A 230686-nucleotide genomic window follows, 5' to 3' on the forward strand; every position below is an offset into this window, starting at 1 on the left:
CCCCGCTTCTTTCGGACAAGGACGGCAAGGCTCCCTTGCTCGCCGATGTATCGCCGGACCGACTGCCGGAGTACCAGGCTTGAAGATCCTGCTGCTAGGTGCCAACGGGCAGCTCGGACAGACCTTTCTGAAGGAGAGCGCCCTCACGACATTTGGTGAGGTAGTGCCGGTGACCCGAGACGGCCAGCTTTCAGGCGGGATGACGGGAGTAGCGGGTGACCTTTCTTCACCTGAAGGCATGACTGCTGTGCTTGATCGCGTCCAACCGGATGTGATCATCAATGCCGCGGCTTTTACGGCTGTGGATCGCGCAGAGCAGGAAGAAAAGCTTGCAACGCGGGTCAACGGTGAATCCGTTGGCGCCATCGGAGCCTGGGCGGCATCAAACGACGCTCTGGTCCTGCACTATTCCACCGATTATGTTTTCGATGGAAGCAGTGCGGAGCCTTATGCCGTCGATGCGGCGACTGCCCCCCTCGGAGCCTATGGCCGCAGCAAGCTGGCCGGTGAACGGGCCCTTGCCGGGAGCGGTGCGCGCCACATGATTTTTCGTACGGCATGGGTCTACGCCGCACATGGCCACAACTTCCTACGCACCATGCTTCGACTGGGTGCCGAACGTGACGAGTTGCGTATCGTGGCCGACCAGCACGGCGCGCCAACCTCAACGGGCCTGATCGTGCGCGGCACGCTGGCTGCACTGGATGTGTGGAGCAAAGCCTCTGGCAACGAACGCAGCAAGCTTGAAGGCACCCACCATCTCGTGGCCAGCGGAACCACCACGTGGCATGGCTTTGCCGTGGCCATCTTCGATGAAGCATTTCGCCGGGGCCTCATAGCAAAGAAACCCGTCGTCACCCCGATTGACACGGCTGACTTCCCCACCCCTGCGAAGCGACCTGCCTATTCGGTGCTGGAAAACGCCGATTTTCAGAAGCGGTTTGGTTTTGTCTTGCCGGACTGGCAGCAAGGCCTGCTCGATGTCATGGGCGAACTTTCCATCCCTACGCACTGAACACTTATGCTCATTCCGCTCATCCTCAGTGGTGGTTCAGGCACACGGCTATGGCCCGTGTCCCGGCGCAACCTGCCCAAGCAATTCCTATCACTGGCGGGCCGGGGGACGTTGTTTCAGCAAACGATTAACCGCACGCGGCTACTCCCCAACGTTGGCTCGCCGATCGTGGTCGCCAGCGAAGATCATCGCTTCCTTGCCGCCGAGCAGTTGCTCGAGTCAGGCATCGAAGGCGCGACCATCGTGCTCGAACCCATGGGCCGCAACACTGCTCCCGCGATTGCCCTGGGTGCCTTGCAGGCGATCGAGCGCGACCCCGATGCATTGCTACTGGTCCTTCCCGCCGACCATCTGATCGGCGAAACCGACAGCTTTATCCAGGGCGTCAACCTTGCGCTGCCTGCAGCGCGCGACGGATCGCTGGTGACCTTCGGCATTCGCCCGGATCGCCCGGAAACCGGGTTCGGTTACATCCGTCGTGGTGACGCCATCGGCGAGGGCGCGTTCCGCGTGGCGCAATTCGTCGAGAAGCCTGCGCTGGCCACTGCCGAGTCGTATGTAGCGGATGGCCATTACGACTGGAACTCCGGGATGTTCCTGTTCAAGGCTTCCCGTTATCTGGAAGAGCTCGAACAGCACGCGCCTGAAATGCTCCAGACGGTGCGAGACGCGCACGCCTCCGCGAAGATCGATCTGGACTTTGTCCGCATCGATCGCGACAAGTTTGCAAAGGTGCCTGATGATTCCATCGACTACGCCGTGATGGAGAAGACCCAGCGCGCTGTGGTTATCCCGGTGAAATGCGACTGGAGCGACATTGGCTCGTGGTCCGCACTGTGGCTCGCGGGCGCGCGTGATCCGCAAGGCAACGTCCGCGAAGGCGATACCATCGCCATCGATACCCGCAACTCGCTACTGCGCTCGCATGACCGCCACCTGCTGGCAACGGTCGGCGTCGATGACCTGATCGTGGTCAGCACTCCGGATGCCACCCTCGTGGCCCACCGCAATGCCGCCCAGGACGTCAAGCGAGTGGTGGACGAGCTGAAGGCCGCCGGGCGCACTGAGCACTCCCTCCATCGCGTGGTTCGCCGTCCCTGGGGCAGCTATGACTCGCTCGAGTCGGCGGACCGCTTCCAGGTCAAGCGCATCGTGGTCAAGCCGGGGGCGGCTCTGAGCCTGCAGAAACATCACCACCGCGCCGAGCACTGGATCGTGGTGTCCGGCACGGCCGAGGTGACCTGCGACGACAAGGTGTTTCTGCTGGGTGAAAACCAGAGCACCTATATTCCGCTGGGCAGCGTTCACCGGCTGCGCAACCCGGGCAAGATGCCGCTGGAGATCATCGAGGTACAATCGGGTAGCTACCTCGGCGAAGACGATATCGTTCGCTTTCAGGATGTGTACGGCCGCACCTGAGTGCGGCCAGTACTACACGTTGCGTCCTGACCAAATATCGTTCTGATCCGGGCTCAATGTCCCGCCTGATGTTTCCGCTCTCCCCGCTTTCCCACCTCATCGTCCCTTCAGAGGGAGATGAGGAGCGGATCTCGCAACAAACCATTCGCCCTCGGCCAGGACCGGGGCCATGGCGGACGATGCTGCCCCGCAATAGAACGTCGGGGAACGTTCTGGCACGCATCACGAGAGTGCGACAATTGATGCTCGCCACTAGCGAATTCGCAGCACTTAGCAGGCGGGATTAGCGACGTACCCGACCGAGTCGCCATCCAGCGCAGCCAGGCGCCCGCCGAGACCACCACGCATGCCACTCTCGAGAAGAATGAGATTTCGACAGTTCGGCAGGCAAGGGGTGCTCCGGTTCATCGATACTCGACTGTGGCGTAGCCTGAAGAACATTGTTCCGTTGTCGGTACACCTGAAGATCCACGCCTCGCTGGCGCGTTCCATCCGAAGTGATTTTCGTTTTTCGCGGGCCCACGAGCGGGCTGAGGCCCGAGGACTTTTGGGTCGGATGTGAAAACATCCCTCATCACCCCAATGGCTGCCGGACGGGTCTCCCGACCAACGAAAGCGTCTGTCGCCGCCCCGCCGTCGTCACCCGGCTGAACTTCACGAAAGCTCAGTCCCCGGTACCCGCAATGGCAAGCCAACCCGGTTCCTCCGCAAGACCTCGAGGCACGGGCGCTCCACCAGATGCCACGACATGGCCGCCAACAACACCGTGATCGGTATGGCAAGCACCATGTTCAAATGGTTGCTCCAGGACGGGAAGATGGCCGTCAGAGCCTGCTGTATGACAAACCCATACAAGTAGATGCCGTACGAATAGTCGTGCCTCGGCTGCAGCACGGACAGGCAACGCAGCGATGCCACCCAAAGCACCCCGTAAGCAAGAGCCGGATACAGAAGCAGCTGTCCATACTCATTGTTTCGAAGCGAAATATAGGCCAGCAAGCCGAACACGGCCGGAGCCCAGTGGAGCTTCACGCGATCTCGAAACGCGAAAAACAGCATACCGAGAAAAAAGTATGGGACGGGATAAAACGAATACGCGATTGGACCGACCAGGCTTTCGTAGACATCTTCGAGCCATAATTTCTGGCAATCGAGGAGGTCGGTATAAGTGGGAAGTGGTACACGGATGAGTTCAAGATCGAAGCGGTCAAGCAAGTGACCGAGCGAGGCCATTCGGTGGTCGAAGTGGCCGATCGGCTGGGCATCACGACGCACAGCCTGTATGCGTGGAAGGCCAAGTTTGGCCAGCCGGACGTCGTGCGTCGTGCGTCGTGCGGAGCTGGACCAAAGCGCCGAGGTGCGGCGCCTGAAGGCCGAGCTTAAGCGTGTGACCGAGGAGTGCGACATCCTAAAGAAAGCCGCGGCGTACTTCGCCAAGGGGTAAAAGCGAAGTACGTGTTAATGCAGACCCATGCCCGCAAGTTTCGTCTGTGCGCGATGTGCCGGGTGCTCGGTGTGCATCGCAGCGGGTACTACGGACAGTCCAGTGCACGAGGACGCGCGCCTGCCGGGACGGATCAAGCACTTCTGACGGGTCAGCGGCGGCGTGTACAGGCATCGCAAGATGACCTGCGATTTGCGCGAAGCCGGCGAGCGGTGCAGCCGCCACCGGGTGCGTCAGCTGATGAAGCGCGAAGGTCTTCGGGCCCAGATCGGTTATGGCAGCAAGCCCCGCCACCGGGGTGGCCCCGTTGGCGCGGTGGCTAACGTGCTGGATCGGGAGTTCTCGCCCGAAGCCCCGAACAAGGTCTGGGTCACGGACATCACCTACATCCGCACCTACGAAGGCTGGTTGTTTCTGGCAGCCGTGATGGATCTTTATTCGCGTCAAATCATTGGCTGGGCGAAACGCCCGCACATGACAACAGACTTGGTGCTGCAGGCGTTGTTGGCGGCCGTGTGGAAGCGCAAGCCAGGCGCCGGCGTGCTGGTGCACTCGGACCAGGGCAGTCAGTTCACTAGCGATGACTGGCAGTCGTTCCTCAAGGCCCACCACATGCAGCCGAGCATGAGTCGTCGCGGGAATTGCCACGACAATGCCGTGGCGGAGAGCTTCTTCAGCGCATTGAAGAAGGAGCGGATCAAGCGGCGCATCTACCCCGCGCGGATGGCGGCAGCCTCGGACGTGTCCGATTACATCGAGATGTTCTACAACCCGATTCGCCGGCGCAGTTTCGTCGGCGACCTGTCACCAGTAGAGTTTGAACGGCGCTACGCGCAAAGCGGCTCGTGAGTGTCTACAAGAATCTGGGCGGTCCAGCGCACCCCAGACTTACTTCCATCGCTACTTGGCCGAAGTCTGCTACAGTTTTAATCACCGCGAAGAAGACCTTAAACCGCGGTTTTTAAGGCTTCTTCGCCAAATTTCGATCCAGGAATTGCGACCCATTTTGGTCCGGAAAGCTTAGGCACCACCTAATGTATCGGGGCAGGCCGTCCAGTCCCGGGCCACCAGACGCGGCAGCGCCCGCGCCCAAGCGGCGAATGGCAGGGCAACTCTCTGTCCGGCTCCGCCATCCAGGGAATCCGGAGGGAAGAAGGGGTTCTTCTCCAAGGAACAGAATCGTGACTCAGGTGACTCGTCCCGAGCGACTCACTGCCAAATCAGGCTGGAATGTTGCTCCAGCCATCCCGGGTCAGGCTTGCGATCTCGCCCAGGCGTATGTCACAAAGTCGATACCCGTTTGTTAATATGCAACGATGACTGATCGAAACTTCACTGTTGACATAGCTCGCGGTATTGGCATTCTTACTGTGGTCGCAGGCCACGCGAGTAGCGGTTCAGCGCTCTACGCCTTCGCGCCCTACTCGTTCCACATGCCCCTTTTCTTTTTTCTTTCAGGGCTGTTTTTTTCTGACAGTCGTCCTGAAGGACTTCAGTTCGTCTGGAAGTGTGCGAAATCGCTTCTGTTGTATTCGACTGGTTTCTATCTGTTCTACGCCTTAGTCTCCAAGGTGGTGGTGTCTTTGGGGTTCGGTGCATTCTATGACGAGCTCTCAATCAGGAACTTGCTGTTCAATCAGTTCCTAGGCTCGGGGGCGTTCAAGTTCACGGCAGCTTATTGGTTCATCCCTGCCTTGTTTTCGGTTCGCCTGTACTTTGCAATCGTCCACGCTAGGATTTTGGGGGGTTGCTTGAGGTTGGCACCGCGCCGGGAAGCTGAGTGGCGGTTCATACTACTGGCTATCTATCTCGCACTGGCCTTGTTTGCGGTCAGCGCGAGCGTATCAATGTATGAGACGCAGACTGTGAGCTGGAGCAAGATTGTTCCTCTGCGCTTTGCGTTCGCATTGTTCTTCTACTACTTTGGCGCTGTCTTTTCAAAATACAAGCTCGATAGGTTTGTGGTCAGTGTCGGGGCCATCATTGTTATGTACGTGGTCCAGCAACAGATGTGGGCCTCTGCAGGTAATCTCGATTTCTGGATGCAGATATCTAAGTATCAGGCTCCCGTCCTTCCCGTGCTCAGCAGCATCATCGGATCAATATTCGTTTACGCGCTCTCTGGTCTCGTGAAGGACAATGCTTCTTGCCGAGTTGTCCTAAGTTATTTAGGCAGGAATGCGCTTCCGATCTTGCTACACCACATCTTCGGTTTTTTCGTTGTCAATGCCATGCTTTGCGCGGCAGGGGTAATTCGTATTGCGGACGTTACTGGCCCCTACTATCAGTGGAATACGGTACATACTTGGCCCGTGTATATCGTCGTTGGCGTATTCATTTCGCTGGTAATGGACAGGTATGTGACGCAACCAATTATTCGGGTTTCCAAGATCATCCGACCAAGGGATTCGACTGGCGAGCCGCGGGCTAGTACAAAATGAAAAATCTGCCGCGCCCTTGCCGGAACTTGGATATGCGAGCGATAGCTGCCTATTCTTGGTTTCAACCTAGCGAAACAAGTCGGCAAGCAGCGCGTAGAGGTTGGCTCACGGAGAAAGGTAATCGGCCAGATTTGGTGGTGCGAGGTCGAGGACATCCGCGACCCTATGGAAGTGCCGGGGATGCCGTAGGGGCACCGCGCTTTGAGAGACAAAACGCCATGTGCTTTACAGCTTCCAAAAACCGATAGGGCGAATTGCGCTGCCCTTCACCAGGGCATCGGCAAGGCGCTCTGCAGTCTTGCGCTTCGGCTTCCACCGGCGCTTCGGCTTGTTCTGTTCGCGCGGGGGCTTCTGTAATGACCCAGTGATTTCCGGCACAGGTGTTACCTTGACGAGGAGACACCATGAGCATCGTGATGGACGAAGAGATCAAACGTTCGACGGCGCGGCGGAAGACGGTGCTGGTGCTGGAGATCATCCAGGGCAAGACGAGCGTGACGGACGCCAGCCGGCAGTTCGATCTACCGCCTCGGAAATCGAGAGCTGGGTTGAGGAGGGCAAGCGAGGGATGGAGAACGCACTGCGCGCCAAACCGGAAGATGTGCGTGAGCAGTACGAGCGGCAACTGAAGGATCTGCAGGAGGCCTACGGCGAAGCGTAGCTGGAACTGCGCGCCCGAAAAAAATTGGCGTCCCTGTTGGGCAAGGACGAGACCTGATGGTCACGATCCAGTAGGGACTGCGCGAGGGGGGCCTTCACGTGTCGATGGTCAAGCTATGCCGCTGGCTCGGCGTGGCGCGTCGCACGGTGTACTACCAGCCCATCAAGGCGGCGCCGAAGGTACGCGAAGAGCTGGCGGCGCCTGATCGAAGAAGAATCCGCGTTCGGTTATCGCACCGTGGCCGGGTTGCTGGGCATGAACAAGAACACCGTGCAGCGCATCTTCCAGCTCAAAGGCTGGCAGGAGCGCAAGCGAGCGGTGGGATTCCGACCACGGATCCAGGCCTTGCCGTCGGTGGCCGCCGCGCCCGACGAGCGCTTGGCAACGGACCTGTGCCGCCTTTGGGGCGGTCGCGATGGCTGGCTGGCGCTGGCCCTGGTGATCGACTGCCACACCCGGTAATTGCTGGGCTGGCAGCTCTGGCGCAGCGGCAAGGCTAGCACCGTGGCCGCCGCGTTGGAGCAAGCCCTGATCGCTCGTTACGGCAGCTTGGGACGCGTGGCCAAGTCGTTCCTGCTGCGCTCGGACAACGGCCTGGTGTTCACCAGCCGCGACTACACCCGGTTGATACGCAGCTACGGACTGCAACAGGAGTTCATCAGCCTGCACTGCCCGCAACAGAACGGCATGGTGGAGCGCGTTATCCGCACCTTGAAGGAACAATGCGCCGACCGCACCAGGCGCTGGGCATGAAGACACCCGCTCAAGCCTTTGCTTTATGTGCAGGAACCGCTGGGTCATTACACCAGGAAGCCCCAGGGAAATGAGGTAGAGTAAAATGGTATGGCTCCATATGCTCAACTGCCTGCCGCATGTGGGCGCCGCCAAGCGATCCGCTAGGCACACAAGGAACTCACCTTAAAATGACACGTCGCAAGAAGGTAATGCTGGTTTTCGGCACCCGTCCAGAAGCCATCAAAATGGCGCCATTGGTCACAGCGCTGAAAGAACGCCGTGATCTGGAGACCATTGTCACAGTCACCGCCCAACACCGACAGATGTTGGACCAGGTGCTTGATCTGTTTGAGATCACGCCAGACGAGGATCTCAATGTCATGCGCCCCGGCCAAACTCTTCCTGATCTGACTTCCCGAATCCTCCAGGAGATGGGCCAGGTCATTGCCAAACACGCACCCGATATCGTCCTGGTCCACGGTGATACCACAACCACGTTCGCAACATCCCTCGCTGCTTTCTATCAGCGCACGCAGATTGGCCACGTGGAAGCCGGCTTGCGTACGGGCAATCTCTATTCACCCTGGCCTGAGGAAGCGAACAGAAAGTTGACTGGAACTTTGGCTGGCCTGCACTTTTCGCCAACGCAGTCTTCCGCTGATAACCTGCGCGCGGAAAACGTCGCACCAGAAACCATCCACGTTACCGGCAACACCGTAATCGATGCACTCCTGGCAGTGGTGGAAAAGATCGGCAACAATCCCGACATTGCGGCTGAGCTGGCCGCTCAGTTTCCGTTCCTTGATCCATCAAAGCGCCTCGTCTTGGTCACTGGCCATCGCCGCGAGAACTTTGGTGATGGTTTCGAACAGATCTGCCACGCCCTGAAGGCCATCGCGGCTCGCGGCGACACGCAGGTGGTGTACCCCGTACATCTCAACCCGAATGTTCAGGAGCCGGTGAAGCGCATCCTCGGCGATCAGCCATCCGTATACCTGATCGAGCCGCAGGAATATCTCCCATTCGTCTATTTGATGAGTCGCTCGCACATCATCGTGACCGACTCCGGTGGTATCCAGGAGGAGGCCCCTTCGCTGGGCAAGCCAGTACTGGTGATGCGCGACACAACCGAAAGGCCCGAAGCCGTATCCTCCGGAACGGTGCGACTGGTTGGCGCCGACAGCAGCCGGATAACACAAGAGGTCTCCCGCTTGCTGGACGACAACAACGCCTACGAGTTGATGAGCAAGGCGCACAACCCCTACGGCGATGGCAAGGCCGCCGAGCGCATCGCCAGCATCATTGCCGCCATCTGACGATTTGTGACGGCCCCTCTACACATGGGAAAGGCCAGCCCTTGCCAAGCTGGCCTTTCTGCATTCTTCCTGCCGACTGGTCGGCAGGGCTGACCCAGGTTTTACTTGGCGCCCAAAGCTTTCAGCTTTTCCGCGGCTTCGGCATTGCCCTTGTCAGCCGCCTTCTGATACCAGGCTTTGGCCTCGCCCAGGTCCGCCGGAATCCCGCTACCGTTCTGGTATATCTCGCCCACCTTGAGCGCAGCATCGGCGCTACCGGCCTGCCCCGCCTTCAGATAGAGATTCAGGGCTTCGCCCTCGTTCTTCTCGATGCCGTCGCCGACGGCGTACATCGTCGCCAACTTGTAAGCCGCATCGGCATTACCTGCATCGGCCGACGCCCGCAGCAGATTGGTGGCCTCGCCAGTGTTCTGCTCCACGCCCTTTCCGGCCTGGTACAGCTTCGCCAACTCGAACTTCGCACCGGCGTGACCATCCGCCGATGCCTTCAAGAGCAGGCTAGCCGCATCCGTCATCACCTGCCCCTGACCGTTCGAAGCGATGAGACGGAGTGCGTCCTGATAATTCTTCTCTGCCTCGCTGACAGCCGGGGCCGAAGCACTGGCAGCCGGCGCAGCACCCGTTTGCCCGGAATTGGCGCCCGCACCGTCCGTTGCCGGGTTTGAACAACCAGCAACGAGGGACACCAGCAAGATCGATGCAACGGAAATAGAGACTTTCTTCATCATCAAATTACCGATTGTTGATTATTTAGGCCAATTGGGAACGCTGTCGCACATCCGACAGCAACCGTGCGTACTTCATGTAGGCGAAATCTTTCTGCAACGTCGCCAGTTGTTCACGACTGAAACCGGGCCGCTTGGGATCACACCACACCTTGATCATCATATCGGCCAAGTCCGACACGAAAGCAGGACGCGACGCCAATGCATCAATTGAACCGTGATATTCCATGAGATCCACTGCAGGATTAACAACATGGACCCCGGGGAGCCCTTCATATTCGGCTACCACGCCGACCCTCGGGAAAATCACTGGAAGGTCACTGGCAAGAGCCTCGATCAGCGTCAGCGGGCCACCCTCAAAGAAACTGCCGCTGACGAAAGCGTCAGCCATGGCATGCAGCTCCCAGGGGCTGCTGGTTGGCTCGATGAACAGCACTCGAGACTCCAAACCGGCGTCCTTCACTAAAGCGCGGACCTCAGCGTAAAGACCCTTCTCGTACACCGGGCCGACCACGACCAGCTTCGCGTTGTCGCATCCATGCACCGCGCGGCTGAACGCCCGCACCACATCACCATGGTTCTTCTGGTGATTGATCGCGGCCATATCGAGGAACACAAAATCATTGACCCCGATGCCGTGTTGCTTCCGCAGCCGGCTACGCACCGACATGCGATCAATCGTCGAGAACCTGTCGACGTCAATGCCGTTGCTGATTACGTCACAACGCTCGGCATCGACACCCAGCCTCCGTACGGAGTACTCCTTCACCGTGCTCGAAACCGCAACGAACCTGCTGGTGAGTGCGGCAGCATCCTTGAACTTTCTCAACTCATCATCGGCCAACCACATGTACATATTGTGGATCACCTGCGTGACAGGAATGCCCAGTTCGCTACACACCTCTATGCCGTCGATCGAATAATGTGAAAGCACGGCCTTCGGCCTGAGTCTTTGCAAGACGTCCTTGTAGCCCGCAGCAGTGTATTCGATTGCAATCAGGCGCTGTCCGAGCCGACGTGCGCGCTCCGCCGCGGGCCCCTGCGTCCCCAGAACAAGCAGCGCCAGTCGAACGCCACAACCCCGCAGAAATTCATTCAATTCCAACACGACATTCTCAAGCCCACCGGACTCGAAGTTGCCGACCTGGACAAGCACATCGACCTCCGCATCCGCAGAGTGTTCATGGACGTGCGACGGGCCAACTCCATCCAGCAGGTAGTCGGAAAGCTCGAGCGCACCACGATCGCGTGCAGACTTGATTCTCTGGTACACCCCGAAGTTGAACTGAGCCATCTCTGCCATCGCGGCGCTCTCGGGCAGTCGCCCAGCATTGAACTCGTCCAGCGGAACAGACCGCATCCCCAGCGCGGAGAAATCGCCAATCTGGTCGGAATCAATGATCGGAATGATCCCGTTCGCGAGGTATTCCACGATCTTCGTTGGACAGGCCACATTGTTCACCACGGAATCTTCGCGGAGGATGTAGCCGAAGTCGCATTTGCGGTAGAAACGCATCAACGCGTCATGACTCATGGAGTCGAAGACAATCGAATTCTCAGGATCGATCTCCGCCGCAATCTCCGCCGCCGTCTCCGGATCGGGAGACAGGAAATAGCTGGTGCAATTTGCCTGGGCCGCAATCATGCTGCCCAGTGTCTTCTCCGGCTGTTGCCACTTGTGCAGGCCGCCAGCATAAACAGCAATCGGCCGCGAATTTCCCTTTTCCCCGAGGAACGGTACGAAATTCGGGAACATCGGAAAATGGACAAATACAGGCGATCGATGATTCCGATATTTCTGTTCGAGATACCTCTGCATGACGCCCGAAACAACAACAATCCGGCCGGCGTGGGCAAACGCATACTCTTCCTGGCGCTCGTACTTGACTGCATTAAAGTAGTCATGATGCATCCGGAACTCTTCCGGAACCACCCCGTGAATGTCCACGACGGAACGAACGAAAGGCAGGCGCAGCAGCTTCCCGAACCCAAGATCGGTCATCCGAAGCACACTGTGGAAATATATCTTCCTGGACCGGAGGACGAACGCGAGGACTATCGTCCAAAGCAGAGCCTTCTTGAGCCGGCTACCCAGAAGGCGAATGACAATCACCTTGGGCTGCGGGCGATCAAGTACCGTGGTACGGCCGGCCAGGTCCGCGGTCTCGACATAGAGGCGCCACCCATCAGAGACCAGGCGATCGACCATCTGGATTCTTTGGAAATACCCATCCTTCTCGCGCTCCGGATAGAAATAACCCCCAAAGAACACGGTTCCACGAAAGCGAGTCAGCGACTGAACGCCCTTCCTGAGCCCCCATAATGCCTTGCGCATACCGGAGCGCTTGCTCCATTGCTGCTTCACCCAATCGGTGCTGCCGTGCCCGTTCTTCGCGGAATCACCCCGCAGCAGTGAGTTGACGCTGAAATTGGCGTCAACCACGCTCCAGATCTGCACGACAAGTTGAGCACCCTTTTCCAGAATCTGCGCCGCAACGACCCCATCACGGTCGCCAACAGCCAACCAATTGCGGGCGCCGGAGGAGAAGGCGTCCCACTCCGATCCAAGGGATGGGAAGGCATCGGCACGCTCGATCGCATTCCGCACACGCGCTGATCGCTTCCCTGAGTGCAGGAACTCCCCCTTCAAATTTACGAACTCCACCGAATGGTGGCGCACCAGCCGATCCACCGCTGTCAAATGCAATTCCAGCAGTTCAGCCTGTGCCACACTGACCCTGCTATTGCCTCGCTCGCCGACTACGTGCTGGAAATCAGCAAGGAATGAAACCAGGGGCTTTTCCGGACGACGCCTCCAGCTGACGCCATGCTTGGTCTCCAGGTAGCGCAGATTTTTCTTTGCGCTACCGGCGAAATAGCTGTAGTCGAGCTTCCCGAAGGAGGCGGATCCGAAGTGATGGATATACACATCACGAGCAAGCCCTATGCGGTAGCCCTTCGAACGCAGGCGCAGACAGTAGTCGTCATCCTCAAACCCTCCAGGAAAGAACGTTTCGTCGAGAAGACCGACGTCCTCAAGCGCACCACGCTCGATGAACACGCAGAAGAACGTGACGTCGCACTCCTGCAGACATCCACGGAACTCCGCATATCGCTGGTTGGCCTGCTTCTGCACCTGCTGATAAGCAACCTCAAAGGCCTTCTGGGAAGCCGCGACCTCGTCCAGCCGTAGATCATTGAGTTCTGGTACGCACTGTTCGCTGTCAGCGCGATTTGTAACGGCACTGACGACCGGATATCCATGCGAAAGCTGGCGATCAATCCAGCCGTCCGTCACGATGACATCACTATTGAGAAGGCAAAACTTGCTGATAGCCGGATCTTCCAGCAGAGCCATGATGCCGACATTATTGCCGCCACTGAATCCCAGGTTCCGCTCGTTCTGTATGTACGTCCATTGTCCGCTGGCAAACGCCGGAGACGACTCGACAAACGCGCGAATCTTCCCGCGCGCCTCGTCCGAAGATGCGTTGTCGACAATGACCAGCTTGTAGGCCGAGTCGTTCCTTGCCTTGAAGACGCTGCGCAACGTAATAATCGCCGCATCAGCAGCGTTATACGTCACCATCACGATCCCTATCACTTTCCAGCCCCTAGTTCAATCTCAGAATAGTCTATTGTCAAATCGCGGCCCGAAGTCCAGTCCAATGAATTGGTTCAGGCAAGAAAATGCAGTCACGCGAGCTGCGTGACTACCCCTGCAGCTTCGCCAAGAGCTCTGCAATGATCCGATCACGCGACTCTATTTCCGCCTGCAGATTCTTCCCCATGCTTTGCGCGTGCGCGTCGATATCCATGACCTGTCTCGCCAGATCCTGCGCCAGTTTGTCTTGCTTGATGACTTCAGCGGCCAACTCTTGCGCGCGATCGCTTTGCTTCACGACTTCGCCTGCAAGTTCTTCAACTCGATGATCGCGCTCAAGCAGTTGGTCAGCCAGCGTATCGGCATGCTGCTTCAACCGCTGCAAGCCCGCATTCAGATCCAGGGCCTCAAGTGTCTTTTGCCTATTATCCCAATTCAACGTCCTCAACTCGGACTTTAGATAGTCAATCTGTCGCTCAAGAAACCCTCGCGCCTCCCTGGCAAACGCGCCGGGACGCTCATCACACGAATCAATGACCGCCAACATGTAGGCCGCGCGTGCACTCTTGTCAAATAGAATCGCCATTTCGGCGAGACCGAAGGGAAGGGGCGATCGATTCGACCCGGCAACATTCAGCCAAGCAGCAAGCCATGTGTTCCGCGCCCCGCCCTCGGACCAACGACGCACCAAACCAATCGATTTTTGCAGCAGCACTCTCGCCCCGCCGAAGTCCTTGCGACCCGCACAAAGCACCGCACGCAGGAACAAGGCATCCAGAGTCTTGTTGCCAAGAATCGGGCTGTATGGCACAGGGTCGATTGCGGAACACTTCCTGAAATAGCGCTCGGCCTCCGCGATATTTTCCCGCAGGAACTCGGCAAAACCCCAGGCATAGGCAATGGAAACCTGCCACCGGCGTTGATGCGGACTTGGGCGCTTGACCGCGAGATAGTGGTCCACGGCGGGCTTGAGCTCATCACGCTCGGAAAAATCTCCGCGCTCGATCTGTTCATAGATCAAGCCGCACAGGGCAGCGCCAGCATCCACCGACAGCGCTGGTGCTGCAGCAAATACCTTCCTGCGGAAGCGATCAAGCAACGCCGGACTTCTTGATCTCAGGCCAATGGCCACCATCGACTTGACCAACCAGGGATTCAAGTAATCTCGAGCGAACGCGGAAACGTTGAACCGCGATGAACTCGGGATCTCCCATGCGGTTTCCTTGAAGGTGGCGCCCGCAGGTTCGGTGGGATCCTTCATTCCAAGGAAGACCACCCATTCCGCCTCCTCATATTCCGGATTCGACGGGTCGACCTCCTGCCAGGACCGCGGCGAGAAATGGCACTTCATCGCGCCACCCGCAACCTGGATGAAAGCCTTCTCCAGCAGGAATTTTGAAGAAACCTCGGACTTCAACTTCTCCCAGGTATAGACATGCAGGTGGAACGGATTCGGATCACGCCCCGTCTCGTCCGTCCAGTCATTGGGCGCGCAGAGCATGACCCGACCGCCCGGAGCAAGCACTCGCTTCAGTTCCGCTAGATACCTCTCGGGGTGCGGAACATGCTCGATGGTCTCGAACGCCGCGATGAAATCGATACTTGCATCTGCGATGCCACCCAAGACTTCGGCATCGCCCACCGAAAATCTCACTTTGTCCGCAAGCCCATAATGGGCATTCGCGTAATTGATTCCAAAGTCGCTCAGATCGACGCCGTGCACGGAAGCAGCCAGTGTCGCCTCAAAAAGCATGCGGGAGCCATAGCCCAGACCACACGCAACATCAAGCACCCTGTCGCCTGGCCTGATGTATTCTGCTGCGTACCGATAACGCACGCAGTGAGCATCGCTGCGACGACCGGTTTCGCGCAGCATATCAGTATGCAGAAGGCGTTCTTCTTCAAGAATTTCGAGGTTATAGCGCCCAAGCGCCGCATCCGGCACTCGCTCGAAGGGTGCGATGAAGCACCCGTGCGCCTCATTAAGCGACGCATACGGGTTAATGTCGTAGTACGCAGCAGCCTTGCGGTAGCCGATCGTGATAATCCGGCGTTCCAGCGCTTCGCGCTCTCTCAGCGCGAATTCCGCGCTTTCCTTGATGTCATGGATAGCGACGACATAACGGACGCGGCTTTTGAAAATTTCCGGCAGCTGCGCAAGCCCGTCATCGACACCCCCACGCAGATCGAGCACAACGGCATGTGGCGCGATGCCATCATCGGAGGAGCGCGTTCGTGCGTCGATCAGTTTTCCACGCAAGGCAGCGGCAATGTCGGCCGCACTGCTGCCCAAGCACAAATAACGCCCGAAACCAAACGCGTCTCTCAGGCTAATGGAAAACGTGTCAACGTCGAAGTAACGCTCATTCACCATGAAGCACTCATCCTCAGGTCAAAACTACCGCCGAAATGGTAGGTTTTCTGATCCATGAATACCTGGAAAAATGCCGCCTCGTCCTTCCAGTGCAAAATGGTCTGCTCGGAATAGTCGGGCTGCCCCTCATGCGAAACCGCAGCCTGTATCTCGTAGAAGCCAGGACCAAGCGGACAAACGAAGTCGAACAACGCGCAGGATTCTTCACCTTTCGCAAACGCGCGCTCCCAAAATACAGGAGCGTCCTGCAGCCCTGCAGCAACCTGCATATCCTGGTTGAGTGTCCCCCAAGAATAGATCTTCAACCCCTCCCGGCTCCGGATACGCAGGGAGACATTCAGGTTCTTCAGGTCAACCAGAGCCTTGAAATCAATCCTGACTCTTATCCGCTCTCCGGGATAGAACACCGCGCAGGGCTCGCCCGACTCGTCTGTCGTGGATACCCGCTGCACCAGCGCATGACCAGAGCCGAACGAAGTATCGTCGATCCCGGCCCCGTCTCTGGTTGTCCCAGCGCCCGGCGCATCCATCATCGCGGCCGCCGAAACATCGAGGCCCAGAGTTTCCGGGACGAGCTGCGGCTCGTCGGAGGGCATCACGCTCTCCGGCAGCTTGATGTTGTTCCCTTCCGTCGACGGGTCGATACCCTCGACGACGATTTCCCGCTCCGCCAGCGATGCGAAGTACTTCGATTCCTCCTGGTTGATCAGGCGCCTATAGGCCCGAAGCGTTTCGGAAGATGTGCCCATCGCTATCGCTCGCCCCTCATGGAGCAGCAACGAGCGCCGGGTAACCGTTCTCACCGTCTCCTGATCGTGCGAGACGAACAGGATGGTCACACCGTCATCCGCTAGGCGGTTGATTCGGGCAAAACAGCGCTTCTGGAATAGCGCATCACCCACGGCCAGTGCTTCATCGATGATGAGGATATCCGGGTCGATTTGCACCTGCACGGCAAAAGCGAGGCGTACCAGCATGCCGCTCGAATACGTCTTGATCGGCCTCTCGAGGTGCTCTCCAATATCGGCAAACGCAGCAATTCCATCGAACTTGGCATCGATCTCGGCACGCGACAACCCCAACAGCATGCCGTTCAGGTACACGTTTTCACGCCCTGAGAATTCCGGATTGAACCCTGAGCCCAACTCAAGCAGGGCAGCTATCCGCCCACGCGTCTCTACCGTTCCCTGCGTGGGAATGAGGACGCCTGTAATGAGTTGCAGGAGCGTACTCTTGCCGCTACCGTTACGACCAATGACTCCGAACGGCTCGCCCTTCGGAACCTCGAAACCAATGTCCCGCAACGCCCAGAACTCTGAAAAGTATCGGGGTGCGGACCTACCCAGCACGCCATGAATGCGATTGGCAACAGCCTGCTTCAACCGCGAAGCCGGCCGGGGATAGATCTGGTAGCACTTACCCAGATTCTCTACTCGAATGGAAACGTTGCTGTCAGAGGACATCGGCAAATCCGGCTCGTGCACGCTGAAAAATCCATAGCCCAATCCAGGCAATCACGATGGATACACCGAGATACGTGAACCACTGCTGCCAATCAATCATCACGCCCTGATACAGCAAGGCCCGAACCTGCTCGACCGCCACACTGATTGGATTAAGCAGAACCATCCCCCGATACTTCTCCGGCAATGCAGATATCGGATAGAAAATCGGAGCAAGGAACATCAGCGCCGCGAGCAGGCCGGTAACGATATGCGTGATGTCACGAACATATGTTCCAAGCGCGGCAAGAATCCAGCAGATCCCAAGCGTCAGGAACCCAAGGGGCAGCAGCGGGAAGATCACCAACGGCACAGTCGCATGCAACCCTCCCTTGATGACCAAGTAAAACACGATCCATATGAGGAAGCCGATAAGCGCGTGGAAAAGGGCACTCATCAGGCTTATTACCGGCAGAACCTGCAGGGGGAATACGATTTTCTTAACATAGCTCTGATTTCCGAGTATCAGCGTTGGCGCCTTTGCCACGCATTCGGAAAAGAACGTAAATACCAGCAGGCCGGGAAACAACACCAGGGAGAAATCGAGGCTGGATTGCTGCTGCATGCCCTGCCACTTCGAATGCAGCACCTCGGTAAAGAAGAACGTGTAAACGGACAACATTATCAGGGGGTTCAACAACGCCCAAAGAACCCCCATCGTTGCGCCACGATAGCGAATTTCGATCTCGCGCCGTGCCAGGCCCGCAACGAGATCCCAATTATCAATGAGGGTCCGACCAAGTTTCAGCAAGGACCCGCTCTGTTTTTGTGACATCAAGCCTGTTCCCAAATTCCAGTCAGTTGCAGGCAGACATATGCCAGCCCTGCAAGGGCTATTTACTACACACGCGTCAACGCCCGCTCCAAATCCCCTCGCAGATCCCCAACCTCCTCAACCCCCACACTCAACCTAACCAACGCATCACTAATCCCCAGCACATTCCGCCGCTCCACCGGAATCGAAGCATGCGTCATAACCGCAGGGTGATTCACCAGACTCTCCACCCCACCCAACGACTCGGCCAACGTAAACAGCTCCGTCCGCTCGCAAAGCCGCTTCGCCGCCTCGAACCCGCCCTTCAGCACGATCGACACGATCCCGCCAAATCCAGCCATCTGCCGCTTCGCCAGCGCGTGCTGCGGATGGCTCTCCAGCCCCGGGTAAATCACCTTCTCCACCGCCGGATGCCCTTCCAGCCACTGCGCCAGCGCCAGCGCGTTGTCGCAGTGCGCACGCATGCGCAGCGGCAGCGTCTTCAGGCCACGCAGCGCCAGGAAGCTGTCGAACGGCCCCTGCACGCCGCCGACCGAGTTCTGCAGGAACGCCAGCTTCTCGCCCAGCTCGGCGTTGTCGCCGACAACGGCAATGCCGCCGACCATGTCGGAATGGCCATTGAGGTACTTGGTCGCCGAGTGCACGACGATGTCGGCGCCCAGCGCCAGCGGGCGCTGCAGGATCGGCGAGGCGAAGGTGTTGTCGACCACCACCAGCAGGCCGCGGCGGCGCGCGATCGCCGCGACCGCGGCGATGTCGACCAGCTTGAGCATCGGGTTGGTCGGGGTCTCGATCCAGACCATCTTCGTCTTCGCCGTCATCGCTGCCTCGAAGGCGGCCAGGTCGGTCAGGTCGACGAAACTGAAATCCAGCCCCGCGCTGCGCCGGCGCACGCGCTCGAACAGGCGGTAGCTGCCGCCGTACAGGTCGTCCATCGCCACCACGTGGTCGCCGCTGTCCAGTAGCTCGATCACGGTGGAGGTGGCCGCCATGCCGGAGGCGAAGGCGAAGCCGCGGCTGCCGCCCTCCAGCGCGGCGATGCAGCGCTCGTAGGCGAACCGGGTCGGGTTGTGAGTGCGCGAATACTCGAAGCCCTGGTGCTCGCCTGGACTGGACTGGGCGTAGGTCGAGGTCGCGTAGATCGGCGGCATCACTGCGCCGGTGCTCGGGTCGGGCGACTGCCCGCCGTGGACCGCCAGGGTGGCCAAAGCCATCGGGCGGCCGCCCTCCTGGCTGCTGTTTTTAAGGTCCGACATGGTTGCTTCCGCTTTAGTGACGGGATTGTAGCAGCTGGGCTCCGGGCGCCCCAACCTGGAGTTTCCCGGCTTGTTACTGAACGAGGTGGCGCTGAATCGCTCCGGGTTTCGTGGAGGCCCGTTGGGTTAAGTCAGGCCGCCATGTCGGCGGCTTGATGGTCGAGTTGCCGCTAGTAGTTTGCCTCAGCCTCTGCAGGCGGGATATAGCCGATGGGTTCGAGCAAACGGTGGTGGTTGAACCAGGACACCCATTCCAGCGTGGCCAGCTCCACGGCCTCCTTGATCCTCCAGGGCGCACGGCGATGGATCAGTTCGGCCTTGTAGAGACCCTTGATCGTCTCGGCCAAGGCATTGTCATAACTGTCGCCTCGGCTGCCCAAGGACGGTTCGATGCCGACCTCGGCCAGGCGCTCGCTGTATCGAATGCTGACGTATTGCGAGCCGCGGTCCGAATGGTGGATCAGGGTGTGGTCCCACTCGGGCTGGCATGCGTACAGTGCCTGCTCCAGTGCATCGAGCACGAAGTCGGTGCGCATTGAGTTGCTGACCCGCCAGCCCACGATCCGGCGCGCGAACACGTCGATGACGAAGGCCACGTACAGCCGGCCCTGCCGGGTCAGGTAGCCCCTTTGCTGAAAGAGGCGCGCAATCTGGACGTGATTCCAGCCGCTCTGCATCAGCGTCGCGATCTCGCCGAGCAGGAAGCGCTGATAATGAGAGTAGTAGCCCGAGGTGTCCTTGGGGACTAGGACGGAAACCGAGGCTGGAAAGTGCCGAGAGAGCTCCCGGCACTTAATAACCAAATCATTCCACCGTCACCGACTTCGCCAGGTTGCGCGGCTGATCGACGTCGGTGCCGCGCAGCACGGCCACGTGATAGGCGAGCAACTGCAGCGGCACGGTGAACACGGCCGGGGCAATGAAGTCACCGCCGCCGTTGATGCGCAAGGTGACACCGCGGTGCCCGTTACCCTCGAGGCTGGCCTCGCCGTCGGCGAACACCAGAAGCTCACCACCGCGCGCACGTACTTCCTGCAGATTGGACTTGAGCTTGTCCAACAGCGGGCCGTTCGGCGCCACCGCGATCACTGGCATGTTTTCGTCCACAAGGGCGAGCGGGCCATGCTTGAGTTCACCCGCCGGGTAGGCCTCGGCGTGGATGTACGAGATTTCCTTGAGCTTGAGCGACCCTTCCAGTGCCACCGGGTATTGCGCGCCGCGCCCCAGGAAAAGCGCGTGCTGGCGATGGATCAGGTGTTCGGCCAGATCAATCACTTTCGGCTCGAGCTTGAGGGCGTCCTCGATCGCGCGCGGCAGGTGCTGCAACTGGCTGCATAAATCGATGTAACGAGCCTTGTCCAGGCCACGGTGCTGAGCCAGATGCAGCGTCAGCAGTCCGAGCGCGGCGAGCTGCGTGGTGAACGCCTTGGTTGAGGCCACGCCGATTTCCGGGCCTGCGCGCGTCATCAGCTTGAGGTCGGCCTCGCGAACCACCGACGACTCAGGCACGTTGCAGATGGCCAACGTGCCCAGATAGCCGCGACGGCGCGATTCACGCATGGCCGCCAGCGTGTCGGCGGTTTCTCCGGATTGCGAAATGGCGACGAACAACGTGCCATCCGGCACCACCGCTTCGCGGTAGCGGTATTCGCTGGCCACTTCCACGCTCACCGGCAGGCGGGCGTATTCCTCGATCCAGTACTTGGACACCAGGCCAGCGTGATAGCTGGTGCCACAGGCAATGATGTGCAGGCCACGCACCTTGCCGAGCAACTCATCGCCGTCCACGCCAAAGATATTCGGCAGCACGCCGTGCGGACCGATGCGGGCTTCGAGCGTGGCGGCCACCGCGTGGGGCTGCTCGAAAATTTCCTTCTGCATGTAGTGGCGATATTCGCCGCGTTCCACCGCGTCCGCGGAGAGCTCGCTTTCATGCATGGCGCGCTCGACGCGCTGGCCATCGATATTGAAGATCTGGACTTGGTCGCGGGTGATCTCGGCGACATCGTCCTCATCGAGATAGATGATCTTGTTGGTCACCTGGATCAGCGCCTGCGCATCCGAACCCAGGAAGTGCTCGCCAATGCCCACGCCGACCAGCAGCGGCGCGCCATGACGCGCACCAATGACGCGACCCGGTTCCTTGCTGCTCACCACGGCGATGGCATAGGCACCTTCGAGTTCGCGAAGGGTGGCCAGCACGGCCTCGCGCAGGCTCAGGCCCGTTTCAACGTGCTCGTTGATCAACGCCGCCATCACTTCGGTATCGGTTTCCGAAGTGAAAACGTGGCCGCGAGCCTGCAGATCAGCACGCAGGGCCGCGTAGTTTTCGATGATGCCGTTGTGCACGAGCGCAACGCTGCCGGCCATGTGCGGATGCGCGTTCACTTCATTGGGCACGCCATGCGTTGCCCAGCGCGTGTGCGCAATGCCGGTGCCGCCAGGGAAGGGGTTGGCGAGATAAGCGCCTTCCATCTCGCGCACCTTACCCTTGGCGCGGACGCGATGGATCTCGCCCCCGCTCATCACGGCCAGGCCCGCCGAGTCGTAACCGCGGTATTCCAGGGCCTTCAGGCCAGCGATGAGCAAGGGAGCCACGTCACGCTGGGCGGCGGCGGCAACGATTCCACACATGAGTTGTTACTCCTTTAGGACCAGCGTGCCCCATCGGCAATCGCAGATCCGCAACTTTGTCGACAGCCGATTTCAATAAACTTTCAAAGCCATCAGAGCGAAGTCTGATGGCTTATGCTGAACGTCCGGTTACCCGGACTTCAATGCACCTTGCGGCGTAGATAATTCAGCAAATCGATCCGCGTGATCAGGCCCAGGAACTGCTCGCCGTCCACCACGATGGCCACGTGACCACGGTCGAACACCGGCAGCAGCGACTCGATGGGCGAACGCACGTCCAGCATCTGCAGGTTGGTGATCATGGCGGTGGATACCGCGTCGCGGAACCGGCTCTCGTCCGAATGCACGTGCATCAGCACGTCCGATTCGTCGAGGATGCCCACGAGGCGACTACCGTCCATCACGGGCAGCTGCGAGACGTCGTACAGCTTCATGCGCGTGTAGGCGGTCATCAGCAATTCGTTCGGGCCGATGACCACGGTGTCGCGCTGGGCGAACGGGCGCAGCAACAGGTCGCGCAGGTCGCCGTGCTGCTCGCGTTCGATGAAGCCGTTGTCGAGCATCCAGTAATCGTTGTACATCTTCGACAGGTACTTGTTGCCCGTGTCGCACACCAGCGTCACCACGCGCTTGGGGCTCGTCTGTTCGCGGCAATAGCGCAGCGCGGCCGCCAGCAGCGTACCGGTGGAGGAACCACCCAGGATGCCCTCCTTTGCCAGCAGCTCGCGCGCGGCCAGGAAGCTCTCCTTGTCGGGAATGGCGTAGGCCTTTTTTACCCGCGTGAAGTCGCTGATGCTGGGCAGGAAATCCTCGCCGATACCCTCGACCATCCAGCTGCCGGATTTGGTCGAGAGTGTGCCCTCGTTGATGTACTGCGCCAGAATCGAACCGACCGGATCGGCCAGCACGAAATCGGTGTTGGGCGAATGCTCGGCAAAGAACTTGGACAGGCCGCTGAGCGTGCCCGACGAGCCACAGCCGACCACGATGGCGTCGACCTTGCCGTCCAGTTGCGCCAGGATTTCCGGCCCGGTGCTGGCGATGTGGGCAGCCGGGTTATCCGGGTTGCCGAACTGGTTGATGAAGTACGCGCCCGGCGTTTCGCGCGCGATGCGCTCAGCCATGTCCTGGTAGTACTCCGGGTGGCCCTTGGCCACGTCCGAACGGGTGAGCACCACCTCGGCGCCCATGGCCTTGAGGTTGAAGATCTTCTCGCGGCTCATCTTGTCCGGCACCACCAGGATCATGCGGTAGCCCTTCTGCTGCGCCACCAAGGCCAGGCCCAGGCCGGTGTTGCCGGCGGTGCCTTCCACCAGGGTGTCGCCAGGACGGATCTTGCCGGCCTTCTCCGCGCCTTCGATCATCGACAGGCCGATGCGGTCCTTGACGGAGCCGCCGGGGTTGGCACTTTCCAGCTTCAGGAAGAGTTCGCACGGTCCGACGTCCAGGCGCTGCGCACGTACCATCGGGGTATGTCCAATCAGTTCGAGGACACTCTGGTGGACCGACATGGGAACTCCTTGCTCTAGGCTCCGGCCGCTTCGTGGTGGCCGATGGGGACGCCGATGATACCCGAGCAACGCGGCACCCTTGCGCCAGCCCCATGAACAACGCGGCCCCGGAAGCCGTGAGGCGCCGGGGCCGCGTTCATGCGAAAACGTCGCAGATTCAGTTGATGCGGTGCGATCGGGTGTCCCACATGCGCTGGAGTCGCTCCTTCGCGTGGAGTTTTTCCTTCTTCATGCCCGACAACGTCATGTCGTCGATGGGAAGCACGCCGATTTCGGCGTCGTGCACCTTGCTGTCGAGTTCCTGATGATGCTGGTGCAGCCGACGAAATTCGGCGTCGGCCTTCATCAAAGCTTCGACATCATCACGCTGCTGGTTTTCAAACATGATCGAACCTCCTCTGGAGAGAACGGCAGCCGCTGGGGGGCGTCTGCTGACGTTGGATCAGGCGCAGCCACCCCCGATCCATGCCGTTTGACCGGGCCATGGAGTGCGGATGGAGGAGAAGGATGGGCGCATGATTCAGGTCGGTGACCCAGGGCGCGAAGATGCCCCCTGGGAACTTGACCCTACTCTCCGTTCCGGAGTCATGCAAGCGTCATACGCGGCGTTCGCGCTCTCGGAACTTTCGCAAAAAAGGCTGCCAAAACAGTATTTTGCATGATGCCAACATCGGCGTCGCGAAATCTCCACGAACGCGGCGTCGTGTCGCGCCATCTCACGTCGAGGCAAGACAAATGAAAAGGCCGACGGGGTCACCGTCGGCCTCTGCGACCATCGACCGGGCGTCGATTACTTGCCCTGGTCCTTGTTCGCGCTGTCGCCCTGCATCTGCTGGCGCATGGCGCGAGCCGCCTGGGCGGCCAGGTCAGCCTGCTTCTTGGCGGCGTTGGCCACCTTGGCCTGCGCGGCGGCCAGCTTCTTGGCCTGGTCGGCCTGGGCCTGGGCCTGCGCGGTGGCTTCGGCGCCTGCCGCCATCTGACGGGCCGATTCTTCCTGCGCTGCCTGGTACTGCATGCGCTGGCGCTCCAGCTCGCGACGGGCCATTTCCGTCTCGCGGCGGCTGCCGTCGAGCTGGATCTGGTCGTGCTCGCGATCGAGCTTGGCGATCTGCTGCTGGGCGTCCTGCAGCTGGGCCGTGGCGCGGGCCAGGTCCACGCGGCGCTCGGCCACGTACAGGGCATGGGCGCGATCACGCGAACGGGCCTGGGCGAGCTGGCTCACGGCGTCATGGGCACGCGCCTGCTCCGCCTGGGCGTACATGCCAAGGGCCGGATCGCTGGAAAGCTGGCTGAGGCTGCTGTTGAGGCGGGCCACGTCCATGTCTTCCTTGGCGGCATGGGCGGCACCGGCGGCAGCCAGGGCCACCAGCAGCGTCGACAGCCTGAAGGTCAGTGACTTGTTCATGGGTGGCCTCCTTGGTCAGTGCTCGACGGAGGAGCCGGCTGGTCGGGGTTCGGGTTCTGCGGGTAGGTCTGGAAACCCTGTCCCTGCTGGATGGGCTCGCCCAGCTGGGAGCTCGAAGGCGCCGGCATGTCCTGGGTCTGCTGCTGCGCCGGCAGGCCAGCGGCCTGGCTCTGGTCCTGCTGTTGCTGGTCGGCCAGCGACTGGTCGATCTGCTCGCGCAACTGCTGGTTGGCCGTGGTCTTGCTCTGGATCTGCGCGCGGGCAGCGGCCAGGCGGGCCTTGGCACGGGCCAGTTCCGCATCGGCACGGGCTTCGTCGGCCAGCTGGGCGGCCTCGTCGTAGTCGCGCTTGGCCACGGCGTTCTGGGCCTGCTGGAACTTGTTCTGCGCGTTACCCAGGTCAATCGGGTCGTACGACGCAGCGTCGGCATCCCGTGCCGCCTGCAGCTGCATCTGCGCCTGATTCAGGGCCCCATCCGGCGGCGGCGTGGACGCGCAGCCGGCCAAAGCCAGCGTCATGGCCAGCGTCAGGGTCGATACCGCCAGCCTGGCAACCTTGAGTTGCCCCCTCGGCGGGAAAAAGATGTGCACCATCACTCAGTCCTCTCGGAGTGTCGCAGCGTATTGTGGGCGGGCATAATCGCTTTTAGCAATGCGCACGAACAGGGGATCTCGAGTGGACATCGGTTACTTCCTCAAACTGATGGTAGACAAGGGCGCGTCGGACATGTTCCTGACGACGGGCGCCCCTGTGAACATCAAGGTCGAGGGCAAGCTCTACCCGCTGGGCAATACCGGCCTGCCCAGCGGCATGGTCAAAAAAATCGCCTATTCGCTGATGGACGAGGGCCAGGTACCCCAGTTCGAGCGCGACCTTGAGTTGAACATGGCGCTGGCCGTGAAGGAAGCCGGCCGCTTCCGCATCAACGTGTTCAAGCAGCGCGGCGAAGTGGGCATGGTCATCCGTGCCATCAAGAGCGAGATTCCCAGCATCGACCAGCTGCAGCTGCCGAGCATCTTCCGTGAGCTGATCATGGAGCCGCGCGGGCTGATCCTGGTGGTTGGCGCCACCGGTTCGGGCAAGTCGACCACGCTGGCGGCGATGATCGACCACCGCAACCAGAATTCCTCGGGCCACATCCTCACCATCGAGGACCCGATCGAATACCTGCACCGCCACAAGAAGTCGATCGTGAACCAGCGCGAGGTCGGCCTGGACACGCACAGCTATCACGAGGCCCTGCGCAACGCGATGCGCGAAGCGCCGGACGTGATCATGATCGGCGAGATCCGCGACACCGACACCATGGAAGCGGCCATCTCGTTCTCCGAAACCGGCCACCTCTGCCTGGCGACGCTGCACTCGAACAACGCCGACCAGACGCTGGAGCGCATCCTCAACTTCTTCCCGGAATCGGCGCACAAGAACGTGCTGATGAACCTGGCCCTGAACCTGCGCGCGGTGATCAGCCAGCGTCTGGTGATCGGCAAGGACGGCCGCCGCCTGCCGGCGACGGAAGTGCTGCTCAACACGCCGCTGATCCGCGACATGATCCGCCGCGGCCAGGTGCACGACGTCAAGGAAGCCATGGATCGCAGCCTTCAGGAAGGCATGCAGACCTTCGACCAGTCGCTGTACCGGCTGTACAAGGAAGGTCGCATCGAGCTGGACGAGGCGCTCAACAAGGCCGATTCCCGCGATGGCCTGGCGCTCAAGATCCGCCTGTCCGACAGCGGTAATTCGGAAAATACCGAACTGGTCGGCAACGACCCCTACGGCCTGGGCTTCTGACCCGGCCGTCAGGCCGCGGGGCGCGTCTCGCCGCCCCGCGCGCCACGCACCCAACCAAAGCTCAGTACCCAACGTGACCCCTCGTCGACGCGGGTCACGCTGTGCTCTTCCATATCCGGTCGAAACAGCTTGATGCGCGAGCTGGCATGGATCGGCCGAGCGCAGATGAACTCACCGCCGCGCCGCGCGGGCCACACGATGAGGTTCAGCCGGTAATGCCGGCCCTGCGCCACGCGGTCGGTATGCGGCGGCACGGACGAACCCTGCGGAAACTTCAGCAGGTAACAGTCAAAGGGAATCGGCCATAGCGCGCCGCCGAGCAGCAGCTTGTCGTAGCCACTGCCCTGCCGGCCCCGCTGCCAGCGCCACAGCTGCCGCCAGAACGAGGTCATCGGTCAGCCCTGTGCGGCGGGCGCATCCGGCTGGGCCTCCGGCGCGGCCTGCTGGAAGGCTTCCAGTGACTGGCAGGCGTCGACGATGCGGCGAATGGTCGGGAAGTCCTCCATCGGCAACTTCCAGCGCACCGCGTTGTAGACCTGGGGCACCAGGCAGGCATCAGCGAGGCCCGGCGTGTCGCCATGACAGAATCGGCCGGTGGCAACGTTGCCCGCCAGCATGGCCTCCATCGACTGCAGGCCCAGGCCGATCCAGTGGCGCGACCACACGCCCTTGGCGGCGTCATCGGCCCCGAACTGGCTGACCAGGTGCTGCAGCACGCGCAGGTTGCCCAGCGGATGCACGTCGCAGGCAATGGCCTGCGACAAAGCGCGCACCCTCGCCCGCCCGGCCGGATCGGCCGGCAACAGGGGCGGCGTGGGATGCGTTTCGTCCAGGTATTCCATGATGGCCATGGACTGGGTGAACACCCGGCCATCGTCCACCAGGGCGGGCACCAGCTCCTGCGGGTTCAGGGCCTGGAAATCCGGCAGATGCTGCTCGCCGCCCTGGTTGACCAGGTGCACCGCCCGGGACTCGTACGGCAGGCCCTTCAGGTTCAATGCGATGCGCACCCGATAGGCCGCACTGGAGCGCCAGTAGCCGTACAACACCAGATCCTGCCCCATACCCCTGTCCTCTTGGCGACACAACGGATGCCTAGGATACCTGCCCTGCGGTTTGCATCACCGCGAAGCCGGCAGGACAATAGGCGGTTCGCGCCCCATCGCTCAGGCCGGGGCGTCCGCATCCCTGAATCCCAGCTAGGAGTTCCGCCGTGTCCGTTACCCGCATGAGCGATCTTGATCTGCGCGGCAAGCGCGTGCTGATCCGCGAAGACCTGAACGTGCCGATCGAGAACGGCCACATCAGCTCCACCCAGCGCCTCGACGCCTCACTGCCCACCATCAAGGCCGCCCGCGACGCCGGCGCCCGCGTGATGGTGCTGTCGCACCTGGGTCGCCCGAAGGAAGGCCAGTTCGACGCCGAATCCTCGCTGGCGCCGGTCGCCAAGTGGCTGAGCGACAAGCTGGGCCAGCCGGTGCGTCTGGTGGCCGACTACCTCGACGGCGTCGATGTCGCCGAGGGCGAAGTGGTGGTGCTCGAGAACTGCCGCATGAACGTGGGCGAAGGCAAGGACGACGAAGCGCTCTCGAAGAAGTACGCCGCGCTGTGCGACATCTTCGTGATGGATGCCTTCGGCACCGCGCATCGCGCCCAGGCCTCCACCCATGGCGTGATCAAGTTCGCTCCCATCGCCGCTGCCGGGCCGCTGCTGTCGGCCGAGCTGGACGCGCTGGGCAAGGCGCTGGAGCACCCTGCCCGCCCGCTGCTGGCCATCGTCGCCGGCTCCAAGGTGTCCACCAAGCTCACCCTGCTCGAGAACCTGATCGGCAAGGTGGACCAGCTGATCGTGGGTGGCGGCATTGCCAACACCTTCATCGCCGCCATGGGCTACTCGGTGGGCAACTCGCTGTACGAACCGGATCTCATCCCGGCCGCCAAGAAGGTCATCGCCGAGGCCAAGCGCCGCAATGCGGACGTGCCGGTGCCGGTGGACGTGGTCGTGGCGCCGGAGTTCTCCGCGCACGCCCCCGCCACCGTCAAGGCGGTGGACGAAGTGAAGGATGGCGAGCTGATCCTGGATATCGGTCCCGAGACCGCCCGCCGCTACGCCGAGATGATCGCCAACGCCGGCACCGTGGTGTGGAACGGCCCGGTGGGCGTGTTCGAATTCGACGCCTTCGGCCATGGCACCGAGACGCTGGCGCGCGCCGTAGCCGCCTCGAAGGCGTTCTCCATCGCGGGCGGTGGCGACACCCTCGCAGCGGTCGAGAAGTACGGCATCGAGCAGGACGTCTCGTACATCTCCACCGGCGGTGGTGCCTTCCTCGAGTTCCTGGAGGGCAAGGAACTGCCCGCCGTGGCCGCCCTCAAGGCACGCGCAGGTAAGTAATGCTCTGTCTGTTTGATCTTGATGGCACGCTGATCGATTCGGAGATCGGCATTCTGGGCTGCGTCCGCCATGCGCTGACGCAGCTGGGGGTGGAGCATCCGGCGGAACTTCGCCACTGGATCGGCCCGCCGCTGCGCCATAGCTTCGCGCCGCTGCTGGACCACGACCACGACCGCATCGAGCAGGCCGTGGAGTACTACCACGAGCGCTTCCATGCCATCGGCTGGCAGGAGCATTCGGTGTACCCGGGTATCGAAGCCATGATCGGCCGCCTGCAGGCGGCCGGCCATACGTTGGCCGTGGTCACCAGCAAGCCGGAACAGCACGCCCGCCCCATCGTCGAGCACCTGCCCTTCGGCCCGGCATTCAGCCGTCTGTACGGCCCCGATCCGTCGAGCCCGCACAGCGAAAAGGCATCCATGATTGCCGCGGCGCTGAGTGACTTCGGCGCATCGCCGGAACACACCGTGATGATCGGCGACCGTCATTTCGACATCGACGGCGCCGTGGCTAATCGCGTGCAAGGCATTGGCGTGCTGTGGGGCTTTGGCAGCCGCACCGAACTGGAAAAGGCCGGTGCGCATGCACTGGCGCGCGATCCGCAGCACCTGGCCGAGCTGCTGGTCGCCTGAGCCCCTCCCTTATGTAGGAGCGCACTCGTGCGCGACCACCCCACGCAACCCTAAGGTTGCAACGCTGCGGTCGCGCACCAGTGCGCTCCTACAAAGGCACCGCATTAAATGTCGGCGATCAACGCCGACAGGTCAGTTGCCCCGACATCCACGCCCGCCTGCATCAGCAAGGTCGTCACCTGACCGCGATGGTGGGTTTGGTGATTGAAGAAGTGCATGACGAGGTAAAAGTACGGCTTGCGGAAAGCGTCCCCGCGCGTGTTCGTATAGGCCAGTACCTGATCCAGATCGTCTTCGCTCATCGCGTCCGCCCAGGCGTCGATCACGCCATCGAGGAAACGGCGATGCTCAGCGAGGGAGGACAGGTCGCCATACGGCTGTGCGGCAAGATCGCGCTGGATCGGCTGGCCGCGCAACGGGCCAAGCGCCGCATAGTCCGCCGGATGTTCTGCGAAACGCTGCAACCAGATCATGTCCGCCACGGCGATGTGGCTGAGCGTGGCGTGGATGGAACCGAAGAACGCGCCGCGATCGGCCATGACCTCCGTTGACGGAAGGCTCGCTGCTGCCGCGTAGACCTTCTCGTTCATCCAGCGGTTGTAGGCGGCCATCTGGCGCACATGATCGCGGCGCAGCGGGGCATGGGTCGTCATGGGGCGGGCCTGCTCGTGGAAAACACCAAGCCTAACGCTGACGACTTTCGGCGTCGCCTGCCACAAGAAACACCAGGCAAAGAAAAAGCCGCGGCATGCCGCGGCTTTTTCAATTCACCATGCGTGGCGGACTTAGCCGATCACGCGCTTCACGGTGTCGGCCACGTGGGTGACGGTGAAGCCGAAGTGCTCGAACAGCTGCGGCGCCGGCGCCGACGCACCGAACGTGGTCATGCCCACCACGTCGCCGTCCAGGCCCACATACTTGCGCCAGAAGTCGGCCGACGCCGCTTCCACCGCCACGCGTGCACGGCACCAGCCCGGCAGCACCGCTTCGCGGTATTCCAGCGGCTGCGCATCGAACACTTCCGTGCACGGCATGGACACCACGCGAACGGGCACGTTCTGCTGTGCCAGCGTGCGGGCCGCTTCCATCGCCAGCTCCACTTCCGAACCGGTGGCGATCAGGATGGCCTTGAACTTGGTGTCCTGCGGGTCGGACAGCACGTAGGCACCGCGTGCGATGTCTGCCAACTGCTGCGCGGAGCGCTGCTGCGGCTTGAGGTTCTGGCGCGAGAACACCAGGCAAGCCGGGTTGCCCTTGCGCTCGATGGCGAGCTTCCACGACATGGCCGATTCGGCCGCGTCGCACGGACGCCACACCTGGTTGTTCGGGATGTAGCGCAGCGAGGCGAGGTGTTCCACCGGCTGATGGGTCGGGCCGTCTTCACCCAGGCCGATCGAGTCGTGCGTGTACACGTGGATCGCGTGCGCCGGGATCAGCGCGCTCATGCGCACGGCGTTGCGCGCATAGTCGGAGAACACCAGGAACGTGGCGTCGTACGGAATGAAGCCGCCATGCAGCGCCAGGCCGTTGGCAATGGCGCTCATGCCGAACTCGCGCACGCCGTAATAAACGTAGTTGCCCTTCGGGTCGCGACCATTGCCGGCGTCGACGCTGCCCTTCCACTTGGTGAGATTGGAGCCAGCCAGGTCGGCCGAGCCGCCGATCAGTTCCGGCAGCAACGGTGCGAACGCGTCGATGGTCATCTGCGACGCCTTGCGCGAAGCGACATCCGGTGCGTCTGCCTGCATCTTTTCGACAAAGGCCTGCGACTTCTCGGCCCAGTCGGACGGCAGCTCGCCGGCAATGCGGCGGTTGAACTCGCCGGCCAGCTCCGGGAAAGCCGCCGTGTACTTGGCCACCGCGTCGTGCCACTTCTGCTCGCGCTCGGCACCGGCCTTCTTGTGGTCCCAGCCGGCGTAGATCTCGGCCGGGATTTCGAATGCGGGATAGCGCCAGTCCAGCGCGTCACGCGTGAGGGCCACTTCATCCTTGCCCAGCGCGGAACCGTGGCTTTCTTCCTTGCCCTGCTTGTGCGGGGAACCGAAGCCGATGATGGTGCGTGCGCAGATCAGCGTGGGCTTGTCGGACTGGCTGGTGGCCGCCGTGATGGCCTTCTTGATGGCCTCGGCGTCGTGACCGTCCACGCCGCGCACCACGTTCCAGCCATAGGCTTCGAAACGCTCCGGCGTGTTGTCGGTGAACCAGCCGTGCACTTCGCCGTCGATGGAGATGCCGTTGTCGTCGTAGATGGCGACCAGCTTGCCGAGCTTCCAGGTGCCGGCGAGCGAAGCCACCTCGTGCGAGATGCCTTCCATCAGGCAACCGTCACCCAGGAACACATAGGTGTGGTGGTTGACGATCTCGTGACCCGGGCGGTTGAAGTGGTCGGCCAGCACCTTCTCCGCCAGCGCGAAGCCGACGGCATTGGCCAGGCCCTGGCCCAGCGGACCGGTGGTGGTTTCCACGCCGGGGGTTTCGCTGGCTTCCGGGTGACCGGCCGTCTTGGAGTGGAGCTGGCGGAAACGCTTCAGCTGATCCATCGGCAGGTCATAGCCGGTCAGGTGCAGCAGCGCGTACTGCAGCATCGAACCGTGGCCATTGGAGAGTACGAACCGGTCGCGATTGAACCACTTCGGGTTGGTCGGGTTGTGCTGGAGGAAGTCGTTCCACAGCACTTCGGCGATGTCCGCCATGCCCATGGGCATGCCCGGGTGGCCGGAGTTGGCCTGCTGCACAGCGTCCATGGCAAGTGCGCGCACGGCGTTGGCAAGTTCGCGACGGGTGGTCATTTAGAGGGGTCTCCGGGAGGGGCGGCCGTAAAAACGCTTATTGTCGCCGATCCCCCGCCCCCCTGTCGCCTTTCGAGACCGCCCCTGAATAGACCGAAAGGTTAACAACACCTTAATAATGGACTAACCGGTATTGAAACTCTGGAGCCTCCGACCCATCTAAGGATCAGCATCGTCGGCACGAGGTGCCCAGCCGCGCCACGCCGAACCCCCGGCACCGCGGACTGGCCCAATAAGACAAAGAGGAGTACCCCCATGAAGAACACCATTCTTGCTCTCGCCCTTGCTACCGCCGGTCTTGCCGTGGTCCCCGCCGCGTTCGCCCAGGACGCCGGTAATGCCCAGCAGGGCTGGTACGTCGGCGCCAACGCTGGCTACGGTCAGGTCCAGAAGGGTCCCTATGACAACGGCAGCTTTGCTGGCGGCCTGAAGGGTGGTTACCGCTTCGCGATCAACCCGGATACCTCGCTGGGTGCCGAAGTGGGTTACGTCTACCTGGGCCGTGCCGATGCGCGTGGCCAGTACACCCAGAACTACGCCAACTACACCGGCAACAACGGCCAGTCCAAGCTGCAGGGCGCGACCGCGGGTCTGAACCTGCGCTACAGCTTCAGCCCGAACTGGTACGGCGAAGTCCGTGGCGGTGCCTTCTTCGCCAAGGGCTCGGGCCTGACCGACGACAAGACCAACCCGCAGAACGTCAACTTCAACAGCACCCGTTACTACGCGGGCCTGGGTGCGGGCTACAACATCAACAAGAACATCAGCGTCGGCCTGAACTGGGACTACTACGACGGTAGCCAGAGCGACAAGAACATCCACCTGCCGACCAACCTGTACAGCGTGAGCGCGGAATACCGCTTCTGATCCAACAGGTAATGCAAGACCTGAAACGGGCGCCGCAAGGCGCCCGTTTTCTTTTGCCGCCATGGCAGGCCACATGCGGCGATGACATGGCACCGCGATCCGTCGCAACGCCGCAGGCCCGTCATTCAAGAGCATTCCGAAGGAACTGCCACGCACTGCTCAACTAATCTCGCGAGTCGACAGAGCGAACTCACGCGCGCTCAGCCCCCAAAGCCTGCAGCCGTCAGGCGTCGATTCCCCAAACCACATGGAGTGTCTTCCACATGAAAAAAGCGGTTGCTGCATTTGCGTTGGCCACGGTCGGCCTGATCGCCCTTCCCCTGTCAGCACAGACTGCCGATGGCAACTACCAGCCGAGCCAGTCCGTTGGCAGCGGCAACTGGTTCGTCAACGCCAACGTGGGTGAAGGCCATATGGCCGACGGCCCCTATACCAAACATCCCACCATCTACGGCATCAACGGCGGCTACCGCTGGAAGGTCGGCCCGGATCTCGGCTTCGGTCTCGAAGTGGGCTACAACAACATGGGCAAGATCCACTACCCGGTCGTCAATACGCCGCTGGGTACCTTCACCGGCAACCAGAACCTGGAAGGCTGGACGCTCGGCGTCAACGGGAAGATCAATCTTTGGCAGGGCCTGTACTGGAGTGGTCGCGCCGGCGCCTATGGCTGGGGCGGCCACAGTTACGACGCCGACCTCAATCGTCACAACTACACCGGCGTCAATTGGTATGTCGGCACCGGTGTGGGCTACGACTTCAATGAGGCCTTCAGCTTTGGCCTGGCCTACGATTACTACAAGGCCAACATGGGCAAGGGAGCGTTCGGCGTTCGCTCCAGCGACGGCCTGTCGCTCACGGCGGAATACCGCTTCTGAAAGCTCACGTGTCTCAGTGAAAAAAAAACGGGCGCCGCGAGGCGCCCGTTTTTTGCAGCGATGGTTTGCTGCGTATCGCTTACTTGGCGTTCCACTGACCCAGCGCGGCGAGGCCGTTGTCCTTCGCGCGGGCGTAAACCGTCTTCTGCGCATCGGCGTAGTTGGCCTTCATGTCCTTGGACCACAGCTTCAGCGCGGCCTGCTGCATGGCGCGGCCGTAGGAGAACGACAGCGGCCACGGGTGCGGGCCCATGCGGTTCATGGCGTTGAGGTGAGCCGTGGACTGCTCGTCGGTCTGGCCGCCCGAGAGGAACACGATGCCCGGCAGCGTGGCCGGCACGGTGGTCTTCAGCACGCGCACGGTGGCTTCGGCGACTTCCTCCACTTCCACCTGCTCATCCGCGTCCTTGCCCGGGATGACCATGCTGACCTTCAGGATGGTGCCTTCCAGCATCACGTTCTGCTCGTACAGCGCGTTGAACAGGCTACGCAGCACGGCTTCGTGCACTTCGTAGCTGACTTCGATGCTGTGGTCGCCGTCCATGATCACTTCCGGCTCCACCATCGGCACCAGGCCGGCTTCCTGGCACAGCGCGGCGTAACGGGCCAGCGCATGGCAGTTGGCTTCAATGGCCGTGGAAGACGGGTTGTCTTCGGAGATATTGATGACCGCGCGCCACTTGGCGAACTGCGCGCCCAGCTTCACGTACTCGGCGAGACGCTCGCGCAGGCCGTCGAGGCCTTCGGTGATCACGTCGCCCGGGAAGCCGGCCAGCGGCACGGGACCCTTGTCGACCTTGATGCCCGGGATGATGCCGTTCTTCTTCATCAGCGTGGTGAAGGGAACGCCGTCCTTGGTCGACTGGCGGATGGTTTCGTCGTACAGGATCGCACCGGAGATGTGCTCGCCCAGGCCCGGCGCGGTGAGCAGCAGCTCACGGTAGGCGCGACGGTTCTCTTCGGTGTTGTCGATGCCGACGGCCTCGAAACGCTTCTTGATGGTGTTGGTCGACTCGTCAATGGCGATGATGCCCTTGCCGGGCGCAACCATGGCGAGGGCAACGCTTTCGAGATCTTCGATGCTCATGACAACTCCGGATACTTAGGCGGTGTGGGCCGCACAAGGTGATGCCACCCCGGAAGGGGCGGAGGCTGAAAGGCCGGGATTATAGGCCAAGCCGACCCGCCAGGGCCCGGGAGGACCCTGAACGGCTCTGGAGAGGGCCCCGGCTGGCTCAGGCCTGGTCGTAACCGGGGAGCTTGCAGGCGTTGGTGATGGATTGGCGCTGGGCCGGGTCTGCCGGCAGGTTGAACGGCACGATGAAATAGGTGTTCACCGGCTCATGGGTGCTGTTCTTCAGGGCCGGGCCGTAGCGGAAATTGCTTGCCACGCTCTTGGCCACGGCATCCAGGTCACTCTGCGGCACAACCTTACGCACCGTGACGTTCTGGGGGACGCCATCCGAACCGATCAGATAGCTCACCGCCACGCAGCCGGGCTTATCCATGTTGCGGCCGCTGTTGGGAACATCGGCGTCGACCTTGGTGTTCAACATGATCCAGTACGACTGGATCTGCTCGGGGCCGACCATGCGCGCCTGGGCCTGCGCGAGCAGGGGCGCCGCGCCCGTCAGGGCCAAAGCCAGCATCAGTGCCTGGGTGGTGCGACGTGACGTCGTGTTCATGGAAAACCTCCTGTTCGTGATCGGGACGATGCACCGATTCTAGCGATACCGCGCCCGTGGCGATGAGGGCGTGAACCGCCAGACCATGACCGAATGACACGGCGCGACGGAGCGCCAACGCCCGCCGACCTGGCCCACACCAGGTCGACGGGCGCGGCGTCTCAACGCAACTTGCTCAGAGGTCCCGCAGGCACTCCACCACACCCTGCGCCCCTACCGAGAGCAGCTTGAGGGTGTTGGTGCCGCCGCCCTGGCCGATGTGGTCGCCATGTGTGAGCACCACGCGGTCGCCTTCAGCCAGGCGGCCTTCGATGAACAGCTGGCGCACGGCATCACGGGCCGAACCGGCCGTGGTCTGGGACACGTGGGTGAACTTCACTGCGGTCACGTCGCGGAAGATGGACATGCGGCGGCGCGCATCGTCGAACGGCGATAGTGCATAGATCGGCACGGCACTGCGGTAACGCGACAGCCACTGCGCCGTGGCGCCCGACTCGGTCAGGGCCACGATGGCGCGCACGCCAAGCTGGCTGGCCAGCACCATCGCGGCCAGGGCGATCGCCTGGTCGGTACGGTCCAGCAAGTGGCCCTGCGTGGCCGGATCTTCCTTCGGCTCGAACTGGCGCTCGGCGCCCAGGCAGATGCGGCGCAGTGCGGCCACGGCCTTGTCCGGATGCGCACCGGCGGCGGACTCCTCCGACAGCATCACCGCATCGGTGCCGTCGATGACGGCGTTGGCCACGTCCATCACTTCGGCGCGGGTCGGAATGGGCGAGCGCACCATCGACTGCAGCATTTGCGTGGCGGTAATGACCGCGCGATTGCGCTGCACCGACTCGCGGATGATCTTTTTCTGCAGGCCCGGCAGCTCGGCGTCACCGATTTCCACGCCCAGGTCACCGCGCGCCACCATCACCACGTCGGAGGCGTCGATGATTTCGCCCAGCACGGGAATGGCGTCGGCACGCTCGATCTTGGAGACCAGCGAGGCCTTGCCGCCAGCGGCTTCCAGCAGGCGACGCGCTTCATGCATGTCGGCGGCGGAACGCACGAACGACACGGCCAGGAAGTCGCAGCCGATTTCGGCGGCGAGCTTGATATCCGCCTTGTCCTTCTCCGACAGCGCGGAAACGGACAGGCCGCCGCCCTGGCGGTTGAGGCCCTTGCGGTCGGACAGCTTGCCGGCAACCAGCACGGTGCAGCGGATTTCCTGGCCCACCACCTCGTCGACGGTCAGCGCGACGAGACCGTCGTCGAGCAGCAGCACGTCACCGGCCGACACGTCCTTGGGAAGGTCGTAGTAGCTCACGCCCACGCGGGTGTTGTCGCCCAGCGGCGCGCCCGGGGAGCAGTCCAGCACGAAGTGGTCGCCCACTTTGAGTTCGATCGGGCCGTTGGCGAAACGCTCGACGCGAATCTTGGGACCCTGTAGGTCGGCGAGCACGCCCACTTCGCGACCGAGCTTGGCGGCCGCATCGCGCACCGCGACGGCACGCGCGCGATGGTCGTCCGGCTGGCCGTGGGAGAGGTTCAGGCGAACCACGTCCACGCCTTCGGCGATGATTTTTTCGAGCATGCCAGGCGCGTCGGTCGCGGGACCGAGGGTGGCAACGATTTTTGTGCGGCGCAGCGGAGTGTCGGTAGTCATCATTTCAAACTAGCAGAACTGGTGACTCGCGCCAGAGGGTTTTGGACGTCTTTTCACGACGCCGTGGCGGCCTGCAAGTGGACTGCTTCTGGCATGCGGACCACCTGCAACACTGGTATGCCAGCTCGAACGCGATATCAACGTTCGCGATGCCTAAGTGGTCTGTTTTGTCCCGGGCAGGACCGGCGCGACTGGTGTGGTATCACGTCAGAAACAAATCCACTCGCATGCCTGGCTGCGTTGGCGAAAAAATGATCTGCGATGACCGGTCAAGAGGCGCGCGGAGCGCACAGCATCGAATGATGCGATGCACCAAATTGACGTAGAAGGCCCACCACGGTGTCCCGCCACTGGACCCGCATGGCGCTTACGGTGTTGTCGCTGGATCCATCACGACCCACTCGCGCGTCCGGGCCCCAACGACACGTGCGGGACCGGGGCGCCCAACGAAAAAGGGCCGCGCAAGCGCGGCCCTTCGAGGTCATGAAACCCGTTGGCTGTCGTCAACCGTTGGCCAACGTGAGGTTCAGCACTTCCGCAAGGCGACGGCCGGCTTCGCGCAGGCGCAGTTCGGCTACGGGCAGCTCCTTGGCCACATAGGCCTGATCGAGCTTGTGGCCCTCCGGATAGATGTCGCGCGAGATGGTGCACGACTCCTCGGCCCACTGGGCATAGGCGTTGTCGAACGGCGGGATGGGCTTGGGCAGGGTCACCGTACCGCGCGCTTCCAGTTCGTTGGCATAAGCCTTGTAGTCCAGGCCACGGGTCTTGAGCAGGCCCGAATCCCACACGCTGTGCAGGTTGGTGCCCTTGTCGTTGAACTGCACCTGGTAGGCGTTGCCGCCCTTGTCATCACGCGAGCCGCCGTGCAGCGGCTGGTGCTCGTCACCAATGAAATGCACCACGAACTTCAGCGCCTCCAGTCGTGCCGCGTCCGACTGGCTCTTGTCGCCCAGAATCTTCACGTAGTGGTCGATGCCGGCAACCACGCACTGCCCGTCCTTGCAGTCGCGCGGCGGCACGTAGTTGCAATCGCCGGACGTGAAGTCGACATAGTGCAAGGAGCGGGTCTGCTTCCACAGCGCGTCCTTGGTCGGGTCGTTGCGGATCTCGTCCGGCCAACTGGCGATGTCGGCCAACGACTTGGTGTGCTCCGGCGCCAGCAGGCGCTCCACCGCTGCTTCCGCCGCGGGGCTCAGGTGACGCTGGGCCAGGTCGCCGACGATGGCGTGGCCCAGCTGCCCCCAGGCATGGGCGGCCGGCGCCAGGGCAATGCTGAGAAGGGCGGCGGCAACGGCGGTTCGGCGCGGGAATGGCATGGGGCGGCGGTTCTTGTCAGGGGAAACCGACGAGTTTGCCACAGCCCCGTGACAGGTTCGCGCCAGCGAGGGATCAGCCTTCGCCCGGTATCGCCAGCGCGTTGCCAGCCCCGTCGTGCACGTTCACGTCCACCTTGATGCCCTGGCGCACGCTCTGCGTGACGATGCAGAAGTCCTCGAACTGGGCGAGCACGCGGTCCAGATGCTCCAGCGTCTCGGCCGGGTCGGCCAGCTGCAGGTCCACGCCGATGTGGGTGATGCGCAGGCGGCCGTGCTCGTTGCGCGTCAAGGTGAGCCTGGCCTTGGCGCCCAGGGTGCCGGGCTCGTTCTTGTACTTGCGCAGGGCGAACAGCAGGCTGGCGGCGAGGCAGTTGGCCACCGCCGTGGCCAGCATGCGCGAGGGGTTGGGGCCGGCATTGCCCCCCAGCGGGGAGGTCTCGTCGGTGATCAGGTCGGGAATGGGCGTCTCGTCGAAACGGACCCGGAACTCGTAGTCCGTGACCTGCTCCAGGGTGATGCCAAAGGACTGTTCCGCCTCGCTCATGCCACTCTCCTCGACTCGGATGTACTTAAAAGAGCGACGATTCAAGCGCTTTAGGGCGCCGCTGAACAGCCCCTTCCGGGTAAGACGCCGCCCGCGTGAGCCCGCCGCCCGGTTCAGGCTAAAATGCCGGTTTTACGGCGGTCCCACAGCCGCCATTGTCCGTCACTCAAAGGAGGACGCTGTCCCATGTCCATCAAGGTCGCCATCAACGGTTACGGTCGCATCGGCCGCAACATTCTGCGCGCGCTGTACGAAGCCGGTCGCACCAACGAGATCCAGATCGTTGCGATCAATGACCTCGGCAATGCCGAGACCAATGCGCACCTGACCCAGTACGACACCGCACACGGCAAGTTCCCGGGCACCGTGTCCGTGGACGGCGGCGATCTGATCGTCAACGGCGACCGCATCAAGGTGTGCGCCGAGCGTGACCCGTCCAAGCTGCCGTGGGGCGCCCTGGGCGTCGACGTGGTGCTCGAGTGCACGGGCCTGTTCACCTCCAAGGCCAAGGCCAGCGCGCACATCGCCGCCGGCGCCAAGAAGGTGATCATCTCCGCCCCGGGCGACAAGGACGTGGACGGCACCTTCGTCATCGGCGTGAACGACGACAAGCTGACCTCCAAGCTGGAAGTGATTTCCAACGCCTCGTGCACCACCAACTGCCTGGCTCCGCTGGCCAAGGTGCTGCACGAGACGATCGGCATCCAGCGCGGCCTGATGACGACCATCCACGCCTACACCAACGACCAGGTGCTGACGGACGTCTATCACTCCGACCTGCGCCGCGCCCGTTCGGCCACGCACTCGCAGATTCCGACCAAGACCGGCGCTGCCGCTGCGGTGGGCCTGGTGCTGCCGGAGCTCAACGGCAAGCTGGATGGTTTCGCCATGCGCGTGCCGACCATCAACGTGTCGGTGGTTGACCTGACCTTCGACGCCGGCCGTGCGACCACCAAGGAAGAGATCGACCAGATCATTGCCGAAGCGGCCAAGGGCAAGCTGAAGGGCATCCTGGACATCAACACCAAGCCGCTCGTGTCGATCGACTTCAACCACAACCCAGCCTCGTCCACCTATGACGCCACGCAGACGCGCGTCATCGACGGCACGCTGGTGAAGGTGCTGTCGTGGTACGACAACGAGTGGGGCTTCTCCAACCGCATGCTCGACATGACCGTCGCGCTGATGGCGGCCAAGTAAGCCACCCGCTACCGCTGCAAGGACAAAAGCCGGGCACCGCCCGGCTTTTGTTTTTCCGGGGCCCGCGCGCGGCAGGCCGTCGCATGGACGGGGTTCGCTTCGTGGCGATGATCCAGATCAGCGCGTAGCGCATGCGCTGGCGCAATCGTTCGGGTTTTCCCACCTGCACTCCGGAGACACTCGATGATTCGCCAAGTTTTGGCTCTTGCCCTGCTCGGCCTGTCTGCCACGCCCCTGTGGGCCGCCGACTGCGCTGCCACCATCGACGGCAACGACGCCATGCAGTACGACCAGAAGAGCATCACGGTCCCCAAGACCTGCAAGCAGTTCACCGTGACGCTTAAACACACGGGAAAACTGCCAAAGGCCTCCATGGGCCACAACTGGGTGCTGGGTTCGACGGCCGATGAACAGGGCATCCTCGCCGATGGCATGAAGGCCGGCGTGGACCAGAACTACATCAAGCCCGGCGACACCCGCGTCATCGCCCACACCAAGCTGATCGGCGGCGGCGAATCGGACAGCGTCACCTTCCCGGTGTCCAAGCTGAAGGCCGGCGACTCTTACGCCTACTTCTGCACCTTCCCGGGCCATGCGGCACTGATGAAGGGCACGCTGACACTCGCCCCGTAATGGCAAGATCGGCGCCATAAAAAAGGCCGGGATTATCCCGGCCTTTTTTTTCGTACGCGATGTGGAGATCAGCCCAGCGCAGCCAGCGCCGCGTCGTAATTGGGCTCGTTGGCGATCTCACCCACCATTTCGCTGTGCACGACCTTGTTGTGGCCATCCAGAACCACCACGGCGCGCGCTGCCAGACCCGACAGCGGGCCCGAGGCAATCGCCACGCCGTAGTTCTTCAGGAAGTCGTGACCGCGCAGCGTGGACAGCGTGACCACGTTGTCCAGGCCTTCGGCGCCGCAGAAGCGGGCCTGGGCGAACGGCAGGTCGGCGGAGATGCACAGCACCACGGCGTCATTGAGCTGGCTGGCCTTCTCGTTGAAGCGGCGCACGGAGGTGGCGCAGGTCGGCGTGTCGATGCTGGGGAAAATGTTCAGCACCTTGCGCTTGCCGTCGAAGCTGGCGAGCGTCACGTCGGACAGATCCTTGCCGACCAGAGAGAACGCAGGCGCCGCCTCGCCCTTGGCGGGGAAATGGCCGTCGACCTGCACCGGATTGCCTTTCAGCGTGACTTGGGACATGGGACACCTCGTTGGATGGGGCCCTTAAGTAGACCACGACAAGGCCCCTCAGCACGATGGCAAGACTTGCCCTTCCGCCCGGAGCGGCAGGCTTCGCCTTGCACGGCGTCAGATGGTGCGCGAATACCGCGGCGTATCCGCCGCCTTTCCGAGATAGGCGTCGAAACACATCGCCACGTTGCGCAACAGCAGCCGGCCGCGGGGCGTCACCCGGATAAGGTTGGCATCCAGCGCCACCAGGCCGTCATCGACACAGGCGGCGAGGCCCTCCAGCTCCGGGGCAAAGGCTTCATCAAAGCGCAGCCCATGCCGCTGGCCGAAGCGCGGCATGTCGAGCTGGCCGTGACACATCAGTTCACCGATCAGCGCACGACGAACCCGGTCATCGTCACTCAGGCGGATGCCGCGACTCACCGGCAGCTGCCCCGCGGCCAGCGCAGCCTCGTAACCGACCAGTTCACGGGCGTTCTGGCTGTAACTGTCACCAACGCGACTGATCGAACTCACCCCGAGACCGACGATGTCGCAATCGCCATGCGTGGAATAGCCCTGGAAATTGCGTTGCAGCGTGCCCGCGCGTTGCGCACGCACCAGCTCATCGTCGGCGCGCGCGAAATGATCCATGCCCACGTACACGTAGCCGGCTTCGCACAACATGCGGAAGGCCTCGCCGAACAGCGCCAGACGGGTGGAAGCATCCGGCAAGTCGGCATCCTCAATCTGTTGCTGCGCCTTGAACAGGTGCGGCAGGTGGGCATAGCCGTAAACCGCCACCCGATCCGGCGCCAGGGCGATGACCTGATCCAGCGTGCGTCGGAAACCATCCAGCGTCTGGCATGGCAGGCCATAGATCAGGTCCACGCTCACCGAGCCATACCCCGCCTCCCGTGCACCATCGATCACTTCACGGGTCTGCTCGACGCTCTGGATGCGGTTGACCGCCACCTGCACGTCGGCGTCAAAGTCCTGGATGCCTACCGACAGGCGATTGAACCCCAGCGCCGCCAGATCGCGCACATAGCGGGCGTCCGCATAACGGGGATCAACCTCGATGCCGTACTCGCGCACACCATCACGCCGATAGGCAAAGCTGCCTTCGAGCGCGGCGACCAGCCGGGCCATGCGTGGCGCATCGAGGAAATTCGGCGTGCCTCCGCCCAGGTGAAGCTGGAGCACCGGCCGTTCGCGATCGAACAGGGAGCCCGTCAGCGCGATTTCGCGCAGGAGCACGTCGAGATAATGGTCGGCCCGGGCGGCATCGCGTGTGATGACACGTGTGCAACCACAGTAGAAGCACGGGCTGAAGCAGAACGGTACATGCACATAGAGCGACAGCGGCCTGGGCGACGATGACGCGTTGGACGCCATGGCCTCCGCGCGGTAGGCCGCTTCGTCAAAGCCCACATGAAAGTGAGGCGCCGTCGGATAGCTGGTGTAGCGAGGCCCCGGCACATCGTAACGGGCAACGAGGACTGGATCGAATTCCGGAACAATGGTTGGCGTGCGCATGCGCGGCAGTATCACCGCGCGATCAAACACTGCGCTTGAGGCCGGTCAGCAGGCTGCGACAATTCGCTCGAACCCGCGGGCATCGGTAGCCGATGCCCGCGATTCCACTACCCCGCTCAGCGCTTGAGCGGCGCGATGGTCTGCTCGATGGAGCCGAAGATGGAGGCGCCGGCGGCATCGGTCACGTCGATGCGCAGGCTGTCGCCGAACTTCAGGAACGGCGTGGTCGGCTTGCCATCGCGCAGGGTTTCCACCGTGCGCTGCTCAGCCAGGCACGACGCGCCCTTGCCGGTGTCTTCGTTGGCAATGGTGCCGGAGCCGACGATGGTGCCGGCGGTGAGTGGACGCGTCTTCGCCGCGTGCGCCACCAGCTGGGCGAAGTTGAACTGCATGTCCACGCCGCATTCGGCCTCGCCAAACCACTGGCCGTTGAGCCAGGTGCGCATGGGCAGGTGCAGCTTGTCGTCCTTCCACGCATTACCCAGTTCGTCCGGCGTCACCAGCACGGGCGACAACGCGGAGCGCGGCTTGGACTGCAGGAAGCCGAAACCCTTGGCCAGCTCATTGGGAATCAGGCCGCGCAGCGACACGTCGTTGACCAGGCCAACCAGCTGGATATGCCCAGCCGCCTGGGCCGGCGTGGCGGCCATCGGCACGTCGTCGGTTACCACCACCACTTCGGCTTCAAGGTCGATGCCGTAGTCCTCGCTGGGCACCACCACCGGGTCGCGGGGACCAAGGAAACCCGCGCTCACCGCCTGGTACATCAGCGGGTCGACATAGAAGGACTCGGGCACCTCGGCGCCACGCGCGCGACGCACGCGCTCCACGTGCGGCAGGTAGGCGCTGCCGTCGACGAACTCGTAGGCACGCGGCAGCGGCGAAGCCAGTGCGTGCATGTCGAGGGCGAACGCGCCCGGCGCCGTACCGGCGTTGAGTTCTTCGTACAGCGCGTTGAGGCGCGGCGCCGTGCTCGACCAGTCGTCCAGCGCCGCCTGCAGCGTCGGCGCAATGCCGGTGGCCTTGACTGCCTGCGTCAGCGCGCGATTGACGACGATCAGGGTGCCGTCGCGACCGCCTTCCTTCAGTGAACCCAGTTTCATGCTTTGCTCCGGTGGCCGCGCCGTGGCGCGACCGAATCGTTCTTGGTTGATGCGGTGGTTCGGCGCTTACTTGCCGGTGAAGTGCTTCTGGATGCCCTGCCAGCACTCGTAGTAATTGCCCTGCAGCTCCGGCGAAGCCAGTGCCTGCTTCGTCGGATGGATCACGCGGCGCGTCTCGAACATGAAGGCCATCGTGCCAGTGATCACGTCCGGCTGCGACAGGTCGCGCGTCGAGGCCTTTTCATAGGTGGCGGCATCCGGGCCGTGGCCGCTCATGCAGTTGTGCAGCGAGGCGCCGCCCGGCGAAAAACCCTCGGCCTTGGCGTCGTAGGCACCAGTGATCAGGCCCATGAACTCGCTGGCGATGTTGCGGTGGAACCACGGCGGACGGAACGTGTGCTGCGCCACCAGCCAGCGCGGCGGGAAGATCACGAAATCCATGTTGCTCACGCCCTCGGTATCGCTGGCCGAGTGCAGCACCAGGAAGATGCTCGGGTCGGGGTGGTCGTAACTGATCGAGCCAATGGTATTGAAGCGACGCAGGTCGTACTTGTAAGGCGCGTAGTTGCCATGCCAGCCCACCACGTCCAGCGGCGAATGGTTGATGCCGGCACGCCACAGCTGGCCCTGGAACTTGGCGATCAGCTCGAACTGGCCTTCCACGTCCTCGTACGCGGCCACCGGCGTCAGGAAATCACGCGCGTTGGCCAGGCCGTTGCTGCCGATGGGGCCAAGGTCCGGCAGGCGCAGCAGCGCGCCGAAGTTTTCGGCGATATAGCCACGCGCGGTGCCGTCCAGCAGCTCCACGCGGAAACGCACGCCGCGCGGAATCACGGCGATCTCCAGCGGCTCCAGCTCGATCACGCCCATTTCGGTCGCCAGTTTCAGGCGCCCTTCCTGCGGCACGATCAGCAGTTCGCCGTCGGCGTTGTAGAAGTAGCGGCCCTGCATCGAGCGATTGGCCGCGTACATGTGGATGCCCACGCCCGTCTGATCGGCCGGGCTGCCGTTGCCGGCCACGGTGAACAGGCCGTCGATGAAGTCGGTGGGCTCGGTGGGCAGCGGGAACGGGCTCCAGCGCAACTGGTTCGGGTTGGCCGGCACTTCGTTGAAGCGATTGTGGAAGCGGCCCTCCGGCATCGCCTCGAACGGATGGTGCATGGCCGCCGGACGGATGCGGTACAGCCAGCTGCGCCGGTTGCTGTGGCGCGGCGCGGTGAACGCCGTGCCGGAGATCTGCTCGGCGTACAGGCCAAGCGGCGCGGCCTGCGGCGAGTTCTGCCCGTCAGGCAGCACGCCGGGCAAGGCCTCGGTGGCGAATTCGTTGGCGAAACCGGACTGGTACTGCTGCTTGCTGGCTGACATGGAAGCTCCGCGATCTGCCCGAGTGCGTGGGTCACTGCGCAACCTACGCGATCCTATTACTGTTGCCTGTGGGTCTAGCCTGAAATGCTTGCCTTACCACCGTTGGTCGCCTCACTCACTGGAAGAGGCGTTGTTCTTCGCTGCAACAACATCACAAGGAAACCGCATGTCCGACTCGTTCTCCTCGCTGGGTCAGGCCAGCACGGCCAGCCCGGCCAGCCCGGCCATCCAGGACCTCAGCCAGCCGCTTGCATCGGGCAAGGGGTGGATGAAGTTCGTGGGCGTCCTGTTCATCATCCAGGGTGCCCTTACCGCCCTTTCCATCGTTGGCATCATCATCGCCTGGCTGCTGATCTGGATCGGCGTGCTGCTGATGCAATCCGCCAATGCCATCGAACGCGCCCAGGTGAGCGGTGACGCCGCCGCACTGAAGGAAGCACTGGCCAGGCTGCGTACTTACTTCGTGATCCAGGCCGTGATGTTCATCGTCAGCATCGCCGCCATCGTGGTGTACATCGCCGTGGCCGGTGCGATGCTCGGCGCCATCCTTCCGCACGGCGGCGGCTGGGGACGCTGAGTCCACCGCACATGGCCGTCCCTTCCGGGCGGCCATGTGCGCCACGCTTTACAGCACGCCGCGCTTCATCTGGTCGCGTTCGATGGACTCGAACAGCGCCTGGAAGTTGCCTTCGCCGAAACCCTCGTTGCCCTTGCGCTGGATGATCTCGAAGAAGATCGGGCCGATGTTGTTCTGCGTGAAGATCTGCAGCAGCTTGCGCTGCTTGGTCTCCGGGTCGGCGTCGATCAGGATCTTGTTCTTCTTCAGGCGCGGCACGTCTTCGCCATTGTCGGGAATGCGCAGGTCGATCACATCGAAATACGTCTCCGGCGTGTCGAGGAACTCCACGCCCTTGGCGCGCATCGCTTCGACCGTGTCGTAGATATTGTCGGTGAACAGGGCGATGTGCTGGATGCCTTCACCGTGGTACGCGTCGAGGTATTCGTTGATCTGCGACTTGGGGTCGCTCGACTCGTTGAGCGGAATGCGCACGATGCCGTCCGGCGCGGTCATGGCCTTGGACACCAGGCCCGTCTTCGCGCCCTTGATGTCGAAGTAGCGGATCTCGCGGAAGTTGAACAGGCGCTCGTAGTAATCGGACCACTTCTGCATGTTGCCGAAGTAGAGATTGTGCGTGAGGTGGTCGATGAAGGTCAGGCCGAAACCCTTCGGGTTCTGGTCGGCGCCGGCGATCGGCTCGTAGTCGCCTTCGTAGATGCTGCCGTTGTCGCCGTAACGGTCGATCAGGTACAGCATGCAATCGCCGATGCCCTTCACGGCCGGCGCGTTCACCGCGCGCGACGCATGCGCCTTTTCGCTCACGGTTTCGCCACCGTTGCCCAGCACCACGTCATAGACCTCCTTCGCCGGCTTCTGGAAGCGGATGGCGAAACCCGCCGCACACGGGCCATGGGCCTGGGCGAACTCGGCGGCAAAGGAATTGGGGTCTTCGTTGACCAGCAGGTTCACACCGCCCTGGCGATATACCGTGATCGCACGCGACTTGTGCTTGAGCACCGCGCTGAAGCCCATGCTCTTGAACAGGTCATGCAGCTCGTGGCCTCGGCCTGCCGGGGCGGCAAACTCGACGAACTCGAACCCATTGATGCCCATGGGATTTTCGAAGGTGGTGACCTGCATGCCAAGATTGGGCTGCGCGCTCATGGGGCTCTCCTGATGGACTCGGTGCTCGATGGCCTACGCCAGGACTGCCCTAGCGTGCGACTATCGTGATAATCCTCGCGTTATAGTTACATATGAAACCATTTGCAAGGGGCGACGCAGCAGTGGCCGAAGAACACCATCCCGACCATGCACCGCTGGAGCTGGAAAATTTCCTGCCGTACCGGCTTTCCATCCTGTCCAACGCGGTCAGCCAGGCCATTGCCGACGACTATCAGCGCCGTTTTGACCTGAGCATGACGGAATGGCGCGTGATGGCCGTGCTGGGCCGTTTCGAGGGCCTGTCAGCCCGCGAGGTCGCCGAGCGCACCCTGATGGACAAGGTCGCCGTGAGCCGCGCCCTGTCGAAGCTGGTGGAAACGGGCTGGGTCACGCGCGCCACCCACGACGGCGACAAGCGCCGCTCCGTGCTTGGCCTGAGCGAGGCCGGCTGGGCCATCCACGAGGTCGTGGCACCCATGGCCCGCGAGCACGAGCGCCATCTGCTGTCCCATCTGGACGAAGAGGAGCGCAGCTGGCTGCTGCGCATCCTGGACAAGCTGCAGGCGATGGAACCGAAGTAAGGCGAGAAGTGAGTGGAGAGAAGTGAGGAGTTAGAGGAAGCCGGCTAGCCCGATGCATTTCTCTCACTTCTCACTACTCGTTTCTCACTCCTGCTTACTTCACCCCATGCATCAACCGGTTGATCAGCGGCGCGATCAGGAACAGCAGCGCGCCCGCACCCGCCAGCAACCAGAAGCTGAAGGTAAAACCGCTGAGCGCCGAGGCTACCGTCATGCCGGTTTTGCCACTCACGTGGCCCGCGAAGATGCCTGACAGGTTGTTGCCGATGCCGGTGGAGAGGAACCAGCCGCCCATGGCGAAGCCCACCAGGCGCACCGGTGCCAGCTTGGTCACCATCGACAGGCCGATCGGCGACAGGCACAGCTCGCCCAGCGTCTGCAGCACATAGACCAGCACCAGCGGCCAGAACGGGATCAGGTTGCGGCTGTCCACCAGGCTGGAGAGCGCATACATCAGCACGATGAAGGCCACCGCGTTGCCCAGCAGGCCCAGGCCGAACTTGCGCGGGATGGACGGCTCCAGGTTGCGCTTGTCCAGCCAGCCCCAGGCCAGCGACACGAACGGCGCCAGCAGCACCAGCGCCAGCGGCGCGACGGACTGGAACCAGCCCACCGGGAATTCCCAGCCGCCGAACATCTGGCGGTCCACGATGTTCTGCGCCAGGAAATTGAACGAGCTGCCGGCCTGTTCGTAGAACATCCAGAACAGCACGTTGAAGACAAAGATGATCAGCATCGCGAACACGCGGTTGCGCTGCACCTTGCCCTCGCGGAAACCCTCCACCAGCAACAGCAGCGACAGGCCCACGAACAGCACGGTGAGCATCCACTGCAACACGATGGCGCCCGCCTTGGCCATCACCAGGTACACCAGCGGAATGGCCAGCACGCAGCCGAGCAGCACATAGACCACGCGCATGCGGTTGGCCTGTTCCGGCGAAGGACGACCCACGCCCTTGAGCTGGCGGCGACCGATCCAGAACCACACCAGGCTGATCAGCATGCCGATGCCGGACGCCAGGAACACCAGCTTGTAGTTCTGCTGCATCGGCGTATCGGTGAAGTAGCTGGCCATCCAGCCGGTCACCAGCGGCGACACCAGCGCGCCCGCGTTGATGCCCATGTAGAACAGCGTGAAACCGCGGTCTCGCCGCGCATCACTCACCCCGTAAAGCTGCCCCACCATCGAGGAGATATTCGGCTTGAACAGGCCATTGCCCACGATCACCGTGGACAGGCCGAGCAGAAAGATCCGCTCGTCCGGCAGCATGATCATGAACAGGCCCGCCGACATCACTACCGCGCCGACCAGGATCGACCGCTGGTAACCGATGATGCGATCCGCCACGTAGCCACCGAACACTGCCGCCGCGTACACCAGCGCCAGGTAGGCGCCGTAGGTGCGGCTGGCGAAACCCTGTCCTGACGCATCGCCGTTGAAGAACTCCGCCACGATGTACAGCGTCAGCGCCCAGCGCATGCCGTAGAACGCGAAGCGCTCCCAGAACTCCGTCATGAAAAGCATCCACAACGGGCGCGGATGCCCCATGGTCTGCGGGTAATCGGGCACCGAAGGTGCGGTGACGGCGTTCGTGTCGCTCATGCAAACCCCATGAAGGCAGAAGTGGCACTCGCGTGCCGGTCGAAAGTTTTTGCGAACCCGAAGATGTAACCGGCGACCGCCGGGCCCGTCAAATGCACCGCACCATACCAAGTCCCCGGCGCGCCACATAACTGCGGCTGCCCGACACATGCTCTGGCTCTGGCTCTGGCTCTGGCTCCGGCTCCGGCTCTGGCTTTTGACCTTCGAGCCCCCTTGAGGGCGGTGAGGGGCGGACGATCAGGCCCCGCAGGGGTGTCGGGCAGGAGCCCGGCACTTTTCGCTGGGGCAGGAGCCCCATCGAAAAGCCCGGCCGGCCCTCACGGACTGGCCGGCTTTATCGGCCAGCGCCTGATGGGGGTGCCCTTCTCTTTGGTTACTTTCTGACGCGAAGCTAATCCCCGTGGGACTTGGGCAAGCAAGAGAAAGTGACCCGGCCTCCGGCAGGAGGTCGGAACGCCCGCTGCGTCCCACGGGGACTAGCTTCGCGTCGTAAGCGGCCAGGTCGCTGGAACGTGCGAGGCCAAAGGCTAAGAAGTCACTGGATCCCTGCTTTCGCAGGGGTGACGGTGAGGGGAATATGACGATGAGGGAAATATGACGGTGAGGCGGATATAGCGTGAGGCTAGGTTGCCCCCCTCACCCCAACCCTCTCCCCGGAGGGGAGAGGGAGCAAAGAGCATGGCGTACCCACCACGCCCTCCCTCATCAGCAAACAAAACCCGACTCACCGCACCCCGTGCATCAACCGGTTGATCAACGGCGAGATCAGCAGCAACAACACGCCCGCCCCCGCCAACAACCAGAAACTGAAGGTAAACCCGGAAAGCGCCGAGGCCGCCGTCATGCCGCTCTCACCGCTGATCTGCCCTGCCAACAAGCCAGACAGATTGCCGCCCACCGCCATCGACAGAAACCAGCCACCCATCGCCACGCCCACCAGGCGCGGCGGCGCCAGCTTGGTCACCATCGACAGGCCAATCGGCGACAGGCACAGCTCACCGATGGTCTGCAGCACGTAGCAGGCGGTCAGCGGCCAGAACGGGATCAGCCCGTGGCTGTCGATCGAATAGGTCAGCGCATACATCAGGGTGGTGAAACCCAGGCCGTTGAACACCAGGCCCAGGCCGAACTTGCGCGGAATCGAAGGCTCCTTGTGGCGCTTGGCCAGCAGCGACCACACCTGCGTCACCAGCGGGGCCAGCACGATGATGGCGATCGGGCTCACCGACTGGAACCAGCCCACCGGGAACTCCCAGCCGCCGAACATCTGGCGATCGACCATGTTCGCCGCCAGGAAATTGAACGACGTGCCCAGCTGGAAATACATCATCCAGAACAGGATGTTGAAGGCGAAGATGATCAGCATGGCGATCACCCGCTCCAGCTGCACCCGGTCATGGCGGATCGCCTCCACGATCAGCATGGCCGCCACGCCCACGAACAGCAGGCTGAGCAGCCACTGCAGGCCATTGGCGCCGATGAAGGCGAACAGCAGGTAGACCAGCGGCACCGCCACGGCCACGGCCACCAGCACCCACACCACGCGCATGCGGCTGGCGGCATCCGGCGCCGGTCGGCCCACGTTCTTCAGGCCGCGACGGCCAAACCAGAACCACAACAGGCTCAACACCATGCCAACGCCGGCAGCGCCGAACACGATCCGGTAGTTCTCCTGCGTCGGCGTGTCGGTGAAGTAGCCGGCCAGCCAGCCGGTGAGCAGCGGCGCCAGCAACGCGCCACCGTTGATGCCCATGTAGAACAACGTGAATCCGCGATCGCGGCGTTCGTCCTTCGGCCCGTAAAGCTGGCCAACCATCGACGAAATATTCGGCTTGAACAGGCCATTGCCCACCACGACCATGGCCAGGCCCAGCAGGAACAGCGGCTTGCTCGGCAGCATCACCACGAACAGGCCAGCCGCCATTACGGCCGCACCGATCAGGATGGAACGCTGGTAGCCGATGACCTTGTCGGCCACGTACCCACCGAAAATGCTGGTGGCGTAGATCAGTGCGGTATACGCACCATAGATCTTGCTGGCCCACGCCTCACCGGCTGGGTCGCCGTTGAAGAAGTGCGCCACGATATAAAGCGCCAGAGCCCAGCTCACGCTGTAGAACGCGAAGCGCTCCCAGAACTCCGTCATGAACAACATCCACAACGGGCGCGGATGCCCAAGCATCTGCGGGAAATCGGGCGCGGACGCGGGTGCGGTCTCGGCGGTGTTGCTCATGCATGTCCCCTTGGAAGCGAAGCGGCGCAAGGTGCGCCGCAAAAAATTTCCGAACAGCCCGTCCGCGTGCAGGCCAGCTGCCCATACATCGACACAGACTCCAGTCTTACCCCACCGTCATTCCCGCGAAGGCGGGAATCCAGTGACTTTTAACGTGTGAAGAACAAAGGCGCTGGATTCCCGCTTTCGCGGGAATGACGGTGAGGGGTACCGTCATTCCGCAGATCCTGCAACGACTCAGCAGTGCCAACGGCAGACAACCCTCATCACGCCCCCAACTCCGTCCGCACATCCAGCAGCTCCGGAAAAAACTCCAGGTCCAGCGCCTTCTTCAGGAACGCCACGCCCGAGGAACCACCCGTGCCGCGCCGGCGTCCGATGATCCGTTCCACGGTTTTCATATGGCGGAAACGCCACATCTGGAAACTCCCTTCCACATCCACCAGTTGCTCGCACATGTGGTACTCGGGCCAGAACGTCGACCGGTTTTCGTAAATGCGCTTGAGCACGGGCAGCAAACCCTCATGCCGCCGGTAAGGCTGCGACCAGTCGCGCTGGGTCAGCTCGGCCGGCACGGCGTGGCCGCGGCGCGCCAGGTGGCGCAGGAACTCGTCGTACAGGCTGGGCGCTTCGAGCACCTCGCGCAGCGTGGCCTGCGCTGCCGGGTCGTACGCAAACACCTGAAGCATCTGGGCATTCTTGTTGCCCAGCAGGAATTCGATCTGCCGGTACTGCAGCGACTGGAAGCCCGACGAAGAACCCAGCACCCCGCGAAACTCCAGATATTCCGAGGGCGTCAGCGTTTCCAGCACCGCCCACTGCTCGAACAACTGGCGCTGCACCTGCTTCACCCGCGCCAGGATCTTCAGGCATGGATCGATCTCATCCCGGCACAGGTGCGCCACCGCGGATTTCAGCTCGTGGATGATCAGCTTCATCCACAGCTCCGACACCTGGTGCTGCACGATGAAAAGCATCTCATCGTGATGCGGCGGATCGCTCAGGGGCTGCTGGGCCGTCAGCAGCTGGTCCAGCCGCAGGTAGCCCCCGTAGGTCAGCCGCCCGTTCAGGTCGAGTTCGATGCCGGCCTCAAGGTCGCGCTGGTTCTCGGTCATGTCGGTCCGGGGTGCGGAAAAGCCGCATGGTAACCCGTGCCGGGGCCGACCCCGTACGAGCGCGCATGCTGCGCTGTGCCTTGCGGCGCAACATGCCCCCCTGTAACAATTTCTGTCTTGCTCAGGGCTTTACGTTCGCTGCAGGCCCCACTGGATGGGCCGCCGACGCCCGGCACCCCAAATCCCCACCATTACTCACTCCGGGAGCGAGTCGTGTCCATCGCCGCCAAGTTTGAAATCGAATACCTCCAGTATCTCGATGCTGAAGGCAAGCAGGTCCGTGACGACCTGCCCGAGTTTGCCAAGGACCTCGACCACATGGTCGAGCTCTACAAGCTGATGATGTCCACCCGCGTGTTCGACGCGAAGTCGGTGGCCCTGCAGCGCACCGGCAAGCTCGGCACCTATGCCAGCTGCCTCGGCCACGAGGCCGCTCACGTGGGCATCGGCAGCGCCATGAAGCCCGAAGACGTGTTCGCACCCAGCTACCGCGAATACGGTGCACAGCTGTACCGCGGCGTGCAGCCGCGCGAGGTGTACATGTACTGGGGCGGCGACGAGCGCGGCAACGACTACCAGAAGGAACCGGCACGCCACGACTTCGCCTGGTCGGTGCCGATTGCCACGCAGTGCCTGCACGCCGCCGGCTCCGCGCTGGCGTTCAAGATCCGCAACGAGAAGCGCGTGGCCGTGTGCACCATCGGTGACGGTGGTTCGTCCAAGGGCGACTTCTACGGCGCCATCAACATCGCCGGCGCGCAGAACCTGCCGCTGGTCGCGGTGATCGTGAACAACCAGTGGGCCATCTCGGTGCCGCGCAAGATCCAGTCGGGCGCACCCACGCTGGCGCAGAAGGGCATTGCGGCCGGCCTGCACTGCATCCAGGTGGACGGCAACGACATCATCGCCGTGCGCAAGGCCATGGGCGATGCCCTGGACCGCGCGCGCAACGGCGAAGGCGGCGCGGTGCTGGAGCTGGTGACCTATCGCCTCTCCGACCACACCACCGCCGACGATGCCCGCCGCTACCGTGGCGAGCAGGAAGTGAAGGACGCCTGGGCGAAGGAGCCGATGAAGCGCCTGCGCAACTGGCTGGTGGCCAAGGGCGTGTGGGACGACGCCAAGGAAGAAGCCTGGAAGAACGAGTGCGACGAGTGGATGGACAACGAGGTCAACGCTTACCTCGAAACCAAGACCCAGCCCGTCACGGCGATGTTCGACTACACCTTCGCCGAAGTTCCCGCCGATCTCGCCAAGCAGCGCGATTACGTTCTTTCGCTTGAGAAGAAGGGCCACTAAGCCATGGCACAGATCACCCTTATCGAAGCCGTCACCCAGGCGCTCGCCTATGAAATGGCGCACGACGAAAGCGTCGTGGTGCTGGGCGAAGACGTGGGCGTCAACGGCGGCGTGTTCCGCGCCACCCAGGGCCTGCAGGAAAAGTTCGGCGAACTGCGCGTACTCGACACGCCGCTGGACGAAACCACCATTGCCGGTGTCACCGTGGGCATGGCCGCCCAGGGCATGAAGCCGGTGGCCGAAGCGCAGTTCGAAGGCTTCATCTACCCGATGATGGAGCAGATCGCCTGCCACGCCGCCCGCCTGCGCAACCGCACGCGCGGCCGCATCACCGTGCCGGCCGTGTGGCGTGCACCGTGGGGCGGTGGCATCCGCGCACCGGAACATCACTCCGAGGCGAACGAGCACCTGTTCACCAACATCCCGGGCCTGCGCGTGGTCATGCCGTCGTCGCCGGCGCGTGCCTACGGCCTGCTGCTCGCCGCCATCCGCGATCCGGATCCGGTGATGTTCTTCGAGCCCAAGCGCATCTACCGCCAGTACAAGGAAGAAGTGCCCGATGACGGCGAGGCACTGCCGCTGGACGTGTGCTTCGTGCTGCGCGACGGCACCGACGTCACCATCGTCACCTGGGGTGCCCAGGTGAAGGAAGCGCTGGAAGCCGCCGACGAACTCGCCGCCGAAGGCATCAGCGCCGAAGTGATCGACGTGGCCACGCTGACCCCGCTGGACTTCGACACCATCGCCGAATCGGTGCAGAAGACCGGCCGCTGCGTGATCGTGCACGAAGCCCCCAAGACCGCCGGCTTTGGCGCGGAAATCGCCGCGCGCATCGCCGAGGAATGCCTGTACGACCTGCTGGCGCCGGTCGAGCGCGTCACCGGCTTCGACACGCACATTCCGCTGTTCCGCCTGGAAATGAAGTACCTGCCGAGCACCGAGCGCGTGGTGGAAGCCGCCAAGCGCACGATGGCCGCCAGCTAAACTGTCTTTTGATCGTCGTCCCTGCGAAAGCAGGGACCCAGCGCCTTTGAACGACACTGGATCCCTGCTTTCGCAGGGATGACGGAAATGAAATTCTCCGCCTGACCACGGAATTCCGAACATGGCCGACATCAAGACTTTCTACCTCCCCGACCTCGGCGAAGGCCTTCCCGACGCCACCATCGTCGAGTGGCACGTTAAGGAAGGCGACAACATCAAGCTCGACGCACCGCTGTGCTCGATGGAAACGGCCAAGGCCGTCGTTGACGTGCCCTCCCCGTACACCGGCAAGGTGACCAAGCTGCACGGCGCCGCCGGCGACATCATCGAGACCGGCGCCGCGCTGGCCGAGTTCGAGCCCGACCCGAACGCCAAGCAGCGTGCCGAGGCCGAATCCACCGGCCATCACCACGGCCCCAAGAAGGGCGCCGGCAGCGCCGCTGCCGAGCCGAAGAAGGTCGTCGCTTCCGATGAAGGCGGCGAGATCGACAACGGCACGTCCGATCGTGAAGACGAAGGCACCGTGGTCGGCGCCATGGTCTCCGGCAGCCACGTGCACGTGGAGCAGGCCTCCAGCGTCGGCGGCGTGAAGGCCGTGCCGGCGGTGCGTGCGCTCGCCAAGAAGCTCAAGATCGACCTGACCCGCGTCAAGCCGACCGGCGCCGACGGCGTGGTCACCCTGGCCGACGTGAAGAACGCCGCCGCCAACGGCAGTGCCGCGCTGGGCGCCGCCCCGGCCCGCAGCGTGCCGGCCTCGGCCGGTCGCCACCTCGCCCCGCAGCTGCCCGAGCCCGAGCCGGCCCGCACGGCCACCTCGCTTGCCGGCAAGCCGGTGCGCACGGCTCCGCCGAGCGTGCAGGCCAGCGGCCAGCCGGAACAGCTCAAGGGCGTCCGCCGCAACATGGCGCGCGTGATGGCCGAAGCCCACGCCAACGTGGTGCCGACCACCCTGGTGGACGACGCCGACCTGCACGCCTGGATCGGCAAGCAGGACATCACCGCCCGCCTGATCCGCTCCATCGTGGTGGCGTGCAAGACCGTGCCGGCGCTCAACGCCTGGTTCGACGGCAAGAACCTCACCCGCACGCTGCACCCGCACGTGGACATCGGTATTGCCGTGGACACCGAGGAAGGCCTGTTCGTGCCGGCCCTGCGCAACGCCGACGTGCTCGACGGCGCCGGTATCCGCGCCGCCATCAAGCGCCTGCGCACGTCGGTGGAAGATCGCACCATCCCGGCGTCGGAGCTCTCCGGCTACACCATCAGCCTGTCCAACTTCGGCATGTTCGCCGGTCGCTACGCCACGCCGGTCGTCGTGCCGCCGTGCGTCGCCATCATCGGCGCCGGCAAGCTGAGCCATGACGTAGTGGCGGTGATGGGCGGCATCGAAGTGCATCGCCGCATGCCGATCTCGCTGACCTTTGACCACCGCGCCGCCACCGGCGGTGAAGCCGCGCGCTTCCTCAAGGCGCTGCTGGACGATTTGTCGCTGCCGAACTAAGGCGACACGTTCCACGAAAAAGCCCCGGCATGCCGGGGCTTTTTTTATGTAAGCGACTCGGAGTCATTTCCCCGGCCCGACAACATCCGTATCCCTCACCGTCATTCCCGCGAAGGCGGGAATGACGGTGAGGGAGATTGAGGGTGCGTGAACGTGGACGTTCACGATGGATATCGAACCGCCACTCAATACCGCTCCACAAAATGCCTCATCGTGTGATCCAGCGCCTTCCTCCAGCGCTGCTCCAACGCCGGATCACATGCCGGGTCATACTCGCGTATCGCCACCAGCAGGCTCTGTGTCCAGTACGGATACAGCGCGGGTGGAACAGGTGCGTGACCGCCGCGACTATGCGCGCACGCCACAGTCTCCATCGTGCGCTCGCTCAACCGGCTGCCGCCCGCATGCGCAATCGCAGCGGTGATGCCACGGCGCAGGGCGATGTGCTGCTTGCTGAAGTCGGTGTCATGGAACAGCGCCGGCACGTCCGGATGGCTGCCCATGAAGATCTCGTAGAACCGGGCAATGAATTTTCCGTGCTGCAGGCAACGACCGTAGCTGGTCTGCAGATCGTCGAAGGTGTCGCTCATGCGTGCTCCATCCTGGGCGCGAAGTGTCTCAAGCGCGGGCAAGCTATCACGCAGCAAGCCCCCGCCCGCCCAGGCATGGGGCCGCAGGCAGATGACCTGCCAAAGGCACGCTGCGTTGACGACGCATGCACTCGCCAGCGCTATAGGATCGGCTCACGCCCTTCGCAGGAGCTCGCCATGCACCACAGCCGGCTGTGCACCCTCGTGCTCGATTGCAGGACAGACGACCTGTCGCAAGCCGCCACCTTCTGGAGCCACGCGCTGGGCAAATCCATCGTCACGCTGGACCAGGATGGCGACGGCAAGTACGCCGAACTCGCCACCGAGGACGACGAGCCGATCATCCTGCTGCAGCGCGTGGAGCACGAAAGCCGCGTGCACCTGGATATCGAGACGGACAACCTCGAGGCCGAAGTGGCGCGACTGGAAAAGCTCGGCGCCAAACGCGTGGCCTTCGCCCACGAGCGCTGGTGGGTACTGGAAGCGCCGAGTGGCCATCGCTTCTGCGTGGTGCGCCCGCAGCGCGAGCGTTTCGGGCCCCACCTCAATCGCTGGGAGTGATGCAGAGCCAACCGATGAGCACCTTCCTGCGTCGCCACATGCCGGGCCTGGAACAACTGCTGCACTATCGGCGCGAATGGCTGCGAGCGGACCTGACGGCCGGCCTGTCGGTGGCGGCGGTGGCGCTGCCGATCAGCATTGCCTATGCACAACTGGCCGGCTTCAGCCCCGTCATTGGCCTGTACAGCACCGTGCTGCCGATGATCGCGTATGCGCTGTTCGGCTCGTCGCGACAGCTGATCGTGGGTCCGGATGCCGCCACCTGCGCCATGCTGGGCGCCACGTTGATGCCACTGGCCGCGCCGGGCAGCGAGCAGTACCAGGCCTATGCCATGTCGCTCACGCTGATCACCGGCGTGCTGTGCGTCGTGGCCGGCCGGTTCCGGCTGGGTTTTCTCGCGGATTTCCTCTCCCGCCCCATCCTTGTCGGCCTGCTCAATGGCGTCGCCGTCACCATCCTGGTGGGCCAGTCCGGCAAAGCGCTGGGCCTCGCCTTGCAGGGCAAGGACACGATCAGTCAGGCGCTGTCACTCATGGCGCTGCTGCCCCGCACGCACTGGCCCACGGCCCTGCTGTCTGCCGGCACGTTCGTGTTGTACTTCGTGATGAAGGCGGTGTGGCCGCGCGGCCCCGCTGCGCTGATCGCACTGGCGGGCGCGGTCATCGCCACCTGGGTACTGCGGCTGGGCGCGAAAGGCGTCGCCGTGGTCGGCGCCCTGCCCTCCGGCCTGCCGGTGTGGGTCGCGCCCGCGTTGCCGCACGAGTTGTTCGGCACGCTGTTCCCGGCGGCAGGCGCTCTGGTGCTGGTCACCTTCAGCAGCGGCATGCTGACCGCGCGCAGCTTTGCTTCGAAGAACGGCTATCAGGTCAACGGCAACCAGGAGTTTCTTGCACTGGGCCTGTCGCACCTGGCTAGCGCTGCCTGCCAGGGCTTCGCCGTCAGCGGCTCCAGCTCGCGCACGGCGGTAAACGATGCCTCGGGCGGCAAGACCGGGCTGGTGTCGATCATCGGCGCGCTGGCCATCCTGCTGGTGATGGCCTTCTTTACGGGCCTGCTGGCGATGCTGCCGCTGGCGGCGCTGAGCGCCATCCTGATGGCGGCGGCACTCAGCCTTATCGATCTGGGCGGCCTGCGCGAGCTGCGCCGTTTCAGCCGCAGCGAGCACGTGATCGCCTGGGGCACGGTGGCCGGCGTGGTGTTGTTTGGCGTGATGTCCGGCATCCTGCTGGCCGTGGCGATGGCCTTGCTGCATTTCCTGTCGCAGGTGGCACGGCCTGCGGAGCAGCAGTTCGGGCAGATCAGCGGGCAGGCGGGCTTCTACGAGCTGGCGCATTACCCAGAAGCGCGGGCCATTCCCGGCGTGCTGATCTACCGCTTCGAATCGCCGCTTACCTTCTTCAACGCCGACTACTTCCGCGGCCGCATCGAAGCGCTGGCACGCGAGCAGCATCCGCACTGGGTGGTGATCGATGCCATTTCGATGACCAAGAACGACATCACTGGCTTCCTCGCCATCGATGAGCTGCGCCGCTCGCTGGACAAGCAAGGCATCCAGCTGGTGATTGCTGGACGCACCGCCCAGTTGATCAAGCGCATGACGCGCGCAGGATTGCCGCCGGAACGCACCGGCATCCTGTATTTCCCGTCACGGCAGGCCACGCTGGCTGCGTATCGGCAGCGTTATGGCGATGCGCCGCCGGAGGACCACCTACCCTTGTAGGAGCGCACTTGTGCGCGACCGGGGAGTCTCGTCAGTTCCGCCCTGTAGGTTTGTCGCGCACAAGTGCGCTCCTACAGGGACGCCGAAAATCCCCGACTTTCGGAGAGCAGGGGACTCAGTAATCCCGGATATCCAGCGCAATGAATCCGCGCACGCTGTAGCCCTCGCCCGCCGGCCACGGCAGTGCAGCCAACAAGCGATCGCCCGCCGGCCACGGCGCGTTGTCGAGCAGGGCTTCGGCGCTCACCGCGCCATCGTCGCCACGACGATAGAACAGGCGCACCCAGTGCAGCTCGGGGTTCAGTGCCTCGTTCTGCAGCGCCGCGCGCAGCGCCGGCATCAACTCGGCGGGCGGCGCGATGCCTTCCTTGCTGGACAGCCACGGCCCCACGAACACGTCCCACGTGCGGATGCCGAAATCCCAGCCATGCAGATCCATGCGGCGGTCGTCGGTGACATACCAGCACGCGGCCAGCAGCACATGAAACGCACCGTGCTCGAATGCCTTGAGCGCATCGAGGCAGCCGGCTTCGCCGCCACCCACGCCCGCAAAACTTTCTTCGATATGGCGGTCTTCGCTGAGCACCACATCCACGTCCAGGCGTCCGGGTTCGCCCGCAGCGCCTTCAAACCAGCTGGCGCGCACGGCGGGGAAATCGCCGTCGGTCATCAGCCATTCTTCATCCGGCTCCAGTTCGACGTCATGGCGTTCGAACAGCCGCAGGAGGTAACGCTGGAGTTCTGTGTCTTGCATGATGATTACCCTTGACGCGCCTGCGGTCGCCACACCAGCTGGCGCACGATCAGCGCCAGCACCAACACTACGACGCAGGCGCCGTAGCCATACAAGGCCGGCAATACCTGCTGCCAGATCGCACCACTGGCCGGGCCATACTGGCCGACTACGGGCACGGCGGCAGTATCGAACGCACGGCCGGCGCATTCCACCGCCGCAAAGGCGGCAAGCAGCAGCGCGGCCACATCGAAACAACGGCGCATGCGCGTGCGCGGCAGGCTCTTGGGATAGGCCCAGAAGGCCCACCCCAGGATGAGCAGCCAGGGCGCAAGCAACAGGATGGCCAGATAACGCATGCGTCAATTCACTCCCTGAAAGGCCACGCGGCCCTTAGTCCTGCGCCGCGAGCTGGTCGAGCGCGCCGCGCAGGCGGATCAATGCTTCATCGCGCGCCTGCTCGCCGTCGTAGGCGGGCGTGGCGCCGACTTCCTCACCGTCGATCTCCAGCACCAGCGCCTGCGGCTGCACCTGCAGCACGGCGGCGACGCTGCCCAGATCCTTGATGCGCTTCTGCATGGCACCCGCGGCCTTCGGATCGGCGAACGAACGCGACAGCAGCAGCTCCTCGCCCTCCGAGGAGAACAGGCGGAAGCGGAAGCTGCCGTCCCCATCGCGGAAGCTGGCAAAACGCGCACCCTTGCCACCCTTGGCTGCCGCTGCCTTCGGCGCGTTCGCCTGCGGCGCCACGGACGTTCCCGAGCGCAGGCCAATGGCATCGCGCAGCTCGGCCACCTTGGGCCCGGCAATGGCGCGTGCCTTCTTGGCTCCTTCCTGCAGGATCTCCTCGATCACCGCCGGGCGCGCGATCAGCGCGTCGTAGCTCTCACGCATCGGCGCCACTTCCACTTCCAGGCGCTCGAACAGCACCTGCTTGGCTTCGCCCCAGCCGATGCCATCCACCAACGCCTGGCGGAACGCGGTGGATTCGGCCTCGCTGGCAAACGCGCGGAAGATGGTGAACAGCGAGGAGCTGTCCGGATCCTTCGCCTCGCCCGGCAGGCGCGAGTCGGTGACGATGCGCATGATGGCGTCGCGCAGGTGCTTCTGCCCGCCCGCGAACAGCGGGATGGTGTTGTCGTAGCTCTTGGACATCTTGCGGCCATCCAGGCCCGGCAGCGTGGCCACCTGCTCTTCGATCACCACTTCCGGCAGCGCGAAGAACTCGCGGCCGTAGATATGGTTGAAGCGCTGCGCGATGTCGCGCGCCATTTCGATGTGCTGGATCTGGTCGCGGCCCACCGGCACCTTGTTCGCGTTAAAGGCGAGGATGTCCGCCGCCATCAGCACGGGGTACATGTACAGGCCCGCGGTGACGCCCGCATCCGGGTCTTCGCCCGCTTCGGTGTTCTTGTCCACCGAGGCCTTGTAGGCATGCGCACGGTTGAGCAGGCCCTTGGCGGTGACGCAGGTGAGAAACCAGGTCAGCTCCGGGATTTCCGGGATATCGGACTGGCGATAGAAGGTGACCTTCTGCGGATCGAGGCCGGCGGCCAGCCAGGTGGCGGCAATTTCCAGTCGCGAACGCTCGATGCGCGCCGGATCGTCGCTCTTGATCAGCGCGTGGTAGTCGGCCATGAAGTAGAACGCATCGACGTCGTCGCGCCGGCTCGCGGCCACGGCCGGGCGGATGGCGCCGACATAGTTGCCAAGGTGCGGCGTGCCGGTGGTGGTGATGCCGGTAAGTACGCGGGTCTTCATGGTCTCGTTTCTTCGTATCGTTATTGTTGGTTGTATCAATCGACCAGGCGTCAGCGGATCAGCGTGGACTTGCCGAACAGCGACTCCACCAGATCCACCGCCAGGCGCGCCGTCTGGTTCTTCTTGTCGAACGCGGGGTTGAGCTCCACGATGTCCAGCGAACCGACACGGCCGGTATCCGCGATCATCTCCATGCACAGCTGCGCCTCGCGATAGTTCGGGCCGCCGCGCACCGTGGTGCCCACGCCCGGCGCAATGGTCGGGTCGAGGAAATCCACGTCAAAGCTCACGTGCAGATGGGTGTTTTCGTCGATATCGGCAAGCGCCTCTTCCATCGTGCGCTTCATGCCCACTTCGTCGATGTGGCGCATGTCGAAAATGCTCACCTGCGATTCGCGCACCAGGCGCTTCTCGCCCTCGTCCACCGAGCGGATGCCGATCTGGCGGAACACCGGCGCCGACGTGGCCGGCACCTGGCCACCCATGCTGATCAGCTCCTGCGGACCGTTGCCGCACAGGCAAGCCACCGGCATGCCGTGGATGTTGCCCGAGGGCGTGGCTTCGGCGGTGTTGAAGTCGGCATGCGCATCCAGCCACAGCACGCGCAGCGTCTTGCCGGTGTCGCGGCAATGACGCGCCACCGCGCTGATCGAGCCAATGGCCAGGCAGTGATCGCCACCCAGCATGATCGGCAGGCGGCCCTCGCCCAGTTCGGCGTAGATCGCCTCGTGCACGGCCTGGTTCCAGGCCACCACTTCGGGCAGATGGCGGTAACCATCCACCGGCGGCTGCCACGGGTTGAGCGGGCCCTGCAGGTTGCCGCGATCGACCACGTCCAGCCCGCGCCGGGTCAGCCGCGCCGCCAGGTTGGCCACGCGCAAAGCTTCCGGACCCATCGAAGCACCACGATGTCCCGCACCGATGTCCGTGGGAACGCCGACCAGGGAAATTGCCTTGTTGACCATGAAAACCTGCGTATGAATTCGGGGGGCGAACTGTCTTAGTGTGCCAGAGGCAGCTGACGTTGCCGCCACGCGTTCAGGCTGCCGTCCAGCACCCGCACGTGGGTATAGCCGAGGGAAGTAAGCGTCTGCTGGGCCTTCGCCGCGCGCTTGCCGGAGACGCAATACACCACGATCTCGCTGTCATGCGGCGCGCCCAGCACACCCGCGCGGCTGGCCAGCTGCTCCACCGGGATATTGAGCGCACCCGCGATATGGCCATCGGCGTATTCGTCCGAACGGCGCACGTCGAGCAGCAAGGGCGCCTGCCCCGCCTGCTGGCGTTCCAGCAGCTGCGCGGGGTCCAGCGGCGCATCCGCCGCCAGGGCCGAACCCATGCCCGCCAGCAGCGCCCCCACGAGCAGGGCAATCCGAAACTTGCGGGACGTTGTCACCCGGGTAGGCGAAAAGCGCTGAAGCACCGCCAACACCTTGAATATCATGAGTAAATGGACAAGCCGGCACGCCGGCCACTGCCCATAGTACCGTCAAAAACCCCCAAGAACCCGGGTTTGCCCCATCACCCCGAAGCCCTCGTAGCCCGGATGGAGCGCAGCGGGAATCCGGGATGGCCACACGACCGCCCTTCAACACGGACCAGGCCATCAACGCCCGGTGTTTCGCAAAGACCCATCGCTGTGCGCGCCGGGTACCCGGATTCCCGCTGCGCTCCATCCGGGCTACGGGTTCCGCGCTATGCCGTGGGCCGTGATGCCAAACAACACCATTTCATCCCGCTCACGCGATGCGCAGCTTCCGATCCACCGAATAACGCCCGGGCCCCGTCGCTCTCGTAGCCCGGATGGAGCGCAGCGGGAATCCGGGACGGCCGCACGACCACCCTTCAACACGGACCAGGCCATCAACGCCCGGTGTTTCGCAAAGACCCATCGCTGCGCGCGCCGGGTACCCGGATTCCCGCTGCGCTCCATCCGGGCTACGTGGGCCGCTTACGCGATGCCCAGCTTCCGATCTACCGAATAACGCCCGGGCCCGATGAGATAAAGCAACATCAGGCCACCCACGATGCAGACGTTCTTGTAGAACGCGATCTCAGCCAGAAACCGCTCCGAGCCAGCCAAGTTCCAATAGTGATGCCCCAGCACCGACGTGGCCAGCGTATAGACGGCCATCAGCACCGCCATCGGCCGGGTAAACACCCCAAGCGCCAGCGCCAGGCCACCGCCCACCTCCGCCGCAATGGCGATGACGGTGGCGACCGCTGGAAGCGGAACCCCCATGTGCGTAAACAACGCGGTGGTCTGGTCGAACTCCGTCAGTTTTTCCCATCCGAAGATGAGGAACAGCAGCATCAGCAAAACCCGGGAAAGGAGAACGATGCCGTCCCTTCCCCATTCGGCGTTGAGCAACGACTTCATGATGATTTCCTTTGAGTGCGAACGGGGACAGAAGGACGACGCCAATGCGCAGGCCACCCGGATCCTTTCCTGTTCGGAGGAGATCGTCGTGCTGTTACACACACTCAGGACCGGAGCGAAGAGTCAGGAAATGCACTCGGCCCCTTTCTCGATTCCGCGCACAACCAGCCCACCCGCCACGGCTTCGCGCCTGATCCGCTCAAGGTCATAGCGGGCCTGCAGCAGAAGCCAGTAAAGCGGGCTGGTGCGTAGCGCAACGGCAACGCGAAAGCCTTCGTCAGCATTGATGCGCGTGCCGGCCAGGATGCGATGTCGTTGCCACGACGGAATGCCGCTGCGTCGCGCCCGTTGGGCCGCGCTCATCGCATGGGGCAACAGGTAGTCATCTTGCAGTACGCGGCCGGGGGAACGCAGTGGCACCGCATCGTCAATACGCAGTTGCGGAGGAAGGCGGGTGAGTATCATGAGGGGCTTCCTTTCAGGTGCACGAAGCCGGCGGAACCCGGTGCAGGGATCCGCGTAGGGAAAAGCCGAAGGTGTGCGTACGTGGATAAGCCGGGTGTGGCCTGCCGGTCGGACGCGACAGGCCACAGGGCCGATCACAGGAGACGTGCTACGCGCTCAACGCCCGCTGCTGATCGAGCTGCCGGACGTACTGCAGCAGGCAATGCCTTGCCACGACGATGCCTTGCCGGAACAACGGCGGCAACGGCTGCAGCACGACTCCAGAATGTCGTGTCGGGCTGCGTTGCCGTTCGTCTTCCAGGCTCAGCTGCGCCAACGCGTAAAGCGCGAGCGCCACGTCATCCAACGTGGAAAGCCGTAGCGAGGGTGGCATGAAGCAGGACGCCGGTGGCCCGGCGGAGGTCGAGTCGCTGTGGGCGTCGCCCACAGAAACGGACAGGCGTGCACGTGCCTTATGATCGCGTGTAGCCATGATCAACTCTCTGTAAGTTGGTGATGGTTAGCGGGTCGTAGGTGTTCAAGCACCTGCGGCCCGCGACTCACGGCATCACTGCCGTGACCGCTCGCATCCCCGTCCGAAGACGCCCGCGAGCAGCATCGCCCACGCTACTGGAGCCGACCATTCCGCGTCGTCGGGCATATCCCCTTGCAACGTGTAGGTGTGGCTACCGCGCGGCTCTCAGGCAAAACACGTGCAGCCTGCGCCTATCCGTAGGAGGCGTCAGCCAAGAGCAGATAGGCAGCAGCGTGGCGACGGGTGACGGCGCATGCGCGCCATCGATCATGTCCGCTCTGGGTCGAAAGCAGACCTAAGCAGTGCTCTTCCTCTTTACGATTCAGTTGTCACGCCGGCTTGCCGGTAGCTTCACTCCGCAGAAAGGGCAAAAACGGATGGAATAGGACGCGGACCCACCGTCATGGATAACCAGACCATACTCATTAAAGCGGCTGGAATATTTCAGCACCCGATCCGGGCAGTTTTGCGGGACAGGATGATCCGGACATTTCATTTCAACATGCCTGGTCATGTCGCTACAGCAATGCGTTGTCATTGGTCTTGTCTACCTTGATTGCTTTTATCAGCAGCGCGAGCCCGCCCCGATTGCCCTTACTGAGATGTCCGCTCTGGGTCGAAAGCGGACCTAACAAGAATACCTAGCGACTCAGGTTGTTCAAGGCTGCAATCACCAAATAAAGGATCGCGGCTACTGTTGCTCAGGTGCAGCTCGTCCGGGGCCTTTCACCCTTCACTTAGCGTTCGCAGCACCGAAGCTTGGCATATGAAAGGGTTGGCAAGTGCTTTCCTTGGCACCCTGCCGAATGACGTACCCGGCTGCCTCGCCACCATCGGCATTGTTGGAGCGCACCATATGACTGCCCTTTGGAAGTAGCGCAGCCGCCTCACGGGTCTCGACCCGTCCGGCCTAGAACACCGCCCATGTGAACGTTGCTGAGCTAAAATCAGGCAACTGCCAGCTGATTCCGATGTCAGGATGACTGGCGAGAGTGGTAAGCAGGCAAATACTTCAGCCACGTGTCCAGCACAGCGACAATATGGACCTTGGCCACGTCACAGCCAGTATGACGAATTGACAAGTGCAGCGCCCAAGACTCATGGGGCGATGCGCCACAGGAAAAGCAATGATCAACAACGACGTTCTGCGCAGCGTGCGCTACATGCTTGATCTCAGCGACAACAAAGTTGTCGAGATAACCAAGCTGTCTGATGCCGATATCGCGATCGATAAATCGGATGTGCAAGCGTTCCTGAAAAAGGAAGAAGAGGAGGGTTATGCTGAGTGCAGCAATCAGGTACTCGCACACTTTCTTGATGGCTTGGTTTTCTACTTTCGCGGGAAAGATGAAAGCCTCCCGCCACGACCGATTGAAAAGCGCGTTACCAACAACGTGGTGATGAAAAAGCTTCGTGTCGCATTCCAACTCAAGGATGTCGACATGCACCAGGTTTTCCAGGATGCCGGGTTCCCAATCTCCAAACCGGAACTCACCGCCCTGTTCCGCCAGCCCGATCATAAGAACTTCCGTCTCTGCGGAGACCAGCTGCTTCGAAACTTCCTCAAGGGATTGACGCTGCGTGTACGGGAAAACAGATGAACGTACCTGAGGTTACGCAGTTCCAAGGCGCGCTTAGGGCGGCGGAACCACCTTTTGTGCCTGACTTGCTGGCTACGTTGCGTCATGTAAGTTCGACAACGCTTCGTGTGCGTTGCTCGCAATTTCCCCTTCCCAGTCTCTCTTGAGGCATACCCATGATGCTTGCCTCGGGTCGAAAGCGGACAGTTCCCTGACGCCAAGGCCTTTTCCAAATCGGCGCATCGCCTGCATCAAACAGCATGCCGGAGATCGTCTACGCTCTCTGCTATTTCTCAACACCACGCAGATCGATCAGGAACGTGGAAAGGGCCGAACTCGCATCAACTCTGACGCACGTGCATGCGGAACGGGGCCTCCTACTTGGACGCGCGGACCGGGGTGAAGCGCAGGTCCTGGTAATCCCAGCTGAAATCGGCGATGGGGGAGACGGGCTTCATGGTCATTTGATCGATGCTGCCGTCCGGAGCCAGGGCAAAGGTGACGTAGGCATCTTCCACGTCTGGCATGGACCAGTGCGTGCGGAACGTGTCGTACTGCACATGCTCCAGGGTTCCGTGCATGCCGGGCGAACGGTCGAAACTGATGGTCAGCGCGCCCTTCTCGTTCCGGCCCAGCGTTGCAGTGCCGTACCACGGATCGCGGTAGGTCCCGAGATAGCTGGCCAATGGCAGTGAAGGACCGCGTTCGGGATGCACGGACTTTGCCGGTGTCTTGAGCGCGGCCACGGCGCCTGCGTTTACTTCGTCGAATACCTGTTTGTAGCTGGCGATCCAGTCGGGTGAGGGCAATCCGAGCAGGGTATCCAGCAGGTGCTCGCGCATGGCAAACAGCGTGCCGACGTCCTCGGAGTTGAGCATGATGGCAAACGCCGCATGCTTTTCCGGAATGACCACCACGGCCGATACGCCACCCAGAACGCCGCCGAGATGAGTGATGATCTTGTGGCCACGATAGTCCTGCACCTCGAAGCCCAGGGCATAGGCCTCGAATTGCGGTTGGGCCAGCGCCAAGGGTTTGGGCGCAGCCGAAATCGGAATGAGGGTCTGCGGCGTCCACAGCATCTGTGCTGCTTTCTCGCTGAAGATCCGCGTGTTCTTGTCCAGCTTGCCGCTGTCCAGTTGCAAACGCAGCCAGGGACCCATGTCGGCCGCACTCACCTGAAGCGCACCGGCCGGGGCGAACACCTTGCCGGTCATCACCGTTTTGAGCACGGCTTGCGGGCCAACGCCGCGCACCGCCGTGGTGTTCTTTGCGTGCAACGACACCTTGTCAGGGGGAGTCGCGTCGATGCTGGTCTTCGTGTCATGCATCTGCAGCGGGTCGAGGATGTGCTGCTGCACGAAATCCTCCCAGCTCTGCCCTGAGACCGCTTCGACGAGCTCACCGGCCACGATGTAGAGCACGTTGTCGTAGTCATAGCCGCCGCGAAACGAGTGGGCCGGCTTCAGATAACGAATGTCGTGAACCAGCTGCGCACGCGAGCGATCGGAGGTGGGGAACATCATCAGATCGCCCTCCCCCAACCCCAGGCCGCTGCGGTGAACCAGGAGATCGGTCACGGTCATTTCGCTGGACGCGTAGGCGTCGTACATGCGAAAACCTGGCAGCTTGTCGCCCACACGGTCGTCCCAACGCAGCTTGCCCTGGTCGACCAGGATCGCCAGCGCGGCCGTGGTGAAGGCTTTGGTGTTGGAGCCGATCGGGAAAATCGTATGCGGATCCACCAGCGCGGCATTGTCGAGCTTGCGTACGCCATAGGTGTGCGTGGCGATGGTGTCGCCTTCGACCACGGTCACTGCCATACCTGGCGTGTCGAAGGTTTGCATGGCCTTGCGCGCAAACGCGTCGAGATCCGGCGTTGAGTCGGCTGGCTGCGATGCGGCGACAACGGCACACCACGATACCAGCAGGGCCACGCAAGCGCTCCGACGCCAGTGCCTGCGTATGGTTTGCCCGGCGGCATTATCACGGGAACGGCGATTCATCGAGAACGCTTCCTTTGAGTTGTGCTGCCCATTGGATCGCGAGCCGCGCTGCGATGCGGCACGGCTTCAAGTCTTCGGCTTGCCGCGCGGCTTGCTGGCCGCCGCCTTGCGCGGCTTCACGGACGTGCTGGAATCGCGCTTCTCCACCGCTGGCGCCTCGACATAGCCCACCAGTCGTTGCCGCAGTTGGGTGATGTCACCGATGCGGTCGAACATGTCGCCCTGTTCGCGTGTCACCGCGCCGATCAGCAAGCTCAACAAACTCGTCGCCGCCGTGAAGTTGTGCCACGGCCGCGTCAGATCGGCCGGCAGCATCAGCACATGATTGGTGAGCTGACGGGCCCAATAGCACTGGCTGTCGGTAATGATGACCAGCGGAATGCCACGCGCGGCGGATTCCTCGGCAAGAATGCGAAAATGCCGCGAATAACGCCGGAAGTCGATCAGCAGCACGCAACTCTTCTTGGTCGAATCCAGCAGCAGATCGGTATACGCGCCATCCAGACCTTCATGGAAGATCGTGCGCGGCTTGACGTGCTGCATCAGGCTGGCGAAACCCAGGCCAAGGAAACGCCCCTGGTGGAAGCTGGCGACCGAGACTCGATCGGCGTCCACCAGCAGTTTGACAATAGCCTTCCATTCCGCCGTGCGGGTCAGACCGTGCGCAATCGTGATGCCCTGGATCTCTGCCTTGAGGCTCTCGGACATCGCGGCGGAGTCACCGGTTTGATCGGTGTTCTTGTACAGCTGCAACCAGGGCGCATCGCTACGCAGCTCTTCCTTGAGCTCGTTCAGGCCTGCATAGCCAAGGTTGTGCAGGAAGCGACCGACCGTCATGGGGCTTACGCCAACGCGCTGCCCCAGTGATGCAGCCGTTTCGAACGGGATGCCATTGAGATTGTGCAGCAGGTAGGTAGCGATCTTCTGCTCGGACGTGGTGAAGCTACTCCAGCCGTCTTTTAGCTTTTTCTGCAGATCCTTGATCATCAGCACTCGCTCATCGGGCCAGCACGGTGGTGCTGCCGGTTTGTCCATGTTGCCCCGCGCCGCTATGGCGGCGATTGAGCATATACAAAAGCACGGCGGATAGTGCCGAGACACCGCCAATCAACACAAAGAACGCGCCATGGCCCATGCTGCTCCACAAGGTACCAAGCGCACCGGCCAGCAGGTTGCCAAAGAATCCGGCAAAGAACCACGTGGCAATGCTGGTGGCGCGGAAGCCTTCCGGCGCCATACGTCCGAACAAGGCCAGTCCCGTGGGCAGGATGTACAACTCACCGATGGTGAAGACGACAAACCACACGAACAGCCAGATCCAGCTGGCACGTGTTCCATGCGCCTCACTCCACGCCGCAACCAGCCCGAGTGCCACATAGGACACCGCCACGATGGCCGCGCCGAAAGACATCCTGCCAAGCAGCGGCGTCACGACGCCTTTGCGTGCCAGTCGCGCCCAGCGAGCCACCAACAATGGCGTGAGGGCGAACACCGCCAGCGAATTGATTGACTGGAACCAGGTCATCGGTATGGTCCAGCCGCGCGCCAGCGTCCGGTCGATACCAGTGTCAGCCCACAGCGCAATCGTATTGCCGTTCTGCTCATAGGCGCCGCGGAAGATCACCACGATGGCGGCAATGCCGATCAGCAGGCCAAAGCGTTCGCGTGCGGTGCGGTCCATGGGCGGGCGTACTTCGCGTGTCGCCGCCCCAAGTGCCGGCTCGGTGGGCAGGTAACGGCGTCCGGCCAGATAAATCACCAGCGACAGCAGCATGCCGATGCCTGCCGCGGCGAACCCCCAGTGCCAGCCGTACGCCTCGCCCAGCGTGCCGCAGACCAAAGGCGACAGAAAGCCACCAAGGTTAATGCCGACGTAGTAGATGTTGTATGCACTCTTGCTGCGCTCGTCCCCAGCGCGATAGAGGCCCTCGATCTGGCTGGCGAGGCTGGGAAGGAACAGGCCGTTGCCCAGCGCGATCATGCACAACGCCGGATAGAACAGCGCTTCGGAGGACATCATGAAATGCCCGAGCGCCATCATCGAACCGCCAATGACGACGGAGCGTCCCTTGCCCAGCCAGCGATCGGCCAGCATGCCGCCAAACACCGGCGTGAAATAGACGAAGGCGGCGTACACGCCATACACCAGCGAGGCGTACTCCTGGTCCAACTTCAGGTGCTTGGTCATGTAGTAGACCAAGAGCGCCCGCATGCCGAAGAAGGAGAACATCTCCCACATTTCGGTCAAGAACAGGATGGTCAGGCCACGTGGATGGCCGAACCAGCTTTTCTCTGTTACCGGGCTCGTTGCGGAAGTCATGCGGATGGACATCCTCGCTGATGGCGCCTAGTTACTTGCTTGCGGCCGACGCCGGGCCACCCCAGAGTGCATCGGGACACCAGATAGTGCCATGCTCGTACACCACCGATGGCTGGTAATCCTCGACCAGGCTGATCGGACCGTCCAGGTCCACCACATCGCACAACTGGCCCACCACGAAGGACGGCGCCATCGCCAGCGAGGAGCCGCCCATATTGCCGACCATCAAGTCGAAGCCACGTTTGCGCGCCTCCTGCGCAATGGCCAACGCTTCGGTAAGCCCGCCGCATTTGTCCAGCTTGATATTGATGACGTCGACCCGGCCAACCATTTTCGCCAGGTCGCTGCGATCCTGCACGCTCTCGTCAGCCGCGATGCGGATCGGTCGCTCCAACCCATCCAGCCAGGCTTCGCTGCCGACGGGAAACGGCTGCTCCACCACGTCCACTCGCGCGTCGACCAGGGTCGGCAACAGCCGCGCGAACGACTCACGGGTGAAGCCCTGGTTGGCGTCGACCATCAGCCATACGTCCGGACGCGCACGTCGCACGGCGAGCACGCGCTCGGCATTGCGCTCGTCGTCGGTGAGCTTGAGCTTGATCGCGCGCGCCGTCGTATAGCTGCTTGCGCGCCCGGCCATCACTTCCGGTTCGTCCGCGCCCACCGTGTACGTGGTCAGCAACGGCTTGCATGTCGGCAGGCCCGCCAGCTGCCACACGGGTTTGCCGGCGCGCTTGGCTTCCAGATCCCACAGGGCGCAGTCGAGCACATTGCGTGCTCCGCCTGCCGGCAGCAATTGCTGCAGCGCTTCACGGGTGATGCCGGCCTCGATGTGCGCACGCAATGCTTCGATCTGCACCAACATTGAATCGGGCGTGTCGTGGTGATAGTAGACGCCTTGCGCCTCGCCGCGCCCGATGAAACCCTGCGCGTCAGTCAGCTCGACGATCAGTGCATCGAATGCGGTGAAGGTGTAGCCGGTGATATGGAACGGCGTATGGATCGCCCAGCTCTTGCGCGTTGCCTGCAGGCGCAAGCGCCCGTCAACATGGATATTCATGTCTACTTCCTCGGATGGAGTGCGCGGCGACGATCTGGCGTCGCCGCGCAGAGAACTCAGTAGTGGACGTTGAAGCTGACCAGTCCGAAGGTCAGGATCAGCCACACCAGATAGATCGCCGCCAGCGCCAGCAGGGTTTCGCCAGCCAGCACCCAGCGCCCGCGACGCGGCGCCATCCAGCAACGCACGCTATGCGCCACCACGGCCAGCGCGCCAATCAGACCGATCACGCCGAGCACATAGAGGACGTAAAGCCACGGCGTCATCGTGCCCTGCAGCAACATGTCGTCACTGACCGACGAGACCACCAGCAGGCCCATCCAGCCTGCCAACATCACGAACAGGGCAAGTACGCCGAGCCGCGACCACAGGCGCGAACGGCGCTGCGAGGCATCCAGTGCGAGCGGACGGCGATAGTGGCGACGCACCCAGCCGCCCACGCCCCAGCTCAACAGCGCCACGATCAGGCCCGCGAACGACAGCCCGACCCACAGACCCACCGTGCCCATCGAGCGCGCACCGGAGACGCGCTGGAACACAAACACCGGCACTTCGACGTCGGTCGCCCAGTAGGCGATGTTGCCATTGGCATCGTCGACGAACTTGATGTGTGCATCGCCGTTGACCTGACGCCACGTCGACGGCCCCACCTCGCGCCAGTACAGCGGCTTGCCCGCGTAGTTGTTCCACACGGAGACCACGATGGTGCCGTCCGGCTGAGCGGCAACACTGGCATGGCCAAACAGGTACAGCGGCTTGAGCGCACTTTCGTTGCGCCGGCTTGACTCGTACCAACCGGACACGCGCGCGGCATCGGCCTTGGCGGTTGCCAGGGTCGCTTCCTCGGGCGCCTTGTACGGGAAGTAGCGATCCAGGAAGGACTGGAACACCGCCTTGCGGATCACATGGGCGCCACCCTCATTGCCAGCGCTGTTGAAGGACATGAACACACCGACATTCGCGTCCAGCATCAGGTGCAGGTCGCTATGGAACACCTCGGTGTCGCCCGCATGGCCGATGATGCGCTGACCATGACTGTCTTCCTGGTAGAAGCCCAGGTCGAAGCCTGCCAATCCTGGCGCCGCGGTGTGCTGCGGGCTGTGCATCAGTTCGGCGGTAGCCTGCTGCATGATGCGCGTATCGCCGAAGCGGCCCTGCTGCAGCTGGGCAATCATGAAGTTCGCCATGTCCGTGGCCGAGCTGCTGAGCGCGCCGGCCGGCGAAGGATCGACCGGCTCGAACGGATGCGGCTTGCCGTCGGAGGCACTCTTGTAGCCCTTGGACAACAGCGCCGCCAGACGCGCAGGCAGCGGCTGCTCAAAGCTCGAGTGCGTCATCTGCAGCGGATCGAAGATGTGCTTCTGCACGTAGTCTTCGAAGCGCTCGCCGGAGATGCGCTGCACGATATAGCCAGCCAGGCCGCAGCCATAGTTGGAATACGCCACGATCGTGCCCGGCGCAAAGATACGCGCAGGGAGATGTGACTTCAGGTATTTCTCCAGGTTCACGCTATCGGTGGACGCCGGCAGCAGATCGCGTGCGGTGTCCTCGAAGCCCGGCGTGTGGGTCATGATGTTGCGCAGCGTGATCGGCTTGCCGTCACGCGGCGGTATGGTGAAGTCCAGGTACTGGTTGATGTCGGCGTCGAGATTGAGCTTGCCCTGCTCCACCAGTTGCATCACCGCGGTCCAGGTGAACAACTTGGAGGTGGAACCGGGGCGGAACAGCGTGGTCTCGGGCGACGGCGCCTGGCGCGTCTTCAGATCCGCATAGCCGTAGCCCCGGGCGAAGATCACCTTGCCGTCCTTGACCACCGAGATCACGCCTCCGGCGACGTCGCCGCGCTCCAGCGCGAACGGCACCAGACCGTCGAAGAAGCTCGACAGGTCTTCGCTGGTGAGCGCGTGGGTCTGGCCATTCGGTTGGGCCTGGCCGTCGGACGCCACGGTAGTTGCGACGCTGGGCGCCGGCAGCGCGGCGGACGTGGCCGGAGCCGGGTTCACGGGTGTGGGCACCTGGGCCAGCGCCGCTCCGGCGGCGAAGGTCAAGGCCAATGACGCCAAAAATTTCCTGCAATGCTTCATGACGCGGATGCTCCGATAGTGCCAGCGTGCGATGCTCAGAAGTCGAGGGCGAGGGTGACTCCCACCGTGCGCGGTGGCACATAGGTCGCCGAATACGGACTGCCCAGCGGATCGGTCGTTTCCGAAGCAAGTGACGTGATGCCGCGTTGGTTGGTGAGGTTCTTGACGTAGCCCTTGATCGTCCAGTTGCCGAAATAAGCACCTGCGTGCAGATCGACACCGTGGTAGCCGGGCACGGAAATGCGCGGTCCGGGAACGGAGAGGAAATCGGACTCGCGTCGGCCCACGTAGCTGTAATTGCCGCCCACGAATCCGGACCAGCCGCCGCCGAGCGGGAAGCTGTAATCCGCACCCAGGTTGGCATTCCATTTCGGCACCCACGGCAGGCTATCGCCGTCCTTGCCATACAGTCCCGGCGGGGTATCCGCCGTGAGTGCTGCATCCGTCCAGGTGGCGTTCGCGGACAGCACCAGCCCCTGCACCGGTGCGTATTTCCAGCTGGCTTCCAGGCCCTGGCTCCTGGCTTTGCCACCGTTGCTCAGGTAAACGAAACTGGCGTTGGTGGTGGTGAGCTGGATCTGGTTCCAGTCGATGTAGAACGCGTCGGCCTCAAAGGTCATACGCTGATCGAGCAAGGTCGATTTGAAGCCGAGTTCGTAGCTGGTCAGCTTGTCCGGCTGGAACGTCAGCGGAGCATCCAGGCCCGGCGGCACGCCCACATTGGCACCACCGGGACGGAAGCCCGATGCCACACGCAGGTAGGCCATCATGTTGTCGTTGAACTTGAAGCTGGGATTGAACAGAAACGTCGTCGGCGTATCCGAGCTGCGCGTGGTGAAATCAGCCGGGCCCGTCAGCAGGCCACTGCTCACCTGCGTGTACGACGTGGTGTCGTGCGTCTGACGCGCGCCGAGCAGCACGCTCAATTGCGAGGTGGCATGCCAGGTTACATCGGCGTAGCCGGCCCATTCCTTGAAGATGCCCGGGCCGATATGAATGTCACCCAGGTTGGGCAGGTCGATCGGCACACCGGTCGATGCATCGAAGACGTTGACCATCTGATGATTGGTGGTGTTTTCGCGGGTGTAGAACACGCCCGCACGCCACGCAAACATCTGCTCGGCCGGCGACTCCAGCCTCAGCTCCTGAGTGAATTTCCCCAGCGTGATCGGCTGCGTGACCGAGTACCCGCCGTTGTCCAGTCCGAAAATGGGATTGAGCAGTGGGCCGTATGCCGTGGTGACATCGCCATTCTGATCGACTTTCTGCGAACCGTAACTGCTCGACGAGACCAGCTTGGCCCAACCGAAATCGGCATCAACGGAAAGGTCGTAGAGGCGATATTGCACGGCGAGCAGACCGGTGCCGGCGGCGCGGCTCTGCTTCTGGTAACCGTAAATGGGCTGAAGCGTGGCCGGGTCCACTTCCACGCCGGTGTTGGCAAGCCCGTCGCCCCTGAGGTTCTGTGCAAGCGCCGACAGACGTACCGATACCTTATCGGTGGGCGTCCATAGCATTTGCGCGCGACCGCCGCTGACGGTGTCTTCGTTGACTTCCTTCTTGCCGGTAAACACGTTGTCGATGTAACCGGGATCGTCGCGGTTGTATGCGTTGACGCGCAGCGCGAGCTTGCCCTCTACCAGCGGCAGGTTGAACATGGCGCGCTCGGCGAAGCCGCTGCCACCGCCGTCAACGCTGGTGTAGTCAACCGATGCACGCCCATACATGCGCGTGGAGTCCGGCGGCGTCGTGACGAATTTCACCAGGCCGCCCAGCGAATTGGAGCCATAGAGCGTGCCCTGCGGGCCGCGCAATACTTCGATGCGTTCAATATCGGCCGGATCGATATCCGGTGTCAGCAAACTACCGGCGGCATATACGGTGCTGGAACCGTACGGTGCGTCATCAATATAGGTGCTGACGCTCGAGTTCGCCTGCGAGCTACCCGACGTGACGCCGCGCAATACCAACTGCGTCTGCCCTGCCGAGCTGGAGATCAGGTTGAGACCTGGCACCTGACTGGCGTAATCCGCGAAGCTGTTCGCGCCTTGCCGCCGCAGGTCGTCGCCGGAAACCGCGGAGACTGCCATGGGCACGGCCTGCAAACGCTCCTCGCGTTTGTTGGCCGTGACCATCACGGTGCCAAGATTGATCGGCGCGGAGTTGTTGGACGCGGACTGCGGACTCGCCCCTTGCTGATCGACAGGATCCGTCGATGTCTCGGCGCCCGGCGCCGGACCGGCATTCGTGGCCGCCGCGGCTGCGAGGTCTCCGCCACCGGATGTCGATGGCTGTGCTGTGGCAGTGAAAGAACCGAACAAGGCGAACGCAACGGCCACACTGATGCAGCGGCGCCTGTGCCGCAGTTGCTGAAATTGCATGAATTTCTCCCCCCGGAGAATCATGTGGACAGCCCACGCTACGACTGATATCGCATTACCAAGATGGTGTCAATGATATTTCTATATCAGACGACGAATGCTGGCGTATTCCGCCGCCCAGCCGCTCCTGCCCACGCCAGGGGGCGCTGCACCTGTAGCTGGAAACCATGCGACGACACCGCCGAGGCACCTTAGGCACCGGAGGGCCCGACAAATCGGCCGTTGGTCACGGCGGGACTTCTGTCTGATTTGGGTCGAAAGCGCAGCTTAGCTGGCGCGCAACCGATACGGGCCATCGCCAAGCATCATCTGAAGGACGAGCAGCAACGACCACACGAGGGGCAGCTCCGCCCCTGCGCTAGTGAAGTAGAAACCCTTGCGTACCGCCCAGAACTGCGTTGCTCCAAGCATCATGGGCAGCACATACAGACTGACCCAGCGCGTATAGACGCCAGGAATGAGCAGCAAGGCACCGGCCAGCTCGGCGGAAAAGACATACCAGGGAACGAACGGGGAATAGCCGTTTGTGGCGAAACCCGCCCACCATCGGGACAAGCCTCCCGGCAGAATGGCGAACTTCCAGTACAAGTGCGCGATGAACAGCGACCCGAGTAAAACCCTCAGCAACAGTGGAGCGTAGCGTGACGCGCGATCTGCGTTCATGACGAGACCCCTTAGGCAAGCTTCAGCGCTGCCTGATACTGGAGTTAGGCGACGGCGATGTCCCCGCCGCCGGGCTTCTCTTCAACCACTACCTTCGGTGATGTTCCAAATGGTGCCCTCTGTGGACATCCACTTCGCCTCTCTCTCTCGGAGGCACCGCGCGATCCAACATCGATGGCCCCTGTTCTGCTCGCTCCGCCTCGGAAGCCGATAGTTGGCTGCTGAACCAAACGGCTAGCTTTCGGCCTTCGTACGATGGGGTAGCACCAGCAAATCGACCATAGGCTCAAGCGTTATCTCCGGCAGCGATTCGGCAATGGAGTCGCGCATGAGTTCGCCTGCCTCTTTGTCCAGCGCGCCCGCCGAGAAGGCATTCTTTCGGGTGGCTTCATCCGGCCATTGCGCATAGCTGTACCAGAGACCGTCATGACCGCGGTGAAGCCGTGAGCCAAGCGACCCGCCCTGATGCAGATAGAGCTCGGAGATACGCGTCCAGGCCTTGATGAACTGATCCTCCATGCCCGGGCGAAGTCGCCACCGGTAAATCGCCGCAAATCCAGCACTGGATTCCTTCATAAGCCCCTCCCATCCATTGCCCATGTCCGCCCCGGATCGAAGCCGGACACTATCAGGCTCGTCAAATAGCCTTCCAGTCCAAGCTCAAAGAAGCCAGAGAAAAGGGGCTCTGGCGGTGACGCGTGGCCCGGGCTTTGCCCGGGCGATCATGCGGAACCCGTGCGGGAACCTCGCCGGGCCTTTTGTGTCATGATTCGCGCCGTGGTCTGAGTGGCGTGTTACAGGGACGCTTCCGAAGTTCCAACAGCCAAGACACCGTCGGGGGACGGGGCGGGGGCCCGAGTTCCGGCCAAGGGGTATCGACCGTGCTGCTGCGGATCAACCTCATATTGCTGGTGGCATTCGCGCTCGGCATGGGCGTGATCTCTCTGGTCGTGACGTCGACCCTGCGGGAGAACGCAGCGCGCGAAGTGCTGGCCCAGGCTGGCCTGATGATCGACAGCGCCGCGGCGATCCGCTCCTATACCGAAACCGAGATCGGGCCGTTGCTCGACGACAAGATGGCGAGCGCGTTTCGCCCGCAGAGCGTTCCGTTCTATGCCGCGACGCAAAACTTCCTCACGCTGCACAAGGAACACCCCGACTACTCCTACAAGGAGGCCACGCTCAACCCAACCAATCCGCGCGATCGCGCTACGGACTGGGAGGCGGACATCGTGCAGCGCTTTCGCAACGACAGCACGGCCAGCGAAGTGAGCGGAACACGCGACACGCCGGTGGGAAGGATCCTTTACCTGGCGCGCCCTATCCGTGTCGATGCCGGCTGCATGGGCTGCCACAGCCTGCCGTCGGCGGCACCCGCAACCATGCTCGCACGCTACGGGAGCGACAACGGGTTCGGCTGGCAGCCAAACGAAGTGGTCGGCGCGCAAATCGTCTCGGTGCCGTTCGCCAGCGCCGAGTCGAATGCGGAGCGCGTCCGTCGCGATGTGCTGGCGGCCATCGCCGCGATGCTCGTGTGCGTGCTGTTGATCGTCAATGTCTCGCTGTACGTGTTGGTGATCCGCCCGGTGCGGCGGATCGCGCGGATCGCCGATCAGGTGAGCCTTGGCGATACCGCCGCTGCGGATTTCCCGAGTGGAGGAGGCGCCGAGGTGGCCGCGTTGTCAGTCGCGTTCAACCGCATGCGCAAGAGCCTGGACAAGGCGCTGCAGATGCTGGGCGGATAGCCATGGGCCACGACGTGTTCGTCAGCTATTCGCAACCGGACAGGGAGGCTGCGTGTGCGCTGGTACAGCGCCTGGAGGCGCGCAGCATCCGCGTGTGGATCGCGCCGCGCGACGTATCGCCGGCCGCGGATTGGGCCGCTGAAATCATCGATGCGATTGCCTGTGCGCGGCTGATGGTGTTGGTGTTCTCCGGCAGCAGCAACGACTCGGGTCAGGTACGGCGCGAGGTGGAGCGCGCCGTGCACAAGCAGGTACCGATCCTTCCATTTCGGATCGAGGATGTACTGCCGTCAAAAAGCCTGGAGTACTTCCTCAGCACACAACACTGGATGGACGCGTTCCCGTCACCGGTCGAACCGCACATCGATCGCCTCTGCGATTACCTCGACACCGCCCTCGGCGTGCATGCACCCCACGATGTCTCGCCCGAACACCAGCCCATGCGGGGCCTCGGCCCCGTCGACACCGCGCGCCCGGGCGGTGGTATCGACGCGGCGCACCTGCGCCTGCTGGAGACAGAGCTGGCCAGGCGCATCGGGCCCGTCGCCGGACACCTGGTGCGCCGTGCTGCGCAGGGTAGTGGCGACCTGGATGCGCTTGCGCGCTGCCTCGCATCAGAAATCGACGGCGAACAGGAGCGCCGGATCTTCCTGGAAGCCTGCTGGCGTATCGGCAAGGGCAAATAGCCCGCGGGGCAAATGCGCATGGCCCGGCAGAGGCATCAAAGGCTTTGGTCCGAGCGCCCTTCCCCTGGCCGGAACAGGCGTCACCGTCAACGCCATCTTGCCGGGCCCCACCGGTCAGAGGGAGTGGGTGACTTCTTTGCAAAGATTGCTGCGGACAAGGGCATTTCGCAGGAGGAGGTCGAACGCGACTTCATCGCCTCCCACCGTCCCACTTCCTTGATTCAGCGCCTTGCCACAGTGGATGAAGTCGCCAATCTGAGTGTTTATCTAGCCTCGGAGCAGGCCTCGGCCACCACCGGTGCGGCCGTTCGCGTGGACGGAGGCGTGGTGCGCTCAATTATCTGAACGGATGCGAAGATGTCCGCTCCTGTCAGGTTCGCTTTCGATGCCGCGTGAGTTCCGCCTTGAGTCGAAGGCGGACATTAGCAGGGGTCATGGCCCCCAGTAATCGAACCTGAAAACAGTCCCGCGAGGAATCTCGAATGTGATTGCACTGCCACATTCGATCGTATGCCTTCCCGGTTCAATGAGGGCCGTCTCCCCGATCCTGTGACCCCAGAGCTGACCGTCCACCTTAAGTGGACCACAGGCTCCTCCGTTGTCATCAACGACAGCCAGATAGGTCTTCCCGTCCGGCGAGGGATCAACAGCCCCCCTGAGGGGACGGTCCGAACAGGACGTGATCAGCAAAGTGGCCATAGCGAGCAAAAGCGCCTTCCGCACTCACAGCCTCCTTGTCATTTGGAACGAATGCAGCATGTCCGCTCCGGGTCGATAGCGGAGACTTGCCAGGAGCGGCTCGACGACGACCCATCCCGGGCTTCTCGATAACCAGTGCCCTGCCGCTAAGGCACCTCGGGCACCCACACGAAGCTGCCGCCCTGCTTCTTTACGTGTCCCAATCCAGGGAACGGAAAATGCACAGCGTAGATGCGCTCGTTGTCTTCAGCCACGCGCTCCAGCTCTGCACGCCGGGTTGATTGCGCCAGAGGTGCATTCTCGTCGTACTCCACGGTCCATTCCGGTCGCTGCACCGAGATAACGTAGTGATGCACGACGTCGCCGATGTAGAGCAGTCGATCGCTGCCCGATGTGATCTCGTAGGCGCTGTGACCCGGGGTATGGCCTCGGACGTCTACCGCCGTTACCACACCAGGCAAGATTGCTGCCCCTGGCTTGAAGGTCTCGACCTTCGACGCGATCGCTGCGACGAGGGCGGCGCTGTCACCATCCTTCTTGAGAGCCTCCCACTCGGGTGCCGAGATGTGGATGGTGGCGTTGGGGAATGCGCGAACGCCGTCGTGCGTAAGCAGGCCACCCGTGTGGTCAGGATGACGGTGTGAAATGAAGATGTCGGTGACTTGCGACGGTGCCACACCCGCCTCGTGCAACGAAGCCGGCAGGCGCCCCGCACGCGCGAAAGATGCGTCCGCGGCGCCGGTGTCAAACAGCAGCACGCGCTTCCCGCTATGCACCAGCAATGGCTGGATGCTCAAGTGCAGTACATCCGTCGGTTGTCCCGCCGCGGTTAGTAACGTGCTGACAGCCTCGGTAGGCTGGCCGACGGCGAAAGTCTTGCCGTCGTTGGCAGCATCGATGTCGCCGTCTTTGAGTGCCACCGCATCGAGATTGCCGATCTTAAAGCGGAATATGTCGCCATGACTTGCCAGCGACACCGCCTGCGGCCCGGCGGCGGCGGTGGCCGGCGCTGGCCCCGCATACCCGATAACCATCGCGCCGAATAGCAAGGCAGATAGCACGGAGGAAAAATGGAGGCGAACCATGGGAATGACCTCGCGCGTGGAGAAAGGTGTGGAGACGGGCAACTGACGGCTGATCTTTACAAGCCACTGAACAGGTGGCGATACCTGCGAGGTTGGTACCGGAGGTACTGATCTGACGCCCCTTGTCCGCTTCGGGTCGAAAGCGGACCTTCTGCCTGCCGCTCGTCTGTGCGAAGAATCAACTCAGTGTGCCGGCGCGAGCGATCGCGGATCAAAGGGGATCGAGGTAGTTGAGTCGTTCCAATTACCTCCGCCCCATTTTCCCGGCTTTTTTTAATGACACGCTCAACTGATCTCGCGAATTCGGAATTGCTCGAGTGTCATTGGGGAGAGCTCCGCGTCGGCCGCCAGTGCAAAGGCTGCGTCCGCATCGGCCTGAGAAACGAGGAAAGCAAGATACTCGTCCCCGCCAGTATCAAGAAATACGAGTTGCAGCCCCCTCGGCTCGAGCCACTCCGCCAGCTCCACAAACACTCCGGCGGCGGTGACATCGCAATGGCCTCCCATCCGTGACCACGGCTCCGGCGAGCCGAGCGCTCGGAGCGCTCGGTTGGCCTGCCACTCGATCTCGCCCCATGCCTTCCAGTCCACGTGGATGGCCAAGCCGAACGTTTCTTCCTCATCGCCGGGTGCCGCCACATCGATAAAAGCTATCGTGCCTCCCTCACCCCGAGCGGCCTCGCGACGCACTTTGGCTGCGACAGCTTCTGCCACGCCAACTCCCATAGGCTTTGCAAGGAGCTTGAAGAGATCGAGCAACGCATCGATTGTTTCGTCCAGCTCAAGCGCGACGTCTGACGACGATAGCGTCAGCTCTTTGCCAGCCGAGGCAAACCACTTCTTCAAGAAGCCAAGCATCTTTACTCCACATACTCTGTAGTGTTGACGAGTGTCGCGTTCCGCCTGCGACAGGGTCAAGAACGACTCCTGATCAATGGCAATCTGCCATATCAGCCCAAATGCATCTCGGCAAAGCATTGGCCAGGTGACGGTAGTGATCACCTCGACGGCACACCCAGTTCGGGCCATCACTACAGGTCCGCTATGGGTCGGAAGCGGACATCCCCAGCATGCCTATATGAACGTTGCCTCGGCAACGGGGCCATGACGCCAGACCGGTTCGCGAGGGATGCGGCACCGCCGACCTGGCGCTCCCTCCATGAACTGGAGAAGTGCTCAGGTTCATTTGCCACACGCTCGAATTCGCAACCGAATCATCGGGCAGTTCGTTGCTCACCCCAACAAAAAAGGCTTGCGCGGATGATTTCCACGCAAGCCTTTTTGTTTGTCTGGTGCCGGCAGCAGGAGTCGAACCCGCGACCTACTGATTACAAATCAGTTGCTCTACCAACTGAGCTATACCGGCGAAGGGTGGCAAGTCTAACAGGCTGGCACGTCCCCGCGCCAAAGCCCGGATCAGAAGCAGCCGGTGCTGTGGGAGCCCACGCCTTTCACGCGGCTGCGCCAGTCGGCGTGGCCGTTGTCGGCGATGACCACATCCAGCCAGTACTCGGGCACGGTTTCGGTGCGCTCGGTCATCTGGGCGGGGAAGCCGGCGGCGATCACCTGTTCACGGCGGCGGCGGGCGTTGGCGGGGTCTTTGAACAGGCCCAGCGAGACGGTGTTGGGCTGGTCGCCGGAGCTGACCACGAAGTAGTCGCCTACGTTGGCCGCAGCCAGGCGGCGGCCGAGTTCCAGCGCCTTGTCGCGACTGCCGCCACCGGGCAGGTAGACCCACCAGCCACTGGTCTGCGTGGTCTGCTCCTGGCGCGAACGCATGCGCGCGGCCTGGTTGGTGAGGGCGACGCGGGCCGTGCGCATATCCGCCTGCGTGGCGAAGGGGCCCAGCGCCATGCAGGTATAGGTGTTCGGTCGCGACGGCTGCGGGGGCGGAGCAGGAGCCGGCGTCGGTGCGGGTGCCTGGGCCACGGGCGCGGCGCTTGCGGCGGACGCTGATGGCGCAGCGGTGGATGCCGTTGCGGCCGTGGATACTGTCGATGCCGGCGCGGCGACCGAAGACGGTGCCGGCGGGCGCTCGCTGAGGAGGTGCAGTTCGGGCACGCCGGCGTCGGTGGCGCTACGGCCGTGCACGTCGTCCTGGCCCAGCAACAGCCACGCGCCTACCGCGATATTGAGTGCGATCAGCAGGACCAGGAGCAGGCGCAGGAACATCGGCGATCCGTCAGGCGAACAGCGGGGGAGCAGGCATTCTAGAGAGCCTGCTCGATGGGGGAATGTGCGTCGGACCACACGGACAAGCCGCGCAGCACGCTGTCCAGGCTGAGACGTGCCGGCATGGCGATCAGTGGCGCCAGCGATTGGGCATCACCGCCGCCAAGGATGAGTTGCGGCGACCCGCCCAGCGGCGCGGACATGTGCGCCACGAAACGCTCGACCACGGCGGCGCAGGCCTGCCAGCAGCCGGAAGCGACGGCATCGGGCGTGTTGTCGGCCACTTCGAGTACGTTGCCCGGGCGATCCACCAGCACGCGCGCCGTGGCGCCGAGCAGGGACTGCTGCATCAGCTGCGGGCCCGGGGCGATCAGGCCGCCGAGGTGTTGGCCTTTCGCGTCCAGTGCGTCCAGCGTCAGTGCCGTGCCGACGCCAACCAGCACGCAGGGCGTCAGCCCTTCCGCATGGGCGGCGACCATGCCGAGAAAGCGATCCACGCCCAGCCGGCCCGGTTCGGGATAGGCATTGCGCACACCGCACGCCTCGGCGGGTGTGCGCATCCACGTGGTGGCGTGGTTGAAACGGGTGCACACCACGGCGGCAATCTGTGTTTCGCGGGCACCGTCCACCACCGAGGCGCCATACACGCTTTCGGGCGTGGGCAGGTGGCGCCATGCTTCGTGCAGGGCCAGCACGACATCTTCGTTCCACGCCACGGCGCCCTGCTCGCGCCACTGCGCGCCATCACGCAGGGCCCATTTCAGTCGCGTATTGCCAAGATCCAGCAGCAGCTTCATGCGCGGCGCACCGAGACATCAGCGCTGTCGATGCGCTGCACGCCTTCGCCCGTTTTCAGCAACAGCGCGCCGCGCGCGTCGACGCCAGCACCCACGCCTTCCAACACCGTGTTGGCGCCGTGCACGCTCAGCGGCTCGCCGCTGAGCAGGTCGTAACGGGCGTACTCGTTGACGAAGGCAGCGAAGCCTTCGCGTTCAAACTGGTCCAGGCCTTCCGCCAGCGCCGTGATCAGCGCGGCTGCCACGCAGTTGCGGTCCGGTGCGTTGCCGGCCAGCGTGGCCAGGTCGTTCACCGGCTGGCCGGCCTGCTCGTGCAACGCGTCGGTGAGGCGCACGTTGAGACCCACGCCGATGATGGCGGCGCACGGCCCCTGATACTCCCCGCCCAGCTCGACGAGGATGCCGGCAAGCTTGCCGTCGCGGCTCAGCACGTCGTTGGGCCACTTCAAGCCGGCACCCTCGATGCCCAGCGCGGTCAGCGTGCGCATCACGATCACGCCCACCGCCAGCGACAGGCCGGACAGCGCGGCGAAGCCGGCATCGAACCGCTTGAGGCAGGACAGATAGACATTCAGGCCCGGCGGCGACAGCCAGCGCCGGCCGCGACGGCCGCGCCCGGCGGTCTGGGTTTCCGCCAGCACCATGCTGAGGTCGGCCAGGCTGGCCTGCCGGCGCTGGATCTCACTGGAGGTTGAGTCGACCTCCCAGTGCAGTTCCAGCGTGCCCATGCGCTCCTGCACTGAAGCGGGCAACGAGGCGCGCAGGGTGGCGTCATCCAGCAGCTGGACCGGCCAGGGCAGGCAATAACCCGCCGTGCCCCGCGATTCCACCGGCACGCCACGGGCCCGCAGGGCTTCGATCTGCTTCCAGATGGCGGCGCGGGTCACCCCTGCCCGTTCGGCCAGCTGGGCGCCAGACACCATGCCGCCATCGGCCAGCGCTACCAGCAGCTCCTGCGCCTGCATTACGCGGCGCTCCGGGCCGATGGGCCGCGATGGCAACGCCCGCGGGAGCACGGGCAGAGTGGGGAAAGGCGTGGCATCCGGCGATTCTAGCCTGCCAACGGCGCGCCCCACAGCGTGGCGGCTCGGCGAAGTCGCATGACTTCTGGGACTCGCCCCGTCGTCATACGGCTGGAACAGGGCACTGGTATCGCCTCCTTTTTTCTGCCAGCATCGAGATCTTGGATTGCGGATCAAGGGGTTGAGCCGCCATGGGCGTCGGGAAGATCTTGATTGGCTGTGTACTGTGCGTCGGCAGCGTTGCTGCATCGGCCATGGACGCGGACAGCCAGGATCTGAGCTCGATGCAGCGCACGGTGGACGGCAGCTCCAGCCACGACGGTGCAGGCGGCGGCAGCGGCGGCGACGCCTTGGGCCTGTCCCGCGAGGCCAACACCAATCCCAGCTCGTCTTCGTCGTCTTCCAGCGACAACTGCCCCACCACGACGCCGGCCCGCGCTCCGCGCAGCAGCCGTCAGAACCGTATCGGCTGGCAATCGCTGCTGCCGGGTTCCATCCAGTAACGTTCACCGCCCGTGCCCGCTGCCTGGTGGCGGCGCCTTCGCGCCTACCTGACACCTCCCCCGCTTGCCGATGAACCTTGGCGCCACGCGCTGGATGCCTGCCTGCTCGCACAACGCCTCGACAGCCACCGCCAGCGGGAACTGCGCCGGCTGGTTTCCGTGTTCCTTGCCCGCAAACGCTTCCACGCCCTGGCCGGCGCCGAACTCAGCGACGAGATCCGCACCCTGATCGCCATGCAGGCCTGCCTGCCGGTGCTGAAGCAGGGCCCCGGTGCGCTGAAGGGCTGGCGCGACATCCTGGTGTATCCCGGCGAGTTCAAGGTCAAGCGCAGCCACCACGACGACCGCACCGGCGTGGTCACCGAAAGCGACGGCGTACTGATCGGCGAAGCCTGGGAACATGGTCCGCTGGTGCTGTCACTCGCCGACGTACAGCTCGACCTGGCCCAGCCGTGGGATGGCTTCAACGTGGTCATCCACGAAATTGCCCACAAACTCGACATGCTCGACGGCCCGCCCGACGGCGTACCGGTGCTGCCGCCGCATATTCCACGCCGGCAATGGATCGTCGCCTTCCAGCGCGCGTTTGACCTGCTTTCGAACGATGTGGCGCGTGGACGCGATACGTTGATTGATCCGTATGCGTCGGAAAGCGCGGATGAGTTCTTTGCGGTGGTGAGTGAGCTGCACTGGTCGCAGCCAGGCGTGCTGCGACGCGCGGACGCGGCAGTGGCGGACCTGTTGCAGGCGTACTATGGGGTGTCGCCGGCAGGTTGATTGCCTTGTGGGACGTTTAGCCGTCCAAATGAGACTGAGGCAAGATTGCCCCCTCTCCCCGGCCCTCTCCCGCAAGGGGAGAGGGAGAAGTGAAGTTCAACGTGAGCGACCTAGTGGCACGGGTGGATGTGACGTATCGCGGCGCGACGCTCCGCGTTAAGTCCTCAGCGCAATGGCGCGTTGCGAAGCGTTTCGGTATACCCGCTGTGTAGAGGCGGAGGTTGCCACGCAACAACGATCCTCAGCCGTTCGGGCTTATCCCCACGGCATGCTGCCAGCTCTTAAGGCCATTTTCTTTGGGTTACTTTTCTTTTGGGCCAGCAAAAGAAAAGTGACTCGGCCTCCGGCAGGAGGTCGAAACGCCTCCGCTGCGTAAGCGGCCAGATCGCGGAAACGCGCGAGACCAGAGGCCCAGAGCAAAGTCACTAGATTCCTGCCTTCGCAGGAATGACGGCTCTTATGAGGTGGTGAGGCAAGGTTGACCCCTCACCCCAACCCTCTCCCCGGAGGGGAGAGGGAGAAGAACTGCGAGCCCGAAGGGAGAGGGAGAAGAACTGCGAGAGACTCGGGCGCTCTCGCCTACCCAAAGGTTGCGTGAAGCACCTATCCGAGTGATCCGAACAACCCATCGGACCAACGCCCCACCATCAGCCCGGCGGAAACGTCACACTGAACCGCGCACCGTTGAACTCCGGCGACCGGTCCACCAACAACTCGCCGCCATAGGCGCGAATGATGTCCTGCACGATCGACAGGCCGATACCGTGCCCCTGCACGCGCTCGTCACCACGAACGCCACGCTGCAGCACGCTCTCGATCTTGTCGTCATCGATGCCCGGGCCATCGTCTTCCACGCTGATCCACATGCCGGGGCGCTGGCGACCCGCCACCGGACGCATCTTCACCACCAGCAGCACGCGGTGGCGCGCCCACTTGAAGGCGTTTTCCAGCAGGTTGCCCATCAGTTCGAGCAGGTCGCCCTGTTCGCCGTAGAAGGCGGCGTTGTCGTCGATGTCGAACTCGCACAGCACGTTCTTCGCGGCGTAGACCTTTTCCAGGCTCTGCACCAGGTCTTCCGCGTGGCCGGCGATGGGAATGGCGGTGGTGGCGAAGGTCTGGCGGCCGGAGGTGGCGGCGCGGGCGAGCTGGTAGGCCACCAGTTCGTCCATCTTGCGCACCTGTTCCAGCACCGGATCACGCAGGCCAGATTCACCGCTGGTGCTTTCCAGGCTGGAGCGGATCACCGCCAGCGGCGTCTTCAGGCTGTGCGCCAGGTCGGCCAGCGTGTTGCGCGTGCGCACGCGCTGTTCGCGCTCGCTGTCGATGAAGGCATTGATGCGCTCGGTAAGGCCGGTGAGCTCCTGCGGGTACTGGTCGCCCAGATGCTCGCGCTCGCCGCCTTCCACACGCGACATTTCGTTGGCCACCTTGCGCAACGGCGTCAGGCTCCAGCGCAGCAGCAGTAGCTGCAGCAGGATCAGCATGACGCCCAGCGAGGCCAGCCAGAACACCAGGCTTCGTCGGAATACCGCGTTGCGTCCTTCAAGCTGGTCCTCGGTCTGCGCCACCATGAAGGTGAGGTGCACCGATTTCTTCTCGGAGGTGTCCAGCGCGACACCGTAGATGTAGTAGTACAGGCGCCCCATGCGCGTATCGACGGGGCCGACGAACTCGCCCTCGCCCGGCGCCAGCGGACGCAGGAAGGCAAAGTCGCGCCCGATGGCGGAAGGCGATTCCCATTTGAAGCCGCCGTCACCGATGGCGACGGCGTACAGGCCCGAGCCCGGTCGCGAGAAGCTCGGATCGGGGGGCGTGTCAGGCAGCAGCACCTTGCCGGAGCGACCGACTTCGGTGCCAGCAAGATAGGCTACGACGAAATTCTGCAGGCGATCCTGCAGTCCCTTGCGTGAGCTGTCGGCCGCTGTACGCATGAGCGTAAGGCCGACCACGCCAAGGAACGCAGCCAGCACGAAACCTGTCGCCAGCGCCGCGCGCGCCGCCAGTGAAAACGGGCGGCGCGGCGGGGGCGGGTTATTCGTCGTCGGCTTCGCTGCGAGGGATGGCAAAGCGGTATCCGCGTCCACGTACCGTCTCGATGGGCTTGAGGTTGCCTTCCGGATCCAGCTTCCTGCGCAGGCGTCCGATGAACACCTCCAGCACGTTGGAATCGCGATCGAAGTCCTGCTGGTAGATGTGCTCGGTGAGGTCGGCCTTGGAGACCAGCTCGCCCGCGTGCAGCATCAGGTATTCGAGCACCTTGTACTCGTAGCTGGTCAGGTCGACCGGCTTGCCTTCCACGGTCACCGTCTGCGCGGTGGTGTCCAGCTTGATCGGGCCGCAGGCCAGCACCGGCTTGGACCAGCCGCTGGCGCGACGCACCAGCGCGTTGATGCGCGCCAGCAGCTCTTCGACGTGGAACGGCTTGACCAGATAGTCGTCAGCGCCGTGCTTGAGGCCTTCCACCTTGTCCTGCCAGCCGCCACGGGCGGTGAGGATCAGGATGGGATAGCGCTGGCCGGCCTCGCGCAGCGACTTGATCAGGTCCATGCCCGACATCTTGGGTAGGCCAAGGTCGATGATGGCCAGGTCAAAGGGCACTTCGCGCCCCATGTACAAGCCTTCTTCACCATCCTGGGCTGCATCGACGGCAAAACCATCGCGCTTCAGGCGTGCGGCGAGGGTCTCGCGCAGCGGAGCCTCGTCCTCAACCAAAAGAATGCGCATCAGTGTTTCTCCTTGTTGCTTGCACCGTCAGTGGACGGGTTCTTGGTCGAATCGCCGGAGGCCGGCCCCTTGCTGGCCTCCGTGGTTACGGTCACCACGCGCACGTGCCCCGTCGGGGTAAGCACTTTCACGCGGTGTTCGAATGAACTGCGTCCCCGGCGCACCGTACTGGCGGACAACACCTTGCCACCGGTTTCGTGCTGCACCTGGGTCACCGCCTGCTCCAGCGTCATGGCGGGCTCGCCCGACTGTGCCGCCCAGGCGCTCGTGCCGGCCACGCAGGCCAGCAACCAGACCAGGGGGCGCAGGATGGTTTTCATGTCGTTGGGCAAACCCTGGGTACCTGCGGGGGGCGGTGGCCATCGCCGTTCAGACTATGGACTCGGAACTGAATATTGACCGGACAAACCTGAACGGTCACGCGGCTACCCGGGCCGGGGCCATGGCCTGCTCGATCAGGCCCCAACCCGCACCGGGCAGGTGCGCGCCCTCGCTGAGCCGCCGGCGGAACCCGCGGGCCCCCGGTTCGCCCTGGTAAAGGCCCAGCAGGTGGCGGCTGATGTGCTTGAGGGCAGTGCCCCGGGCCAGCTCGGCCTCGATATAGGGCCGCATGCGCAGCAGCACGTCTTCCCGGGCCGGCAGGGGCTCGCCATGGAGCGCCGCCTCGACCTGGGCCAGCACGTAGGGGTCGTGATAGGCCGCCCGGCCCAGCATGACGCCATCCACCTGCTTCAGGTGGGCCTGCACCTGCTCCACCGTGGTGATGCCGCCGTTGATCACCACCATCAGTTGCGGGAACTCGCGCTTGAGGCGATACACGCGCTCGTAGTCCAGCGGCGGGATCTCGCGGTTTTCCTTGGGGCTCAGGCCCTGCAGCCAGGCCTTGCGGGCGTGCACCACCAGCACCTCGACGCCCGCGGCGATCATGGTTTCGGTGAAGTGCTGCAGGTCGGCATAGTCGTCCTGGTCGTCCACGCCGATGCGGCACTTCACCGTCACCGGCACGTCCACCGCGTCGCGCATGGCCTTCACGCAGTCGCCCACCAGCGCGGGCTCGCGCATCAGGCAGGCGCCGAAACGGCCGGACTGCACGCGGTCGGAGGGGCAACCCACGTTGAGGTTGATCTCGTCGTAGCCCGCGTCCGCGCCATAGCGGGCGGCGATGGCCAGCTCCTCCGGCTCGCTGCCGCCCAGCTGCAGGGCCACCGGGTGCTCCTGCTGGCTGTGTTCGAGCAGGCGCAGCTGCTTGCCGCGGACCAGCGCTGCACTGGTCACCATCTCGGTGTACAGGCGCGCATGGGGCGACAGCAGCCGGTGGAAATACCGGCAGTGGCGGTCCGTCCAGTCCATCATCGGGGCGACGGATACCTGGATATCGTTTCGATCGAGGCTTTGCATGACCGCCATTTTAGCCGGTTGGGTCCGCACCCGCCTTCGGGCAGGGCCAGATGTGCGAAGGCCCCCGGTACGGAGGCCTCTGCTTGCAGGGGGCGGCTGGGCGCCGGCCGGTCAGTTCGCGCCACTGGCGGGAATGAACTTGGCGTAGTCGGCTCGCGCCAGCTGCACCTCACGCTTTTCGTAGACACGCATGGCGATGTCATGGTGGTAGACGGTCAGCGTGACCGGGCCGGCCTGGTCCTTCAGCTGGCTCACGAACTGGCCGACCCACCGGATGGGCTGGCCGTCGACCCGTTCGATCTGGTCGCTGCCGTGCAACCCCATCCAGCCATCGGGCCATACCGCGGCGACGAACACGCGCTGGCGACCGTCGGTAGTCAGCTGCACGTAGTTCCGGCCTTCCTTGAGGGTGAGGAAGTTGCCGCTGTAGGACAGGTTTCCGTCCTGGGCCGGCTGGCTGTCGCCCGAGAATGCGGGACATGCCACCGCGGCGAGCAGGCTGGCGGTCAAGACCAAGGGAAGTCGTTTCATGGCGAGGTTCTCCTCCTGAGCAGCTTTCGAGATCCATCCGGCACGGCACCCGTGGCAACGGGCTGAACGTGTGCAACAGCGCGGGGGCCGCATCCATTCCGCCCGGCGCGGGACGCCAAAGGCTCGCCAGAAACTCTATCAGCCCGCACTCCGGGCCGAGTCAAGCGCCCGTGAAAGCGTCGGACCCGCACTTTCGGCCACTCGATTCGTGCGCCGAAGGGAGCGGTTTGTTGCCGCGCTCTGCTGCATCACGTTGCTTTTGGCCAGCTCGCGCATGAAGACAACGGCGCCCGATGGCATAATGAACGCCCCGCTGCACCCCCAGGGCAGCACTCGTCAGGCACAGCGGAATCCGCCCTCCCCACACGAGTCCGGCACCGGCAACACGGGTGCCCTGCCTGCGGCTTCTCCCCCTCTTCAGGATCTACACGGCAATGGTGGCATTGGCGACGGAGCACGTGATCGACGTGCACCACTGGAACGACAGTCTCTTCAGCTTCCGCACCACGCGTGATCCGGGCTTCCGTTTCGACAGCGGGCAGTTCGTGATGATCGGCCTGGAAGTGGGCGGCCGCCCGCTGATGCGCGCGTATTCGATTGCCAGCGCCAATTACGAAGAACATCTGGAGTTCTTCAGCATCAAGGTGCCCGACGGCCCACTCACCTCGCGCCTGCAGCACCTGCAGCCCGGCGATCCGCTCATCGTCAGCCGCAAGCCGACCGGCACGCTGGTGCTCAACGACCTCAAGCCGGGCAAGCACCTTTACCTCCTGGGCACGGGCACGGGCCTGGCGCCCTTCATGAGCCTGGTGCGCGACCCGGAGACCTACGAGCGCTACGAGAAGATCGTGATCGCGCACGGCGTGCGCAACGTCAACGACCTGGCCTACAAGGACTACCTCGAAACCGAGCTGCCGCAGCACGAATACCTCGGCGAGCTGGTGCGCGAGAAGCTGGTCTACTACCCCACGGTGACGCGCGAGTCGTTCCGCCACCAGGGTCGCATCACCGACAACATCAACAACGGCTCGATGAGCGAAGCCATCGGCCTGCCACCGCTGGATCCGGCCACGGACCGCGTGATGCTGTGCGGCAGCCCGTCGATGCTGGACGACACCTGCGCCCTGCTCGATGCCCGCGGCTTCCATGTGTCGCCGCGCACGCGCGAACCGGGCGACTACGTGATCGAGCGGGCGTTCGTCGAGAAGTAAGTCGTTCCTGCCTCGTTTGTAGGAGCGCACTTGTGCGCGACCATCCAGCCTGACCGCAAAGCGTAGCGGGGGCGGTCGCGCACAAGTGCGCTCCTACAGGGTGAAAGGCAGGCTTATTGCCAGATGGTGTAGGTCCGGCCGGTGCACACGCCTTCCACGCTGCGCCGGTACACCTGCCCCACGCGCTCGCCGGGCACGGCTTCGAAGCCGGGGAAATACGGCCCATAGGCTTCCAGCGCTTCGGTGAGCACGGTCGCGCTTACCGCATTGATGCGCAGGCCCCGCGGCAGTTCCGTGGCAGCCGAGCGCACGAACCCCTCGATGGCCGCATTCACCGTGGTGGCATTGGTGCCCTGGCGGATCGGCTCCATCGCCGTGATGCCACTGGTGAGGGTGAACGAGCCGCCATCGCGCAGATGCGGGATACCGGCGATCACCACGTTCACCTGCCCCATCAGCTTGTCCTGCAGGCCGGACAGGAACTGCGCCGGCGTGGTGGTGGCGAGGTCGCCGAAGTGCACGTGGCCCGCCGCAGTGACCACGGCGTCGAGCTCGCCCACATCGCGGTACATCCGCTCGACGCTGGCCATATCAGTCAGGTCCACCTGCACGTCGCCGGCATGGCGACTGGCGCGGATCAGCTCGTGGTGGGGCGCCAGCACCCCGGCAATGGCCTGGCCGACCGTACCGCTGGCGCCGATGAGCAGAATTCGCATGAAAAGCATCCCGATGGTGGCCCCCGGTATGGGTCGCCTTGCCCGGCAAGTCTCCGGTTCGCCCATCCCGGAATAAACGTGCCATCATTCCGCCCATTCCAAACCATGGGTTTTCAATCATGGATACGCTGGCGAGCATGGCGATGTTCGTGCGGGTGGTGGACACCGGCAGTTTTGCGGCCGCTGCCGAAGCCAGCGGCGTCTCTCCCACCATGGCGGGAAAACACATCCGCGCCATCGAAGAGCGACTGGGCGCGCGCCTGCTCCATCGCACCACGCGACGGCAGCAGCTCACCGAGGTCGGCAAGCTCTATTACGAGCGCTGCAAGCTGGTGCTGGCCGATGTGGAACTGGCCGAGCGCAGCGCACACGAATTGCAGGCCACGCCACGCGGACGCCTGCGCCTGACCGCACCGATGAGCTTCGGCAGCCGGCGACTGACGCCCGCGCTCACCGACTACCTGCAACGCTATCCCGACGTGAGCGTCGAGCTGTCGTTGGACAACCGCGTCTACGACCTCGTCAGCGAAGGCTACGAACTGGGCATCCGCATCGGCGCGGTGGACGATCCGCAACTGGTCGCGCGACCACTGCAGCCGTATCGCATGCTGCTTGCCGCGTCGCCACAGTACCTGGCCCGGCATGGCACGCCCACGCGGCCCGAGGAACTCTCGGCGCACGTCTGCATGGGCCTGACCAACTGGCGGCGCCGCGACCAATGGCGGCTGCTGGGGCCTGACGGCGAAGAGTGCGACGTGCCGGTGCAAGGTCGTCTTTCCGTCGATCATGGGGACGCGCTGCGCGTGGCGGCATTGCATGGCGCGGGCATCGTGCTGCAGCCGGAAGTCCTGCTGGCGGAGGATCTGGCCGAAGGCAGGTTGATGGCCGTGCTGCCGCAATGGGCGCCGCCATCGACACCCATGCACCTGCTCTACGCGCAGGATCGCCGGCCGACGGCAAAGCTGCGCAGCATGATCGAATTCCTGATCGAGCGGTTCGGCGCAGAAACGCCGTTGTAGGCACGCGACCACTACTCTTTTTTGTGGGAGCGCACCCTGTGCGCGACTGCCTCACCGTGCATGAGTCCGCTTCGAGGGTCTGTCGCGCACAGGGTGCGCTCCTACAGGAATACGCGCCCACAGGGAACGGGGAAGCCTTTCGATCAGTCGCGGATACGGCCTTGTCCTTCATTGTCCCAGTAGCCGAAAACACGACGCGCGATGAGCTTGTACATCCGCTTGCCGGTGGCACGCCACAGGCGCGAGTGCGGTGCGGGCGTGTCGAGGATGATGCGCTGGCGCAGCGTCAGTGCTTCCGGGCAATACGTGCGCTTGTGCTTGAGCAGGTGACGCAGGTCTTCGCGCGCCAGCACGCGGAATAGCGCGCCGCGCCTGCCGCGCGTCCAGGCGATCTGGAAGTCCACCAGCGCGGGCCGGCCATCGGCACGCACCAGCCAGTTTGGCTCCTTGGCCAGGTCGTTGTGCACGATGCCGCGACGATGCAGTCGCGCCAGCAGGCGCAGGGCGTCGCGGTAATACGCACGGTCGCGCGGCTGCGCCTGTTGCATGGGCGCTCCGGCAATGTAACCACGCAGCAGTTCGCGCCCATCCCAGTGCAGCAGCACGGGCACGCCGTCAATGCCGTCGAGCCGGAGCAGCGCCCGGGCTTCGCGCGCGGCCGCGCGCCGCGCGAATGCATGCGCCCACCAGCGTGCCGCGACGATGTCGCGACGAATCACCCGCACGCCATCGCGCTCGGTCAATTCGATGCGGCCGAGCTCGTCGGCCTTCAGAAGCATGTAGCGCGAGGTATCCACAGGGTCGTCGGCCAGAGGACTTGCGTCGCCATTGTCGCGCAAGCAGGTGCTGCACGCTGCCCGGCCATCCCCGATATGCTGGCCGCCGGACCATGAAGGCAGGCTTTCATGCTGGAGATTGCGCTTTACGTACTGGCCGCACTGCTCATCGTCGGCGGCATCGCCGGCAATGTCCTGCCCGCACTGCCGGGCATTCCGATGATCTTCGGCGGGATCTGGCTGGTAGCGGCCGTAGACGCGTACCGGCGCCTGGGCGTGTGGTGGCTGGTGATCATCGGCACGTTGGGCGCCGTCGGCGTGCTGATGGACTTCGTATCCGCCTCGCTGGGCGCCAAGCGGGTGGGTGCCAGCCGGCTTGCCATCACCGGGGCGGGTATCGGGACGTTGGTGGGCATGTTCTTCGGCCTGGCCGGACTCATCATCGGGCCCTTCGCCGGTGCCCTGCTGGGCGAACTGGCCTCGGGCACCAGCGTGTTGCGCTCGGCGCATGTGGGCGTGGCCACGTGGCTGGGCCTGCTGTTCGGCACCCTGGTCAAGCTGGTGATTTCCTTCCTGATGGTGGGCCTGTTCGGCTTCGCCATGCTGTTCGGCTAGAGGGCGGGCGACCTTCGGCACATAGCGGGCCCGCAGCCGCCCCTATAGGCTCGGGGCACTTCATCTGTGGGGAGCCCTCATGTCCAAACGTCTTGCCCTGGCACTGGCGGTATCGCTGGTTGCCGTCGGATCCGCCCACGCGGAAACCAAATCACCCACCTGGATCGATCGCAGCAACGACGATGCGAAGGTGCTGCTCGACGTGATGGCGAAGTTCAACCCCGAGTTTGCCTCGCAGGTGGGCGTGCCCGGCTTCGACGACAAGGTCATCGACCTGAAGCCGGACGTCGATGCCCGCTCGCGCGCAGCGCTGGTCGATGCCAAGTCGAAGCTCGAGAAGATGCTGGCCACCGAGAAGGACACCAACGTCCGCCAGGATCTGCAGATCATGATCAAGGCGGCCGACCAGCAGATCGAAGGCATCGATCTCACCCACAAGTACATGCTGCCGTACCAGGACGTGGGCCAGCTGATCTTCCAGGGTGAGTTCGCGCTGCTGAAGGACGACGTGGATGCCAAGCGTCGGCCGGCCGCGCTCAAGCGCCTGCAGTGCTACGTCGGCAAGGCGCCAGGCTGCACGCCGCTGGTTGACCTGGCCAAGGCACAGACCAACGAGCGCATCGGCGAGAAGGACCTGATCGGCCCGTACAAGAACGAAGTGGAGCAGAAGCTCGGCAACACGCAGCGTTACACGCAGGGCATCCGCCAGCTGTTCGCCAAGTACAAGCTGGACGATGCCGAAGGCAAGGCCGCGCTCGATGCCATGGACAGCCAGCTGAAGGATTACGACGGCTGGGTGCGTTCCACCATCGTGCCGCGCGCCCGCGCCGACTTCCGCCTGCCGGAACCGTTGTACGCGTACAACCTCAAGCAGGTCGGCATCGACATTCCGCCGGAACAGCTGATCAAGGAAGCCCAGTTCGAGTTCACCGAACTGCGTTCGATGATGCAGATGATGGCGCCGGTGGTGGCGAAGGAAGAAGGCATCCAGGCCACCGACTACCGCGACGTGCTGAAGGCGCTGAAGAAGCAGCAGTTGGGCAAGGATGACGTGGTGCCGTTCTACCACGAGATCATCGGCAAGATCGAAGACATCATCCGCCGCGAGCACATCATCACCCTGCCCCAGCGCAAGATGCAGATGCGCCTGGCCTCCGAGGCTGAAACGGCCGCGGTGCCGGCCCCGCACATGGACCCGCCGCCGTTCATCAACAACCACGGCGAACAGGGCACCTTCGTGCTCACCATGGGCAACCCCAGTGGTGGCAAGTCCGATTCGTATGACGACTTCACCTATAAGGCTGCCGCGTGGACGCTGACCTCGCATGAAGGCCGCCCGGGTCATGAACTGCAGTTCGCCGCCATGGTGGAGCGCGGCGTGTCGCTGGCGCGCAGCCTGTTCGCCTTCAACAGCGTGAACGTGGAAGGCTGGGCGCTGTATGCCGAGTCCGAAATGCTGCCGTACGAACCGCCGTCCGGCCAGTTCGTGGCCCTGCAGGCGCGCCTGCAGCGTGCTGCCCGCGCCTATCTTGATCCGATGCTCAACCTGGGCCTGATCAGCAAGGAGCGCGCGCACGACGTGCTGCGTTACGACGTGGGCCTGTCCGAAGCCATGACCCAGCAGGAACTGGACCGCTACACCTTCAACAGCCCGGGCCAGGCCACTGCGTATTTCTACGGCTACATGCGCCTGCAGCAGACGCGCCTGAACGCCGAACTCGCGCTGGGCAAGGACTTCAACCGCCAGGCCTTCAACGATTTCGTGATCGGCCAGGGCCTACTGCCGCCGGAACAGCTGGCCGAAGCCGTGCGCACGCAGTTCATTCCGTCGCAGAAGAAGAAGTAAGGTTGCTTTGATTGCTCGTCATCCCAGCGAAAGCTGGGATCCAGCGCCTGCTGCGGCGTGTTAAAGACGCTGGATTCCAGCTTTCGCTGGAATGACGAGCTAAGCCAAGCTAACCGGCACGAGGCCGCGCCTTTGGGTGCGGCCTCTTTTTTTGCGGGGCGGGCGCATGGCCGCTGCGCTCCAGCCATTCGGCGAATCGCACCGTATCGCGTCGGAGTGCGGGTGGCACCAGGATGTAGTCGCGGCTAGGCGGCTCATCCGGGCCATGACGGAATCGGGCAGCGCCTTCTTCGTCCAGCAGGCCGGGCTGGTCCGCTTCGGCCAGCCGCAGGGCCAACCCCTGCGTGGAAAGCCACGCGCAGGGCTTGCCGTCGAACCACGCCATCAGGCCGCCGAACATGGCCTTGAATCGAAGATCGTGCGGACGCCCCAGATGCGTGGCGGCGTCCTCCAGCTCCTGTCGCAGGACCTGGATGGCCGGGTTCACGCCTGCGCGTCGGGCAGTACGTAGAGCAGCACGGCCAGGTAGTGCAGCACGCTGCCGGCCAGCACGAAGAAGTGCCACACCGAATGGTGGTACGGCAGCTTGCGCCACAGGTAGAACGGCACGCCCAGCGTGTAGGCCACGCCGCCGGCCAGCAGCAGCACCATGCCGCCCGTCTGCAGGTGAGCCATCAATGGCTTGAAGGCGATCACGCCGACCCAGCCCATACCCACGTACATCAGCACCGCCAGCTTGCGGTACTTCTTCAGCAGGCCCAGTTCCAGCGCACTGCCCATCAGGGCCAGGCCCCACACCGTAGCGAACAGGCTCCAGCCCCAGACGCCCGGCAGTGCAAGCAGGGTGAACGGGGTATAGGTGCCGGCAATCAGCAGGAAGATGGCGATGTGGTCCAGCGTGCGCAGCACCCGCTTGGCCGTCGCGCCCGGGATGGAGTGATACAGCGTGGAAGCCGTGTAGCACAGGATCAGCGTGCTGCCGAACACCGCGCTGGCCACCACCGCCCGCACATCGCCGTGCATGGCGGCAAACGCCACCAGGATGGCAAGGCCGGCAATGCTCAGCAGGATGCCGATGCCGTGGATGACGCTGCTGGCGAGCTCGTCGCCGAAGGCATAGCGCGGGAGCGCCGTGCCGGAAAGGGCAGACATGGGGAAAATCCTCGAACGGAACGTACCGTAGAGTACGGCAGCCCCACCTTAGCGACCCCACGGCCGATTGCAAAGCCGCCCGGCGTATGGAACGCCCCGCAACGCACCCGGCGGACCCGCCCTGCCCGCGGCCCCGGCCGCGCCGGCAGGGTCAGCCGCAGGAATCACTCGATGATGAACGCGCCGAAGGCCACGCCCAGGTCCCAGCCCTTGCCCGTGCCGCTGAGCGCCAGGGACACGTTGCCCTTGGTCATCACCCGTGCACCGGCCGACTTGGAGGCGCCGGCGTCCACGCCGGCATCGGCGTAATGACCCTTGATGTCGCCGATGCCGCTGATGCCGGAGAACTTGCCCACGCCATCGTCGATCTGATTCTTGCCAAAGGTCAGGCCGCCGCCCTTGACGCGGATGTGCACCGACATGCTCTGCCCGTTGCTGCAATGGACGGTGCCGCTGCCCGTGGCCGTCTGATAGAACACCGACCAGCCCGCGAGACGGAAATTCATCTTGCACTCGACCTCGCCGGCATGCGCCAGAACGGAGGCCACCCAGCCGGCGAACGCCAGCACCGAAGCCGCCGCGAACTTTGCCACGCCCATCACAGGTCTCCCATGAAAGCCTTGCCGCCATCGCACAGCGAGCCGGCCATGTTGGCAAGCGCCCGCCGTCTGCCACGTGAATAGAGCTTTCACCCGCGATGTACGCCAAAACAAGCCGCATTGGAAAAAAATGACATAACCGGATGTCCCCTCTCTCTCCCCCGACGTCCGGCCTTGCCGCCCCGCCATCCTGTGCGGGGCTTTTTTTTGCCTGCAACAACGCTGGCTACACGGTTACCGGTGGCAGGCTCTATGCTGGATACGGACCAGGCATCGGGAGAACCGCCATGTCAGCGACAGACCTGCTCTTGCATCTGGATCACCTGGACCTTGGCGTTGCCGCGCCACGCGCCGCCCTGCTGCTGGCACAGCGACTGGGTGCACGACTAGATGCCCTGTACGTGGCCGACCTACCCGCCACCGCCTTCAGCCTGCCCGAAGCCGTGCCCGTGCAACTGGAAGAAACACAGCGCCGGGTGGCCGAGGCACAGACTCACGACAGCCAGTGGCAGCAGGCACTGGCTGCCCGCTCGCTCGCCGGGCGTTGGCGCGTCACGCAGGGCGATACCGTGCAGACCGTCAGCCAGGCCGTTTCCGGCTACGACATGCTGGTGATGGAACGCAGCCAGCGGCGTAGCGATGCGCCCGTAGGCTTCGGCACGGTCTCGCGCTGCGTCTTCGCCAGCGGGCGACCGGTACTGGTGGTGCCCGACACCGCACCCGTGCCCGCGCTGGGTGCCAGCGTGCTGGTGGCCTGGAACGGCAGCCGCGAATCCGCGCTTGCGCTCGCCGCCGCCGTGCCGCTGCTGCAGAAGGCGGAAGAAGTACGTGTGCTCGACGGCAGTGAAATGAATGCGGACATGCTGCCTGTGCTGCCCCCGCCCGGGTTGGCCGACTGGCTGCAGCGCCGTGGCATCAACGCCCGCATCGATGTGCTGGACAGCGGCCCCAGCCACGCCGCGGGCCCCGCCTTGCTGGATGCCGCACACGCGCAAGGCGCCGACCTGATCGTGATGGGGGCCTGGAGTCGTTCGCGCCTGGCGCAGATGGTGCTGGGTGGAACCACCCGCCACCTGTTCATGCATGGCGATGTGCCCATGCTGGTGGCCCACTGAAAATTCCCGTTCCAGGGAACCCAGGGCACTCCGCCTAGAATAGCCTTCCATACGGCTACTTGTGCAAGTCCCATCAGTGGGCCTAGCGTGGTCTCGCACCCGCACGATCCCCACTGCCTCCCCGCAGCGTGTCGGGTGCCACAACCCAACATCGATACGTCAGGAGGTCGCCTATGTCGTCCGCAAGCCTGGCTGTACCCCGTCACGCCCACCCGGACAGCGTCCGCATTGCCGCGCTGAGTGCCGCCATCGCCCTTAACCTGGCCGCGCTCGCGGTGCTGATGCGGCCAATGGCTCCGGCGCTGGTGGAACAGGTGCAACGCGTCAGCGCCATCCCCATCAGCTGGATCACGCCCAAAAAGGAGGTACCGCCACCGCCGATCATCGACCTGAAAAAGCCACCGCAACCGAAGACCCCGCCCCACACCCAGGCCGTTCCCCGCCCGGAACCGGTACCTGCGCCGGTGCTCACCACATCGGACGATGGCACCGTGCCGGCGCCACCGGCCACACCGACGCTGGCACCACCCAACGTCGACACGTCAGCACCGGTCGAAGCAACGCTGGCCTATCGCGCCACGCCACTCAAATATCCGCCTCAGGCATTGCATTCGCGCCTGCAGGGACAGGTGATCCTCAAGGTGTTGGTGGATGAATCCGGCGTGCCTCAGGAGGTGACCATCGAGCAGAGCAGCGGCTCCAGCCTGCTTGACCGCAGCGCACGCGATCAGGTGCTGAAGGGCTGGAAATTCGAACCGGCCATGGTCAATGGCCACGCGGTGCGGGCGTGGGCGCGCGTGCCGGTGACGTTCAACTTGAACGAGCTGTAAGCCAGGCTGAGGCAACACCGCTTGCAAGAGGGAAGGCCCGGCCTGCATCCAGCGGCAGGTCGGGCCGTTCCACGGCAAAACATGCGTCAGCGCGCGTTGGCAACCGCCGGTTGCGCCGGTCCGTGCGCGGCGCGGACGATCGCCCACACGATGGCCGCCAGCACGACCACCGGCAACCAGACAGGCAAAAGAGCCAGCACCACGATGGGTACGGCAATGAGCAGCGCGACGCCGCCGAAGACCATGCCGAGCAATGCGCCGACAAGGCTGAAGAGACCACCAATCAAGGTGAAGACGAGCTTGAACACCAGGCCGATGGCAACCGCGCCCAGCCAGATTCCCAGCACCACCATCAAGAGCACGCTCATCGCAATCATGACGTTTCTCCTGCCGGCATCATCGCCGGCGACCATGCGCAGGAACGTGTTGAGGCGCCCGCTGCGGTTTTCAAGGCCTTCCTTGGATGCCATCGTGCGCTTTTGCGGAACGCCGCGCATGTCGCGAAAGTCATGCCGCGAGGCAGGCTTCCATCCCCCGCGGGTTACGGGACTTTAACGATGGGCATGCTCCACTGCGCGCCGGTTTCCGTCGAGTAACATCGCATGGCCAAACACATGCAACACCTCAGGGCGCTGCGTGATATCGCGTTTGACTATGGCGTGGGCGAGCACCCCGACCTTGCCACCATGGCAAGGGAGCTGAGCCGCGTGGTCTTCCAGGACATGCACGCGCTGGCCGACGATCTCGCCGACCTGCGCCTGCGCGACAAGGGGTTCGAACGCTGGTTGGTCGCCCAGCGCAACAAGCCGGACATCAGCGTCCTGGTGATGGCCTGGCCGGCCAACTACAACACCCCCATCCACGACCACAACGGCCTGTGGGGCCTGGAGATGGCGTTGCACGGCGCGCTCGAAGTGGAATCGTGGGACCACGACGACAGCGGGAAGATCCTGCGCCAGACCGGCCGCGACTGGCTGGGCCCAGGCGACGTCACCTGGTTCGATGCCGACGACCGCCACGCGCATCGCTGCCGCAACCTCTCCCGGCACGAGACCGCCCTGACGCTTCACGTTTACGGGGGCGATCTGGCACAGTACTTCACATATCAAGAAGCCGGCACAGCCGGTCAGTGGACCAAGAGCCCGCAGCGCAGTGCCCTCGCCGGCCGCCTGTACGCCTGATCCACGGTCGTAGAAACGCTTTTTTAAGGGAATGGCATGTATCGACGGGTCGCCATCATCGGCGGCGGCGCTGCTGCGGCAGCGCTGCTCAGTGAGCTGCTGGAACGCCAGCTGCCTCAGCCGTTGCATCTGGACTGGTACACCGGTGGCGGCAATTCGCCACGCGGTGTCGCGTATGGCACGCGCTCGGACAAGCATCTGCTGAACGTGCGCGCGGCGTCGATGAGCATGTTTGCCGCCAGGCCGCACGGTTTTCTCGATTTCGCCCAGCGTGGCGACGGCACCATCGCCGGCACCGACTTCCTGCCGCGCCGTCTTTACGGCGACTATCTCGATACCGAGGTGCAGCGTGCGCTCGAGCACGCGCAGAAGGCCGGTCACGATGTGCGCGTACTGCCGTTCGCGGTGGACGCCGTGGTGCCGGAAGGCCATGGCGTCACCGTGATTCACGGCGAGGACAACTCGCGCGTCGATGCGGCCGTGCTGGCCATTGGCTCGCTGCCGCCGCAGCCGCTCAGTGGCGTCACTGACGCTGCACTGGACAGCGGCCACTACGTCACCGAGCCGTGGAACTTCCTGGCCCACGCCAAGCCCGATACCCGTCCCCTCAAGGTGGTACTGATCGGGCTCGGCCTGACCGCGGTCGACGTGCTGCTGGAGCTGTCGGCGCTGTGGCCGAACGCCACCTTCGAAGCCATTTCACGCCACGGCCTGATGCCGGAACCGCATCTGCATCAGGCCTCCGCGCCCACCGACGATGGCAGCGAACTGGTCGAGTCGATGCGCGAGGCGCCGTACATCCGCCAGTGGATCCGCCTGCTACGCGAAGCCGTGGCCCAGACTCCGGACTGGCGCACGGTGGTGGATAGCATGCGTCCGCATACGCCGTCGTTGTGGGCACTGCTGCCCGACACAGAACGCGCGCGCTTCCTGCGTCATGCGCGCTGGGCCTGGGAGCGTGTGCGCCATCGCATGCCGCCCCAGGTGATGGCAACGATGAAGGCACTCGAGGATGCCGGCCGCCTGCACCGCCGCCGTGGCCGCCTGCAGGCCGTGGACGTTGCCGGCGACAAGCTGCACCTGGATATCCGCCTGCCGCACGGCAAAGGCGTGGAAACCATGGATGCGGACCTGGTGATCCAGACGGTGGGGCTGAATACCGACGTGCGTCGCACGCTCCACCCGCTGATCCGCCAGCTGTCCACCAATGGCCATGTCACCGCCGACCCGCTGGGCCTGGGCGTCAGCGCCACCACGGAAGGCCGCGTGAAGCACGGCAACGATGCATGGCCGCACTTCTACGCCATCGGCACGCTGCTGCGCGGCGTGCTGTGGGAGTCCACCGCCATTCCGGAAATTCGCCAGCAGGCCCGCAACCTCGCCGACCGACTGGTGAAGAGCGAAAAGTGAGAAACGAGAAGTGAGAGAAGGCACAACCCGCCCTCTCCCTGCTCTCTCACTACTCACTCCTCTTCACTCACTCCTGTCTTCACGCCAGCCGCTCAGCACGATCTTGCCGATCGTGCTTGCACTCTCCACCTGTGCATGGGCGCGGCGCAGGTTCGCGGCATCGATGCTGCCCACGTTCTCGCGCAACGTCGTGCGCAACACACCGGCATCGACCAGGTCCGCCACTTCGTTGAGCAACCGGTGCTGGGCCTGCATGTCTTCGGTGTGGAACAACGAGCGCGTGTACATGAACTCCCAGTGCAGCGACAGGCTCTTCTGCTTGAGCAGGCGGATATCCAGCGGCGTTGCGGGATCGTCGATCAACGCCAGCTTGCCCTGCGGCTTCAGCAGCTCGACCAGCGAGGCAAAATGCTGCTCGGTATGCGTGAGGCTGAGCACATAGTCCACGCCCTGCGGCGCTACCGCCTTTACGGCCGCCACCAGATCGCCGCGATGATCCACCGCATGGTGCGCACCCAGTTCCTTCACCCAGGCCTGCGTGTCCCCGCGCGATGCCGTGGCAACCACGGTGAAGTTGGTCAGTCGCCGGATCAGCTGCGTCGCCATAGAGCCCACGCCACCGGCACCACCGACAATGAGGATCACACCCGTTCGCGGCGTGCTGCCACGTGGCACGCCGAGGCGATCGAACAGCATTTCCCAGGCCGTGATGGTGGTCAACGGCATGGCCGCCGCCTGCGCGAAATCCAGCGTGGACGGCTTGCGACCCACGATGCGCTCATCGACCAGCTGAAACTGGGCATTGCTGCCCGAGCGGTCGATGGCCCCGGCGTAATAAACCGCATCGCCCGGCTTGAACAGGGTGACGTCAGCACCCACCGCCACCACGGTGCCTGCCGCATCCCAGCCCAGCACCTTGTCACTGCCCTCGGGGTTGGCGCGCTGGCGCACCTTGGTGTCCACCGGGTTGACCGAGATGGCCTCGACCTTCACCAGCAGGTCGCGTCCCTCCGCCACCGGCTCCGGCAACTCGACATCGATGAGGCTCTGCGCATCGGTGATGGGCAGGATCTGCCGGTAGGCTACGGCTTTCATGCAACTCTCCTGGGGAAGACGTGGGTTGGGAACATGCAGTATCAGGGGATGATTCTGCGCCGACGAAAGTCGTCAAACAGTCGCGTGAACATCGCCTTCGTCTCGACGTGCTCGTGAAAGCCGAAACGCCGCGCCTTGGAGCCGTCGCCGAACATGTCATAGTCCCAGGAGAACACAAAGTCGGCGAAGCGCCAGGACGACACGTCGCGCCATGCATGCGGCGCCAGCCCGTGGCGTTCTCCGATGGCCTGCCATAGCGGCTCCTTGTCCGCCATCACGGTGTCCAGCGACAGCGGCAGCGGCGGCGCCACCTCAAGATCGAAATAGTCGGCGATGAAGGGCCACATTTCGTTCCAGCGGAACAGGTCGCCGTTGGTGATGTTGAAGGCCTGGTTGGCACAGCGCGGCTCGGTGGCCGCCCAGACGGTGGCGCGCGCCAGCAGCCCGGCATCGGTCATTTCCAACAGGTGATCGTAGGCGCCGGGCTTGGCGGGAAAACGCAGCGGCAGGCCGAGCTCCTTGCTGATCGACGCATACACGGCGATGGCCAGCGCCAGGTTCATCGGATTGCCCAGCGCAAAACCACCGACCACCGCGGGACGGATGGCCGTCCAGTTCCAGCCCTTGCCGTGCTGGCGTGTTTCCAGAAAACGTTGCTGGTCGTGCATGAATTCCGGTGGCATGAACGCCGCGTCGGTTTCACGCGCGGGCGTCTTGAAGGGCCCGAGGTGCCCGCCGTAGACCTTGTAACCCTGCATCAGACTGATGTGCTCAAGGCCCTTGGCCACCGGCTCGATCGCATCGACCACATTCACCAGCATGGCAAGATTCGGCGGCACCAGCTCCGCCCAGGTCGGGCGGTCCTGGTAGGCGGTGTAGAACACGTGCGTCACGTCACCGAGGCCCGCGAGTCTGGATCGCGTGTCGTCGACATCGAGCAGGTCGACTGCGATATGACGCACGCGCTCCCGATCCTGACCACCGCGACGTGAGAGCCCGATCACCTGCCAGTCCTCGAGCGTGGACAGGTGATCGATCAGATTTCGACCGATCACGCCCTGCGCGCCCACTACCAGCGCAACTTTGCCTTTCGTTGTCATGACGTTCCTTCGATTGGAGGGAGGTACCGCCGATCAGGCACCGGCAACACAGGTGACGCGCGCCACACCACGGTGGCGGTGCTCAAGTGCGGCACTGATCGCCGTCACCAACAGGCCAAGCAGTGCCACCACCGCACCGGCAATGCTCACGGAGGGCAGGCCGAGGTTCATGCCGATCATCGTGCCGCCAATGAAGGCGCCCATCGCATTGCCCAGGTTGAACGCGGCGATGTTGAGCGTCGAGGCGAGATGTGGACCATCGCTGGCCTGCTGCACCACGCGCATCTGCAGCGGCGGCACCGTGGCAAACGCCGCCACGCCCCACACGAACACGGTGACAATGGCGGCAACCGTGCTGTGCATGGTCCACGCGAACACCAGCATGACCAGCGACAGCACGGCCAGCACACCCATCAGCGACGGCATCAGTCGCCAGTCCGCGAGGCGGCCACCGAGCATGTTGCCTACCGTCGTGCCGACACCGAACAGGATCAGCACCCAGCCCGTGGCCCCCACGCTCACCTGCGAGGCCTGCTGCAGGATCGGCGCGATGTAGGTGAACACGGTGAACACGCCGCCAAAACCCAGCACCGTCATCAGCAGCGCCAGCAACACCTGCGGTTGGCGCAGCACGATGAGCTCGCGCTTCATGTGCGGTGAGGGCAGATCCGGCAGCGACGGCACCAGACGCCACACGGCAATGGCTGCCACGATGCCCAGGCCCGTGACCGCGGCAAAGGTCGACCGCCAGCCGGCCCACTGGCCGAGGAAGGTACCGAAGGGCACGCCCAGCACGTTCGCCAGGGTCAGGCCGGTAAACATCAGGGCGATGGCGCGGGCAGCCTGCCCGCGCGGCACCAGGTGCGATGCCACCACCGCGCCGATGCCGAAGAACGAGCCATGACAGAACGCCGCCACCACGCGCGCCACCATCAGCACGCCATAGTTGGGCGCCACGGCACAGAGTGCGTTGCCGAGCACGAACAGGCCCATCAGCAACAGCAACGCATTGCGGCGCTCCATGCGGGCCGTCAGCGCCGCCAGCAGCGGCGCACCCGCAGCCACGCCCAACGCATAGCCGGAAACCAGCAGGCCGGCGGAGGGAATGCTGACATGCAGGTCGGTCGCGACCTCGGGCAACAGGCCCATGATCACGAACTCGGTGGTACCGATGGCGAAGGCCGCCACCGACAGGGCCAACAGCGCCAGCCGGGATGACCGGGAGGCCTCGGCAGCAGGCTCAATAGCAACGTGGGCGTTCATGCAGGTGATTCCGGAAGGAAACTCACCGCACTGTGAGCCTTGTCGTCCCTTGCGGGAATTGAGCAAACTAGAGAGGCATCTTTTCCTGAAAGTTAAAGATGCCCCCGGTCCGGGGCTCATCACGCGGCACAGGTCGGAGCGTCTGCACCATGGTCGATTTCGAAGACATGCGCCTGTTCGTGCGGGCCGTGACCGAGGGCAGCCTGTCTGCCGCCGGGCGGGAGCTGGGCCTGTCCCCCGCTGCCGCCAGCAAGCGGCTGACCCGGCTGGAAACCGCCCTGGGCGTTCGCCTGCTCCAGCGGAGCTCCCGCCGCCTCGTGCTCACCGAGGAAGGCACCATCTACTACGAGCGCTGCCAGGCCATCATCGCCGACGTGGACGATGCCAATTCGGCGGTGGGTCTACGCCAGCTGGAGGTGCGCGGTCAGCTGCACATCTCCGCCTCGGTGGACATGGGTCGCCAGTACGTTGGCCCCATCGCGGCCGACTTCGCGGAACAGCACCCCCAGTTGCACCTTCGTGTGACCAATACCGATGCCGTGCTCGACCTGTTCGAACACGGCGTGGATGTCGCCGTGCGTGGCGGCACGATGGTCGATTCGCGGCTGGTATCGCGCCTGCTGGCGAACAACTTCCGCGTGCTGTGCGCCTCGCCGGCCTACCTGGAGCGCCACGGTCACCCGCAGGGCACCGACGACCTGCAACGTCACCGCTGCCTGATGCTGCATCGCCCGGGGCACGGCGTGCTGCCGTGGATCACCCAGACGCCGGACGGCCCGCGCCCACTGCGCGTGGAGGCGGCGATGACCTGCGACAACGGCGACCTGATGCGCACGCTGACGCTGGCCGGCCATGGCATCGCGTTCAAATCGGCCTGGGATATCGCCGAGGACGTGCGCGCCGGCCGGCTGGTTCCGCTCAAGAGCGACGTGTTCATGCGCGACGCGCACATCTATGCCATTTACCCCAGCCGGGTCTACCTGCCTGCACGCATCCGCCTGTTCGTGGATCATCTGCACCAGGCGCTGCAGGCGCGCGAGCAGGACGTGCTCGACACCGTGCGCGCTGCCATGCGCTGACCACAGGGAGTACGCGATGACCGACCGGTTCCAGCCCAGCCACGCTTTCATCCGAGGCGACAGCGCATGCTGACCACCATCATCGGTGGCCTGCTGCTCGCCCTGCACGGCGCCGGCGTGCTGGCCGCCATGCACGCGGTGATGAACACGCGTACGCCGCAGGGTGCGTTCGCGTGGGCGTTGGGGCTGGTGTTCCTGCCTTATGTCACGCTGGTGCCGTATCTCTACCTGGGGCGCAGCCGCTTCCATGGCTACGTGGACCTGCACCGCGCGCGGCGTGGTCAGATTCAGGCGCAGGCGGACGAGCAACTCACCGACGAAGCCAGCCCGCCGGAAGTGAGCGAACGCTATGGCGAAATCGCACGCATGCTCGGTGCGCGTTTCCACCCGGGCCAGCGCCTGCGCCTGCTGGTGAACGGTGACGCCACCTTCGACGCCATCCTCGCCGCCATTGGCGAAGCGAAGCACTGCGTGCTGGTGCAGTTTTTCATCTTCCATGACGACATGCTGGGCAAGCGCATGCAGCAGGTGCTGATGGATCGCGCACGCGCCGGCGTGGATGTCTGCGTGCTGTACGACGGCATCGGCAGCCATGCGTTGCCGGGCGACTACGTGAAAACCCTGCAGGACGCGGGCGTGGGCATTCATCCGTTTGCCACGCAGCGCCGCAGCAACCGCTTCCAGCTCAACTTCCGCAACCACCGGAAAATCGTGGTGGTGGATGGCGAGCGCGGTTTTGTCGGCGGCCTGAACGTGGGCGACGAATATCTCGGCCTGAAACCGCCACTGGCGCCATGGCGCGACACGCACCTGCAGCTCGAAGGCCCGGCGGTGGCCGACCTGCAGCGCAGCTTTGCCGAAGACTGGCACTGGGTCACCGGCGCCCTGCCGCCGCTGTACCGCCCATCACCGGGACAGGGCACGGCGCATACGCTGATCGCCGCCACGGGGCCCGCGGACCGCCAGGAAACCTGTTCGCTGTTCTTCGTTGCACTGATCCACGCCGCGCGTCGCCGCCTGTGGATCACCACCCCGTATTTCGTGCCCGACCTGGCGGTGATGGCGGCGCTGCGACTGGCCGTTTTCCGCGGCGTCGATGTGCGCGTGCTCATTCCGGCACGACCCGATCACCGCACGGTGTTCCTGGCTTCGGGCCTGTATGCGCATGACGCCGTACGCGCCGGCATCCGCGTATTCCGCTACCAGCCCGGTTTCATCCACGAGAAAGTGCTGCTGGTGGACGACGACACCGCCTCCGTGGGCAGCATGAACCTGGACAACCGCTCGTTCCGGCTGAACTTCGAGATCAGCGCACTGAACGTGGACACGACCTTTGCGGCACAGGTGGAAACCATGCTCGAGAACGATTTCGCCCATGCCCACGAAGTGACCGAGGCGGAGTACGACAAGGCGCCTTATCTGCGCCGGCTGGCCATGCACGTGGCGCGGCTGTTCGATCCGGTGCTGTAACGCCATCCCAGTTTTTGTAGGAGCGCACCCTGTGCGCGACAGCCCACCGCCGCAGCGGCATGGGGGTGGCGGTCGCGCACAGGGTGCGCTCCTACAGCCAAGCGCTGCTCAGCCGTTGGTCTTGTTGCCGTAGAACACGTAAAGGCCGATCGTGAGCAACGCCGCGGCTAGCGACATCGCCGCGGCCACCACGAACATGGGGCCGTAACGTCCGCCGGAGGCAATCCAGCCGCCCAGCGGGCCGGTGACGCCCAGCGCCACATCGATGAACACCGAGTACGCCGCCAGCGCCGCACCGCGATTGCTCGCGCTCACGCGCTCCACCGCCACCACGCCCAGCGCCGGAAAAATCAGCGAGAAGCCGATACCGCTCAGTGCTGCGCCCAGCATCGCCATGCCGGCTTGCCCCGCCGTGGCCAGCACGACCAGGCCCACGCACTCGATCAGCAGGGATACCAGCGCCGTGCGATAGCCGCCGAAGGTCGCGATGGTCCAGCCCAGCACCAGTCGCACGCCCACGAAACACACGCCGAACACGCTCAGTGTCGGTGCGGCGCCCTTCCATCCCTGGCTGGCGAAATACAGCGTGATGAAGGTGGCGATGACGCCAAAGCCCACCGAGCCCAGCGCCAGGCCCATGCCGTAGGGCGCCACGCGCCCGAACACGTGGTGCATCGGCATGCGCTCGCCAGCCTCCACGTGCACGGCCGGGCGGCGCCACGCCAGCAGCAGCCCGCCCAGCATCAACACCAGGCTGGCCACGCCGATGCTGACGAAGCCCAGCGCGCCGGTGAGCAACACGCCCAGCGGCGCACCCACGGCCAACGCGCCGTAGGTGGCAATGCCATTCCACGAGATCACCTTGGCCGTGTGCTCGGCCCCCACGCGGCCGATGCCCCACATGATGCAGCCTGTCGCCACGCAGCTCTCGCCCATGCCCAGCGCGAGTCGAGCCACCAGCATCACGCCCACCGAAGCCACCGGCAACTGGCGCAGCAACGCGGCGCCGATCATCAGCAGGCCGCTGGCGGCGCAGGCCACCAGGCCGACAAGGGCGGTGCGGCGGGGCCCCGCCGTGTCAGAGGTGCGTCCGGCAAAACCACGACTGAGCAGGGTGGCCACGTACTGGGTGCTGATGACCAGGCCGGCCAGCACCGCACCAAAGCCAAGATCGTCATGCACGAACGGCGGCAGCACCGCCAGTTGCATGCCGATCACCAGATAGGCCAGGAAGGTGAATAGGACGATCTGGACGATGCGCAGGGTCAGCGGCGATTCGCTGGCGCCCGGTTCAACATGAGTAGTCATCGGTACAACTTGGGAAGAAGAAAGTCGTGCCAGCCAGGCCGGCGCACAGGGCGCCGGCACCCGGCCATCATTCGGGCTGGCGCCAGCGGCTGGACAGCAGCCAGCCCAGGTACACGCCGATGCACACGCCGAGGAATTCGGCCACCACGCGGGCGCCGAGGTTGTCCGGGTCGTGCACTTCGGCCAGGCGCACGCGCAGCAACTGCAGCGACTGCACGCGTCCGTAGTTGAAATAGAACAGGTTCCAGAGGTCGCTGCCGCTCGCCAGCACCATGCCGATCAGGGTGGCCCAGCTGATTTCCAGGGCGGCGCTCCAGCCCTGGGTGCGGCCATACAGGTGCAGCGCGCCGAAGATCACCAGGCCGAGCACCAGCCCGATGGCGCCGGCTTCCAGCGCACCAACGATGCCGTAGCCCATCCAGGATTGATCGAAAAACATGCCCCTGTCGCCCTTCGGTTGCCAGGTCCCATTATGCCCGCGACAGCCGCCTGAGCGGGCGCCGACCTTGGTCTACGCCATAGGTTTTCTGCCTGAACACAAAGGGGCGTGCACGAATCGGCCGTCGAACGCGTCACATCACGATACCGCCCGCCCGACTAGACTTGCCGGCGCAACCTTTTGCGAGACCCGACTCACCCATGAGCACTTCCGTCAGCAGCCGCGCTGCCCTCATCCTGGTCGATGTGCAACCGGACTTCATGCCCGGCGGCGCACTGGCCTGCCATGAAGGCGACGCCATCGTGCCCGGCATCGACCAGCTGCTGAAACGCGACATCTTCCCTTATGTCGTGGCCACGCAGGACTGGCATCCGGCCGACCACGTTTCATTCACCACTTCGCATCCCGGTCGCGAGCCGTTCGAACGCATTCCGCTGTACGGCCACGCCCAGACACTGTGGCCGCCGCATTGCGTGCAGGATACGCCCGGCGCGGAACTGCATCCGGCCATCGACTGGTCGCATCTGGACACGGTGATCCGCAAGGGCGACGACCCCCGCGTGGATTCGTACAGCGGCTTTCGCGAGAACCATGGCCCGCACGGCAAACGACCCTCCACGCCGCTCCATGAGTGGCTGCGCGAACAGGGCGTGGACGAGGTTTACGTGTGCGGACTGGCGCGTGACGTGTGCGTGCTGTGGACGGCACAGGACGCTGTGGACCTGGGTTACCGCACGCACGTGCTGTGGGACCTGACGCGCCCGGTCTCGCCGGAGACGGACATCCCCACGCGCCTGCGTTTCGAAAACCTGGGCGTGCGGGTGATCGAGTCGTCCGCGCTGGCCTGAGCCAGCGTCAGCCATCGTTCTCGGTGGCGACGCTCACCTGCGGGTCACCGTCCTCATCGACGCTTACGCTGATATCGATGGGCCGGCAGCAGACCTGGCAGTCTTCGTAGTAACGCTGGCTGTCGACGGAGCCATCGACGAGTATCTCGATGGCTTCGCCGCAGTAGGGGCAATGGATGAGGATGGGTTCGAGCATGATGCCCTCGCCGACTCACATCGGCCGGTCGCTCAGCGCTTGGCCAGCGACAGCGACGAACCCCACTTGTTGACCTGCACCACGGTGCTTTCACCCGCGGCCAGGTTGGTGTCCACGTGTGCATCGCTGCTCACCGTGTGGCACGCACCGGAGTTGCGCAGCGACACGGTGTGCGCACCGCTGGGCACGTAGAGCGTGGCCTGCTCGCCGGTTTCCAGCTGCGCGGCGAACTTGTCGTCGACCATCACCTGGCTGGAGCAGCCGCCGCCGAAATAGCCGTTGGCGCGCACGATCTGGAGCGTGGCATTGCCATCGCCCGGTGCCTGGTAGAGGAACTGGCGATTGGACACGACGTCCTTGATGACCTTGTCATGGTCGTTGGTCACGCCGCAGCCGGTCAGGGCCACCATGGCCACCAGCACTGCCGCCGCCGCTGCGTTCTGCATGATCTTCATCACCGGACTCCACCTTGGATAGTTAGCTTTTTGAGCATCGCGAACACGCGATCAATCAGTTGTGAATCGTACGCTCAGGACAGGGGTGGTTCCCATGCCGAAGGGCACAGGATGCGAAACCAGCCCTCGCGCGCCGTGCGGCGGGCCAATTGCAGCACCGCCTTGTCCTTGCTGAGCAGCTCCTGCGCCCCGGCCGCCAGCGCCAGCTCCAGGAACTTCTGGTCGTCCGGGTCGGCACAGCGGGGCAGCCGGATGTCCGGGTGCAGCGCCAGCGCCTCCGTCGGCAGCAGGGTTACCCAGCGGTCGAATTCGGCGGCCGCGCCCTCTTGGGCGGCTTGATCCAGCCCGAATGCGGGATAAGTCAGTACGGTCAGCCATTCCGCCCGGCAGGGCTCGTCCACCACCGCGACGACCGCGCCCCGCACCAACGCATCCATAAGGCGGGCACAGGCGGGATCTCGGAATACGAACAGGTCGAGCGCGACGTTGGTATCGAGGACAAGCCGGGGAACGGGAACAGGCATGGCACGCATGGTGGCATAGCCGGTCGGCTAAAATGCGCTTTCCGACACGTGGATTGCCGACATGACCGAACGCCTCTTCGACGATTACTCCGTCCGCGCCACGGCGATTGCCGAAGGATCGCGCTACAGCGCCTGCCTGGTGGTCACGCCGCGTGCGCGCCACGGTTTCCCCGTGTATTTCGCCGTGTGCGAAAACCGCAGCTTCCGTGAGCAGGCGCTGGCCGAAGCCGCCGCCGAGAAAACCCTGGGCGCCATCGAATCGCTGGAAGAGGACGGCACGCCGGTATTTCCCGAGGGCTACACCGGCTTTGACGACGAACCACCCGCAGCATGATTCCGCTGAAGTACCTCGGCGGCTACCCGCCCGCCGTGCTGGACAAGGTGCGCCAACTCATCGACCGTGATGAACTTGGCGATTACCTGCAAAAGCGTCACCCGGGTCGCCACGACGTCCAGAGCGACAAGGCGCTTTACGCCTATACCAACGCGCTGCGCCAGGAGCACCTGCGCAACGCGCCCGGCATCGACCGCGTGTGGTACGACAGCAAGCTCGACGTGATCAGCAAGGCGCTGGGCATGCACACGGCCATTTCGCACGTGCACGGCAGCCGGCTCAAGGCGCGCAAGGAAATCCGCATTGCCTCGCTGTTCCGCGACACGCCGCCGGAGTTCCTGCGGATGATCGTGGTGCACGAACTGGCCCACCTGAAGGAAGCCGAGCACAACAAGGCGTTCTACCAGCTGTGCCAGTACATGCAGCCGGACTACCACCAGCAGGAGTTCGACCTTCGTCTGTTCCTGACCTGGCGCGACCTTGCCGCAAGGTCGCCGCAGTAGAATCGACGCGCCCCTTCCCCGACCGGTAGCGCCCATGCCCGTGTGGTTTCGCCAGTGGCTCAATCGCCCCCGCACCATCAGCATCGGCGGCCGGCCGTTCATCAGCGAGGGATTGACCCAACGCGTCTGGGACGACATCTACCACTTCGCACTCACCATCCGCTGGCCGACCTTTTTCGGCCTGGCAGCAGCGGTGTTCCTGACCGTCAATGCCCTGTTCGGCGTGCTTTACCAGCTGGGCGACCACGCCATTGCCAACCAGTTTCCCGCCGGTTTTCCCGGCGCGTTCTTCTTCAGCGTGGAAACACTGGCGACGGTGGGTTACGGCGACATGCATCCGCAGACGCTGTACGGGCATGTCGTGGCTACCGCGGAAATCTTCGTCGGCATGCTGAGCATCGCCCTGGTCACGGGCCTGGTGTTTGCCCGCTTCTCACGGCCGCGCGCCAAGATCATGTTCGCTGACCACCCAGTGATCCGGCTGGTGCATGGCAAGCGCACGCTGATGATCCGCGTGGCGAACGCCCGCCAGAACGCCATCGTGGAAGCCTCGGCCAAGCTGCACCTGCTGGTGCGCGAGAGTTCGCCGGAAGGCTTTCGCCTGCGCCGCATCCATGACGTTCCCCTGCTGCGCGACCGCCACCCGGTGTTCATGCTGAGCTGGAGCCTGATGCACATCATCGATGAGCAAAGCCCGATGCATGGCATGAGCGAGGAAGACCTGGCGGCCACCGAGGCCACGCTCATGCTGAGCATCGAGGGAATCGACGAAACCACCTCGCAATCCATGCTCGCCCGCCACCAGTGGAGTTGGCGCGAGTGGCGCTGGAACCATCGGTACATCGATCTGGTAAGCGACGACGAACAAGGCGTGAGCCATATCGATTACGGCGTCTTCCACCATGTGCTGCCGGTGGAAGACAACGAGGACACCGACCGCTTCTGAGCCACCCTTACAGGGTCAGCAGCACCTTGCCGACGGCGGCGCGGCTTTCCAGATAGGCATGCGCCTGTGCGCCATCGCGCAGCGGATAGCGCGCGGCGATACGCGGCGTGACCACGCCCTGGCGGATCTGCTCGAACAAGGCCGCCGCACGTTCCCGGCGTACCTCGGCGCCCGTCAGCACGTTCCACAGGTCGCCGCCGGTGAGGGTGAGCGAGCGATCCATCAACAGGCGGGGATCGACGGGATCGGGGTCACCCGCTGCCATGCCGTAGAACACCACCGTGCCGCCGATGCGCGCGGCCGCGAGGCTGTCCGGCAAGGTGCGCCCGACCGAGTCGTACACGACATTCGCGCCATGGCCGCCGGTCAGCGTGCGTGCAGCATCCACCCATTCCCCATAGCCCACTGCCGCATCGGCCCCGGCGGCAATCACGGCGTCCCGCTTGGCCTCGCTGGAGGCGATGCCGAGCACCACGACACCCAGCGCCTTGAGCATCTGCACCAGCAGCAAGCCCACGCCACCCGCCGCCGCATGCACCACGGCGACGTCGCCCCGGCGCGCCACAAAGCTGTCCGTTACCAGGTATTGCGCCGTCAGTCCCTGCAGCAGTACCGCGGCCGCCGTGTCGAAATCGATGTCGTCAGGCAGGGGAATCAGGCGATCGAGATCGACTGCCACCCGCTCGGCATTGGCGAGGGCCATATCGGCGAAGCCCACGCGTGTACCCACGGGAAACCGCGTGTCCCCCGCGGCCGCCACCTCCACGACCCCCGCCCCCTCATAGCCCAGCACCCAGGGAGCCGCACCGCTCAGGTGATAGTTGCCGTTACGGCGGTAAACGTCGGCGAAATTGAGGCCAACGCTCTTCATTCGCACCACCACCTGACGGGGCCCGGGCTGCGGATCCGGGTGCTCTTTCCAGTGCAATACGTCGGCAGGGCCAAAGCGGTCGAAAGTCAGTGCGTGCATGGGTCTGTCCCGAGGGTTCGGCAAAGAATGGCAGATTTATCAGTGGGATCGCTCGCCTGGCGAGGTGCGTGCGTGACGGTCCTGTCAGTTTTTCCTTACGTGAAGCTGTACTTTTGGTCAACGTGGTGCAAAATCACGCGTTATTCACCTCCGTTGACCGGCCGTCTCGGCCACTGTTCAGGGAGTCAAAACCATGCAGCGTACGTTCGTCGTGGGATGTCCACGATCCGGGACCACCATCGTCCAGGCCTTGCTGGCGCGCCACCCTTCGATCTACACGCTGCCGGAAACCGCGTTCTTCGAGCAACTGCACGGCGACCTGGCATGGCGCTGGGGCGACACGGGCACGCAGCCGAGCCGCCGGCGCTGGCGCCAGTCCCTGGGAATGACCCGCCGCCACGTGCGCGAGACCTTCGCCGCGCTGCACCTGCAGCTGACCGGCACCCAGGCATCCCGCCCCGCTGCGTATCACTGGCGCGCACTGTCCCGTCAGTTCCTGGAACTGCTGGACCGTTCTGCAGCCACATCACAACGTTCGATGTGGCTGGAGAAGACCCCCAACCACCTGCTCTACATCCCCGAGATCGAATCACTGGCACCGGACGCCCGTTTCGTCCACGTGGTGCGCCGGGGGATGGACGTACTGGCGTCGCTGGCCGACGTCTATCTCCGCTTCGAGAACGATGACGCCTTCGGCGGCGGCACCGTGCACTGGGCACGGCGCTGGAATCGCGCCATGGACATCCATGGCCAGCACGTGGGCCGCGCCAACCACCATTTCATCTTCCTGGAAGACCTGGTGCGCCAGCCCGACCATGAGTGGGCCCGCCTGTGTGCGTTCCTGGGCCTGCCGCCGGATGCGCCGCTGGAAAGCGCCTGCCAGCAGTCCATTGCCAACCTGAAAGACGAACCCTGGAAGGTATCGGCCATCGAAGGCCAGGTGCGCGAGGCCGACCGCAAGGTGGACGGCCTGTTCGGCCCCAAGCTGCAGCGCTGGCTGCACGACCGCCTCGCCTCCTACGACGACCTGCGCGAGCAATGCATGGCCAGCCGCATTCGTCCTTCACTACGCGTGGTGAAAACCCGCGACCTGCAGGTGGCCGGAGGGGGCTGAACCCGCCCCGGCATGGCCGCGGCTCAGGCGCCGCGGACGGGCACCTCGGTGGCGCGGTTGAAGTCGCCGATGGCCTCGACCAGTTCGGTCACGGCGACACGCTCCACTTCCGTCAAATCGGGATTCCAGCTGTCCAGGATCACCACCACGCGGGTGCGGTCGCTACGATTCCACGCCTCGTGCTCGTAGGTGTCGTCGAAGGTGACGCAGCGACCTTCCTTCCACTCATGCAGCTCGCCGCCGACATTGATGGCGCAGTCCGGTGGCACGATCAGCGGCAGGTGCGTCACCAGGCGCGTGTTGGTCACGCCACGGTGCGGCAGGATGTGGGTGCCAGGACGCAACACGGAGAACAGCGTCTCCGGCGCATGATCGCGGATGCGCACCAGCGGAATGCGTTCGAGAATGGCCGAGGTACGCGGGCAGCGCGCATGGTGCTCGTCGAAGCGATCGCCATGGCGATAGAAGAAATAGCCATCCCAGGCGGCCGGCTGTGCACCCGAAGAACTCAGGTGCCCCTTCAGCTCCTCGGCCGTCTGATTGCCAAGGAAGGGCAGCAACGGCTGGTTTTCAGCCAGCACGGCCTGCAACTCCTCGCGGATCACATCGGTAGCCGTCTCCAGCTCCGCCTGCCACGGAAAACGCTCCGTGCCGTAGTAAGGCTGGCTGGGCACGCCCGGGAAATACAGGAATTTCGGCTTCTGCCGGGGGTCCGGCAGATTGGCGGGGCGTTCACCCAGATAGATCGCCAGGCACTCCTCCACACGCGACAGCTCCGCGCGTCCGTGGCGCTGGCGCAGCGGCTCCAGTACGGCATCGAACAGGCCACGCCGGCCGGCATCGATGAAGCGTATCGCGTGCTGTACCGACTGACGAAGCCCCGGCGCAGTGGTGTTGTCACTCATCCAGCGCCCGTGCGCCTGTGCCGAATTGACCGCGCCGAAATAGGCGAGCAGTGCGCGATGCGTGTCGCCCAGCTGTTCCAGCGCCAGGCCAAGGCGCAGTCGCGCCACGAACATGTCCGGTGCGGCATCCACGCACGCACGCAGGCTCTGGACCGCCCCATGCAGGTCGCCCATCGCGCTCTGCACCACGCCACGCTGGTGCAGCAAGTCGGGGCGGCCGGGATGCAGTCCGACCGCGTCATTGAGCATGGCCAGTGCGCGACCGGCATCACCCCGGGCCATGTGCCGGCTGGCGACGAACTGCAGTGCCTCGGCATCGTCGGGCACCTGCTCCAGCAAGCGCGCAAAGTACTGCTCGGCCAGCGCCGCGTCCCCTTGCCGCAATCCGTTCAGCGCCATTTCGCGCAACGCGGACACTGCCACTCCCACCCCGCTATTCATCATTGCTCCCACCGCTTGCGACAAGCCTGTAGCCAACCGGGCGCCACGGTCCCCACCGCGGCGCATATGGGCATAATAGACGTGTTTTGACGGGCCGCACGCGCTTTTTTTCGTCAGCCGGAGGACGTGCGGCGGAGGTCATCCCTGAATCGGGTCACTGATGAATTCGCGACTGCAAGGCTTGGGGCCATCGGCCACCCAACACGTGATGATGGCCGCCCAGGCGCTGGACGCCGGGCGCGCCGACGAGGCGGACCGCCAGCTCGAGCGCGTCCTCACGGCCTATCCCGACCATCCTGAAGTGCTACGCATGAAGGCGGGCATCCTGAGCCTGCGAGGGCAGCACCACGACGCCGTGCGGCTGATGCAGCGCGCCCTGGTGCACCGGCCGAACGACGCGCTCTATCACAACACGCTGGGCTCGCTGTTCGGCAACGCCGGTGACTACGAGGGCGCGATCGTCGCCCTGCGCCGCACTTGCGAGCTCGATCCGCGACTGGCGATGGCCTGGTACAACCTCGGCGTCATGCTCACCAAATCGGTGCGCAACGACGAGGCGGCCGAGGCGCTGCAACGCGCGGTGGCGCTGGCGCCCGACCACATCGGCGCACGCGCCCTGCTGGCCGACCTGCTGCGCACGCGCGGCGACGTCGATGCGGCCGCCACGGAATACCGTCGCTTGCTGGCCGCTCGCCCGACCTTCGGGCTGGCCTGGTGGGGCCTGGCCGACCTGCGCACCCGACGCTTCGATGCCGCCGACATCGCCAGCATGCAGTCCGCACTGAAGCGAGCCGATGCGACCGAGCAGGACCGCATCACGATGGGCTTTGCGCTCGCCAAGGCATTGGACGACGAGGGTGACTATGCCCGCGCCCTGGACGCACTGGCCCAGGCCAACGCCATCGCGCGTCGTTACCAGGCGTGGGACGCACCGCGGTTTTCCACCGGCATCGGCTCGATCTCCGACGCGTTCGAACCACCGCCGACAGGCAGCGCGAAACCGCAGGGCAGCGAGGTGATCTTCATCGTCAGCCTGCCCCGCTCCGGCTCGACGCTGGTCGAACAGATCCTGGCCTCGCATTCGTCGGTGGAAGGCGCCGGCGAACTGCCGGACCTGCCGCGCGTGCTTGCCGAGGAAACCCAGCGACTGGGTGGCAAGCCCATTCCGCAGTGGGCGCGCGAAGCCACGCCCGACGACTGGCAGCGACTGGGCCAGCGCTATCTGGATCGCACCGCGCGCTGGCGCAGCGAGCGTCCCGTCTTTACCGACAAGCTTCCCAACAACTGGATCTATATCGGCGCGATCCGCGCGATGCTGCCGGGCGCGCGTGTGGTGGTCGTGCGGCGCGATCCGCTGGAAACCTGCTTCTCCTGCTATCGGCAACCCTTGGACGCCAGCAACGGCTACAGCCGCAGCTTCGGTGACCTGGCCAGCTTCTGGCGTGACTTCGACCGCAGCGTGGCACGCAGCGCGGCGCTTCATCCGGGCCATGTGCGCGAGCACAGCTACGAGGCCATGGTGGCCGATCCCGAAACGCAGATCCGCGAGCTGCTGGCCTTCTGCGGGTTGCCGTTCGAAGAAGCCTGCGTGAACTTCCACCAGAACCAGCGCGTGGTGCGCTCGCCCAGCGCCACCCAGGTGCGCCAGCCGATGCGCAGCGATACCGCACGATCACAACGCTATGGCGCGCTGCTGAACCCGCTGCGCGCAGCCCTGGGCCTGCCGGACAGCCCGGGATGACGCTCGGCACGACGCCCCCCGGAAACGTGCAGGCCCTGCTTGCCGCGCTGGCCACGGCGCCCGAGGGCGAATGGCTCGAGCAGGGGCGCACACTGATGCTTCACGGTGAGCTCCCCGCGGCGCTCACCGTATTCGACGCGGCCACGCAGCACTTTCCGGCATCGTCCGAGGCCGTACTCGGTTTCGCCGGCTTGCTGTGGCAGGTCGGCAACACCTCGCGCGCCGAACAGGTGCTGGCTGAGCGGCTGCAAGCGCATCCGACAGATGCCGGCGCCGCCTTCCTGCTTGCCTCGCTGCTGCGCGAACAGGGCCGGCTGACGGCCGTCGGACAGACCTTGCGCACCTTGTTCGCGCAGGGTCCGCATGACGTCGATACCGCTATCCGCGCGGTGGAGATGCTCGACGACTATGGCCGTCCAGACGACGCCTTCGCGATTTGCGAAATCGCGATCGACGCGGGTGCGGACGACCCTCGCCTGCACGCCTATGCGGGCATGCTCGGCATCCAGCTTGGCCTGTTCGAGCGCACGCGGGCCCACTACACCCGCGCGCTTGCACAAACGCCGGACGCGCTCGACTGGAACATCCCGCTCGGACTTGCGGGTCTGCAGCGCTACGACACGTCGGCGCATGAGGATTTCGCGTTCTTCCAGGAAGCCCTGCAACGCCCCGGACTGACCGAGCCTACGCGACGTGCATTGCTGTTCGCGCTGGGCAAGGCGCATGACGATGTTGGGGATTTTGCCGCGGCCACCACCTATCTGCGGCAGGCGAACGCAAGCGTCCACGCGGCTGGCAACTGGTCGCGCAAGCACTGGAAGCGCAGCATCGAGGCGCGGCTGGCGGCAGCGCCGCCGTCGGTGGTGCTCTCCGCTCCGGAAGACTGGACGCCGGTATTCGTGGTGGGCGTGCCGCGCTCGGGTACCACCCTGCTCGCGCAGCAGCTGGCGCGCTATCCGGGCGTGAAGAATCGCGGCGAGCTGGGCTGGCTGGAATTCTGGGAACAGCGCCTGTCACCGATAACGCCAACGCGCCGGCAACTGGAAGAAGCCGCACGCCAGGTTGAGCAACAGCTACGCCAGGACGACGGCGATGCACGCTGGTACATCGACAAGCAGCCGCTGAATCTGCTGCGTGTCGACCTGGCCATGGCGCTGTGGCCAAACGCGCGCTTTATCCATTGCGAACGTGACGCGCGCGATATCGCCCTGTCGCTGTGGTCGCAGCTGTTCCACGATCAGGCGCACGACTACGCGTACGACTTCAGCGACATCGCCACGGTGATCCGCGACTGCCAACGCCTGGCAGCCCACTGGCAGGCGCGCTATCCCGCGTCGTTCCTGAGCGTGCGCTATGAGCAGTTCGTCGATGCGCCGGAAGAAACCCTGGCCACCATCGCGCAGTGGCTTGGCCTGCCAGGCGAACCCGCGCCCAACGCACAGGCTCCGCAGACCAGCATCGCCACCGCCAGCACCTGGCAGGCGCGGCAGGCGGTGTACCGGAACTCAGCCGGACGCTGGCAGCAATACCTTCCCTATCTGCCGGAACTGGCGGCGATCAAGCCGGGCTGATCGCCACCCATCCGACGCCGCCCCATCAGGCTGGCGAACTGTCGTAACCCCAGTGGCGCAACATCGGTTCGAGTATCGGCAACAGCGGCTCGAACTGCTCGCGATACTTGTGCCAGCGGCCCACCGCCCGGCGATTCACCGGCTCGATCACCTGCGAGTAGCTGGGCGTCGCGATGTAGGCCTTGCCACGCGCATGCTGGTCAAAGGCCAGCATGGGCGCGCTGTCTTCCAGCTCGAGGAAAGCCGCGATGCGCGAAACCTGCTGCGGGAAATCGTCGACCAGGTCCTCGTAGCGCGACACCATCACCGACGGCTGCAGGATGGCCACCTCATCCAGCCAGCACTGCATGGTTTCCACGTAGGCATGGGCAAGACGCTCGAGGCTGCCGCAGGCCGCGGCCAATGCACTGGAACGGAAACTCTGCATGTAGCAGCTCAGCAGCACATCGCAGGGATGGCGCACGGCGAGGACAAACTTGGCCTGCGGGAACAACCGCACCATCATCGGCAACCACTGCATGTTCAGCGGGTTCTTGTCGACGAGTCGCGCATCCCAGTTGCGCTGGATGCGCTCGTCCACCATCGCGTGGTAACGCTTGCGCAGCTCGTCCACGTCGAACTGGCGCAGCACGCTGAGGTCATCGAGGATGCGGCGATCATGATTGCCGAGAATGCCGGCGAGCCGGTTGAAGAACGGATTCTCGTCCATGGACTGCAGGCCCGGGTGCGCGTCGAGCACCTGTTCCAGCAAGGTCGTGCCCGAGCGTGGGAAGCCCACCACGAACACCGGCGAATCGTGCATCTCCGGTGCAATCAGCTGCGGCCAGCGCGCGACCTGCTCGGCAGTCACGCGAGGAGCGTCAACCGGCATGGCGGGGGCACCCGGCACAAAGAATTCGGGTGAATCGAAACTGCGTTCCGCGGCTTCCATGCGATGCGCCACCTGCAGCGCCTCCATGGCTTTACTCGTTTCTCCGAGCTTGTCGTAGGCAGAAGCGAGCAGGTAGTAATGATTGAAGCTGCCTTCGGACTCCGGCCCGGTGACCTCCAGCAGATCGCGTGCCGCCGTCGCATCGCCACGGCGCATGGCCAGCGTCGCCACAACATGACGGGCCTCACGCGTCTGTACGTTCGACGCGCCGGACCCGGCACGCAGCACGGGCACCAGCACCGCGTCGGCATCGTCAAGGCGATTGAGGCGCTCGTAGTGGTTGGCCAGCAGCAGGCGCACGTCGAACTGCCCGGGCCAGCGCGCCAGCAGATCCTCCAGCACTTCGACCGCATCGGGAATATCGTTCTTCAGCGTCAGCACCTGGGCCAGCGACAGCTGCAGGTCGTCATCGTTGAACGGCACCCACTGGCGCCAGCGGCGCAGCAAATCCTCTGCGCCTTCCTGGTCCTGGCAGTAGCAGCAGGCCCGCGCCGCATCGACACGGGCCTCCAGGGAGTCGGGATCGGCCGCCACCACATCCAGCAGAAGGTGACGCGCCGTCAGGTAATCGCGCAACTCGATCAGCAGCAGGCCAAGCTGGCGCTTGGGCGTGATGTTCGAGGGGTCAAGCTCCACAGCGCGCGCAAAGGCCTTGACCGCCTCGCCCTGATGGCCCGTTTCCAGCAGGGCCGTGCCGTAGTTGTTCCAGTTGATGCTGCTTTCCGAGCCCTGCGCGAGTTCGGCATAGAACGGCAGCGCGTCGCTTACGCGGCGCTGCATGTGCAGGCTGATGGCCAGCATCAGCGTGAGGTCAGGGCGGCCGGGGTGAACCGCAAGTGCGGCTCGGCTCAGCTGTTCGGCGCGCTCGGGATGACCGCCGTTGATGGCGGCCCCAATCTGGGAGATGTCGTCGGAAACCATGGCTTCACACATAAAGAAGGGCCGCGTGGAATTCCACGCGGCCCTCAAGGTTAACGCTTATATCAACGGCTTAGAACTTGACCGTGACGCGAGCCCAGTAGTAACGGCCCATCAGGTCGAAGTCGCTCGGGTCGGTGTTGGCGTTGAGCGAGTTGTTCGCGTACAGCATGGGCGGCTGCTTGTCGAACAGGTTATTCACGCCGAAGTCCAGACGGGTGTTGATGATGGCCAGGTTGTAGCCGATCGACACGTCGTTGTAGACGGTTGCACCGTACTTGAGGATCGAGCCCGGGTTGCCGTTCGGCGCGCTGTCCTGCGGCGAACCTTCGGGGCCACCCATCTCGAAGCGACCGATGTAGCGCATGCGCCACTGGGCACTCCAGCCGCCAGCCTGCCAATCCACGAAGCCCTGTGCACGCCAGCGCGGGAAGAAGCAGACGCCGACCGCATCCGGACAAGCCGACGAAGCTGCCGAACCATAGGCAAGCATGTGACCGGCGTTCTTGTAGGTGATGCCACCTTCAGCAGCCGTACCGGTGCTCTGGTCGTAGTACTTCAGGTAGGTCGCGTTGACGCCAACGTTGAACTGGCCGAAGGAGAACTGCGGCAGCTTGTAGTTGGCGGACCAGTCGATACCCGAGGTGTTCAGGCTACCGATGTTGCCCACCGGCTCAACCGTGGACTGCAGCAGCTGACCAGCATTCGGACCCGTACCACCCTGACGCTGGATGTACTGGCAGTACTGCGTGGAACCCGCGGCGCAGAGGTTCAGCAGGCTCTGCAGACCCACCGTGGTGATGGTGTTGTTGAGGTTCACGCGCCAGAAGTCGACCGTGGTCGACAGGCCCGGCACGTAGGACGGGCTGTAGACGAAGCCGAAGTCATACGACTTGCCGTGTTCCGGCTTGACGTCGAAACCGGCAACGCGCGAACCCTGCACAACGGTACCGGCCTGCGAAGCACCCGGGAGGGTGTACTGGTTCACGAAGGAACCGTCGGTCGGGACGTTCTTACAAGCCAGGGCCAGCGGCGAACCCGCCGGGGCACCGGTGTAGCCGTTACACGGATCGGTGTGGATCAGCGGAGCATCCGAACCCGAGGCATACAGCTCGCCCAGGGTCGGCGCGCGGAACACGTCTTCCATGGTGCCGCGGAGCAGCAGGTCGTCGAACGGCTTCCACTCCAGCGCGAACTTGAAGTTGTTCGTGGTGCCGAAGCTGCCGATATCCGAGTAACGATCACCGATGGTCAGGTTCAGCGACTGCACGCCCGGCAGGCCGGCCAGAATCGGGATGAACGCTTCGGCGTAGATGTCCTTGGTGGTGTAACCACCCTGCACGGCGCTCAAGCACTGGCTGCCCAGCGTACAGCTACCCGTGGTCGGGTCGATGGTCAGCTGCGGAGCCGGCACGGTGTGCTGGTAGTCCTTGCGGTCTTCAGCACCCAGGGCCAGCTGCACGGCACCGGCCGGCAGGCTGAACAGCTCGCCGCTGATGCCAGCGTGCCAGGTGCGCTCGATGACGTAGCTGTTGGACGGAGCCGTGACGCTGGCTGCCTTCACTGCGGCGATGCTGCCGGCGGACGAGTTGGGCTCGAACGGGTTGAACTGGCAGGCCACCGGATCGACGCCGGCCGGGCAGCTCGCGGTGCCGTCAGCGTTGAGCGTGGAGGCACCGGTGTACAGCTTGGTCTGGTCAACCAGGCCAGCCGTGGTGGTCACGACGCTCTCGTGGCCGTAGTTGAAGCCGACGTCCCAGTTCCAGTTCTTGTCCCAAACGGTGAAGTCGCCCTTGAAGCCCGTGTTGATCTGGGCATCGGTACGACCCGTGAACGCTTCGCGCACACCGTTGGAGGTCAGACGCTGGGTGAAGTTCAGGCCGTTGGACGTGCCGTAGCCGCCGCCCGGGTTGAACACGTTGAACGCGTTGCCCGGGGCAACCGACGCGCCGGTGTTGGTCGTGCCATACACGGCCGGAGCCAACTGGAAGTTGGCCGAGGTCTTCTGGTAGACCGCGTCCACGTAGGCGGTGACGTGATCGCCCAGGTGGTAGTCACCATGCAGGAAGCCGCCGGTGCGCTCCTGCGGGGTCATGATCAGGTTGACCGACGCGTAGTTGTACTTGTCGGTAGCCGGGTTGTAGCAGTGGTAATTCGACGAGTTGAAGACCGTCGGGTTGCCGCCAGCATTCAGCGACACGCGATTGCCGTTGGAACCGCAGCTGAGGCCGCCGGCTGCTGCCGTGGCGGGGTCAACCTGGATGCGGCCCACCGGGGTGGCCGTCGAACCGCCGATGTAGACCTGCGAGCCGGAAAGCGTCAGCGCGTTCTTGGAGAACGAGCGGTTGGCCGACTCCACGCCATCCTGCTTGTTGTAGCTGATGCCGGCCATGATGCAGCCCTTATCGGACGTCTGGCCGAACGTGAAGGTGTAGCCGCTCTGCTCACCGTCGTTACGATCGGACTGGCCGACGTTGGCGGTGAAGGTGGCACCCTGGTAGTTCTTGCGGGTGATGAAGTTCACCACGCCGCCGATGGCATCCGAACCGTACGTGGCCGACGCACCGGTCGGCAGCACTTCGATGCGCTCGATGGCATCGGCCGGAATGGCGTTGGGGTCCTTGCTCAGCAGGCGCTGGCCGTCGATCAGGATCAGCGTGCGCTTGGAGCCAAGGCCGCGAAGGTTGATGGACGACTGGCCCGTACCACCGCCGTTGTTGACCTGCGGGTTGACGTTGCCACCCGTCATGGCCGGCAGCTGCTGGACGAGGTCGCCCAGGGTCTGCTTGCCCGTCGCCTGGATCTGGGCGCGGTCGATGGTGACAACCGGGCTGGCCGTTTCGACGTCTACACGGCGAATCAGCGAACCGGTGACGGTCACCGTTTCAAGCGTCTTGCTCTTGGCCTGGTCGGCAGCCGGTGCCGGCGTGCTGGACTGTGCGTCCTGAGCGAAAGCTGCAGTGCCGTAGGCGCTAGCGGTGAGCATACCCAGCGAAAGCGCCAGGCGCACCGACGTGCACAGTTTATTTTCCCCGAACTTCATGAGAACACCCTCCCGTTATTTATATTGACTGGGTTTGAAAGATTTCCCCGCCTCAAACCCGCGCCCTAGTCACCCAAACTATTTAGGTGCAGACCCCTATCGAGGGTAGTCCACAGCGCTGGGCATTTATCACGCTTTACTTACAGATAGTCAATAAAATCTATACGGCAAGAAATTACCATGTCGCGACAGTTATCGCAGATACTTGCGAAATAATCTGTTCGGAAAGACAACCCCTTGGCGCATCCGCGTCCGCTGCGGCGCACCGACCATCGTTGGAACGGGGTGAAGCCATGGTGAAAGCGGCCTGGCCGGATTCTCCCTTCCGCACCAGACCGCTGATTCTGCAAGGGCTTAGTCGAGGCTGCCCTCTTCCTCGAAACGCAGGTGTTTTACGCTGCGTCCCTTGCGCCGCACCAATTTCAACGCCTCAATACCAATGCGTATGTGGCGTTCAACAAATTGCGCGGTCACGCTGCGGTCGCTTAATTCCGTCTTAACGCCCTCCGGAATCATCGGCTGGTCGGACACCAGCAACAGGGCGCCGCAGGGGATCTTGTTGGCGAAGCCCGCCGCGAAGATGGTGGCGGTCTCCATGTCGATGGCCATGCAGCGGGTCCGCCGCAGGTAATCCTTGAACGCCTCGTCGTGCTCCCAGACCCGGCGGTTGGTGGTGTACACCGTGCCGGTCCAGTAGTCGTAGCCCAGGTCGCGGATCATGGTGGAGACGCCACGCTGCAGCTGGAAGGCCGGCAAGGCCGGCACCTCGGGCAACAGATAGTCGTTGGAGGTGCCCTCGCCGCGGATGGCGGCAATCGGCAGCACCAGGTCGCCGATGGCGTTCTTCTTCTTGAGGCCACCGCACTTGCCCAGGAACAACGCCGCCTTGGGATGGATGGCGCTGAGCAGATCCATCACGGTCGCCGCATTGGGGCTGCCCATGCCGAAGTTGATCAGGGTGATGCCGTCGGCGGTGGCATTGGGCATGGGCCGGTCGCGGCCCCGCACTTCCACGCCATGCCATTCGGCAAAGAGGTCCACGTAATGCCCGAAATTGGTCAGCAGAATGTGCTGCCCAAACTCCTCCACAGGCGTGCCGGTATAGCGCGGCAGCCAGTTGGAGACGATCTCCTGCTTGTCTTTCATTAAGACCCCTTGAGGTCAGCGCGAACGGGGGTTCCGTTGCGCGTTACCGGCGACGCCACGCCGGCACGATGCCAGATCAGTGCGTGCATCTTAGCCGGTGACGGGCGCCAGCTGGATGGTCCGTTGTCATTTTCTTGAACCCTGCCTGCCCACGATGGGTTTTCCGGAAAGGAGAACACCATGCTGCTGATCGGTTGGATCGCCGCCCTGCTCGTATTCCTGGGCCTGGCCTTCGCGGGCCGTGGCTGGCTGGCCTGGGTGCTGGGCGTGGCCGTGCTGCTCATCACCTGGATGGTGCGCGGGGTGGATTCGCCACTCCTTCTATATGTACTGCTTCTCGCCGCGGCATTGGTTGCACTGGTAACCGGTTTTGCGCCACTGCGCCGCGCGCTTTTCGCACGCGCCCTGCTGCCGGTGCTGGCCCGTGTCATGCCGCGGCTGGGCGAGACCGAACGCATTGCGCTCGAGGCAGGCACGGTGTGGTGGGACGCGCAGATCTTCTCCGGCGCGCCCGACTGGGATGCGTTGCTGCGTTTTGAATGCAAGCCGCTTAGCGCGCGCGAACAGGCTTTCATGGACGGCCCGGTGACGCAGTTGTGCGCCATGCTCGACGACTGGAAGGTGCAGCAGCAGCGCGACCTGCCGCCGGAGGTGTGGGAGTTCATCAAGCGCGAGCGCTTCTTCGGCATGGTGCTGCCGGAAACCTATGGCGGGCTGGGCATGTCCGAGATCGGCCATTCGCGCGTGGTCACGCGCATCGCCACGCGCTCGGTGGCCGCCGCCGTTACCGTGATGGTGCCCAATTCGCTGGGCCCCGGCGAGTTGCTGCTCCACTACGGCACCGAGGCGCAGAAGCAGCACTACCTGCCCCGCCTTGCCGATGGCCGGGAGGTTCCCTGTTTCGCGCTCACCGGACCGGAAGCCGGGTCCGATGCCGCGGCCACGCAGTCCGAAGGCATCGTGGAATGGGGCCAGTGGCGTGGCGAAGAGGTGATCGGCCTGCGCCTGAACTGGAACAAGCGATACATCACGCTGGCGCCGGTGGCCACGCTGATTGGCCTGGCCTTCCGCCTTAAGGACCCGAACGGTTTGCTCGGCGGCCCAGTGGATCGCGGCATCACCTGTGCGCTGATCGCCCGCGACCTGCCTGGCGTGGTGATCGGCGCGCACCACGATCCCATGGGCGTGCCGTTTGCCAATGGCCCCATCGAAGGCCACGACGTGTTCGTTCCCATCGACGCCATCGTCGGCGGCGTTGAGCAGGTGGGACGCGGCTGGCGCATGCTGATGGAAAGCCTCGCGGCGGGGCGATCCATCTCGCTGCCCGCGCTCGCGGTGGGCGCGGCACAGATGGCCACGCGCATTTGCGGTGCCTACGCCACGGTGCGCGAACAGTTCGATACGCCCATCGGCCGCTTCGAAGGCATCGAAGAACCGCTGGCCCGCATTGCCGGCCTGACCTATCTGATGACGGCCACGCGCACGCTCACTTGCGGCGCACTGGATGCAGGCGAAAAGCCGGCGGTGCTCGGCTCCATTGCCAAGGCCTATCTCACCGACGCCATGCGCGAAGTGGTGAGCGACGCCATGGACATCCGCGCGGGCGCGGCGATCCAGCGCGGTCCGCGCAATCAGCTGTCGCCGATGTGGATGTCCGTGCCCATCGGCATCACCGTCGAGGGCGCCAACATCCTGACCCGCTCGATGATCATCTATGGCCAGGGCGCCATCCGCTGCCATCCGTGGGTGCAGAAACTGATCGAAGCGATTGCCGCGAAGGACCTCAAAGCCGTCGACGCCTGCACCTTCGGCTACATCAACTTCGTATTCACCCGCGCCGTGCGGGCACTGTTGCTGGGGCTGACCAGCGCCCGGCTGGCCAAAGCGCCCGCCAACGAGCTGACGCGTTACTACCAGCACCTCACGCGCTTTGCATCGGCCTTCGCGCTGATTTCCGATACCTGCATGGCGACCCTGGGCGGCTCGCTGAAGCGCCGGGAGAAGATCTCCGGTCGCCTGGCCGATGCGCTGGCCTGGCAGTACCTCGCCGCGGCCACGCTCAAGCGCTACCACGACGAAGCCAAGCTCGCCTCCAACTACGACCTCGCGCGCTGGGGTGTGGCGCTGGCGCTCTATCGCACGCAGGAGGCGCTACGCGGCGTGCTGGATAACCTGCCGGCCGGGTTCGCGGCCGGTGTGGTCCGCCTGTTGGTATTCCCGCTGGGCGCACGCTTCCGGCCGCCGTCGGACCGGCTGGGCCAGCGCGCGGCGCGCGCCATCCTGGAAGACCGCGAAGCGCGCATCCATCTCACCGGGGACATCCACGTGCCCGGCCCGCAGGAACCCGGGCTCGGCGAGCTGGAAGCGGCGCTGGACAAGGCCGTGCGTGCCCTGCCGGTGGAAACCAAGTTGCGCGATGCTATCCGCGCCGGCCAGCTCGACCGGGCGTCGGGCGACGAACTGGGCCAGCATGCCCTGGCGGCGGGCATCATTACCCAGGCCGAGTACGACGCACTCAGCGAAGCGGACGAAGCGCGCAACGCGGTGGTACAGGTGGATGCCTTCGACCTGGAGGTCTACCGCCAACTGCGCTAGGCCGGCGACGGGCCATCCCCTTGCCGTGACAAAACCCGTGGCATCATGAGCCAACGGTCAGGGTCGGCACGTACCGGGCTGCGTGCTATGTTGCCCTCGCTTGTCACCGGGGAGTCACAAACATGCGGATGGGTTTAGCCATCGATGCGGCCTGCGATCTGCCGCAGGCTTTCCTGCAAGAACACAACGTCGCGGTGATGCCCATCACCATCCAGGTCGACGATGAAGTCTTCATGGACAACCGCAACCAGGTGGAGCTTCACCGGTTCCTGGACCGAAAGCTCGGCAGTCGCAGTCATTCGGCCGAGACCATCCCCTGCTCCGTCGAGGACGTGCAGAAGCTGTTCCTCGAGAAGCTGGTGCTGGAGAACGATTGCGTTTTCTGCCTCACCATCACCGCCACGCGCAGTGCCATCAACGAGCACGTGAACAAGGCCAGCTTCGCGGTGCTCAAGCATTACCGCGACGTGCGCGAGAAGAACAACATGAGCGGGCCGTTCCTGATGCGCGTGGTCGACACCCGCACGCTGTTCGCTGGTTCCGGCCCGTGCATTGTCGAGGCCGCACGCCTGATCGCCGCGGGCGAGCAGCCGGCAGCCATCCGCGAACGACTCACCCATATCGCCAACAACTCCTACGGCTACATGCTGCCGCGCGACCTGTACTACCTGCGCGCGCGTGCCAAGAAGAAAGGCGACCGCAGCGTGGGCCTGGTCAGCGCCATGCTCGGCTCGGCGCTGGACATCAAGCCGCTGCTGCGTGGCTACCGTGGCGAAACCGGCCCGGTGGGCAAGGTGCGCGGCTTCGAACACGGCGCGGAGACGCTGTTCAACTACACGGCGCAGCGTGTGCGTACCGGCCTGCTGGTGCCCGCGGTCTGCGTCAGCTACGGCGGCGAACTTAGCGAACTTGCCAAGCTGCCCGGCTATGACGGCCTGCGCGCGGCCTGCGATGAAACCGGTGTCGCGCTGATGGAAGCCCCGATGAGCATCACCGGCATGGTCAACGTTGGCGAAGGCGCCGTCACGCTCGGCTTCGCCGCTGAAGAGCACGTCGCCGAGTTCTGAGCGCTTCGACTTTCAGGAGGGTTTGCATGATCCGCCTGTACCTGCTCGCGCCGCTCCTGCTGCTTAGCGTGCCCGCCGCGGCGGGCACGGCGTACCAATGCACGGACGCCGGCGGCAAGGTGTCGTTCCAGGACAAGCCCTGCGCCGGCGCACAGCGCCAGCAGGTGCTGCATCTGGACGATTCGCAGCCCGTCGCCACGCCGGCGCCCCGGCCCTCCGATGCACCGGTATTCGAAACCGTGCCGCCACCGGCGCCACCAGCCCAGCCGTACACTCCCCTGCCGGTGTTGTACGCGTGCGTGCGCGCCACCGATGGCAAGCCCTACACCAGCAGCAACGGCGATCCCCAGCCCTACCAGGTTCCCTACGGCATCCTCGGTGCTTCGGCACTGCCACTGTCCCAGGTTTACGGCGGACCCGGCGCCGCCGGCGCCTCCGCCCCCGAACTCAACCGCGGACGCATCACCACCGGCTTGATCGCCAATCACTACGTATGGGTGCAGGACCAGTGCCGCGAACTCACCCGGCCAGAAACCTGCCATGCCCTGCGCGATGCCTACGACGACAACGCCACCAAACTGCGCCGCGCCTTCAAGAGCGACCAGCCACCACTGGAGCAGCGTGACCAGGAGCTGCGCGCCCAGCTGCACAACTGCTGAGCCCGGCCTGAGCAAAGATTGACCAATGTCATGCAAGTGCCTGCCACGGAACGGCCATTGGCAGTTGTGCACAGGCTTGCTACCAGGGTTTCCCCAATCGCTGTGGAAAACACGCGGAGATGCCGCATCGGGGTGCTGTCGAAAATCTGCGCATGATGGTGAAACTCTCACGCTGGCGCGTACTTGCGTGATCTGTCCACAGGCTTACCCCTGTGCATTCCACATGTGCTGTGGAAAACGCGGCGTGTTGCGGTGTCAGGGTGGTGTCGAAAGTCTGCGCAGGATGGTGAAACACTCGCACCGGCGCGCACTTGCGTGATCTGTCCACAGGCTTGCCCCTGTGCATTCCACATGTGCTGTGGAAAACGCATCGTGATGCAGCGTCGGCACGCTGTCGAAAATCTACGCATGATGGTGAAACTCTCGCACCGGCGCGCACTTGCGCAATCTGTCCACAGGCTTGCCCCATGGCATTCCACATGTGCTGTGGAAAACGCGTGGTGAGGTGGCGTCGGCATGGTGTCGAAAATCTACGCATGGTGGTGAAACTCTCGCGCTGGCACGCACTTGCGTGATCTGTCCACAGGCTTACCCCATTCCGTTCCACATCTGCTGTGGAAAACGCGTGTGACGCGGTGTCAGCGTGGTGTCGAAAATTTGCCCACGATGGTGAAACTCTCGCGCAGGCGCGTACTTGCGTGATCTGTCCACAGGCTTGCCCCATGGCACTCCACATGCGCTGTGGAAAAGATGCGCGGGGCTGCTGCGAATGTAGGCAGGATGATGAAACGGTATCGCTGGCGAGGACTTGCGTGATCTGTCCACAGGGTTGCACAGCGGGAATCCACATTGGGTGTGGAAAAGTGCGTTGGGTTCGTTTGTTAGACCGCTATGTTGTCGCGACCTGGCTCGCCTGCCGCGGGCTTCCGACCTCCTGCCGGAGGCCGGGTTACTTTCTCTTGCGTGCCCAAGAGAAAGTAACCAAAGAGAAGGGCACCCCATCGCGGCGCTGGCCGATAGAGCCGGCCAGTGCGTGAGGGTCGGCCGGGCTTTTCGACAGGGCGTCCTGCCCTGTCGAAAAGGGATCGGCATCCTTGCCGATCCCCCTGCGGGCCTGTCGTCCGCCCCTCACCGCCGCTCAAGGGGGCGGGTAGGTCAAAAGCCAGAGCCAGAGCCGAAGGCTCGTGCAGCTGCGCTGCACATCGCGACGCGATGACACATCGAGTGCCGGCCTAGCTTCACTGTAGGAGCGCACCCTGTGCGCGACAGCCGGACGGAGCGGTATCGACATGGCGCTGCGGTCGCGCACAAGGTGCGCTCCTACAGGGGGTGTCTCGCACCGTGTGAAGCCCGTTTCTTTCTCGCCTCAGTGCTCATTCCAGTCCTCTCCCGAACGGGAGAGGACGAGCGACAAGTGATGTTCAACGTGAACACCCAAGTGGCAAGGAAGGAGGTGCCTCGTAGAGGCACGACGCTCCGCGTTAAGTCCTCAGGGCTTTGGCGCGTTGCGAAGCGCTTTGCAGTACCCGCTGTGTAGAGGCGAAGGTTGCCAAGCAACACCGTTCCTCAGCCGTTCGGGCTTATCCCATCGGCATGCTGCCAGCCTTTAAGGCCATTTCTTTGGGTTACTTTTCTTTGGGCCAGCAAAGAAAAGTGACTCGGCCTCCGGCAGGAGGTCGAAACGCCTCCGCTGCGTAAGCGGCCAGGTCGCCGCCACGCACGAGACCGAAGGCCAAGAACAGAGAAGCTCGATTCCCGCCTTCGCTGGAATGACGCCTCTGATCAATCGATCGGGCAAGCGTGGCCCCTCACCCCAACCCTCTCCCCAAAGGGGAGAGGGAGCAAGAGCAACGAGTGCAATCCACCCCACCCTCAAAACCCGTAATTCAAAAACCCCCCATCCACCGCCAACACCTGCCCCGTCACATAACTCGCCGCCGGCAGGCACAGAAACGCGATCGCCGCCGCCACTTCTTCCGGCTCACCAATGCGCCGCAACGGCGTGCGATCCAGCACCTCGTCGAGGTACTCGTCGTTTGCCAGCGCCGGTTCCGACCGCTGCGTGCGGATATACCAGGGCGCCACCGCATTCACGCGGATGCCATCCGCTGCCCATTCCACCGCAAGGTTGCGGGTGAGTTGATGCAGGGCCGCCTTGGTCATGCCATAGGGTGATCCCGTGCGCACATGTGTCACACCGGACACCGATCCCACGTTCACGATGGCCGCGTTGGCGTGCTGCACCAGCTGCGGATGCGCAAGGCGGCACATTTCGAAGGCGGAAAACAGGTTCTGCTCGAAGATCAGGCGGTACTCGTCTTCGCGATAGGCGAGCGTCGGCGCCGGACGATTGCCGCCCGCGTTGTTCACCAGCAGCGAGAGGGGTGCGCCGAGATCTGCTACCCAGTCAAACACGGCAAGCCGGTCTTCCTGCTCGCTCAGGTCGGCATCGAAAGCCAGCACCTCGATGCCCGGGAAGTCATCCAGCAACTCGATGCGCACTTGTTCCAGGTAATCACCGTCGCGGGCAACCAGCAGAAGATTGGCGCCCAGCCCGGCGAGTTCACGGGCGGTGGCGTAGCCGATGCCCTTGCTGGCACCCGTGATCAAGGCGGTATGTCCCTGCAGCTGCCATGCGTCGATGCGTGCGTTCATGCGCCGAGCTTAGAGCCTGTACGCGTTTCCAGCCAAGTTTTGTCGGCTACCATGCAGCCAACAGCGTTGGAACCATCTTTCGGCGAGGTCTTCCATGAAACGGCTCATTCCCCTGCTATGCCTGCTCACGCTTGCCGCCTGCTCCGGCAAGCCGCCCGCGCCGGAATCGGCACCGGCCACGGCCAGCACGGCGCGCGTCGCCACACCCTGGGACGCCATGGAGAAGGACAAGCAGCGTGCCGCCGACGTGCAGAAAACAGTGGACGAGCAGGCCAAAAAGCAGCAACAGCAGATCGAAGCCGCGCAGCAATAAGGCTCGTCAGGCGAGGGTACTTGGCAAATGGACGTCCGGACGGGCATGGTGTCCGGCATGAATGCCCATCACGACGAACTCGCCACCGCGCCGCTGCTGGATATCGACGATGCCAGCGTGATGCGCGGTGATCGGCTGATCCTCGACAGCTTCAGCCTGCGCATCGACGCCGGCCAGCACACCGCCATCCTCGGCGCGAATGGTGCCGGCAAATCCACCCTGGTGCGCCTGATCACGCGCGAGCTCTACCCGCTTGCGCGCAGGGATGGCCGTGCATCCATGCACGTGTTCGGTCGCGAGCGCTGGCATGTCTCCGATCTTCGCGGGCTGCTCGGCATCGTCTCGCCATCACTGCAGCACGACTGCACCACGGATGCCACGCTGGAAGTGGCCGAGGCGGTGCTGTCCAGCTTCTTTGCCGCGCAGCGGCTGGGCCTGAATCACCACGTGACGGCCGCCATGCGCGAACGCGCCGATGAAGCCCTGGAGCAGGCCGGCGCCACGCACCTGCTTGGCCGCACCATGGCCAGCCTGTCCACGGGCGAGGCGAGGCGCGTGCTGATTGCCCGCGCACTGGTGCACCGGCCGCGCGCCCTGCTGCTCGATGAACCCTGCGCCGGACTGGACATGGCCAGCCGGCGCCGCTTCCTGGAAAACTTGCGCGGCCTCGCGCGCCATGGGACCACGCTATTGCTGGTGACCCATCACGTGGAGGAGATCCTCCCCGAGATCCAGCAGGTGGTGCTGCTGCGCGACGGGCAGCTGCTCAGGCAGGGCAGCAAGAACGACGTACTCACCGGCCCCCTGCTGTCCGAAACGTTCGGCATGCCGGTTTGCGTGGAGCGTCACGGCGACTACTTCAGCGCCGCCATCGCCTGAGGGACATCCGGACGTCCATCCGTCCAACCGTCGAAACGCTTGACGGGCCGGACGGCGGAAGCGTACTTTTGCGTCGCTGGTGGCTTTCATCCCTTCATCGCGATGAAGGGATGAAATTAAAAGGGAAGCCTGTGCGGCCCAACCGGGCCAATTCCGGCGCTGCCCCGCAGCGGTGTGTGGAAACAACCTTCGCCATGAGCACTGGTCCTGACGGACCGGGAAGCGGCGGACAGTAGGCGAGGCATCGACATGCCTCATGTCCACGAGCCCGAAGACCTGCCCCGGCCGGGAGGCTTGTCCTCCTGACAGACCTGGAGCTTCCGCGGGGAGGCAGCCGGATGCTGCGTCGTGGCCACGCCCACGGCGCGCGCCTCCGTGCCTGCTCGCGCAAGACCCGGTTCGCCCGAGGGGGCGAAGGTCGCTGGCGTGCAGGTGGAAGCCGCTCGCCGCAGTTCCTTCGTTCCTCATTCATCACGAATCGAGGACACGTAATCATGACTACCGTTACCAACCTGGGCTTTCCCCGCATGGGCCCACGACGCGAACTCAAGCATGCGCTGGAGGCGTACTGGCACGGCGAAAGCACGGCGCAGCAGCTGGAGGAAGCCGCGCGCTCACTCCGGCGCAGGCACTGGGAGCTGCAACGCGAGGCCGGTGCCGACATCGTTCCCTGCAACGATTTCTCGCTGTACGACCATGTGCTGGACATGGCCTTCCTGTTCGATGCCATACCCGAACGCTATCGCCCGCTGGTCGAGCGCGATGCACATGCCGGCTACTTCGCGCTGGCGCGCGGATGGCAACAAGATGGCCTTGATCTCCACGCGCTGGAGATGACCAAGTGGTTCGACACCAACTATCACTACCTGGTGCCTGAGCTCCATGCGGGGCAGACCTTCCGTCTGCGCGGGAACAAACCCGTCGACGAGTTCATCGAGGCGCGCGAGCAGGGTTTCGAAGCTCGTCCCGTGCTCTTGGGGCCGGTGAGCTTCCTGCTGCTGTCCAAGGCCGTGGATGGCAGCGATTGCCTCGACCTGCTGGACCGTTTGCTGCCTGTCTATGCGCAATTGCTGGCCCGGCTGAGCCAGGCGGGCGCGGAATGGGTACAGATCGACGAACCCTGCCTGGTGCTGGACCAGGACGGCGATGACCATGCAGCCTATCGCAAGGCATATCGCGCGCTCGCGGATGGCAACCGCCCGAAGCTGTTGCTCGCTACCTATTTCGGAGCGCCCGCCGACAATCTCCCGCTCGTTGCAGAGCTGCCGGTCGATGGCCTGCACGTGGATCTGGTGCGCGCGCCCGAACAGCTCGACGCCGTGCTTGATGCGCTGGGCGAGGAGAAGATCCTCTCGCTGGGCCTCGTTGATGGCCGCAACGTCTGGCGTGCCGACCTGGACCGCGCACTGCGAACGCTGCGCCGCGCGCACGATCGCTTCGGTGGCCTGCGCGTGCAGATCGCCCCCTCCTGCTCGCTGTTGCACGTACCGGTGGATGTCGCCGTGGAAACGTCCCTGCCGGACGACCTGCGCTCCTGGCTCGCCTTCGCGACGCAGAAGATCGGCGAACTGCGCATTCTGGCAAATGCTGTCAAAGGCCGCGTCAGCGCCTACGCGGCCCTGGATACCGCGCGCGCGCAATGGGTATCGCGCCAGCAATCGCCGCGTGTGCATCGTGCCGAGGTCGCCCAGCGCGTGGGTTCGGTCACCGCATCGCAGCTTGCACGCCGCTCCGCGCATGCGCGTCGCAAGCACGCCCAGCAGGAACGACTTGGCCTGCCGCTGTTCCCCACCACGACCATCGGTTCGTTTCCACAAACCCATGAGGTTCGCGAGGCACGCGCCCAGTTCAAGTCACGCAAGCTGTCCGCCGTTGCCTATGAGGCGTTCCTCGAAAGCGAGACGAGGCGCTGCGTGCGTTTTCAGGAGGAGATCGGCCTGGACGTGCTGGTGCATGGCGAGTTCGAGCGCAACGACATGGTGGAGTACTTCGGCGAACAGCTGGACGGCTTTGCCTTCACCAGGCTTGGCTGGGTGCAGAGCTATGGCTCGCGTTGTGTGAAGCCGCCCATCATCTACGGCGACGTGCAGCGCCCCGCGCCCATGACCGTGCGCTGGTCATGCTACGCGCAGTCGCTCACCCCTCGCCCCATGAAAGGCATGCTGACCGGCCCGGTGACGGTGCTGCAATGGTCGTTCGTGCGCGACGACCAGCCGCGCGCCACAACGTGCCGGCAGATCGCCCTTGCGCTGCGCGACGAAGTGCTCGACCTCGAAGCCGCCGGCATCGGCGTGATCCAGATCGATGAGCCGGCGTTGCGCGAAGGCCTGCCGCTGCGCCGCAAAGACTGGCGTGGGTATCTCGCATGGGCGGTGGAAAGCTTTCGTCTCACGGCCGCGGGCGTGCGGGACGAAACGCAGATCCACACGCACATGTGTTACTCGGAGTTCAACGACATCATCGAGGCGGTGGCGGCGATGGATGCGGACGTGATCTCCATGGAAACCTCGCGCTCGCGCATGGAACTGCTGGAAGCCTTCGTGCAGTTCCGCTATCCGAACGACATGGGCCCCGGCGTGTATGACATCCATTCGCCGCGTGTGCCGAACGTCGAGGAGATGACGGCATTGCTGCAGAAGGCTGCCGATGTGCTTCTTCCCGGGCAGCTCTGGGTCAACCCGGATTGCGGGCTGAAGACCCGCGGCTGGGCCGAAGTACGGGATGCGTTGGCGGCCATGGTGTCTGCAGCCCGACGCATGCGTGAGGTGGTCACGGTCGAGGCATGAAAAAAGCCGCCACCGGCAATCGGTGGCGGCTCTGTCTTCATCCACGTGGCCGCGTTATCGCGCGGCCACGTCACGCGCTCAACGTGGCGAACAGAAGCAGTAGGCGTAGACGTTCGGACGCCCTGCCTGCGCCGTGCGCAGCAGCTTCAGCTCCGGCGCCATGGTGTCGATATGGGCGACCCACGCCGGCAGGTGCACGCCATACGACTCGGCCACCTGCACCATCGCGCTTTCGTTGAGGCCGATCAGGAACTGCTCGAAGCCGCCCATGGGCTCTTCGACATAACGCACCGGCGCATCCTTGGCCAGCTTGGCGCGCTGCCCGGCGTCGGCCACGGCTTCACCGAGGCCACCGAGCTGGTCGACCAGACCGCGATCTTTCGCCTGCTGACCGGTCCACACGCGACCCTGCGCGATGGTGTCGATGGCGTCATAGGGCTTGCCACGCGCCTTGGCCACCTGGCCGACGAAATCGCGGTAACCCTTCTCGATGGTGGCCTGGATCACCGTGCCTACCTTGGGATCGAGCGGACGCGTGATGTCGAACGCACCAGCCAGCGGGCTCGTGCCCACGCCGTCGCTCTTCACGCCCAGCTTGTCCAGCGTGCCCGGCACGGTCATCACCATGCCGAAGATGCCGATGGAGCCCGTGATGGTGTTGGGCTCGGCGAAGATGCGATCGGCATTCATCGAGATCCAGTAGCCGCCGCTGGCCGCCACGTTACCCATCGACACCACCACCGGAATGCCGGCTTCGCGCGTCAGCGCCACTTCGCGACGGATCTGCTCGGCGGCATAGACCTCGCCACCCGGCGAGTTCACGCGCAACACCAGCGCCTTGGTGCGCTTGTCTTCGCGCGCGGCGCGGATCAGCGCGGCGGTGGAATCGCCACCCACTTCACCCTGCGGCTGCTTGCCGCCGGTGATCTCGCCTTCGGCCACCACCACGGATACGCCAGGCGTCGTGGCGTCGTCGTCGGTCAGCGTTGCCGCATAGCGCTGCAGCGATACCTGGCGGAAGCCTTCGCCCTTCTTGCCGGCGGGTACGCCTTCCTTGCGCATCATGGCGATGACTTCCGCCGGCGTGGCAACGCCGTCGACCAGATGCTGCTCCAGCGACAGCTGGCCAAGATCGCCCTTGGCGCCGGCGATCTTCTCCGGCAGCGTGTCGATATCCGAACGCAGCGTGGCCGGCTCCAGCTTGCGCAGCTTGGCCACTTCGTCGATGTAGGTATCCCACAGCCCGCCCATCCAGAAGCTGTCGGCCTCCTTCGCTTCGGGCGAGGCGTGATCGAGGATGTACGGCTCGGCCGCGCTCTTGAACTGGCCGACGCGGAACAGGTGCACATCCACGCCCAGCTTGTCGAGCAGGTCCTTGTAGAACAGCCGGTAGTTGGCCAGGCCGGTGATCATCACGCCGCCCTGCGGGTCGACCAGCACGCGGTCGGCATGCGCGGCGAGGTAGTACTGACCCTGATCAAGGCTCGGCGCCCACACCACGACCGGCTTGCCGGCAGCGCGGAAGCGATCCAGCGCCGCCCCCACTTCGCGCAGCGCGGCGAAACCGCCGCCCTGCAGTTCGCTGGGCTCGAGCAGGATGCGGGTGATGCGTGCGTCCTTGGCGGCCGCGTCGATGGCGCCAACCAGGTCGCGCAGCTGCACCTGCTTGGGCGGGTTGCCCGACAGGCTGGCCAGCGTGCGCTGCAGTGGATCGATGCTGTACTGCTCGACCAGTTCGCCCTTGGGCTTGATGACCAGCACGCTGTCGCTCAGGACGACGTGCTCGCCGCGCGTCGCCGCCAGCCCGACCAGCAGCACCAGCAGGATGACGAACAGGATGGCGAAGAAAATCAGGTTGAGGATGGTCAGCCTGACGATGTTGATGCCGCGTCCGATGACGCAGAGAAATGCCCAAAAGCCGTTGGAACGGGGCTCCGCCATTGCATGGTTCCTCACGAGGTCCGCGACAGCGTAGCTGTTCGCGGCATGAAGGTCATGTAGTGCAAGCGGCACATGGCGCCGCCCTGCACCCGCCCCTGTGCAGGGCGCGGGCATGGCGCGTCGGCCGGATCAGGCAGGTTGTTGCCAGCGCCCGCGCAACGCGCTGCGGCAGAAGCGGGTGAACAGCAGGATGGCCGCCATGGTGAGGCCGGCAATCAGGCCGATCCACATGCCCCGCGCGCCCATGCCGTGCGGGAAAGCCAGCCACCAGCCCACCGGCATGCCCACGCCCCAATAGGCGAACAGGGTGATCACCATGGGCACGCGCGTGTCCTTGAGACCACGCAGGGCGCCATTGGAGGTGACCTGGATGCCGTCGGAAAACTGGAACAACCCGGCCAGCACCATCAACTGTGCAGCCAGCGCGATCACCCCGGCGTCGTGCGTGTAGGCACGCGCCAGCACGTGCGGCAGGGTCAGCATCACCGTCGAAGAGACGGTCTGCACGCACAACGCCAGGCCCACGCCGCACAGGCCCGCGTAACGCACGCCCTGCGCATCACCACGACCCACCGCATTGCCCACGCGCACGGTGATCGCCATCGACAGTCCCAGCGGCACCATGAAAGCGATGGTCGCCACACTCAGCGCCACCTGGTGACTGGCCACCACCGTCTCGCCCAGCGTCGCGATGACCAGCGCCACCGCCACGAACAGGCCGCCTTCGGCCAGCAGGGTGACGGCCATGGGGCCGCCGATCTTCACCAGCTCCAGCAGCATGTGCGGCCGCGGCCAGGCCAGCCCTTCGCGCAGGTTCACGTCGCGATAGGCCGGGTGTTTGATCACGAAGAGCAGGAACGCCAGCATCTCCAGCCACAGCACCGTGGCGGTGGCGATGCCGCTGCCCAGCGAACCCAACGCCGGCAGGCCGAACTTGCCGTACATCAGCACGTAACCCAGCGGCGCCAGCACCAGCAGGCCGCCAAAACCGAAGTACATCGACGGCCGCGTCATCGACAGGCCTTCAGAGAGGCCGCGGATGGCGAAGTAACTCGTCATGGCCGGCGCCGCCCAGCTGATGGCATGCAGGAAGTGCGTCACGTCGGTGCGCAGCGTCGGCACCACGCCGATCCAGCCGAGCAAGGGCGTGGCATGGCGCACCAGGAACCACAGCACGATGCCCATGCCCCAGGCCAGCCACATGGCCTGCACGAACACCGCGCCCACTTCGTGGCGACGGCCGGCGCCATCGAGCTGCGCCACCGATGGGGGCACCGCCATCATCATGCCCAGGCCACTGACCAGGGCCAGCGCCCAGATGCTGACGGCCGTGGTAACCGCCGCCTGCACGTGCGCGCTCAGATGCCCCGCAAGCACGGCATCGACGAAATTGGGACCGACCGCGGCAAGTTGCGCGGCGATCAAGGGAAGGGCAAGGCGCACGGTAGCGCCAACCTCGTGCGCCACCCTGGCGCGGTCGGGGCGGAAAGACAGCATAGAAGGACTCCTGAAGCGACAGTCTAACCCACTCCTGTCGCGAACCTTGCCCACGCTAACGGCCGCCAAGGGACCACGGCAGCTGTCTGCGAAAGCCGCTTGTGCCAACATCGCGGGCTGATGATCCCGGGGGAGAGGCATGAGCAAGGAAATCGTGTCGTTCGAGGGCGTGCACTGCGCCAACTGCAGTACACCGATGCAGGGGGAGTTCTGCCACGAGTGCGGGCAATCCATCCACACCGTGCTGCGCCCGATGCACCACATGGTGGAAGACACGCTGGACATGGTGCTGCACGTGGACGGCCGCGTGATCCACACCCTTCCCCCGCTGTTCCTCAAGCCCGGCTTCCTCACGCTTGAATACTTTTCCGGTCGCCGCCAGCGCTACGTGGCGCCGTTCCGCCTGATGTTCGTGCTGGCGCTGCTGGCGTTCTTCGTGTGCCACCTGGTGGTGGGCAGCGCCGACCTGTTCCATGTCGGCCCCCAGGCCAGTGCCGGCACCGGCCAGTTCGCCAAGGACACCACGCCCGACGCGGTGCGGGCGCATTTTGAGCAGATGCGCCAGGACATCGAGAAGTCCAAGGAACACAGCGACAAGAAGGCGAAGCACTTCAACCGGCTGGTCAATGAGGAACGCGACCACGCCAACCACCGGCTGATCGAACTCCACGCCACGCCGATGCCCAACGTGAGCGTCGAGGACATGGACTTCACCTCTGATGCCATCGACATTCCCTGGCTGCCGGCCGCCATCAACCACAGCCTCGACCGGGCCAGGATCCGCGCCACGACCAACTTCCGCGAGATCCAGAACGGCGGCGAACAGGCGACGGAAGCCGAAGAGCGCGTCATCTCCTCGGTGTTCCACGTACTGCCCCAGACCATGTTCGTGCTGATGCCGCTGTTTGCCCTGCTGCTGAAGTTCACCTACCTCTTCAAGCGCCGGCTCTATATGGAGCACCTGATCGTGGCGGTGCACAGCCACGCCTTCCTGTTCCTGTGCCTGTTGCTGGGCCTGTTGCTGTACTCCCTCGGGGGCTGGCTGCAACCCCACGCCGCGTGGGTGGGCACACCCGTGCGCGTGCTGCTCTGGGCGCTGTGGGCCTGGTCGCTGGTCTACCTGCTGCTGATGCAGAAGCGGGTGTATCGGCAGGGCTGGTTCATGACGATCGTGAAGTACCTGTTTGTCGGCTGGTGCTACACGATCCTGGCGTCCGTGGCGCTCACCTGCGCGGGCATCCTGGGCATGACGAACTGATCGCCGGCCTACACTCTTTTGTGACGCAAATCACACAGAAATCGCGTAGCCGCGCGCCTTCGGCAGTCTTCGACGGCGCCTCCATGCGGGGTTTTGCACAGCGTCACAAGCCTGTCAAGGCAAGTCCCGTGCCTATGGCAGTTAGATGAACGCCAGTCGTCCGACAAATTTAAATGACTGTATTTAAAGATATTTATTGGGTGGCTAAAACTTGAACAGGGCGTACGGAAAGGCGTTTTCATGCGCCTCAGGGGGCTCCTTCAACGGCCCATCCACAGAGTTATCCACAGAGCCTGTGGATAAGATGAAAAGCCCCCTGCCGATAGTCACTTAGCTGTCCTTTCTAGATGACAGGCGAGCAACCCGCCGCAAGCCATCGCCCGCCCGTTGATCGACCTCCCGCCTGATTTGCCCGACCGCCATCCCGCCGCGTGCAACAGGCCGGTTACACTTCGGGGCCGAGAGGTATTCATGCCCGCTGTCCTTCGCGTTGCCCTGCCGGTACCCCTGCCCACCCTGTTCGACTACCTGCCGCCCGCCACCGGCGAGGCGTTCGCGGGCAGCCGGGTGCTGGTGCCGTTCGGCAAGGGCAAGGCGGTGGGCGTGGTGGTGGAGGCCGGCGTGGAAACCGCCGTGGGCAACGCCCGGCTCAAGCGGGTGCTCCGCGTGCTGGACGACGCCCCTCTGCTCGACGCCGAACTGATGGCCACCCTGGCCCGCGCCGCTGACTACTGGCTGGGCGCCCCGGGCGAGGCCTACGCCAACGCCCTGCCGCTGGCCCTGCGCGAAGACCGGCCCCTGCCCGACCTGCACGAAGAAGCCTGGACGCTGACCGAAGCCGGCCGCAGCGCGCTCGACGCCGGCAGCCGCCGCGGTGGCAGCCGCGCCCTGCTGGAAGCGCTCTCGCGTGGCCCGCAGACCGCCGAACTGCTGCACGAGATGCTACCCGGCTGGCGCGATGCGGCACGGCGCCTGGACGAGGCCGGCCTGATCGAGCGCACCCGCGCCAACGCCGCCGCGCCGGCCCCGGTCACCGCCGCCCCGGTGCTGAGCGACGAACAACGCCAGGCCGTGGAGGTCATCGGCCAATCGCTGGGACGCTTCCAGCCATTCCTGCTCGATGGTGTCACCGGCAGCGGCAAGACCGAGGTGTACCTGGCGCTGATCGAGCAGGTCATCGCCCAGGGCAAGCAGGCCCTGTTGCTGGTGCCGGAAATCGGCCTGGCGCCGCAGACCGTGCGACGCCTGCGCGACCGCCTCGGCGTCGCCGTGCAGGTTCTGCACTCCAACCTTGCCGAAGGGGATCGCGCACGCGCCTGGCTGCGCGCGCGCACCGGCGAAGCCAAGGTCATCCTCGGCACCCGTTCGGCCATCTTCACCCCGCTGCCGCATGCCGGCCTGATCGTGGTGGACGAAGAACACGACAGCGCCTACAAGCAGCAGGAAGGCTTCCGCTATCACGCGCGTGACCTCGCCATCCTGCGCGGGCGCGCGCTGGATGTACCGGTCGTCCTCGGCTCGGCCACGCCATCGCTGGAATCGCTGGCCAACGTGCAGGCTGGCCGTTATCGCGCGCTGCATCTGCGGGCGCGCCCGGGGGCAATCCGCCCGCCACAGGTGCAGATCGTCGACATGCGCGCGCAACGCCTTGAGCACGGTCTTTCGCCTGCCCTGCTCGCTGCCGTCAGCGACACGGTGGCGCGCGGCGAACAGGCACTGGTGTTCCGCAATCGCCGGGGCTATGCCCCCGTACTGCTGTGCTACAGCTGCGGCTGGCATGCGGAATGCCCGCGCTGCGAACACCCGATGACGCTGCACGTGGGACGTCGCGCGTTGATCTGCCACCACTGCGACTACACCACGCGCATGCCGGGGCAATGCCCCTCGTGCTTTTCGCCGGAACTGAAGCCGCAGGGACAAGGCACCGAACGGCTGGAAGAAGCACTGGCCGCGCACTTCCCCGACGTGCCGGTGATGCGCATCGACCGCGAAACCACCCGCCGTCGCGATGCCTTCGAGCAGCTGCTGGAAGGCCTGCACGAAGATCGCCCGGCCATCCTGGTCGGCACCCAGATGCTGGCCAAGGGCCACGACCTGCCCAACCTCACCCTGGTGGCCATCGTAGGTGTCGACGAAGGCCTGCACAGCGTCGATTTCCGCGCGAGCGAGCGACTCGCGCAGCTGGTGGTGCAGGTGGCCGGCCGCGCCGGTCGCGCGAAGAAACCCGGCCGCGTGGTGCTGCAGACCCACCATCCCGATCATCCACTGCTGCGCCAGTTGCTGGCGCAGGGCTATGCCGCTTCCGCCCAGACCCTGCTGGAAGAACGCCGCAGCGTGCAGCTGCCGCCATTCGGCCATCAAGTGCTGCTGCGCGCCGACTCGCATCAGCGCGAACACGTGGACGCCTTTCTCGCTGACGCCGCGAATGCGCTGGCCGGCGCACCTTTGCAACTGGCCGGCCCCATGCCGGCGCCCATGCCACTGCGCGCGGGACGCCATCGCGGCCAGCTGCTGATCGAGGCGGAAACCCGCGGCGCGCTGCATGGCGCCTTGAGACCCTGGTACCCAACGCTGTCGACGCTGCCCTCGGCGCGTCGCGTGCGGTGGTCACTCGACGTCGATCCCATCGACCTCTATTGAGCAACGGGACGACGCGAGACCTTCAATGATTCTCTTCACTTTGAAAGCGAGAGGCATCACATGGAAGGCAATGGATCGTCAGACACCCATCCTCATGTCGTCATCCTCGGCGGCGGCTTTGGCGGCCTTGCGGTGGCGCGTGAACTGGCCAACACCGACGCGCGCGTCACGCTGATCGACCGCCGCAATCACCATCTTTTCCAGCCACTGCTGTACCAGGTGGCCACCGCGGGACTTTCCGCGCCCTCCATCGCCGCACCGCTGCGGCAGATCCTGCGCAAGCAGGCCAACGTCACCGTGTTGATGGACGAGGCGCGCGACGTCGATCTCCAACACCACACCGTGAAGCTCGCGCGCGGTGATATCACCTACGACGCACTGGTCGTCGCCACCGGCGCCACGCATGCCTACTTCGGCCACGACGAATGGGAGCGCCACGCGCCCGGCCTGAAAACTCTGGAAGACGCCTTTGCCATCCGTCGTCGCGTGCTGGTGGCCTTCGAACGCGCCGAGCGCGAGGAAGACCCGGAACAGCGGCAGGCATGGCTCAACTTCGTCATCGTCGGCGGCGGCGCCACCGGCGTGGAACTGGCCGGCACCGTGGCGGAAATCGCGCGACACACCCTGCCACGCGAATTTCGCCGCGCCGATCCGCGTCGCGCCAACGTGCTGCTGGTGGAGGCCGGCCCGCGCTTGCTGCCGGCCTTTGATCAGGATCTCTCGGACAAGGCGCGGCGCCAACTGGAGAAACTGGGCGTGCAAGTACGCCTTGGCACCTCGGTCACCGACATCGATCCGGCGGGCGTCATGCTCGATGGCACACCCTACCCCGCGCGCACCGTGCTGTGGGCCGCGGGCGTTGCCGCCTCGCCGCTGGGCGCCATGCTGGGCACCCCGCTGGATCGCGCCGGCCGCGTGCGGGTCGAGCCCGATCTCAGCCTGCCGGGACACCCCGACGTCTTCGTCATCGGCGACCTGGCCGCCGTCACCCAGGCCAACGGCAAGCCCGTGCCAGGCGTGGCGCCGGCCGCCAAACAGATGGGACGCTATGTGGCCGAGCTGCTCAAGGCGCGCTGGCGTGGCCAACCTGCCGGCCAACCCTTCGCCTACCGCGACGATGGCGCACTGGCCACCATCGGCCGCATGGCCGCCGTGGCCCAGTTCGGGCGGGTGAAACTCTCCGGCATCCTGGCCTGGTGGGTCTGGCTGATCGCCCATATCGCCTTTCTGATCGGCTTCCGCAATCGGCTGGTGGTGATGCTGGACTGGGCCTGGGCCTACTGGACCTACCAGCGCCACGCCCGCATCGTCACCGGCATCGATGAACGGACAGACGCACAAACGGCTTTGCCCAAAGACGCTCAGGGTGGAAAATGAGCGCTTTCCTTGCCGGACAACGCCGTGTCTTCCCAACTTGAACAGCTGCGCCAGTACACCACCGTCGTCGCCGACACCGGTGATATCGAAGCCATTGCCCGTTGGCGCCCGGTGGACGCCACCACCAATCCGTCCCTGCTGCTGAAGGCCATCGAGAACCCCGCGTTCGCGCCGGTGATCGAGGAGTCCGTGGCGTGGGCCAAGGGCAAGAGCAACTCGCGCGAACAGCAGTTGGTGGACGCCAGCGACCATCTCGCCGTGGCCGTGGGTCGCAAGATTGTCGAACTGGTGCCGGGTCGCGTGTCCACCGAAGTGGATGCGCGCCTCTCCTTCGACGTCGACGCCTCCATCGCAAAGGCCGAGCGCCTGGTGCAGCTTTACGCCGATGCCGGCGTGGGCCGTGATCGCATCCTGATCAAGCTGGCCTCCACCTGGGAAGGCATCCGCGCGGCGGAGCAGCTGGAAAAGCGCGGCATCAACTGCAACCTCACCCTGCTGTTCTCGTTCGAACAGGCCGTGGCCTGCGCTGAAGCCGGCGTGTTCCTGATCTCGCCGTTCGTCGGCCGCATCATGGACTGGTACGTCGCCAACACCGGTACCAAGACCTACACGCCGGACGAAGACCCGGGCGTGAAGTCCGTGCGCAAGATCTACGCCTGGTACAAGGAACACGGCTTCCAGACGGTGGTGATGGGCGCCAGCTTCCGCAACATCGGCCAGATCCAGGCCCTCGCCGGCTGCGACCGCCTGACCATCAGCCCGGACCTGCTGGAAAAGCTGGACCAGGACAGCTCGGCCCTGCCGCGTGCACTCAACGATGGTGGCGCCAGCAAGACCAAGCCCAAGCCGATCACCGAAGCGGAATTCCGCTGGGGTCACAACGAAGATGCCATGGCGACGGACAAGCTCGCCGACGGTATCCGCAAGTTTGCGGTGGATCAGCGGAAGCTTGAGAAGTTGTTGACGGAAAAGTTGTAAGAGGGATGAAGGGGGCCGGCGAATCGCCGGCCTCTTTTTTGGTTGGTTGTGGCGCTGATGCGATCTGCGCGATGGCCTGCTCTACTCCCTCTTCCCTGCGGGGAGAAGGTTGGGGTGAGGGGGCAGCCTGGCCTCACTGCTTCATTCTTTTGACCGTCATTCCCGCGAAGGCGGGAGGCGCTTTTCAACCGCCGAAGGGCGGGTCATCTAGTGTCTTTGCTCTCGGTCTTTGCTCTCGGTCTTTGCTCTCGGCCTCTGGTCTCGCGCGTTCCCGCTGGACGGCCGCTTACGCAGCGGAGGCGTTTCGACCTCCTGCCGGAGGCCGAGTCACTTTTCTTTGCTGGCCCAAAGAAAAGTAACCCAAAGAAATGGCCTTAAAGGCTGGCAGCATGCCGGTGGGATAAGCCCGAACGGCTGAGGAACGGTGTTGCTTGGCAACCTCCGCCTCTACACAGCGGGTACTGCAATGCGCTTCGCAACGCGCCGAAGCGGAGAGGACTTAACGCCGAGCGTCGTGCCGCGAAGCGGCACATCCTTCCTTGCCACTTGGGTGTTCACGTTGAACATCACCTGTCGCTCGTCCTCTCCCGTTCGGGAGAGGACTGGGGTGAGCACTGAGGCGAGAGAGAAACAGACTTCACACGGTGCGAGACACCCCTGTAGGAGCGCACCTTGTGCGCGACCGCAGCGCCATGTCGATTCCGCTCCGTCAGGTGGTCGCGCACAGGGTGCGCTCCTACAGTGAAGCTAAGCCGGCACTCGATGTGTCATCGCATCGCGATGTGCAGCGCAGCTGCACGAGTCTTCGGCTCTGGCTCTGGCTTTTGACCTACCCGACCCCTTGAGCGGCGGTGAGGGGCGGACGACAGGCCCGCAGGGGGATCGGCAAGGATGCCGATCCCTTTTCGACAGGACAGGGAGGTCCTGTCGAAAAGCCCGGCCGACCCTCACGCACTGGCCGGCTCTACCGGCCAGCGCCGCGATGGGGGTGCCTTTTCTTTTGGTTACTTTTCTTTGGGCAAGCAAAGAAAAGTGACCCGGCCTCCGGCAGGAGGTCGGAACGCCCGCCGCGTAGGCGGCCAGGTCGCGATACCACAACAACCGAAGGCCAAGAACAAAGTCACTGGCCCCCTGCCCCCTTTTGCGGGGTTCGCAGGGCTGACGGCTAAAGAATGAAACGATGAGGCAAGGTTGCCCCCTTACCCCAACCCTCTCCCCACAAGAGCGAGGGGAATCCGCGTAAGCGTCACTTCAACCCGCGCGCCTTGGCATCCTCCGCCAGATGCGGCACCGACACATCATCCACCTGCCATCCACCACCCAACGCCCGCACCAACTGCACACTCGCGCGCAACTGGTTCGTCTGCAGCGACAGCAGGCTCAGGTTCGCGTTGAGCGAATCCACCTGCGCCGTCACCACGTCGAGATAGCTGTTCGCGCCCTGCTTGTACAACGCAGTCGCCAGCTTCAGCGAACGATCCGCGGCCGTGGTCGCATCCTTCTGGTCCACGAGCGCGTTTCCGTAGTTGTTGATCAGTGACTGGTTGTCTTCCACCTGCTGGAAAGCGGTGAGCACCGTGCCGCGATACTGGGCGCTAGCCTGATCGAACGCGGCGTGCGCCTGAGCCACCTTGCCGCGGCGGCGACCGCCATCGAACACGTCCAGCAACAGGCTGGGGCCCAGTGCCCACATGGCGCTCGGCGCCGTGAGCAGGTTGCCCCACGCGCCGCTCTGGTAGCCACCGCCGGCGCTCAGCGTCAGCGAGGGGAAGAACGCCGCGCGCGCCACGCCGATCTGCGCATTCGCTTCGGCCGCGCGCCGCTCGGCGGCGGCGATATCCGGCCGACGTTCCAGCAGGGTCGAGGGCATGCCCACCGGAATCACCGGCAGGTTCGGCAGGTCCGTCTTCGCGTCGATCCTGAAGGTCGATGCGGACTGCCCCACCAGCACGGCCACGGCGTGCTGCAGCACTTCTCGCTGCGCCCTGGTCTGCGAAAGCTGTGACTTGGCAGAGGAAAGCTGCGACTGCGCGCGATCCACATCCAGTCCCGACACCGCGCCACCGGCATGCAGCGTGGTGGTGAGCTGCAACGCGCGCTGGTAGGCGTCAACGGTTTTCTGCAGCAGGTCGATCTGGCGATCCGCACCCATCAGCTGCAAGTAGGTATCGGCCAGCGTCGCTTCCAGGCTCAGTCGCGTCGAAGCCAGATCCGCCGCGGACGCCTGCATTTCCGCACGCCCGGCGGCGACGTTGTCACGCACGCGGCCCCACAGGTCGACTTCGTACGATGCCTGCGCGGAGGCCGAGTACAGATCGTAGTACTCAGGCGAGGTCGCGCCATGCAGCGGCGAGTTGAGCGACGCGCGATTGCGCGTGGCACCGGCACCGGCCGACACCTGCGGGAACAGGTCGGCGCGCACCTGCGCCAGCACGTCGCGCGATTGCCGGTAGCTGGCGAGCGCGGCGGCAAGATCGGCGTTGTGCTCGATCAGCTGCTGCTCGAGCCCGTCGAGGCGCTCGTCGCCGTAGAGCTTCCACCAGCCTTCGCGCGGCAACTGGTCGGACGGCTGCGCCGTGGTCCATGGGCCGGCGTTCTGGTACTGCTCGGCCACCGGCGCGTCGGGCGCCTTGTAGGTCGGCGCCATCGAGCACGCGCCCAGCGCCAGGGTAGCGGCGATGGTCGCGGCGATGCGATTAGGCTTTTTCATGGGGCTTGCCCGCCTGCGGGTTCTTGGCAATGCGCACCTCGTCACCGTCGGCAAGGCCATCAGGCGGGTTGATCACCACGCGGTCGGTGGGCGCCAGGCCCGAGCCCACTTCGATGGACTTGCCGTAGTCGCGGCGGATGGTCACGGGCTTGAAGTGAACGTGGTCGTTCGCATCCAGCGTCGCCACGCGCAGGCCCTTGTCGTCGAAGATCAGTGCTTCCGCCGGCACGCGCAAGCCCAGCGCACCCGAGCCGATCTTGAACTTCACGCTGGCGTAGCTGCTCGGCAGCAGCTTGCCATCGGGGTTGTCGACCATCAGCTGCACCAGGGTGGTGCCGGAGGTCGGCGAGATCGCGCGCGCATCAGCCTCGACCTTCGCGGTGAACGACTTGCCCGGATACTCGGGAACGGTCAGCGTGGCCTCGTCGTTGCGATGGATGGCCGGCGCATACACCTGCGGCACCTGCACGTACACGCGCAGCTTGCTCGTATCGGACACGGTGAACAACGGCGTGCCGGTACCGCTGGCATCGGCGGTGATCAACGCACCGACGTCGGTGTTGCGCGCGGTCACGCGGCCATCGAACGGAGCAACGAGCCTGGCATAGGACTTGAGCGCCTTCAGGCGGTCAACGTTCGCCTGCGCGGCATTGGTCTGCGCCTGCTTGGCCGCGAGATCGCCGTTGTACTGATCCACCGACTGCTGCGAGACCGAATCGGGATCGGTCTGGCGCAGCACCTGCCAGCGCTTGGCCGTGGTGGCGGCGAGCGCGGCGTTGGCCTTGGCCGTGGCGAGGTCTGCCTGGGCCTGCAGCAACTGCTGGTCGAGATCGGGGGTATCGATGATGCCGAGCACGTCGCCCGTCTTCACCGTCGCGCCGATGTCTTTCTCCCACGACTTCAGGTAACCACTGGTGCGTGCGTAGATCGGCGCGTTGGTGAACGCATCCATCTGCGCCGGCAGTTCCAGCGGCGAGGAGCCGTTGGCCGATTCCGGCTCGGAGATCACCACGGTGGGAATGGCCTGCTCGTCCGTCCACTGGTGCAGGCTGCGGGCGTCGGACAGGCGGCTGGCAACGCCGATGACCACGACCGAGACGCAGAGGACGGCGCCGATCACGGCGGCCAGGCGCAGTCGACGCGGCGACGGCGTGTGTTCGGGAAGCGAATGCAGATGCTCAGACATGGGCAGGTACTCCGGCATAGTCAGCCGAATCGGAATCAACCGTGCGCTTGTAGTGCGCATGGACAATGGAGAAGACGACAGGAACGAAGATCAGCGTGGCCGTGGTGGCGAACAGCAGGCCGCCGATGACGGCACGGCCCAGCGGCGCGTTCTGCTCGCCGCCGTCGCCCAGGCCCAGGGCCATCGGCACCATGCCGATGATCATGGCCAGTGCGGTCATCAGCACGGGGCGGAAGCGCACGAAGCCTGCTTCGCGTGCCGCCAGCACCGCGTCGCCGTGCACCGCCAGGCGCTCGCGGCAGAAGCTCACCACCAGCACCGAGTTGGCCGTGGCCACGCCCATGCACATGATGGCGCCCGTCAACGCCGGCACCGACAACGTGGTGCGCGTAATGAACAGCATCCACACGATGCCGGCCAGTGCAGCGGGCAGCGCGGTGATGATCACGAACGGGTCAGTCCACGACTGGAAGTTCACCACGATCAGCAGATACACCAGCACCGCCGAACCCAGCAGGCCGAGCAGCAGGCCGTAATAGGCATCGTGCATGGTCTGCACCTGGCCCAGCAGCGCAACGCTCGCACCCTTGGGCAGGTCTTTCCTGGTGTCGTCCAGCACCTGGCGGATGTCGTTGGCCACCGCGCCCAGGTCCCGACCTTGCGTGGCGGCGTAGATTTCCACCATCGGCAGGATGTTGTACTGGCTCACGATGGAGTTGCGATGCGTGCGCGTGACGTTGGCCAACGCACCCAGCACCTGCGCATTGCCGCCGCTCTTTGCCGTGATGGGCAGGTTGTTGAGCTGCGCCAGCGACTCGAGCTGGTACTGCGGCACCTGCGCCGAGATCGGATAGGTGACGTTGTTGTCCGGATTCAGCCAGAACGTCGGAGCCACCTGCGCCGTACCGGACAGGTCCGCGAGAAGGCTGCTGGTGACATCCGCCTCGGTGAGGCCAAGCAGCTGCGCACGGGTGCGATCCACATCGATGCGGAAGGCCGGCTGGGCCTGCGACTGCTGCAGTCGTGCATCGACCACGCCCGGAATCTGGCGGAGCTTGTTGAGCACTTCGTTGGCGTAGGCAAAGTTCTGCTCGAGGTTGCGACCACGGACCTGCAGGTCGATCGGCGCCGGCGAACCGAAGTTCAGGATCTGGCTGACGATGTCCGCCGGCGGGAACGAGAACGTGGACCCAGGGAACAGGCGCGGCAGCTTCTCGCGCAGGATCTTCACGTACTCCGCGCTCGGGCGGTGGCCTTCCTTCAGCGAGATCTGGATGTCGCCGTCCGATTCGCCCACTTCGCCCGTGTTGTTGTAGATCGTGTTGATCGAGCTCTGGTACTGGCCGATGTTGTCCACCAGCACGTCCACTTCCTTCGGCGGGATGACCTGGCGAATGGCCTTCTGGATATCGGCGAACTCCGCTGCCGTGGTTTCCACGCGCGTTCCCACCGGCACGCGGACATGCACCAGGATCTGGCCGCCATCCACGTCGGGGAAGAAGTTGCGGCCCAGGCCCGGCAGCAGCGCGAAGGACAGCACCACGAAACCGAGGAAGCCGAACACGAACACCTTGCGGTGCTTCAGCGCCAGGTTCAGCAGGCCGCTGTAGCCGGCACGGAACACCTCGAAGCGATCGACGAAACCACGCTGGAAGCGGCCAAGAGCGGTCTTCGGCGGCGGCAGCGGCAGGTGCTGGCCGTGCTCGTCCACGGTCGGCGGGTGTTCGTGCAGCAGGTACTTCGCCATCGTCAGCACGAGCGTGCGCGACAGGATGAAGGAGAAGATCATGGCGAAGATCACCGCTTCCGCCATCGGCACGAACAGGTAACGCGCCACGCCCGGCAGGAAGAACATCGGCACGAACACGATGCAGATGCAGCACAGCGAGACGAAGGCCGGCACGATGATCTGCGCCGAACCGTCCACGATCGCGGTGATGACGTCCTTGCCCTGTTCAAGGTGCCAGTTGATGTTCTCGATGGTCACCGTGGCTTCGTCCACCAGGATGCCCACCGCCAGCGCCAGGCCGCCCAGCGTCATGATGTTGAGCGTCTGGCCGATGGCCGAGAGCGTGAACACCGAGCCCAGCACGGCCAGCGGAATCGAGGTGGTGATGATCAGCGTGGAGCGCCAGCTGCCCAGAAACAGCAGGATCATCAGGCTGGTAAGCGCGGCGGCGATGATGCCTTCGCGGACCACGCCGTCGATCGACGCACGCACGAACAGCGACTGGTCGCCGATGGGCGTCACGGTGAGGTTGTCCGGCAGTGCGCCCTTCATTTCCGTGAGCTTTTCGCGTGCACCCGCCACGATGGCCAGCGTGGAGGTGGAACCGTTCTTCAGGATCGACAGCAACGTGGAGCGCACACCGTCCACATGCACGATGTTGGTCTGCGGCGGATTGCCGTCGCGCACGTGGGCCACGTCACGCACGTAGATCGTGGTGCCGTTCACTTCCTTCACCGGCAGGTCTTCGAGCTCCTGCACGTGGATGGCCGCATTGTTCAGCTCCATCACGTATTCGTACTTGCCGATTTTCTGCGTGCCGATCGGGCTGATCTGCTGCTGGTTGGCCAGCGCATTGGCCACGTCCTGCGTCGACAGGCCACGCGCCTGCAACGCGCCAGGATCCACGTCCAGCTGGATCTGGCGCGTCTTGCCGCCGAACGGATAGGGAATGGCCGCGCCCGGCACCGTCACCAGCTGCGGTCGCAACTGGTTGAGGCCCAGATCGCCCAGCTGCTGCTCGGACAGGCCCTTGCCCGACAGCGCCAGCTGCAGGATCGGCACCGTGGACGCGTTGTAGTTGACGATCAGCGGCGGTGTGGCGCCGGCCGGCATCTGCTTGAGGATGGTCTGCGCAATCGCGGTGACCTGCGCATTCGCCGTGGCGATGTTTACGCCCGGCTGGAAGTAGATCTTGGTGATGCCCATGCCATTGATCGACTCCGACTCGATGTGTTCGATGTCGTTGACGGTCGTGGTGAGCACGCGCTCGAAAGGCGTGTTCATGCGGCCGGACATCTGGTCGGGCGTCATGCCGGTGAACTGCCAGGAAACGGCAATCACCGGAATGTCGATGTCCGGGAAGATGTCGGTGGGCGTACGTACGGCTGACATCACACCAAAGATGAGAATGGTCAGCGCGAGAACAACAAAAGTGTAGGGCCGCGTAAGCGCGATCCGGACGATGCCAAGCATGCGGGGGATTTCCGTGCGCGAAATGATGCGTCGCGGCAAATTTTCGCATGCACCGGATGTCGACTGGACGACACCCCGGATGAAGATAATTTCATGTTGCCCGGATCAGGGCGTTTCAGCGCCACATGAAAATATCTTCATGCGGCATCAGGCGCTCAGACGATGGCGGGCGTGACTTCTGGCACGGAGCGCGTCAGGCAGGTGCCCACCTTGTCGTCCGGACCCAACGCATAGCAGTACACGGTGAGGCGCGCACCGTTGCTGCCGGTCTCGCCGATGTCGAGCGCGTAACCATGCAGGCGCACGATGGCGCTGACGATGCTCAGCCCCAGTCCGGTGCCGCCCGTGGTGCGGCTGTTGTCACCGCGATAGAAGCGCCGCGTCACCGCATCGCGCTCGCCCGAGGGAATGCCCGGCCCGCTGTCGATCACGTCCACGCGTGGCCCGCGCTTGTCCATGCTGGCACGCAAGCTCACCTTGCCGCCGGCTGGCGTGAACTTGATCGCGTTGCCGACCAGGTTGGCCAGCGCCTCGAACAACAGGTGCGCATCGGCGCGCACGGGCTGGAGCGGCTGGATGTCGAGATCGAACGCTTGCCCGCGATCCTCCGCCACCGGTGCGTAGAACTCGTGCACCTGGCGCAGCACCTGCCCCACGTCCACGTTGTCGAAGCAGGCCGCGCGATGGCGATCCTCCAGCTCCGACACGCGCAGCAGGGCGCGGAAACGCGTCAGCACTTCATCGATATCGACGATGCACGAATCCACCAGCGCGGCTTCTGGCTCGCCTTCCAGCTGCTGCTGCGTGCGGTAGAGCCGCGCACGCAGGCGCGTCAGCGGCGTGCGCAGGTCGTGGGCGATATTGTCGCTCACGCCCTTCACTTCATTCATCAGTCGCTCGATCTCGCCGAGCATGGTGTTCACGATGCCGGCCAGCTGGTCGAGCTCATCACCGCGACGACTCACCGGCAGGCGCTTGGAAAGGTCGCCCTGACGGATGGGATCGGTCGCCTCCTGCAGTTCGCGGATGCGCCTTTCCGGACCACGGCGCAACAGGAAACCACCCAGCAGGCCGGGAATGATGGTGAGCGAGATGCCCCACAACAGTGCACGGCGGATGATCGCGCCGATGCCATCGATGGTGCTGATGTCCTTGGCGATCACCAGGATGTCGCCGTTGGGCAGCGTGGTCGCCAGGCCGCGCGCGCGCACACGCTCCGCATCACGGTCGGGGCGCGGCAGGCCATGCCGCAGCAGATGCACCTGGCCATCGCGCAGCAACGAGGTAGGCAGGTGATCGATATTGCCGGCCACCGGCTGGTGATCCTTGTCGAACAGGCCCACGGACATGATGCCGTGGGGGTCGATCGCCGCCGCGTTATCCACCGTCGTCGCCAGGCGCGAAGGCTCGGTAGACGCGATGTAATGCATGCGCTGCTGCAACATCTGGTCGATGACTTTGTTGAGGTAGCTGGTGGTTTCCCACTGGATCACCCCAACCAGCACCGCGCCCCACACCACGAACAGCGAGCCATAGATGAGGATCAGGCGTGAGGTGGTCGAGTGCCAGCTGTTGGGACGAGCGTTCATGACACCACCGGGGCTGTTTCGTTGGCGGCCGCGATCATGTAGCCGGTGCCGCGCACGGTATGGATCAGCGCGGGTTGCCCGGCGCCGTCGATCTTCCGGCGCAGGCGTGCGATGTGCACGTCGATCACGTTGGTGCCGGGGTCAAAATGAAAACCCCACACGGTTTCGAAAATCATCGTGCGGGTGAGTACCTGGCCAGAGTTGCGCATCAGGAACTCCAACAGGCGGTATTCCGTGGGCAGCAGGGTCAGCGGCTGGCCGCCGCGATAGGCCACGTGACTGACCAGGTCCAGCTCCAGATCGGCCACGCGCAGGCGCTGCACCACGGCAGCCTGAGGCTGGCGCCGGCGCAGCAGCACCTCGGCGCGCGCCGCCATTTCATCGGGCGCGAACGGCTTCGTGAGGTAATCGTCGCCGCCGGCGCGCAGGCCGCGCACGCGTTCGTCGACATCACTCAGCGCGCTGATCATCAGCACGGGCGTGTCGCGACCGGCGCGGCGCAATTCGGCCACCACGTCGATGCCGTCCATGCCAGGCAGCATGCGGTCCAGCGTGATCAGGTCGTAGTCGCGCTGCGTGGCATGCGCCAGTCCGTCGCGGCCATTGGCCACCCACTCCGCGTGCATGCCGTGCGCGCTCAGTTCCGCGACAATTTCGCGCGCCGTGGTTTCGTCGTCTTCGATGACCAGCACTTGGGACATGGCGGCAACTGGGTGATCCGTGGGTGGGAACGCGGAGCCAGCCATGTCTCCGCAAAGCCAAACGGCCCCAGTGGGGCCGTTTGTCATCTTACGCTTACGCCGAAGATCAGGCAGCGAACAGGCCGCGCATCTTCTTCATGGCGTTGGCCTCGACCTGGCGGATGCGTTCGGCGGAAACGCCGTACTCGTCCGCAAGATCCTGCAGCGTGGCCTTTTCTTCATTGAGCCAGCGGCGCTGGATGATGTCGCGCGAGCGTTCATCCAGGTTCTGCAGCGCCGCGGACAGCGTGTCGAGCTGGTTGTCCGCCTGGTCGGCGTCGGCCACGTTGTCGTACGGGTCTGCGCCCTCGTCGATCAGGAACGCTTCCGGAGCCGGCTTGGCATCGTCCTCGGCATCGGCCGGGGCTTCGAAGCCGATGTCACGGCCCGACAGGCGCGATTCCATCTCGCGGACGGTCGCTTCCGGCACGCCAAGGTCCTTGGCCACCATGCGCACTTCTTCCGCGTTCATCCAGCCCAGGCGCTTCTTGCTCTTGCGCAGGTTGAAGAACAGCTTGCGCTGCGCCTTGGTCGTGGCGACCTTGACGATGCGCCAGTTGCGCAGGATGAACTCGTGCATTTCGGCACGGATCCAGTGCACGGCGAAGCTCACCAGGCGCACGCCCTGGTCGGGGTTGAATCGCTTGACGGCCTTCATCAGGCCGATGTTGCCTTCCTGGATGAGGTCGCCGATCTGCAGGCCGTAGCCGCTGTAGCCGCGAGCCACGTGCACCACGAAGCGCAGGTGCGACATCACCAGCTTGCGGGCGGACTCCAGATCGTTTTCTTCGTTATAGCGACGCGACAGCGTCTGCTCCTCGTCCTGGCTGAGCACCGGAATCCGGTGGACCGCCGAGATGTAGGCATCCAGACTGCCGACGACACTCGGCACCGGCAGGTTGGCGGTCACCAAAGCTTGAGACATGGATGGAACCTCCTGAATAGGGGATCAGCTTAGCACTCGGGTAGTGAGAGTGCTAAAGGCCCCGAAAGGTTCCGGGACCTTTGATGAACTGAATAGTACAGGAATTTGGGACGCCTGTCCAGCGAGGCATCCCAGGGGAGGTGCCACTATGCCGCCCTGACGGTTCAGCGGCCGTGAAAGGCCGGTTTCAGGGGAGTTCCGAGCGCATTGGCAAGGACCAGTCCACCGGGGCCACCCCGCGGCTTTCCAGGTACTGGTTGGCCGCCGAGAAGTGACCGCAGCCGATAAAGCCGCGATGCGCTGATAAAGGAGATGGGTGCACCGACCGCAAAACGCAATGGCGGCTGCTGTCGATCAGTTGGCCCTTCTTCTGGGCGTAGGAGCCCCAGAGCATGAACACCAACCCCTCCCGCTCCCGGTTGAGGGCATCGATGGCCGCGTCGGTAAAGCCTTCCCAGCCCTTGCCCTGATGGGATCCGGCGGCGGCCTGCTGGACGGTCAGCGTGGCATTGAGCAGCAGCACGCCCCGGTCCGCCCAAGGGGTCAGGCAGCCGTGATCCGGCGCCTTGAAGCCCAGGTCCCGGTGGATCTCCTTGAAGATGTTCTGCAGCGACGGCGGCGTCTGCACGCCCGGCCGGACGGAGAAGCAAAGCCCATGGGCCTGGTTCGGGCCGTGGTACGGGTCCTGACCCAGGATCACCACCCGCACGGCGTCGAACGGGGTGTGGTCGAAGGCAGCAAAGATCTCGGGGCCAGGCGGGTAGATCACCTTGCCGGCCTGCTTTTCGTGGCGCAGGAAGTCCGACAGAGATTGCATGTCGGGCCGCGCTAGGTAATCGCCGATGCGCTCCTTCCAGGAGGACTCGAGCTTCACTCGATCGTCGGTCACGCCGCCTCGCCCCGCTCGCGCAGGTGCTGGGAAACGCGCAGCTGGAACAGCAGCTTGGTCATCAGCAGTTTTTCCTCGATGGGTTTCTCGACCAGGTCATTGGCACCGGCGCGCAGCAGCGCAGCCTGGTTGGCCGGGTTCTCGTCGCCCGTCATCACCAGCACGGGCAAGCGGCCCTTGCCGTAGACAAAGTCGCGGCGAATCCGCTCGAGCAGGTCGCCGCCGGTGAGCTCGCCCTTCAGGCTGACGTCGGTGAGCACGATGTCGGCCCCCACCCTGCCCTCGTCCCTCGCCTTTTCCAGGATCACCAGCGCATCTTCCACGCTCACCACGTGGTGCACGGTCAGGCCGTGCTTTTCCAGGATGCGGCGGGTCGCCAGCGCCACCACGCGGCTGTCTTCCACGTAGAGCACTTCACCTTCGGCGGAATCGGACGGCTTCACGTAGCCGCGGATGAACTCCGCCAGCGCCTGGAAACCCAGCGACTTGTCGAAGTAGTCGGTGACGTGTTCGCCCAGCGTGCGGTTGTGCAGGCGGTCGTCCACATCGCCCGATACCGCCACGATGGGCACGTAGGCCTGGGCGGCGGATTCGCGCACGTGACGGGCCAGCTCCAGCCCGTCCATGTCGGGCAGGCGCAACGCGATGGTGATGAAGTCGAACGCGCCGCCGTCGAGCAGCTCCTTGGCTTCGGCGCCATTGGCGGCGCCCACCACGTCGCTGTCCGGCAGCTCGGCCTTCAGCACCCGGGCGATCAGCTGGCGCACCACCTTGGAGCCGTCCACCACGAGCACCCTAGGCGCTGTTCCCACGGCTCGACTGCTGAAACTTCCACTCATCCCCTATCACCCACGTGTTGGCCGGCGTTCCCTGCCGGTACCTTGCCGGCACCTCCTCCGGGCACCGGGTAACCTCGCGCCGGCATGCTGCACCATGCCCGCAAACCTTGCATTACAGCGCTGCTGCGGACGTGAGCCCGCGCACGCTTCGGAGCCGGTTCCATGGTTTCACCCGACCCGCGGGGCGCAAGGAGACATCGACTCAGGCTGCCTTGCGCAACTGCCAGGCGCTGACCAGCCGGGCGCCCAGCCAACCGAGCACCGCAGCCCCCACCGGCACGGCTGCCAGCAGCCATAGCGGCAGCGCATCCACCTGCAGCTTGCCCGCATAGACCTGCCCGAGTCGCTGCACGGGTTCGGCCAGCGCCAGCTCCACCAGCACGGCGAAACCCACTGCCAGCACGCCGCTGAGCAGCCCGTACCAGATGCCGGCATAGAGGTAGGGGCGACGCACGAAGGCGCGGCTTGCGCCCACCAGCATCAGCACACCGATTTCCTCGGTACGGCTGGCAATGTCCACGCGCACCGTATTGCCCACCACCAGCAGCACGGCCACGGCCAGCAGCCCGGCCAGAATGATCACGATGCGCTGGCCCACGCCGAGCATGGCCTCCAGGCGCTGACGCCAGGTGCCGCCGTCCTGCACCTGGTCCACACCCTGCATGCCCCGCATGTCCGAGACAAGTCGGTCCACGCTGTCCGCGCTCACATCGGCCTTGGCTTGTACTTCCAGGACGAACGGCAAGGGGTTCGCGTCCAGCGTATGCAGTGCGCCGGAGAAGCCCTGCATCTTCGCCAGCTCCTCCATGCCCTGGTCGGGCGACTTCACCTTGACGCTCTCGACCTCGCTGCGCTCGCGCAGCTTCTTGGCCATCATGTCCGCCGACGAACCACCCTGGCCCGGCTGCAGGAACACGCTGATGGTCTGGTTCTGGCCCAGCGCATCGCCCATCTTCTGCAGGTTGCCCAGCAGCAGATAGAAGGTAAGCGGCAGGGCCAGCGCAATGGCCATCACCGCGACGGTCAGCAGCGTGCCTACCGGTCGCGACATCAGGCGACGCAGGCTGGCCATGGCGCTCCAGCCGTGGTGCTCGCGCCAGCTCGCCACCGGTCGCGGCTTGCTGCGGATGCCGCGCGACTGGTCGGAAAGCAGCGGGCTTTCCATCGGGAATTCGGGCTGCGTGCTCATAGCACCTCCTGTGCGGCCACATCGGCGACCAGGCGGCCGTGGTCGAGCACGATCACGCGCTTCTTCATCTTCTTGATCAGCGGCAGGTCATGGCTGGCGATCAGCACGGTGGTGCCCACGCCCTGGAATTCGGCGAACAGGCCCATGATCTCCACCGCCAGCGTGGGGTCGAGATTGCCGGTGGGTTCGTCGGCGATCAGCAAGGTCGGCTTGGCAACGATGGCGCGGGCAATGCCCACGCGCTGCTGTTCACCCGCGGACAGCGTGGCGGGAAGCTGGCGCTCGTAGGAAAGCAGGCCCACCTTTTCCAGTGCGGCGCGCACACGCTTGCTGCGATCCGCGGGCGCCATGCCACCAATCATCAGCGGCAGTTCGACGTTGGCGAACACGGTGCGATCCATCAGCAGGCGATGGTCCTGGAACACCATGCCCACGCGGCGGCGCAACTTGGGAATGCCGGCACGCCCCACCTTGGCGAGGTTCTGCCCGTCCAGCGTCACGACGCCGTGCGAAGGCCGTTCGATCAGGCCCAGCAATTTAAGGAGCGTGCTCTTGCCGGCGCCGGAGTGGCCGGTCACGAAGGCCATCTCGCCCGCCGCCACCTCGAAGGAGAGTTGCGACAAGGCCTCGTGGCCACCTTCATAGCGCTTGCTGACTTGGTCGAAGCGGATCACCGCGTGTCCCCGATCCTGGATGCGACCAAGGATAAGGGATGCACGCGTGAAGGTCAGTCGGTTTCGTCTTGCCGGGCTGCCGCCGATTCATTCCGGCAGCAGCACGCTTCATCCCAAGCGTCATTCCGGCGCAGGCCCGAATCCAGCAGCGTCAGTCTTCAGTCAGGCGATGGATCTCACCGCCTTTTCGCTCGACCGTCGTCCCGACCTGGGCCGGGGCGACGGTCGATAACCTGCCAACGTGCTCAGCGACCGGTGAAGAAACGGCTGAGGCGACGGAAGAAGCCCACCTTCTGCGGCGCCTCCTTCTCGGCCGGCTTGCCGGACTTGCCCGAGGTGATGGCCACGTGGCGCGACGGGCGAGCGTGATTGCTATCGCCGTTGCCACGCTCGCGCGGCGGGCGACGCTCACCGCGCGGTGCGCGGTTGCCTTCGCCGGCCTGGTTGCTGGCGGCCTCGGCAGCCGGTGCCTCGCCGTCGCGACGACGGTTGCGGCCACCGCGACGACGGCGACGCTTGCGTGCCACGCCGTCGGCGGCTTCGCCCTGCTCCGTTGCGGGTGCAGCGGCGGCGTCGGTCTTCACCGTGGTCGCTTCCCCGCCCTCGGCGGCGGCTTCGTGGCGCGGCTTGCGCGGTTCACGCGGCTTGTCGCTGCGCGGACGGTCGCCACTGCGGCCATCGCGGCTGCGCGGGCCCTTGCGCGACGAAGACTCCTTCTCGCGGCTTTCCACCTTGTCGCCAAACGCGGCGCTGTCGGCGGCGGAGTCGGCCACGAACTGCGCATCCTGCTCGCGCGGCTTGGGCATCACCAGCATGTCCGCTTCGATGTTGGCCACCGGGATGCGCTGACCGATATAGGTCTCGATGTCCGGCAGGCTCATCGCGTACAGGTCGCAGGCGAAGCTGATCGCATCGCCCTCGGCGCCCAGGCGGGCGGTACGACCGATGCGGTGCACGTAGTCTTCGGCGTCCTGCGGCAGGTCGTAATTGAACACGTGGCTCACGGCCGGGATGTGCAGGCCGCGCGCGGCGACGTCGGTGCACACCAGGATATCGAGCTGGCCTTCCTGGAAGCGCTGCAGCAGCTTCTGGCGCTTCAGCTGCGGCACGTCACCCGACAACGCGCCGACGCGATAGCCCTGACGCTTCAGGCGGTCGGTGATCTTTTCGGCGGCGGCCTTGGTGTTGACGAAGATGATGCTGCGCGTGGGCGTGGTGCGCTCAAGCAGGTTGAGCAGCAGCGGCATCTTCTCTTCCTTGGCCGGGAAGTAGACGACCTGGCGCACGCGGTCGGCGGTGACGTTTTCCGTCTCCACTTCCAGCTTCTCGGCGTTGTGCATGTGCTCGTAGGCCAGCTCCAGCACGCGGTGGCTGAGCGTGGCGGAGAACAGCAGCACCTGGCGCTGCTCGCGCGCCGGCAGGCGGCGGAAGATGAAGCGCACGTCCTTGATGAAGCCGAGGTCGAACATGCGGTCCGCCTCGTCGATCACCATCACTTCGACGGCGTCCAGGCTGAACACGTGCTGCTTGAAGTAATCCAGCAGGCGGCCCGGCGTGGCGATGATGATGTCGCAGCCATCCTTGAGCTGCTGGCGCTGCTTGTCGTAATCCACGCCACCGTAGATCAGCGCGGTGCGCAGGCCGGTGTAACGGCCAATCGCCTTGGCATCCTTTTCGATCTGGATGGCCAGCTCACGCGTAGGGGCAATGACCAGGGCGCGCGGATCGCTGTCCTTGCGCTCGGCTACGGCCGGCGTGGTCAGGAGGCGGTTCATCATGGCCACCAGGAAGGCGCAGGTCTTGCCCGTGCCCGTCTGCGCCTGACCGGCGACATCGCGACCGGTCAGTGCCACCGGCAGGGTCAGCGCCTGGATCGGCGTGCAGCGGGTGAAACCCGCCTCGTCGAGGCCTTGCTGGAGCAGCGGATGGAGGTCGAAATTGGTGAAAAAGGTATCAGTGAGAACTGTTTGAGACATTGCTTTTAGGGAGTTGGATGCAGGCAGCGCCCAATGGCAGCCGCCTGGCTCCTTGCCGGTGAGACGCAAACAAGGAACAGGTGAAGGGTCGGCGCGACCAGGACGTGGCGGCAGGCGGAATCCGGAGCGGATCGCGCGTGCCCGCGGCACGTGTCCTGGCAGGGCCGGCGGGAGCGGTGGCGTACGACAGCTCCGCTGGCATAGGTCAAGGGACTGAGTGAATCAAGTCACTGACAGTCAAAGAAAAACCCTTCACCTATGTCAACGGAACCGTCCCTGGCCGCCCGTTGGAGACCAACCCATTCAACGTGCCGAACGGGCTGAAAGCCTCCCCTTGAATCGCTTGAATCGTGCCCCGAGTTACGATGGAATGGAGGCTTGCCGCAACGGCCAAACGACTTCCTTCCGGTACGACCCCGCGCTTCATGGGCGCCCCAGTGTAGCCGATGCTGGGCGCGCGGTCGTGAAACCCTTACCCGCCTTACCTTCGGAGACCCCGGTGAGCGACCTGATTACCCATGTGAGCGATGACGCCTTCGAGCAGGAAGTGCTCAATTCCGATACCCCCGTGCTGCTGGACTTCTGGGCGGAGTGGTGCGGCCCGTGCAAGGCCATCGCGCCGATCCTCGACGAGCTGGCCCAGCAGTACGAGGGCAAGCTGCGCATCGCCAAGATCAACATCGACCACAACCAGAAGACGCCCCGCAACTACGGCGTCCGTGGCATTCCGACCCTGATGGTGTTCAAGAACGGCAAGGTCGAAGCCACCCAGATCGGTGCCGTCAGCAAGGGCGCACTGACCCAGATGATCGACAAGGCCATCTAAGGTCGTCTCAGAAATCTCTGCTCCAGAGAAATTTTTCTGAACTTTACCGGCCGCGGCGCTTTACGCCGCCGCGGACCGGGTGCTAGATTCCATGCGTCCGCTGGGACAGTTCTGTCCCCCGCGCCATCCGCGCAGCGCAACCTTCCCTCCTGTCATCAACGGCGCCCCGCAGAGGTTTGCCCGTGTCTGATATCGAAAGCAAAGAAAACAACGACGCCAAGAGCGCCGACGCCAAACCTGTGGCTGAAACCCGCACGCGTGCTCCGCGCAAGTCTGCGGCAGCTGCTGCTGCCGCCGCCGAGAAAGCCGACAAGCAGCCGCAGCTCGACATGCCGCCGCTGCCGCCGATCGAGCGCGCCGCTCCGCCGGCTGAAGCCCCTGCCCCTGCTCCTGCCGCCGAATCGGCGCCGCAGAACGACGGCGGCCAGCGCCAGCCGCAGGAAGCCCGCGAGGGCGGCCAGCAGCAGGGCGGCCAGCAGAACTTCAACAACCGCAACGATCGCAATGACCGCAATGACCGTGACGGTCGCGGCCGTCGCCGTCGTCACGAGCGCAATCAGCAGCAGCAGCGTGGCCAGGGCGGCGGTGGCGGGAACAACAACCCGCAGCATGCACGCAACAACAACGGCCTGCCGGTGGACGACGACTACGCCGATGCCGGCAGCAGCGACCGCCTGATCAACCTCACCGAGCTCAAGCGCAAGAACGCGATCCAGCTGGTGGAGTTCGCCGAGTCGCTCGGCATCCAGGAAGGCGTGGCGCGTGCGCGCAAGCAGGACGTGATCTTCTCCATCCTCAAGGCCCACGCCCGCTCCGGCGGCGGCATCTGGGCCGAGGGTGTGCTGGAAATCCTGCAGGACGGCTTCGGCTTCCTCCGCTCGGCGGACGAGTCCTACCTGGCCGGCCCGGACGACATCTACGTCTCGCCCAGCCAGATCCGCCGCTTCAACCTGCGTACCGGCGACTACATCACCGGACGCGTGCGCCATCCGAAGGAAGGCGAGCGTTACTTCGCGATGCTCAAGGTCGACGACATCAACGGCGATCCGCCGGAGGCGTCGAAGAACAAGATGCTGTTCGAGAACCTGACGCCGCTGTTCCCGCGCAAGGCGTTCAAGCTCGAGCGTGGCAACGGCTCCACCGAAGACATCACCGGCCGCATCCTGGACCTGGTGGCGCCGATCGGTCGCGGCCAGCGTGGCCTTATCGTCTCCCAGCCGAAATCCGGTAAGACGATGATGCTGCAGAACGTCGCGCAGGCCATCCAGTACAACCATCCCGACGTCCATCTGATCATGCTGTTGATCGATGAGCGCCCGGAAGAAGTGACGGAAATTGCCCGCACCGTCCGTGCGGAAGTGATCTCCTCGACCTTCGACGAGCCGGCCGTGCGCCACGTGCAGGTCGCCGAAATGGTGATCGAGCGCGCCAAGCGCCTGGTCGAGCACAAGAAGGACGTGGTGATCCTGCTCGACTCCATCACGCGCCTGGCCCGTGCCTACAACACCGTGGTGCCCAGCTCCGGCAAGGTGCTTACCGGTGGTGTGGATGCGAACGCCCTGCAGCGCCCGAAGCGCTTCTTCGGCGCCGCGCGCAACGTGGAAGAAGGCGGCAGCCTGACCATCATCGCCACCGCGCTGACCGACACGGGCAGCAAGATGGACGAGGTGATCTACGAAGAGTTCAAGGGCACCGGCAACATGGAAGTGCACCTGAGCCGCCGCATCGCCGAGAAGCGCGTGTACCCGGCCATCGACATCAACCGCTCCGGCACCCGCCGCGAGGATCTGCTGATCGAGCCGGACATGCTTTCCAAGATCTGGATCCTGCGCAAGCTGCTGCATCCGATGGATGAGCTGGCCGCCATGGAGTTCATGCTCGACAAGATGAAGAACACCAAGTCCAACGACGAGTTCTTCAACTCGATGAAGCGCTGATCTTCAGCTGCTGCATCAACGCAAAGGCCGCCCCAGGGCGGCCTTTGTCGTTTCATCCGTCCAGAAAGGCACGGCCTAGGCTGTTTGACGTATTTGCCTACCGCACAGACGGGCCACCATAGGCCTGCCGCCCGGCGTTACCCAAGCAGATGCATCCCGATGCCGCGCCGGTCTACGCCGTGGCCTCCGATGCCTGAATCTGCCTGGCTACTTTGCGGAGCCGGCGCGATGTCTTTCCACCCCGCGATGCCTTCAGTCAGCCGCAAGGAAGACGGTCCGCCATGGACCGCTCCGGCGCGCGCCTCTCCCATCCCCTGGTGTTCTCCACTGCAGGACCGCCGCGCCAGCGCGTGGCCGTGCGGTGTGTCGATCCGCCTTCCACCATCAACCGGGGACTGTCCCCAGAGGAGCATGCGATGAAGCACGTTACGTTCGGACTGGCATCGGCTCTGCTGTTCTCATGCATCGGCACGTCGATGGCCGCCGACAATGCCAAGCCCATGGTGATCCGCGTCTACAACGATTCCGTGGCGCCGGCAGACCAGGAAGCCTATGAAGCCGGCACCAAGGCCTTCAACCAATGCCTGAGCCAGCACGGCTTCAAATACACCTGGAGTGCCTGGACGCATGAAACGGGTGACACCTACGCCTACTCCTATGTGTCGGACCCGCTGCCCTGGGCGGCCTTCGACGCCATGCGCACCGCTGGAAAACCCTGCGAAGGGGCCATTCGCTCCGGCATCAACCCGCATCTGAAAAGCGAGACGAGCGCCTTCATGGAGGTACATCCGGAATTGAGTCACATGGCCAAGGGACAAAGCCTCAACCAGCCGTACATCGACGTGATCTATTTCAAGCTCAAGCCGGGACACGAGGCGCACGAAACCTTCGTCGATGTGGTGAAAAAGATCAGCGCAGCGGCAGACAAGGCCAAATGGCCCAACTACTTCGCCACCACCGAAGTGCGGGAGGGCGGTCCTGATACGCCCAACTTCCTGGTGCTGATTCCGTCCAAGTCATGGGAGGAAGTAGGCAAGGAACCCGACACGCCGCTCTGGACCATGGTTGAAAACGTCTACGGCAAGGAAGAAGCACAATCGATGCGCAAGTCGCTCAACGAAGTTGTCGCTGAGCAGAGCTCCCACGTCGACGCCTTCAGCGCCGACCTGACCTACAAGGCGCCGGGCAAGTAGCGAGAGCGGAAACGTCAGCACGCCCGGACAAACAAAGGCCGCCTGTCGGCGGCCTTTGCTGTGGGACTTTCACGATGACGACGTCGCCTCAGGTACTACCCGCAAAGTCGGTTACCAGCGCCACACGGCGGTTGGGCAGCCCCTTGTCGCCGGTCGCGCCTTTCACCACCTGCCGGTTCTTGGCCTCCCCATAGCCGACCGCGCGCACCTGCTCCGCGTTCAGGCCACCGGTCTGGATCAGGTAATCACGCACCGCTTCTGCACGCTTGAGCGCCAGCTTCTGGTTCTGGCTGGCGCTACCGGACGGATCGGCAAAACCTTCGGCGGTGATCACCGCGCCGGAATGGTGATCGCGCATCACCTTGGCGAACTCATCGAGCCGTTGCTTGTCCTCGTCACGCAACGTGCTTTGGTTGGTATCGAAGTGGGCGATGGTGTCGACGCTGATGCGACCTTGCATGGCCGTGATCTGCGTGTCGTACTGCGCGAACTTCGTGTGCATCTCCTGCGTAATCGCATCGATCTCCTGCTGCTGCTTCTGATCGTTGTTACGCAGTTCCGTTATGGCGGCATCAAAGTCGGTTTTCTTGACGTAGTCGGTGCAGCCGCAAAGTGCGACCACGAAGAAGCCGGCAACGCATCGACCGATGCGAGAGCTGGTACTTGCCATGTGGTGTCTCCTCTCGTTAGCGGTGCGCAAGCGCGGGCCGCCGCCAGCGGTCCGCACATTGGCACGAAGGAGTATGCACGGCAGGCTTCCAGTCGATGCCAATCTGATTGGGCATCTGTTTGGACGTCCAATCACGGAAAGCGGGCGCACGAAAACCGCGGATGGTTCATTGCCTGCCGCGACTCATCCAACATGCGCCAATTAACCGAAACACCGCGTGAATACGGTGGTTGAGACTGAACCTGCCGGCTCAGGCGCCGCCCGATACCTTGCGGAAGCGCCGCTCCTGCACCAGCCACATGCCGATGCCATAGCCGGCTCCGGCCAGCCCCCACCACAGGAAGGCCGACTCACCGATGGTCAGGCGTGGGTGGGGGATCACAAACGTCATGACCAGGAACATCGGCAGGCCGTAGCAGAGCAGCCCGTAGAACAGCACATACCTGAGCATTCCCTGCCCGCGGATCTTCGCCCAGCGATCGAATTCCCTGCTTTGCATGCGTGCCCCTGAGCCCGGTTCCTGAAGACGGAAACACGCATGGAACGCGCGAGCGCTCCATGCGTTGAATCCTTCGGCAAAAAACTTCGCGGGATCAGAACTCCGTCCACACGTCCCGGGCGTCGGCCAGGGCCGGCTCGGGGCGCTGGCGAGGTGCCGGTGCCGGCGCTGCCACCGGCTTCACAGGGGCGGCAGCGGCCATGGCTGCCGGGCTGGCCGGGACCGGGGCCGGCTCCCGGGCGTCCTGGCCCTGCAGGGAGAAGTAGGCCACCTGGCCCACCAGCACCTGCGACAGGTCCAGCGTGTGGCGACTGGCGGCACTCGCCTCTTCCACCAGCGCGGCGTTCTGCTGGGTCACTTCGTCCAGCGTCACCACCGCATTGTTCACCTGCCCGATGCCCGCCGACTGTTCCTCGGAGGCCGCTGCAATGACTTCGATGATGGTGCTCACTTCGCGTACGTCACCGGCAATGTCCTGAAGTGCCGCACCGGTGCGCTGCACCAGGGTCGCGCCCTCACTCACCTTCTCCGTGGTGTCCTGGATCAGCGACTTGATGTTCTTGGCTGCCGCGCCGCTGCGCTGGGCCAGATTGCGCACTTCGGTGGCCACCACGGCGAAGCCACGCCCCTGCTCGCCGGCACGTGCCGCTTCCACCGCCGCATTGAGTGCAAGCAGGTTGGTCTGGAAGGCGATCTCGTCGATCAGCACCACGATCTCGCCCACTTCCTTGCTCGCCTGCGTGATGGCATCCATCGCGCCCACGGCGGAACCGGCAATGTCGCGGCCTTCTTCCGCACGCTGGCGCATGCGCATCGCCATTTCGCGCGCCTGGGCGGCGCCTTCGGCGTTCTGCTTCACGGTGCTGGACAGCTCTTCCATCGATGCCGCGGTTTCCTCCAGCGAGCTCGCCTGTTCCTGCGTACGCTGCGAGAGGTCATCGTTGCCCTGCGACAGATCGCGTGCCGCCGACGTGACCTGCTCGGCCACGTCGCGCACCTGCGTCACGATGCCGGCCAGCTGGCGATCCATTTCGTCCAGCGAACGCAGCGTGTCGCTCAATTCGTCATTGCCGGTGACTACCGTGGCGTTGTTGAGCTTGCCCTGCTGGATGGCACCGGCCAGCTCGCGTGCCTGATTGAGCGGACGCGTCACGGCGCGGATCAGCACCACGGCCACGCCCACCAGTGTTGCAATGGCCAGCACCAGCACCGCCAGCGACAGCTGCCAGGTGCGATGGAAGCTCGCTGCCGCCACGGCGGCCGAGTCCGCCGCCTGCTTCTGGTTGATCACCATCAGCTTGTCGATGGCATCCGTGGCCTTGCCCATCTCGTCAGCCACCTTGGCGGTATGCAGCTTGCGCGCGTCCTCGCCCTTGCCCGCGTCCAGCAGCTGGGCCTCCTGGCTGACATCCGGACCGGACGCCTTGATGAGTTCGTCGAACTGCGTGGCCACGGCGCGCTCGTCGTCGGCCGACACCATGACCGGGTAGTAGCGCTTCCATGCGGTCAACAGGTGCTCGTGGCCTTCGTTGATGCGCTTCACCGCATCGCGGTTGGACGGATCGATGAGGGAGCGATTGAGTGCAAGGCGATCCTCGATGATCGCGGCGCGCGCTTCGCTGATCGCGGCCATCGCCAGCACGTTGTTCTGATACATGTCATCGACCAGCGCGTACGTGCTGCGCACGCCGTGCAGGCCAACCAGACCGATGATGACGGCGGCCAGCAGGGCCAGGCCCATGCTCGCAATGATTCTGAGACGAATGGTGAAACGCATGATGCTGAATTCCCGACGAAAATGGGCGCTACCCCCCACAAAGGGGGGTATCGGCGTGGGATCAGCTTCCTTGACAGGTATTTTCTTGCGGGGGCCTGACGCGGTCGGTGTCTGGTCAGGCCGGGCGCTGGCCGAAGCATCTTGGGGCCACTATTGGCGCAATCAGTCCATGTGCTCGATATCGTCGGGCAGCCTCACCCAGGGATGCATGCATTCCTCGAACACGGAGATGCTCGGCGCAGGAAAATCCGCCCGCGAAAACCCGCCCACCGGTACGCCAACCTGGCCTTGCACCGAATCCAGCCGGTAGTACACCGTGGCGCCGCATACGGGGCAGAAATAGAACGTGCCGGTGCCGCCCGTATCGCCCTTGCGCACGTAAGCGGTGGCGTTTCCACGAATCACCACGTCTTCTTCGCGAAAGCGCGCCTGCACCCCGAACACGCTGCCGGTACGACGCTGGCAGGCATTGCAGTGGCAGATGGAAACGCGCAGCGGGTCCCTGGTGGCGCGAAGCATGAGTTGCCGGCAACTGCAGGTGGCGACGCGCTGGGGCATGAGGTGTTCTTGGTGGAGTGGTGACATTCCGGCAGCCGGACGCGGGCACTATACGCTGTCCCTTCCGCGTGAAGTGTCGATTGACAGGGTACTTGCCGCGCAAGAGCGTGCTACGGTCGTGACCTCCTTCGAACGGAGCCTGACCTTGACCTCATCCCGTCGCCGATACACCTTCGCCCTGAGCGTCCTGCTCGCCTTCATCAGCCTGCCTCTCGCTGCGCAAAGCCTCCGCGTGATGAGCTTCAACGTCCGCGTGCCGGTGGCCGCCGACGGCCCCAACCGCTGGGAAGCGCGCCGCGACCTGATGGTGCGCACTATCCGCGAGCAGCACCCCGATGTGATGGGTACGCAGGAGCTGCACAAGGAACAGGGCGACTACATCGTGTCCAAGCTGCCGCAGTACACCTGGTTCGGCATCGACCGGCGCGGTGGCCACAGCGATGAACACATGGGCGTGTTCTATCGCAAAGATCGACTGGTGCTGAAAGACTCGGGCAACTTCTGGCTGTCTGACACGCCCGATGTGCCTGGCAGCATCACCTGGGGCCACCCCCTCCCGCGCATGGTCACCTGGGCATTGTTTGAGGACAAGGCCACCGGCCACACCTTCTACTACTACAACACCCACCTGCCCTATCGGGATGAGGACGAGCCGGCGCGCGTGAAGGGCGCGACGGAGATCGTCGGTCGCCTGGCGAAATTGCCGGCGAACGTCCCCGTGATCCTCACCGGCGACATGAACTCCGAGGCAAGCAACCCGACCTATGCGGTGTATGCCAAGGCGCTGACCGACACCCGCGCCGTCGCGCCCAAGGTCGAAGGCCCCGAGAAGACCTTCCATGATTTCACCGGCGTGCCGACCGTGCGCCTCGACTACATCTTCGAGCGTGGCTTTACGCCCAAGAGCTTCACCACGGTGACCACGCAGCAGGATGGACGTTACCCGTCCGATCACTTCCCGGTGATCAGCGAGCTCGACTGGAAGTAAACCTCGCGCAGACCATGGTAGGAGCGCGCTTGTGCGCAACCACTACGTGACGGACTCCAGTTCCGACGGCGGTCGCGCGCAAGCGCGCTCCTACACAACAGAGCTCATTGGGAAAGGTGGCAGAACCGGGGCGATCACTCATCGCCCCAGCTTTTCCTTCTTCACCCTCATCGCCTGCGTCACCACGGCGTTGAACTGACGACTGTGCTCGTGCTGCTCGCGCAGGCTGCGCTGCGCATGTGCGGATTCACGCTGCAACTTGCGGTAGTTGGACAGGCGTCGCGCATCCAGGGCGCCGTCGGCAACGGCGGCCTCCACTGCACAACCCGCATCGCCTTCATGCCGGCAGTCGCCGAAGCGGCACTGCGTTGCCAGCGCGTCGATATCGTCGAACACCGCACCGAGTTCCGCTTCCCCGACCGCCACGCGCAGTTCGCGCATGCCCGGCGTGTCGATCACCCATGCGCCGCCGGGCGTGGGGAACATCTCTCTCGCCGTGGTGGTGTGACGGCCGCGCGCATCGTCTTCGCGGATACCGGCCGTACGTTGCATGGCCGCTCCCGTAAGGTGGTTGGCCAGCGTCGACTTGCCCACACCGGACGAACCGACGAAGGCCACCGTCTTGCCCGGCGTCAGCCAGGGCCCGAGCTGCGACACCGACGCCTCGTCCAGCGCATTGACCGCGAGTACGGACAAACCCGGCATCAACTGTTCAGCGGCCGCGACATAGTCCGCCGCGTCTTCGCCGAGATCCGCCTTGGTCAGCACCACCACGGGCAGCACGCCCGCATCGAGCGCCAACGCCAGATAGCGCTCGAGTCGCGAGGGATTGAAGTCGTCATTGCATGACGACACCACGAACAGCGCATCAAGATTGGCGGCAATCGGCTGGCGTCGATGGTCACCACCGGCCGCCACGCGCGACAACAGGGAGCGGCGATCGAGCACACGCAGCGCGCGGTCTGCCTCGTGTTCTACCAACACCCAGTCGCCAACGGCCACGCCGCCGCTCTCGGCCAGTGCATGCGGCAACGCCACCGCCATCGCGCCGCGCGAGGACAGCACCGCCAGCCCGCTGCGATGCACGGCCATGACACGTGCAGGGTAACCGGCGTCGAAATCGGCCAGCGTCAAAAGTCGTGCGTACTCAGCCTGCCAGCCGAGCTGGTGCAGCGAAAACGTCTGAAAAGACATGGAAACACCCAGGAAACGAGGAAGACGACGGCCACGCGGATCGGGGCCGAACGAATCACCGGGGTGCGAAGCGGGGAATGGAAAGCGCACCAGCCGCAGGCTGGCGTAACCCTCAGAAGCGCGTCGACCCGGCGGAGGCTGCAACAACAATCATGGTTCTATTCCTCCTCTTGGCGGGGTTGACGGGACGCGCAGAGTAGCCATGCGTGACACGGCGTGCAAGTGCTTATTTTTCGTCAGTACTTACACATGGATGGTGTTGCGCCGGCGCCGTTCGCGCAGGCGGTTGGCGCAAAAAGCGAAGGCCGGCAACGCGCCGGCCTTCATCCACGCCGTCACACGCTAGCGGTCAGCCGGCGAGATTGGCTGGCAGGGTGCCGCCATTGGCCGCCAGCGCCTTCATCACTTCCTTGTGCAGCCAGATATTCATGCTGGCCGAATCGTTGGTGTCGCCGGTGTAACCCAGTTCGGCTGCCAGCTGCTTGCGATGGTCCAGGCTGCTGTCCATGCCCAGCGCTTTCATCATGTCCACGATGGACACGCGCCAGTCCAGTTTCTGGCCGCTCTCGCTGACGAAGCGATCCATGATCACGGCCACGTCCACGCCGGACAGCGGCGCCACGGCCGGCGGCGTCGCCTGCACAGCCGGAGCGGCGACAGGTGCAGCCGCCGGTGACGATGCATCCGCTGCGGCGCTGGTCGACACGTCGGCCGGGGCGTCCGCCTTGGCCTTGCCGAACAGCTTGTTGATGATGGTTCCAAAGATGCTCATGGGTTCACTCTCCATCGAAGATGTAGCGGTTATGTGCAGGCTGCCGCCATGGCGGCCTCAACCCTGCTGATGCTCGCGCAACTTGGCGAGTGCGATGGCCAACGCCGCACCGCCGAGCGTTTTGATGAGCGTGGCGTGTTCGGCATAGAAGTGTCCGACCTGGTCGATCACGCCCGGATGAATTCGCTCCGCATCAGCTGCAATCTGCTCCACCTCGGTGACGCTGAGATGACTCGCCTGCTCCGGCGTCACCTGGTTTGCACCGGTGGCCGCCAGCAGCTGGTTCAGCATGCCCGCCTGCTGGTTCGCGTTCGATTGCGCGAACAGCTTGCCCACCATGCTGCCGAAGGACTCGGTGTGATCCGAGCGAAACATCGATGCCAGGCTCTGGCCGAGCGCCTCACGAGGCACCGCCTGGGCCGCCGCATCGAAATGGCTGTCTTCAGCGGAGCCCAGCAGGGACGTCGCCTGCTTCAGCAAGGCATCCATCATGTTCATGCGCGGCTCCTCAGGACTTGCGCGTCAGCAGACGGCCGAGCGCCAGCAGCACGATGGCGCCGACTATCGCGCCGATGAAACCGGACGATTCACCAGGGGCGTACCAATGCAGGGCCTGGCCGATATAGGTCGCCAGTACGGCGCCAGCGATACCCAGGGCCGCCGTCAGAAAGAAACCGAAGGCATGACGTCCCGGTGAGATCCAACGGGCAACCACACCGGCGAGGAAGCCGATGCAGATCGTCCAGACCAGATGCATGTGAAATACCTGCCAAAGCAGCCGAATGGGCGGCCAGAGTACGGTCGGCTGCGTGGCATCGATATCGGATCGATCTCAACTAAATGTCGCGTTGCACACGTCGAACCGACACCTTGCGCGCTAACGCGGTAACGGCAGGCACTCCATGACTTCAACGGAATCGCCGGGGAAGATGGCGAAGTGCGGGTGGCCTTCGAACAGCTTCGCCGCTGCCTCGTGTGAATCGGCACGCACGATGGTGAAGGCAGTCAACGCATTCCTGATTTTCTCGACGCCGTCATGGGACACACGCAGCGTCTTTCCCAGCGGCGTGCCGATCTCCACGATGACATCCTGATGGCGCTCCACCCATTGGCCCCAGGCCTGCATGCCGGCCTGCTCGCGCTCGTGGCGCTGCGCGTCGCTGAGCTGTGCCCAGCCTGATGCCTTCATCGCCTCATCGGTTCCAATGAACACCGCAAGGAAGTTCTTCATGGCTCGCTCCGACATGTCGTGGTGGGAAGGTGAAGGCAGCGGCGTGTTCCGCTGCCCCGACCCAAGGATAGGCACGGGCTATTTATGTTAAAGAACATATTCTGCGCCGCGCAGCCATGCCGCAGCGCCCTGCCTTCCCACGCGCGCGTAGCGGCTCGCGTCAGCCCATCTCGTTGCCGCGATGCACATGGACGCGCAGCTCAGTCGCCAGCTCCCGCATCGGCTCCACATCGCGCGACAGCGTGATCCAGCCGGCAATGCTGTCGTCATCCGTGTCGAGCAGCCACAGCGTGTAGCCATGCGGCGCGAGGTTGTCGTAGGCGAGGGTGATCAGGTCGGAGGTATCCACGCTGGCGTGGAATTCATCCTCGTCCGCGTCACCATCCCAGTCGATGTCCAGGTTCCAGCGCGAGGCGAGTTCTTCGATAGCCTGCACCAGGCTACGCGTGTCGCCCTCATCCACGTGGAAGGTCGCGCGCCAGTCGGCGACCTGCCCCACCACCTGCGCCACATCAACATCATCGTCAGGCGTATCGCCGACCGCTTCGCGATAGGCAGCGAACTGCTGGAACGCTGAATCGTCGTCGCCGGGATTGATCAGCAGGAACAACTGCCAGACATAGGCATCCAGTGAATCGTCGTCTTCATCGAACTCGTGGCCGTGGTCGAAGTCGTGGTCGGAAGGCGTCATGGGTGCATGTCCGGAAGTCGGAAGAGAAGGGGCGCAGCAAGTGTCACCGGGCTATTGTCGTCCGTCAGGCGCGCAGGAAAAAGAGCGGCGTTGGCTCGCCGCCAAAGGAAGGCCGCCTGGCTCCGATCGCCGTATGCCGCGCAGAAGGCCGCTTTTGCCGATTTGCGTTCCACGCGCCAGCGTCGGACACTGCAGGACGTCATGGCACGCCACCTCGTCATTGCCATCACGTTGGCCGTCACCGCGACACCGCAGCCATCGCACGCGGAGACCGCGTCACAGCCGCCGAACCCTCCCTCCGGCATCTACCAGATCCAGCAGCGCGCGGCCGATGGCGTGGTGCTGGTGCACCGCACGCTGTACCTGGCCTTCGATGACAACAAGGTCACGGGCTACTACGACAACCCCTACCCGCGCCCCGCAGAAACCGAGGTCGACCAGACCTGCCGCTTTTTCCTTTCCGGCAAGCTGACCGCGCCCGACACCATGGAACTCTCCGCCCAACACCCGGACGATGAATTCGTCGCCGGTGTGTCGCTCAAGCAACGGCCCGATGGCGCGTGGACGGTGACGGTGAACGGCGTCACCGGCAACCGCTCCTACCTGCCCAACTGCCCGGTGCCGTCCCTGCTCAGCGGCGATGTCGTGAAGCTGGGTTCCACACGCCCGTGGCGCATGGTGGGTTATGTGAGCAAACCCCGCGCCGTGCTCCATACCGATGCGTCGGACAGCTCGGCCACCACCGCCTATCTGGTGAATCACGACCCCGTGGCCATCCAGAACCTTCAGGGCGACTGGCTGCAGGTGGACTACCTCACCAGGGACCACGAGCTCGTGCGCTGGCTAAGGAGCACCGACGTCTACTATCACCTGGAGCGCTGAGCCGTGCCGGTGCGGCCCCTTTGCGATTGATCCAGCGCAGGCCTCCGCGACAACCCTACACTTGCCGATGATCAACGGGCAGGCATGGTGGAGATGCAATACCCGTCGCCGATGAACGGCGTCCTTTCCCCACCGCATGGCCGCACTTCATGACCACGACACGCTACGCCTCGTCGCAACGCTTTCTCCATTGGCTTATTGCCGCGCTGGTGGCACTGGCCCTGCTCTCCATCGAGCTCAAGGGCTGGCTGCCCAAGGGATCGTCGGAGCGCGCGCTGGTGAAGTGGTCCCACACCCAGTTCGGGCTCAGCGTGCTGCTGCTGTCCTTGGTGCGTCTGGCGCTGCATCGACAAGGCAAGGTACCGCCCATTTCGCCGCCACCGCCGCGCTGGCAGATGGTGGCGGCCCGCCTGATGCACGGCGCGCTCTACGTACTCACCCTGCTGGTACCGCTGCTGGGCGTGGCGATGATGTTCTACGCCGGCAAGGAGTGGAGCTTCGCCGGCCTGCCGCTGCCCACCCTGAGCGATCCTGATACCGCGCTTGCACACCGCATCGAGGACATCCACGAAACCGTCGGCAACGTGCTGATGTGGCTTGCCATCGCCCACGCCGCTGCCGCGCTTTACCACCATGTCGTGCAGCGGGACAACACGCTGGTGCGCATGACATGGGCGCGCGACCGCAGCGTGGACAAGAGCAACACCCGTTAGACGCGACGCGGCAACCGGCGCCGCAACGGGCCGGTTACTTCGTCTGCTGGTCGGCGTTGACCTTGGTGAGGTAGGTACTCAGCGTAGCTACCTCACTGTCTTCAATCGGCGCGCCGTACGCGGTCCTCATCTTGTTGATCTCCGCCGTCCACTCGGCCTGTGTCAGCAGGGGCTGCTTGAGCACCATGCCGGCCGAATGGCAGATCAGGCATTTGCCGGCGATATCCGAACCCGGTCCCGGCGGAAACGAGGCTGTGCTAGCTGGCAGATCCACCGACACCGAGTGAATGGCGATCGGCGCCGGTGTCTTCGACGGCGTGGCTGCCGACACCGGCAGCACCCCACCCAGCAAGGTCAACAAGGCGATGGCATGCATGGTTTTCATGTCAGGCCACCTGCACTTTGATGGATTCAACCACGTTGCGCATGAAGCCACCGGGGTTCCAGTTGGCCTCCATGGGCTGCTCCACGCCATTGGTGTTGATGGCCTTCACCATCAGCGTGTTGTCGCCCCTGGCCTTGGGCGTGTACTGCGCATGCCAGCGACGGAAGCTGTACTTGCCGTAATCCTGCTCCAGCGTGGATTCCTGCCAGTGCGCGCCGCCATCGTTCGACCACAGCACTTTCGCCACGCCGGCGTCACCACCGAAGGCAATACCGCGCACCGGCGTGGCATGGCCGGCGAGCACCTTGTCGCCATCACGAAGATTGGTAATGAAGGAGCGCGGCACCAGGCGGTTGATCGGTACGTTTTTGACGCCCGTCTGCCCCGGCACGATGCTGGCATGCGGCGTATCCGGAATCATGTAGGCCTTGGCCATCCAGAAGTTCGCGTCTGCCTTGTCGAGCACTTCGATGTCGTTGAGCATCTTCACCCAGTAGGTGGAATACCAGCCGGGCACGACCAGGCGCAGCGGAAACCCGTTGAGCAGCGGCAACTGTTCGCCATTCATGCCCCACGCCACCATCACCTCACCATCGCGCGCATGGTCGATATCCAGCGACTTCAGGAAATCGGGTGTGGCCGGCAGCGCGCCGCTGTCCATGCCCTTGAAGCGCACCTGCACCGCGGCAGGATTCACGCCGGCCTTGTCCAGCAGATCCTTCAGGCGCACGCCGGTCCAGCGCGCGCAGCCCATGGCGCCATTCGCCCACTGCCCGCCGGCAACGCGAGGATGGAACAGGCCGCGGGAATTGCCCGAGCATTGATTGACGGCGGCCAGTTCCACCGTTTCAAAATCGCTCATCAATTCCTTGAGGCTGAAGCTGAGCGACTTGCCCACCTGGCCGTGCAGATTCAGGCGGAAGCTGTCCGCATCGATCTGCGTGGGCACATACGCCAGATGCCAGCGCACGAAGAAGCGATTGTTCGGCGTGAACACACCCTGGTCAAACACGTCGAACGGCGTTTCCAGCATCGGCGGACGCGTACGCAGCAACAGCATCTCGCCCTTCTGCGGAAACTCACGCGTCAGTTCGCGCTCGCCGTTGGCGAAAGGCAATTGCGTGGTCGCCGGCTCGGCCGCGAAGGCCTTGGCGCCACCCAGGGCACCGAGCGAGCCCAGCCACCCTGCCGTTCGCAAGAAGTGGCGACGGGACGGGTCATTGGCGTTCCACTTCTCACTCATTGCGATCATCCCCTGGAAGGAAGTCCAACCACCGATATCCGCCCGACACCGTCCAAACCGCGTGAAGCCCGCGCCCGCCCCACTCGTTCGATGAAACCGAACGTTCGCGTCGCCGCCACCGCACGTCATTCCACGGCTGCCGGCGCAAGCTTTTCTCCAACGGTGCCAACCGGCGTCCACCATCAACCCCTTGGAGAAAATCATATGTCACGCCTCAATGGCAAGGTTGCACTGATCACGGGCGCCAGCTCCGGCATTGGCCGGGCCACCGCAAAACTTTTCGCCGCCGAAGGCGCCCGCGTGGTGCTGGGCGCGCGCCGCGATGCCGAGCTGCAATCGCTGGTGAAGGAAATCGAAGCGGCCGGCGGCACGGCCGTGGCCGTGGCCGGCGACGTCCGTTCGGAGGATTACGCGAAGGCGCTGGTCGACACCGCCGTCTCCCGCTTCGGCAAGCTGGATATCGCCTTCAACAACGCCGGCACCTTGGGTGAAGCCGGCGCCAGCACCGGCGTCAGCGAAGCCGGCTGGACCGACACGCTGGCCATCAACCTCACCGGCTCGTTCCTCGGCGCCAAGCACCAGATTGCGCAGATGACGAAGAACGGCGGGGGATCGGTGATCTTCACCTCCACCTTCGTCGGCCATTCCTTTGCGTTCCCCGGCGTTGCCGCCTATGCGGCCAGCAAATCCGGCCTCATCGGCCTGACCCAGGCACTGGCGGCGGAGTTCGGCCCGCAGGGCGTTCGTGTGAATGCCGTGCTGCCCGGCGCTGTCGATACCGACATGTATCGCGACATGAACAACACCGCCGAATCGCAGGCCTTCGTCACCAACCTGCACGCCCTCAAGCGCGTGGCCACGCCGGAAGAACTGGCCCGTTCGGTGCTGTACTTCGCCTCCGATGATTCGGCCTTTGTCACCGGCACCGCATCGTTGGTGGATGGTGGCGCATCCATTTCGCGTACCTGAGCTGGCGGATTCTCCATCCGGACGACGAGTGTCGTAGCCCGGATGGAGCCAACGGCGCAATCCGGGAACACGCTGGCGAGTCGCTCGCCTGGGAACAGGCATCGCGAAGACCCATGGTGCTCGCAAGGTTCTCCCGGATTCTCGCTGCGCTTCATCCGGGCTACGGGCTGGGCTTCATCCGGGCGACGTGTGTGGTAGCCCGGATGGAGCCAACGGCGCAATCCGGGAACACGCTGGCGACACGCTCGACTGGGAATTGGCATCGCGAAGACCAACGGTGCTCGCAAGGTTCTCCCGGATTCTCGCTTCGCTTCATCCGGGCTACGGGTGACTTGCCGATTTGCGCGGCGCTCCGTCTGGACTAGGGTTCTTGTAGCCCGGATGAAGCCAACGGCGCAATCCGGGAACACGCTGGCGAGTCGCTCGCCTGGGAATTGGCATCGCGAAGACCAACGGTGCTCGCGAGGTTCTCCCGGATTCTCGCTTCGCTTCATCCGGGCTACGGGCGGGGCTTCATCCGGGCGACGTGTGTCGTAGCCCGGATGGAGCCAACGGCGGAATCCGGGAACACGCCGGCGACACGCTCGACTGGGAATAGACATCGCGAAGACCAACGGTGCTCGCAAGGTTCTCCCGGATTCTCGCTTCGCTTCATCCGGGCTACGGGCACCCGGAGACGGGTGGGTGTTTTTAAGAAAGGTCTTGTAGTGGATGGACGGCGACGGGCGCCATGCTGCGCTGGCGAAAACACATGCGCCGATTCCCATGAACATGACGACCCAGACTTTCTCCCGTTGTGCTGCCAAAACGCTGATAGGCGTTGCTGCCCTGTGTGGTGCCGTGTGGACGTCGTCCGCGCTGGCCGATGCGGAGGGGGAACGCCTTATTCAGGCGGTCCCGCCGCACTTCCGCATCGTTGGTCGCGACAACACAAAGGCGGCCGGGCTGGTGCAACTGGTGCCTGACGACCAGACGGGCGCCCACTGGACCGAGATGCTCACCACGCAAATTTTCTACAACCCGAAGGCCACCTCGTTCATGGCCTATCGCGGCGAGCTGGAACGCGAGTGGCAAGGTTCGTGCGACAAGACGGGCGTCGACTACGCCATGGATGGCGAGCAGAACGGCTACCCCATCAACGTGTGGGTGCAGTCCTGCCGCTTTCGCAGCACCAGCAGCAAGCCGAACATCGCCCTGATCAAGATGATCACGGGGCGCGACAGCGTGTATGTCATCCAGGTGAACTTCCGCTATGTGCCGGACCAGGCAAAGGTCGCGCAGTGGTCGAGCTATCTGGACAAGGTGACCGTCTGCGATTCACGCATGAAGGGGCGTGAATGTCCGGCAGCGGCCTCGCCGTAGGCGCAAGCCAGCTAAGCGGCGCTCACCGCACCGCCTGGCACCTCACGCGGACGCGTCCGGATCCGTCGGCACGTTGCCGGCTATCCAGCCAACCATGAACTCATCAAGCGGAAGCTTCTCCGGCACATGGATGCCGGCATCCCGCACAAAGGCAGCGGCCGCCTTGATCAACCCCTGACGCGCAATGCTGGTTGCCTGCCGCGCTGCCGCCTGCCTCTGCCGCAGCTGCACGATGTGCGCGGAGGGCCTGCCCGGCTTCGCGTACTTCTGGAATTTACGAAGCTCATCCGCCGCCAGCGTGGTATCGAAGGCGGCCTGCAGCGTGGCCTTATAGGCCTTGAGCACAGGAATGAGCAGTGCGGCCGTTCCCAGGCCCAACGATGCCGCATCACCGGATTGCTCCAGTGCAGCGAGGGTGCCCGCGTAGGGAAACAACATGGTCTGAGTCATGGGAACGGCCTGATGCGGGGCCGTCCAGCATAGGCGCAGAGGCTTCCAGGATGCCAGGCGAGGCGTACGCCAGATGACTTTCCGGGCGACCAACATGCCCTTTTACTGGCTGGTCAGCGCATGGAACTTCACCACATCGCTGGAAGCGGTCGTGGAGTTGTCCCGCAGATCGCCGAAAGGTCAACGTGATAACCCGTCGCAATCATCAGGTCGAGACGCGCGCCGTCTCCACGCGGCCATTCATCCTTTGACGATCTCGTCGTACAGCTTGTCGCCCACCCGCTGATTCACCCAGCTCGACGGGTGACCGGTGTAGTAATAGAAATACGTCCTGGGATCGGCGCAGGGTGGCGCCTTCTTCTCGCCCAGCTCCACGCTGAAGGCGCACGGGTCGCTGGTGTTGGTGATGCCATAAGCCTGCGGGTGACTGATGATCTCGTCGATATAACGCCCCCACTGGCTGAGCCGGATGTCGATGCCCAGCTGCCCACGCAATGCCGGCACCAGCTTTTCGTAAGCAGGATTGAGCCGCTTCGCCGCCTCGGCAAAGTCCGGCACTTTCACGGGCAGCAACGCCAGTACGACATGACGCGCCCCCACCGACTTCAGCAACGTGATCTGCCGAGTGATATTCGCCACGGAGACATCAAGTGGCGTCTTGTCATCATTGAGGCCGCCCGCGATGAAGAACAGCGTGGTGTCCGGATCAAAGGTAATCGCCTTGCCGCGCACCCGCGCTGCAAAGTCCTGCACCTGATTGATCATGCCCACTTCCAGCAGCAGGCCATTTGTATTCACGCCGGGATTGAGGCCGGTGGCCGCACCCGCCACGGCGAAATCGATACTTCCCTCATCGGCGTCCTTTTCCCGCGAATGCCGCAACGGCAGATTCAGGCGCTTCGCCAGGTAGGCCACCGACGTAGGCCCGTTACCCGCCAGGAACCCCGCCCCCATGTCGGAGTAGCTGTCACCAAACACGTAGAGGCGCTGGATATCCGCACTGGCCCGCGCGGGCGCGACCGCCAGCCACGTGCCCAGAAGAACGAGAAAGCCAAACAGCAGCCGCATGGGACGCTCCGGGTGGCGATGCCGAACTCGACAGGAAGAAGCGCAGGCTACTCCCGCGTAGAAAAGGTGCGGTAGCACGGCGGCCGCCACTGGCGTACGGCCAGGCGACGCGGGAAAAGCGGCAAGGCAGCACCAAGGCGTTCCCGCCCGCGTGGCTCAATCCCTGAAATGAATCGCCGCATGCGTGCCATCGCAGAAGGGCTTGTTCTTCGATTGCCCGCAACGACACAGCGTGACGCGGTTGCGCACTTCATAGGCGAAACCGTCGGCGGCGATCACGGGGATACCACCGCGCAGCCATAGTGGCCCGCTGCACTTTTCCACCGGATCTTCGATCAGCCCAATGGACACCGGCAGTGGATTTTCCACGGGCTCGCCGGTGCTCCTGTCCCACGCCACCAGGCGGCCGGAGGGACACCGGTTGACCTGGCGAAGGAAGTTCTCGCGCACCTGCGGGTTTTCCGTGTCGGCAACCTGGCTCCACACCTGCCCGTTGGGATCGCAGTAGCGGGCGAACGCGCAGAGGTTTTCCACGTCCGTCAGTGCATGCACAGGCCCGTTCATCACCTTCGCCTGATCCAGGTACGGCTCGCGTGGTGCCGTTTCCGTGCCGTCAAAGCCCACCTTCTGGTGCGAGCCATCGCAGAACGGCTTGGACTTCGAGTGACCGCAGCGACACAGCGCATAAGTGGCGGCGTGTTCCAGCGGCGGGCCTTCCTCCCATGCCTGCGAACCGCCCTCGGCATCGGCGACGGTGGTCTGTTTCGCCAGCGCGATATCGCCCACCACCAGATAGGGGCCGTTCTTGGAAACGGTCACCTGAGCGTGTGCCTTTGGCCGTGTCATGGGATGCCCCTTCTGCACCGGGAAACCCAACCATGCCCCCGTGTATGGAGTGACCGCGTGAATGCGCCGGGAAACGGTACGGGGCCATATACCGCCCGCCACATGACCAGAAAGAACGCACCCGCAAGGCCGACAGTCAAAACCCGCCGGTACTTTTTCACCTCACCGGTTTCGCTATTCTCCAGCCCCCCACGCAATACTCAGGCGCAGGTTTCCCATGACGAATCGACTCTTGCTCTACCCCCTGCTCGCCGCCATGGCAGCCACCGGCGCGGTGGCGTCAAATGCAGCCCGGGCAGCGGACGCGCCCAAGGTCATCTCGCCCGATACCTTGCCTGCCGTGCAGGTATCCGAAGGTGTGAGGCTGAAAGAACTGACCGGGCGCGCGGCGCCGGCCGGTGCCCGCTCCACGCTGGGCAGCGTGGCCCTGTTCGAGCTCGACCCGGGCCACGCCAGCGCATGGAGCCACAACAAAGCCGGCGAAGAATCCTTCTTTATCCTGCAAGGTCACGGCGACGTCTGGACCGGCAACACCGCCCACGCCGTCGGCCCCGGCGACTACATCCTGATTCCGCCGGCCGTGGTCCGCTCCATCCGCGCCAGCAAGGGCGAAGTGCTGAAGTTCTACGCCATCACCACGCCGGCGTGGAGCAAGGATGACGATGTGCTGGTGCCAGCGCCGGCCGGGGCGCCGAAGTAACAAAACCGGCTAGGTGCCGGGTTCACTTTCCAAAGCCGGAAGTGGACCGGCGCCCGCCAGCACCCCCGTTTCTCAGCCCCTTCTGATTGCGTCGTTTTCCTGAGCCTTTGCACGATGCCAAAGGCTGCCGACCGGCTGCCCTTACGGCACCCCGGTCGCGCGAGACCCAGGAGAAACCCCGTGATCACGGCGACTCATTCCTTACGCAGCATCGCCAACGTTGTCCTGGCCATGGCCGCGCTGGTAATGGCATCGATGGTGCTGTTCTCGATGATCGCCGCGCCGCAAACCGCGCCGGCCCGATTTGGCCCCACCGACCTCCCCACGCTGACCTTCGTGGTGGCGCTTGCCATCGTGTCCGGCGTTCTCGGGTGGCGCTCATGGCGTAGGCGCAGCGAGGGTAGCGCCGCGTTCCTGCTGATCATCCATGGTGCGGCCTGCCTCATGCTGGTGGCATGTCTCGCCCTGTACGTGGTGAACCTTTAGCGGCGAGCAGAAAGCACCAGGAAAGGAACGCAGCCCGTTCCACGGGCCCACCCTTTTCGCCTCAGAACTTTTTTGCGGAAACAGCGGTTTTTTACGACTTCTAAAGGTTCCCTCAATGAGTAACAAACGATCACTCGCCTAATCTGACCCTGCTCCCGAGAGAAAAGCAGGTCTCCACGGAGCGAGCGACCGCCCTACTGGCGGAGCACCACCAGCCTAGTCAGCACGGCTTGATGGACAGATGGGCGGCCACCCAAGGGCCGCCCATTTCCTTTTGGGGAATCCGGTACGCGTCAGCGTAGATGCGATCAGAAAGGAACCAAGGGCGAACCCACTTCCCGGATAGAAGACCCGCCCCCTCTCCGAGGGGGCCCGTCGAGCCCGATGGGCAGCCCGGGCCCGACGCCCGGCATGGCGCGCCAACGGCGCACGCACCGAAACCCGGTCAGCCGCCCGTTACCCCCAACCCAACGACGACAACCACCGCCAGCAGCGCCGGCAGAGCCACCACCACCAGCTCCACCGCACGCAAGACAGGACGTGGCCGCGCCAGCTTCCAATAGGCGAGCACGGCCAACACCAGCGCCACCAGCGAAATCATCCCTGACAGAAACAAGGTATCCAACAGGATGCCGAGCACCGGCATGCCGCAAGCGACCCCGTGAGCCTGCTTCTGAGCGCGGGCAATGGCATCGCCCTGCAGGTGGCCCCATAAGGGCACGGCGATGAAGGCGATGGCGGTGAGCAGCAAGGAGAGCGTTCTTTTCATTCGAAGAAAAAGCGGTCCGGACGCGTTTCTGAAAAATAGCACTCCGCATCCTTTTCTTGCTTGACCACTTTCTTGCCGATTTCCGACACCCGAGAACGGAAGTGGTCCGCCCATTTGTTCCGCCCACTCTCGACTGAAAGCCGCTTGCTTTCGGAGGCTTCCGATTGAAATCAGTTTGCCCAGCCGGTGACTTTTGGACAGGGCACCTGACAGAAATCGCTCAATCGTCCCCCCCTGCTCACAAAGGACTGTCGATGAACGCATGCCAGACTTCAAAGCGTATTCCCGCCCACGCGGCAGCTGGAACCATGACGACCGGGGTTGCCCCACCTAAGTCAGCCTTGGCCAGGACGCTCATCGGCGAAAACCGCTCTCTGTGCATCGGTAGCACGGCTAAACGGCGTATTGCCGATGGCAATCACACGCTCGTGGGCGCTGAGTTTCTCCGCAAGTTCGGCAAGGCGGAAGCTCTTTCCGGCACCGTTCTCACCGACTAATAGAGTGATGGAAGGCCCTGGGCCGTTCAGCACAGAGGACACTTGATCATCCATCCAGTTACCCCGTTTATGTTTGGGTAAATCCGATGTGCAAGGAGAGGCATGCCGATCTGTATCGACACCTCGGGTATCCCCATTGGGCTTCTGACGGCAAATCCAAAACAGGCGTCAGAAGCCGTTTACTGAAAAAAGTGCACTCTGGCCCCTGATTTGGACCTCTGATTTGGACCCCTGACTTGGACCCCTGATTTGTTATTTCTTCCGCGTGGGGCGCTTGGCTGCCTCTACCTGCCGAATGACATAACTCATCATTTTGTTGCTAGTCACGACAGAGAAGTTGTCACTCGCAACCTCGTCTATCGCATCCAAAGCGGAACTTATCTTGTCATCCAAGCCAATAACATCGGGAACATAGCCGCTCTGTAGCTCGGTAGTCAGATCCAATGCCTCTTGCAATGCCTCTTGTGCGAGATCCAAAGCCACTAAGGCAAACTCCAGCCGTGTGTCGCGAGTAATCGCTGAAAGCATCTCAGCCACTCGATCCTCAGGCTCCAAAGGCATATTCGAAGGTACTTTCTTTCTTCCCAGAACTCCCCCTCGCTCACGCATGGCATGAGCTCGTCAAAGTCACCAGTACATCATCGCTACCGACTCTCACACTCCAACGCGGCAAGGACGAAAAGCCAGAAAATCTAGGCAATTCCGTATCGACTACTTGCCGGTGCGGACCGACCCACCATGCTGATTCATCAACTCGGCGAACTTGGCCCATGAAAGGCGCTTCTTATTTACCGAGTTACCGGCCGGCAGCCACTCAATATTTCCCTTACTGATTAATACCGTACCAAGCTTGCTGCCGTCCTTTTTGACTTCGACTTTGACGTCCTTATGAAGCACAAACTTCGTCGAAATATCCATCGTTACTTCGTGTGCCATCTGCTCTCTCCCTTGAATTGATCGCTAAGTAAATCCAATATTTCCTGGGCCCGAACGCTCACTTGGGCACGAAAAAAAGGTGACTGCAAGCAGTCACCTTTTTCAATTCGACTCCAATCAGATTGGCTTTAACCGCACTTGCTATACCCACAATTCAAACAAGTCTGGCACCCATCCATCAGCACCAGCGCCTGGGTGTTGCACTTGGCGCAGAGGGTGGCGCCGGGCGGGAAGCCGCTGGCATTGGATTCGGGCTGGGCCTCGGAGGCAGCAGCCGGCGCGGCGCTCTTGCCGGTGGCGGCGGCTTCATAGGCGGCGCGCTTTTCGGCGATGAGCTTGCGGGTGGATTCGTCCATCTCCGGGTCGTGGATCAGGCCGATGGTCTTCATGTGCTGCTCAATCACCGCGCCGATCTCGGCGACGATGCTGGGCATGTAGATGCCGCCGGCCTTGAAGTAGCCGCCGCGGGGGTCGAACACGGCCTTCATCTCTTCCACCAGGAAGGTGACGTCGCCGCCCTTGCGGAACACGGCGGAGATGATGCGGGTAAGCGCCACGATCCACTGGAAGTGGTCCATGTTCTTCGAGTTGATGAAGATCTCGAAGGGGCGGCGCTGTTCGTGCGGGGTGCCGGCGTTGAGCACGATGTCGTTGACGGTGACGTACAACGCGTGTTCGAACAGCGGCGACTTGATCTTGTAGGTGGAGCCGACGAGCGTTTCGGGGCGCTCCAGGCTCTCGTGCATCTGGATGACTTCCGCCTTGGGCGCCTCTTTGGGGGCGGCCGGCTGGGCGGCGGGTGCGGCGGCGGACGCGGCCTTGTCCTCGGGCTTGACGACGTTGTAGCCCTTGATCTTCTTTTCGATCTTGATCGCCATGGTGTGGTTCTCTTGGTGGAACCCCATGCGGCTCCCCGTCGTTTCCTGGCCGCTCGCCTGACTGGCAGGGAAGGCGCTGGATTCCTGCTTTCGCAGGAATGACGGGTTGGGAGGTTGAGGTTCTTGTGGTTCGGGTGGTGCAGGCGGCTCGCGTCGCGGAAACAACCCGGCCCGGCGTTGGCACGCCGGGCCGGATCGGGTGCTACTTACTTACGGCGTGCGGACTTCTTGGCGACCTTGCGGACGGCCTTCTTCACGCTCGCCTTCTTGCTGGCAGTGGACCTCTTGACCGCCTTGGCGGCGGTCTTCTTACCGGCGGCCTTCTTGACCGTCTTCTTCACGGCCTTGGTGGCCGCCTTCTTGCTGCTGACCTTACGGACTGCCTTCTTGGCAACCTTCTTGGCGGCGGCCTTCTTCACCGCCTTCTTCACCAACTTCTTGGCAACGGCCTTCTTGACCGCCTTCTTCACGGCCTTCTTGGCGGCTGCCTTCTTGACCGTCTTCTTCACGGCCTTCTTGGCGGCTGCCTTCTTGACGGCCTTCTTCACGGTCTTCTTGGCGGCAGCCTTCTTGACCGCCTTCTTCACGGTCTTCTTGGCAGCGGCCTTCTTCACCGCCTTCTTGGCGGCCTTCTTGGCCGGAGCTGCCTTCTTGGCCGCAGCCACCTTCTTCTTGGCGCGTGCCTTCTTGGGCTTGGCGACCGGGGCCACTTCGACCACGGGCACTTCGACCGGCGCGTCAACGACCGCTACGATTTCTTCTTTCACATCAAACTCAGTATCGATGGACATGCGGGTATTCCCCTCCGACGTGGATTCTGGAACTAGTGTTGAGTGCCTTGCCACCGGGTATTCGGTATTGCTCTTGGCAGTGGGTCGGTGCCTGTTCCCAGGCAACCGGTACGTAGTTTAGAACTTTCCGTAATACCCTTCCTTCAAGGCATCGAACAAATTGGCGGCGGTGTGCATTTCGCCGTCGTATTCCACTTCTTCGTTGCCTTTCAGTTCCACAACACTACCGTCCTCCAATTCGAAGCGGTAGAGGGTGCTCTCCAGATCGGCCTCTTTGACGAGCACGCCCTGGAACGCCGCCGGGTTGAAGCGGAAGGTGGTGCATCCCTTCAAGCCCTGTTTATAGGCGTAAAAGTAGATGTCCTTGAAGTCTTCGTACGGGTAGTCGGTGGGGACGTTGGCCGTCTTGGAGATGGAGGAGTCGATCCACAGCTGCGAGGCAGCCTGGATATCCACGTGCTCCTTGGGGGTGATGTCGTCGGCGGCCACGAAGTATTCGGGCAGCTTGGACTTGGGGTCGTCCGAGAAGGGCATGGCGTCGGCGTTGATCAGGGCGCGGTAGGCCAGCAGCTCGTAGCTGTAGACCTCGACCTTTTCCTTGGTCTTGCGGCCTTCGCGGATCACGTTGCGCGAGTAATGGTGGGCAAAGCTGGGCTCGATGCCGTTGCTGGCGTTGTTGGCCAGGGACAGGGAGATGGTGCCGGTGGGCGCGATGGAGCTGTGGTGGGTGAAGCGGGCGCCGGTTTCGGCGAGCTGTTCCACCAGGTTGGGCGCCACGCTGGCCACGCGCTGCATGTAGCGGCTGTACTTGGCATGGAGCACGCGGCCGGGGATGGAATCCCCCACCTTGTAGCCGTCGGCGGCCATTTCCGGGCGCTTGCGCAGCATGTCGCCGGTAACGGTGTAGTCGCGGGCGAGCACCGGGGCGGGGCCCTTTTCCTTGGCCAGGTCCAGCGCCACTTCCCAGCCGGCCACGGCCATTTCACGCGAGACGTCCTCGGTGAAGCTGACCGATTCGGCGGTGCCGTAGCGCATCTTGAGCATGGTGATGGTGGAACCCAGGCCCAGGAAGCCCATGCCGTGGCGACGCTTGGAGATGATCTCGTTGCGCTGCTGCTCCAGCGGCAGGCCGTTGATCTCCACCACGTTGTCCAGCATGCGGGTGAACACCTTGACCACTTCGCGGTACTCGTCCCAGTCGAAGCGGGCCTTGGGGCCGAAGGGGTCGCGCACGAAGGTGGTCAGGTTGATCGAGCCGAGCAGGCACGAGCCGTACGGCGGCAGGGGCTGCTCGCCGCAGGGGTTGGTGGCGCGGATGTGCTCGCACCACCAGTTGTTGTTCATCTCGTTGACCTTGTCGATCAGGATGAAACCCGGCTCGGCAAAGTCATAGGTGGACACCATGATCATGTCCCACAGGTGGCGCGCGCGGATGTGGCCGTAGATCTTGCAGGCCACCAGGCCGTCTTCGCGCTCCACGTAGTTCTCGTGGGTGGCCCATTCGCGCCACACGATCTTGGTGCTGTCGGTGAGGTCGACCTCGTCCTGTTCCTTCACGTGCACCGGGAACACCAGCGGCCAGTCCTGGTCGTGCTCCACCGCCTGCATGAAGCCGTCGGTGATCAGCAGGGACAGGTTGAACTGGCGCAGGCGGCCGTCTTCGCGCTTGGCGCGGATGAATTCCTTCACGTCCGGATGGCTGACGTCGAACGTGCCCATCTGCGCACCGCGGCGACCGCCAGCGGAGGAGACGGTGAAGCACATCTTGTCGTAGATATCCATGAAGGACAGCGGGCCGCTGGTGTAGGCACCGGCGCCCGACACGTACGCGCCGCGCGGACGCAGCGTGCTGAACTCGTAGCCGATGCCGCAGCCGGCCTTCAGCGTGAGGCCCGCCTCGTGCACCTTCTCCAGGATGTCGTCCATGGAGTCACGGATGGTGCCGGACACGGTGCAGTTGATGGTGGACGTGGCCGGCTTGTGTTCCAGCGCGCCCGCGTTGGAGGTGATGCGACCGGCGGGAATGGCACCGCGGCGCAGCGCCCACAGGAAACGCTCGAACCAGTGGTCGCGCAGTTCCGGCGTGGCTTCCACGTCGGACAGGGCGCGGGCAACGCGCTGGTAGGTTTCGTCAACGCTGCCGTCGACCGGCGCGCCCGACTTGGCCTTCAGGCGGTACTTCTTGTCCCAGATATCGAAGGACGCGGGCTGCAGCGGAATGGCGGCATCGCGGTTTACGGCTGGTGCACGCATGGTGCTCATCGGCTTCCTGACCTCCCGGTATGACCTTTCGGCCCCGTGTTGGTTTGTTCTGTTCGGCTAAGCCGCTCGCATCGAGTAAACGCAGGGTGCGAACCCCGCGCCTGTTGCCCGATGCTCGCGTTCCCTGCCCGACCCGCTGACCCTCTCCCCCCGAGAGTGCCCCGTGACACCAGCTCTTGGGTGACCAACCTGCCATGTCACACAAGATGTTGTGGTCGCGAACGGGAGAGAAAGTTACCCCTGCCCTTGGCCGATGTAAAGTAATTTTCGTCAGTGCGCGACCCGGGGAACCGTCGCTGCGGCAATGAGTCGAACCACCGTCGATTCCACCCGTGAAAAAGGAGCTTCCATGCCTGCCCGTTTCGCTTGCCGCCTGGCTGCCGCCGCCTTCGTGCTGGCTGTCGCGACACCGTCGGCCAGCTACGCAACGTTGCCACCCACCGTGGACGGACAGCCGCTGCCGTCACTGGCGCCGATGCTGGAGAAAGTGACGCCGGCGGTGGTGAACATCTCCACCAAGACGCGCGTGCAGGTGCGCAACCCGTTCTTCGACGACCCGGTGTTCCGCCAGTTCTTCGGCATGCAGGGCGCGCCGCGTTCGCGCGTGGAGCAGAGCCTGGGTTCGGGCGTGATCGCGGACGCGGCCAAGGGCTACATCCTCACCAACAACCACGTGGTGGGCGGCGCCGACGACATCACGGTGACGCTGCAGGATGGCCGCGACTTCAAGGGCAAGCTGGTGGGCACCGACCCGGACACCGACGTGGCGGTGGTGCAGATCCAGGCCAGCAACCTGCAGGCGCTGCCTACGGCGGATTCGTCGAAGCTGCGCGTGGGTGATTTCGTGGTGGCGGTGGGCGATCCGTTCGGCCTGGGGCAGACGGTGACCTCGGGCATTGTCTCCGCGCTGAGCCGCTCGGGCCTGGGCGGCACGGGCTTCCAGAACTTCATCCAGACCGATGCCTCGATCAACCCGGGCAACTCCGGCGGCGCGCTGGTGAACCTGCGCGGCGAGCTGGTGGGCATCAACACCATGATCATCTCGCCCTCGGGCGGCAACGTGGGCATCGGCTTTGCCATCCCCACCAACCTGGCCGGCGAGGTGATGCAGCAGTTGGTCGCGCACGGCAAGGTCAACCGCGGCAACCTGGGGCTGGAGACGCAGGACATCACCCCGCGCATTGCCAAGGTGCTGGGACTGAAGGACAACAACGGCGCGGTGGTGACGCGCGTAACCACCGGCTCGGCCGCCGACAGTGCGGATATCCAGACCGGTGACGTGATCACCGCCGTCGACGGCAAGCCGGTGCGCAACGCGCAGGACCTGCGCAACGCCGAGGGCCTGCTGCCCATTGGCAGCACGGTGAAGCTCACCGTGCAGCGCAGTGGCGCCACGCGCGAGGTGACCGCCAAGCTGGTGCCGGAGAAGCTGGCCACGGTGGACGGCGCCAAGCTCGATGCACGCCTGGCCGGCGTCACCTTCAGCGAACTCACGCAGAACCTGCGCAGCCAGGGCCTGGGCGGGGTGAGCGTGGGTGCGGTGCAGTCAGGCAGCCGCGCGGCGCGCGCCGGGCTGCAGGCCAACGACATCGTGATCGGCATCAACAACCTTCGCATTCCGGACCTGCGCACCCTGCAGCAGCTGACCGGGGTGAATCCGCGGCAGCTGGTGCTGGTGGTTTCGAATGATGAGGGGGTGAGGTATGTGGAGATTCGTTGAGGGGTAAAGCCGACTCTGTGTGGTGAAGGGTGAGGCGCCTTTGCTCTGCCCACATCACACAGAAAAGCCCCAAAACATCACCCTCAACCTCCCGCCTCTAGTCGCACCCCATCGTGCGACGCTCACCTCCCGGCGCGAGTTGCGCTAACGGTGGATGAATGCGGCGGGCGTTGCGTGGCCCGCGTCGCGTTTTTATGCGGCCCAGCGGTAGGAATACGCTTGCGGATTGGCCGGGAGCTGGATGAAATAGCCGGGTTACATCTGCACGCGTCCGTTCCAGGCGGCTCGCGAACGCCAATCATCATTCCGGGGTGCTCCACCGCCATGTCACGACGTCTTTCCCGCTTGCTCATCGTTGCGCTGATTTCCTCCTGCGCAGCCACCGGCGCCTTCGCCGCCGGCAAAACCACCACCAAGTCGACCAAGAAGCCTGCTACCCCGCCGCCGCCGGCGCTGGTGTGGCGTGGTGACTACGCCACCGCTCGCGGTGTGGTGGAAGACGTGGCCAAGGCATACGAGAAGAGCGGAAAGGGCCGCATCGACGTGCAGCCGTTCAACACGGCCTCGGGCCTGGATGCCGTGGAGCATGGCCTGGCCGATATCGCCGGCAGCGCACGCAGCAGCTCCAACGATACGGAAAGCACCCTGCTGTTCACACCAGTGGCGTTCGACGCACTGGTGATGGTGACGCACCCCTCCAACAGCGTGCCCAACCTGACCGCCAAGCAGCTGCACGACATTTACCTGGGCAAGATCACCAACTGGCGCGACGTGGGCGGCAAGGACGCACCGATCGACCTGTATGCGGTGGCCAGCCCGGGCGACGGCGTGGAATACAGCCTGCGTCGACTGCTGTTCGGCCGCGGCAACCAGCCGGTGGCCGCGCCGCGTCTGTACGTCAATACGGCCAAGCTGGAAGAAGCCGTGACGCTTGATCCGAATGCACTGGGCGTGACCACCCTGTCCGGCGTGGCCAACAACGCCAAGGTGCGCATGATCAGCATCGAGGGCGTGGCCCCGAGCCTGGCGACCGTTTCCGACGGCAGCTACCAGCTGTACACCCCGCTGTTCCTGGTGACCAACAAGGAAAGCCCGAAGGCCGCGCAGATTGCCGGCTTCATGCAGTTCCTGCTTACCGACGAAGTGAAGAGCCTGGCCCGCGCGCACCACCTGGTGCCGTACGTCGAAGCGCATCAGCTGGCCCAGAACGACAAGGCCCGCCGCGAGAAGCTGCTGGCCGAAGCCGGTTCCAAGGCCGACGTGGTCGACGACCCGGCGCTGACGCAGCCGCAGCTGCCTGTCGCGCCGACGGCCGCCGCCGAAGCCGCACCGGCTACCGCAGCCGCCGCCGAGAAGAGCGGCTCCGCCGCCGCAGGCGAGACCTACACGGTGTCCAAGGGCGACACGCTCGGCGGCATCGCCAAGAAGTACTCGGTGACGGTGGCCCAGCTGAAGGAATGGAACCACCTGAGCAGCGACAACGTGAAGCTCGATCAGGTGCTCAAGGTCAGCGGCAACTGATTGCCCGCGTGCGCATCCGCGCCCTGACGCTGGACCTGGACGACACCCTGTGGCCGGTACTCCCGGCCCTGGAGCGGGCAGACCACGACGTTGACGCGTACCTGCGCCAGCACTATCCCGACGTAGCGCGCGCATGGCCCATCCCGGCCATGCGCGCCCTGCGCGCCGAAGTGGCCGCCGAGCGCACCGACCTCGCCCACGATTTCACGGCGCAACGCCACCTGACCATGCGTCGGGCGTTCACCACCTGCGGCATCGACGAGGTACCGCTGGAAATCCTCTGGGAAATCTATTTCTCGGCGCGCAACAGCGTCGACCTTTTCCCCGACAGCCTGCCCGCCCTGCAACGCATCGCCAGCCGCTGGCCCGTGGCCAGCCTGACCAACGGCAACGCCGACCTGGACCGCATCGGCATCCGCGAACACTTCGCCCATCACGTGAGCGCGCGTGACACCGGCATTCCCAAGCCCGACGCCCGCATCTTCCTCGCCGCCGCCGAGCGGCTGGGCATCGCGCCCGGGGAAATCCTGCACGTGGGCGACGACCCGGAACTGGATGTGGTTGGCGCACGCGATGCGGGTTTGCGCACGGCGTGGATCAACCGCGCGGGGCATCCGTGGCCGGGGGCGCTGGGTGCGGCGCCGGATCTGGATCTGCGCGACATGGTGGCGCTGGCGGATTGGCTGGACGCGCAGGGCTGACGCGGCTAGCTGGCGGCGTGGTATCGGCGGGGCGCTGCGGTCGCGCACAAGGTGCGCTCCTACAGGGGGTCTCGCATCGTGTGAAGCCCGTTCCTTTCTCGCCTCAGTGCTCACCCCAGTCCTCTCCCGAACGGGAGAGGACGAGCGACAGGTGATGTTCAACGTGAACCACCGAGTGGCAAGGAAGGATGTGCCTCGTAGAGGCACGACGCTCCGCGTTAAGTCCTCACAGCTTCGGCGCGTTGCGAAGCGCTTGGAAGTACCCGCTGTGTAGAGGCGGAGGTTGCCAAGCAACACCGTTCCTCAGCCGCTCGGGCTTTTCCCATCGGCATGCTGCCAGCCTTTAAGGCCATTTCTTTGGGTTACTTTTCTTTGGGCCAGCAAAGAAAAGTGACTCGGCCTCCGGCAGGAGGTCGAAACGCCCCCGCTGCGTAAGCGGCCAGATCGCGACGGCGCGCGAGACCAGAGGCCAAGAGCAAAGTCACTGGATTCCCGCCTTCGCGGGAATGACGGCTCTTTTGAAGGACCGAGGCAAGAGTGCCCCCTCACCCCAGCCCTCTCCCCGGCGGGGAGAGGGCGCAAGGTTGCGCGGTGAACGTGGAATCACGAAAACGTCAAGACGACGAATTTCCCGAATCAATCCGAACCGCGCCCTCGCCCCCCACCCCAAAAGCGCGCATCATTAAGCATCACCACGCTGCCAACGCGGCCCCCGCCCGTGCCGCGCAAGGAATTCCATGTCTGTCCTGATTGAACGCAAGTCCAGCGATCGCAACAGCATCGCCATCGAAACCACCGACACCCCGCACTTCGCCGCCACCAAACGCCGCCTTACGCCCGCCCAGCGCCAGTGGCTGTCGGCATCCGGCTTTGAAGCCGCGCCGGGCACGCTCGCGCTGCTGCCGGATCAAGGCGGCAAGCTGGCTCGCGTGCTGGTGGGCGTGGATGCGGGCGATGCGCTGGGCGCCCTTGGCGGGCTGCCGCGCACGCTGCCGGAAGGCACTTATCACCTCGCCGACGAGGGCGTGCTGAAGGACAAGCTGCAGGCCGCGCTGGGCTGGGCGCTCGGCGCCTACGAGTTCACCCGCTACCGCAAGGCGCGCCGCGCGCCGGCCAAGCTGGCCATTGCCGCCGCCAACCTCGACACACTCAAGCCGCTGGCCGACGCCACCACGCTGGTGCGCGACCTGGTCAACACGCCGACCGAGGACATGGGCCCCAAGCATCTCGCCGATGCGGTGAAGCAACTGGGCAAGACGCACAAGGGCAAGGTGCGCGAGTGGGTGGGCGACGAACTGCTCGACGCCAACTTCCCCACCATTCACGCCGTGGGTCGCGCCAGCCATCGCTCGCCGCGCCTGATCGAACTGACCTGGGGCAAGAGCAGCGATCCGAAGATCGCGGTGGTCGGCAAGGGCGTGTGCTTCGATACCGGTGGCCTGGACCTGAAGCCGGCCGACGGTATGCGCTGGATGAAAAAGGACATGGGCGGCGCGGCGCACGCCATTGCGCTGGCCGGCCTGATCATGCAGGCGAAGCTGCCCGTGCGCCTGCAGCTGCTGATCCCTGCCGTGGAGAACGCGGTGTCGGGCGCAGCGATGCGTCCGGGTGAAGTCATCACCACGCGTGCGGGCATCACGGTGGAGGTGGACAACACCGATGCCGAAGGTCGCCTGGTGCTGTGCGACGCGCTGACCTTCGCCACCGAGCAGAAGCCCGAACTCATCATCGATTTCGCCACGCTCACGGGCGCGGCACGCATTGCGCTGGGCCCGGACCTTCCGGCGCTGTTCGCCAACAACGACGACGCCGCCGACCGCGTGCTCGCCGCCGGCCGCGCGGTAAACGATCCCCTGTGGCGCCTGCCGCTGTGGCGCCCATACCGCAAGATGCTGGAGTCGTACCTGGCCGACATGGCCAACTCCGGCGCGTCGCGTCACGCGGGTGCGATCACCGCCGCGCTTTATCTGGAGCGCTTCGTGCCCGAGACCACGCCGTGGCTGCACCTGGACACGTATGCGTGGAACGACGCGGACCGCCCGGGCCGCCCGCGTGGCGGCGAGGCACTGGGCCTGCGTGCGTTCTTCGCATTCCTGCAGCAGCGCTACAAGGGCTGAGGCCATTACCGGTTCGAGACAAGAAGGGCGGCCCTCGGGTCGCCCTTTTGATTTTTGGCGAGACAAGTTCGCTCCCCCTTGTGGGAGTGCCCGCTAATTCACTTGTAGGAGCGCGCTTGCGCGCGACCGCAACGCGTCGTTGTAGCACGACACTTCAGCGGTGAGAACACGGTGTTGTCGTCGCCGTGGTCGCGAAAGCCGGGCACTGCCTGCGGTCGCGCACGAGTGCGCTCCTACAGGGGTATGGCATGCCATGGTGGTTACGCGCTTGTTCCTGGCGTCACGCCCCATCCCTATCCGGTGGGAGCGCACCCTGTGCGCGACGGGTGAGCGGCGATGTACCTCGATGCATCGATGAAGACGCCTCGCGAAAAACCACCCCCAGAGGAGGCATTCGGGCCGCGGTCGCGCACAGAGTGCGCTCCCACCGGGGAGTGGTGTCGCCCCGCCCCTAGGTCGACGACTCCACCCCTGCCCCGCGCAACCGCCGCGCCAGCGCTCTCAGGCCACGGAGGATCTTCGGCACCAGCCACAGCAGAAACAGCACGAAGATGCCCAGCAGCACGAGGAACACCGCCGGGTGCTGCCACATGAGGTACATGCCACCCAGCCACGAGATGTCTTCGCCCAGGCTCGCGCCCCAGTTGCTGAAGGGTTCGGGCGAGGTGTTGATCAGGGCGCGGCCACCGGTCTTGGCCAGGTGCGTGCCGGAGGTCAGCGTGCCGCCCAGCAGGGCCGCCGCCAGCTGCGTGCCGGCACCGGCATCGCGGAACACGCCCCACGCCAGCAAGGCGCCGGCAGGCACGCGGATAAAGGTATGTACGGCATCCCACACGCTGTCGAAGGCGGGCACCTTGTCGGCGAGGAACTCGCCCAGCGTCAGTACGCCCGCGGTGATCAGCACCCAGTTGTCGGTGAGCAACTGCAAGCCATCCGGCAGGTGCACCACGCCGAAGCGCCCCAGCAGGCCGGCCAGCAACACCGTGGCGTAGAGGCGAAAGCCGCTGGCCCAGGACAGGCCACCGGCCAGCGCGAGGTTCTGCAACGTATCCATGAGCGGTCTCCGGGTACGACGCACGAGCGGCAGGCTTGAAGCATGCGCGCAGGGCGGCCCGCGTCACAAGGCATGCCCAACCATGACTTTCGGCGATGACGCCATGGCTCGCGGGGTGCCATTCTGCGGGTTTGATCCAATCAGGGACCCTCCATGCCGACGCCTCGCCTCCTGTCGCTCGCCTTATGCGCCGCACTTGCCACCTTCGCCCATGCCGAGGACGCCAAGCCCGCGCAGCAGCCGCCACTCAGTGCGCAGACGGTGCGCTCGGGCGGCGTGCTGCCGGCGGAACAGGCGCGCGTGCACTTCGACCATGCAGAGCTGCACTTCAGCGTGGATCCGGCCCAGCAGACGCTGGACGCCACGGCGAAGCTCACCTTCAGCGCACGCGAGGCGACCGACGTGCTGCTGCTGGACCTGGACAACAACCTCACCATCAAGCGCCTGTCGGTGGACGGCAAGGCGCTTGGCGCCGACCGCTGGAGCAATCCGGACGGCCGCCTGCGCATCCAGCTCCCGAAGGCGCTGGCCAAGGACGGCAAGGTGACGGTGGAGATCGCCTACGGTGGCAAGCCGCATGTGGCCAAGAAGGCACCGTGGGACGGCGGCTTCGTGTGGAGCCACACCGATGACGGCCAGCCATGGATCGCCACCGCGGTGGAAGGCGAAGGCTGCGATCTCTTCTGGCCGTGCATCGACCATCCGCAGGGCAAGCCCGACCTGGTCGACACGTATATCACCGTGCCCAAGTCCCTCGCCGCGCCGGGCAATGGCGTGCTGGTCGACATCAAGGACCATGGCGACACGCACACCTATCACTGGCGCGCCAAGCACCCGACCACCTACGCCATTTCGATCAACATCGGCCCGTTTGATGTGCTGAAGGGCGATTACCACAGCCATTACGGCAACACGATTCCGATGCAGATGTGGTACCTGCGCGGCCACGAGGCGCAGGCGAAGCAGCTGTTTGGCGAATTCCCGCGCATGCTGGATTTCTTCGAGCAGCAGATTGGCCCCTACCCGTTCGGCGACGAAAAGATGGGCGTGGTGGAAACGCCGCATCTGGGCATGGAGCACCAGACCATCAACGCCTACGGCAACGGCTACCCACGCAGCGAGTACGGCTTCGACTGGCTGCTGCAGCATGAGTTCTCGCACGAGTGGTTCGGCAACCAGGTGACCAATGCCGACTGGGACGACATGTGGATCCATGAGGGCTTCGGCACCTACATGCAGCCGCTGTTCGGCCAGTACCTGTACGGCGACATGCCGTACTTCTCGATGCTGCAGAACGAACGCAGCATGGTGAAGAACGCCTACCCCATCGTGAAGGGCCAGAGCCAGACCGAGGAAGAGGTGTACGACGCCGCGCACGGCCCCGGCAACGACATCTACTACAAGGGCTCGCTGATGCTGCACTCGCTGCGGCAGATGATCGGCGACCGCGCCTTCTTCGAGAGCGTGCGCCGTCTGGTGTACGGCCGCCCCGATCCGAAGCCTGGCAACTTCGCGCCGCACTACGCCACTACGCAGGACTACATCAACATCGTGAACCAGGTGAGCGGTCGCGACCTGGGCTGGTTCTTCGACATGTACCTGCACGAAGCCGCCCTGCCCGCACTGGAAACCCACCAGGACGGCAACACCCTGCGCCTGCACTGGCGCGTGCCGCACGACAAGCCGTTCCCGATGCCGGTGGAGGTGCAGGTGGGCGACCAGCTCGTCACCGTGCCGATGAACGGCGGCGATGCCGCCATTCCCGTGCCCGCCGGCTCACTGGTAATCGTGGACCCGCGCAGCAAGTTGCTGCGTGACCTGCCGCATTTCGCCGAATACCAGCAGTGGAAGAAGGAACAGGCAGAGAAGAAGGCGAAGGCGGCGAAGTAAAAGCCGCTCCTCCTCTATCTGTACCTGTGGGAGCTCTACCTGTAGGAGCGCACCCTGTGCGCGACAGCCTGACGGAGCGGTGAGCCTGCTACTCCGCGGTCGCGCGCAAGCACGCTCCTACAAGGGCTGCCGAATCTGGTAGGAGCGTGCTTGCGCGCGACCGCGGCACCCCGGTGTGCGCCGCTCTCACGATGGGCGCATCAGCGGACCGCGGCGCTCGTCATCGCTGGGTATCTGTAGGAGCGCACCCTGTGCGCGACAACCTGACGGAGCGGTGAGCCTGCTGCTCCGCGGTCGCGCACAGGGTGCGCTCCTACCAGGTTCTGCAGCCCTTGTAGGAGCGCGCTTGCGCGCGACCGTAGCGCCCCGGTGTACGCCGCCCTCACGATGGGCGCTTCAGAGGACCGCAGCGCTCGTCATCGCTGCGTATCTGTAGGAGCGCACCCTGTGCGCGACAACCTGACGGAGCGGTGAGCCTGCTACTCCGCGGTCGCGCACAGGGTGCGCTCCTACAGGGTTGAATCACGGGGCGCCTGTTCGGCGCATAAAAAAAGGCGGCCCGAGGGCCGCCTTTTTCATGGATTGCCCATCGACAGGTCAGTGGGCCGCCGGGGTCGGCTGGGCGGGCTTCTCCGGCGTGGCCGCGGCGGTGGCCGAGGTGGCGTTGGAGAACTTGCCGCCGTAGGGCAGCACTTCCGACGCCAGCTTGGCGTCACCCTTGATCAGGCCCACCGCGTCGAACAGGATGTGCGCGGTTTCGCTCAACTGCGGATCAGCCGCCTTCTTGGCGTCCTTCTCCTGCTGCAGTTCGCTCTTGAGGCTGCGCTCGTTGGCGTTGAGGCCATCGTCCAGCGTATCGGCGCCTTCGTTGTCGGCACCACCATCGATAGCCTTGTGACGCGCGCGGAAGTCAGCCTGCATGGCGTCCAGTTCCTTGCGCTCGGTTTCGCGCTGGGCAAAGTTGAGCGAGATCGTGGTCTTGTCGCGCATCTTCTTGTACTGCGCCAGCTCGTCCAGCATGAGCTTCCAACCCGGCGAGGTGGCCGTGCGGGCGTCGTGCTTGGTGGTCAGCTGCGGCAGGTAGGCCTTCAGGTCGGCCACCGGCTTGTAGTCGGCCGGCGCGATCTGCGTCCACGGCAGCGCGTTGTCGTAGGTGGACTCGCCGAAGTCTTTCTCGTCGCCGTTCTTCGGGAACTGGATGTCCGGCGTCACGCCCTTCAGCTGGGTGGAGCCGCCGTTGATGCGGAAGAATTCCTGGATGGTCATCTTCAGCTCGCCGAACTGCGGCTTCTCGCTGTTGTTGCGCGTGAAGCGGTCCAGGTCCACCAGGTTCTGCACGGTGCCCTTGCCGAAGGTGGGCTGGCCGATGATCAGGCCGCGGCCGTAATCCTGGATGGCGGCAGCGAAGATTTCCGAAGCCGACGCCGAGCCGCGATTGACCATCACGGCCATCGGGCCACTCCAGGACATGCCCGGATCGTCGTCGCCCTGCACCTGCACTTCACCGCGCGCATCGCGCACCTGCACCACCGGACCCTGGTCGATGAACAGGCCAGTGAGTTCGTTGGCTTCGGCCAGCGAGCCGCCGCCGTTGTTGCGCAGGTCGATCACCACGCCTTCCACGTTCTCGGCCTTCAGCTCGCCCAGCAGCTTGGCCACGTCGCGGGTAGCGCTCTTGAAGTCCTTGTCGCCTTCGCGACGGGCGCCGAAGTCGGAGTAGAAGCTCGGCAGGTCGATCACGCCGATCTTGCGCGTGACACCGGCGTCCTTGATCTCGATGACCTTCTTCTTGGCGGCCTGCTCTTCGATGCTCACCTTCTGGCGGACCAGGCTGATCAGCTCGTGCTTGCCGTCCACACCAGCGTCAGCCGGGAGGATTTCCAGGCGGACCGTGGTGTCCTTCTTGCCGCGGATGTGCTTGACCACGTCGTCCAGGCGCCAGCCGATGACGTCGACCATCGGGCCGCTGGTGCCTTCGCCAATGGCGACGATACGGTCACCCACGTGGACCTTGCCGGACTTGGCGGCCGGACCGGCCACCACGACTTCGCGGATCTGGGTGTATTCGTCACGCGCCTGCAGCACCGCGCCGATGCCTTCCAGCGAGAGCTTCATGGAGATGTCGAAGTTCTCCGCCGCGCGGGGGCCGAGGTAATCGGTGTGCGGGTCGGTGGATTCGGCATAGGCGTTCATGAAGGACTGGAACGCGTCCTCGCCGTCGAGCTGCTTCACGCGGTCGATGTAACCGGCGTAGCGCTTGTCCAGCGTCTTGCGGATCTCGTCGTCCGGCTTGCCGGCGAGTTTCAGGCGCAGCCAGTCGTTCATGGTGCGCTCGCGCCACAAGGTGTCGAGCTCGGCCTGATCCTTCGGCCACTCGGCCTTCTTGCGGTCGTAGTTGTAGCTTTCGTTGGTGTTGAAGTCGAAGCCCTGCTTCAGCAGGCCGCGCGCATAGGTCATGCGCTCGATGGCCCGCGTGATGTACAGGTTGAACATCGAGAACGGACCGGACAGGTCCTGGTTCCAGATGGCGTCGTCCATCTGCGTCTTCAGCGGCGCGAACTTGGCCAGGTCGGCCTGCGTGAAGAACACCTTCTCGCCGTCCAGGCTGTCCATGTACGCCTTGTAGATCTTCTGCGACATGGCGTCGTCAAGCGGCTTCGCGTCGTAGTGGAAGCGCGTGAGGAAGCGGGCGGAGAGCTGCGCCGCCTGCGCCTGCGTGACGGTGGGCTTGAGCGGCAGCGTGGAGAACTTGCGCGGCGAGGCAGCGTCCGCAAGGTCAGCCGCGGACTGCGCATGGACACCGACGCCGGTGACGGCAAGAGCAAGCAACAAAGCTAGCGAAGGGCGCAGTTTCATAGGATCTCTGTGAGCTCTCTTATGCGTGCTCGGTGACACCTGCGGCATGCGCCTGCAGGTCGGCGTGGTAGGACGAACGCACCAGCGGACCGGAGGCGACGTGATGGAAGCCCATCGCCTCACCGGCTTCACGCAGGTATTCGAATTCTTCCGGCGTCCAGTAGCGGATCACCGGATGGTGGTGCGGCGTGGGCTGCAGGTACTGGCCGATGGTGATCATGTCCACGTCGTGCGCGCGCAGGTCGCGCATGGTTTCCAGCACCTGCTCCATGGTCTCGCCCAGGCCGAGCATGATGCCGGACTTGGTGGGGACTTCCGGATGCTGCGCCTTGAAGCGCTTGAGCAGGTCCAGCGACCACTGGTAGTCGGCGCCCGGACGCACTTCGCGATACAGGTGCGGCACGGTTTCCAGGTTGTGGTTGAACACGTCCGGCGGGAATTCCTTCAGCACTTCCAGCGCGCGCTCCATGCGGCCCTTGCCGCGGAAGTCGGGCGTGAGGATCTCGATCTTGATGTCCGGCGCCGCATGACGCGTCGCGCGGATGCAGGCGGCGAAATGCTCGGCACCGCCGTCACGCAGGTCGTCGCGATCGACCGAGGTGATCACCACGTACTTCAGGCGCATGTCGCGGATGGTCTCGGCCAGGCGCGCCGGTTCCAGCGGATCGGGCGCGGCCGGGCGGCCATGCGCCACGTCGCAGAACGAGCAGCGGCGGGTGCACACTTCGCCCAGGATCATGAACGTGGCGGTGCCCTTGCTGAAGCACTCGTGGATGTTCGGGCAGGAGGCTTCCTCGCACACGGTGACCAGCGAGTTTTCGCGCAGGCGCGACTTCAGCTGCTGCACGGCGTTGCCCTGCGGCAGCCGCACGCGGATCCAGCTCGGCTTGCGCAGCGTGGGTACGTTGGTTTCGAAACCGGCACGATTCAGCCCGATCTTGTCGTTGCCCAGCTGCTTCTCGACGGGAGCGCCGACAACACTGATCGGGATGGCCTTGGAAGAAGAAATTTCGCTCATGTAGGCAAGCTCAGACCGCTACGCGAGCGGGTAGTTCAGGGAGGATGGGGGGCGCGGCCTCGGCGACGAAATCGAACTGGCGGCAGAACTCCTCCACCAGGGCGTCCTCGACGTCCGACAGGCTCGACGGACCGCCCAAGTCTAACACCTGCGTGACTTCCAAACCCTTGTAGCCACAAGGATTGATGCGGTGATAGGGCTCCAGGTCCATGTTCACGTTGAAGGCCAGTCCATGGAAGCTGCAGCCGCGACGCACGCGCAGGCCCAGCGCCGCCACCTTGGCGCCCGCCACGTAGACGCCCGGGGCGCCCTCCAGGCGGTCCGCGCCGATGTTCCAGTGCCCCAGGGTGTCGATGATGGCCTGCTCGATCTTGTGGACCAGCTCACGCACGCCCACGCCGGCTCGACGAAGGTCGACCATGGGGTAGGCCACGATCTGACCGGGGCCGTGGTAGGTCACCTGGCCACCGCGGTCGACGTGGATCACCGGGATGTCACCCGGCGCCAGCACGTGCTCGCTCTTGCCGGCCTGGCCAAGGGTGAAGACGGGATCGTGTTCCAGCAACCAGAGCTCGTCGGGCGTATCGGGGCCCCGGTTGTTGGTGAACTGGCTCATCGCCTCCCAAGTCGCCTCGTAAGGCTGGCGACCGAGACGACGGACTTTGAGCGGCAAGGACATGGGGGAATGGCCTGGGGATGGTGCTGATTATCTGCGGCCGTGAGACCGCCCTTGCAAGGGCTGGAAGTCACCGGGCAGCGGCGGGCACGGGCGGCCCGCCGGGATAACGGGGCGCCTGGGCGCCCCTGGCCGTCTCACAGCGTGTAGCGAATATCCGGATCGGCGCGCAGCAAGGCGTGCGCCTGGTCGTACTGCTCGCGGGTCTCGGCGCGGAAGCTCACCGTTACCGAGATGAAGTTGCCTTCGCGCGAATGACGGTGCTTCACCGTCTCATGCAGCACGTGCACGCCGATGCCTTCCAGGATCTGGGGCACGCGGGCCTTCAGGTCCGCGTTGGCGTTGCCCATGGCGGTGATTTCGAACTCGCCGGGAAACTGGAAACCCTGGCCTTCCTGCTGGGCTTCGATGGAATCGATATCGCGCATCAGTGCACCTCCGTCACTTCTTCTCGTCGGTCTTCTTGTCGCTGTGGAACCACAGCATGATGCTGTCCCACAGGCGACCGAAGAAGCCAGCCTGCGGCGCATCGGCAAGCGCGATCAGCGGTACATTCTGCACCGGCTGGCCGCCCAGCGTCAGACGCAGCGTGCCCACCTGCTGGCCCTTGGTGAACGGGGCGATCAGCGTGGCCGGGATATCCATGGTGGCCTGCAGCTTGTCGTAGTCGCCGCGCTTCACGGTGACCAGCACGTTGTCGGCCACGCCCAGCGGCAGCTGGTTGGACTGGCCCTTCCACAGCTTCGGCGTGGCCAGCGGCTTGTCGCCGTCATACAGCTTGTGCGTCTCATAGAAACGGAAACCGTAGTTCAACAGCGCCAGCGCGGCGTCGGCACGGGTCTTCTCGTTGGTCGAACCCATGACGATGGCGATCATGCGTGCGTCGCCCTGCTTGGCCGAGGCGGCCAGGCAGAAACCGGCGGCGGCGGTGTGGCCGGTCTTGATGCCGTCAACGGTGGGGTCGCGCCACAGCAGCAGGTTGCGGTTGTGCTGCTTGATGCCGTTCCACTCGAAGTCCTTGATCGCCGAGATCGCATAGTCCTCGGGGAAGTCATGGATCAGCGCACGCGAGAGAATGGCGATGTCACGCGCCGTGCTGTAGTGGTTGGCGATCGGGTAGCCCGAGGCGTTCTGGAAGTTGGTGTTGGTCATGCCAAGCTGCTTGGCATAGGCGTTCATCAGGCCGGCGAAGGCCTGTTCCGAACCGGCGGTGTGTTCGGCCAGTGCAATGGCGGCATCGTTGCCGGACTGGATGATCAGGCCGTACAGCAGGTCCTTCAGCGGCACCTGGCTGTTGAGCTTGAGGAAGCTGGTGGAGCCATCGGTGCCCGCACCGCCGCCACGCCATGCGTTCTCGCTGATGGTGACCGGGTCGGTCATGTGGACCTTGCCGTTGGCCACCTCGGCCGAGACCACGTAGTCGGTCATGATCTTGGTGATCGACGCCGGCTCCACGCGCAGGTCCGGCTCCTTCGATGCCAGTACCTGGCCGGTGGCGTAATCCATCAGCACCCACGCCTTGCCATCCACATCCGGCGGCGGCGGCACCGGCGCCTCGGGCGTGACCGGCCGCGGCACGGGAGCCGGCTTGGGCGGGGTCTGCTGGGCAACGGCCGTGCCGACGACCAGGGCGGCGACGGCAAGCGAAGAGAGGGTACGGCGGATCAGGTTCATCGTTCGGTTCGGTCCAATGGCTATCGCGACGCCGGGGCGCCGCAAGAATTTCAATACATCAGTCTACCGCGACCTGCGGTCGGGGCAGCCCCATATTCTCGATGCGCGATGTGACATCGTCGGCCTGGTCGACGCCTGCGAGCGGCCCCACGCGCACGCGCTGGATGTTGCGGCCGTTGATTTGGGCATTCACCACCTGTACCGGCGCAAAATTGGCGGAGCGCAACTGCTGCGCCACCCGCTCGGCATTGGTGGCGTCCGAGAATGCACCCACCTGGAGGTAAATTCCGGGCCCCGGGCTGGCGGGTTTGGGCGGCGGCGGTGGCGGCGGCAGGGTTTGCGCAGTCAATGGCTGCGAGGGATCGATGGCGCGCACTTCCACCAGCCCCGTGCCCTTGGGCCACACCCCGATGCGCACGGCGGCGGCATACGACAGGTCGATCACGCGGTTTTCGTGGAACGGGCCGCGATCGTTGATGCGCACGATCACGCTCTTGCCGTTTTCCAGGTTGGTCACGCGCGCATAGCTGGGAATGGGTAGCGTCTTGTGCGCGGCACTGAACTGGTACATGTCGTAGTCCTCGAGGCTCGAGGTCTTGTACCCGTGGAACTTGTTGCCGTAGAACGAGGCGATGCCGCGCTCCACGTAGCCATTGGGCGAGGCCAGCACGTTGTAGGTCTGGCCCAGCACGGTATAGGGCGACTTGTTGCCGTACAGCGCGCGCGGCTCCACCTTCGGCACCGGCTCGGGCAGCTTGGCGATGACTTCCGGCGGCGGCCCCTGGGGCACGCTGTCGCTGTCGTCCTTGTAGCGGCTACTCTGCGGGCGGCTCAAGTCGTCATTGATACCGCCGCGCGACGAGGACCCGCCGTTCGTGCCGGACCACTTGCCGCGCGACGAGGACGACGACGAACCCGTACTGGACCCGGACGTGGAGGGACGGGTCTTGCCGCCGCTGCAACCGGCCAGCAGCGCCATCAGCACGAGTGGCAGCGCAAGCCGCCACTTCATTGCGTGGCATCCATCCCGTTGGCCCCTTGCGCGATCGCTTGCGCCAGCTGGTGCACGGCCAGCGCGTACAGCGGACTGCGGTTGTAGGTGGTGATCACGTAGAAATTCTGGAAGGTGATCCAGTACTCCGTGCCATCGGGCCCCTGCAGCGACTGCAGGCTGCTGGGCTGGGCCGGATTGAGCGACTGCACGGGCGCATAGCCCCACGCTTCGAGCTGCTCCACCGGCCATTGGGTCTTGGAGTCCTTGACGGAAATGGGCCTGGCCGCGCCATCGGCGCGCGCCGGCGCGGCCACCGGGCCACCGGTCTGCCAGCCGTGCTTGGCGAAGTAGTTGGCGACGCTGGCGAAGATGTCCGGCAGCGAGTTCTTCAGATCAATGCGGCCATCGCCATCGGCGTCCACGCCAAAGTCGCGGATGCTGGAAGGCATGAACTGTCCCCAGCCTTGCGCACCGGCATACGAACCGGTGAGCGTGTCGACCGGGCCGGCGAGGTGGTTGTCGGGCAGTTCCAGCAGGGTCTTGAGCTGGTCGCGGAAGAACGTGGCGCGCGGCGGGTAGTACAGGCCCAGCGTGACCAGCGCGTCGAGCACCTTGTACTTGCCGGTGACCTTGCCGTACGAGGTTTCCACGCCGACGATGGCCACGATGTACTCGGGCGCCACGCCGTACTGCTTGCCGATGCTTTCCAGCAGCGCGCGATGCTCGCGATAGAACGCAATGCCATCGTTGATGCGCTTGGGCGTGATGAAGATCGGCCGGTAATCCTTCCACGGCTTCGCTTCGGCCGGGCGGCTGATCGCATCGAGGATGCTCTGCTGCTTCTGCGCACCATCCAGCAAGGCATTGAGCGAGGTGGTGCTCTTGCCGGTGTCGCGGGCCACTTCGGTGACCAGCTTGTCCTGTCCGGGATGGGTTTCCGCGAGAACCGGCATGCACGCCGTGGCGAAAAGAAGGCCCAGCGTGGCAACCAGGCGACGAGTCGGGAGCGACGCGGGAATCGAGGGCATGAATGACTTCGCTGTCGGAAATGCTACGGGGCTAGCCTAGCATGCGAGCAGGGAAAAGCCGGCGATTTCTCGCCGTGCATGCCACGCAGTGGGCGTGCGGGCCCCCTTATCAGGCACGGCCTGCATGGCCGGCCGGCGATGCGCTTACTTGTGGATCTTCCGGTTCGCGTAGATCGACATCAGCACGCCGAAGCCCGTCAGCAGCGAGACCGCCGAGGTACCGCCGTAACTGATCAGCGGCATCGGCACGCCCACCACCGGCAACATGCCGGCGACCATGCCGCCGTTGACGAACACGTAGACGAAGAAGCTCATGCCGATGGCACCGGCCAGCAGGCGCGAATACGTATCGCGCGCCTCCATGGCGATCCACAGGCAGCGGCCGATGATGAAGGCGTAGAGCAGCATCACGCCGATCACGCCGACCAGGCCGAACTCTTCGGAGAACACGGCAAAAATGAAGTCCGTGGTGTGCTCGGGCAGGAAGTCCAGGCGCGACTGCGTGCCGTGCTGCCAGCCCTTGCCGAACAGGCCGCCCGAACCCACGGCGATCTGCGACTGGATGATGTGCCAGCCGTTGCCCAGCGGATCGGATTCCGGATCCAGCAAGGTGCGCACGCGGTTGCGCTGGTACTCGTGCAGGAAGTGCCAGGCCACCGGCACCATGCCAGCCACGACGGCCAGCAAGCTGCCGATCTTCCACCAGCGCATGCCGGACAGGAACAGCGCGAACGCGCCGGCGGCGGAAACCAGCAAGGCGGTGCCCAGGTCCGGCTGCTCCGCGATCAGGCCCGCCGGAATGCCGATCAGGATGCCGACGACGAGAATGTCCTTCCAGCTCGGCGGCAGCTGCCGCGGATGCAGGTACCAGGCCACCATCATCGGCATGGTGAGCTTGAGCAGTTCGGAGGGCTGGAACGACATCACGCCCAGGTTCAACCAGCGCTTGGAGCCGCTGCGTACCTCACCGATGCCCGCCACCACCAGCAGCAGGAAAACGCTGGCCGCGAACAGCCACGGCGTCCAGGTGCGCAGGGTCTGCGGCGGAATGCGCGAGATGAGCAGCACCAGCACACCGCCCATGGCGAAGCGCGCGGCTTGGCCGCCGATCATGGCCATGTTGCCGCCGCTGGCGCTGTAAAGCGTCATCAGGCCCACGCCGGCGAGGGTCATCAGGCCCAGGGCCAGCGGAATGTCGATGCGCGGCCGCTTCGCCATGCGGCGCAGCAGGTGCACCAGACGATCCTGAAGCTCGTCGATCACGGGTTGCCTCCATCGTCAGGCGGTGTGGCGCTGGAGTTGTCGGCGGGCGCGGGCGGCATCACGGACATGTCGGCCGGTGAGAGCACCGGTGCATCCTCGGGCACCTCAGGCGAGTCAGGCGCGCTGGACGAGCCTGCCGGCGCACTTTCCGGGTTCTTCGACGGCACCGGACCACCGGTGGTCGCCAGCCACGCTTCCATTACCTTGCGTGCGATGGGGCCGGCATCCGCCGCACCCCAGGCGCCCGATTCCAGCATGGCGGCCACGGCGATGCGCGGGGCTTCGGTGGGCGTATAGGCAATGAACCAGGCGCGGTGACGCGCGGCCAGGTAGGCCAGGTTCTTGTTGGAGTCGTAGTCGTTGCTGCGGCGGGAGAAACGCTCCGCCGTACCGCTCTTGCCGGCCACGCGCAGCGGGAATCCCTTGAACACGCCGGCCTGCTGGGCCGTACCGCCCTGCCCGTACACCACCGCTTCCATGCCCTCGTTGACGACATTCCAGTCATTGGGCTTGCGGATCACGGACGGTCCCGAGGGTGGATTGGGCAGCAGCACCGGCCGTTCTTTCACGGCGGCCGTGGCCATGACCAGTCGCGGGGCGTACGGCGTGCCGTGACCGGCGAACGTGGCGGTGGCGTGGGCCAGCTGCAGCGCCGTGACAGTCCAGTAGCCCTGGCCGATACCGGCAATGATGGTTTCACCCTGGAACCACGGCATCTTGCTGCGCGACGCCTTCCACTCGCGCGACGGCAGGATGCCCTCGCCTTCGCCCAGCAGGTCGATGCCGGTTTTCTTGCCGAAACCCAGGCTGCCCATCCAGCTGGACAGGCGATCGATACCCATGTCCAGCGCGAGCTTGTAGAAATAGGTGTTGGTGGACAGCTGGATGGCGCGAACCATGTTCACCGTGCCGTTGCCGCCGCGCACGTCGTCGCGATAGCAGCGCTGCTGGCCGGCGATGCAGAACTCGCCGGTGGACAGCACCGTGTCTTCCGGGCGACGCACACCCAGCTCCAGGCCACCCAGTGCCAGGAACGGTTTCACCGTGGAACCCGGCGGGTAGGCGCTCTTCAGGGCGCGGTTGAGCAGCGGCTTGTCTTCGGCCGTCATGTAGCCGCTGTAGTCGGCCTTGCTGATGCCGTTGACGAACAGGTTCGGGTCGAAGCTCGGCACGCTGACCATGGCCAGCACCTGCCCGTTGCGCGGATCGATGGCCACGGATGAACCCGGGCGCCCCTCGAAGGCGTCGCTGGCCGCCCGCTGCACGCGCACGTCGATACTCAGATAGAGATTCTTGCCGGGTGTGGGGGCATGGGTTTCCAGCACGCGCTGCACGCGGCCGTCCGCGTTCACCTCGACCAGTTCGTAGCCGGGTTCGCCGTGCAGCATGTCTTCGTACGAGCGCTCCAGGCCGCTGCGTCCCACATGACTGGTGCCCTTGTAGCGGTCGGCGTCCAGCCGGGTCATGTCGTCCGCATCGATGCGGCTGACGTACCCCACCACGTGCGCGAACAACGGGCCGTACGGGTAGCGGCGGGTGAGGTACGGCACCACGTCCACGCCGGGGAAACGCCAGCGACTGATGGCGAAGCGGTCGATCTCATCTTCGGTGAGGTGCAGCTTCAGCGGCACGCTGTCGAAGCGGCGGTTCTGCCGGAGCTGCTTCTTGAAGGCTTCGATGTCGCCGTCGTCCAGCGGCACCACTTCGCGGATGGCCGAGAGCATGGCAGGCATGTCCTTCACCTGCTCGGGCACCACTTCCAGGCGGAAGGCCGGCACATTGTCGGCCAGCAGCACGCCGCTGCGATCGTAGATCAGGCCGCGCGCAGGCGGGATGGCGCGCGGCTTCACGCGATTGTTCTCGGAGCGCAGGGCGAACTCGCCGTGGCGCTGCACCTGCAGGTATTGATAGCGCGCCACCAGCACGCCCAGCCCGATCAGGATGAGCGCAAAGCCCACGAAGGCGCGCACACGGAACAGCGCGGCTTCACCGCGGGCATCCTTGATGGCGCGTCGGCGCAGTGCCATGGCGTTACTGGAGGCGCAGGCGCATGCGCAGGTCGTCCATGAGCAGGAACAGGAACGGCCACAACGCAGCGCCGACAAACGGCGAGATCCACCAAGTGGCCGGCGGCAACGCGTCACCCGCGAAGGTGCGCACGATCAGCAGCAGCACGCGGTCGTTGAGCAGCAGGGCCAGCACGGCCAGGGTCTGCTGCCACATGGGGAAGAAACGCAGGCGCGAGCGGAAGCGCAGCACGATGAACACCATGGCGCACAGGCGCATGGCCTGCTCGCCCAGCAGCACACCGTCGAGCAGGTCCGCGCACAGGCCAATGACAAAGGCCAGGCCCAGCGTGACGCGATCACCCGACTCCAGCGCCCAGTACAGCAGGAACAGCGCCGGCCAATACGGCTTGAACGGCTGCAGCGGCGCCGGCAGCGGAATCAGCATGGACAGCACGGCAAACACCAGCGTGCCCACGAACCACAACAGACTGACGCGGGGACGACTCATGGCTGCACCGCCGGGTTGCTGGTAGCTGCCGACGTGGAAGCGGCAGGCGCCACCGCCGCGCGGGCCGGCGACGCCACGCTGCCAGCCGGTGCCGGCGCCGGCGCCAGGTCGGCGGGCGGACCCGCCGGTACGGCAGGCTCCGGCGGACCCACCGGCTCGGCAAGGTCATGCAGCAGGAGCACGTTGTCGCTGCGATCCAGATCGGCCGCGGGACGCGCGCGCGCCTCCAGGAACATGCCCGAGCCGGCCGGCTCCACGCTCTGGATCTCGCCCACCGGGAAACCGGGCGGGAAACGCCCACCCAGGCCGGAGGTCAGCAGTTTGTCGCCGGGGTGTACATCGGCGGCCATGGAGATGTTCGGCAAGCTCAGCAGGTCGCCCTGACGCGTGCCGTAGGCCACGGTGCGAAAACCGGTGCGCTCGATCACCACCGGAATGGCGTGGTCGGGATCGGTCACCAGCATCACCAGCGAGGTACGCGGCATCACCTGCACCACCTGCCCCATCACGCCATGGGCATCGATCACCACCTGGCCCGGCTTCACGCCGTCATGGGAGCCCAGGTTGACCAGCAGGCGATGGCTGGACGAGCCCAGGTCCACGTCGATCACGCGGGCCAGCTGCACATTGAGGTCAAGGCTGTGCTGGGTGTCCAGCAGCTGCTTCAGGCGCTCGTTCTGCTCGGCCACGGCGGCCATGCGGTTGAGCTTGGCGTTGGCGAGCAGCAGGTCTTCGCGCAGCCGCTGGTTCTGCTCGGTGAGCGCCTTGCGGTCGGAGAAGGCCACGCTGAGGGTGCGCATGCCGGCGGCCGGAAGGCTGGCGAGCCGGTACACGGGCTCCACCAGCACCGAGGTGGTGTAACGCAGGCGCCAGATCCAGCCGTTGCGATGGTCAAGCACCATCAGCACCATGGCCAGCGCGAGATAGATGATGAGCCTGAGCGTGCCGGCAGCGGTGCCGGCAAACAGGGGCGAGGATTCCTCGCGCGCAAGCGCCATGAGTTACGCGCCCCCTGGTCGCAGCTTACTCGGGAGCGAAGAAGTCGCTGCCGTGCTGATCGATCAGCTCCAGCGCCTTGCCGCCACCACGGGCCACGCAGGTCAGCGGCTCGTCGGCCACCTGCACGTGCAGGCCGGTTTCCTCGGAAATCAGGCGATCCAGGTCACGCAGCAGGGCGCCGCCACCGGTGAGCACGATGCCGCGCTCGGCGACGTCGGAGCACAGTTCCGGCGGGGTCTGCTCGAGGGCCGACTTCACCGCGGCCACGATGCCCGACAGCGGCTCGTGCAGCGCTTCCAGCACCTCGTTGGAGTTGATGGTGAACATGCGCGGCACGCCCTCGGCGAGGTTGCGGCCGGAGATCTCGATCTCCTTCACGTCCGTCTGCGGGAACGCACAGCCGATTTCCAGCTTGATGCGCTCGGCCGTGGACTCACCGATCAGGGTGCCGTGGTTACGGCGCACGTAGTTGATGATGGCCTCGTCGAAACGGTCGCCACCCACGCGCACGGACTGCGAATAAACGATGCCGTTGAGCGAGATAACCGCCACTTCAGACGTGCCGCCGCCAATATCCAGCACCATGGAGCCACGCGCCTCGTGCACCGGGATACCGGCGCCGATCGCAGCGGCCATGGGCTCTTCGATCAGGAACACGTCACGGGCACCGGCGCCTTCGGCCGATTCCTTGATGGCGCGGCGCTCCACCTGGGTGGAGCCGCAGGGCACGCACACAAGCACGCGCGGGCTCGGGCGCAGCATGCGCGACTTGTGCACCTGCTTGATGAAGTGCTGCAGCATCGCCTCGGTCATCGAGAAGTTGGCGATCACGCCATCCTTCATCGGACGAACCGTAGCGATATTGCCGGGCGTACGCCCCAGCATCTTCTTGGCGTCGCTACCCACGGCGGCCACGGCACGCGGACCACCCGGGCCACGGTCCTGGCGGATGGCAACCACCGACGGTTCGTTCAGGACGATGCCCTGACCACGCACATAAATGAGCGTGTTGGCCGTGCCGAGGTCGATCGAAATGTCGTTGGAGAAAAATCCGCGAAACTTCTTGAACATGGGTCCGCCGCGCGCCGGCTGTGGCTAAAAAGTAAGCGCGCCAGTCTAGTCAGCATGCCCCGCAACCGCAAGGCCATTCTCGTTAAGAAAGCCTTTATTTATGCGGCCATAGGCGCGTTTTCAGCATTTCGCCCTTGTCCCGCCACAAGTGCAAAAGTCGCAGCCGGGGCCGGTTCCCGGTATGATCTGGAACTTTGAGCCAGACTGGTGCAAGCGCCGCCTGGACCGCCACCCATCTGCCAGGGAAACTCCTCGCATCATGTCTGCCGTCATCTGCGGATCGCTCGCCTACGACACCATCATGGTGTTCCAGGATCAGTTCAAGAACCACATCCTTCCGGATCAGGTTCATATCCTGAACGTGTCCTTCCTTGTGCCGGCCATGCGCCGCGAATTCGGCGGCTGCGCCGGCAATATCGCGTACAACCTGAAGCTGCTCGGCGCCGACCCGCTGCCGGTGGCCACGGTGGGCCAGGATTTCGGTCCGTACAAGCTGCACCTGGAAAAGTGCGGCATCCGCATGGACTACGTGCGCGTGTTCGACGACCAGTTCACACCGCAGTGCTTCATCACCACTGACCTGGACAACAACCAGATCACCGCCTTCCATCCGGGCGCCATGCTCAGCGCGCACACCAACCACGTGCGCGACATCCCGGAGATCAGCTTCGCCATCGTGGCGCCGGACAGCCGCGACGCCATGTTGCAGCACGTCGATGAGTTCGCCGCGCGCGGCGTGCCCTTCATCTTCGACCCGGGCCAGGCCATGCCGCTGTTCGACGGCGCCGAGTTCCGCTCGATGATCGAGAAGGCCACCTACGTCATCGTCAACGACTACGAGTCGCAGCTGCTGCAGCAGCGCACCGGCTGGAACGCGCAGGAAATCGCTTCGCGCGTGAAAGCGTACATCGTGACGCTCGGCCCGCGCGGTTCGCAGATCTACACCGACGGCACCGTCCACGAGATTCCGCCGGCACGCGAACGCCAGGTGGTGGATCCGACCGGTTGCGGCGACGCGTACCGTGCCGGCCTCATCTTCGGCATCATGAAGGGCAAGGACTGGCCGACCGTGGGCCGCATGGCCTCGCTGATGGGCGCACTCAAGGTGGAGCACCCGGGCACGCAGAACCAACACTTCGATTACGCGCAGTTTTCCGCGGAATTCAAGGATCAGTTCGGCTACGGCATCGACTGAAGATAGCCGTCCAAACGGCCATTCATTGGCCTATTCAGCAAGGCCTCCCCTGCGGAGGCCTTGTTCGTTTCAGCCCACGCGAAAGCCCATGGTGGCGTTCACGGCATCCTGCCAGCCGCGGTAGAGCCGATCCCGTTCGGCCTCCTGCATCACCGGCGCAAAGCGGCGATCCACCTGCCAAAGCCCGGCGATTTCCTCGCAGTTTTCCCAGAAACCGACGGCCAGGCCCGCCAGATACGCGGCACCCAACGCCGTGGTTTCCTGCACGCGTGGACGTAGTACGGGAACGCCCAGCATGTCGCTCTGGAACTGCGCCATGAAATCGTTGGCGATGGCACCACCATCGGCGCGAAGCTCCTTCAGGGCAATGCCCGCATCCGCTTCCATCGCGGTGAGCACATCGCGCGACTGATAGGCCATCGACTCGAGCGCGGCGCGCACGAAGTGCTCTTTGCTCGTTCCGCGGCTCAGGCCAAATACCGCGCCACGTACGTCGCTACGCCAGTAGGGCGCGCCCAATCCCACGAATGCCGGCACCACGTAGACGCCTTCGCTGGAGGCGACCCGCTCGGCATAGGCCTGCGAATCCGCCGCTTTACCCAGCATGCGCAGGCCATCGCGCAGCCACTGGATGACCGAACCGGCGACGAAGATGCTGCCTTCGAGGGCGTAGTCCACGCGATCGCCAAGTTGCCACGCAATGGTGGTGAGAAGACCATGCTTGGACGGCACGACCTGCTCACCGGTGTGCATCAACATGAAGCAACCGGTGCCATAGGTGTTCTTGGCCATGCCCTGGCTGAAGCACGCCTGCCCGAACAAGGCCGCCTGCTGGTCACCGGCCACGCCGGCGATGGGCACACTCGCGCCGAAGAACTGCGCAGGCGCCGTATGTGCGTAGATCTCGCTGTTGGAACGTACTTCCGGCAGCATGGCGCGCGGAATATCCAGCATGGCGAGCAAGTCGTCGTCCCAGCAGCGCCGATGGATATCAAAGAGCAAGGTGCGCGCCGCATTGCTTACATCGGTGACATGCACCGCGCCGCCGCTCAGGTTCCAGATCAGCCAGCTGTCGACGGTGCCGAACAGCAGCTCGCCGCGTTCGGCGCGCGCCTGGGCACCTTCGACATGATCCAGGATCCAGCGCAGCTTGGTCGCCGAGAAGTAGGCGTCGATGAGCAGGCCCGTGCGCTCGCGCACCAGGGATTCATGCCCCTGCCGCCGCAGCTGCTCGCAGATATCCATGCTCTGGCGCGATTGCCAGACGATGGCGTTGTGGATGGGCTGGCCCGTGGCGCGATCCCACACGACGGTGGTTTCGCGCTGGTTGGTGATACCGATGGCTGCGATGTCGCTGAGCTCTACCTGCGTATTGGCCAGCAACTCGGTAACGGTGACCAGCACGCTCGTGAGTATGTCGCGCGGGTTGTGCTCCACCCAGCCCGGCTGCGGGAAGATCTGTGCGAATTCACGCTGTGCCAGGCCAACCACAGAACCGGAATGGTCAAACAGGACCGCCCGCGAGCTGGTCGTTCCCTGATCCAGGGCAAGGATGTAACGCTGCTTCACGCTCGCCTGCTCCTGCATCGGCCCAATAGCGCGTCAAGCGTAACAACAAAGGCCCCGTTTGCACGGGGCCTTTTCCTGTCATCAGTGCGCCGGTTTGTCGCCGGGCTGCATGATGCGATCGATATACGCCAGGGCCAGCGCCGACACCACGAACGCCAGGTGCAGCAGAACCTGCCACTTGATCGTTTCCGGATCCAGCGAGGCGGCCTTGATGAAGGTGGCCAGCAGGTGGATCGAGGAGATACCGATAATCGCCATGGCCAGCTTCACCTTCAGCACCGTCGCGTTCACGTGCGACAGCCATTCCGGCTGGTCGGGGTGCCCATCCAGCCTCAGGCGTGAAACGAAGGTTTCGTAGCCGCCGACAATCACCATCACCAGCAGGTTGGAGATCATCACCACGTCGATAAGACCCAGCACGGTCAACATGATGGTGGTTTCGGCACTTTCGGTGGTGCCCGGCGCCACATGCCCGAACAAGGTGGCGTCAACGAGATGCCAGAGCTCGCGCACGAACTGCACGACGTAGATCGCCTGGGCGACGATCAGGCCCAGATAAAGCGGCAACTGCAGCCAACGGGAAGAAAAGATCAGGTAGGGAAGCGGACCAAGGCGGCTCTTTGGGGGAGTCGTCATACACATCACATCGTCAGATTACGGCTAACGATCATCGCAAATTATTGCGATCAAGGGTATGGGACCGCCTGTGGTGGTTCAGGGGCGCGCAGTCTTGGGGCTGACAGCAAAACTCCATCGTGCGCTGGCGTTTGGACGGCCAAACGGAGTCTCTTGAAACCCAAACCTGGTGCCGCACCGGGCGAAACTTTCCTTTCGCGCAAAGACAAACGCCTTCCCGGATGGGAAGGCGTTTGAGGGATAAAGCCCCTGGCGGTGACCTACTCTTGCATGAGGATTCACACTACCATCGGCGCAGCTGCGTTTCACTTCCGAGTTCGGGATGGGATCGGGTGGGACCACAGCGCTATAGCCGCCAGGGAAAGGGTGGGAACAGCGCAGTTGATGCGCCAGTTCCGCAGAGGGTGTAAACGAGTGACAAGCGATTTGGGCGAATTCGTCCGAGATGGTTCGTTGAGCAATGCTCACGAAGCGTCTTGGGGTTATATGGTCAAGCCTCACGGCTCATTAGTACACGTAAGCTCAATGCATTGCTGCACTTCCACACCGTGCCTATCAACCACCTAGTCTTGATGGTGCCTTAAGGAGACTCGAAGTCTCGGGAGATCTCATCTTGAGGCGCGCTTCCCGCTTAGATGCTTTCAGCGGTTATCGCTTCCGTTCGTAGCTACCGGGCAATGCCATGGGCATGACAACCCGAACACCAGCGGAACGTCCACTCCGGTCCTCTCGTACTAGGAGCAGCCCCTCTCAAATCTCCAACGCCCACGACAGATAGGGACCGAACTGTCTCACGACGTTCTGAACCCAGCTCGCGTACCACTTTAAATGGCGAACAGCCATACCCTTGGGACCGGCTACAGCCCCAGGATGTGATGAGCCGACATCGAGGTGCCAAACACCGCCGTCGATATGAACTCTTGGGCGGTATCAGCCTGTTATCCCCGGAGTACCTTTTATCCGTTGAGCGATGGCCCTTCCATACAGAACCACCGGATCACTAAGACCTACTTTCGTACCTGCTTGATCCGTCGATCTCGCAGTCAAGCACGCTTATGCCTTTGCACACAGTGCGCGATGTCCGACCGCGCTGAGCGTACCTTCGTGCTCCTCCGTTACTCTTTGGGAGGAGACCGCCCCAGTCAAACTACCCACCACACACGGTCCCTGATCCGGATAACGGACCTAGGTTAGAACGTCAAGCACTTCAGGGTGGTATTTCAAGGATGGCTCCACCGAAACTAGCGTCTCGGTTTCATAGCCTCCCACCTATCCTACACAGAAGAACTCAACGTTCAGTGTGAAGCTGTAGTAAAGGTTCACGGGGTCTTTCCGTCTTGCCGCGGGAACGCTGCATCTTCACAGCGATTTCAATTTCACTGAGTCTCGGGTGGAGACAGCGCCGCTGTCGTTACGCCATTCGTGCAGGTCGGAACTTACCCGACAAGGAATTTCGCTACCTTAGGACCGTTATAGTTACGGCCGCCGTTTACTGGGGCTTCGATCAAGAGCTTCGCCTTGCGGCTGACCCCATCAATTAACCTTCCAGCACCGGGCAGGCGTCACACCCTATACGTCCACTTTCGTGTTTGCAGAGTGCTGTGTTTTTGATAAACAGTCGCAGCGGCCAGGTTACTGCGACCCTCTAGCGCTCAGTCACGCACGTGACCACGCCGGAGGGCGCACCTTCTCCCGAAGTTACGGTGCCATTTTGCCTAGTTCCTTCACCCGAGTTCTCTCAAGCGCCTTGGGATTCTCACCCTGCCTACCAGTGTCGGTTTACGGTACGGTTTCTCTGTAGCTGAAGCTTAGTGGCTTTTCCTGGAAGCGTAGTATCAGTCACTTCGTCCAATAGGACTCGTCTCGGTGCTCGGCATAAAGAGGGCCGGATTTGCCTAACCCTCATGCCTACCGCCTTTCCCCGGGACAACCAACGCCCGGTAGACCTAACTTTCTCCGTCCCCACATCGCACTACAGACAAGTGCTGGAATATTAACCAGCTTCCCATCGACTACGCATTTCTGCCTCGCCTTAGGGCCGACTCACCCTGCGCCGATGAACGTTGCGCGAGGAAACCTTGGGCTTTCGGCGTGGGGGCTTTTCACCCCCATTATCGTTACTCATGTCAGCATTCGCACTTCCGATACCTCCAGCAAGCTTCTCAACTCACCTTCACAGGCTTACGGAACGCTCCTCTACCGCGCACACAAAGTGTGCACCCCGAGCTTCGGTGTATAGCTTAGCCCCGTTAAATCTTCCGCGCAGACCGACTCGACCAGTGAGCTATTACGCTTTCTTTAAAGGGTGGCTGCTTCTAAGCCAACCTCCTGGCTGTCTATGCCTTTTCACATCGTTTTCCACTTAGCTATAACTTTGGGACCTTAGCTGCGGGTCTGGGTTGTTTCCCTTTTCACGACGGACGTTAGCACCCGCCGTGTGTCTCCCGTACATTCTGTCCTGGTATTCGGAGTTTGCCATGGTTTACTAAGCCGCGATGGCCCGCTAGCCATAACAGTGCTCTACCCCCAGGAAGATTCATACGAGGCGCTACCTAAATAGCTTTCGAGGAGAACCAGCTATCTCCGAGTTTGTTTAGCCTTTCACTCCTATCCTCAGCTCATCCCCATCTATTGCAACAGATGTGGGTTCGGTCCTCCAGTGCGTGTTACCGCACCTTCAACCTGGCCAAGGATAGATCACTCGGTTTCGGGTCTACTGCCAGAGACTATGCGCCCTATTCAGACTCGGTTTCCCTTCGCCTCCCCTATACGGTTAAGCTTGCCACTGACAGTAAGTCGCTGACCCATTATACAAAAGGTACGCAGTCACCCTTGCGGGCTTCCACTGCTTGTACGTATACGGTTTCAGGGTCTATTTCACTCCCCTCTCCGGGGTTCTTTTCGCCTTTCCCTCACGGTACTTGTTCGCTATCGGTCAGTCAGGAGTATTTAGCCTTGGAGGATGGTCCCCCCATGTTCAGACAGGGTTTCTCGTGCCCCGCCTTACTCAATTTCATCTCTAATGCCCTTTCGCCTACGGGGCTATCACCCGCTATGGCCGGCCTTTCCAAACCGTTCGGCTAAAACACTAGAGACTTTTGGGCTAGTCCGCGTTCGCTCGTCGCTACTGACGGAATCTCGGTTGATTTCTTTTCCTCCGGGTACTTAGATATTTCAGTTCCCCGGGTTCGCCCTGCAAGACTATGTATTCATCTTGCAGTACTCCTTGCGGAGTGGGTTTCCCCATTCGGACATTGCCGGATCAAAGCTTGTTGCCAGCTCCCCGACACTTTTCGCAGGCTGCCACGTCCTTCATCGCCTCTGACTGCCAAGGCATCCACCGTATACGCTTGGTCGCTTGACCATATAACCCCAAGTCGCCTCGGGGCCGATACCGCATCACTTACGAGGTGATACGAATCGATGTCCAAACAACGCGTTCGCTTAATTGCCTCAACGACACATCTCGGTTCGGTTTCGAACCAAAACGCTTGTCACTCGTTTACATTTTTTCAAAGAACACAACGTCGGCCACAATGCCGGGTTGTTTCAAAATAATCTATGTGTGCGCTACACATCCGTAAAGTGGTGGAGCCAGTCAGGATCGAACTGACGACCCCCTGCTTGCAAAGCAGGTGCTCTCCCAGCTGAGCTATGGCCCCAGGTGCTTCCATCAAACGTCACCGTTCAATGAGGCGTTGCCTAAGTGGTGGGTCTGGGAGGACTCGAACCACCGGCCTCACCCTTATCAGGGTGCGCTCTAACCACCTGAGCTACAGACCCATAAAGCTCGGCCTTTTCGGCCAGCATGCCCTGTGGCATGCGTAGGATGTGCAGGTGTCTTGTGTGGACGTCTTGCGGGAATGAAGATGTCGTTCTCGAAAGGAGGTGATCCAGCCGCACCTTCCGATACGGCTACCTTGTTACGACTTCACCCCAGTCATGAACCACTCCGTGGTCGTCGTCCCCCTTGCGGTTAGACTAACGGCTTCTGGAGCAACTCACTCCCATGGTGTGACGGGCGGTGTGTACAAGGCCCGGGAACGTATTCACCGCAGCATAGCTGATCTGCGATTACTAGCGATTCCGACTTCATGGAGTCGAGTTGCAGACTCAATCCGGACTGGGATCGGCTTTCTGGGATTGGCTCCACCTCGCGGTATTGCAACCCTCTGTACCGACCATTGTAGTACGTGTGTAGCCCTGGCCGTAAGGGCCATGATGACTTGACGTCATCCCCACCTTCCTCCGGTTTGTCACCGGCAGTCTCCTTAGAGTTCCCACCATTACGTGCTGGCAACTAAGGACAAGGGTTGCGCTCGTTGCGGGACTTAACCCAACATCTCACGACACGAGCTGACGACAGCCATGCAGCACCTGTGTTCTGATTCCCGAAGGCACTCCCGCATCTCTGCAGGATTCCAGACATGTCAAGGCCAGGTAAGGTTCTTCGCGTTGCATCGAATTAAACCACATACTCCACCGCTTGTGCGGGCCCCCGTCAATTCCTTTGAGTTTCAGTCTTGCGACCGTACTCCCCAGGCGGCGAACTTAACGCGTTAGCTTCGACACTGATCTCCGAGTTGAGACCAACATCCAGTTCGCATCGTTTAGGGCGTGGACTACCAGGGTATCTAATCCTGTTTGCTCCCCACGCTTTCGTGCCTCAGCGTCAGTGTTGATCCAGATGGCCGCCTTCGCCACTGATGTTCCTCCCGATCTCTACGCATTTCACCGCTACACCGGGAATTCCACCATCCTCTATCACACTCTAGCGACCCAGTATCCATTGCCATTCCCAGGTTGAGCCCGGGGATTTCACAACAGACTTAAGTCACCGCCTACGCACGCTTTACGCCCAGTAATTCCGATTAACGCTTGCACCCTTCGTATTACCGCGGCTGCTGGCACGAAGTTAGCCGGTGCTTATTCCTCAGGTACCGTCAGCCCCACCGGATATTAGCCGGTAGTATTTCGCTCCTGATAAAAGTGCTTTACAACCCGAAGGCCTTCTTCACACACGCGGCATTGCTGGATCAGGCTTGCGCCCATTGTCCAATATTCCCCACTGCTGCCTCCCGTAGGAGTCTGGACCGTGTCTCAGTTCCAGTGTGGCTGATCATCCTCTCAGACCAGCTAGCGATCGTCGCCTTGGTAGGCCATTACCCTACCAACTAGCTAATCGCACATCGGTTCGTCCAACCGCGCAAGGCCCGAAGGTCCCCTGCTTTCTCTCGTAAGACGTATGCGGTATTAGCGTAAGTTTCCCTACGTTATCCCCCACGTTTGGGTAGATCCCGATGCATTACTCACCCGTCCGCCACTCGCCACCCATAGAGCAAGCTCTACTGTGCTGCCGTTCGACTTGCATGTGTTAGGCATGCCGCCAGCGTTCAATCTGAGCCAGGATCAAACTCTTCACTTAAGTTTTCGATCAACCGAAGCTGATCTATCTTTCTGAAGCGTTAACCCTAACCGTAAAACGTCAAGCGTTTAAACTTGATTCTCTTGGTTAGGCGCTTGCATATGTTTGACATTCAGTCATCCACCGCAAGGCGCCCACACAAGTCACCTGCGCACACTGTCAAAGATCTCAATCACTTGCTGACCGTTTCCGTTTCAGCGTTGGAACATTTCGTTCCGAGTGAGCCGCTCATCTTACATCGTTTTTCCTGTCCGTCAACACCGTTTTGAAAATTTATTTTCAAACCAGGTTTTCAGTGGAACCCCGTGAGGAAGAGCATCTCGTCCGGGGAGGAGCGAAATAATAGCGTGGACCCCCAGGGTTGGGAAGGGGTCTCAACGACTTTTTTTCACATTGATGACGAAAGCCCGCGCCCGCTACCCCTAAGCGCTTCCCCTGACTCGCATTTTTCACATCGCGGCAACTTTCACCGCCGCCCATCGACCCGGACAGGGCCACGTCGACGTGCCGGGTAAGCGTTTCGCGACGGTGATCGCTCTCTTATAGAGGCGCCTCATCAGCGCTACTTTCGGATGCATCCGAGCGTTCCCGCACCCTGCCGCACTACTGCCTCCGCGGCTTTTGGCGCTTTCCTGCCCAAGAGACCCTGCAATAGACGCGCCGCGGGCGACCTCGAGTGCATCCCCTCTCTATAAGTACGCACAGGAGAGTCCCTGCAGACGGGACTCTCCTTTGAGGGGTACGGCGACCCGGTGGGTCACGGGGCGCTTCAAGCCCTGACGGGTCCGGGCGGCGCGGCGGCCGGCTTCGGAGCGGTCTTTTCCGCGGATGGCGCTGACGATCCGGCGCAGTGGTCGTTGGCTGCCATGTCATGCCGGCAGGGCACGCCCACGTGATAGGGGATGAGGGCTTCGGGACTGAGCCTGTCGAGGATGTCCCACTCGTCTTCGAACGGAATGAACTGCTGCATGATGCGGCTCCTGCTTCGGTTGCCCGCCTTTTTCCGGCGCGCAGGGGCTATATAAGCAAACGGCCCGGTCCGTACGATGACGGAATCGGGCCGTTTGAGGGCAACGCGGAGAGCGAAATCAGTCGATTTCGATCATCTCGAAATCGTCCTTGGTCGCGCCGCAGTCCGGGCAGGTCCAGGTGTCGGGAACGTCGGCCCAACGCGTACCGGGCTCGATGCCTTCGTCGGGCACGCCCAGCGCTTCGTCATAGATGAAGCCGCAGACGACACACATCCATTTGCGCAGGGTGCCGGTTTCGTTGGTGCTCTGATTCATCGTGGACTGCTTGATATGGAAAATAAGAGGTTCATTCTCGCAACTCCCCCGCCGATGCGAAAGCGTATGGCGCCGCTTTTCCAGGATTGATACGCATGCGCGCAAAACTCTCCGGCCAAGGCCTTTACGTGATCACCGACGGCCCCCGCCCTGACCTGCTCGAGGTGGTGGCCCAGGCCCTCGCCGGCGGCGCCCGGGTACTGCAATACCGGGACAAGACCGCCGACCACCCGCGCCGCTTCGACGAAGCCCGCGCCCTGCGGGCCCTGTGCGCGGTGCGCCAGGTGCCACTGATCATCAACGATGACGTGGCGCTGGCCCGGGCCGCGGACGCCGCCGGCGTTCACCTGGGCGAGGACGACGGCGATGTGGCGGCCGCCCGCGCTGCGCTGGGCGGAGACGCCATCATTGGCGTGTCGTGTTACGACTCCATGGAGCGGGCGCGCGAACTGGCTGCTGCCGGTGCCGATTACATCGCGTTTGGCGCCTTTTTCCCCTCGCCCACGAAGCCGCATGCACGCCGTGCCTCCTTCGATCTACTGCGGCAGTCCGCCGCGCTGGGCGTGCCACGAGTGGCGATCGGCGGCATCACGCCAGACAATGGCGGTTCGCTGATCGACGCCGGCGCCGATTATCTCGCCGTGATCTCGGCCGTTTTTGGCGATCCCGACGTCCGCGGCGCGGCCGAGCGGTTCGCCCAACTCTTCACTTCGCATTGAGACATCCACGATGACCACCAACCACGAACTCTTCCAACGCGCGCAGCAACTGATGCCCGGCGGCGTGAACTCGCCGGTGCGCGCCTTCAAGTCGGTGGGTGGCGAGCCGTTCTTCACGGCGCGTGCGGATGGCCCTTACCTGTGGGATGTCGAAGGCAAGCGTTACATCGACTATGTGGGCTCCTGGGGCCCGATGATCGTGGGCCACAACCACCCTCACGTGCGCGAAGCGGTGGAGCGGGCGGTGAAGAACGGCCTTTCGTACGGCACGCCCTGCCCCGCTGAAGTCACCATGGCCGAAACCATCACGCGCCTGATCCCGTCCATCGACATGGTGCGTATGGTGAATTCGGGCACGGAGGCCACCATGTCGGCCATCCGCGTCGCCCGCGGCGCCACCGGTCGCAACCTGATCGTGAAGTTCGAAGGCTGCTACCACGGCCACGGCGACAGCTTCCTGGTGAAGGCGGGCTCCGGCGCGCTCACCTTCGGCGTGCCCACTTCCCCCGGCGTGCCCAAGGCCAATGCCGACCTCACGCTCACCCTGGCCTACAACGACCTTGAAGCGGCAACGCGGTTGTTCGACGAGCACGGCCACGATATCGCCGGCCTGATCATCGAGCCGGTGGCGGGCAACATGAATTGCATCCCGCCGAAGGATGGCTATCTGCAGGGCCTGCGCGAACTGTGCACGAAGCACGGCGCGCTGTTGATCTTCGACGAGGTGATGACCGGCTTCCGCGTCGCCCTGGGCGGTGCACAGGCGTACTACGGCGTGACGCCGGACCTGACCACCTTCGGCAAGATCATCGGTGGCGGCATGCCGGTGGGCGCCTATGGCGGTCGTCGCGACCTGATGCAGCAGGTTGCACCGTCGGGCCCGATCTATCAGGCGGGCACGCTCTCCGGCAATCCGGTGGCGATGGCTGCGGGCCTGGCCATGCTGGAGCTGATCCAGGCGCCGGGCTTCTACGACCAGCTCGCCGCGCGCACGCGCCTGCTTACCGACGGCCTGCAAGCCGTGGCGGATGGTGAAGGCGTGGCCTTCAGCACCAACCGTGTGGGCGGCATGTTCGGGCTGTTCTTCACCCGGGAGAAGGTGGATAGCTACGCCCAGGCCACCGCGGCCGACAGCGCCCTGTTCAACCGTTTCTTCCACGGCATGCTGGAGCGCGGCGTGTATCTGGCGCCGTCCGCGTTCGAAGCCGGGTTCGTGTCCAGCGCGCACAGCGAGCAGGACATCGCCGATACGCTGGAAGCCGCGCGTGGCGCGCTGCGTGCCGCTCGCGCCGGCTGACGTGACCCTGCGCTGCGTCCTGTTCGACCTGGACGAAGTACTCGCCGACTACGACCGTTCGGTGCGCGTGGGTCATCTGGCCCACGCCATCGGTTGCCCGGCAGAGGACGTGCAGGCGGCCATCTACGGCTCCGGCATCGAGGACGCCGCCGACAGCGGCATGCTGACGGCAGAAACCTATCTGGACGCGCTGAGCACCTATCTCGGCCGCGCGGTCACGCTGGAGGCCTGGACGGCCGCCCGCCAGGCTTCCACGCATATCCGCCCGGACATGCTCGCGCTGGCCGCGACGCTGTCCCGCCGGGTGACCGTCGCCATCCTTACCAACAACAGTGTGCTGATGGCGGAGCGGCTGCCGCAGATTGCTCCCGAGCTGTTCCCCCTGTTCGAGGGGCGCGCTTTCGCCTCGGCGCAGTTTGGCGCGCGCAAGCCACAGGTTGAGGTCTACGCCCATTGCCTGGACTGGCTAGGCGTGCCGGCGGAGGCCACGCTGTTTGTCGACGACAACCAAGACAATGTCGAAGGCGCCCGCAGGGCTGGCCTGCATGCGCACCACTACCGTGACCTGGCGGCATGGAAAGCGACACTCGCCGGCTTCGGCCTGATCTGATTCCGGGGCTCGCGCGCGGCGTTATGCTGGCCGCTTGCGCCAGGGAGTCAGTCGCATGAGCAAGCAGCCGCCCTTCCCATTCGATACCTCGGTCGCACCCGCCACCGCCACGGGATGGCGCGCACGCTGGTTCCACATCATCTTCGGTCATGACGACGCACCCGGTCGCCTGTTCGACCTGATCCTGATCATCGCGATCCTCTCCAGCATCATCGTCACCATGCTGGACACGGTGATGGATCTGCACCAGCGCTTTGCCCGTGTGTTCTATGTGCTGGAGTGGGGCTTCACGGTGGCATTCACCGTGGAATACCTGATGCGCCTGAGCGTGGTGGCCAAGCCGAAACGCTATGCGCTGAGCTTCTTCGGCATCGTTGACCTGCTGGCTGTATTGCCGACCTATCTCAGCCTGCTGGTCACCGGCAGCCAGTATCTGCTGGTGATCCGCGCCGTACGCATCCTGCGCATTTTCCGCGTGCTCAAGATGACCCGGTACGTGGGCGAGGCCGATCTGCTCTGGAGCACGCTGGTGAAGGCGCGACGGAAGATCTTCATCTTCATCAGCACCATCCTGACGCTGGTGCTGATCTTCGGCGCGCTGATGTATCTGGTCGAAGGCCCGGAGAACGGCTTCACCAGCATTCCGCGCGCGATGTACTGGGCGGTGGTGACCATGACCACCGTGGGCTTCGGCGATATCACCCCGCACACACCGCTGGGACAGATACTCACCTCGCTGATCATGCTGGTGGGCTACAGCATCATTGCCGTACCCACGGGCATTTTCGCGGCGGAGCTCGCCGCGAGCATCCGCGAGACGCACCGGCAGGCAGTGTGTACGGCCTGCGGCATGCAGGGTCATCAGGCCGATGCGCAGTTTTGCCGGGGGTGCGGGGCGCCGCTGGCGGCATCTGGCGTGGTGGAAGCGTCCGATTCACCGCCTGCTACGCGATAACCGACGGGCAGGCCGCGCACAGGGTGCGCTCCCACCAGGCAGGGAGAGCACACTTCGGAGCGGATTAGCCGGCGACGAAACTGCGCAGGGCGGCATCGAGACGCTGCAGGCCGTCGGCCACGTCCTCGTCGCTGATATTGAGCGCCGGCACGAAGCGCAGCACGTCCGGGCCCGCCTGCAGCACGAGCAGGCCATGGGCCGCCGCGTGGTCCAGGATGGCGCCGGCCTTGCCCTTGTTGGCCTCGTTGAGCACCGCGCCCAGCATCAGGCCGCGACCGCGCACTTCATCGAACAGCGACAGCGAAGCATTGATGCGCATCAGGCCATCGCGGATGGCCTGCGACTGACGGGCCACGTTCGCCAGCACTTCCGGCGAGGACAGCTTGCGCAGCGCCACGCGTGCCACCGCGGCCGCCAGCGGGTTGCCGCCGAAGGTGGTGCCGTGCGCACCGAACTGCATGACCTCGGCCACCTTGGGGCCGGCCAGCATGGCGCCGATCGGGAATCCGCAGCCCAGGGCCTTCGCCAGCGTCACGATGTCCGGCTTCACGCCGTCCTGCACGTAGGCGAACAGGGTACCGGTGCGGCCCATGCCGCACTGGATCTCGTCCAGTACCAGCAGCGCGTTGTACTGGTCGCACAGTTCGCGCACGCGCTGGATGAAGCCCGGCGCCGCCGGCAGCACGCCGCCTTCGCCCTGCACGGGCTCCAGCATCACGGCAGCCACGTCACCGTGCGCGAACGCCGCTTCCAGCGCCGGTACGTCGTTGAAATCGAGATAGCGGAAACCGCCCGGCAGCGGTTCGTAGCCTTCCTGGTACTTCGGCTGCGCGGTAGCCGTGACGGCCGCCAGCGTGCGGCCGTGGAAGGAGCCGCGGAACGTGACGATGACACGCTTGTCCGCCTCACGCCCCTGCGCCGTGGCCCACTTGCGCACGAGCTTGATGGCCGCCTCGTTCGCCTCGGTGCCCGAGTTGCAGAAGAACACGCGCTCGGCGAAGCCCGAGGCCGCCACCAGCTCCTCGGCCAGGTGCAGCGGCGGCTCGCTGTAGAACACGTTGCTGGTGTGCCACAGCTTCTGCGCCTGGGTGGTCAGGGCCTCGAGCAGGTCGGGGTCCTGGTGGCCCAGCGCATTCACGGCGATGCCGGCGCCGAAATCCACGTAATCGCGGCCCTGGGTATCCCACACGCGCGCGCCTTTGCCGTGATC

General features: G+C 64.1%; 203 protein-coding genes, 3 tRNA genes, 3 rRNA genes, 4 pseudogenes and 1 riboswitch (2 of these 214 cut by a window edge). Of the genes and pseudogenes, 76 read left to right on the forward strand and 137 right to left on the reverse strand.

The window, feature by feature from the left end:
* The 3 genes in view from rfbC to H8F01_RS06290 are tightly spaced (at most 6 nt apart) and all read left to right on the forward strand, a layout consistent with a single transcriptional unit that may run on beyond the window.
* On the forward strand, window positions 1-83 hold the end of the coding sequence (gene rfbC, locus H8F01_RS06280) for a dTDP-4-dehydrorhamnose 3,5-epimerase (RefSeq protein WP_187058164.1). 475 nt of this gene lie to the left of the window's left edge; the window shows 83 of its 558 coding nt (coding positions 476-558); its start codon lies beyond the left edge, outside the window; the stop codon is at window positions 81-83.
* Complete coding sequence (gene rfbD, locus H8F01_RS06285) at window positions 80-1015, forward strand: dTDP-4-dehydrorhamnose reductase (RefSeq protein ID WP_187058165.1); 936 nt, start codon at window positions 80-82, stop codon at window positions 1013-1015. The genes rfbC and rfbD overlap by 4 nt, the downstream gene beginning before the upstream one ends.
* Window positions 1016-1021: 6 nt before the next feature.
* Complete coding sequence (locus H8F01_RS06290; RefSeq protein ID WP_187058166.1) at window positions 1022-2434, forward strand: mannose-1-phosphate guanylyltransferase/mannose-6-phosphate isomerase; 1413 nt, start codon at window positions 1022-1024, stop codon at window positions 2432-2434.
* 654 nt (window positions 2435-3088) lie between these two features.
* Here the strand turns inward: H8F01_RS06290 and H8F01_RS06295 are convergent.
* The gene (locus tag H8F01_RS06295) at window positions 3089-3709 is read right to left on the reverse strand and encodes an acyltransferase family protein (RefSeq protein ID WP_187058167.1); all 621 of its coding nucleotides are present in this window, start codon (window positions 3707-3709) and stop codon (window positions 3089-3091) included.
* Between H8F01_RS06295 and H8F01_RS06300 the strand changes: the two are divergent.
* From H8F01_RS06300 to wecB, 6 genes and pseudogenes are all read left to right on the forward strand, one after another.
* Window positions 3599-4727 (forward strand): annotated as a pseudogene (locus H8F01_RS06300) (IS3 family transposase). The gene H8F01_RS06295 and the pseudogene H8F01_RS06300 overlap by 111 nt on opposite strands.
* Window positions 4728-5194: 467 nt before the next feature.
* Window positions 5195-6319, forward strand: a complete 1125-nt coding sequence (locus tag H8F01_RS06305; RefSeq protein ID WP_187058168.1) for an acyltransferase family protein — start codon at window positions 5195-5197, stop codon at window positions 6317-6319.
* 404 nt (window positions 6320-6723) lie between these two features.
* Window positions 6724-6980: pseudogene (locus H8F01_RS06310) on the forward strand (DUF1153 domain-containing protein).
* Window positions 6981-7235: 255 nt separating this feature from the next.
* Window positions 7236-7442 carry a hypothetical protein gene (locus tag H8F01_RS21815; protein ID WP_238481169.1) on the forward strand — a complete coding sequence of 69 codons (207 nt, stop codon included), beginning with the start codon at window positions 7236-7238 and terminating at the stop codon, window positions 7440-7442.
* Window positions 7443-7484: 42 nt separating this feature from the next.
* The gene (locus H8F01_RS21820) at window positions 7485-7733 is read left to right on the forward strand and encodes a hypothetical protein (RefSeq protein ID WP_238481170.1); all 249 of its coding nucleotides are present in this window, start codon (window positions 7485-7487) and stop codon (window positions 7731-7733) included.
* Window positions 7734-7903: 170 nt separating this feature from the next.
* On the forward strand, window positions 7904-9031 hold the full coding sequence (gene wecB / locus H8F01_RS06320) for a non-hydrolyzing UDP-N-acetylglucosamine 2-epimerase (protein WP_222615728.1): 1128 nt from the start codon (window positions 7904-7906) through the stop codon (window positions 9029-9031).
* Window positions 9032-9132: 101 nt separating this feature from the next.
* On the opposite strand, the gene H8F01_RS06325 is transcribed toward wecB, so the two are convergent.
* The 12 genes and pseudogenes from H8F01_RS06325 to H8F01_RS06380 all read right to left on the reverse strand — a co-directional run bounded on the left by H8F01_RS06325 (window position 9133) and on the right by H8F01_RS06380 (window position 25410).
* Window positions 9133-9759, reverse strand: a complete 627-nt coding sequence (locus tag H8F01_RS06325; protein ID WP_187058169.1) for a tetratricopeptide repeat protein — start codon at window positions 9757-9759, stop codon at window positions 9133-9135.
* 22 nt (window positions 9760-9781) lie between these two features.
* Complete coding sequence (locus tag H8F01_RS06330; RefSeq protein WP_187058170.1) at window positions 9782-13345, reverse strand: glycosyltransferase; 3564 nt, start codon at window positions 13343-13345, stop codon at window positions 9782-9784.
* Window positions 13346-13469: 124 nt separating this feature from the next.
* Entirely contained in the window at window positions 13470-15734 is a 2265-nt protein-coding gene (locus H8F01_RS06335) for a methyltransferase domain-containing protein (protein ID WP_187058171.1), read from the reverse strand.
* Entirely contained in the window at window positions 15728-17197 is a 1470-nt protein-coding gene (locus H8F01_RS06340) for an ABC transporter ATP-binding protein (RefSeq protein ID WP_187058172.1), read from the reverse strand. Before H8F01_RS06340 ends, H8F01_RS06335 begins: the two co-directional genes overlap by 7 nt.
* On the reverse strand, window positions 17187-18011 hold the full coding sequence (locus H8F01_RS06345; RefSeq protein WP_187058173.1) for an ABC transporter permease: 825 nt from the start codon (window positions 18009-18011) through the stop codon (window positions 17187-17189). Before H8F01_RS06345 ends, H8F01_RS06340 begins: the two co-directional genes overlap by 11 nt.
* A 65-nt stretch (window positions 18012-18076) precedes the next feature.
* Window positions 18077-19267, reverse strand: coding sequence for a cystathionine gamma-synthase (locus tag H8F01_RS06350; RefSeq protein ID WP_187058174.1), 1191 nt, complete (start codon window positions 19265-19267; stop codon window positions 18077-18079).
* A gap of 170 nt (window positions 19268-19437) precedes the next feature.
* Window positions 19438-19884, reverse strand: a pseudogene (locus H8F01_RS06355) (IS3 family transposase); the annotation flags it as partial.
* A 187-nt stretch (window positions 19885-20071) separates the two neighbouring features.
* Entirely contained in the window at window positions 20072-21901 is a 1830-nt protein-coding gene (glmS, locus tag H8F01_RS06360) for a glutamine--fructose-6-phosphate transaminase (isomerizing) (protein WP_187058175.1), read from the reverse strand.
* A 140-nt stretch (window positions 21902-22041) separates the two neighbouring features.
* Complete coding sequence (locus H8F01_RS06365) at window positions 22042-23412, reverse strand: pyridoxal-phosphate dependent enzyme (protein ID WP_187058176.1); 1371 nt, start codon at window positions 23410-23412, stop codon at window positions 22042-22044.
* A 157-nt stretch (window positions 23413-23569) separates the two neighbouring features.
* Window positions 23570-23797 (reverse strand): HP1242/YdcH family protein, encoded by a 228-nt coding sequence (locus tag H8F01_RS06370; protein WP_187058177.1) that lies wholly within the window; start codon window positions 23795-23797, stop codon window positions 23570-23572.
* A 405-nt stretch (window positions 23798-24202) separates the two neighbouring features.
* On the reverse strand, window positions 24203-24817 hold the full coding sequence (locus H8F01_RS06375; RefSeq protein ID WP_187058178.1) for a DUF4398 domain-containing protein: 615 nt from the start codon (window positions 24815-24817) through the stop codon (window positions 24203-24205).
* Window positions 24814-25410 carry a DUF4398 domain-containing protein gene (locus tag H8F01_RS06380; protein WP_187058179.1) on the reverse strand — a complete coding sequence of 199 codons (597 nt, stop codon included), beginning with the start codon at window positions 25408-25410 and terminating at the stop codon, window positions 24814-24816. The genes H8F01_RS06375 and H8F01_RS06380 overlap by 4 nt, the downstream gene beginning before the upstream one ends.
* 82 nt (window positions 25411-25492) lie before the next feature.
* Between H8F01_RS06380 and H8F01_RS06385 the strand changes: the two genes are divergently transcribed.
* Entirely contained in the window at window positions 25493-26608 is a 1116-nt protein-coding gene (locus H8F01_RS06385) for a PilT/PilU family type 4a pilus ATPase (protein WP_187058180.1), read from the forward strand.
* Window positions 26609-26616: 8 nt separating this feature from the next.
* Here H8F01_RS06385 and H8F01_RS06390 read toward each other — a convergent pair whose 3' ends face one another.
* The gene (locus H8F01_RS06390) at window positions 26617-27000 is read right to left on the reverse strand and encodes a 2OG-Fe(II) oxygenase (RefSeq protein ID WP_187058181.1); all 384 of its coding nucleotides are present in this window, start codon (window positions 26998-27000) and stop codon (window positions 26617-26619) included.
* A 3-nt stretch (window positions 27001-27003) separates the two neighbouring features.
* Window positions 27004-27672, reverse strand: coding sequence for a maleylacetoacetate isomerase (gene maiA, locus H8F01_RS06395; protein WP_187058182.1), 669 nt, complete (start codon window positions 27670-27672; stop codon window positions 27004-27006).
* Between the two features lie 149 nt (window positions 27673-27821).
* Between maiA and H8F01_RS06400 the strand changes: the two genes are divergently transcribed.
* Together H8F01_RS06400 and H8F01_RS06405 are read left to right on the forward strand one after the other, a co-directional pair.
* Window positions 27822-29000: a phosphoglycerate kinase gene (locus H8F01_RS06400; protein WP_187058183.1), complete on the forward strand. Its 1179-nt coding sequence runs from the start codon at window positions 27822-27824 to the stop codon at window positions 28998-29000.
* A complete protein-coding gene (locus H8F01_RS06405; RefSeq protein ID WP_187058184.1) occupies window positions 29000-29632 on the forward strand; it encodes an HAD hydrolase-like protein in 633 nt (210 codons plus the stop codon). The genes H8F01_RS06400 and H8F01_RS06405 overlap by 1 nt, the downstream gene beginning before the upstream one ends.
* A gap of 104 nt (window positions 29633-29736) precedes the next feature.
* Here the strand turns inward: H8F01_RS06405 and H8F01_RS06410 are convergent, their stop codons facing one another.
* Together H8F01_RS06410 and tkt are read right to left on the reverse strand one after the other, a co-directional pair.
* Window positions 29737-30285, reverse strand: a complete 549-nt coding sequence (locus H8F01_RS06410) for a DinB family protein (protein ID WP_187058185.1) — start codon at window positions 30283-30285, stop codon at window positions 29737-29739.
* 132 nt (window positions 30286-30417) lie between these two features.
* On the reverse strand, window positions 30418-32421 hold the full coding sequence (gene tkt / locus H8F01_RS06415) for a transketolase (protein ID WP_187058186.1): 2004 nt from the start codon (window positions 32419-32421) through the stop codon (window positions 30418-30420).
* 255 nt (window positions 32422-32676) lie between these two features.
* On the opposite strand from tkt, the gene H8F01_RS06420 reads away from it, so the two are divergent.
* Together H8F01_RS06420 and H8F01_RS06425 are read left to right on the forward strand one after the other, a co-directional pair.
* A complete protein-coding gene (locus tag H8F01_RS06420) occupies window positions 32677-33288 on the forward strand; it encodes an outer membrane beta-barrel protein (protein WP_187058187.1) in 612 nt (203 codons plus the stop codon).
* 263 nt (window positions 33289-33551) lie between these two features.
* Complete coding sequence (locus H8F01_RS06425) at window positions 33552-34166, forward strand: outer membrane beta-barrel protein (protein ID WP_187058188.1); 615 nt, start codon at window positions 33552-33554, stop codon at window positions 34164-34166.
* A gap of 79 nt (window positions 34167-34245) precedes the next feature.
* Here the strand turns inward: H8F01_RS06425 and H8F01_RS06430 are convergent, their stop codons facing one another.
* The 5 genes from H8F01_RS06430 to H8F01_RS06450 form a co-directional block, all read right to left on the reverse strand.
* Entirely contained in the window at window positions 34246-35253 is a 1008-nt protein-coding gene (locus tag H8F01_RS06430) for a class I fructose-bisphosphate aldolase (RefSeq protein ID WP_187058189.1), read from the reverse strand.
* A 148-nt stretch (window positions 35254-35401) separates the two neighbouring features.
* Entirely contained in the window at window positions 35402-35851 is a 450-nt protein-coding gene (locus tag H8F01_RS06435) for an energy transducer TonB (RefSeq protein WP_187058190.1), read from the reverse strand.
* A 175-nt stretch (window positions 35852-36026) separates the two neighbouring features.
* Entirely contained in the window at window positions 36027-37499 is a 1473-nt protein-coding gene (gene pyk / locus H8F01_RS06440; protein ID WP_187059184.1) for a pyruvate kinase, read from the reverse strand.
* Window positions 37500-38002: 503 nt separating this feature from the next.
* Entirely contained in the window at window positions 38003-38818 is an 816-nt protein-coding gene (locus H8F01_RS06445; RefSeq protein ID WP_187058191.1) for a S1/P1 nuclease, read from the reverse strand.
* Between the two features lie 73 nt (window positions 38819-38891).
* Entirely contained in the window at window positions 38892-39362 is a 471-nt protein-coding gene (locus H8F01_RS06450; RefSeq protein ID WP_187058192.1) for an OsmC family protein, read from the reverse strand.
* 186 nt (window positions 39363-39548) lie between these two features.
* On the opposite strand from H8F01_RS06450, the gene gap reads away from it, so the two are divergent.
* Complete coding sequence (gene gap, locus H8F01_RS06455) at window positions 39549-40562, forward strand: type I glyceraldehyde-3-phosphate dehydrogenase (protein WP_187058193.1); 1014 nt, start codon at window positions 39549-39551, stop codon at window positions 40560-40562.
* A 183-nt stretch (window positions 40563-40745) separates the two neighbouring features.
* Window positions 40746-41195, forward strand: a complete 450-nt coding sequence (gene azu / locus H8F01_RS06460; RefSeq protein ID WP_187058194.1) for an azurin — start codon at window positions 40746-40748, stop codon at window positions 41193-41195.
* Window positions 41196-41263: 68 nt separating this feature from the next.
* Here the strand turns inward: azu and tpx are convergent, their stop codons facing one another.
* From tpx to hmgA, 4 genes are all read right to left on the reverse strand, one after another.
* Entirely contained in the window at window positions 41264-41764 is a 501-nt protein-coding gene (tpx, locus tag H8F01_RS06465; protein ID WP_187058195.1) for a thiol peroxidase, read from the reverse strand.
* 108 nt (window positions 41765-41872) lie between these two features.
* Window positions 41873-43273: an oxygen-independent coproporphyrinogen III oxidase gene (hemN, locus tag H8F01_RS06470; protein ID WP_187058196.1), complete on the reverse strand. Its 1401-nt coding sequence runs from the start codon at window positions 43271-43273 to the stop codon at window positions 41873-41875.
* A 116-nt stretch (window positions 43274-43389) separates the two neighbouring features.
* Complete coding sequence (locus tag H8F01_RS06475; protein ID WP_187058197.1) at window positions 43390-44376, reverse strand: fumarylacetoacetate hydrolase family protein; 987 nt, start codon at window positions 44374-44376, stop codon at window positions 43390-43392.
* A gap of 66 nt (window positions 44377-44442) precedes the next feature.
* The gene (gene hmgA / locus H8F01_RS06480; protein WP_187058198.1) at window positions 44443-45741 is read right to left on the reverse strand and encodes a homogentisate 1,2-dioxygenase; all 1299 of its coding nucleotides are present in this window, start codon (window positions 45739-45741) and stop codon (window positions 44443-44445) included.
* Between the two features lie 166 nt (window positions 45742-45907).
* On the opposite strand from hmgA, the gene H8F01_RS06485 reads away from it, so the two are divergent.
* The gene (locus H8F01_RS06485; RefSeq protein ID WP_187058199.1) at window positions 45908-46318 is read left to right on the forward strand and encodes a DUF5362 domain-containing protein; all 411 of its coding nucleotides are present in this window, start codon (window positions 45908-45910) and stop codon (window positions 46316-46318) included.
* 48 nt (window positions 46319-46366) lie between these two features.
* On the opposite strand, the gene hppD is transcribed toward H8F01_RS06485, so the two are convergent.
* Window positions 46367-47464 carry a 4-hydroxyphenylpyruvate dioxygenase gene (gene hppD / locus H8F01_RS06490; protein ID WP_187058200.1) on the reverse strand — a complete coding sequence of 366 codons (1098 nt, stop codon included), beginning with the start codon at window positions 47462-47464 and terminating at the stop codon, window positions 46367-46369.
* 92 nt (window positions 47465-47556) lie between these two features.
* Here hppD and H8F01_RS06495 point away from each other — a divergent pair, with 92 nt between their 5' ends.
* The gene (locus H8F01_RS06495; RefSeq protein ID WP_187058201.1) at window positions 47557-48045 is read left to right on the forward strand and encodes a MarR family winged helix-turn-helix transcriptional regulator; all 489 of its coding nucleotides are present in this window, start codon (window positions 47557-47559) and stop codon (window positions 48043-48045) included.
* 94 nt (window positions 48046-48139) lie between these two features.
* Here H8F01_RS06495 and H8F01_RS06500 read toward each other — a convergent pair whose 3' ends face one another.
* From H8F01_RS06500 to H8F01_RS06510, 3 genes are all read right to left on the reverse strand, one after another.
* Window positions 48140-49648: a peptide MFS transporter gene (locus H8F01_RS06500; protein ID WP_187058202.1), complete on the reverse strand. Its 1509-nt coding sequence runs from the start codon at window positions 49646-49648 to the stop codon at window positions 48140-48142.
* A 724-nt stretch (window positions 49649-50372) separates the two neighbouring features.
* Entirely contained in the window at window positions 50373-51881 is a 1509-nt protein-coding gene (locus H8F01_RS06505; protein WP_187058203.1) for a peptide MFS transporter, read from the reverse strand.
* A gap of 266 nt (window positions 51882-52147) precedes the next feature.
* On the reverse strand, window positions 52148-52996 hold the full coding sequence (locus tag H8F01_RS06510; RefSeq protein WP_187058204.1) for a tryptophan 2,3-dioxygenase: 849 nt from the start codon (window positions 52994-52996) through the stop codon (window positions 52148-52150).
* A gap of 213 nt (window positions 52997-53209) precedes the next feature.
* Between H8F01_RS06510 and pdhA the strand changes: the two genes are divergently transcribed.
* The 3 genes from pdhA (at window position 53210) to H8F01_RS06525 (ending at window position 56780) form a co-directional block, all read left to right on the forward strand.
* The gene (gene pdhA, locus H8F01_RS06515; RefSeq protein ID WP_187058205.1) at window positions 53210-54295 is read left to right on the forward strand and encodes a pyruvate dehydrogenase (acetyl-transferring) E1 component subunit alpha; all 1086 of its coding nucleotides are present in this window, start codon (window positions 53210-53212) and stop codon (window positions 54293-54295) included.
* 3 nt (window positions 54296-54298) lie between these two features.
* The gene (locus tag H8F01_RS06520; RefSeq protein ID WP_187058206.1) at window positions 54299-55279 is read left to right on the forward strand and encodes an alpha-ketoacid dehydrogenase subunit beta; all 981 of its coding nucleotides are present in this window, start codon (window positions 54299-54301) and stop codon (window positions 55277-55279) included.
* Window positions 55280-55400: 121 nt separating this feature from the next.
* The gene (locus H8F01_RS06525) at window positions 55401-56780 is read left to right on the forward strand and encodes a dihydrolipoamide acetyltransferase family protein (protein WP_187058207.1); all 1380 of its coding nucleotides are present in this window, start codon (window positions 55401-55403) and stop codon (window positions 56778-56780) included.
* A gap of 185 nt (window positions 56781-56965) precedes the next feature.
* Here the strand turns inward: H8F01_RS06525 and H8F01_RS06530 are convergent, their stop codons facing one another.
* On the reverse strand, window positions 56966-57370 hold the full coding sequence (locus H8F01_RS06530; RefSeq protein WP_187058208.1) for a globin family protein: 405 nt from the start codon (window positions 57368-57370) through the stop codon (window positions 56966-56968).
* 177 nt (window positions 57371-57547) lie between these two features.
* Here H8F01_RS06530 and H8F01_RS06535 point away from each other — a divergent pair, with 177 nt between their 5' ends.
* On the forward strand, window positions 57548-57931 hold the full coding sequence (locus H8F01_RS06535; RefSeq protein ID WP_187058209.1) for a VOC family protein: 384 nt from the start codon (window positions 57548-57550) through the stop codon (window positions 57929-57931).
* 14 nt (window positions 57932-57945) lie between these two features.
* The gene (locus tag H8F01_RS06540) at window positions 57946-59652 is read left to right on the forward strand and encodes a SulP family inorganic anion transporter (protein WP_187058210.1); all 1707 of its coding nucleotides are present in this window, start codon (window positions 57946-57948) and stop codon (window positions 59650-59652) included.
* Between the two features lie 115 nt (window positions 59653-59767).
* Here H8F01_RS06540 and H8F01_RS06545 read toward each other — a convergent pair whose 3' ends face one another.
* The 9 genes from H8F01_RS06545 to H8F01_RS22010 form a co-directional block, all read right to left on the reverse strand.
* Window positions 59768-60406, reverse strand: a complete 639-nt coding sequence (locus H8F01_RS06545) for a DUF6348 family protein (RefSeq protein ID WP_187058211.1) — start codon at window positions 60404-60406, stop codon at window positions 59768-59770.
* 5 nt (window positions 60407-60411) lie between these two features.
* On the reverse strand, window positions 60412-60744 hold the full coding sequence (locus tag H8F01_RS06550; protein ID WP_187058212.1) for a hypothetical protein: 333 nt from the start codon (window positions 60742-60744) through the stop codon (window positions 60412-60414).
* A gap of 34 nt (window positions 60745-60778) precedes the next feature.
* Window positions 60779-62146, reverse strand: coding sequence for a tryptophan--tRNA ligase (locus tag H8F01_RS06555; protein WP_187058213.1), 1368 nt, complete (start codon window positions 62144-62146; stop codon window positions 60779-60781).
* Window positions 62147-62196: 50 nt separating this feature from the next.
* Complete coding sequence (gene rocF, locus H8F01_RS06560) at window positions 62197-63111, reverse strand: arginase (protein ID WP_187058214.1); 915 nt, start codon at window positions 63109-63111, stop codon at window positions 62197-62199.
* A gap of 35 nt (window positions 63112-63146) precedes the next feature.
* Window positions 63147-63569, reverse strand: coding sequence for a rhodanese-like domain-containing protein (locus H8F01_RS06565; protein ID WP_187058215.1), 423 nt, complete (start codon window positions 63567-63569; stop codon window positions 63147-63149).
* 528 nt (window positions 63570-64097) lie between these two features.
* Window positions 64098-64526 carry a DoxX family protein gene (locus tag H8F01_RS06570; RefSeq protein WP_187058216.1) on the reverse strand — a complete coding sequence of 143 codons (429 nt, stop codon included), beginning with the start codon at window positions 64524-64526 and terminating at the stop codon, window positions 64098-64100.
* Window positions 64527-64649: 123 nt separating this feature from the next.
* Window positions 64650-64991, reverse strand: a complete 342-nt coding sequence (locus H8F01_RS06575) for a helix-turn-helix transcriptional regulator (protein ID WP_187058217.1) — start codon at window positions 64989-64991, stop codon at window positions 64650-64652.
* Between the two features lie 148 nt (window positions 64992-65139).
* Window positions 65140-65463 (reverse strand): hypothetical protein, encoded by a 324-nt coding sequence (locus tag H8F01_RS06580; protein ID WP_187058218.1) that lies wholly within the window; start codon window positions 65461-65463, stop codon window positions 65140-65142.
* Window positions 65464-65827: 364 nt separating this feature from the next.
* Window positions 65828-66043 carry a DUF6980 family protein gene (locus tag H8F01_RS22010; RefSeq protein WP_425490081.1) on the reverse strand — a complete coding sequence of 72 codons (216 nt, stop codon included), beginning with the start codon at window positions 66041-66043 and terminating at the stop codon, window positions 65828-65830.
* 589 nt (window positions 66044-66632) lie between these two features.
* Here H8F01_RS22010 and H8F01_RS06585 point away from each other — a divergent pair.
* Window positions 66633-67106, forward strand: coding sequence for a YehS family protein (locus tag H8F01_RS06585; RefSeq protein WP_187058219.1), 474 nt, complete (start codon window positions 66633-66635; stop codon window positions 67104-67106).
* A 356-nt stretch (window positions 67107-67462) separates the two neighbouring features.
* Here H8F01_RS06585 and H8F01_RS06590 read toward each other — a convergent pair whose 3' ends face one another.
* The 8 genes from H8F01_RS06590 to H8F01_RS06625 form a co-directional block, all read right to left on the reverse strand.
* Window positions 67463-69022 carry a serine hydrolase gene (locus H8F01_RS06590; protein WP_222615729.1) on the reverse strand — a complete coding sequence of 520 codons (1560 nt, stop codon included), beginning with the start codon at window positions 69020-69022 and terminating at the stop codon, window positions 67463-67465.
* A 135-nt stretch (window positions 69023-69157) separates the two neighbouring features.
* On the reverse strand, window positions 69158-70078 hold the full coding sequence (locus H8F01_RS06595; protein WP_187058221.1) for a MurR/RpiR family transcriptional regulator: 921 nt from the start codon (window positions 70076-70078) through the stop codon (window positions 69158-69160).
* Window positions 70079-70088: 10 nt separating this feature from the next.
* Window positions 70089-71411, reverse strand: a complete 1323-nt coding sequence (locus H8F01_RS06600; RefSeq protein WP_187058222.1) for a peptide MFS transporter — start codon at window positions 71409-71411, stop codon at window positions 70089-70091.
* Between the two features lie 31 nt (window positions 71412-71442).
* Window positions 71443-72471 (reverse strand): dipeptide epimerase, encoded by a 1029-nt coding sequence (locus H8F01_RS06605; RefSeq protein WP_187058223.1) that lies wholly within the window; start codon window positions 72469-72471, stop codon window positions 71443-71445.
* Between the two features lie 56 nt (window positions 72472-72527).
* On the reverse strand, window positions 72528-74534 hold the full coding sequence (locus H8F01_RS06610; protein WP_238481171.1) for a serine hydrolase domain-containing protein: 2007 nt from the start codon (window positions 74532-74534) through the stop codon (window positions 72528-72530).
* A gap of 56 nt (window positions 74535-74590) precedes the next feature.
* Window positions 74591-76936 carry a TonB-dependent receptor gene (locus H8F01_RS06615; protein ID WP_238481172.1) on the reverse strand — a complete coding sequence of 782 codons (2346 nt, stop codon included), beginning with the start codon at window positions 76934-76936 and terminating at the stop codon, window positions 74591-74593.
* A gap of 267 nt (window positions 76937-77203) precedes the next feature.
* On the reverse strand, window positions 77204-77599 hold the full coding sequence (locus H8F01_RS06620) for a DoxX family protein (protein WP_187058225.1): 396 nt from the start codon (window positions 77597-77599) through the stop codon (window positions 77204-77206).
* Window positions 77600-77833: 234 nt separating this feature from the next.
* The gene (locus H8F01_RS06625; protein ID WP_187058226.1) at window positions 77834-78175 is read right to left on the reverse strand and encodes an antibiotic biosynthesis monooxygenase family protein; all 342 of its coding nucleotides are present in this window, start codon (window positions 78173-78175) and stop codon (window positions 77834-77836) included.
* A 305-nt stretch (window positions 78176-78480) separates the two neighbouring features.
* Here H8F01_RS06625 and H8F01_RS06630 point away from each other — a divergent pair, with 305 nt between their 5' ends.
* From H8F01_RS06630 to H8F01_RS06640, 3 genes and pseudogenes are all read left to right on the forward strand, one after another.
* Window positions 78481-79344 carry a Tll0287-like domain-containing protein gene (locus H8F01_RS06630; protein WP_222615730.1) on the forward strand — a complete coding sequence of 288 codons (864 nt, stop codon included), beginning with the start codon at window positions 78481-78483 and terminating at the stop codon, window positions 79342-79344.
* A gap of 2 nt (window positions 79345-79346) precedes the next feature.
* The gene (locus H8F01_RS06635) at window positions 79347-80030 is read left to right on the forward strand and encodes a toll/interleukin-1 receptor domain-containing protein (protein ID WP_187058227.1); all 684 of its coding nucleotides are present in this window, start codon (window positions 79347-79349) and stop codon (window positions 80028-80030) included.
* A gap of 189 nt (window positions 80031-80219) precedes the next feature.
* Window positions 80220-80375 (forward strand): annotated as a pseudogene (locus H8F01_RS06640) (SDR family oxidoreductase); the annotation flags it as partial.
* Window positions 80376-80875: 500 nt separating this feature from the next.
* On the opposite strand, the gene H8F01_RS06645 reads toward H8F01_RS06640, so the two are convergent.
* From H8F01_RS06645 to H8F01_RS06670, 6 genes are all read right to left on the reverse strand, one after another.
* Window positions 80876-81814, reverse strand: a complete 939-nt coding sequence (locus H8F01_RS06645) for an MBL fold metallo-hydrolase (RefSeq protein WP_222615731.1) — start codon at window positions 81812-81814, stop codon at window positions 80876-80878.
* A 285-nt stretch (window positions 81815-82099) separates the two neighbouring features.
* On the reverse strand, window positions 82100-82816 hold the full coding sequence (locus H8F01_RS06650) for a DUF6630 family protein (protein WP_187058228.1): 717 nt from the start codon (window positions 82814-82816) through the stop codon (window positions 82100-82102).
* Between the two features lie 288 nt (window positions 82817-83104).
* Window positions 83105-83180: transfer RNA gene (locus H8F01_RS06655), tRNA-Thr, on the reverse strand.
* A 50-nt stretch (window positions 83181-83230) separates the two neighbouring features.
* Complete coding sequence (locus H8F01_RS06660) at window positions 83231-83986, reverse strand: SPOR domain-containing protein (protein ID WP_187058229.1); 756 nt, start codon at window positions 83984-83986, stop codon at window positions 83231-83233.
* Window positions 83987-84024: 38 nt separating this feature from the next.
* Window positions 84025-84783, reverse strand: coding sequence for a type III pantothenate kinase (locus H8F01_RS06665; protein WP_187058230.1), 759 nt, complete (start codon window positions 84781-84783; stop codon window positions 84025-84027).
* Entirely contained in the window at window positions 84780-85748 is a 969-nt protein-coding gene (locus H8F01_RS06670; protein ID WP_187058231.1) for a biotin--[acetyl-CoA-carboxylase] ligase, read from the reverse strand. The genes H8F01_RS06665 and H8F01_RS06670 overlap by 4 nt, the downstream gene beginning before the upstream one ends.
* 266 nt (window positions 85749-86014) lie before the next feature.
* On the opposite strand from H8F01_RS06670, the gene H8F01_RS06675 reads away from it, so the two are divergent.
* Complete coding sequence (locus tag H8F01_RS06675; protein WP_238481174.1) at window positions 86015-86308, forward strand: hypothetical protein; 294 nt, start codon at window positions 86015-86017, stop codon at window positions 86306-86308.
* Between the two features lie 12 nt (window positions 86309-86320).
* The gene (locus H8F01_RS06680; protein WP_187058233.1) at window positions 86321-87085 is read left to right on the forward strand and encodes a M90 family metallopeptidase; all 765 of its coding nucleotides are present in this window, start codon (window positions 86321-86323) and stop codon (window positions 87083-87085) included.
* Window positions 87086-87732: 647 nt separating this feature from the next.
* Here the strand turns inward: H8F01_RS06680 and H8F01_RS06685 are convergent.
* The 5 genes from H8F01_RS06685 to H8F01_RS06705 form a co-directional block, all read right to left on the reverse strand.
* Window positions 87733-89151 (reverse strand): ATP-binding protein, encoded by a 1419-nt coding sequence (locus H8F01_RS06685; RefSeq protein ID WP_187058234.1) that lies wholly within the window; start codon window positions 89149-89151, stop codon window positions 87733-87735.
* Window positions 89117-89809 carry a response regulator transcription factor gene (locus H8F01_RS06690; RefSeq protein ID WP_187058235.1) on the reverse strand — a complete coding sequence of 231 codons (693 nt, stop codon included), beginning with the start codon at window positions 89807-89809 and terminating at the stop codon, window positions 89117-89119. The genes H8F01_RS06685 and H8F01_RS06690 overlap by 35 nt, the downstream gene beginning before the upstream one ends.
* On the reverse strand, window positions 89809-90129 hold the full coding sequence (locus H8F01_RS06695) for a hypothetical protein (protein ID WP_187058236.1): 321 nt from the start codon (window positions 90127-90129) through the stop codon (window positions 89809-89811). Before H8F01_RS06695 ends, H8F01_RS06690 begins: the two co-directional genes overlap by 1 nt.
* A gap of 97 nt (window positions 90130-90226) precedes the next feature.
* Window positions 90227-91207: a tRNA dihydrouridine(20/20a) synthase DusA gene (gene dusA / locus H8F01_RS06700; RefSeq protein ID WP_187058237.1), complete on the reverse strand. Its 981-nt coding sequence runs from the start codon at window positions 91205-91207 to the stop codon at window positions 90227-90229.
* A 111-nt stretch (window positions 91208-91318) separates the two neighbouring features.
* On the reverse strand, window positions 91319-91738 hold the full coding sequence (locus H8F01_RS06705) for a hypothetical protein (protein WP_187058238.1): 420 nt from the start codon (window positions 91736-91738) through the stop codon (window positions 91319-91321).
* Between the two features lie 434 nt (window positions 91739-92172).
* Between H8F01_RS06705 and H8F01_RS06710 the strand changes: the two genes are divergently transcribed.
* Window positions 92173-92949 carry a ferredoxin--NADP reductase gene (locus H8F01_RS06710; RefSeq protein WP_187058239.1) on the forward strand — a complete coding sequence of 259 codons (777 nt, stop codon included), beginning with the start codon at window positions 92173-92175 and terminating at the stop codon, window positions 92947-92949.
* 113 nt (window positions 92950-93062) lie between these two features.
* Here the strand turns inward: H8F01_RS06710 and H8F01_RS06715 are convergent, their stop codons facing one another.
* Window positions 93063-93665, reverse strand: a complete 603-nt coding sequence (locus tag H8F01_RS06715; RefSeq protein ID WP_187058240.1) for a short chain dehydrogenase — start codon at window positions 93663-93665, stop codon at window positions 93063-93065.
* A 119-nt stretch (window positions 93666-93784) separates the two neighbouring features.
* Here H8F01_RS06715 and H8F01_RS06720 point away from each other — a divergent pair, with 119 nt between their 5' ends.
* The gene (locus tag H8F01_RS06720) at window positions 93785-94684 is read left to right on the forward strand and encodes a LysR family transcriptional regulator (RefSeq protein WP_187058241.1); all 900 of its coding nucleotides are present in this window, start codon (window positions 93785-93787) and stop codon (window positions 94682-94684) included.
* A 143-nt stretch (window positions 94685-94827) separates the two neighbouring features.
* Here H8F01_RS06720 and H8F01_RS06725 read toward each other — a convergent pair whose 3' ends face one another.
* The gene (locus H8F01_RS06725; RefSeq protein WP_425490108.1) at window positions 94828-95496 is read right to left on the reverse strand and encodes a protein kinase family protein; all 669 of its coding nucleotides are present in this window, start codon (window positions 95494-95496) and stop codon (window positions 94828-94830) included.
* A gap of 96 nt (window positions 95497-95592) precedes the next feature.
* Here H8F01_RS06725 and H8F01_RS06730 point away from each other — a divergent pair, with 96 nt between their 5' ends.
* Entirely contained in the window at window positions 95593-96075 is a 483-nt protein-coding gene (locus H8F01_RS06730) for a DUF456 domain-containing protein (protein ID WP_187059189.1), read from the forward strand.
* A gap of 79 nt (window positions 96076-96154) precedes the next feature.
* Entirely contained in the window at window positions 96155-97921 is a 1767-nt protein-coding gene (locus H8F01_RS06735; RefSeq protein WP_187058242.1) for a DUF885 domain-containing protein, read from the forward strand.
* A 109-nt stretch (window positions 97922-98030) separates the two neighbouring features.
* On the opposite strand, the gene H8F01_RS06740 is transcribed toward H8F01_RS06735, so the two are convergent.
* From H8F01_RS06740 to H8F01_RS06750, 3 genes are all read right to left on the reverse strand, one after another.
* Window positions 98031-98408: a TfoX/Sxy family protein gene (locus H8F01_RS06740; protein ID WP_187058243.1), complete on the reverse strand. Its 378-nt coding sequence runs from the start codon at window positions 98406-98408 to the stop codon at window positions 98031-98033.
* On the reverse strand, window positions 98405-99073 hold the full coding sequence (gene trhA, locus H8F01_RS06745) for a PAQR family membrane homeostasis protein TrhA (RefSeq protein ID WP_187058244.1): 669 nt from the start codon (window positions 99071-99073) through the stop codon (window positions 98405-98407). Before trhA ends, H8F01_RS06740 begins: the two co-directional genes overlap by 4 nt.
* Before the next feature lie 164 nt (window positions 99074-99237).
* Window positions 99238-99672: a hypothetical protein gene (locus tag H8F01_RS06750; protein WP_187058245.1), complete on the reverse strand. Its 435-nt coding sequence runs from the start codon at window positions 99670-99672 to the stop codon at window positions 99238-99240.
* A 287-nt stretch (window positions 99673-99959) separates the two neighbouring features.
* Here H8F01_RS06750 and H8F01_RS06755 point away from each other — a divergent pair, with 287 nt between their 5' ends.
* Both H8F01_RS06755 and H8F01_RS06760 read left to right on the forward strand, forming a co-directional pair.
* Window positions 99960-100787, forward strand: a complete 828-nt coding sequence (locus tag H8F01_RS06755; RefSeq protein WP_187058246.1) for a universal stress protein — start codon at window positions 99960-99962, stop codon at window positions 100785-100787.
* A 173-nt stretch (window positions 100788-100960) separates the two neighbouring features.
* On the forward strand, window positions 100961-101617 hold the full coding sequence (locus H8F01_RS06760) for an energy transducer TonB (RefSeq protein ID WP_187058247.1): 657 nt from the start codon (window positions 100961-100963) through the stop codon (window positions 101615-101617).
* An 86-nt stretch (window positions 101618-101703) separates the two neighbouring features.
* Here H8F01_RS06760 and H8F01_RS06765 read toward each other — a convergent pair whose 3' ends face one another.
* Window positions 101704-102087, reverse strand: coding sequence for a hypothetical protein (locus tag H8F01_RS06765; RefSeq protein WP_238481175.1), 384 nt, complete (start codon window positions 102085-102087; stop codon window positions 101704-101706).
* Between the two features lie 132 nt (window positions 102088-102219).
* On the opposite strand from H8F01_RS06765, the gene H8F01_RS06770 reads away from it, so the two are divergent.
* Both H8F01_RS06770 and H8F01_RS06775 read left to right on the forward strand, forming a co-directional pair.
* On the forward strand, window positions 102220-102798 hold the full coding sequence (locus H8F01_RS06770) for a cysteine dioxygenase (RefSeq protein WP_187058248.1): 579 nt from the start codon (window positions 102220-102222) through the stop codon (window positions 102796-102798).
* A gap of 36 nt (window positions 102799-102834) precedes the next feature.
* Window positions 102835-104208, forward strand: coding sequence for an FAD/NAD(P)-binding protein (locus H8F01_RS06775; RefSeq protein ID WP_187058249.1), 1374 nt, complete (start codon window positions 102835-102837; stop codon window positions 104206-104208).
* A gap of 63 nt (window positions 104209-104271) precedes the next feature.
* On the opposite strand, the gene H8F01_RS06780 is transcribed toward H8F01_RS06775, so the two are convergent.
* The 3 genes from H8F01_RS06780 to H8F01_RS06790 are packed head-to-tail and all read right to left on the reverse strand — an operon-like array spanning window position 104272 to window position 107666.
* Window positions 104272-105303 carry a zinc-binding alcohol dehydrogenase family protein gene (locus H8F01_RS06780; protein ID WP_187058250.1) on the reverse strand — a complete coding sequence of 344 codons (1032 nt, stop codon included), beginning with the start codon at window positions 105301-105303 and terminating at the stop codon, window positions 104272-104274.
* Window positions 105304-105344: 41 nt separating this feature from the next.
* Window positions 105345-106403, reverse strand: coding sequence for an SDR family oxidoreductase (locus H8F01_RS06785; protein WP_187058251.1), 1059 nt, complete (start codon window positions 106401-106403; stop codon window positions 105345-105347).
* 33 nt (window positions 106404-106436) lie between these two features.
* Window positions 106437-107666, reverse strand: a complete 1230-nt coding sequence (locus tag H8F01_RS06790) for an MFS transporter (RefSeq protein ID WP_187058252.1) — start codon at window positions 107664-107666, stop codon at window positions 106437-106439.
* Between the two features lie 149 nt (window positions 107667-107815).
* On the opposite strand from H8F01_RS06790, the gene H8F01_RS06795 reads away from it, so the two are divergent.
* Both H8F01_RS06795 and cls read left to right on the forward strand, forming a co-directional pair.
* A complete protein-coding gene (locus tag H8F01_RS06795) occupies window positions 107816-108745 on the forward strand; it encodes a LysR family transcriptional regulator (protein ID WP_187058253.1) in 930 nt (309 codons plus the stop codon).
* 66 nt (window positions 108746-108811) lie between these two features.
* Window positions 108812-110215 (forward strand): cardiolipin synthase, encoded by a 1404-nt coding sequence (gene cls, locus H8F01_RS06800; protein WP_187058254.1) that lies wholly within the window; start codon window positions 108812-108814, stop codon window positions 110213-110215.
* Window positions 110216-110323: 108 nt separating this feature from the next.
* Here cls and H8F01_RS06805 read toward each other — a convergent pair whose 3' ends face one another.
* Both H8F01_RS06805 and H8F01_RS06810 read right to left on the reverse strand, forming a co-directional pair.
* Window positions 110324-111523: an MFS transporter gene (locus H8F01_RS06805; protein WP_187058255.1), complete on the reverse strand. Its 1200-nt coding sequence runs from the start codon at window positions 111521-111523 to the stop codon at window positions 110324-110326.
* A gap of 67 nt (window positions 111524-111590) precedes the next feature.
* Window positions 111591-111962 carry a hypothetical protein gene (locus H8F01_RS06810; protein ID WP_187058256.1) on the reverse strand — a complete coding sequence of 124 codons (372 nt, stop codon included), beginning with the start codon at window positions 111960-111962 and terminating at the stop codon, window positions 111591-111593.
* A gap of 200 nt (window positions 111963-112162) precedes the next feature.
* On the opposite strand from H8F01_RS06810, the gene pncA reads away from it, so the two are divergent.
* The gene (gene pncA / locus H8F01_RS06815) at window positions 112163-112810 is read left to right on the forward strand and encodes a bifunctional nicotinamidase/pyrazinamidase (RefSeq protein ID WP_187058257.1); all 648 of its coding nucleotides are present in this window, start codon (window positions 112163-112165) and stop codon (window positions 112808-112810) included.
* A gap of 7 nt (window positions 112811-112817) precedes the next feature.
* On the opposite strand, the gene H8F01_RS06820 is transcribed toward pncA, so the two are convergent.
* The 3 genes from H8F01_RS06820 to H8F01_RS06830 form a co-directional block, all read right to left on the reverse strand.
* Window positions 112818-113006, reverse strand: coding sequence for a CPXCG motif-containing cysteine-rich protein (locus H8F01_RS06820; protein ID WP_187058258.1), 189 nt, complete (start codon window positions 113004-113006; stop codon window positions 112818-112820).
* 32 nt (window positions 113007-113038) lie between these two features.
* Window positions 113039-113461, reverse strand: a complete 423-nt coding sequence (locus tag H8F01_RS06825; protein ID WP_187058259.1) for a hypothetical protein — start codon at window positions 113459-113461, stop codon at window positions 113039-113041.
* A gap of 74 nt (window positions 113462-113535) precedes the next feature.
* Window positions 113536-113994 (reverse strand): putative toxin-antitoxin system toxin component, PIN family, encoded by a 459-nt coding sequence (locus H8F01_RS06830; protein ID WP_187058260.1) that lies wholly within the window; start codon window positions 113992-113994, stop codon window positions 113536-113538.
* Window positions 113995-114046: 52 nt separating this feature from the next.
* On the opposite strand from H8F01_RS06830, the gene H8F01_RS06835 reads away from it, so the two are divergent.
* The 3 genes from H8F01_RS06835 to H8F01_RS06845 are packed head-to-tail and all read left to right on the forward strand — an operon-like array spanning window position 114047 to window position 115768.
* On the forward strand, window positions 114047-114319 hold the full coding sequence (locus H8F01_RS06835; protein WP_187058261.1) for a hypothetical protein: 273 nt from the start codon (window positions 114047-114049) through the stop codon (window positions 114317-114319).
* Window positions 114316-114822 carry a M48 metallopeptidase family protein gene (locus tag H8F01_RS06840; protein WP_187058262.1) on the forward strand — a complete coding sequence of 169 codons (507 nt, stop codon included), beginning with the start codon at window positions 114316-114318 and terminating at the stop codon, window positions 114820-114822. The genes H8F01_RS06835 and H8F01_RS06840 overlap by 4 nt, the downstream gene beginning before the upstream one ends.
* 34 nt (window positions 114823-114856) lie before the next feature.
* Complete coding sequence (locus H8F01_RS06845) at window positions 114857-115768, forward strand: ion channel (RefSeq protein WP_187058263.1); 912 nt, start codon at window positions 114857-114859, stop codon at window positions 115766-115768.
* A gap of 7 nt (window positions 115769-115775) precedes the next feature.
* On the opposite strand, the gene H8F01_RS06850 is transcribed toward H8F01_RS06845, so the two are convergent.
* The gene (locus H8F01_RS06850; protein WP_187058264.1) at window positions 115776-116738 is read right to left on the reverse strand and encodes a quinone oxidoreductase family protein; all 963 of its coding nucleotides are present in this window, start codon (window positions 116736-116738) and stop codon (window positions 115776-115778) included.
* 193 nt (window positions 116739-116931) lie between these two features.
* Here H8F01_RS06850 and H8F01_RS06855 point away from each other — a divergent pair, with 193 nt between their 5' ends.
* On the forward strand, window positions 116932-117852 hold the full coding sequence (locus tag H8F01_RS06855; protein WP_187058265.1) for a sulfotransferase family protein: 921 nt from the start codon (window positions 116932-116934) through the stop codon (window positions 117850-117852).
* 23 nt (window positions 117853-117875) lie between these two features.
* Here H8F01_RS06855 and H8F01_RS06860 read toward each other — a convergent pair whose 3' ends face one another.
* The gene (locus H8F01_RS06860; protein ID WP_187059191.1) at window positions 117876-119156 is read right to left on the reverse strand and encodes an aspartyl/asparaginyl beta-hydroxylase domain-containing protein; all 1281 of its coding nucleotides are present in this window, start codon (window positions 119154-119156) and stop codon (window positions 117876-117878) included.
* A gap of 202 nt (window positions 119157-119358) precedes the next feature.
* Here H8F01_RS06860 and H8F01_RS06865 point away from each other — a divergent pair, with 202 nt between their 5' ends.
* On the forward strand, window positions 119359-120939 hold the full coding sequence (locus H8F01_RS06865; protein WP_238481176.1) for a tetratricopeptide repeat-containing sulfotransferase family protein: 1581 nt from the start codon (window positions 119359-119361) through the stop codon (window positions 120937-120939).
* Complete coding sequence (locus H8F01_RS06870) at window positions 120936-122510, forward strand: tetratricopeptide repeat-containing sulfotransferase family protein (RefSeq protein ID WP_187058266.1); 1575 nt, start codon at window positions 120936-120938, stop codon at window positions 122508-122510. The genes H8F01_RS06865 and H8F01_RS06870 overlap by 4 nt, the downstream gene beginning before the upstream one ends.
* Before the next feature lie 25 nt (window positions 122511-122535).
* Here the strand turns inward: H8F01_RS06870 and H8F01_RS06875 are convergent, their stop codons facing one another.
* The 3 genes from H8F01_RS06875 to H8F01_RS06885 form a co-directional block, all read right to left on the reverse strand.
* Window positions 122536-124362 (reverse strand): tetratricopeptide repeat-containing sulfotransferase family protein, encoded by a 1827-nt coding sequence (locus tag H8F01_RS06875; protein ID WP_187058267.1) that lies wholly within the window; start codon window positions 124360-124362, stop codon window positions 122536-122538.
* 70 nt (window positions 124363-124432) lie between these two features.
* Entirely contained in the window at window positions 124433-127402 is a 2970-nt protein-coding gene (locus tag H8F01_RS06880; RefSeq protein WP_187058268.1) for a TonB-dependent receptor domain-containing protein, read from the reverse strand.
* A 354-nt stretch (window positions 127403-127756) separates the two neighbouring features.
* On the reverse strand, window positions 127757-128548 hold the full coding sequence (locus H8F01_RS06885) for an AMP nucleosidase (protein WP_187058269.1): 792 nt from the start codon (window positions 128546-128548) through the stop codon (window positions 127757-127759).
* A 180-nt stretch (window positions 128549-128728) separates the two neighbouring features.
* On the opposite strand from H8F01_RS06885, the gene H8F01_RS06890 reads away from it, so the two are divergent.
* From H8F01_RS06890 to H8F01_RS06900, 3 genes are all read left to right on the forward strand, one after another.
* Complete coding sequence (locus tag H8F01_RS06890) at window positions 128729-131143, forward strand: acyl-CoA dehydrogenase (protein WP_187058270.1); 2415 nt, start codon at window positions 128729-128731, stop codon at window positions 131141-131143.
* Window positions 131144-131265: 122 nt separating this feature from the next.
* Window positions 131266-132210, forward strand: coding sequence for a DegV family protein (locus H8F01_RS06895; RefSeq protein ID WP_187058271.1), 945 nt, complete (start codon window positions 131266-131268; stop codon window positions 132208-132210).
* Between the two features lie 26 nt (window positions 132211-132236).
* Complete coding sequence (locus H8F01_RS06900; RefSeq protein WP_187058272.1) at window positions 132237-132869, forward strand: DUF4124 domain-containing protein; 633 nt, start codon at window positions 132237-132239, stop codon at window positions 132867-132869.
* Window positions 132870-134741: 1872 nt separating this feature from the next.
* Here the strand turns inward: H8F01_RS06900 and H8F01_RS06905 are convergent.
* Window positions 134742-135524, reverse strand: a complete 783-nt coding sequence (locus tag H8F01_RS06905; RefSeq protein WP_187058273.1) for an SDR family oxidoreductase — start codon at window positions 135522-135524, stop codon at window positions 134742-134744.
* Between the two features lie 94 nt (window positions 135525-135618).
* Here H8F01_RS06905 and H8F01_RS06910 point away from each other — a divergent pair, with 94 nt between their 5' ends.
* From H8F01_RS06910 to metE, 3 genes are all read left to right on the forward strand, one after another.
* Entirely contained in the window at window positions 135619-135837 is a 219-nt protein-coding gene (locus H8F01_RS06910; RefSeq protein ID WP_187058274.1) for a hypothetical protein, read from the forward strand.
* A 57-nt stretch (window positions 135838-135894) separates the two neighbouring features.
* The gene (locus H8F01_RS06915; protein ID WP_187059193.1) at window positions 135895-136716 is read left to right on the forward strand and encodes an ABC transporter ATP-binding protein; all 822 of its coding nucleotides are present in this window, start codon (window positions 135895-135897) and stop codon (window positions 136714-136716) included.
* 62 nt (window positions 136717-136778) lie between these two features.
* A riboswitch (cobalamin riboswitch) is annotated at window positions 136779-137014 on the forward strand.
* Window positions 137015-137210: 196 nt separating this feature from the next.
* Complete coding sequence (gene metE, locus H8F01_RS06920; RefSeq protein WP_187058275.1) at window positions 137211-139502, forward strand: 5-methyltetrahydropteroyltriglutamate--homocysteine S-methyltransferase; 2292 nt, start codon at window positions 137211-137213, stop codon at window positions 139500-139502.
* 78 nt (window positions 139503-139580) lie between these two features.
* On the opposite strand, the gene sppA is transcribed toward metE, so the two are convergent.
* Entirely contained in the window at window positions 139581-141443 is a 1863-nt protein-coding gene (sppA, locus tag H8F01_RS06925; protein WP_187058276.1) for a signal peptide peptidase SppA, read from the reverse strand.
* Window positions 141444-141572: 129 nt separating this feature from the next.
* Window positions 141573-142940 carry an MATE family efflux transporter gene (locus H8F01_RS06930; RefSeq protein ID WP_187058277.1) on the reverse strand — a complete coding sequence of 456 codons (1368 nt, stop codon included), beginning with the start codon at window positions 142938-142940 and terminating at the stop codon, window positions 141573-141575.
* 139 nt (window positions 142941-143079) lie between these two features.
* On the opposite strand from H8F01_RS06930, the gene H8F01_RS06935 reads away from it, so the two are divergent.
* The 4 genes from H8F01_RS06935 (at window position 143080) to tal (ending at window position 149193) form a co-directional block, all read left to right on the forward strand.
* On the forward strand, window positions 143080-144198 hold the full coding sequence (locus tag H8F01_RS06935; RefSeq protein WP_187058278.1) for a DUF3667 domain-containing protein: 1119 nt from the start codon (window positions 143080-143082) through the stop codon (window positions 144196-144198).
* Window positions 144199-144669: 471 nt separating this feature from the next.
* Window positions 144670-146838 (forward strand): primosomal protein N', encoded by a 2169-nt coding sequence (locus H8F01_RS06940; RefSeq protein ID WP_187058279.1) that lies wholly within the window; start codon window positions 144670-144672, stop codon window positions 146836-146838.
* Window positions 146839-146898: 60 nt separating this feature from the next.
* On the forward strand, window positions 146899-148215 hold the full coding sequence (locus H8F01_RS06945; RefSeq protein WP_187058280.1) for an NAD(P)/FAD-dependent oxidoreductase: 1317 nt from the start codon (window positions 146899-146901) through the stop codon (window positions 148213-148215).
* A 24-nt stretch (window positions 148216-148239) separates the two neighbouring features.
* Window positions 148240-149193, forward strand: a complete 954-nt coding sequence (gene tal, locus H8F01_RS06950; protein ID WP_187058281.1) for a transaldolase — start codon at window positions 148240-148242, stop codon at window positions 149191-149193.
* Between the two features lie 1246 nt (window positions 149194-150439).
* Here tal and H8F01_RS06955 read toward each other — a convergent pair.
* The 11 genes from H8F01_RS06955 to rhlB all read right to left on the reverse strand — a co-directional run bounded on the left by H8F01_RS06955 (window position 150440) and on the right by rhlB (window position 165112).
* Complete coding sequence (locus tag H8F01_RS06955; protein WP_187058282.1) at window positions 150440-151903, reverse strand: efflux transporter outer membrane subunit; 1464 nt, start codon at window positions 151901-151903, stop codon at window positions 150440-150442.
* Window positions 151890-153089 (reverse strand): efflux RND transporter periplasmic adaptor subunit, encoded by a 1200-nt coding sequence (locus tag H8F01_RS06960; RefSeq protein ID WP_238481177.1) that lies wholly within the window; start codon window positions 153087-153089, stop codon window positions 151890-151892. Before H8F01_RS06960 ends, H8F01_RS06955 begins: the two co-directional genes overlap by 14 nt.
* Window positions 153082-156291: an efflux RND transporter permease subunit gene (locus H8F01_RS06965; RefSeq protein WP_187058284.1), complete on the reverse strand. Its 3210-nt coding sequence runs from the start codon at window positions 156289-156291 to the stop codon at window positions 153082-153084. The genes H8F01_RS06960 and H8F01_RS06965 overlap by 8 nt, the downstream gene beginning before the upstream one ends.
* A gap of 155 nt (window positions 156292-156446) precedes the next feature.
* Window positions 156447-157880, reverse strand: a complete 1434-nt coding sequence (locus tag H8F01_RS06970) for a sensor histidine kinase (RefSeq protein ID WP_187058285.1) — start codon at window positions 157878-157880, stop codon at window positions 156447-156449.
* Window positions 157877-158581 carry a response regulator transcription factor gene (locus H8F01_RS06975; RefSeq protein WP_187058286.1) on the reverse strand — a complete coding sequence of 235 codons (705 nt, stop codon included), beginning with the start codon at window positions 158579-158581 and terminating at the stop codon, window positions 157877-157879. Before H8F01_RS06975 ends, H8F01_RS06970 begins: the two co-directional genes overlap by 4 nt.
* A gap of 106 nt (window positions 158582-158687) precedes the next feature.
* Complete coding sequence (gene rpoH, locus H8F01_RS06980) at window positions 158688-159545, reverse strand: RNA polymerase sigma factor RpoH (protein ID WP_187058287.1); 858 nt, start codon at window positions 159543-159545, stop codon at window positions 158688-158690.
* A gap of 187 nt (window positions 159546-159732) precedes the next feature.
* Window positions 159733-160434: a uracil-DNA glycosylase gene (gene ung, locus H8F01_RS06985; protein ID WP_187058288.1), complete on the reverse strand. Its 702-nt coding sequence runs from the start codon at window positions 160432-160434 to the stop codon at window positions 159733-159735.
* Window positions 160431-161273, reverse strand: a complete 843-nt coding sequence (locus tag H8F01_RS06990) for a response regulator (protein ID WP_187058289.1) — start codon at window positions 161271-161273, stop codon at window positions 160431-160433. The genes ung and H8F01_RS06990 overlap by 4 nt, the downstream gene beginning before the upstream one ends.
* 202 nt (window positions 161274-161475) lie before the next feature.
* Window positions 161476-162462 carry a permease-like cell division protein FtsX gene (gene ftsX / locus H8F01_RS06995; protein WP_187058290.1) on the reverse strand — a complete coding sequence of 329 codons (987 nt, stop codon included), beginning with the start codon at window positions 162460-162462 and terminating at the stop codon, window positions 161476-161478.
* Window positions 162459-163136: a cell division ATP-binding protein FtsE gene (ftsE, locus tag H8F01_RS07000; protein WP_187058291.1), complete on the reverse strand. Its 678-nt coding sequence runs from the start codon at window positions 163134-163136 to the stop codon at window positions 162459-162461. Before ftsE ends, ftsX begins: the two co-directional genes overlap by 4 nt.
* Before the next feature lie 245 nt (window positions 163137-163381).
* A complete protein-coding gene (gene rhlB / locus H8F01_RS07005) occupies window positions 163382-165112 on the reverse strand; it encodes an ATP-dependent RNA helicase RhlB (protein WP_187058292.1) in 1731 nt (576 codons plus the stop codon).
* Window positions 165113-165611: 499 nt separating this feature from the next.
* Here rhlB and trxA point away from each other — a divergent pair, with 499 nt between their 5' ends.
* The 3 genes from trxA to H8F01_RS07020 all read left to right on the forward strand — a co-directional run bounded on the left by trxA (window position 165612) and on the right by H8F01_RS07020 (window position 169068).
* Window positions 165612-165938, forward strand: a complete 327-nt coding sequence (trxA, locus tag H8F01_RS07010; RefSeq protein ID WP_102301915.1) for a thioredoxin TrxA — start codon at window positions 165612-165614, stop codon at window positions 165936-165938.
* 182 nt (window positions 165939-166120) lie between these two features.
* Window positions 166121-167875, forward strand: a complete 1755-nt coding sequence (gene rho, locus H8F01_RS07015; RefSeq protein ID WP_187058293.1) for a transcription termination factor Rho — start codon at window positions 166121-166123, stop codon at window positions 167873-167875.
* Window positions 167876-168291: 416 nt separating this feature from the next.
* Window positions 168292-169068 (forward strand): hypothetical protein, encoded by a 777-nt coding sequence (locus H8F01_RS07020; RefSeq protein WP_187058294.1) that lies wholly within the window; start codon window positions 168292-168294, stop codon window positions 169066-169068.
* An 88-nt stretch (window positions 169069-169156) separates the two neighbouring features.
* On the opposite strand, the gene H8F01_RS07025 is transcribed toward H8F01_RS07020, so the two are convergent.
* The 4 genes from H8F01_RS07025 to H8F01_RS07040 form a co-directional block, all read right to left on the reverse strand.
* On the reverse strand, window positions 169157-169738 hold the full coding sequence (locus H8F01_RS07025; protein ID WP_187058295.1) for an OmpA family protein: 582 nt from the start codon (window positions 169736-169738) through the stop codon (window positions 169157-169159).
* Window positions 169739-169988: 250 nt separating this feature from the next.
* The gene (locus H8F01_RS07030) at window positions 169989-170237 is read right to left on the reverse strand and encodes a hypothetical protein (RefSeq protein ID WP_238481178.1); all 249 of its coding nucleotides are present in this window, start codon (window positions 170235-170237) and stop codon (window positions 169989-169991) included.
* Window positions 170238-170331: 94 nt separating this feature from the next.
* The gene (locus H8F01_RS21825) at window positions 170332-172014 is read right to left on the reverse strand and encodes a methyl-accepting chemotaxis protein (protein WP_187058296.1); all 1683 of its coding nucleotides are present in this window, start codon (window positions 172012-172014) and stop codon (window positions 170332-170334) included.
* Window positions 172015-172176: 162 nt separating this feature from the next.
* Window positions 172177-172572, reverse strand: a complete 396-nt coding sequence (locus H8F01_RS07040) for a GFA family protein (RefSeq protein WP_187058297.1) — start codon at window positions 172570-172572, stop codon at window positions 172177-172179.
* Between the two features lie 178 nt (window positions 172573-172750).
* Between H8F01_RS07040 and H8F01_RS07045 the strand changes: the two genes are divergently transcribed.
* On the forward strand, window positions 172751-173560 hold the full coding sequence (locus H8F01_RS07045) for an endonuclease/exonuclease/phosphatase family protein (RefSeq protein ID WP_425490109.1): 810 nt from the start codon (window positions 172751-172753) through the stop codon (window positions 173558-173560).
* Between the two features lie 138 nt (window positions 173561-173698).
* On the opposite strand, the gene rsgA is transcribed toward H8F01_RS07045, so the two are convergent.
* From rsgA to H8F01_RS07075, 6 genes are all read right to left on the reverse strand, one after another.
* Window positions 173699-174754: a ribosome small subunit-dependent GTPase A gene (gene rsgA, locus H8F01_RS07050; RefSeq protein ID WP_187058298.1), complete on the reverse strand. Its 1056-nt coding sequence runs from the start codon at window positions 174752-174754 to the stop codon at window positions 173699-173701.
* A 349-nt stretch (window positions 174755-175103) separates the two neighbouring features.
* Window positions 175104-175526: a DUF3597 domain-containing protein gene (locus H8F01_RS07055; protein WP_187058299.1), complete on the reverse strand. Its 423-nt coding sequence runs from the start codon at window positions 175524-175526 to the stop codon at window positions 175104-175106.
* A gap of 57 nt (window positions 175527-175583) precedes the next feature.
* A complete protein-coding gene (locus H8F01_RS07060) occupies window positions 175584-176024 on the reverse strand; it encodes a hypothetical protein (protein ID WP_187058300.1) in 441 nt (146 codons plus the stop codon).
* A gap of 10 nt (window positions 176025-176034) precedes the next feature.
* Window positions 176035-176283 (reverse strand): GlsB/YeaQ/YmgE family stress response membrane protein, encoded by a 249-nt coding sequence (locus H8F01_RS07065; protein WP_187058301.1) that lies wholly within the window; start codon window positions 176281-176283, stop codon window positions 176035-176037.
* Between the two features lie 120 nt (window positions 176284-176403).
* The gene (locus H8F01_RS07070; protein ID WP_238481180.1) at window positions 176404-176757 is read right to left on the reverse strand and encodes a hypothetical protein; all 354 of its coding nucleotides are present in this window, start codon (window positions 176755-176757) and stop codon (window positions 176404-176406) included.
* Window positions 176758-176917: 160 nt separating this feature from the next.
* Window positions 176918-177448 carry a DUF6630 family protein gene (locus H8F01_RS07075; protein ID WP_187058303.1) on the reverse strand — a complete coding sequence of 177 codons (531 nt, stop codon included), beginning with the start codon at window positions 177446-177448 and terminating at the stop codon, window positions 176918-176920.
* 201 nt (window positions 177449-177649) lie between these two features.
* Here H8F01_RS07075 and H8F01_RS07080 point away from each other — a divergent pair, with 201 nt between their 5' ends.
* The gene (locus tag H8F01_RS07080; protein ID WP_187058304.1) at window positions 177650-178330 is read left to right on the forward strand and encodes an FHA domain-containing protein; all 681 of its coding nucleotides are present in this window, start codon (window positions 177650-177652) and stop codon (window positions 178328-178330) included.
* Window positions 178331-178479: 149 nt separating this feature from the next.
* A complete protein-coding gene (locus H8F01_RS07085) occupies window positions 178480-179043 on the forward strand; it encodes a cytochrome b (protein ID WP_187058305.1) in 564 nt (187 codons plus the stop codon).
* A 34-nt stretch (window positions 179044-179077) separates the two neighbouring features.
* Here the strand turns inward: H8F01_RS07085 and H8F01_RS07090 are convergent, their stop codons facing one another.
* Entirely contained in the window at window positions 179078-179428 is a 351-nt protein-coding gene (locus tag H8F01_RS07090) for a cytochrome c (RefSeq protein ID WP_187058306.1), read from the reverse strand.
* A 1-nt stretch (window position 179429) separates the two neighbouring features.
* On the reverse strand, window positions 179430-180671 hold the full coding sequence (gene sorA, locus H8F01_RS07095; protein WP_187058307.1) for a SorA family sulfite dehydrogenase catalytic subunit: 1242 nt from the start codon (window positions 180669-180671) through the stop codon (window positions 179430-179432).
* Window positions 180672-180875: 204 nt separating this feature from the next.
* Between sorA and H8F01_RS07100 the strand changes: the two genes are divergently transcribed.
* On the forward strand, window positions 180876-181640 hold the full coding sequence (locus H8F01_RS07100) for an SDR family oxidoreductase (protein WP_187058308.1): 765 nt from the start codon (window positions 180876-180878) through the stop codon (window positions 181638-181640).
* 771 nt (window positions 181641-182411) lie between these two features.
* The gene (locus H8F01_RS07105; RefSeq protein WP_187058309.1) at window positions 182412-183002 is read left to right on the forward strand and encodes a hypothetical protein; all 591 of its coding nucleotides are present in this window, start codon (window positions 182412-182414) and stop codon (window positions 183000-183002) included.
* Window positions 183003-183044: 42 nt separating this feature from the next.
* On the opposite strand, the gene H8F01_RS07110 is transcribed toward H8F01_RS07105, so the two are convergent.
* The 3 genes from H8F01_RS07110 to H8F01_RS07120 form a co-directional block, all read right to left on the reverse strand.
* Window positions 183045-183452, reverse strand: coding sequence for a hypothetical protein (locus H8F01_RS07110; protein WP_187058310.1), 408 nt, complete (start codon window positions 183450-183452; stop codon window positions 183045-183047).
* Between the two features lie 240 nt (window positions 183453-183692).
* Window positions 183693-184520, reverse strand: coding sequence for an SGNH/GDSL hydrolase family protein (locus tag H8F01_RS07115; protein WP_187058311.1), 828 nt, complete (start codon window positions 184518-184520; stop codon window positions 183693-183695).
* Window positions 184521-184676: 156 nt separating this feature from the next.
* On the reverse strand, window positions 184677-185339 hold the full coding sequence (locus H8F01_RS07120) for a CDGSH iron-sulfur domain-containing protein (protein ID WP_222615732.1): 663 nt from the start codon (window positions 185337-185339) through the stop codon (window positions 184677-184679).
* 244 nt (window positions 185340-185583) lie between these two features.
* On the opposite strand from H8F01_RS07120, the gene H8F01_RS07125 reads away from it, so the two are divergent.
* Together H8F01_RS07125 and H8F01_RS07130 are read left to right on the forward strand one after the other, a co-directional pair.
* Entirely contained in the window at window positions 185584-186066 is a 483-nt protein-coding gene (locus H8F01_RS07125; RefSeq protein ID WP_187058313.1) for a cupin domain-containing protein, read from the forward strand.
* A gap of 180 nt (window positions 186067-186246) precedes the next feature.
* Window positions 186247-186552, forward strand: a complete 306-nt coding sequence (locus tag H8F01_RS07130; RefSeq protein WP_187058314.1) for a hypothetical protein — start codon at window positions 186247-186249, stop codon at window positions 186550-186552.
* A gap of 445 nt (window positions 186553-186997) precedes the next feature.
* On the opposite strand, the gene H8F01_RS07135 is transcribed toward H8F01_RS07130, so the two are convergent.
* The 7 genes from H8F01_RS07135 to H8F01_RS07165 all read right to left on the reverse strand — a co-directional run bounded on the left by H8F01_RS07135 (window position 186998) and on the right by H8F01_RS07165 (window position 192685).
* A complete protein-coding gene (locus H8F01_RS07135; RefSeq protein WP_187058315.1) occupies window positions 186998-187303 on the reverse strand; it encodes a hypothetical protein in 306 nt (101 codons plus the stop codon).
* Window positions 187304-187656: 353 nt separating this feature from the next.
* The gene (locus H8F01_RS07140; protein ID WP_187058316.1) at window positions 187657-187872 is read right to left on the reverse strand and encodes an ATP-binding protein; all 216 of its coding nucleotides are present in this window, start codon (window positions 187870-187872) and stop codon (window positions 187657-187659) included.
* Window positions 187873-188070: 198 nt separating this feature from the next.
* A complete protein-coding gene (locus H8F01_RS07145) occupies window positions 188071-188355 on the reverse strand; it encodes a hypothetical protein (protein WP_187058317.1) in 285 nt (94 codons plus the stop codon).
* A 174-nt stretch (window positions 188356-188529) separates the two neighbouring features.
* On the reverse strand, window positions 188530-188754 hold the full coding sequence (locus H8F01_RS07150) for a hypothetical protein (protein WP_187058318.1): 225 nt from the start codon (window positions 188752-188754) through the stop codon (window positions 188530-188532).
* A gap of 128 nt (window positions 188755-188882) precedes the next feature.
* On the reverse strand, window positions 188883-189632 hold the full coding sequence (locus H8F01_RS07155; protein ID WP_187059196.1) for a TSCPD domain-containing protein: 750 nt from the start codon (window positions 189630-189632) through the stop codon (window positions 188883-188885).
* Window positions 189633-189838: 206 nt separating this feature from the next.
* Window positions 189839-190477, reverse strand: a complete 639-nt coding sequence (locus H8F01_RS07160; protein ID WP_238481181.1) for a histidine biosynthesis protein HisIE — start codon at window positions 190475-190477, stop codon at window positions 189839-189841.
* Between the two features lie 63 nt (window positions 190478-190540).
* Window positions 190541-192685 (reverse strand): adenosylcobalamin-dependent ribonucleoside-diphosphate reductase, encoded by a 2145-nt coding sequence (locus tag H8F01_RS07165; RefSeq protein ID WP_187058320.1) that lies wholly within the window; start codon window positions 192683-192685, stop codon window positions 190541-190543.
* 349 nt (window positions 192686-193034) lie between these two features.
* Between H8F01_RS07165 and H8F01_RS07170 the strand changes: the two genes are divergently transcribed.
* The 4 genes from H8F01_RS07170 to H8F01_RS07185 all read left to right on the forward strand — a co-directional run bounded on the left by H8F01_RS07170 (window position 193035) and on the right by H8F01_RS07185 (window position 198744).
* Window positions 193035-194405: a DegQ family serine endoprotease gene (locus tag H8F01_RS07170; RefSeq protein ID WP_238481182.1), complete on the forward strand. Its 1371-nt coding sequence runs from the start codon at window positions 193035-193037 to the stop codon at window positions 194403-194405.
* A gap of 324 nt (window positions 194406-194729) precedes the next feature.
* Window positions 194730-195926 carry a LysM peptidoglycan-binding domain-containing protein gene (locus tag H8F01_RS07175; RefSeq protein ID WP_187058321.1) on the forward strand — a complete coding sequence of 399 codons (1197 nt, stop codon included), beginning with the start codon at window positions 194730-194732 and terminating at the stop codon, window positions 195924-195926.
* An 8-nt stretch (window positions 195927-195934) separates the two neighbouring features.
* A complete protein-coding gene (locus tag H8F01_RS07180) occupies window positions 195935-196627 on the forward strand; it encodes an HAD family hydrolase (protein WP_187058322.1) in 693 nt (230 codons plus the stop codon).
* A 737-nt stretch (window positions 196628-197364) separates the two neighbouring features.
* The gene (locus H8F01_RS07185; RefSeq protein ID WP_187058323.1) at window positions 197365-198744 is read left to right on the forward strand and encodes a leucyl aminopeptidase family protein; all 1380 of its coding nucleotides are present in this window, start codon (window positions 197365-197367) and stop codon (window positions 198742-198744) included.
* A 451-nt stretch (window positions 198745-199195) separates the two neighbouring features.
* Here the strand turns inward: H8F01_RS07185 and H8F01_RS07190 are convergent, their stop codons facing one another.
* Entirely contained in the window at window positions 199196-199798 is a 603-nt protein-coding gene (locus tag H8F01_RS07190) for a DUF4126 domain-containing protein (protein WP_187058324.1), read from the reverse strand.
* Between the two features lie 153 nt (window positions 199799-199951).
* On the opposite strand from H8F01_RS07190, the gene H8F01_RS07195 reads away from it, so the two are divergent.
* Window positions 199952-201688 (forward strand): M1 family metallopeptidase, encoded by a 1737-nt coding sequence (locus H8F01_RS07195; protein ID WP_187058325.1) that lies wholly within the window; start codon window positions 199952-199954, stop codon window positions 201686-201688.
* A 597-nt stretch (window positions 201689-202285) separates the two neighbouring features.
* On the opposite strand, the gene H8F01_RS07200 is transcribed toward H8F01_RS07195, so the two are convergent.
* The 12 genes from H8F01_RS07200 to H8F01_RS07255 form a co-directional block, all read right to left on the reverse strand.
* Window positions 202286-204544 carry a carboxy terminal-processing peptidase gene (locus H8F01_RS07200; protein WP_187058326.1) on the reverse strand — a complete coding sequence of 753 codons (2259 nt, stop codon included), beginning with the start codon at window positions 204542-204544 and terminating at the stop codon, window positions 202286-202288.
* Between the two features lie 19 nt (window positions 204545-204563).
* On the reverse strand, window positions 204564-205562 hold the full coding sequence (gene lipA, locus H8F01_RS07205) for a lipoyl synthase (protein ID WP_187058327.1): 999 nt from the start codon (window positions 205560-205562) through the stop codon (window positions 204564-204566).
* Between the two features lie 10 nt (window positions 205563-205572).
* Window positions 205573-206241 (reverse strand): lipoyl(octanoyl) transferase LipB, encoded by a 669-nt coding sequence (gene lipB / locus H8F01_RS07210; protein ID WP_187058328.1) that lies wholly within the window; start codon window positions 206239-206241, stop codon window positions 205573-205575.
* Window positions 206242-206375: 134 nt separating this feature from the next.
* Window positions 206376-206666, reverse strand: coding sequence for a YbeD family protein (locus H8F01_RS07215; protein WP_187058329.1), 291 nt, complete (start codon window positions 206664-206666; stop codon window positions 206376-206378).
* Between the two features lie 13 nt (window positions 206667-206679).
* Complete coding sequence (locus tag H8F01_RS07220; protein WP_187058330.1) at window positions 206680-207912, reverse strand: D-alanyl-D-alanine carboxypeptidase family protein; 1233 nt, start codon at window positions 207910-207912, stop codon at window positions 206680-206682.
* 58 nt (window positions 207913-207970) lie between these two features.
* Window positions 207971-208924, reverse strand: a complete 954-nt coding sequence (locus tag H8F01_RS07225) for a septal ring lytic transglycosylase RlpA family protein (protein WP_187058331.1) — start codon at window positions 208922-208924, stop codon at window positions 207971-207973.
* Entirely contained in the window at window positions 208921-209934 is a 1014-nt protein-coding gene (mltB, locus tag H8F01_RS07230) for a lytic murein transglycosylase B (protein ID WP_187058332.1), read from the reverse strand. Before mltB ends, H8F01_RS07225 begins: the two co-directional genes overlap by 4 nt.
* A 144-nt stretch (window positions 209935-210078) precedes the next feature.
* Window positions 210079-211152, reverse strand: coding sequence for a rod shape-determining protein RodA (gene rodA, locus H8F01_RS07235; protein WP_187059198.1), 1074 nt, complete (start codon window positions 211150-211152; stop codon window positions 210079-210081).
* Window positions 211153-211193: 41 nt separating this feature from the next.
* Window positions 211194-213224, reverse strand: coding sequence for a penicillin-binding protein 2 (mrdA, locus tag H8F01_RS07240; RefSeq protein ID WP_187058333.1), 2031 nt, complete (start codon window positions 213222-213224; stop codon window positions 211194-211196).
* 4 nt (window positions 213225-213228) lie between these two features.
* Window positions 213229-213714: a rod shape-determining protein MreD gene (gene mreD / locus H8F01_RS07245; RefSeq protein ID WP_187058334.1), complete on the reverse strand. Its 486-nt coding sequence runs from the start codon at window positions 213712-213714 to the stop codon at window positions 213229-213231.
* The gene (mreC, locus tag H8F01_RS07250) at window positions 213711-214712 is read right to left on the reverse strand and encodes a rod shape-determining protein MreC (protein WP_187058335.1); all 1002 of its coding nucleotides are present in this window, start codon (window positions 214710-214712) and stop codon (window positions 213711-213713) included. The genes mreD and mreC overlap by 4 nt, the downstream gene beginning before the upstream one ends.
* Before the next feature lie 25 nt (window positions 214713-214737).
* Window positions 214738-215784, reverse strand: a complete 1047-nt coding sequence (locus tag H8F01_RS07255) for a rod shape-determining protein (protein WP_019463564.1) — start codon at window positions 215782-215784, stop codon at window positions 214738-214740.
* A 259-nt stretch (window positions 215785-216043) separates the two neighbouring features.
* Between H8F01_RS07255 and H8F01_RS07260 the strand changes: the two genes are divergently transcribed.
* Entirely contained in the window at window positions 216044-216979 is a 936-nt protein-coding gene (locus tag H8F01_RS07260; protein WP_187058336.1) for a carbohydrate kinase family protein, read from the forward strand.
* A 69-nt stretch (window positions 216980-217048) separates the two neighbouring features.
* Here H8F01_RS07260 and glpK read toward each other — a convergent pair whose 3' ends face one another.
* From glpK to H8F01_RS07305, 9 genes are all read right to left on the reverse strand, one after another.
* Complete coding sequence (glpK, locus tag H8F01_RS07265; RefSeq protein ID WP_187058337.1) at window positions 217049-218548, reverse strand: glycerol kinase GlpK; 1500 nt, start codon at window positions 218546-218548, stop codon at window positions 217049-217051.
* Between the two features lie 81 nt (window positions 218549-218629).
* On the reverse strand, window positions 218630-219190 hold the full coding sequence (locus H8F01_RS07270; RefSeq protein WP_425490082.1) for a TIGR00645 family protein: 561 nt from the start codon (window positions 219188-219190) through the stop codon (window positions 218630-218632).
* Between the two features lie 241 nt (window positions 219191-219431).
* Window positions 219432-219544: ribosomal RNA gene (gene rrf / locus H8F01_RS07275) — 5S ribosomal RNA — on the reverse strand.
* A gap of 126 nt (window positions 219545-219670) precedes the next feature.
* Window positions 219671-222548: ribosomal RNA gene (locus tag H8F01_RS07280) — 23S ribosomal RNA — on the reverse strand.
* 222 nt (window positions 222549-222770) lie between these two features.
* Window positions 222771-222846 (reverse strand) — tRNA-Ala (locus H8F01_RS07285).
* Window positions 222847-222891: 45 nt separating this feature from the next.
* A tRNA-OTHER gene (locus H8F01_RS07290) sits at window positions 222892-222967 on the reverse strand.
* Between the two features lie 98 nt (window positions 222968-223065).
* A 16S ribosomal RNA gene (locus H8F01_RS07295) occupies window positions 223066-224609 on the reverse strand.
* Together the 16S, 23S and 5S rRNA genes with 2 tRNA genes alongside form the textbook arrangement of a ribosomal RNA operon.
* A gap of 769 nt (window positions 224610-225378) precedes the next feature.
* Window positions 225379-225579, reverse strand: coding sequence for a hypothetical protein (locus tag H8F01_RS07300; RefSeq protein ID WP_187058339.1), 201 nt, complete (start codon window positions 225577-225579; stop codon window positions 225379-225381).
* A 118-nt stretch (window positions 225580-225697) separates the two neighbouring features.
* Window positions 225698-225895 carry a rubredoxin gene (locus tag H8F01_RS07305; protein ID WP_187058340.1) on the reverse strand — a complete coding sequence of 66 codons (198 nt, stop codon included), beginning with the start codon at window positions 225893-225895 and terminating at the stop codon, window positions 225698-225700.
* Between the two features lie 95 nt (window positions 225896-225990).
* On the opposite strand from H8F01_RS07305, the gene thiE reads away from it, so the two are divergent.
* Genes thiE through H8F01_RS07325 form a run of 4 tightly spaced genes read left to right on the forward strand, consistent with a single transcriptional unit; the run spans window position 225991 to window position 229476 of the window.
* Window positions 225991-226614 carry a thiamine phosphate synthase gene (gene thiE, locus H8F01_RS07310; RefSeq protein WP_187058341.1) on the forward strand — a complete coding sequence of 208 codons (624 nt, stop codon included), beginning with the start codon at window positions 225991-225993 and terminating at the stop codon, window positions 226612-226614.
* A 10-nt stretch (window positions 226615-226624) separates the two neighbouring features.
* Window positions 226625-227911: a glutamate-1-semialdehyde 2,1-aminomutase gene (gene hemL / locus H8F01_RS07315; protein WP_187058342.1), complete on the forward strand. Its 1287-nt coding sequence runs from the start codon at window positions 226625-226627 to the stop codon at window positions 227909-227911.
* The gene (locus H8F01_RS07320) at window positions 227880-228521 is read left to right on the forward strand and encodes an HAD family hydrolase (protein WP_187058343.1); all 642 of its coding nucleotides are present in this window, start codon (window positions 227880-227882) and stop codon (window positions 228519-228521) included. Before hemL ends, H8F01_RS07320 begins: the two co-directional genes overlap by 32 nt.
* A 55-nt stretch (window positions 228522-228576) precedes the next feature.
* Entirely contained in the window at window positions 228577-229476 is a 900-nt protein-coding gene (locus H8F01_RS07325; protein ID WP_187058344.1) for an ion transporter, read from the forward strand.
* 64 nt (window positions 229477-229540) lie between these two features.
* On the opposite strand, the gene H8F01_RS07330 is transcribed toward H8F01_RS07325, so the two are convergent.
* Window positions 229541-230686: the 3' portion of an acetylornithine transaminase gene (locus H8F01_RS07330; RefSeq protein WP_187058345.1), read on the reverse strand. The gene runs 90 nt beyond the window's last position; 1146 of the gene's 1236 nt are visible here — the last part of the coding sequence; its start codon lies beyond the right edge, outside the window; its stop codon occupies window positions 229541-229543.

The organism is Dyella telluris, from assembly GCF_014297575.1.
Lineage (GTDB): Bacteria > Pseudomonadota > Gammaproteobacteria > Xanthomonadales > Rhodanobacteraceae > Dyella > Dyella telluris.

What these genes read in the sequence shown, in the direction of transcription:
- H8F01_RS06345 (WP_187058173.1), bottom strand. Translation starts at nt 18,011, where the DNA reads ATGTCACAAAAACAGAGCGGGTCCTTGCTGAAACTTGGTCGGACCCTC.
- H8F01_RS06635 (WP_187058227.1), top strand. Translation starts at nt 79,347, where the DNA reads ATGGGCCACGACGTGTTCGTCAGCTATTCGCAACCGGACAGGGAGGCT.
- H8F01_RS06410 (WP_187058185.1), bottom strand. Translation starts at nt 30,285, where the DNA reads ATGACGACCCATGCCCCGCTGCGCCGCGATCATGTGCGCCAGATGGCC.
- H8F01_RS06370 (WP_187058177.1), bottom strand. Translation starts at nt 23,797, where the DNA reads ATGTTTGAAAACCAGCAGCGTGATGATGTCGAAGCTTTGATGAAGGCC.
- H8F01_RS06885 (WP_187058269.1), bottom strand. Translation starts at nt 128,548, where the DNA reads ATGAAAGACAAGCAGGAGATCGTCTCCAACTGGCTGCCGCGCTATACC.
- H8F01_RS06735 (WP_187058242.1), top strand. Translation starts at nt 96,155, where the DNA reads ATGTCCAAACGTCTTGCCCTGGCACTGGCGGTATCGCTGGTTGCCGTC.
- lipA (WP_187058327.1), bottom strand. Translation starts at nt 205,562, where the DNA reads ATGAGCGAAATTTCTTCTTCCAAGGCCATCCCGATCAGTGTTGTCGGC.
- H8F01_RS06475 (WP_187058197.1), bottom strand. Translation starts at nt 44,376, where the DNA reads ATGAAACTGGGTTCACTGAAGGAAGGCGGTCGCGACGGCACCCTGATC.
- H8F01_RS06500 (WP_187058202.1), bottom strand. Translation starts at nt 49,648, where the DNA reads ATGAGCGACACGAACGCCGTCACCGCACCTTCGGTGCCCGATTACCCG.
- pyk (WP_187059184.1), bottom strand. Translation starts at nt 37,499, where the DNA reads ATGACTACCGACACTCCGCTGCGCCGCACAAAAATCGTTGCCACCCTC.
- sorA (WP_187058307.1), bottom strand. Translation starts at nt 180,671, where the DNA reads ATGAGTGAGAAGTGGAACGCCAATGACCCGTCCCGTCGCCACTTCTTG.
- H8F01_RS06765 (WP_238481175.1), bottom strand. Translation starts at nt 102,087, where the DNA reads ATGGCATCCAAGGAAGGCCTTGAAAACCGCAGCGGGCGCCTCAACACG.
- H8F01_RS06660 (WP_187058229.1), bottom strand. Translation starts at nt 83,986, where the DNA reads ATGTTCCTGCGCCTGCTCCTGGTCCTGCTGATCGCACTCAATATCGCG.
- H8F01_RS06960 (WP_238481177.1), bottom strand. Translation starts at nt 153,089, where the DNA reads ATGTCTGAGCATCTGCATTCGCTTCCCGAACACACGCCGTCGCCGCGT.
- dusA (WP_187058237.1), bottom strand. Translation starts at nt 91,207, where the DNA reads ATGCAAAGCCTCGATCGAAACGATATCCAGGTATCCGTCGCCCCGATG.
- cls (WP_187058254.1), top strand. Translation starts at nt 108,812, where the DNA reads ATGCTGACCACCATCATCGGTGGCCTGCTGCTCGCCCTGCACGGCGCC.
- H8F01_RS06890 (WP_187058270.1), top strand. Translation starts at nt 128,729, where the DNA reads ATGCTGCTGATCGGTTGGATCGCCGCCCTGCTCGTATTCCTGGGCCTG.
- H8F01_RS06805 (WP_187058255.1), bottom strand. Translation starts at nt 111,523, where the DNA reads ATGACTACTCATGTTGAACCGGGCGCCAGCGAATCGCCGCTGACCCTG.
- H8F01_RS06955 (WP_187058282.1), bottom strand. Translation starts at nt 151,903, where the DNA reads ATGAAAAAGCCTAATCGCATCGCCGCGACCATCGCCGCTACCCTGGCG.
- H8F01_RS06945 (WP_187058280.1), top strand. Translation starts at nt 146,899, where the DNA reads ATGGAAGGCAATGGATCGTCAGACACCCATCCTCATGTCGTCATCCTC.
- H8F01_RS06550 (WP_187058212.1), bottom strand. Translation starts at nt 60,744, where the DNA reads ATGCGTTATCTGGCCATCCTGTTGCTTGCGCCCTGGCTGCTCATCCTG.
- H8F01_RS06350 (WP_187058174.1), bottom strand. Translation starts at nt 19,267, where the DNA reads ATGTCGGACCTTAAAAACAGCAGCCAGGAGGGCGGCCGCCCGATGGCT.
- H8F01_RS07195 (WP_187058325.1), top strand. Translation starts at nt 199,952, where the DNA reads ATGCCGACGCCTCGCCTCCTGTCGCTCGCCTTATGCGCCGCACTTGCC.
- H8F01_RS06840 (WP_187058262.1), top strand. Translation starts at nt 114,316, where the DNA reads ATGATTCCGCTGAAGTACCTCGGCGGCTACCCGCCCGCCGTGCTGGAC.
- H8F01_RS06570 (WP_187058216.1), bottom strand. Translation starts at nt 64,526, where the DNA reads ATGAAGTCGTTGCTCAACGCCGAATGGGGAAGGGACGGCATCGTTCTC.
- trhA (WP_187058244.1), bottom strand. Translation starts at nt 99,073, where the DNA reads ATGTCTGCCCTTTCCGGCACGGCGCTCCCGCGCTATGCCTTCGGCGAC.
- H8F01_RS06760 (WP_187058247.1), top strand. Translation starts at nt 100,961, where the DNA reads ATGTCGTCCGCAAGCCTGGCTGTACCCCGTCACGCCCACCCGGACAGC.
- H8F01_RS07105 (WP_187058309.1), top strand. Translation starts at nt 182,412, where the DNA reads ATGACGACCCAGACTTTCTCCCGTTGTGCTGCCAAAACGCTGATAGGC.
- H8F01_RS06715 (WP_187058240.1), bottom strand. Translation starts at nt 93,665, where the DNA reads ATGCGAATTCTGCTCATCGGCGCCAGCGGTACGGTCGGCCAGGCCATT.
- H8F01_RS06535 (WP_187058209.1), top strand. Translation starts at nt 57,548, where the DNA reads ATGCACCACAGCCGGCTGTGCACCCTCGTGCTCGATTGCAGGACAGAC.
- lipB (WP_187058328.1), bottom strand. Translation starts at nt 206,241, where the DNA reads ATGTCCTTGCCGCTCAAAGTCCGTCGTCTCGGTCGCCAGCCTTACGAG.
- H8F01_RS06825 (WP_187058259.1), bottom strand. Translation starts at nt 113,461, where the DNA reads ATGAAGATCATGCAGAACGCAGCGGCGGCGGCAGTGCTGGTGGCCATG.
- H8F01_RS07325 (WP_187058344.1), top strand. Translation starts at nt 228,577, where the DNA reads ATGAGCAAGCAGCCGCCCTTCCCATTCGATACCTCGGTCGCACCCGCC.
- pncA (WP_187058257.1), top strand. Translation starts at nt 112,163, where the DNA reads ATGAGCACTTCCGTCAGCAGCCGCGCTGCCCTCATCCTGGTCGATGTG.
- H8F01_RS06585 (WP_187058219.1), top strand. Translation starts at nt 66,633, where the DNA reads ATGATCAACAACGACGTTCTGCGCAGCGTGCGCTACATGCTTGATCTC.
- H8F01_RS06445 (WP_187058191.1), bottom strand. Translation starts at nt 38,818, where the DNA reads ATGCCATTCCCGCGCCGAACCGCCGTTGCCGCCGCCCTTCTCAGCATT.
- thiE (WP_187058341.1), top strand. Translation starts at nt 225,991, where the DNA reads ATGCGCGCAAAACTCTCCGGCCAAGGCCTTTACGTGATCACCGACGGC.
- mreD (WP_187058334.1), bottom strand. Translation starts at nt 213,714, where the DNA reads ATGAGTCGTCCCCGCGTCAGTCTGTTGTGGTTCGTGGGCACGCTGGTG.
- H8F01_RS07300 (WP_187058339.1), bottom strand. Translation starts at nt 225,579, where the DNA reads ATGCAGCAGTTCATTCCGTTCGAAGACGAGTGGGACATCCTCGACAGG.
- H8F01_RS06380 (WP_187058179.1), bottom strand. Translation starts at nt 25,410, where the DNA reads ATGGTGCACATCTTTTTCCCGCCGAGGGGGCAACTCAAGGTTGCCAGG.
- ftsX (WP_187058290.1), bottom strand. Translation starts at nt 162,462, where the DNA reads ATGAGCACGCAGCCCGAATTCCCGATGGAAAGCCCGCTGCTTTCCGAC.
- H8F01_RS06845 (WP_187058263.1), top strand. Translation starts at nt 114,857, where the DNA reads ATGCCCGTGTGGTTTCGCCAGTGGCTCAATCGCCCCCGCACCATCAGC.
- H8F01_RS07080 (WP_187058304.1), top strand. Translation starts at nt 177,650, where the DNA reads ATGGCACGCCACCTCGTCATTGCCATCACGTTGGCCGTCACCGCGACA.
- H8F01_RS06975 (WP_187058286.1), bottom strand. Translation starts at nt 158,581, where the DNA reads ATGTCCCAAGTGCTGGTCATCGAAGACGACGAAACCACGGCGCGCGAA.
- H8F01_RS07055 (WP_187058299.1), bottom strand. Translation starts at nt 175,526, where the DNA reads ATGAGCATCTTTGGAACCATCATCAACAAGCTGTTCGGCAAGGCCAAG.
- H8F01_RS07150 (WP_187058318.1), bottom strand. Translation starts at nt 188,754, where the DNA reads ATGGCACACGAAGTAACGATGGATATTTCGACGAAGTTTGTGCTTCAT.
- H8F01_RS06365 (WP_187058176.1), bottom strand. Translation starts at nt 23,412, where the DNA reads ATGTCGGTCCACCAGAGTGTCCTCGAACTGATTGGACATACCCCGATG.
- H8F01_RS06750 (WP_187058245.1), bottom strand. Translation starts at nt 99,672, where the DNA reads ATGGGCGTGGCAAAGTTCGCGGCGGCTTCGGTGCTGGCGTTCGCCGGC.
- hemN (WP_187058196.1), bottom strand. Translation starts at nt 43,273, where the DNA reads ATGCGCACGCCAACCATTGTTCCGGAATTCGATCCAGTCCTCGTTGCC.
- H8F01_RS06545 (WP_187058211.1), bottom strand. Translation starts at nt 60,406, where the DNA reads ATGCAAGACACAGAACTCCAGCGTTACCTCCTGCGGCTGTTCGAACGC.
- H8F01_RS07115 (WP_187058311.1), bottom strand. Translation starts at nt 184,520, where the DNA reads ATGCGGCTGCTGTTTGGCTTTCTCGTTCTTCTGGGCACGTGGCTGGCG.
- H8F01_RS06620 (WP_187058225.1), bottom strand. Translation starts at nt 77,599, where the DNA reads ATGAACGCAGATCGCGCGTCACGCTACGCTCCACTGTTGCTGAGGGTT.
- H8F01_RS06510 (WP_187058204.1), bottom strand. Translation starts at nt 52,996, where the DNA reads ATGACCGAGAACCAGCGCGACCTTGAGGCCGGCATCGAACTCGACCTG.
- H8F01_RS06325 (WP_187058169.1), bottom strand. Translation starts at nt 9,759, where the DNA reads ATGATGAAGAAAGTCTCTATTTCCGTTGCATCGATCTTGCTGGTGTCC.
- wecB (WP_222615728.1), top strand. Translation starts at nt 7,904, where the DNA reads ATGACACGTCGCAAGAAGGTAATGCTGGTTTTCGGCACCCGTCCAGAA.
- H8F01_RS06690 (WP_187058235.1), bottom strand. Translation starts at nt 89,809, where the DNA reads ATGCGCATTCTTTTGGTTGAGGACGAGGCTCCGCTGCGCGAGACCCTC.
- H8F01_RS07185 (WP_187058323.1), top strand. Translation starts at nt 197,365, where the DNA reads ATGTCTGTCCTGATTGAACGCAAGTCCAGCGATCGCAACAGCATCGCC.
- H8F01_RS22010 (WP_425490081.1), bottom strand. Translation starts at nt 66,043, where the DNA reads ATGACAACGCATTGCTGTAGCGACATGACCAGGCATGTTGAAATGAAA.
- H8F01_RS06695 (WP_187058236.1), bottom strand. Translation starts at nt 90,129, where the DNA reads ATGAAAACCATCCTGCGCCCCCTGGTCTGGTTGCTGGCCTGCGTGGCC.
- H8F01_RS06430 (WP_187058189.1), bottom strand. Translation starts at nt 35,253, where the DNA reads ATGAGCATCGAAGATCTCGAAAGCGTTGCCCTCGCCATGGTTGCGCCC.
- H8F01_RS06605 (WP_187058223.1), bottom strand. Translation starts at nt 72,471, where the DNA reads ATGAATATCCATGTTGACGGGCGCTTGCGCCTGCAGGCAACGCGCAAG.
- H8F01_RS06405 (WP_187058184.1), top strand. Translation starts at nt 29,000, where the DNA reads ATGCTCTGTCTGTTTGATCTTGATGGCACGCTGATCGATTCGGAGATC.
- H8F01_RS07020 (WP_187058294.1), top strand. Translation starts at nt 168,292, where the DNA reads ATGAAGCACGTTACGTTCGGACTGGCATCGGCTCTGCTGTTCTCATGC.
- H8F01_RS06435 (WP_187058190.1), bottom strand. Translation starts at nt 35,851, where the DNA reads ATGAACACGACGTCACGTCGCACCACCCAGGCACTGATGCTGGCTTTG.
- H8F01_RS06965 (WP_187058284.1), bottom strand. Translation starts at nt 156,291, where the DNA reads ATGCTTGGCATCGTCCGGATCGCGCTTACGCGGCCCTACACTTTTGTT.
- H8F01_RS06520 (WP_187058206.1), top strand. Translation starts at nt 54,299, where the DNA reads ATGGCACAGATCACCCTTATCGAAGCCGTCACCCAGGCGCTCGCCTAT.
- H8F01_RS06970 (WP_187058285.1), bottom strand. Translation starts at nt 157,880, where the DNA reads ATGAACGCTCGTCCCAACAGCTGGCACTCGACCACCTCACGCCTGATC.
- sppA (WP_187058276.1), bottom strand. Translation starts at nt 141,443, where the DNA reads ATGGCGGAGCCCCGTTCCAACGGCTTTTGGGCATTTCTCTGCGTCATC.
- H8F01_RS07070 (WP_238481180.1), bottom strand. Translation starts at nt 176,757, where the DNA reads ATGAAGAACTTCCTTGCGGTGTTCATTGGAACCGATGAGGCGATGAAG.
- H8F01_RS06340 (WP_187058172.1), bottom strand. Translation starts at nt 17,197, where the DNA reads ATGTCCTCTGACAGCAACGTTTCCATTCGAGTAGAGAATCTGGGTAAG.
- H8F01_RS06810 (WP_187058256.1), bottom strand. Translation starts at nt 111,962, where the DNA reads ATGTTTTTCGATCAATCCTGGATGGGCTACGGCATCGTTGGTGCGCTG.
- H8F01_RS06910 (WP_187058274.1), top strand. Translation starts at nt 135,619, where the DNA reads ATGAAACGGCTCATTCCCCTGCTATGCCTGCTCACGCTTGCCGCCTGC.
- H8F01_RS06595 (WP_187058221.1), bottom strand. Translation starts at nt 70,078, where the DNA reads ATGATCAAGGATCTGCAGAAAAAGCTAAAAGACGGCTGGAGTAGCTTC.
- rpoH (WP_187058287.1), bottom strand. Translation starts at nt 159,545, where the DNA reads ATGTCTCAAGCTTTGGTGACCGCCAACCTGCCGGTGCCGAGTGTCGTC.
- H8F01_RS06375 (WP_187058178.1), bottom strand. Translation starts at nt 24,817, where the DNA reads ATGAACAAGTCACTGACCTTCAGGCTGTCGACGCTGCTGGTGGCCCTG.
- H8F01_RS07155 (WP_187059196.1), bottom strand. Translation starts at nt 189,632, where the DNA reads ATGGCGATCAAGATCGAAAAGAAGATCAAGGGCTACAACGTCGTCAAG.
- H8F01_RS06820 (WP_187058258.1), bottom strand. Translation starts at nt 113,006, where the DNA reads ATGCTCGAACCCATCCTCATCCATTGCCCCTACTGCGGCGAAGCCATC.
- H8F01_RS06830 (WP_187058260.1), bottom strand. Translation starts at nt 113,994, where the DNA reads ATGCGTGCCATGCCTGTTCCCGTTCCCCGGCTTGTCCTCGATACCAAC.
- mrdA (WP_187058333.1), bottom strand. Translation starts at nt 213,224, where the DNA reads ATGGCACTGCGCCGACGCGCCATCAAGGATGCCCGCGGTGAAGCCGCG.
- metE (WP_187058275.1), top strand. Translation starts at nt 137,211, where the DNA reads ATGACTACCGTTACCAACCTGGGCTTTCCCCGCATGGGCCCACGACGC.
- rocF (WP_187058214.1), bottom strand. Translation starts at nt 63,111, where the DNA reads ATGGTCAACAAGGCAATTTCCCTGGTCGGCGTTCCCACGGACATCGGT.
- H8F01_RS07090 (WP_187058306.1), bottom strand. Translation starts at nt 179,428, where the DNA reads ATGAAAACCATGCATGCCATCGCCTTGTTGACCTTGCTGGGTGGGGTG.
- H8F01_RS06905 (WP_187058273.1), bottom strand. Translation starts at nt 135,524, where the DNA reads ATGAACGCACGCATCGACGCATGGCAGCTGCAGGGACATACCGCCTTG.
- H8F01_RS21825 (WP_187058296.1), bottom strand. Translation starts at nt 172,014, where the DNA reads ATGCGTTTCACCATTCGTCTCAGAATCATTGCGAGCATGGGCCTGGCC.
- H8F01_RS06425 (WP_187058188.1), top strand. Translation starts at nt 33,552, where the DNA reads ATGAAAAAAGCGGTTGCTGCATTTGCGTTGGCCACGGTCGGCCTGATC.
- H8F01_RS07215 (WP_187058329.1), bottom strand. Translation starts at nt 206,666, where the DNA reads ATGCGCGATATCGATTCCATCGAAGCCCAGCAGGAAGGCCAGGGTTTC.
- H8F01_RS06710 (WP_187058239.1), top strand. Translation starts at nt 92,173, where the DNA reads ATGGTGGCATTGGCGACGGAGCACGTGATCGACGTGCACCACTGGAAC.
- H8F01_RS06330 (WP_187058170.1), bottom strand. Translation starts at nt 13,345, where the DNA reads ATGGTGACGTATAACGCTGCTGATGCGGCGATTATTACGTTGCGCAGC.
- H8F01_RS06665 (WP_187058230.1), bottom strand. Translation starts at nt 84,783, where the DNA reads ATGAAGCTGCTGCTGGATCTTGGCAATACGCGACTGAAATGGGCCCTG.
- H8F01_RS07220 (WP_187058330.1), bottom strand. Translation starts at nt 207,912, where the DNA reads ATGAACCTGATCCGCCGTACCCTCTCTTCGCTTGCCGTCGCCGCCCTG.
- H8F01_RS06855 (WP_187058265.1), top strand. Translation starts at nt 116,932, where the DNA reads ATGCAGCGTACGTTCGTCGTGGGATGTCCACGATCCGGGACCACCATC.
- glmS (WP_187058175.1), bottom strand. Translation starts at nt 21,901, where the DNA reads ATGTGTGGAATCGTTGCCGCCGCCGCCCAGCGTGACGTGGCTCCCTTG.
- H8F01_RS21815 (WP_238481169.1), top strand. Translation starts at nt 7,236, where the DNA reads ATGAACAAGAACACCGTGCAGCGCATCTTCCAGCTCAAAGGCTGGCAG.
- H8F01_RS06335 (WP_187058171.1), bottom strand. Translation starts at nt 15,734, where the DNA reads ATGGTGAATGAGCGTTACTTCGACGTTGACACGTTTTCCATTAGCCTG.
- H8F01_RS07125 (WP_187058313.1), top strand. Translation starts at nt 185,584, where the DNA reads ATGACGAATCGACTCTTGCTCTACCCCCTGCTCGCCGCCATGGCAGCC.
- H8F01_RS07225 (WP_187058331.1), bottom strand. Translation starts at nt 208,924, where the DNA reads ATGAAGTGGCGGCTTGCGCTGCCACTCGTGCTGATGGCGCTGCTGGCC.
- H8F01_RS06870 (WP_187058266.1), top strand. Translation starts at nt 120,936, where the DNA reads ATGACGCTCGGCACGACGCCCCCCGGAAACGTGCAGGCCCTGCTTGCC.
- H8F01_RS06780 (WP_187058250.1), bottom strand. Translation starts at nt 105,303, where the DNA reads ATGAAAGCCGTAGCCTACCGGCAGATCCTGCCCATCACCGATGCGCAG.
- H8F01_RS06755 (WP_187058246.1), top strand. Translation starts at nt 99,960, where the DNA reads ATGTCAGCGACAGACCTGCTCTTGCATCTGGATCACCTGGACCTTGGC.
- H8F01_RS07305 (WP_187058340.1), bottom strand. Translation starts at nt 225,895, where the DNA reads ATGAATCAGAGCACCAACGAAACCGGCACCCTGCGCAAATGGATGTGT.
- maiA (WP_187058182.1), bottom strand. Translation starts at nt 27,672, where the DNA reads ATGGGGCAGGATCTGGTGTTGTACGGCTACTGGCGCTCCAGTGCGGCC.
- H8F01_RS07100 (WP_187058308.1), top strand. Translation starts at nt 180,876, where the DNA reads ATGTCACGCCTCAATGGCAAGGTTGCACTGATCACGGGCGCCAGCTCC.
- H8F01_RS06795 (WP_187058253.1), top strand. Translation starts at nt 107,816, where the DNA reads ATGGTCGATTTCGAAGACATGCGCCTGTTCGTGCGGGCCGTGACCGAG.
- H8F01_RS07110 (WP_187058310.1), bottom strand. Translation starts at nt 183,452, where the DNA reads ATGACTCAGACCATGTTGTTTCCCTACGCGGGCACCCTCGCTGCACTG.
- H8F01_RS06940 (WP_187058279.1), top strand. Translation starts at nt 144,670, where the DNA reads ATGCCCGCTGTCCTTCGCGTTGCCCTGCCGGTACCCCTGCCCACCCTG.
- H8F01_RS07190 (WP_187058324.1), bottom strand. Translation starts at nt 199,798, where the DNA reads ATGGATACGTTGCAGAACCTCGCGCTGGCCGGTGGCCTGTCCTGGGCC.
- H8F01_RS06575 (WP_187058217.1), bottom strand. Translation starts at nt 64,991, where the DNA reads ATGATACTCACCCGCCTTCCTCCGCAACTGCGTATTGACGATGCGGTG.
- H8F01_RS07075 (WP_187058303.1), bottom strand. Translation starts at nt 177,448, where the DNA reads ATGACGCCTTCCGACCACGACTTCGACCACGGCCACGAGTTCGATGAA.
- rodA (WP_187059198.1), bottom strand. Translation starts at nt 211,152, where the DNA reads ATGGCGAAGCGGCCGCGCATCGACATTCCGCTGGCCCTGGGCCTGATG.
- H8F01_RS06930 (WP_187058277.1), bottom strand. Translation starts at nt 142,940, where the DNA reads ATGCTGTCTTTCCGCCCCGACCGCGCCAGGGTGGCGCACGAGGTTGGC.
- H8F01_RS06495 (WP_187058201.1), top strand. Translation starts at nt 47,557, where the DNA reads ATGAAACCATTTGCAAGGGGCGACGCAGCAGTGGCCGAAGAACACCAT.
- H8F01_RS06615 (WP_238481172.1), bottom strand. Translation starts at nt 76,936, where the DNA reads ATGCAATTTCAGCAACTGCGGCACAGGCGCCGCTGCATCAGTGTGGCC.
- H8F01_RS06525 (WP_187058207.1), top strand. Translation starts at nt 55,401, where the DNA reads ATGGCCGACATCAAGACTTTCTACCTCCCCGACCTCGGCGAAGGCCTT.
- H8F01_RS07260 (WP_187058336.1), top strand. Translation starts at nt 216,044, where the DNA reads ATGTCTGCCGTCATCTGCGGATCGCTCGCCTACGACACCATCATGGTG.
- hmgA (WP_187058198.1), bottom strand. Translation starts at nt 45,741, where the DNA reads ATGTCAGCCAGCAAGCAGCAGTACCAGTCCGGTTTCGCCAACGAATTC.
- tpx (WP_187058195.1), bottom strand. Translation starts at nt 41,764, where the DNA reads ATGTCCCAAGTCACGCTGAAAGGCAATCCGGTGCAGGTCGACGGCCAT.
- H8F01_RS07170 (WP_238481182.1), top strand. Translation starts at nt 193,035, where the DNA reads ATGCCTGCCCGTTTCGCTTGCCGCCTGGCTGCCGCCGCCTTCGTGCTG.
- gap (WP_187058193.1), top strand. Translation starts at nt 39,549, where the DNA reads ATGTCCATCAAGGTCGCCATCAACGGTTACGGTCGCATCGGCCGCAAC.
- rsgA (WP_187058298.1), bottom strand. Translation starts at nt 174,754, where the DNA reads ATGTCTTTTCAGACGTTTTCGCTGCACCAGCTCGGCTGGCAGGCTGAG.
- H8F01_RS07200 (WP_187058326.1), bottom strand. Translation starts at nt 204,544, where the DNA reads ATGAAACTGCGCCCTTCGCTAGCTTTGTTGCTTGCTCTTGCCGTCACC.
- H8F01_RS07065 (WP_187058301.1), bottom strand. Translation starts at nt 176,283, where the DNA reads ATGCATCTGGTCTGGACGATCTGCATCGGCTTCCTCGCCGGTGTGGTT.
- H8F01_RS06290 (WP_187058166.1), top strand. Translation starts at nt 1,022, where the DNA reads ATGCTCATTCCGCTCATCCTCAGTGGTGGTTCAGGCACACGGCTATGG.
- H8F01_RS06790 (WP_187058252.1), bottom strand. Translation starts at nt 107,666, where the DNA reads ATGAACGCCCACGTTGCTATTGAGCCTGCTGCCGAGGCCTCCCGGTCA.
- H8F01_RS06580 (WP_187058218.1), bottom strand. Translation starts at nt 65,463, where the DNA reads ATGGCTACACGCGATCATAAGGCACGTGCACGCCTGTCCGTTTCTGTG.
- hppD (WP_187058200.1), bottom strand. Translation starts at nt 47,464, where the DNA reads ATGAGCGCGCAGCCCAATCTTGGCATGCAGGTCACCACCTTCGAAAAT.
- H8F01_RS07140 (WP_187058316.1), bottom strand. Translation starts at nt 187,872, where the DNA reads ATGGATGATCAAGTGTCCTCTGTGCTGAACGGCCCAGGGCCTTCCATC.
- H8F01_RS06450 (WP_187058192.1), bottom strand. Translation starts at nt 39,362, where the DNA reads ATGAGCGAGGCGGAACAGTCCTTTGGCATCACCCTGGAGCAGGTCACG.
- H8F01_RS06555 (WP_187058213.1), bottom strand. Translation starts at nt 62,146, where the DNA reads ATGAAGACCCGCGTACTTACCGGCATCACCACCACCGGCACGCCGCAC.
- H8F01_RS06860 (WP_187059191.1), bottom strand. Translation starts at nt 119,156, where the DNA reads ATGGCGCTGAACGGATTGCGGCAAGGGGACGCGGCGCTGGCCGAGCAG.
- H8F01_RS06785 (WP_187058251.1), bottom strand. Translation starts at nt 106,403, where the DNA reads ATGACAACGAAAGGCAAAGTTGCGCTGGTAGTGGGCGCGCAGGGCGTG.
- H8F01_RS06600 (WP_187058222.1), bottom strand. Translation starts at nt 71,411, where the DNA reads ATGACTTCCGCAACGAGCCCGGTAACAGAGAAAAGCTGGTTCGGCCAT.
- H8F01_RS06530 (WP_187058208.1), bottom strand. Translation starts at nt 57,370, where the DNA reads ATGAGCGACACCTTCGACGATCTGCAGACCAGCTACGGTCGTTGCCTG.
- H8F01_RS06625 (WP_187058226.1), bottom strand. Translation starts at nt 78,175, where the DNA reads ATGAAGGAATCCAGTGCTGGATTTGCGGCGATTTACCGGTGGCGACTT.
- H8F01_RS06895 (WP_187058271.1), top strand. Translation starts at nt 131,266, where the DNA reads ATGCGGATGGGTTTAGCCATCGATGCGGCCTGCGATCTGCCGCAGGCT.
- H8F01_RS07060 (WP_187058300.1), bottom strand. Translation starts at nt 176,024, where the DNA reads ATGAACATGATGGATGCCTTGCTGAAGCAGGCGACGTCCCTGCTGGGC.
- azu (WP_187058194.1), top strand. Translation starts at nt 40,746, where the DNA reads ATGATTCGCCAAGTTTTGGCTCTTGCCCTGCTCGGCCTGTCTGCCACG.
- H8F01_RS06865 (WP_238481176.1), top strand. Translation starts at nt 119,359, where the DNA reads ATGAATTCGCGACTGCAAGGCTTGGGGCCATCGGCCACCCAACACGTG.
- H8F01_RS06850 (WP_187058264.1), bottom strand. Translation starts at nt 116,738, where the DNA reads ATGCACGCACTGACTTTCGACCGCTTTGGCCCTGCCGACGTATTGCAC.
- H8F01_RS07270 (WP_425490082.1), bottom strand. Translation starts at nt 219,190, where the DNA reads ATGTGTATGACGACTCCCCCAAAGAGCCGCCTTGGTCCGCTTCCCTAC.
- H8F01_RS06305 (WP_187058168.1), top strand. Translation starts at nt 5,195, where the DNA reads ATGACTGATCGAAACTTCACTGTTGACATAGCTCGCGGTATTGGCATT.
- H8F01_RS06505 (WP_187058203.1), bottom strand. Translation starts at nt 51,881, where the DNA reads ATGAGCAACACCGCCGAGACCGCACCCGCGTCCGCGCCCGATTTCCCG.
- H8F01_RS06915 (WP_187059193.1), top strand. Translation starts at nt 135,895, where the DNA reads ATGAATGCCCATCACGACGAACTCGCCACCGCGCCGCTGCTGGATATC.
- H8F01_RS06670 (WP_187058231.1), bottom strand. Translation starts at nt 85,748, where the DNA reads ATGCAGGCGCAGGAGCTGCTGGTAGCGCTGGCCGATGGCGGCATGGTG.
- H8F01_RS07255 (WP_019463564.1), bottom strand. Translation starts at nt 215,784, where the DNA reads ATGTTCAAGAAGTTTCGCGGATTTTTCTCCAACGACATTTCGATCGAC.
- H8F01_RS06540 (WP_187058210.1), top strand. Translation starts at nt 57,946, where the DNA reads ATGAGCACCTTCCTGCGTCGCCACATGCCGGGCCTGGAACAACTGCTG.
- H8F01_RS06835 (WP_187058261.1), top strand. Translation starts at nt 114,047, where the DNA reads ATGACCGAACGCCTCTTCGACGATTACTCCGTCCGCGCCACGGCGATT.
- H8F01_RS07085 (WP_187058305.1), top strand. Translation starts at nt 178,480, where the DNA reads ATGACCACGACACGCTACGCCTCGTCGCAACGCTTTCTCCATTGGCTT.
- H8F01_RS07165 (WP_187058320.1), bottom strand. Translation starts at nt 192,685, where the DNA reads ATGAGCACCATGCGTGCACCAGCCGTAAACCGCGATGCCGCCATTCCG.
- H8F01_RS06770 (WP_187058248.1), top strand. Translation starts at nt 102,220, where the DNA reads ATGGCCAAACACATGCAACACCTCAGGGCGCTGCGTGATATCGCGTTT.
- H8F01_RS06485 (WP_187058199.1), top strand. Translation starts at nt 45,908, where the DNA reads ATGTCCGACTCGTTCTCCTCGCTGGGTCAGGCCAGCACGGCCAGCCCG.
- H8F01_RS06775 (WP_187058249.1), top strand. Translation starts at nt 102,835, where the DNA reads ATGTATCGACGGGTCGCCATCATCGGCGGCGGCGCTGCTGCGGCAGCG.
- mreC (WP_187058335.1), bottom strand. Translation starts at nt 214,712, where the DNA reads ATGGCGCTTGCGCGCGAGGAATCCTCGCCCCTGTTTGCCGGCACCGCT.
- H8F01_RS06705 (WP_187058238.1), bottom strand. Translation starts at nt 91,738, where the DNA reads ATGAAACGACTTCCCTTGGTCTTGACCGCCAGCCTGCTCGCCGCGGTG.
- H8F01_RS06645 (WP_222615731.1), bottom strand. Translation starts at nt 81,814, where the DNA reads ATGGTTCGCCTCCATTTTTCCTCCGTGCTATCTGCCTTGCTATTCGGC.
- H8F01_RS06875 (WP_187058267.1), bottom strand. Translation starts at nt 124,362, where the DNA reads ATGGTTTCCGACGACATCTCCCAGATTGGGGCCGCCATCAACGGCGGT.
- hemL (WP_187058342.1), top strand. Translation starts at nt 226,625, where the DNA reads ATGACCACCAACCACGAACTCTTCCAACGCGCGCAGCAACTGATGCCC.
- H8F01_RS07040 (WP_187058297.1), bottom strand. Translation starts at nt 172,572, where the DNA reads ATGCCCCAGCGCGTCGCCACCTGCAGTTGCCGGCAACTCATGCTTCGC.
- H8F01_RS07030 (WP_238481178.1), bottom strand. Translation starts at nt 170,237, where the DNA reads ATGCAAAGCAGGGAATTCGATCGCTGGGCGAAGATCCGCGGGCAGGGA.
- H8F01_RS06880 (WP_187058268.1), bottom strand. Translation starts at nt 127,402, where the DNA reads ATGAAGTTCGGGGAAAATAAACTGTGCACGTCGGTGCGCCTGGCGCTT.
- H8F01_RS06720 (WP_187058241.1), top strand. Translation starts at nt 93,785, where the DNA reads ATGGATACGCTGGCGAGCATGGCGATGTTCGTGCGGGTGGTGGACACC.
- H8F01_RS06390 (WP_187058181.1), bottom strand. Translation starts at nt 27,000, where the DNA reads ATGACCTCGTTCTGGCGGCAGCTGTGGCGCTGGCAGCGGGGCCGGCAG.
- H8F01_RS06900 (WP_187058272.1), top strand. Translation starts at nt 132,237, where the DNA reads ATGATCCGCCTGTACCTGCTCGCGCCGCTCCTGCTGCTTAGCGTGCCC.
- H8F01_RS06420 (WP_187058187.1), top strand. Translation starts at nt 32,677, where the DNA reads ATGAAGAACACCATTCTTGCTCTCGCCCTTGCTACCGCCGGTCTTGCC.
- H8F01_RS07175 (WP_187058321.1), top strand. Translation starts at nt 194,730, where the DNA reads ATGTCACGACGTCTTTCCCGCTTGCTCATCGTTGCGCTGATTTCCTCC.
- mltB (WP_187058332.1), bottom strand. Translation starts at nt 209,934, where the DNA reads ATGCCCTCGATTCCCGCGTCGCTCCCGACTCGTCGCCTGGTTGCCACG.
- rhlB (WP_187058292.1), bottom strand. Translation starts at nt 165,112, where the DNA reads ATGTCTCAAACAGTTCTCACTGATACCTTTTTCACCAATTTCGACCTC.
- tkt (WP_187058186.1), bottom strand. Translation starts at nt 32,421, where the DNA reads ATGACCACCCGTCGCGAACTTGCCAACGCCGTGCGCGCACTTGCCATG.
- H8F01_RS06935 (WP_187058278.1), top strand. Translation starts at nt 143,080, where the DNA reads ATGAGCAAGGAAATCGTGTCGTTCGAGGGCGTGCACTGCGCCAACTGC.
- H8F01_RS06990 (WP_187058289.1), bottom strand. Translation starts at nt 161,273, where the DNA reads ATGAGTGGAAGTTTCAGCAGTCGAGCCGTGGGAACAGCGCCTAGGGTG.
- H8F01_RS07025 (WP_187058295.1), bottom strand. Translation starts at nt 169,738, where the DNA reads ATGGCAAGTACCAGCTCTCGCATCGGTCGATGCGTTGCCGGCTTCTTC.